The 164,429-nt window shown below is 59.7% G+C and carries 151 protein-coding genes and 2 pseudogenes; 71 read left to right on the top strand and 82 right to left on the bottom strand.

Annotation, left to right across the window (positions count from 1 at the left end; translation table 11 throughout):
• The first annotated feature begins 1,263 nt into the window (after positions 1–1,263).
• From JZX89_RS23785 to JZX89_RS23770, 4 genes are read left to right on the top strand one after another with little or no spacing between them, the layout of a single operon-like run.
• Positions 1,264–2,262, top strand: coding sequence for an ABC-three component system protein (locus JZX89_RS23785; protein WP_207135519.1), 999 nt, complete (start codon positions 1,264–1,266; stop codon positions 2,260–2,262).
• A gap of 1 nt (position 2,263) precedes the next feature.
• Entirely contained in the window at positions 2,264–2,761 is a 498-nt protein-coding gene (locus tag JZX89_RS23780) for an ABC-three component system middle component 2 (RefSeq protein WP_174058907.1), read from the top strand.
• A gap of 2 nt (positions 2,762–2,763) precedes the next feature.
• Positions 2,764–4,593, top strand: a complete 1,830-nt coding sequence (locus tag JZX89_RS23775; RefSeq protein ID WP_207135518.1) for an ATP-binding protein — start codon at positions 2,764–2,766, stop codon at positions 4,591–4,593.
• A 52-nt stretch (positions 4,594–4,645) separates the two neighbouring features.
• Positions 4,646–5,026: a hypothetical protein gene (locus JZX89_RS23770; protein WP_207135526.1), complete on the top strand. Its 381-nt coding sequence runs from the start codon at positions 4,646–4,648 to the stop codon at positions 5,024–5,026.
• 64 nt (positions 5,027–5,090) lie between these two features.
• Here the strand turns inward: JZX89_RS23770 and JZX89_RS23765 are convergent, their stop codons facing one another.
• Both JZX89_RS23765 and JZX89_RS23760 read right to left on the bottom strand, forming a co-directional pair.
• Entirely contained in the window at positions 5,091–6,014 is a 924-nt protein-coding gene (locus tag JZX89_RS23765) for an SRPBCC family protein (protein WP_207135517.1), read from the bottom strand.
• Positions 6,011–6,352, bottom strand: coding sequence for an ArsR/SmtB family transcription factor (locus tag JZX89_RS23760; protein WP_188356145.1), 342 nt, complete (start codon positions 6,350–6,352; stop codon positions 6,011–6,013). The genes JZX89_RS23765 and JZX89_RS23760 overlap by 4 nt, the downstream gene beginning before the upstream one ends.
• Positions 6,353–6,638: 286 nt before the next feature.
• Here JZX89_RS23760 and JZX89_RS28675 point away from each other — a divergent pair, with 286 nt between their 5' ends.
• From JZX89_RS28675 to JZX89_RS23745, 4 genes are all read left to right on the top strand, one after another.
• Positions 6,639–6,857, top strand: a complete 219-nt coding sequence (locus JZX89_RS28675; RefSeq protein ID WP_149901330.1) for a hypothetical protein — start codon at positions 6,639–6,641, stop codon at positions 6,855–6,857.
• A gap of 46 nt (positions 6,858–6,903) precedes the next feature.
• Positions 6,904–7,308: a hypothetical protein gene (locus tag JZX89_RS23755; RefSeq protein ID WP_207135525.1), complete on the top strand. Its 405-nt coding sequence runs from the start codon at positions 6,904–6,906 to the stop codon at positions 7,306–7,308.
• 325 nt (positions 7,309–7,633) lie between these two features.
• Positions 7,634–8,527, top strand: coding sequence for a DMT family transporter (locus JZX89_RS23750; protein WP_207135516.1), 894 nt, complete (start codon positions 7,634–7,636; stop codon positions 8,525–8,527).
• Between the two features lie 150 nt (positions 8,528–8,677).
• Positions 8,678–10,687 (top strand): aq_1923 C-terminal domain, encoded by a 2,010-nt coding sequence (locus JZX89_RS23745; RefSeq protein ID WP_207135515.1) that lies wholly within the window; start codon positions 8,678–8,680, stop codon positions 10,685–10,687.
• Positions 10,688–11,139: 452 nt separating this feature from the next.
• Here the strand turns inward: JZX89_RS23745 and JZX89_RS23740 are convergent, their stop codons facing one another.
• The 3 genes from JZX89_RS23740 to JZX89_RS23730 all read right to left on the bottom strand — a co-directional run bounded on the left by JZX89_RS23740 (position 11,140) and on the right by JZX89_RS23730 (position 17,306).
• Entirely contained in the window at positions 11,140–13,929 is a 2,790-nt protein-coding gene (locus JZX89_RS23740) for a bifunctional aconitate hydratase 2/2-methylisocitrate dehydratase (RefSeq protein ID WP_207135514.1), read from the bottom strand.
• Positions 13,930–14,170: 241 nt separating this feature from the next.
• Positions 14,171–16,114, bottom strand: a complete 1,944-nt coding sequence (locus JZX89_RS23735; protein WP_149901335.1) for a methyl-accepting chemotaxis protein — start codon at positions 16,112–16,114, stop codon at positions 14,171–14,173.
• A 301-nt stretch (positions 16,115–16,415) separates the two neighbouring features.
• Positions 16,416–17,306 (bottom strand): LysR family transcriptional regulator, encoded by an 891-nt coding sequence (locus JZX89_RS23730; RefSeq protein WP_207135513.1) that lies wholly within the window; start codon positions 17,304–17,306, stop codon positions 16,416–16,418.
• 111 nt (positions 17,307–17,417) lie between these two features.
• Between JZX89_RS23730 and JZX89_RS23725 the strand changes: the two genes are divergently transcribed.
• A complete protein-coding gene (locus JZX89_RS23725; RefSeq protein WP_246746788.1) occupies positions 17,418–18,950 on the top strand; it encodes an MFS transporter in 1,533 nt (510 codons plus the stop codon).
• A gap of 88 nt (positions 18,951–19,038) precedes the next feature.
• On the opposite strand, the gene JZX89_RS23720 is transcribed toward JZX89_RS23725, so the two are convergent.
• From JZX89_RS23720 to JZX89_RS23710, 3 genes are read right to left on the bottom strand one after another with little or no spacing between them, the layout of a single operon-like run.
• The gene (locus JZX89_RS23720; RefSeq protein ID WP_207135512.1) at positions 19,039–20,118 is read right to left on the bottom strand and encodes an alpha/beta hydrolase; all 1,080 of its coding nucleotides are present in this window, start codon (positions 20,116–20,118) and stop codon (positions 19,039–19,041) included.
• A 19-nt stretch (positions 20,119–20,137) separates the two neighbouring features.
• On the bottom strand, positions 20,138–20,596 hold the full coding sequence (locus JZX89_RS23715) for a cyclophilin-like fold protein (RefSeq protein ID WP_207135511.1): 459 nt from the start codon (positions 20,594–20,596) through the stop codon (positions 20,138–20,140).
• Entirely contained in the window at positions 20,593–21,786 is a 1,194-nt protein-coding gene (locus tag JZX89_RS23710) for an MFS transporter (RefSeq protein ID WP_207135510.1), read from the bottom strand. Before JZX89_RS23710 ends, JZX89_RS23715 begins: the two co-directional genes overlap by 4 nt.
• Before the next feature lie 122 nt (positions 21,787–21,908).
• Here JZX89_RS23710 and JZX89_RS23705 point away from each other — a divergent pair, with 122 nt between their 5' ends.
• Entirely contained in the window at positions 21,909–22,802 is an 894-nt protein-coding gene (locus JZX89_RS23705; RefSeq protein WP_207135509.1) for a LysR family transcriptional regulator, read from the top strand.
• Positions 22,803–22,867: 65 nt separating this feature from the next.
• Complete coding sequence (locus tag JZX89_RS23700; protein ID WP_207135508.1) at positions 22,868–23,335, top strand: heme-degrading domain-containing protein; 468 nt, start codon at positions 22,868–22,870, stop codon at positions 23,333–23,335.
• 46 nt (positions 23,336–23,381) lie between these two features.
• Here JZX89_RS23700 and JZX89_RS23695 read toward each other — a convergent pair whose 3' ends face one another.
• The 9 genes from JZX89_RS23695 to JZX89_RS23655 are packed head-to-tail and all read right to left on the bottom strand — an operon-like array spanning position 23,382 to position 32,863.
• Positions 23,382–24,329 carry a LysR family transcriptional regulator gene (locus tag JZX89_RS23695; protein ID WP_207135507.1) on the bottom strand — a complete coding sequence of 316 codons (948 nt, stop codon included), beginning with the start codon at positions 24,327–24,329 and terminating at the stop codon, positions 23,382–23,384.
• A 38-nt stretch (positions 24,330–24,367) separates the two neighbouring features.
• Positions 24,368–25,876 carry a carboxylesterase/lipase family protein gene (locus JZX89_RS23690; RefSeq protein WP_207135506.1) on the bottom strand — a complete coding sequence of 503 codons (1,509 nt, stop codon included), beginning with the start codon at positions 25,874–25,876 and terminating at the stop codon, positions 24,368–24,370.
• 1 nt (position 25,877) lies between these two features.
• Positions 25,878–26,666, bottom strand: coding sequence for an ABC transporter permease (locus tag JZX89_RS23685; RefSeq protein ID WP_149901344.1), 789 nt, complete (start codon positions 26,664–26,666; stop codon positions 25,878–25,880).
• 8 nt (positions 26,667–26,674) lie between these two features.
• Positions 26,675–27,550: an ABC transporter permease gene (locus JZX89_RS23680; RefSeq protein WP_207135505.1), complete on the bottom strand. Its 876-nt coding sequence runs from the start codon at positions 27,548–27,550 to the stop codon at positions 26,675–26,677.
• On the bottom strand, positions 27,550–28,605 hold the full coding sequence (locus JZX89_RS23675; protein ID WP_174374909.1) for an ABC transporter ATP-binding protein: 1,056 nt from the start codon (positions 28,603–28,605) through the stop codon (positions 27,550–27,552). Before JZX89_RS23675 ends, JZX89_RS23680 begins: the two co-directional genes overlap by 1 nt.
• 20 nt (positions 28,606–28,625) lie before the next feature.
• Positions 28,626–29,699 carry an ABC transporter substrate-binding protein gene (locus tag JZX89_RS23670; RefSeq protein ID WP_153516768.1) on the bottom strand — a complete coding sequence of 358 codons (1,074 nt, stop codon included), beginning with the start codon at positions 29,697–29,699 and terminating at the stop codon, positions 28,626–28,628.
• Positions 29,700–29,728: 29 nt separating this feature from the next.
• Positions 29,729–30,730, bottom strand: a complete 1,002-nt coding sequence (locus JZX89_RS23665) for a dipeptidase (protein ID WP_149901348.1) — start codon at positions 30,728–30,730, stop codon at positions 29,729–29,731.
• Positions 30,727–31,371 (bottom strand): 2-hydroxychromene-2-carboxylate isomerase, encoded by a 645-nt coding sequence (locus JZX89_RS23660; RefSeq protein WP_207135504.1) that lies wholly within the window; start codon positions 31,369–31,371, stop codon positions 30,727–30,729. Before JZX89_RS23660 ends, JZX89_RS23665 begins: the two co-directional genes overlap by 4 nt.
• Complete coding sequence (locus JZX89_RS23655) at positions 31,364–32,863, bottom strand: NAD(P)-binding domain-containing protein (RefSeq protein WP_207135503.1); 1,500 nt, start codon at positions 32,861–32,863, stop codon at positions 31,364–31,366. Before JZX89_RS23655 ends, JZX89_RS23660 begins: the two co-directional genes overlap by 8 nt.
• 385 nt (positions 32,864–33,248) lie before the next feature.
• Between JZX89_RS23655 and JZX89_RS23650 the strand changes: the two genes are divergently transcribed.
• From JZX89_RS23650 to JZX89_RS23635, 4 genes are all read left to right on the top strand, one after another.
• Positions 33,249–34,574, top strand: a complete 1,326-nt coding sequence (locus JZX89_RS23650) for an LLM class flavin-dependent oxidoreductase (protein WP_207135502.1) — start codon at positions 33,249–33,251, stop codon at positions 34,572–34,574.
• Positions 34,575–34,727: 153 nt separating this feature from the next.
• A complete protein-coding gene (locus JZX89_RS23645; protein WP_207135501.1) occupies positions 34,728–35,723 on the top strand; it encodes an aliphatic sulfonate ABC transporter substrate-binding protein in 996 nt (331 codons plus the stop codon).
• On the top strand, positions 35,720–36,589 hold the full coding sequence (locus JZX89_RS23640; RefSeq protein ID WP_207135500.1) for an ABC transporter permease: 870 nt from the start codon (positions 35,720–35,722) through the stop codon (positions 36,587–36,589). Before JZX89_RS23645 ends, JZX89_RS23640 begins: the two co-directional genes overlap by 4 nt.
• Entirely contained in the window at positions 36,586–37,314 is a 729-nt protein-coding gene (locus JZX89_RS23635) for an ABC transporter ATP-binding protein (protein WP_207135499.1), read from the top strand. The genes JZX89_RS23640 and JZX89_RS23635 overlap by 4 nt, the downstream gene beginning before the upstream one ends.
• On the opposite strand, the gene JZX89_RS23630 is transcribed toward JZX89_RS23635, so the two are convergent.
• The gene (locus tag JZX89_RS23630; protein WP_207135498.1) at positions 37,307–39,232 is read right to left on the bottom strand and encodes a helix-turn-helix domain-containing protein; all 1,926 of its coding nucleotides are present in this window, start codon (positions 39,230–39,232) and stop codon (positions 37,307–37,309) included. The genes JZX89_RS23635 and JZX89_RS23630 overlap by 8 nt on opposite strands.
• A gap of 121 nt (positions 39,233–39,353) precedes the next feature.
• Between JZX89_RS23630 and JZX89_RS23625 the strand changes: the two genes are divergently transcribed.
• Both JZX89_RS23625 and JZX89_RS23620 read left to right on the top strand, forming a co-directional pair.
• Positions 39,354–40,577: an MFS transporter gene (locus JZX89_RS23625; protein ID WP_207135497.1), complete on the top strand. Its 1,224-nt coding sequence runs from the start codon at positions 39,354–39,356 to the stop codon at positions 40,575–40,577.
• 9 nt (positions 40,578–40,586) lie between these two features.
• On the top strand, positions 40,587–41,978 hold the full coding sequence (locus JZX89_RS23620) for an amidohydrolase (protein WP_207135496.1): 1,392 nt from the start codon (positions 40,587–40,589) through the stop codon (positions 41,976–41,978).
• A gap of 90 nt (positions 41,979–42,068) precedes the next feature.
• Here JZX89_RS23620 and JZX89_RS23615 read toward each other — a convergent pair whose 3' ends face one another.
• The 5 genes from JZX89_RS23615 to JZX89_RS23595 form a co-directional block, all read right to left on the bottom strand.
• The gene (locus JZX89_RS23615; protein ID WP_153516756.1) at positions 42,069–42,977 is read right to left on the bottom strand and encodes a homocysteine S-methyltransferase family protein; all 909 of its coding nucleotides are present in this window, start codon (positions 42,975–42,977) and stop codon (positions 42,069–42,071) included.
• A gap of 77 nt (positions 42,978–43,054) precedes the next feature.
• Positions 43,055–43,744 (bottom strand): ABC transporter permease, encoded by a 690-nt coding sequence (locus JZX89_RS23610; protein ID WP_149901392.1) that lies wholly within the window; start codon positions 43,742–43,744, stop codon positions 43,055–43,057.
• 12 nt (positions 43,745–43,756) lie between these two features.
• Complete coding sequence (locus tag JZX89_RS23605; RefSeq protein WP_149901393.1) at positions 43,757–44,482, bottom strand: ABC transporter permease; 726 nt, start codon at positions 44,480–44,482, stop codon at positions 43,757–43,759.
• An 11-nt stretch (positions 44,483–44,493) separates the two neighbouring features.
• Positions 44,494–45,267, bottom strand: a complete 774-nt coding sequence (locus tag JZX89_RS23600; RefSeq protein WP_149901394.1) for a transporter substrate-binding domain-containing protein — start codon at positions 45,265–45,267, stop codon at positions 44,494–44,496.
• A 43-nt stretch (positions 45,268–45,310) separates the two neighbouring features.
• Complete coding sequence (locus JZX89_RS23595) at positions 45,311–46,090, bottom strand: ABC transporter ATP-binding protein (RefSeq protein WP_149901395.1); 780 nt, start codon at positions 46,088–46,090, stop codon at positions 45,311–45,313.
• Positions 46,091–46,257: 167 nt separating this feature from the next.
• Between JZX89_RS23595 and JZX89_RS23590 the strand changes: the two genes are divergently transcribed.
• Positions 46,258–46,722, top strand: a complete 465-nt coding sequence (locus JZX89_RS23590) for an Lrp/AsnC family transcriptional regulator (protein ID WP_149901396.1) — start codon at positions 46,258–46,260, stop codon at positions 46,720–46,722.
• A 45-nt stretch (positions 46,723–46,767) separates the two neighbouring features.
• Here the strand turns inward: JZX89_RS23590 and JZX89_RS23585 are convergent.
• Positions 46,768–47,015: pseudogene (locus JZX89_RS23585) on the bottom strand (substrate-binding domain-containing protein); the annotation flags it as partial.
• A 9-nt stretch (positions 47,016–47,024) separates the two neighbouring features.
• On the bottom strand, positions 47,025–47,918 hold the full coding sequence (locus JZX89_RS23580; protein WP_207135495.1) for a LysR family transcriptional regulator: 894 nt from the start codon (positions 47,916–47,918) through the stop codon (positions 47,025–47,027).
• Between the two features lie 153 nt (positions 47,919–48,071).
• Between JZX89_RS23580 and JZX89_RS23575 the strand changes: the two genes are divergently transcribed.
• The 7 genes from JZX89_RS23575 to JZX89_RS23545 all read left to right on the top strand — a co-directional run bounded on the left by JZX89_RS23575 (position 48,072) and on the right by JZX89_RS23545 (position 54,712).
• On the top strand, positions 48,072–48,716 hold the full coding sequence (locus JZX89_RS23575; protein ID WP_174374925.1) for a hydrolase: 645 nt from the start codon (positions 48,072–48,074) through the stop codon (positions 48,714–48,716).
• Positions 48,717–49,168: 452 nt separating this feature from the next.
• Positions 49,169–50,320, top strand: coding sequence for an extracellular solute-binding protein (locus tag JZX89_RS23570; protein WP_065116457.1), 1,152 nt, complete (start codon positions 49,169–49,171; stop codon positions 50,318–50,320).
• A 41-nt stretch (positions 50,321–50,361) separates the two neighbouring features.
• On the top strand, positions 50,362–51,201 hold the full coding sequence (locus tag JZX89_RS23565; RefSeq protein ID WP_210348607.1) for an ABC transporter permease: 840 nt from the start codon (positions 50,362–50,364) through the stop codon (positions 51,199–51,201).
• Between the two features lies 1 nt (position 51,202).
• A complete protein-coding gene (locus JZX89_RS23560) occupies positions 51,203–52,027 on the top strand; it encodes an ABC transporter permease (RefSeq protein WP_207135493.1) in 825 nt (274 codons plus the stop codon).
• 8 nt (positions 52,028–52,035) lie between these two features.
• Positions 52,036–53,070: an ABC transporter ATP-binding protein gene (locus JZX89_RS23555; protein ID WP_207135492.1), complete on the top strand. Its 1,035-nt coding sequence runs from the start codon at positions 52,036–52,038 to the stop codon at positions 53,068–53,070.
• 2 nt (positions 53,071–53,072) lie between these two features.
• Positions 53,073–53,909, top strand: a complete 837-nt coding sequence (locus tag JZX89_RS23550) for a glycerophosphodiester phosphodiesterase (protein ID WP_207135491.1) — start codon at positions 53,073–53,075, stop codon at positions 53,907–53,909.
• Entirely contained in the window at positions 53,906–54,712 is an 807-nt protein-coding gene (locus tag JZX89_RS23545; protein WP_174374931.1) for an inositol monophosphatase family protein, read from the top strand. The genes JZX89_RS23550 and JZX89_RS23545 overlap by 4 nt, the downstream gene beginning before the upstream one ends.
• A gap of 63 nt (positions 54,713–54,775) precedes the next feature.
• Here the strand turns inward: JZX89_RS23545 and JZX89_RS23540 are convergent, their stop codons facing one another.
• From JZX89_RS23540 to JZX89_RS23500, 9 genes are all read right to left on the bottom strand, one after another.
• Positions 54,776–55,537 carry an SDR family NAD(P)-dependent oxidoreductase gene (locus JZX89_RS23540; RefSeq protein ID WP_207135490.1) on the bottom strand — a complete coding sequence of 254 codons (762 nt, stop codon included), beginning with the start codon at positions 55,535–55,537 and terminating at the stop codon, positions 54,776–54,778.
• Between the two features lie 3 nt (positions 55,538–55,540).
• A complete protein-coding gene (locus JZX89_RS23535) occupies positions 55,541–57,223 on the bottom strand; it encodes an SMP-30/gluconolactonase/LRE family protein (RefSeq protein WP_207135489.1) in 1,683 nt (560 codons plus the stop codon).
• Entirely contained in the window at positions 57,220–58,203 is a 984-nt protein-coding gene (locus JZX89_RS23530) for an NAD-dependent epimerase/dehydratase family protein (RefSeq protein WP_207135488.1), read from the bottom strand. Before JZX89_RS23530 ends, JZX89_RS23535 begins: the two co-directional genes overlap by 4 nt.
• Positions 58,200–59,282, bottom strand: coding sequence for an ABC transporter ATP-binding protein (locus JZX89_RS23525; protein ID WP_207135487.1), 1,083 nt, complete (start codon positions 59,280–59,282; stop codon positions 58,200–58,202). Before JZX89_RS23525 ends, JZX89_RS23530 begins: the two co-directional genes overlap by 4 nt.
• Positions 59,283–59,284: 2 nt before the next feature.
• Positions 59,285–60,115 carry a carbohydrate ABC transporter permease gene (locus tag JZX89_RS23520; RefSeq protein ID WP_174374936.1) on the bottom strand — a complete coding sequence of 277 codons (831 nt, stop codon included), beginning with the start codon at positions 60,113–60,115 and terminating at the stop codon, positions 59,285–59,287.
• 10 nt (positions 60,116–60,125) lie between these two features.
• Entirely contained in the window at positions 60,126–61,052 is a 927-nt protein-coding gene (locus JZX89_RS23515) for a carbohydrate ABC transporter permease (RefSeq protein WP_142843108.1), read from the bottom strand.
• Positions 61,053–61,135: 83 nt separating this feature from the next.
• Positions 61,136–62,407: an ABC transporter substrate-binding protein gene (locus JZX89_RS23510; RefSeq protein ID WP_207135486.1), complete on the bottom strand. Its 1,272-nt coding sequence runs from the start codon at positions 62,405–62,407 to the stop codon at positions 61,136–61,138.
• Between the two features lie 24 nt (positions 62,408–62,431).
• Positions 62,432–63,598 carry a mandelate racemase/muconate lactonizing enzyme family protein gene (locus JZX89_RS23505; protein WP_207135485.1) on the bottom strand — a complete coding sequence of 389 codons (1,167 nt, stop codon included), beginning with the start codon at positions 63,596–63,598 and terminating at the stop codon, positions 62,432–62,434.
• Positions 63,595–64,503 carry a dihydrodipicolinate synthase family protein gene (locus tag JZX89_RS23500; RefSeq protein ID WP_207135484.1) on the bottom strand — a complete coding sequence of 303 codons (909 nt, stop codon included), beginning with the start codon at positions 64,501–64,503 and terminating at the stop codon, positions 63,595–63,597. Before JZX89_RS23500 ends, JZX89_RS23505 begins: the two co-directional genes overlap by 4 nt.
• A 115-nt stretch (positions 64,504–64,618) precedes the next feature.
• On the opposite strand from JZX89_RS23500, the gene JZX89_RS23495 reads away from it, so the two are divergent.
• Complete coding sequence (locus tag JZX89_RS23495) at positions 64,619–65,530, top strand: 2-dehydro-3-deoxygalactonokinase (protein WP_207135483.1); 912 nt, start codon at positions 64,619–64,621, stop codon at positions 65,528–65,530.
• A gap of 172 nt (positions 65,531–65,702) precedes the next feature.
• Here the strand turns inward: JZX89_RS23495 and JZX89_RS23490 are convergent, their stop codons facing one another.
• The gene (locus tag JZX89_RS23490; RefSeq protein WP_207135482.1) at positions 65,703–67,037 is read right to left on the bottom strand and encodes an aspartate aminotransferase family protein; all 1,335 of its coding nucleotides are present in this window, start codon (positions 67,035–67,037) and stop codon (positions 65,703–65,705) included.
• A 103-nt stretch (positions 67,038–67,140) separates the two neighbouring features.
• On the opposite strand from JZX89_RS23490, the gene JZX89_RS23485 reads away from it, so the two are divergent.
• Positions 67,141–67,989 carry a LysR family transcriptional regulator gene (locus tag JZX89_RS23485; RefSeq protein WP_174375005.1) on the top strand — a complete coding sequence of 283 codons (849 nt, stop codon included), beginning with the start codon at positions 67,141–67,143 and terminating at the stop codon, positions 67,987–67,989.
• On the opposite strand, the gene JZX89_RS23480 is transcribed toward JZX89_RS23485, so the two are convergent.
• The 3 genes from JZX89_RS23480 to ampC form a co-directional block, all read right to left on the bottom strand.
• Complete coding sequence (locus JZX89_RS23480; RefSeq protein ID WP_207135481.1) at positions 67,986–69,314, bottom strand: solute carrier family 23 protein; 1,329 nt, start codon at positions 69,312–69,314, stop codon at positions 67,986–67,988. The genes JZX89_RS23485 and JZX89_RS23480 overlap by 4 nt on opposite strands.
• A 197-nt stretch (positions 69,315–69,511) precedes the next feature.
• The gene (locus JZX89_RS23475) at positions 69,512–70,921 is read right to left on the bottom strand and encodes a sensor domain-containing diguanylate cyclase (RefSeq protein ID WP_207135480.1); all 1,410 of its coding nucleotides are present in this window, start codon (positions 70,919–70,921) and stop codon (positions 69,512–69,514) included.
• Between the two features lie 200 nt (positions 70,922–71,121).
• Positions 71,122–72,279 (bottom strand): class C beta-lactamase, encoded by a 1,158-nt coding sequence (gene ampC / locus JZX89_RS23470; protein ID WP_207135479.1) that lies wholly within the window; start codon positions 72,277–72,279, stop codon positions 71,122–71,124.
• Positions 72,280–72,411: 132 nt separating this feature from the next.
• Between ampC and JZX89_RS23465 the strand changes: the two genes are divergently transcribed.
• Complete coding sequence (locus tag JZX89_RS23465) at positions 72,412–73,290, top strand: LysR family transcriptional regulator (RefSeq protein ID WP_207135478.1); 879 nt, start codon at positions 72,412–72,414, stop codon at positions 73,288–73,290.
• Between the two features lie 6 nt (positions 73,291–73,296).
• On the opposite strand, the gene chrA is transcribed toward JZX89_RS23465, so the two are convergent.
• The 5 genes from chrA to JZX89_RS23440 form a co-directional block, all read right to left on the bottom strand.
• Positions 73,297–74,505: a chromate efflux transporter gene (gene chrA, locus JZX89_RS23460; protein ID WP_207135523.1), complete on the bottom strand. Its 1,209-nt coding sequence runs from the start codon at positions 74,503–74,505 to the stop codon at positions 73,297–73,299.
• Between the two features lie 186 nt (positions 74,506–74,691).
• Positions 74,692–75,174 (bottom strand): hypothetical protein, encoded by a 483-nt coding sequence (locus JZX89_RS23455; protein WP_207135477.1) that lies wholly within the window; start codon positions 75,172–75,174, stop codon positions 74,692–74,694.
• Positions 75,175–75,293: 119 nt separating this feature from the next.
• Positions 75,294–75,836: a hypothetical protein gene (locus tag JZX89_RS23450; protein WP_149901415.1), complete on the bottom strand. Its 543-nt coding sequence runs from the start codon at positions 75,834–75,836 to the stop codon at positions 75,294–75,296.
• A gap of 227 nt (positions 75,837–76,063) precedes the next feature.
• A complete protein-coding gene (locus JZX89_RS23445) occupies positions 76,064–77,932 on the bottom strand; it encodes a coiled-coil domain-containing protein (RefSeq protein WP_207135476.1) in 1,869 nt (622 codons plus the stop codon).
• A gap of 49 nt (positions 77,933–77,981) precedes the next feature.
• Positions 77,982–78,881, bottom strand: coding sequence for an HlyD family secretion protein (locus JZX89_RS23440; RefSeq protein WP_153516727.1), 900 nt, complete (start codon positions 78,879–78,881; stop codon positions 77,982–77,984).
• A 566-nt stretch (positions 78,882–79,447) separates the two neighbouring features.
• On the opposite strand from JZX89_RS23440, the gene JZX89_RS23435 reads away from it, so the two are divergent.
• The gene (locus JZX89_RS23435; protein ID WP_207135475.1) at positions 79,448–80,278 is read left to right on the top strand and encodes a hypothetical protein; all 831 of its coding nucleotides are present in this window, start codon (positions 79,448–79,450) and stop codon (positions 80,276–80,278) included.
• 84 nt (positions 80,279–80,362) lie between these two features.
• Positions 80,363–81,079 carry a GntR family transcriptional regulator gene (locus JZX89_RS23430; protein WP_207135474.1) on the top strand — a complete coding sequence of 239 codons (717 nt, stop codon included), beginning with the start codon at positions 80,363–80,365 and terminating at the stop codon, positions 81,077–81,079.
• A gap of 46 nt (positions 81,080–81,125) precedes the next feature.
• Here JZX89_RS23430 and JZX89_RS23425 read toward each other — a convergent pair whose 3' ends face one another.
• Positions 81,126–82,106, bottom strand: coding sequence for a 3'-5' exonuclease (locus JZX89_RS23425; protein WP_207135473.1), 981 nt, complete (start codon positions 82,104–82,106; stop codon positions 81,126–81,128).
• Between the two features lie 183 nt (positions 82,107–82,289).
• On the opposite strand from JZX89_RS23425, the gene JZX89_RS23420 reads away from it, so the two are divergent.
• The 4 genes from JZX89_RS23420 (at position 82,290) to JZX89_RS23405 (ending at position 88,591) form a co-directional block, all read left to right on the top strand.
• Positions 82,290–83,192, top strand: coding sequence for a hypothetical protein (locus JZX89_RS23420; RefSeq protein ID WP_207135472.1), 903 nt, complete (start codon positions 82,290–82,292; stop codon positions 83,190–83,192).
• A 141-nt stretch (positions 83,193–83,333) separates the two neighbouring features.
• Positions 83,334–83,843, top strand: a complete 510-nt coding sequence (locus tag JZX89_RS23415) for an RNA polymerase sigma factor (protein ID WP_207135471.1) — start codon at positions 83,334–83,336, stop codon at positions 83,841–83,843.
• 86 nt (positions 83,844–83,929) lie between these two features.
• Positions 83,930–84,856: a FecR family protein gene (locus JZX89_RS23410; protein WP_207135470.1), complete on the top strand. Its 927-nt coding sequence runs from the start codon at positions 83,930–83,932 to the stop codon at positions 84,854–84,856.
• A gap of 147 nt (positions 84,857–85,003) precedes the next feature.
• A complete protein-coding gene (locus JZX89_RS23405) occupies positions 85,004–88,591 on the top strand; it encodes a TonB-dependent receptor domain-containing protein (RefSeq protein ID WP_246746786.1) in 3,588 nt (1,195 codons plus the stop codon).
• Between the two features lie 75 nt (positions 88,592–88,666).
• Here JZX89_RS23405 and JZX89_RS23400 read toward each other — a convergent pair whose 3' ends face one another.
• Complete coding sequence (locus JZX89_RS23400) at positions 88,667–89,080, bottom strand: hypothetical protein (protein ID WP_207135469.1); 414 nt, start codon at positions 89,078–89,080, stop codon at positions 88,667–88,669.
• Between the two features lie 148 nt (positions 89,081–89,228).
• Positions 89,229–90,137, bottom strand: coding sequence for a lytic transglycosylase domain-containing protein (locus JZX89_RS23395; RefSeq protein WP_369809600.1), 909 nt, complete (start codon positions 90,135–90,137; stop codon positions 89,229–89,231).
• 78 nt (positions 90,138–90,215) lie between these two features.
• Between JZX89_RS23395 and JZX89_RS23390 the strand changes: the two genes are divergently transcribed.
• A complete protein-coding gene (locus tag JZX89_RS23390) occupies positions 90,216–90,371 on the top strand; it encodes a hypothetical protein (protein ID WP_207135468.1) in 156 nt (51 codons plus the stop codon).
• On the opposite strand, the gene JZX89_RS23385 is transcribed toward JZX89_RS23390, so the two are convergent.
• Positions 90,368–92,152 (bottom strand): methyl-accepting chemotaxis protein, encoded by a 1,785-nt coding sequence (locus tag JZX89_RS23385; RefSeq protein WP_207135467.1) that lies wholly within the window; start codon positions 92,150–92,152, stop codon positions 90,368–90,370. The two genes, JZX89_RS23390 and JZX89_RS23385, sit on opposite strands and share 4 nt — an antisense overlap.
• Positions 92,153–92,451: 299 nt before the next feature.
• Here JZX89_RS23385 and JZX89_RS23380 point away from each other — a divergent pair, with 299 nt between their 5' ends.
• The 6 genes from JZX89_RS23380 (at position 92,452) to JZX89_RS23355 (ending at position 98,308) form a co-directional block, all read left to right on the top strand.
• The gene (locus JZX89_RS23380; protein WP_207135466.1) at positions 92,452–93,042 is read left to right on the top strand and encodes a methyltransferase family protein; all 591 of its coding nucleotides are present in this window, start codon (positions 92,452–92,454) and stop codon (positions 93,040–93,042) included.
• 156 nt (positions 93,043–93,198) lie between these two features.
• The gene (locus tag JZX89_RS23375; protein WP_207135465.1) at positions 93,199–93,672 is read left to right on the top strand and encodes a VOC family protein; all 474 of its coding nucleotides are present in this window, start codon (positions 93,199–93,201) and stop codon (positions 93,670–93,672) included.
• Between the two features lie 258 nt (positions 93,673–93,930).
• Positions 93,931–95,274 carry an extracellular solute-binding protein gene (locus tag JZX89_RS23370; RefSeq protein ID WP_046800504.1) on the top strand — a complete coding sequence of 448 codons (1,344 nt, stop codon included), beginning with the start codon at positions 93,931–93,933 and terminating at the stop codon, positions 95,272–95,274.
• An 86-nt stretch (positions 95,275–95,360) separates the two neighbouring features.
• Positions 95,361–96,251 (top strand): carbohydrate ABC transporter permease, encoded by an 891-nt coding sequence (locus JZX89_RS23365; RefSeq protein ID WP_149901428.1) that lies wholly within the window; start codon positions 95,361–95,363, stop codon positions 96,249–96,251.
• Positions 96,252–96,258: 7 nt separating this feature from the next.
• Entirely contained in the window at positions 96,259–97,143 is an 885-nt protein-coding gene (locus JZX89_RS23360; RefSeq protein ID WP_207135464.1) for an ABC transporter permease subunit, read from the top strand.
• Between the two features lie 40 nt (positions 97,144–97,183).
• On the top strand, positions 97,184–98,308 hold the full coding sequence (locus JZX89_RS23355) for a sn-glycerol-3-phosphate import ATP-binding protein UgpC (protein ID WP_207135463.1): 1,125 nt from the start codon (positions 97,184–97,186) through the stop codon (positions 98,306–98,308).
• Between the two features lie 18 nt (positions 98,309–98,326).
• Here the strand turns inward: JZX89_RS23355 and JZX89_RS23350 are convergent, their stop codons facing one another.
• From JZX89_RS23350 to JZX89_RS23320, 7 genes are all read right to left on the bottom strand, one after another.
• Positions 98,327–99,154, bottom strand: coding sequence for a carbohydrate ABC transporter permease (locus JZX89_RS23350; RefSeq protein WP_046800433.1), 828 nt, complete (start codon positions 99,152–99,154; stop codon positions 98,327–98,329).
• Positions 99,151–100,035, bottom strand: a complete 885-nt coding sequence (locus JZX89_RS23345) for a carbohydrate ABC transporter permease (RefSeq protein WP_194287728.1) — start codon at positions 100,033–100,035, stop codon at positions 99,151–99,153. The genes JZX89_RS23350 and JZX89_RS23345 overlap by 4 nt, the downstream gene beginning before the upstream one ends.
• A gap of 69 nt (positions 100,036–100,104) precedes the next feature.
• Positions 100,105–101,379 (bottom strand): extracellular solute-binding protein, encoded by a 1,275-nt coding sequence (locus JZX89_RS23340; protein ID WP_207135462.1) that lies wholly within the window; start codon positions 101,377–101,379, stop codon positions 100,105–100,107.
• 72 nt (positions 101,380–101,451) lie between these two features.
• Entirely contained in the window at positions 101,452–102,525 is a 1,074-nt protein-coding gene (locus tag JZX89_RS23335; protein WP_153516715.1) for an ABC transporter ATP-binding protein, read from the bottom strand.
• Between the two features lie 7 nt (positions 102,526–102,532).
• On the bottom strand, positions 102,533–104,044 hold the full coding sequence (gene arfA / locus JZX89_RS23330) for an arabinosylfuranosidase ArfA (protein ID WP_207135461.1): 1,512 nt from the start codon (positions 104,042–104,044) through the stop codon (positions 102,533–102,535).
• Between the two features lie 121 nt (positions 104,045–104,165).
• Positions 104,166–105,095: an ArsR/SmtB family transcription factor gene (locus tag JZX89_RS23325; protein ID WP_149901434.1), complete on the bottom strand. Its 930-nt coding sequence runs from the start codon at positions 105,093–105,095 to the stop codon at positions 104,166–104,168.
• 159 nt (positions 105,096–105,254) lie between these two features.
• On the bottom strand, positions 105,255–106,547 hold the full coding sequence (locus tag JZX89_RS23320; RefSeq protein WP_153516713.1) for an ABC transporter substrate-binding protein: 1,293 nt from the start codon (positions 106,545–106,547) through the stop codon (positions 105,255–105,257).
• Positions 106,548–106,658: 111 nt separating this feature from the next.
• On the opposite strand from JZX89_RS23320, the gene JZX89_RS23315 reads away from it, so the two are divergent.
• The 4 genes from JZX89_RS23315 to JZX89_RS23300 are packed head-to-tail and all read left to right on the top strand — an operon-like array spanning position 106,659 to position 111,385.
• Positions 106,659–107,723 carry a LacI family DNA-binding transcriptional regulator gene (locus JZX89_RS23315; protein ID WP_207135460.1) on the top strand — a complete coding sequence of 355 codons (1,065 nt, stop codon included), beginning with the start codon at positions 106,659–106,661 and terminating at the stop codon, positions 107,721–107,723.
• On the top strand, positions 107,716–109,593 hold the full coding sequence (locus JZX89_RS23310) for a DUF2264 domain-containing protein (protein ID WP_207135459.1): 1,878 nt from the start codon (positions 107,716–107,718) through the stop codon (positions 109,591–109,593). The genes JZX89_RS23315 and JZX89_RS23310 overlap by 8 nt, the downstream gene beginning before the upstream one ends.
• Positions 109,590–110,606 carry a hydroxyacid dehydrogenase gene (locus JZX89_RS23305; protein WP_207135458.1) on the top strand — a complete coding sequence of 339 codons (1,017 nt, stop codon included), beginning with the start codon at positions 109,590–109,592 and terminating at the stop codon, positions 110,604–110,606. The genes JZX89_RS23310 and JZX89_RS23305 overlap by 4 nt, the downstream gene beginning before the upstream one ends.
• Positions 110,603–111,385: a sugar phosphate isomerase/epimerase family protein gene (locus tag JZX89_RS23300; RefSeq protein ID WP_207135457.1), complete on the top strand. Its 783-nt coding sequence runs from the start codon at positions 110,603–110,605 to the stop codon at positions 111,383–111,385. The genes JZX89_RS23305 and JZX89_RS23300 overlap by 4 nt, the downstream gene beginning before the upstream one ends.
• 174 nt (positions 111,386–111,559) lie before the next feature.
• On the opposite strand, the gene JZX89_RS23295 is transcribed toward JZX89_RS23300, so the two are convergent.
• The 4 genes from JZX89_RS23295 to JZX89_RS23280 all read right to left on the bottom strand — a co-directional run bounded on the left by JZX89_RS23295 (position 111,560) and on the right by JZX89_RS23280 (position 115,828).
• Complete coding sequence (locus JZX89_RS23295; protein WP_149901440.1) at positions 111,560–112,633, bottom strand: ABC transporter ATP-binding protein; 1,074 nt, start codon at positions 112,631–112,633, stop codon at positions 111,560–111,562.
• A 77-nt stretch (positions 112,634–112,710) separates the two neighbouring features.
• Entirely contained in the window at positions 112,711–113,586 is an 876-nt protein-coding gene (locus JZX89_RS23290; RefSeq protein WP_010972767.1) for a carbohydrate ABC transporter permease, read from the bottom strand.
• A complete protein-coding gene (locus JZX89_RS23285) occupies positions 113,579–114,457 on the bottom strand; it encodes a carbohydrate ABC transporter permease (protein ID WP_149901489.1) in 879 nt (292 codons plus the stop codon). The genes JZX89_RS23290 and JZX89_RS23285 overlap by 8 nt, the downstream gene beginning before the upstream one ends.
• Positions 114,458–114,538: 81 nt before the next feature.
• Positions 114,539–115,828, bottom strand: coding sequence for an ABC transporter substrate-binding protein (locus JZX89_RS23280; RefSeq protein ID WP_174374964.1), 1,290 nt, complete (start codon positions 115,826–115,828; stop codon positions 114,539–114,541).
• A gap of 118 nt (positions 115,829–115,946) precedes the next feature.
• On the opposite strand from JZX89_RS23280, the gene JZX89_RS23275 reads away from it, so the two are divergent.
• The 13 genes from JZX89_RS23275 (at position 115,947) to JZX89_RS23215 (ending at position 124,721) form a co-directional block, all read left to right on the top strand.
• The gene (locus JZX89_RS23275; protein ID WP_207135456.1) at positions 115,947–116,645 is read left to right on the top strand and encodes a TetR/AcrR family transcriptional regulator; all 699 of its coding nucleotides are present in this window, start codon (positions 115,947–115,949) and stop codon (positions 116,643–116,645) included.
• Positions 116,646–116,890: 245 nt separating this feature from the next.
• Positions 116,891–118,033, top strand: a complete 1,143-nt coding sequence (locus JZX89_RS23270; RefSeq protein WP_207135455.1) for a Gfo/Idh/MocA family protein — start codon at positions 116,891–116,893, stop codon at positions 118,031–118,033.
• Between the two features lie 10 nt (positions 118,034–118,043).
• On the top strand, positions 118,044–119,207 hold the full coding sequence (locus tag JZX89_RS23265; protein WP_207135454.1) for a dihydrodipicolinate synthase family protein: 1,164 nt from the start codon (positions 118,044–118,046) through the stop codon (positions 119,205–119,207).
• 27 nt (positions 119,208–119,234) lie between these two features.
• The gene (locus JZX89_RS23260) at positions 119,235–120,056 is read left to right on the top strand and encodes a sugar phosphate isomerase/epimerase family protein (protein WP_207135453.1); all 822 of its coding nucleotides are present in this window, start codon (positions 119,235–119,237) and stop codon (positions 120,054–120,056) included.
• Positions 120,057–120,075: 19 nt separating this feature from the next.
• Positions 120,076–121,311, top strand: a complete 1,236-nt coding sequence (locus JZX89_RS23255; protein ID WP_207135452.1) for a Gfo/Idh/MocA family protein — start codon at positions 120,076–120,078, stop codon at positions 121,309–121,311.
• 334 nt (positions 121,312–121,645) lie between these two features.
• The gene (locus JZX89_RS23250; RefSeq protein ID WP_194287727.1) at positions 121,646–121,819 is read left to right on the top strand and encodes a hypothetical protein; all 174 of its coding nucleotides are present in this window, start codon (positions 121,646–121,648) and stop codon (positions 121,817–121,819) included.
• 266 nt (positions 121,820–122,085) lie between these two features.
• Positions 122,086–122,295 carry a cold-shock protein gene (locus JZX89_RS23245; protein ID WP_046800412.1) on the top strand — a complete coding sequence of 70 codons (210 nt, stop codon included), beginning with the start codon at positions 122,086–122,088 and terminating at the stop codon, positions 122,293–122,295.
• A gap of 104 nt (positions 122,296–122,399) precedes the next feature.
• Positions 122,400–122,687, top strand: a complete 288-nt coding sequence (locus JZX89_RS23240) for a cold-shock protein (protein ID WP_149901446.1) — start codon at positions 122,400–122,402, stop codon at positions 122,685–122,687.
• Between the two features lie 27 nt (positions 122,688–122,714).
• On the top strand, positions 122,715–122,951 hold the full coding sequence (gene rpsU / locus JZX89_RS23235; protein ID WP_046800410.1) for a 30S ribosomal protein S21: 237 nt from the start codon (positions 122,715–122,717) through the stop codon (positions 122,949–122,951).
• Between the two features lie 34 nt (positions 122,952–122,985).
• Complete coding sequence (locus JZX89_RS23230) at positions 122,986–123,201, top strand: hypothetical protein (RefSeq protein ID WP_149901447.1); 216 nt, start codon at positions 122,986–122,988, stop codon at positions 123,199–123,201.
• 146 nt (positions 123,202–123,347) lie between these two features.
• Entirely contained in the window at positions 123,348–123,620 is a 273-nt protein-coding gene (locus JZX89_RS23225; protein WP_207135451.1) for a hypothetical protein, read from the top strand.
• 88 nt (positions 123,621–123,708) lie between these two features.
• Positions 123,709–123,846 carry a hypothetical protein gene (locus JZX89_RS23220; protein WP_174374970.1) on the top strand — a complete coding sequence of 46 codons (138 nt, stop codon included), beginning with the start codon at positions 123,709–123,711 and terminating at the stop codon, positions 123,844–123,846.
• 587 nt (positions 123,847–124,433) lie between these two features.
• The gene (locus tag JZX89_RS23215) at positions 124,434–124,721 is read left to right on the top strand and encodes a hypothetical protein (RefSeq protein WP_207135450.1); all 288 of its coding nucleotides are present in this window, start codon (positions 124,434–124,436) and stop codon (positions 124,719–124,721) included.
• 382 nt (positions 124,722–125,103) lie between these two features.
• On the opposite strand, the gene JZX89_RS23210 is transcribed toward JZX89_RS23215, so the two are convergent.
• A complete protein-coding gene (locus JZX89_RS23210) occupies positions 125,104–126,201 on the bottom strand; it encodes an acyltransferase family protein (RefSeq protein ID WP_207135449.1) in 1,098 nt (365 codons plus the stop codon).
• Between the two features lie 309 nt (positions 126,202–126,510).
• Here JZX89_RS23210 and JZX89_RS23205 point away from each other — a divergent pair, with 309 nt between their 5' ends.
• The 5 genes and pseudogenes from JZX89_RS23205 (at position 126,511) to JZX89_RS23185 (ending at position 131,289) form a co-directional block, all read left to right on the top strand.
• Entirely contained in the window at positions 126,511–126,747 is a 237-nt protein-coding gene (locus JZX89_RS23205; RefSeq protein WP_046800405.1) for an acyl carrier protein, read from the top strand.
• Positions 126,748–126,910: 163 nt separating this feature from the next.
• A pseudogene (locus tag JZX89_RS28670) lies at positions 126,911–127,076 on the top strand (ATP-binding protein); the annotation flags it as partial.
• Positions 127,077–127,221: 145 nt separating this feature from the next.
• Complete coding sequence (locus JZX89_RS23195; protein ID WP_207135447.1) at positions 127,222–127,746, top strand: RNA polymerase sigma factor; 525 nt, start codon at positions 127,222–127,224, stop codon at positions 127,744–127,746.
• Positions 127,743–128,693 (top strand): FecR family protein, encoded by a 951-nt coding sequence (locus JZX89_RS28795; RefSeq protein ID WP_207135446.1) that lies wholly within the window; start codon positions 127,743–127,745, stop codon positions 128,691–128,693. The genes JZX89_RS23195 and JZX89_RS28795 overlap by 4 nt, the downstream gene beginning before the upstream one ends.
• Before the next feature lie 91 nt (positions 128,694–128,784).
• On the top strand, positions 128,785–131,289 hold the full coding sequence (locus tag JZX89_RS23185; protein WP_246746785.1) for a TonB-dependent receptor: 2,505 nt from the start codon (positions 128,785–128,787) through the stop codon (positions 131,287–131,289).
• 60 nt (positions 131,290–131,349) lie between these two features.
• On the opposite strand, the gene JZX89_RS23180 is transcribed toward JZX89_RS23185, so the two are convergent.
• The 6 genes from JZX89_RS23180 to kduI form a co-directional block, all read right to left on the bottom strand.
• Positions 131,350–132,444, bottom strand: a complete 1,095-nt coding sequence (locus JZX89_RS23180) for a glycoside hydrolase family 88/105 protein (protein WP_207135445.1) — start codon at positions 132,442–132,444, stop codon at positions 131,350–131,352.
• Positions 132,445–132,543: 99 nt separating this feature from the next.
• Entirely contained in the window at positions 132,544–133,422 is an 879-nt protein-coding gene (locus JZX89_RS23175; protein WP_207135444.1) for an amidohydrolase family protein, read from the bottom strand.
• Positions 133,419–134,555, bottom strand: coding sequence for a mandelate racemase/muconate lactonizing enzyme family protein (locus JZX89_RS23170; RefSeq protein WP_207135443.1), 1,137 nt, complete (start codon positions 134,553–134,555; stop codon positions 133,419–133,421). Before JZX89_RS23170 ends, JZX89_RS23175 begins: the two co-directional genes overlap by 4 nt.
• Positions 134,556–134,579: 24 nt before the next feature.
• A complete protein-coding gene (gene kdgD / locus JZX89_RS23165) occupies positions 134,580–135,491 on the bottom strand; it encodes a 5-dehydro-4-deoxyglucarate dehydratase (RefSeq protein ID WP_149901492.1) in 912 nt (303 codons plus the stop codon).
• 114 nt (positions 135,492–135,605) lie between these two features.
• The gene (gene kduD, locus JZX89_RS23160; protein ID WP_207135442.1) at positions 135,606–136,349 is read right to left on the bottom strand and encodes a 2-dehydro-3-deoxy-D-gluconate 5-dehydrogenase KduD; all 744 of its coding nucleotides are present in this window, start codon (positions 136,347–136,349) and stop codon (positions 135,606–135,608) included.
• The gene (kduI, locus tag JZX89_RS23155; protein WP_207135441.1) at positions 136,346–137,170 is read right to left on the bottom strand and encodes a 5-dehydro-4-deoxy-D-glucuronate isomerase; all 825 of its coding nucleotides are present in this window, start codon (positions 137,168–137,170) and stop codon (positions 136,346–136,348) included. Before kduI ends, kduD begins: the two co-directional genes overlap by 4 nt.
• 137 nt (positions 137,171–137,307) lie before the next feature.
• On the opposite strand from kduI, the gene JZX89_RS23150 reads away from it, so the two are divergent.
• The 3 genes from JZX89_RS23150 to JZX89_RS23140 all read left to right on the top strand — a co-directional run bounded on the left by JZX89_RS23150 (position 137,308) and on the right by JZX89_RS23140 (position 139,292).
• Positions 137,308–138,105, top strand: coding sequence for an NAD-dependent epimerase/dehydratase family protein (locus JZX89_RS23150; protein ID WP_207135440.1), 798 nt, complete (start codon positions 137,308–137,310; stop codon positions 138,103–138,105).
• Positions 138,106–138,194: 89 nt separating this feature from the next.
• A complete protein-coding gene (locus tag JZX89_RS23145) occupies positions 138,195–138,932 on the top strand; it encodes a FadR/GntR family transcriptional regulator (protein WP_149901459.1) in 738 nt (245 codons plus the stop codon).
• A gap of 42 nt (positions 138,933–138,974) precedes the next feature.
• Positions 138,975–139,292: a cupin domain-containing protein gene (locus JZX89_RS23140; protein ID WP_153516695.1), complete on the top strand. Its 318-nt coding sequence runs from the start codon at positions 138,975–138,977 to the stop codon at positions 139,290–139,292.
• 7 nt (positions 139,293–139,299) lie between these two features.
• Here the strand turns inward: JZX89_RS23140 and JZX89_RS23135 are convergent, their stop codons facing one another.
• The 6 genes from JZX89_RS23135 to JZX89_RS23110 all read right to left on the bottom strand — a co-directional run bounded on the left by JZX89_RS23135 (position 139,300) and on the right by JZX89_RS23110 (position 147,211).
• The gene (locus JZX89_RS23135) at positions 139,300–140,532 is read right to left on the bottom strand and encodes a M24 family metallopeptidase (protein ID WP_207135439.1); all 1,233 of its coding nucleotides are present in this window, start codon (positions 140,530–140,532) and stop codon (positions 139,300–139,302) included.
• A 315-nt stretch (positions 140,533–140,847) separates the two neighbouring features.
• Complete coding sequence (locus JZX89_RS23130; protein WP_207135438.1) at positions 140,848–142,851, bottom strand: aldo/keto reductase; 2,004 nt, start codon at positions 142,849–142,851, stop codon at positions 140,848–140,850.
• 38 nt (positions 142,852–142,889) lie between these two features.
• Entirely contained in the window at positions 142,890–143,975 is a 1,086-nt protein-coding gene (locus JZX89_RS23125) for an ABC transporter ATP-binding protein (protein ID WP_207135437.1), read from the bottom strand.
• A gap of 11 nt (positions 143,976–143,986) precedes the next feature.
• Positions 143,987–144,823 carry a carbohydrate ABC transporter permease gene (locus JZX89_RS23120; protein WP_153516691.1) on the bottom strand — a complete coding sequence of 279 codons (837 nt, stop codon included), beginning with the start codon at positions 144,821–144,823 and terminating at the stop codon, positions 143,987–143,989.
• On the bottom strand, positions 144,820–145,680 hold the full coding sequence (locus JZX89_RS23115) for a carbohydrate ABC transporter permease (RefSeq protein ID WP_149901465.1): 861 nt from the start codon (positions 145,678–145,680) through the stop codon (positions 144,820–144,822). The genes JZX89_RS23120 and JZX89_RS23115 overlap by 4 nt, the downstream gene beginning before the upstream one ends.
• Before the next feature lie 259 nt (positions 145,681–145,939).
• On the bottom strand, positions 145,940–147,211 hold the full coding sequence (locus JZX89_RS23110; RefSeq protein WP_207135436.1) for an ABC transporter substrate-binding protein: 1,272 nt from the start codon (positions 147,209–147,211) through the stop codon (positions 145,940–145,942).
• A gap of 93 nt (positions 147,212–147,304) precedes the next feature.
• Here JZX89_RS23110 and JZX89_RS23105 point away from each other — a divergent pair, with 93 nt between their 5' ends.
• Positions 147,305–148,195: a helix-turn-helix domain-containing protein gene (locus JZX89_RS23105; protein WP_149901467.1), complete on the top strand. Its 891-nt coding sequence runs from the start codon at positions 147,305–147,307 to the stop codon at positions 148,193–148,195.
• On the opposite strand, the gene JZX89_RS23100 is transcribed toward JZX89_RS23105, so the two are convergent.
• On the bottom strand, positions 148,192–149,046 hold the full coding sequence (locus JZX89_RS23100; protein ID WP_207135435.1) for an AraC family transcriptional regulator: 855 nt from the start codon (positions 149,044–149,046) through the stop codon (positions 148,192–148,194). The genes JZX89_RS23105 and JZX89_RS23100 overlap by 4 nt on opposite strands.
• Positions 149,047–149,169: 123 nt before the next feature.
• On the opposite strand from JZX89_RS23100, the gene JZX89_RS23095 reads away from it, so the two are divergent.
• Both JZX89_RS23095 and JZX89_RS23090 read left to right on the top strand, forming a co-directional pair.
• Positions 149,170–150,366 carry an MFS transporter gene (locus JZX89_RS23095; RefSeq protein WP_207135434.1) on the top strand — a complete coding sequence of 399 codons (1,197 nt, stop codon included), beginning with the start codon at positions 149,170–149,172 and terminating at the stop codon, positions 150,364–150,366.
• A gap of 85 nt (positions 150,367–150,451) precedes the next feature.
• Positions 150,452–151,348 carry a LysR substrate-binding domain-containing protein gene (locus JZX89_RS23090; RefSeq protein WP_207135433.1) on the top strand — a complete coding sequence of 299 codons (897 nt, stop codon included), beginning with the start codon at positions 150,452–150,454 and terminating at the stop codon, positions 151,346–151,348.
• A 24-nt stretch (positions 151,349–151,372) separates the two neighbouring features.
• On the opposite strand, the gene JZX89_RS23085 is transcribed toward JZX89_RS23090, so the two are convergent.
• The 10 genes from JZX89_RS23085 to JZX89_RS23040 all read right to left on the bottom strand — a co-directional run bounded on the left by JZX89_RS23085 (position 151,373) and on the right by JZX89_RS23040 (position 161,637).
• Positions 151,373–152,653: a TRAP transporter large permease gene (locus JZX89_RS23085; RefSeq protein ID WP_149901471.1), complete on the bottom strand. Its 1,281-nt coding sequence runs from the start codon at positions 152,651–152,653 to the stop codon at positions 151,373–151,375.
• On the bottom strand, positions 152,650–153,198 hold the full coding sequence (locus JZX89_RS23080) for a TRAP transporter small permease (RefSeq protein WP_207135432.1): 549 nt from the start codon (positions 153,196–153,198) through the stop codon (positions 152,650–152,652). The genes JZX89_RS23085 and JZX89_RS23080 overlap by 4 nt, the downstream gene beginning before the upstream one ends.
• A gap of 55 nt (positions 153,199–153,253) precedes the next feature.
• A complete protein-coding gene (locus JZX89_RS23075) occupies positions 153,254–154,249 on the bottom strand; it encodes a DctP family TRAP transporter solute-binding subunit (protein WP_149901473.1) in 996 nt (331 codons plus the stop codon).
• A 21-nt stretch (positions 154,250–154,270) separates the two neighbouring features.
• Positions 154,271–155,173, bottom strand: a complete 903-nt coding sequence (locus tag JZX89_RS23070) for an NAD(P)-dependent oxidoreductase (RefSeq protein WP_207135431.1) — start codon at positions 155,171–155,173, stop codon at positions 154,271–154,273.
• A gap of 12 nt (positions 155,174–155,185) precedes the next feature.
• Entirely contained in the window at positions 155,186–155,488 is a 303-nt protein-coding gene (locus JZX89_RS23065) for a putative quinol monooxygenase (RefSeq protein ID WP_207135430.1), read from the bottom strand.
• A gap of 17 nt (positions 155,489–155,505) precedes the next feature.
• Positions 155,506–156,864, bottom strand: a complete 1,359-nt coding sequence (locus JZX89_RS23060) for an NAD(P)H-dependent oxidoreductase (RefSeq protein WP_207135429.1) — start codon at positions 156,862–156,864, stop codon at positions 155,506–155,508.
• Between the two features lie 262 nt (positions 156,865–157,126).
• The gene (locus JZX89_RS23055; RefSeq protein WP_207135520.1) at positions 157,127–158,143 is read right to left on the bottom strand and encodes a LacI family DNA-binding transcriptional regulator; all 1,017 of its coding nucleotides are present in this window, start codon (positions 158,141–158,143) and stop codon (positions 157,127–157,129) included.
• Between the two features lie 116 nt (positions 158,144–158,259).
• A complete protein-coding gene (locus JZX89_RS23050; RefSeq protein WP_207135428.1) occupies positions 158,260–159,270 on the bottom strand; it encodes a zinc-dependent alcohol dehydrogenase family protein in 1,011 nt (336 codons plus the stop codon).
• 16 nt (positions 159,271–159,286) lie between these two features.
• Positions 159,287–160,057: an L-iditol 2-dehydrogenase gene (locus tag JZX89_RS23045; RefSeq protein WP_207135427.1), complete on the bottom strand. Its 771-nt coding sequence runs from the start codon at positions 160,055–160,057 to the stop codon at positions 159,287–159,289.
• A 266-nt stretch (positions 160,058–160,323) separates the two neighbouring features.
• The gene (locus JZX89_RS23040) at positions 160,324–161,637 is read right to left on the bottom strand and encodes an ABC transporter substrate-binding protein (RefSeq protein ID WP_207135426.1); all 1,314 of its coding nucleotides are present in this window, start codon (positions 161,635–161,637) and stop codon (positions 160,324–160,326) included.
• Positions 161,638–161,967: 330 nt separating this feature from the next.
• Between JZX89_RS23040 and JZX89_RS23035 the strand changes: the two genes are divergently transcribed.
• Both JZX89_RS23035 and JZX89_RS23030 read left to right on the top strand, forming a co-directional pair.
• Complete coding sequence (locus tag JZX89_RS23035) at positions 161,968–162,957, top strand: tagatose kinase (RefSeq protein ID WP_207135425.1); 990 nt, start codon at positions 161,968–161,970, stop codon at positions 162,955–162,957.
• Positions 162,954–164,231 carry a D-tagatose-bisphosphate aldolase, class II, non-catalytic subunit gene (locus tag JZX89_RS23030; protein ID WP_207135424.1) on the top strand — a complete coding sequence of 426 codons (1,278 nt, stop codon included), beginning with the start codon at positions 162,954–162,956 and terminating at the stop codon, positions 164,229–164,231. The genes JZX89_RS23035 and JZX89_RS23030 overlap by 4 nt, the downstream gene beginning before the upstream one ends.
• Positions 164,232–164,429 lie beyond the last annotated feature (198 nt).

Raw genomic sequence — 164,429 nt, 5'->3', positions numbered from 1 at the left:
ATCGATTACCACTCAAATCCGACCGCTCCAATCAATTCCACCTCACTCATATAGTTTCCGCGTATAATCATTCTCTATCCATATCGGTATTTTCAACATAAAAATCATATATTTACGCATTATCGTCCCGCAATCCACAAATTGCAGGTCGTAAAAGCAAGATTCTGGCCGCGGATTTTCATCCGCCTTCAATATTCCTATACAATTCAACGCAGCATATATTTTATATGTTTCTGCGTATATATCTATATAAATATATGTTTATGGAATCCTCCCAGGTCGAAGGGGTACTCCCCTCTTCATCTCGGTTTCCAAATCCAAATTCTTCTTCTGGTTGTGTATATATTGCTTTCCGTCGACGATTCATAATCTTCGCCACCCTTCGCCTCATCAGGGCTGTATCTGCACGAGCTGCAAGGACGTACATTTCATAGAGACCCATTTGGACACACCTTTCCTATCACGCGCCGCATTTGCGACCGTGTTATGAGCTTCATCTCTTTTCCCCTCAGCCTTTCAGCTAGATGGGCATTGCAACGGGGCACTGAAAATTGCCGCCTGTGGAAAATAAAGACACTTATCAGTGCCCCGCATCAGCAGTTTATGCCTATCAACGCAGGTCCTTCAGCCAATGAATTTCGGAGAGATAGAGAGGTCCACCACAAACCAGATTCTATCTCTCCTTCGCCCACTGTCAGAGGACTTTGCCTGTCAGGCCCCGAAATATGAGAGTGACGTCTTTCTCTCACAGCCGGTGCTGGCTCCGCTTCAAAACTGGAATGTCTCCCAGTTCATTGCAGAACAGGGACATTATAGAGCAAGCGAAAAGGGCGGGGATGAATGAGGAAATAAAAATCCCTTCACACAAAATGCAGCACACTGAAACTACACAAAAAATCACTAAGCATCTGAAAAACAAAAATTAATACGAATTTTCAGCACGAAAAACATAACCGGAACCCAAGAAATTAATTAAGACAATTTCCCTGACAGAGAAGAATCATGCCAAAGCAATCTTAAGACAGACTAGAGCATTGAAAGACTGTTTCGTGCCCTCATTCCGATCATCCACGCCGCCTTGGCCTTTCGCGTGATCGCGTAGTCGATGAACGGCAGACCGGTTAAGGCCTTATAGGGGTTGCGTCTTGGTCGCGCGTTTGTTTTAACTAAAGAGGTGAACTATTACGAACAGTTCAACCTAGCGTGTAATAGGTTTTCCGGGATTGGAAAAAGGCCGCTAGAAACACTGGGCGGGGGACAAACGTGAATTTAGCGCCTATTGTGAAGCTCGTGCGCGCATATGATGCCACCGAATGGGAAATTTTCATCTCCGAATGGCAGAAAGGTCTGAGTGGCTATGCATCCGTCAAGCGTCTTGGTGGATCGGGTGATCAGGGACGCGATGTGATAGGATTGTACTCATCCGCTGGCTGCCAAGGCGAGTGGGACAATTACCAATGCAAGCACTACGAAGTCCCGCTTTCAACGCCCAAAGCATGTGAGGACGCTGGAAAAATCATCTTCCATGCCTTCCAAGGAGCATTCACACCTCCTCGCAAATGCTCGTTTGTCGCGCCTCGCGGGCCAAGCACGGAATTACGCGATCTATTGCTTCGTCCTAACAAGTTCAAGGCGGAAGTCATAGCTACGTGGAACAAGCGCGTCGCCGGCAACGTGGTCGCAAACGAAAAACACCTGCTCGCTGGCGCGCTAGAGGTATATGTAGAGGCTTACGACTTCACAACTTTCACTTACGCCACAATTGACGAAATCCTTGATGACCATCGCAAGACTGCTTATTGGGCGTCCCGATTCAATGGCGTATTGCCGCCAGCTCCTGCAGGAGTGACGCCGGCCGAGATAGCGGCCAAAGAATCGGTGTATGTCACCAAACTTTTAGATGTCTATTCGGAAGAAACCGGAACCCAAATCAGTTGCGCCGCCGACCTTAACGCTCAGGCAGCGTGGAAGGCGGATCTCCAGAAACAGCGCGTCCGATTCTATGATGCTGAGGCGTTCATGGCACACTATCGTGATCAGACCGAACCTGGGACAATTGAGGATTTCGCCGAACAAATCCACGATGCCATCGAGCCGGTACTTGATGCTGAGACGGAGGCCCACCCACGGCTCACCGTCGCGCTCGCAACTGCTGGCCAGGCCCAACCTGCCAGCGTACTCGCGCCGCGAGCCAAGGTGCGCGTGAAGCAAGGCGTTTGTCATCAACTTGCGAACGAAGATCGCGTGAGTTGGAAACTATAGAATGGCCGCCACTGCCCCAACCCGGTCCAAGCCACGCATTTTTAACACTGCATTCGAAAGCGGTGTAAGATCCCTTATCCTTCTGACCGCTTGCTTTCCCTTAAGCGTGGGACTACGGCGTCTCGTCGTGTTGGATCATCTGGTGGTGCACACGGGCGATATCGATGGTCCGGAGAGCTTACATCCGAGTGAGAGTTCCCGCGGTGCAGAGCTTCTCGTTCGACGTGGTCTGGTGAGTTCCGGGCTCGCGCTCATGGGCACGCGAGGCTTGGTGGTGCGCTCAGCTACAAGCGAGGGTTTTCGCTATCGTGCAGGAGAGGAGGCTGGGGCGTTCATCGATCTTCTGCGGAGCGACTACAGCGTCGCATTGAAGGAGCGAGCAGATTGGCTGGCAAGTGAGGTCGCCCCGCTTTCCGACGGGGAGATAGATAATTTGGTGCGGTCGCGCATGGATTTATGGGATACCGAGTTCCAGACTGATCAGGGAGCAACGAGCTAATTATGCAATTGCGCTTTCTATACATTACCGGCCCTCATAGCGCCCCCGCATCCGTCGATTTCGGACCAGGTCTAAACGTCATTTATGGTGGCTCGAACACCGGCAAAACGCACATCCTGCGCCTTATCGACTATGTACTAGGTGCCAAGACCCCACCAGAGCCAATCATCGAACAAGCGGGCTACGATTTTGCTCACGTCGGTGTTGTTTTAGACGATGGATCGGAGAAGACATTCGTTCGCGCCTTGCAAGGCGGTAACGTGAAGGTTTTGGACGGGCTAACGCGTATTCGGCCAGGGCAGAATGATGGTGTGTCAGTTTCTGCCCAGCACGGTGCCCAGAATTCTCTGTCACGCTTACTCCTTGCCCAAGTCGGAGCGGCAAACGCTCGTGTGCGCACGGACGCCAGCGGAAAGACGCGCGATCTGAGCTTCCGCGATCTCGAGCGCCACGCCCTCGTCAGCGAGACAAAGATCCAGGACGTTTCCTCGCCCGTCCTTTCTGGCCAGTTCGTCACAAAGACTGCGGAGACGTCAGTCTTCAAATACATGCTGACGGGTGTAGATGATTCTGCGTTGGATGCAGCAAAGACCAGTGCCGATCAACCTATGCGGCAGGCAGCGCAACTCGAACTCCTCGATAGGCAGATTCGCGATGCGGAGCGCGAAATCGAAGAATCAGATCAGGATCATGAGGAGCTACTGCAGCAAGACAGCGATCTTGACGTCGAGCTGAGGCAGACCTTCTCGGTTCAGGAAAGTACCGAGGCAACCTACCGTGAGCTGACCAGCACCCGCTTGGAACTGCGCCGCGAATATGAAACGCTGCAGGACCGAGTCGGGGAAATCGATACGCTAACCGAGCGTTTCAAGCTTTTGGCCGAACATTATCGATCGGACGAAGCTCGCCTGGCATCTATCGTCGAGGCAGGCGCCTACTATACTTTGGAAGACCCAGTTCTGTGCCCTGTTTGTGGATCGGCTGCCGAATACCACCGTCCGGATGAGGCCTGCGACGGGAACGTTGCAGATATAACTGCCGCAGCGCAGGCTGAGATTGCTGATGTTCGCGAACGCGCCGCAGAGCTGCGGGAAACGGTTGAGGCGCTTGAAGCGGAAAGGGGCGCGCGAACGGCCCGCATGCGCGAACTTCTACCGCAGATGAATAGCCTTCAGGAGAACATTCTTCGCGAAGTGCCGGCGGTTCAGACCATTCGCTCACGCACCAGCGCCGTCATCGCGCGAAAGCTAAACGTGCAAAAGAGCCTCGAACTCGTGCGCCGGCGGGATGCGCTTGTCGTGCAGCGCACTGAACTCGGTGTCAGTCCAGGCTATGACAGTAGCACCATCGTCGCACAGCAACAGCTTGATGGAGCAACACTAGACCAGTTCAGCCAGGTGGTTGAAGCCGAACTCGAGTCTTGGCAATTTCCAGATGCCCAACGCGTATTCTTCGAACTGCCTAAAATGGACATATCGGTCAGTGGAAAGGCGAGAGCGGCGAACGGTAAGGGTGTCAGGGCCCTGCTCCACGGCGCGTTCAGTATCGCGTTGATGAAGTTTTGCAGGGACCGCGCTAGAGCTCATCCAGGCTTTTTGATCTTAGACTCGCTGTTCATCACCTATCGCGACCCCTCAGATGCAGGTGATAGTGCAATCGCAAGCACTCCCTTGAAGGATCGCGCATTCAAGGCGTTTTCCGCCATGCCGCCCAACCTTCAGTTGATCATCCTCGAAAACGTCGATGTTCCGAAGTGGTTGGAGGGGCAACCCAACGTCACGCATTTCACCGGCAACGCGGCTGCAGGACGTGCGGGATTGTTTCCGAAATAGGAGCGCTTTATTTTGCCGACCGCGCGAAATACGACTAATCGAACAGAAGAACATGAGTGAGGACCAGGAATTGAAGGTAACCACAAGAACTGCATTTGCCGCTGCCGCCCTGCTTTTCTCGGTTTCAAGCGCTTTTGCCGCGCCGACATACCTCAGTTGCGAATTCGCAGGTTCGAAAGGAATCTCTCAGGTCTTCAATTTCGCTCTCGACGAAGCCACCGGGACATTTGGAGTTTATGTCCCGGCTTCTGGAAGTCGGAGAATGGAAAAAGGCACCTTTGCCGGTGATAAAGCGAGCCTAAATGAAGGCTCGGTGGCGTGGGAGATCGACATAGCCAAGGGTTCAGTCATTCGTGACAAGCGCATGGTTGGCGAGAAGGACAGCGGAACCTGCAAGACGATCTCGCACGCGCAGAGCGGCTTTGAAGAGTAATTGCCGCTCTGGACAAGAGGCCAGTATCGAGACCTCTGCACAGGGAGCTGACGGCCCGGTACATCTATAGCGCCCTGGCGAAACGCTCCAGTTTGCCCAGCGTTTGCTGACCCAGCTCCACGGCACCGAAACCCTTTGCCTGCTGGAACTCGGCTTCCGTGCTGAACACCATGCCCAGCACAACTTTCGTTGCGCCATCCTGATCTTCGAAGGAGGCCCAGGCGTCGGCATGTTTCGGCCCGTTTTCGCCCCACAGCAGCGTATAGGCGAGCCTTTCTTCAGGGCGGACCTCGACATAACGATGGTGGTTCGGGAAGACTGTGCCGTCAGGGCCGATCATGTCAAAGACCCATTCGCCGCCGGTCCGCAGATCAATCCTCTTCGTCCGGCAGGAGAACCCGTCAGGACCCCACCATTGCGGCAGCGTCTTCTCGTTCATCCAGGCTTTCCAGACAATGTTTCGCGGCACCTTTATCATTCGCTCCAGCACCATGGTTCGCCCGGCCACACTGACGAGATTGTTGAGACCTGCGCTGAAACCCTGTTGATAACCATCCCGCATATCCTCTGCCAGCGAGGAAAGCTGAACCGTTACGGTCAAGCGGCTACGCTCTTCCGCAGCCTGAAAATCAGCAGTGACCAGCGCTGCTGACTGCGTTACGCCGCCAGAGGAAACCACCTCGTAATTCACGCTGCGGCGAGCCGGCTGCAACTCCAGCCAGCCACATTCACAGCGAATATCCGGCTGGCCGGCGACCTTGCAGAGCGAAACTTCGCGGCCGCCCACCCTGCTGTCCGCCTCCAGGAACTCCACAGTGACCGCAGGCGTGGGAGAAGCCCACACCGCCCGGGCGGCGGGTGACATCCAGACCTGCCAGAGAGCCGATAGCGGAACGGCAATTTCCCGTTCGAAACTCAGCGTCGCAAAACGGTCCTGTGTCAGATGCGGTTCGGCGCGTGCGCCTTCCTGATCCGGCTTTGTCGTCATTCGGAATCCTCCTTCATGGCCTGCATTGCAAATGCCTCCAACCGGTCAAGCCGGCTCTCCCACATGGCCCGCTGCTCATCGAGCCACGTGCGTACCGGCTCCAGCGCTTCAGGCACGATCGCGCAGGTGCGCACCCGCCCATCCTTGGAGGTGATGATCAACCCCGCCTCCTCCAGCACGGAAAGGTGCCGCATAACCGTGGGCAGACGCAGCCCCGTGGGAGCGGACAGCTCCATGACCGGCGCCGGCCCTCCGCCAAGCCGCGCCAGAATTGCCCGCCGCGTTGGATCGGCAAGAGCCTGGAAGATCAGTGATAGCTCCGGATGATGCTTAGTCATGTTGCTAACTATCACGGTCCATCGTGGTGGCGCAAGGGAAACTTAGTGAATCAACTAAGTTTCCCTTGGTGGAGTGGTGCCGGGAATAAGGCGCCGATGCCTCGCGCCGGCATGTCGTTCGGGCAAACGAGGCTTTAGTCTCTCCAGCGCCTTGGGGTCGGCAGCCGGCGGCAGATGCAACTGTCGAGTCGGAAATCGTCCATCAAAAGTTGCAGAAAAGGATTGACTCTCGTAGCTCTGTGAGTGAGCCTTGCCCGGAAAAAGACGGGGAAAATATCAAATCATCATGTTACCAGAACGCTTTAATCAATGCCTGCGGGTCATCCGCTGGACGCCGATCAACATTGCGTCCGCACTGCAATGCGAGCTTTCGTGGATCGAGGCACTGGAGGCGGGCAATGAGGAGGTTCCCGCCGGTTTGGCCACATGGCTTGAAACGCTTGCACAGGCCCATGAAGCTCTCCCGCCCCCATCAACCTACAGAGGAAAACGGTCGGCATTCTGATGCGGCCGATAGCTCTCAACCTTCACCAACAACTGGATTACTCGAAATGAAATATGTCATAGCAGCTCTTGGCCTGATCAGCTTCTCAAGCCCCGCCTTTGCGGCATCCTGCGAGAAGAACTTCGCTGTCTCCGGCGTGCCCATGGTGACGGCTGTCTCTTACAAATCATGGCAGGAATTGCCGAAGGCAAAAGCGCCCGCCGTGCTTCAAAAGCTCGCCCAGGCTGTGGCAGCGGAAGGTTTTTCCGGCATCCAAATCAACAAGGCGCTGTCTTCCATTGATGCGCACCAGGAGACCAGCGGCAGCGGCAGAATTCAGACGCTGCGGGTTGTGGCCCGGCAGAAAGGCGCCAGCGTGCGGATCGACGCTGTTTTCAACATTCAGGCAGGACAGATTGCGGACAAGAACGTCATCCGTGAGGGCATTTGCAACATCATCAACGGCGCGTGAAGTGCTGTAGATAAGACTGTCCTTTCGACGGAGCGGGGCCAGCCGCTTCGTCTGCATTGGCCTTGGCGTGGACGGGCGCTTCTGCGGGTGGCAACAGGAAGCAGGCCCGGGCCTCACCGCTCATTTCGTAGTCTCTATGACGGTGCACACAGACATCAGGAATGGCACGACCGCGGGCTCGCCCGGCACGGACGGTGAACTAGGCGCTGCTCCACGCTGTTTATGACGATGCTTATGGTATGGCGGGCGAACCCGGAATCTGCGATGGGTGCAGGCAGGGATAGTGTCCGTGGCCGCAAGCGCGCCATGAAGCGACGGGGAAAAAATGCCGATTTATGAACTGGCTGCCGTGGGCGCCGCAACCTGCTGGGCGATGACCGGACTTCTGGCGGCACGTCCGGCGGGGCATCTGGGAGCGCTCGCCTTCAACAGGACGCGGCAGCTTTTTGTCGCTTCCCTGCTGGGGGTCTATGTTCTCGCTTCTGGAACCTGGTGGGAACTGCAGCCCGAGGCGCTATCGGCGCTTCTGCTATCCGGTTTCATCGGCATCTTCGTTGGCGATACGCTGCTGTTCACCTGTCTCAATCGGCTGGGACCACGCCGCTCGGGAATTCTGTTTGCCCTCAATGCCCCAATTGCCGCGCTGCTGGGATGGGCGGTGCTTGGCGAGGAGCTTTCCGCAACAACGGTCACCGGCATAGGCCTGACGCTGTGTGGTGTTCTGCTCGCAATCCTCTTCGGCAAGCGCAAGGCGCAGCTGCACGAATGGGAGAGAGTGAAGGGACCGCTTTGGCTGGGCGTACTCCTCGGCCTTCTGGCTGCACTCAGTCAGGCCGTCGGCTCGCTGATCGCAAGACCCGTCATGGCGACCGGGATCGATCCGATTACCGCTTCCATGCTGCGCGTTGGGGCCGCGGCGCTCTGCCTGACGGCGCTTACCATGCTGCCCATCAAGGCAGTTCGGCCGAATGGACCGCTGACGAAGAGCATTTTCCTGCAGACGGCGCTTACCGGCATCATCGCGCTTGCCTTCGGCATGACACTGCTTCTTTTCGCACTTTCCGGCGGCAAGATCGGCATCGTCTCGACGCTGTCTGCAACAACGCCTGTTATCATCCTGCCATTGCTGTGGCTGAGAACACGGGAATTGCCGGCACCCGGCGCATGGGCCGGGGCCGCGCTGGTCGTGGCCGGCATGGCGCTGATGTTCTGGAAGTGACCGAAGCCTTAAGCGCCGCAGATGACGCCGCTGGTGCCACGATATACTATTGCAAATAATGTCCAGCTGTCTCGGCCGTACACTTGCGCGGCAACTTTCGCGTGTCTAAAAGACGCGAAATGTTAATTCGCATTACAGAGGACCAACTTCGTGGAACAGGTAAACACTCCAGTCGGCAAGGGCCGGCGCAAGGCTTTATGGGCAGCGGTTGCAATTATTGCCATCGCGGCTGCAGGTGTCATCGGTGGTAAAGCCTTCTACGAAGCAAAAGTCGATGAACTGATTGCCCGCAGCGGCGCAACGGCCCGCTCCGTGAACGTCGATTTTCTCGGACAAATCCATATTCGCGAGCTGACCCTGCCGCTTGAAGACGGCAAGAACATCCAGATCGCAGCGATCGACGGGCGTCCCAGACTTCCTTTCCTGGAAGGCGCGCTCGATATGAATGGCATCGATATTGACGTGCCGACCGGCAAGATCTCCATGGCGCATGCCCGTGTGGAGAATGCCGCCTTCAAGAAAGTGGCAGCGGCATCTGGCGATGGCAATGCAAACTCCCTGTCCAGACGCATGGAGCGCTTTGCAGCGACGCGCATTTCCACGCCTGAACTGACATTCACCCAGTCCATCGCCGACACCGAGCAGAAGACCGTGTACAACAACGCGGCTCTCGTGGACATCGCCGATGGCCGGGTCGCCCGCTATACGGTCGACAATGCCAGCTATGACATCAAGATGGCTTTGCCGGACAGCACTGGCACGATGGAAAAGAAGCACATGGTCGTCTCGACAGGTGCAATAACCGGCCAGGACTTCGACGCCGCCTACCTTGCAAGGCTCTACACGGAAAAGGCAGGGCCCGAAGACAAGGAGGCAAAACCTCTTTACGGACCACTCTCCGTCAGCAACATTTCCTTCTCCGACGGTGACGGTCGCTTCAGCTACGACGAAATACGCAGCGACGGCTTTACCGCTCGCATGCCGGCAGAGCCGCTGCTGGAAACCCTGAAGGCGCTGACGACAACCCAGAATGCCGATGAGCTTTCACCACAGGAGCGCCAGGCATTTTTCGGCAAGGTCGTGTCCATTCTGGACATGATGGGCAAGAGCAACATGCAGCTGCTGGGCTTCAAGGTCGACGCGCCTGATCAAAGCGAAGGGGCGGACGGCAAGCGGGTCAAGGCCACCATCGAGCGCATCGACATGCAGATGGACAGCCGCAAGCTCGATTTCGGCCTGAACGGCATGTCGATTGGCGATGGCGACGGCAAGATCGAAGTCGCCGAGGCAAGCCTCAAGGGCTTTGACTGGAGTTCGACAATCGAAGGTCTCTCCCAGATCGTCGGCTTCGATGAAACGAAGATGGAGACATTTCCGTTCAATCGGCTGATACCGGAACTTGGCAGGGTGCGTGTCGGTGGCATCAACGTTGATATCGCCGCACCGGAAAAGACGGATGAAGAGGCCGCAGGCACGCCTGAACGCATCAAGTTCGCGCTCAAGAATTTCGAAATGGGCCTGACAAAGCCCTTCAATGGCATCCCGACCGATATAGAGATCAGGCAGGAAGACCTCTCCCTGCCCATCCCGGCAGATTCGACCGAGGAAGTTTTTGTTGAAGCGCGCAAACTGGGTCTGGAGTCGATCGCCCTGTCGTATGCCATGGCCGCAGGCTGGGACGAGCCGAACAAAAATCTGGTGATCCGCGAAGTCTCGTTCAGCAGCAAGGATATTGGCAGCGTCAATTTTTCCGGTCTGGTGAGCGGGTTCACGGAAGAGTTTTTCTCCTTCGACTTCGGTCGCGCCCAGGCTGCGCTTTTCGGGCTTGCCGGTCGTGAGGTGAAATTCACGATCAAGGACGAGGGCATGATGGCCAAGGCGATCAAGCTTTATGCCCTGCAGAACGAGATGACCGAGGATCAGGTGCGTGGCACTTTGACGTTGGTTGCCAACGTGATGCTGCAGCAGGTGGCCGCCGAACAGCCGAAACTCCAGGATGCGGTGAACGCACTCGTCCAATTCATCAACACGCCGGGAACCTTGACCGTCACGGTCAAATCAACAGGCCCAAATGGCCTTGGTCTTTTTGACCTGGCTGCAGCCTCCGATAACCCGATGCTGCTTCTTGACAAGGTCGATATTCAGGCAACCGCCGAATAAGCCGGCCTATCGGCCGCCAATTATCTCAAGCTCAGTTTCCTGAGCTTGAGAAAACCTGAATATACATTTTGTCGCACCATTTTCGGGGCGGAATGTTGAAACTTCGAATAGGATTTTTACAAGCTTATTTAATAAGTTATTCCGAAAATCGGAAGTCATGTATTAACAGCAATCACAGATGGAAGCCTGAATATCGCTCCATGGGTTCGGCTCTTCCGCAGCCGACGGAAGGCACCCGACATATTTTCACGCACCGGCCGAAAAGACGGACCATCTTGTCATCAACGGTGCGGCCGTCGGGCCAGCGATGCGACAATGGCCGCCTCCATGCTGCGATGGACCAGCGTATGGTTTCGAATGCCCGCCCTTCGGCAGGCATCCGTCAGATCGCTATGACGCGCTTCAGATAACGCGTCATGTCCGGGAAGCTTTCACCTCCCGGCGCCGAAACCTCAATAATGGACCGAGAGGGAATCGATCGGCGTGCCCTTCGACGGGGTGAACTTGGTCAGGTCGATCCCTTCGACGGCTGCCTTGTATTCCTCAGCGCTTGGCGTGCGGCCAAGGATTGCCGACAGGACGACGACCGGGGTCGAGGCGAGAAGCGACTCCCCCTTCTTTTCGGCCGTGTCTTCCACGACGCGGCCCTGGAACAGGCGGGTCGAGGTGGCCAGAACGGTATCGCCCTTTTCCGCCTTCTCCTGGTTGCCCATGCACAGGTTGCAGCCCGGGCGCTCCAGATAGAGGATGTTCTCGTATTCGGTGCGGTTGGAGGTCTTCGGCTTCAGGTCGTCGAATTCGAAGCCGGAATACTTCTGCAGGATTTCCCAATCCCCTTCCGCCTTCAGCTCATCGATGATGTTGTAGGTCGGCGCGGCAACGACGAGCGGCGCCTTGAACTCGACCTTGCCTTCGGCCTTCTCGATGTTCTTCAACATCTGCGCGACGATCTTCATGTCGCCCTTATGCACCATGCACGAACCGACGAAGCCCAGATCGACCTTCTTGGTGCCGCCGTAATAGGACACCGGGCGGATCGTATCATGGGTATAACGCCGGGATACATCGGCATTGTTGACGTCGGGGTCGGCGATCATCGGCTCGTCGATAACATCGAGATCCACGACAACTTCGGCGAAATATTTCGCATTGTCGTCAGGGGTCAAAGCGGGCTTTTCGCCCGAGCGGATCTCGGCAATACGATGATCCGCCTTGTCGATCAGGCCCTTCAGCGTCTGAGCGGCATTGTCCATGCCCTTGTCGATCATGATCTGGATGCGCGACTTGGCGATCTCCAGCGACTCGATCAGCGTTTCGTCCTCAGAGATACAGATCGACGCCTTGGCCTTCATCTCGGCCGTCCAGTCGGTGAAGGTGAAGGCCTGGTCGGCGAGCAGCGTGCCGATGTGGACTTCGATGATGCGGCCCTGGAAGACGTTGTCGCCATGCTGCTTCAGCATCTGCGCCTGCGTCGCATGCACAACATCGCGGAAGTCCATATGCGGCTGCATCGCACCCTTGAAGGTGACCTTGACGGATTGCGGGATTGGCATGGTCGCCTCGCCCGTCGCCAGCGCCAGCGCAACTGTGCCCGAGTCGGCACCGAAGGCGACGCCCTTGGACATGCGGGTGTGGCTGTCGCCGCCGATGATGATCGCCCAGTCATCCACGGTGATGTCGTTCAGCACCTTGTGGATCACGTCCGTCATCGAATGATAGACGCCCTTCGGGTCGCGCGCGGTGATGACGCCGAAATTGTTCATGAAGGACATGAGCTTGGGAATATTCGCCTGCGCCTTCTTGTCCCAGACGGAGGCCGTGTGGCAGCCCGACTGATAGGCGCCGTCCACCAGCGGCGAAATGACGGTTGCCGCCATCGCCTCAAGTTCCTGCGCGGTCATCAGGCCGGTCGTATCCTGCGAGCCGACGATGTTGACCTTGACGCGAACGTCCGAACCGGCATGCAGAACCTTGCCGGGCGTTACGCCGACGGCGTTGCGGTTGAAGATTTTCTCAACGGCGGTGAGGCCCTGACCTTCGATCGCAATTTCCTTGTTCGGGGCAAAGACCGGCGTAGCCTCGACGCCGAGCGTCTGAGCCGCAAAGGTCTGCAGCTTCTTGCCGAAGACGATGGCGTAGGAGCTGCCCGCCTTCATGAATTCCATCTTCTGGGGCGTGAAGGCACCGGCGACGTCGACCAGCTCATTGCCGCTTTCGTCACGAAGCTTGCGGTTCTTGGCGTCGATCTTGAGGACAGTGCCGGTCTCGACCGAATATTTCTGCTCGAGGATCGGGTTGCCGTCATTGTTGAGGATCGGCTTGCCGTCTTCACCGAGCTTCTTCACCCAGTTCTTCAGGTTGATGCCGATGCCACCAGTCACGTCGACGGTGGTGGCGAAGATCGGCGATATGCCGTTGGTGCCGGCCACGATGGGGGCGAAATTGACGAAAGGCACATAGGGGCTGGCCTGCTTGCCAGTCCACAGCGCCACGTTGTTGACGCCGGACATGCGCGACGAGCCAACGCCCATTGTGCCCTTTTCGGCGATCATCATCACCCGCTTGTCGGGGTGCTGTTTCTGAAGCGCGACGATTTCCGCCTGCGCTTCCGGCGTGATCATACACTGGCCGTGCAGCTGGCGGTCGGAGCGCGAATGCGCCTGGTTGCCGGGCGACAGAAGGTCGGTCGAAATATCGCCTTCTGCGGCGATGAAGGTCACGACCTTGATCTCGTCTTCGACATCCGGAAGCTTGGTGAAGAATTCGGCCTTGGCGTAGCTTTCAAGAACACCCCTGGCGATGGCATTGCCCGCCTTGAAGGCGTCACGCAGCCGGAACATGTCGGCGTCGTAAAGGAAGACCTGGGTCTTCAGGACCTCACCTGCCTGCTCGGCAAGTGCCGCGTCATCACCGAGCGTGATGTCGAGCAGCACTTCGACGGAGGGACCGCCCTTCATGTGCGACAGCAGTTCCAGCGCGAAGGTGGGCGTGATCTCTGGCACGACCGCTTCGCCAAGGATGATCTCCTTCAGAAAAGCCGCCTTGACGCCCGCGGCACTCGTGGTGCCCGGCAGGGAGTTGTAGATGAAGAATTTGAGAGCGTCCGTCCGGTATTCGCTACCGGCATCCTTGATCAGCGCAATGATTTCAGCTGTCAATGCGCCGTCATCGATCGGCTTGGGAGCGAGCCCTTGTTGTTCTCTGCTTTTGATCTCAGCCAGGTAATCCAAGTAAAGGTTCATCGCAATCCCAACGTCCTGATATGTATGGAGCCAAAACCCAGCACCACCGAACTGTCACGTCAATAGGTCTGGGTCTTTTATCGGTTTCGAGTACGCCAACCGGGGCCGGCTGACAAGATGTCGCATTTCAGTATAATCGTTTCAATCGTTCCGTTGTCCGACTGTCGCGACAAAAATGGGCGGCCCGTCTCCGAACCGCCCGTTCTTATATCAGACCATCGTCATGCCGGCGCGACAATCATCAAAACTCCTCCCAGCTATCTGCAGAAGTTTTCAGTGCGGCATTGCCGGAAAACGCCGCCTTGATCCTGCTGCCGAGGGCGCGCGCCGGGGACGCTGTGGGCCTGTCTGACGAAGAGACGGTGCGGACCGGGGCGGAAGCTTCACTGTAACCGCCTTCGGACAGTTTGAACTGGGCAATAAGCCCGTTGAGCGAAGAAGCCTCACGTGCAAGGCCATGGCTTGCAGCCGTGCTTTCCTCCACCATCGCGGCGTTTTTCTGGGTGTCCTGATCCATCTGGTTCACGGCCGTGTTGATCTGCTGGAGGCCGGAGGACTGTTCCTGCGCCGATTCCGCGATTGCCGCGACGTGCCGGTTGATTTCCTGCACTTCCGTGACGATCAACTCCAGCGCCCGGCCGGTTTCGCCAACCAGTTGCACGCCCTGCTGCACCTGACCGTTCGATGTCGTGATCAGGTTCTTGATCTCCTTGGCCGCACCCGCGGAACGCTGCGCCAGTTCACGAACTTCCTGCGCGACAACGGCAAAGCCCTTGCCCGCATCACCGGCACGGGCGGCTTCCACGCCGGCATTCAGGGCCAGAAGGTTGGTCTGGAAGGCGATCTCGTCGATCACGCCGATAATGTTGGAAATCTCATCGGCGGATTTGGCGATCTGCTCCATCGCGGAGACGGCTTTCTGCACCACTTCTCCGGACTTTTCCGCGCCGATCTTTGCGCGGCTGACGAGCTGACCCGCTTCCTGGGCGCGTTTGGTGGAATCCTTCACCGTGACGGTGATCTCTTCCAGCGCCGCCGCGGTTTCTTCAACGGCTGCCGCCTGCTGCTCCGTACGTCTTGCCAGATCGTCTGCGGCAGACCTGATCTCGCCCGCACCGGCATCGATGCCGCGCGCATTCTGCGCCACCTGGGTCAGCGTCGATTGCAGCTGTTCGGCCGCCCTGTTGAAGTCGCCGCGAATGCCGTCGAGGCCGGATGCGAAAGGTTGAGCAATGCGGTAAGTCACATCGCCCTGGGAAATCTTCGAAAGAGCCGTGGCAAGGTTATCGACGGCGAACTGCACGTCGGCGGCTTCCCTGGCCTTCTGTTTTTCGCGCTCGATCCGGTCTTTCTCCGAAGTCGAGCGGTTGGCTTCCGTCTCGTTCTCAAGCCGGATGCGCTCGATTGCATTCTCACGGAACGCCTGAACGGCAGCGGCCATCTGGCCGACTTCATCCTTGCGGTCCATTCCGTCGATTTCGCTTGCCGTATCACCGGCCGCCAGAGATCCCATGCGGGCGCGAAGCCGCGCAATCGGGGTGGTGATGCCACGCGAGGAGACAAACAGGCCGAGTGCGATCAATGCCAGCGAAATGAGTGCTATGCTGACCAGGGCTGTCCAGATCGTCGTATTCGTGCTGGCGGTGAGCTGCTGCCTGCCATCATTCATCACCTGAATAAGCTGCTCGTTGCCTGCGCTGATCTTCGGCGACACTTCGCCGATTTTCCGAAGGACGTTCAGCGCCATCTGCTGCGCTTCAGCGGTTTTTCCCGCCTGCATCAGGGTGATGACCTGATTGCCGATCTCCTCGACTTCAACGACACCTTTCAGGATATCGCGGGCCGCATCCGTGCGGGCCGGCACCAGCTCCATGATCTTGTTCTGGCGTTCTTCGAGTTGTTTGCGGTCTGCCCTGAAAGTCTTGACCGCCGATTCGAAATCGCTGCCGGCCGGATCATTGAGGCTGGCGCGAAGCATCTGCATGCCGAGTGCATTGAGATTGCCGCTGGTTCTGGCGTTCAGCACCGCCGCAAGAGCCTCATTGGCGATGAAATCGCTATAGACCTGATCGGTGTTTTTGTATTGCAGGCTGACGTAGCTAATTCCGGACAGCGACATCAAACTCATCAGCGAAATGACAAAAACGACCTTCGTTTTTATCTTGGTATTCTTCAGGAAAGACATGAATGGCCTCAAGGCAAGCGCTCCGCCAGCCGCCCGTTAGGGAGGCCGGGGAAACATAAAATGAAACATCGCGGGTAGCTGTTGCCCCTCCTCATGGGGCGACAAGCGGATGCCCTTGTCCGAGCTGCCACGAGGCAGACCGAGGGGGCCGCTTGTTCTACCGGCTCCGCCGATGAAACCTTGGAACCTGCCTGTTTAGATTTCACAAAACCACTGAATGAAGTGTTACCTAATATATGCAAGTGCTCATAATTCGCTGCGCTGCAACCTTATTCGAGAAGCGATTTCGGGTGGAGCACCGTCAGTTTTCGACGAACAGTTTTTCGACTGCAAAATCGATGAAAACCCGCAGCCTTGGAGCCATGAACCGGGCAGACGGCCAGACTATCGAGAACTGACCCGGCGCGGCGAGATGTTCGTTCAAGACTGGCTCGAGCAGACCATCCCGGATGGCGTCCATCGCCAGAAATTCAGGCATGTAGGCGAGGCCCATCCCATCGATCGCCGCCGCCCGTATCGCTTCCATATTGCCGCAGGTGAGAGCGACACGCATGGTCGACAGGGGGTTATCACCATCTTCCAGCAGCCATTCCTGAAGCTTGCCGGAGGTCGGAAAGCGGAACCGCAAAGCTTCATGGTTCGAGAGTTGGTCAGGATGACGGGGCATGCCCATTCGTTGAAAATAGGCTGGCGACGCGCATAAAACGAAACGGAACGGTCCCAGACGTCGTGCGATCAGGCTCGAATCGTCAAGCTCGCCGCTGCGGATTGCCGCATCGAAGCCGCCTTCGATCAGATCGACCCGCCTGTCGTTGAAGTCGAGTTCCAGCTCGATATCAGGATATCGTCGACGGAATTCAGGCACGATCGGCAGCAGAAATCGGTAGCCGATCGTCGGAAGCGTCACCCGCAGACTGCCGCGCGGCAGAGCCTGATTATCCGTGACCGCCTCATGGGCGTCGCGCAGATCGGTCAAGATGGCGCGATACCGCTCAAACAGCATCGCCCCTTCATTGGTCAGCGTGACCTTTCGTGTGGTGCGGTTGAACAGCCGCACGCCCAACGACGCCTCCAGCCGGGCGATACTTTTTCCGACCGCAGACGGTGACAGTCCGAGGCTTTGCCCGGCCTTGGCGAAATTAAGCCTTTCGGCAACGCGCACAAAAGCATCGATCTCGCTCAACTTATCCATAGTCGTTCATTAGAGAATTTTGATCCGCAATGAAAGGCCGACAAGGCCGATTATCGAACTGCATTCGTCGGATGAAAATGTCGCGACATCATTTTCACTATCGGAGTTCGCATGATCGACACTTCTTACAGGCCACCCGTCAGCCGAAATTCGGTTTTGGCGGCGGTATGTCTCGCCGCCCTGACACTTCCCTTGAACTTCTCCGCCGGCGCGGTCGCGACGCCGGCGATTGGACGCGATCTTGGCGGATCGCCGGAATCTCTCACCTGGATCACCAATGCTTTCATGCTGGCTTTCGGAAGCCTGTTGATGGCGGCCGGCGCGCTGGCGGATCGATATGGCAGACGGCGCGTGTTTCTGATTGGCCTTGCGCTATTTGTCGGCTTTTCCTTCGCGCTTGGGCTGGCGCCTTCAGTCTGGATCATCGACCTGTTACGCGCCGGTCAGGGCGTGGGCGCGGCTGCCGCACTGGCTGGCGGAACGGCGGCGCTGGCGCAGGAATTCGACGGCCATGCCAGAACGCGCGCCTTTGGGCTATTGGGAACGACCTTCGGCGTCGGTCTTGCCTCCGGTCCGCTGCTGACGGGATTGATGATCGAGACCATCGGATGGCGGGCGATATTCCTCGCCGGCGGCCTGATCGGCCTTCTGGCCCTGATCCTCGGCCCGCCACGGATGCGAGAAACGAAAGATCCCGATGCTGCGCAGCTCGACTGGCCGGGAGCAGCGAGTTTTACCCTCACACTTACCCTGTTCACCGTGATGATGATCGAGTTTCCCGTTCTCGGGCCTACTGGCGTTACCGTTTTCAGCCTCGGATTTGCGATTTCGCTCGCGGCCTTCATCATGATCGAGATGCGGACGGCGCGGCCGATGCTGGACCTGTCGCTGTTCCGTTATGCGCGGTTTGTGGGTGTGCAATTGTTGCCGATCGCCACCTGTGCCTGCTTCGTCGTTCTTCTGGTTATCATTCCCTTGCGCCTGATCGGCATCGAGCAACAGGGAGCGATAAAGGCGGGGCTCATCATGCTGGGACTGTCGGCCCCGATGCTTGTCGTGCCGATCGTGGCGACGATGTTGGCCCGTCATGTTTCACCCGGCCTGCTCTGCGGCACCGGCCTGTTGATCGCCGCTGCCGGTCTCGTCTGGCTTGCCGGTTTCACCGCAGAAGATGGCAGCATGATCGTTCTGCCCATGCTCGTCATCGGCATTGGAGCCGGCCTGCCCTGGGGCCTGATGGACGGCCTGTCCGTCGGCGTCGTGCCGGTGGAACGCGCGGGAATGGCGACGGGCATATTCAGCACTGTGCGGGTTGCCGGTGAAGGCATTGCGCTGGCAATCGTCAGCGCTGCTCTTTCCGCCTTGATTTCAGCCTCGCTCGGACGGCTGACGCCGCTCTCCGTATCTCTTCTAAACGAGACAGGGCAACGGCTGGCAGTCGGCGACCTGAGCGGGGCTGCGGCAATATCGTCCCACATCGGGGATGGTGTCTTGGGCGACGCCTATCAGACTGCGTTTTCGACGCTTTGCTGGTGGCTTGCCGCAGTGACGGCGCTCTGCGGGATCGCAATTTTCATCCTGCTGCCGAATGCTGCGACGGTCGCAAACGGTGAGGTCGAGCAACAGACAGCCCCGCAAGGGTAGAGACCGAAAACCCACCGACGCGCGCGGGGCGCGTCGGCCTATCCTGTGATGTGTGCCGGCTGCTATAGCCGACACACTGTGCATTCGATCAAGCCAGATGCTGGTTGAAGAAACCGGCGATCCGGTCGAACGGGATCTTGTCCGCGCGATCGTAAAGATCGACGTGATTGGTATCCGGAATGATCACCAGTTCCTTCGGTTCAGCTGCGGCGGCGAAAGCGGTTTCACTGAAGTAGCGGGAATGCGCCTTCTCGCCATGAATAATCATGACCGGACGCGGCGATATCTCGGCGATATAGGTCAGGATCGGCATGTTCATGAACGACAGCGGTGTGGTCTGCGACCAGGCATTGCCGGAGTTGACGGCACGCGCATGATAGCCACGCGGCGTCATGTAGTAGTCATGGTAGTCGATCAGGAACTGCGCTTCGCCACCCTTTAGTTCGTTATAGGCCGGCTGGTAGGCGGGCGTTCCCTTCTCGGCATCCACCCAGCGCTGCCGGCTCATCTGCTCCAGCGCCTGTGTGCGTTGCTCAAGGGTGACGCTGTCATTGTAGCCTTTCGACATCACCCGCGTCATGTCGTACATGGTGCTGGCCACGACGGCCTTCACGCGCTTGTCTGAAGCAACCGCATTCAACGCCATGCCACCCCAGCCGCAAATACCGATGACGCCGATACGCTCGCGATCGACATAAGATTGCAGGCCGATGTAATCCACCGCCGCGCTGAAATCCTCGGTATTGATATCAGGCGAAGCGATGTTGCGAGGCTCGCCACCACTTTCTCCGGTATAAGACGGGTCGAACGCCAGCGTGGCAAAACCGCGCTCCGCCATGGTCTGCGCGTAAAGTCCCGAGGACTGCTCCTTCACGGCACCGAACGGACCGCTGATGACGAGGGCCGCCAATGGCTGGTTTGCGCGGTTCTTCGGCAGGTAAAGGTCGCCCGCCAGGGTGATGCCATAACGGTTTTTGAACGAGACCTTCTCGTGGTCAACATTGTCGCTCTTCGGGAAAACCTTGTCCCAGGCAGTTGTCTGGGCGAAGGCCTGTGTCGTGCCTGCAGCCTGCACCATGCCGATTGCGGCAACGGCGATGCCCGTTGCCTTCATCAGGTTGCGCCTGCCGGTGTTGAGTGTCTCGGTCGTTTTAATGTCGTTGGTCATGGGAGGTCTCCTGTGTGGATTAAATGCGTTCGATACGCAGCGGAAACTCCCCGGGGAGATGCAGCGCTTCATAGCCTTGTTCGAAGCGTCCCAGCCGGATCAGGCCGGGATGCCTGTAGTTGGCATAGAACATCGCCAGATTGCCCCAGGGCATGTAATAACAGAGGTCGTATGGTCGCTCATTGTCGAATGGCCCATGGCCTTCGACGGTCAACTTTCGCGGCAGATAAACGATCTTTTCGTTGGAGCTGAAGTCAGCAATCCTGAGATCGAGCGGCAGCATGGATGCGAAGTCGCGTGCCGATGGATTGTCGTAAAGTACCGCCGTCATCGTGTTTTCTCCTGATGTCAGCTTGATTTTCACTTCAGTCCGCTCCTGATTGTTGGGGCCGCTCTTACTGAAACCCCGGCCGGGGACGATGATTGCAGCGATTGCCAGCGCCAGCAGTTCACGTCGTTTCGGCTGGGCAAATCTCATGCGCCTGCTAGTCTCCGTGTCACCCGCCAGGCGACAAGGGAAACGAGCGAGGAACCGCTGAGCAGCAGCGCGCTCATGGTGAAGGCCGACCACCAGCCGAAAGCGTCGAATAAAACGCCGCCGAACGAGGCTCCGGCCGTAATCGCCAGCTGGATGACGGCAACCTGCAGCCCGCCGCCCGCCTCGGCGTCATCGGGGAGAATACGGCTGAGCCACGTGCCCCAGCCGACGGGCGCGGCGGTTCCAAGAAAACCCCAGCCGACAAGTGCGGCGATGACGGCAATTTTCACATCGCCCAAGGCGACCATGACAAGAGCGATACCGGCCATCAGCAAAGGGATGATCACGAGAATGCTGAACAGGCGTTTGTGCAGCAGCCTTCCGATGACCCATGTCCCGACAGCCCCCGCCAACCCCATGATCAAAAGGAGAAACGACAGCGTCTCAATTCCAACCTGTGTGACCTTTTCAAGAAATGGTCGCAGATAGGTGAAAAGCGCGAACTGCCCCATGAACAACAGGAAGATCGCGGTCATGCCTGCCGCGACAGGCGGGCGGGCGAGCAACCGGAAAACATTGGCGGATTTGCGTTCGCTCCGGGGTGGAAGTGCAGGCAGGGTGATCCACTGCCACAGCAGCGCCAGCAGCCCGATCGGCACGACCAGAAAGAAGGCGCCGCGCCAGCCGATATAGGCGCCCAGCAGGCTTCCGAGTGGTGCAGAAACCGTTGCCGCAACGGCGTTACCGGCGTTGAGCAAAGCTAGCGCCTTTGGCACTTGCTCGCGGGAAACGAGCCGCATCACAATGGCGGTGGACATCGACCAGAAGCCGCCGATCGAAATGCCGAGCAATGCCCGGCCGAGCATCAAAACGGGGAAAGACGGCGCAAAGGTCACGACCAGACCCGATACCATCAGCAACGCCGTGAGGCCGAGGACGACGATACGCCGGTCAAGCCGCTGCGTCAGGCTGGCAATGAACAGGCTGGTCACCACCGCAAAAATACCCGAGATGGAAATCGCCTGCCCCGTATTTCCTTCCGAAACCCCGAGATCGGCGGCAATCGGCGTGAGCAGACTGACGGGCATGAATTCCGACGCGATCAATACGAAAGCGCACAGCGTCATGCACAGAACGGCGCTCCACGCCGCGCCTTTGCTTTCTATGTTTTCATTATAGATAAGGGTCACTCGTTCGGTCCCGTCGAAATTTGTTTCTGTGTTCGGACCGGAAGATATTGCCGGGAGACTTTGCCGACAATCCGTGCTAATCCGCATGAACTTATCGAAACTCAATATCAATCGAGGCTTTGATGCAGCGCGAGGACATGAAGGACCTGCTGTGGTTCATGGAGGTGGCCAAGGAACGCAGCTTCACAAAGGCCGCGGCGACGCTTGGAACGTCGCAATCGACATTGAGCTACACCATCAAGCAGCTGGAGGCCCGATTGGGCGTTCGTCTTTTGACAAGGACGACACGCAGCGTTGCAACGACAGACGCCGGCGAGCGGCTGTTTCTGTCACTTGCGCCACGATTTGAGGGCATTGCAGCCGATCTGGTGGACCTCGTCGCTTTCAGGGAAAAGCCCTCCGGCACCGTGCGCCTCACCCTGTCCGACCATGCTTTGCAGATGACCGTCTGGCCGAAATTGAGCCGTATTCTCTCGGCCTATCCGGACATCCATGTCGAGCTTTATAGCGACAACGGCATGCGCAATATCGTTGAGGAACGCTTCGACGCCGGCGTGCGCTTAGGGGAAAGCGTCGACAAGGACATGATCGCCGTGCGGATCGGCCCGGACTGGCGTCTCAGGGCCGTGGCTTCACCGGACTACTTTTCAAGGCACGGCATCCCCGCCACACCGCAGGATCTGGTCGGCCATACCTGCATCAACACACGCCAGGCAACCTGGGGCGGATTTTACGCCTGGGAGTTTGAAAAGGACGGACACGAGCTGCGGGTCAGGGTTGACGGGCAGTTGAGCTTCAATTCCTCGATGTCCCAGATCGATGCGGCCATAAAGGGTTACGGGATCGCTTACGTTCCGGAGGATATCGTTGAGGAACATATCACTGAGGGCAGATTGCAGGCGGCTCTTGATGACTGGAGCGAGCCCTTCACCGGCTACCATCTGTATTACCCCAGCCGACGCCAGATGTCGCCGGCGATGAAGGTGATCGTCGATGCCCTTCGGCATCATGTTTGATACACCATGACGATGCTACGTCATGATCCGAATAATCCCAATGTCAAAACAGGAGAACCGCTAACATGACAGTACCAACACCATCATTGGCGGCCTTGGCCGAAGAGCAAAAGTCGCTGGAACTGTCGGCATTCAACTACGAGTTCGCCTGGACGCTGGGAAAACGAATTCGTCATAGGGCGTATGAGGGCAATTTGCCGGTGGCTATCGAGGTTCGCCACGGCATGGACGTTATTTTTGCAACGCTTGTCGGCGGCGCAACGATCGACAATTTCGACTGGACTCGCCGGAAATGCGCAGCAGTTCACCGTTTTCATCGCAGCTCTCTGCAGCTCAGACTGGAGGCGGAGGAAGGGGGCTATGATTTCAATCAAAAATTCAAGCTTCCGCCGACCGACTACGTCGCAAGCGGCGGCGGCGTTCCATTGATACTGAAAGGTGGAACGCTCATCGGTACAGTTGCGGTCAGTGGCCTTCCCAATGTCGAAGACCACAATCTCGTGGTGGCCGTTCTCAGGGAGCTCCTGTCATAGATGGCAATTGCGGCTTGGCAGTCGAAGCGACCGCATCGGAGAAAATTCAGTCAGATACTGGGATTTGCGATATTTTGTCGTAGACGACGGCTTGCGGAATATCCGCCACCATTTGTCTTGCGGTGGCCACCAGTTGTTCCACTTCGAAGATGACCGGCCGGCCGGCCGCCGTGACGAGGCCCCACTGGAACGGTATGTGGAATGAAAGGGGCAGAACGCGGACCCCTTCCACCGGCAGCCCCCAGAGGGTGATCGATTCGACGATGGCGACGCCAAGCCCCATGCGCGCCAGCGAAAGGGAAACATAGGTCGCATTGCTGTCGATGACAGAGGAAAGATCGACACCGAGACTGGAAAGTACGTCGTTGATCCGCATGCGAAGGCGGAAGGGGTTGGCGGAGGCGATAAGCCGGTGTCCGGCAAGGTCTTCCGCAGAGATCACCGCCTTTTGCGCCAGTGGATGATCCTCCGCAACCACGGCGACGCACGGCACCTCCCCCAGCCAGTGGATGTCGATGCCGGGATTGTCGAGCGGAAGGCTGACAGCACCCAGATCCGCCGTGCCGGCCATCACTGCCTGCACGACATTTTCCGAAGAAATGCTCTGCAGATGCACGTGATCGGGAAACCTGTCGGTCGGCAGGGCCGCGAGCGCCCTCGGCAGAAGGCTGGAGGCAATCGCCGGAATGGCCGCCACCTCGATGGCCGTGCGGCGCGCGGCCCGGATGTGCCGTGCGCTTTCGCTGATCGTTCTGAGACCGCTGAGAAACAGTTCCGCCTGGGCAAAAAAGGCGACACCCTTTTCGGTGGGGGTGATGCGCGGGCCGTTGCGATGCAGCAGCGCAAAACCGATTTCGCCCTCAAGGTCCTGAATGAGGCGCGTGACGACGGGTTGCGACTTGCCCAGCGCTTTTGCCGCACCGGTAATGCTGCCGATCGAAACCACCGCCACGAAAGCCTCGAGCTGCCGCGTATCGAGATAGTCAGACACCATTTTCCACTCCACCCCGAGACATGTGCTTTTCCGTATCGTCAACGCGCTATACCGGCCGGCTCGCCCGTCTGCAACCAAAGCGCCGCACGCCGGTCAAAGGGATCGAGAGTAGCGCCAAACCCGGCCACAAGCGCCCGCAGAACCATCGGCTTTTCAGCGTGATAAAGCGGCCATTCGCCATTCGGCGCGGCGGGCCGTTCGTCCTTTATGAATGAGACCCACAGTTGGTGGATTGCCTTTGCAAAACCCGCATCCGTCACCCGTTGACGCTCCGGCAGGTCACGGCTGTTGGAGCCATCGCGATACCAGACGGAGCCGACTTCCGCCCCGTGCGGCGCACCGAGTTCATCGGCCTCCAGCGGGCCGTAGAGATATTTATAGACCGGGTTGAAACGGGCATGCAGCCTGGCGAAACGGATAGCGGGGAGCTGGAAAACCAGATCGCCGGCAACCGCGCGCCAGATGCCGCGTGCACTGTGGCCCGGCAAGGCGGCACGATAGCGTTCGACAATGCCGGAACCGGCAAGGCCAAGCGGCAGAACACGCTCATGCAGCAGTTTCGCGCAGAGTGTGAAATCCATCTTCGGCTGCGCCGTCGCGTGGGTAACGTACTCTCCAGTCGTGCAGCCGATCATCATCGGCACGGCGGCGGTGCGCCCTGCCTGCGCGGCAGTTTCCGGGTGTTCCAACAGGCTCACCCCATCGACAACAGGCACAAATGGCACGCCGAGCATCGCCGCCGTCCCGTCGCGGGCAAAATCATGCTGCCCATAGGACTGGTTGCAGAGATCGCGCTGGATTTCGAGCAGCCTGTCCATGGGAAAAGCCGCAAGCGACGCATCGTCCGTATTCGCCGCCGCCAGAAAGCGGTGCGAGAGCTTGGCGGCGTCCTCAAGGGACGCAATTGCCGTGCTTGCCCCACTCTGCGGCATGGCCCGGTGAAAAAGCCCTTTCGCCCGAGGCATGGCCATCAGCGTCGCGACCGCAAAGCCGCCCGCCGAGCGCCCCGCCAGCGTCACGCGGTCAGGATCGCCACCGAAGGCGGCAATATTGTCGCGCACCCATTCGAGCGCAGCAATGAGATCGAGCAGACCGCGATTGTCAGGCTTGCCCTCGACATGGAGGAAACCCAGTGCACCCAGGCGATAATTGACCGTGACCTCAACGATGCCGCTTGCCGCGAAAGCGCCGCTCTGCAGCACCGGCTCATTGGCCGAACCGACAGCATAACCGCCGCCATGGATCCAGAACAGCACCGGCGACCGGCCCGCCGGGTCCGGCGTGCGGATGTTGACGGTGAGAAAATCCTCGCCGAATGCAAGTTTCGAGGTCGCAGCGGTGCCGACCGGACCATAGGTCGGGATTTGTGGACAGACGGGGCCAAGCCGGGTGGCATCGCGCACATCCTGCCACGGCAAAACCGGCTGCGGCGCTTCGAAACGCCGCTCCGGCGTGACTGGCGCGGCATAGGGCACGCCGAGAAAGGCGTGAATGCCGTTTTCCCTGATACCCTGCAGCGCGCCGGCTGCCACTTGAACAATCGTCATGTCACAGCACCTTGCGCAATCCGATCAGCCGCTCCACCGCCACGACCACACCGACGGAAATGAGGATGAGGATGACGGAAAGAGCGGCAATCTGCGGATCGGTGGAATATTCAAGATAGTGATATATTTCAGTCGGTAGTGTCGAAGACTTCACAGAAACGATGAAGAGTGAGATCGTCGCTTCGTCAAAGGAAATCAGGAAGGCGATGACCGCGCCGGCGATGAGGCCGGGTCGCACGAGCGGCAGCGTGATGCGCCACAATACCATGGCGGGCGATGCGCCGTGAACGCGCGCCGCTTCCTCGATACGGCGATCCACCGCCATCAGGCTCATGGTGATGGTGCGCACCGTATAGGGCGTGGTGATGCCGAGATGGGCGAGGAAGATGCCGGTATAGCTGTCGAGCAGGCCAAGTGGCCCAAGCACCAGCATCACACCCACGGCCAGCACGATATGCGGCACGAGGAAGGGCGCAAGGATCAGAAAATTGAGCGCGCCCTTGCCGCGGAATTCGTGCCGCGACAGCGCCAGAGACAGAAGCAGCCCCGCAAAGATCGAAACGAACCCGACAAGCAGGCCGATGCCGAGGCTTCGCCAGAAGGCGCTGATGAACTTGGCATTGGCGAACACCTTGGCATAGGAGCCGAAGGAGAAACTTTCCGGCGGAAAGGCCAGATATTGCCGCGTATCGAAGGAAATGATCAGAACGACGATGATCGGCGCCAGAAGAAACAGATAGAGCAGCGTCAGCAGCAGCGCGTGGGCGAGACGTCCGAATTTCGCGTCCATGGTCGGCCTCACGTCTCAAGCGCGCGCATCGCGCGCTGGTAAATCACGATCACGCTGCCGAACAGGACGAGCAGCAGCACGGAAAGTGCGGCCGCCAACGGCCAGTTCAGCGTCACCGTCGCCTCGTTATAAACCTCCGTGCCGATGACGAAGACACGGCCACCGCCCATGAGGCGCGGCGTGACGAAGGACGAGATGGCCAGCACAAAGACCAGAAGGGCGGCGGTCAGAACGCCGGGCAACGACAGCGGCAACACGATGCGGGTAAACACCCGCAGCCGGTTTGCCCCGAGCATGGCGGCGGCCTCCTCAAACTGCGTGTTCAGCCGGCCGAAACCGCTCAGCATCGCAAGGATCGCATAGGGCATCAGGATTTCGACCAGTGCGACGGTCGCGCCGAAATAATTATTGGTCAGCCGGACGACGCCGTCCGTCAGCCCGGAGGATTGCAGCGCCGTGTTGATCACACCCCTGTCCCCCAGAATGACCATCCAGCCATAGGTGCGCACCACCGACGAGGTGAGAAGCGGCGCAACGGCAAGTGCGGTCAACACACCGCGCCAGCGGCTCTGGGTGCGGGCAAGAAAGAGAGCGATGGGATAGGAAAGAACGACCGCCAGAACAGCAACATTCACGCCGAGATAAAGCGTGTTCCAGGCGATTTTCCAGTAGAACGGGTCGAAAATAACGGTGCGGTAGGATTCGAGCGTCCAGTCGCCGCCGCGAAGGGCGGCCATCGCCGAGGACGCGAACGATGCCCGCACCAGCCAGATGAGCGGCAACAGGAAGGTCGTCAGCAGCGCGACAAGACCCGGCAGGAGCAGAAGAAGCAGGATGCCGCGATGCGATGCACCGCCACTGGCAGAATGGCTTGCCCCCGCCATCAGGCCGCCTCCCCGATCAGCGTCACATCCTCGGGCGCAACGGAAAGCGTCACCCGCTCGCCCCTGGCCGGCAGGGCGGCGGCATGGGTGGGCAGATCGGCCTGCAGGCGATGCTCGCCCGCGCGCACGCCGAGCGTCAACACCTGCCCACGATAGGTAACGTGTTCGACGATGCCGGAAAAGGCGTTGACGCCCTCGCCCAGCACGAAGCGGTGCGGACGGACCAGAAACCGCGCTTTCTGGCCGGCAGGGATTGCGCCAGAGAAATGCAGGACACCGAGACCGGGAATTTCTGCCCGGCCGGGCGCAACCACGGTGCCCGCGAGAAACGAACCCGCACCGATGAAGGAGGCGACGAAATCCGTTTTTGGCCGGTCAAAAATCTCGCGCGGCGTGCCGATCTGTTCAAGCCTACCTTCCGACATGACGGCAAGCCGGTCGGCCATCGACAGGGCTTCATCCTGATCATGGGTGACGAAAATGCTGGTAACGCCCGTGCGGTTCTGGATGTCGCGGATTTCATCGCGCATCTCATCGCGCAGTTTCGCATCGAGATTGGAGAGCGGCTCGTCGAACAACAGCAGCGCAGGTTCGATGACGAGCGAGCGGGCGATCGCCGCCCGCTGCTGCTGGCCGCCGGAGAGCTGGGAGACACGCCTTTCGCCAAGGCCGGAAAGCTTGACCAGATCAAGCGCCCTTGCCACGCGGTCCTTGCGCTCCGACTTTGGAATGCCGCGCATTTCCAGCCCGAAGGCGATGTTTTCGGACACATTCATATGCGGAAACAGGGCATAGGCCTGAAAGACCATACCCATATTGCGCTTATGGACGGCGGTTGCGGAGATATCGCGGCCATCCAGCCGGATTTCGCCCGATGTTGCCGGGATAAGACCGGCGATCATACGCAGGATCGTCGTCTTGCCGCAGCCGGATGGCCCCAGCAGCGCCAGCATTTCCCCGCGCGGCAGGGAAAGGCTCACGTGATCCACGGAGGGCTTGAGGGCGCCCGGATAGGTCTTCACGAGATTGTCGATCTCGACATGATGATCGGCCATGGCGTCCTCTGCTTCCTGTCTCAATTCGCCGCGATGACCTCGCGGTTGATCCGCTGTATCCATGCCGAATATTTGTCCGCCACGAAGCTCCAGTCGAGCGAAGACTGCGCTGCCTGCGCTTCCTTGCTGCCATATATGCGTGCGGCGACCGGCTCGCTCAGAGAAACCTTGCTGTTGACCGGGCCGTAGAAGCTCTTTTCGGCGAATGTCGCCTGCGCCTCGGCGCTCAGCGCATAATTCACGAAAAGCTCGGCGGCCTCCTTGTTGGCGGAACCTTCGACGAGACCGATCGTGTTCGTCTGGCCGATGGAGCCTTCCTTCGGCAGGGCTACGCCGATCTTGCCGCCCTGCGTGTCATGCAGATATTGCGCGCGGCCATTCCAGCAAATGGAAAGATCAACTTCGCCGCTCTGCACCACCGCATAACAATCCGGCGCCGGCTCGAAGGTCGAGACGCTCGGCGCAATCTCTTTCAGGAAATCGATGCCCGGATCAATGGAGGTCTTGTAGTCGCCTCCCTTCAACTTGGTGAGGATCGGCAACAGGATGACACCGCGGGTATCGGAAAGCTTGGCGGCGATCTTCCCCTTGTATTTCGGATCGGCAAGATCGGCCCAGCTTGTCGGCGGCTCCTTCACCGTTTCGGTATTATAAAGGATGGCAAGATTGTCCTGCGAGAACGCGATGGCGCGGTCGCCGTCGATGCGCGCCCATTCCGGCTGGTCTGCAAGGTTCGGCACCTTGGCGGCGTCGAGCCTGGTGAACAATTCTTCCTTGTTCGCCTTGATCGCAACCGAAACGTCGATCAGGGCGACATCGACCTTCGGCTCGGCGCGCTGAAGGGTGAGCAACGCCAGCGTTTCGGCCGAATTCTTGCTCTGTTGATAATTCACCTCAATGCCGGGATGCTGGGCCTTGAAGGTGTCGATGATGAATTTCTGATAGTTATCCGCAAAGACGCCGGAGAAACCGACGATATTGACGGTGCCTTTCGTCGCATCCTGCGCAAAGACGGTGCCCGAGAGCGATGCGATCCCGGCGGCAACGATGCCGGCGACAATCGCGGCCTTACGGCGCTGATGAGCATTTTTCATTTCAATTGCCTCCGTTTTTTTTGATATTGTCAGTTTATGGGCCGCCAGGCGGCATCCAGCACGCGCAGCCAGTTCTGGCCGAGAAGTTTGAGAACGAGCGTTTCGCTCCAGCCGCGCGCCAGCATGCGGGCGGTGATATTGGGAACCTCGCCAATGCGCTCGATGCCCTTCGGCTTGGAGATCTTGACGGTCGCGAATTCCGTCAGCGTGCGCGCCGTGCCCTTGTCACGGTTGGCCCAGAGTTGCCAGGGACCGGGGCGCGGCCGCTCCTGCGAGAAATCCGTGCCGATGCCGACATGATCTTCGCCGACGAGATCGATGACATAGGCCATGGCATCGAGATAATCCTCGACCGTCGCATCATTTCCGGCAGCAAGACCCGGTGCAAAAAGACTGATGCCGATAATGCCGCCCTTTTCAGCGCAGGCCGTCAAAAGTTCATCCGGCTTGTTGCGCTTCACATCGCGCAGCGCGCGCGGCAGCACATGCGAGATGCAGACCGGCGATTTCGAGCGGGCGATGACATCCGCCGTGGTTCTGTCGCCGACATGGCTGAGATCGCAGAGCACGCCGACGCGGTTCATCTCCCCAAGCACTTCACGGCCGAATCCTGTCAGGCCGCTGTCGTTTTCTTCCAGATAACCGGCACCGGAATAGTTCTGGGTATTATAGGTGAGCTGCATGATGCCGACGCCGAGATCCTTGAATATCTCGACATAATCAAGCCTGTCCTCAAGCGGCGAGGTATTCTGCCAGCCGATGATGATGCCCGTCTTGTTTTCCGCCTTGGCCGCGTGAATATCGGCCACCGTGCGCACCGGGCGGATCAGGTCGTCGTTTTCCCGCAGAAAACGCTTCCATTCGCTGACATAACCGATGCCCTCGCGGAAATTTTCCCAGATCACGCTCGAAACGTTGACGGCGGTGAGGCCGCCCGCGCGCATGTCCTCGAATATAGACCGGCTCCACTGGCAGGTTTGCAAACCGTCGATGACAATGGCTTCATTATGGAGTTTTGCGGCATCGGTCATGCGGATGTCCTCACGGCGGATTGTGAAAATTGCTGCTTGAGCGCCCCAAGGGCGCGGCTGGCGAATTCCAGACGGTCCTGGCCCCAGAAAAGCTCGCCGTTCACCACATAGGTCGGTGTTCCGAAAATGCCGAGGCGCTCTGCTTCGGCAAGATTTCCCTGCCACTCCGCCACGATGTCTTGCCGCTGCGGATCGCGCACCAGTGCCGCAGCTTCAGCGCCGAGAACGGTCTGCGCGATAGTGCGGAGTGTGTCGAGATCGGCAATGTCGCGATCTTCGCTCCACAATGCGCGCTGGATGGCGAAGGACAGCCCGATCGCATCAAGACCGGCCTTCTGCGCGGCGATGACGAGCTGGGCTGCACGTTCGATGGTGGCGCAGGGGTAATATTTCGGTGCAAGATTGAGCGGCATGTCGAGATAACGACGCCACCGGTCCAGCTCCACGGCATGATAATTCTGTCGGGCATCCGGGCGGTTGCGCAGCGGAATGCCGCCATTGGCCTCAATGATGCGGATGGGGCGCAGCACGATGGCCGCCCCATGGGTGCGGGCGACTTCGACCGCCCGTGGCGCGCCGAAATAGGCCCATGGTGAGGAGATGCCGTAAAATATCTCCAGTTTCAGCACCGGTTCAGCCATTGGCATGCTCCCTTATCTTGTCCTGCGCATCCGCGTCGCGCCATTCCTCGCCGGTGATTTCAGCGGCGTCGTGGTTCATGAAAGTATCGAAATGGCGGGCGCGATCTTCCACGAACAGCGAACGGGCGATGCCCTGCGCCAGACGCTCCGCCCCCTGGCTGACGGCCGGAACGCCGCTGGTGATTTTCCCGTGGGACGGGACGGCCGGATAGGCAAAACAATGAATACGGGAAATCGTCTCCGCCTCCGTGGCGGGCAGATCCGGTTTCGGCAGAAATTCGAAGGCCGCGCCGAGATAGGGATAGGACCCCAGCGCATCGTTGCTCTGTCCGGCAGGCGGTTGATAGGCGTCGCGCCAGAGCAGGACGCGGCCGCGTAAGGTTGCAAATTCCGGCCGCCGGGCAAAATCGACATCAAAGCCGGTGGCAAAAATGATAATATCCGCCGGATAGCGACCCTTCGGCGTCTCGATTTCCACCGCATCGCCCAGTTCGGTCAGGCTGAGGATGGGACTGGCCAGATGGAAGAAGGCGTTGGCGTGGCGCGAGACCCTGAGGACGCTGTGACGCGGCGGCGGTATCTGCGTGCGCTCCGCTTCGACCATGAAGGCCCAGCGATCTGGATCTGGCAGGCCGATATAACCATGGGTCATGCCAAGGCTGGCGACGCCGCCGAATTTTTCCACGCGCGGAATATCGGCTCTGCGAATGAAGAGATCGACGCGGGCAGCCCCTGCCTCCAGCGCTGCTGCCGCATTGTCCATTGCCGAAGCGCCGGCGCCGACCACGGCAACACGCTTGCCGCGCAATGCGCTCACGTCGAATATATCGCCGCTATGGCGCACGAAGCGCGCGGGCACCTTTTTCGCCACATCCGGCAGGCGCGGCGCACCGAGACCATCAAGCCCCGTTGCCAAAATCACCCGACGCGCCAGAACATTGCCGCGGCCTCCCGGCCCCTGTAGTTCGAGGTCGAGCAGACCATCCTCACGCAAACCGAGGCCGGCAAGTTCGGTATCGTTGCTCACCGGCAGCGCCAGCACATTGCGATACCAGACCATGTAAGCCATCCACGCTTCACGCGGGATAAGCTGCATCTCCTCATAAGCGGCTGCGCCGAACTGCGCTTCGAACCATGCGCGGAATGTCAGGGACGGCACGCCGAGCGCCGGCCCGGCGAGTTCCTTGCGGGTGCGCAATGTTTCCATGCGCGCGCTCGTTACCCACGGCCCTTCCAGCCCGCTCGCCGCCTTGTCGAAAGCCCTGATATTGTCGATCCCGGCAAATGACAGGGCGGCAAGCGCGGTGAGCCCGCAGAGCCCGGCACCGATGACGGCGACATCCAGCACCTCGGCACCGCCGAGATGGGTGCGCGGCACCCACGGCTTTGCCGGCCGCTCGAGCAGGGCAAGTTCCTGCGCAAGCCTCGCCTCGAGCGCCGGCAAGCCACCCGCATCAGCGGACACAGCATTGGTTTTGCGATCTTCCATCATGTTATTTCTGAATTAATGCGCGTTAAAAATTCTATTTAAGCATTATAAGAAACACAGAAGTGCGAATGCGGAAAGCAAAATTCTTCTAATCATTTGCGGTTTTCAGCAAATTTTGGCGCAAGCCGCCGGAAGCGCGGCTCGGTGGCCCGCCTGTCGCGACCAACTGGGGGTGAAGCTCTTGCCCCACCGGCCACGCTATCTCGCAAAATAAAGAATTTCGGAAAAAATCTTTCGGTTTGCAATTCATAATCGGAATAGTCTTTGCCGCGCCAAGTCCCCGGCAGGGATATCGTCGCGATGACGACCGGGCCTGCCTTCGCCTGCCAGAGACCATCGGCAAGACCAGCAGCCCGGATCAGAACCCACGACGAAAGAGTGAAGCCCCATGGCAAATGATCGCAAACTGCATCTCGGCGCCTTTATGCGGCCCGTCAGTCTCCACACGGGCGCATGGCGCTATCCGGGTTCCTTCCAGGATGCGAATTTCAATTTCGCCCATCTGGCGCGGTTTGCACAGCAGCTTGAAGCCGCGAAGTTCGACGCCTTCTTCATGGCCGATCATCTGGCGGTGCTGAACATGCCGACAGAAGCCCTGCGCCGCAGCCATACCGTGACGTCTTTCGAGCCATTTACGCTGCTTTCGGCGCTCGCCGCTGTTACTTCCCGCATCGGGTTAGTCGCCACCGCATCCACCACATTCGATGAGCCCTATCATGTGGCACGACGTTTCGCCTCGCTCGATCACCTCAGCAATGGCCGCGCCGGATGGAACATCGTCACCACCTCAAATCCGGATGCAGCCCGGAATTTCGGCCGCGACGAGCAGCCTGATCACACCGAGCGTTATGCGCGGGCGCGCGAATTCTACGATGTCGTCACCGGCCTATGGGACTCCTTCTCGGACGACGCCTTCATCCGGGATGTCGATAGCGGGCTGTTCTTCGATCCTGAACAAATGCATGTGCTCAATCACAAGGGACCAGAATTTTCCGTGCGCGGGCCGCTTAATATCGCCCGTCCGGTGCAGGGGTGGCCTGTGATCGTTCAGGCAGGCGCATCCGAGCCGGGACGCCAGCTTGCCGCCGAAACCGCCGAGGTGGTTTTTGCGGCAACACCCACGCTTGCCGCAGGAAAAGCCTTTTATAAGGACGTCAAGGACAGGACTGTCGCCGCGGGCCGTTCTCGCGATGACATTGTCATCCTGCCGGGCGCTTTCGTGCTGGTCGGCGATACCGTGGAAGAGGCGAGAGCCAAACGCGCCAGACTGGACAGTCTCGTCCATTATGACAGCGCCATTGCCTCGCTGTCGATCGCGCTCGGTCACGATGTTTCCGGCTTCGACCCCGATGGTCCGCTGCCTGATATTCCGGAAACGAATGCCAGCAAATCAAGCCGTGAAAGGGTCATCGAACTCGCCAGAATCGAAGGACTGACTGTGCGCCAGCTGGCCCAGCGGCTGGGAGGCTATGCCGGTCTCGCCTTCGTCGGCACACCCAAAACCATCGCCGACGAGATGGAGCAATGGCTCCACGAAGAAGGCTCGGACGGTTTCAACGTCACCTTCCCCTTCCTCCCCGTCGGCCTCGACGACTTCACCACCCAGGTGGTGCCGGAACTGCAACGGCGTGGGCTGTTTCGAAAGGACTATGAGGGGCCGACCTTGCGTGACCATTTGGGGCTGCAACGGCCGGCCAATCGCTTTTTCCCTTAAGTAACGGGCCATCGCGCCGATTGCGACAAAGCTAGGGAGATTTTCCACACCCGCCCTGAAGTTTGGCATGAGGTTCCAGAAGGGCGGATTGACCTCAAAAACACCCGCCCGTACCTTTTAATTACACAAAATACATAAATTAGGTGAAGTAATATGAAGACCGAACAATCCCGCCGCCAGATCCTCAAATTCGGCATTGCCAGTGCTCTCGCAGCACCGTTTGTCTCAGGCAGTGCGCTGGCACAAAGCTCCCCGGATTTCCCCGCCGAGCTGAAGCTGGACTGGGGATTTTACTCCTCCCACACGCTTTTGATAAAGAACAAGGGCTGGCTTGAGGAGGCTTTCAAGGATGTCGGCACCAGGATCACCTGGGTGCAATCTCGCGGCAGCAACAATTCGCTGGAATTCCTGAAGGTCGGCTCGACGGATTTCGCCGGCTCGGCCGCACTATCCGCCTTTCTGGCTCGTGCCAACGGCGTGCCGCTGAAGGTTATCTATGTGGCAAGCTGGGGCGGCTCCTCGATCATTCAGGTGCGGCCGGATTCGCCGGTCAAGACCGTCGCCGATCTCAAGGGCAAGACCATTGCGGTCACCAAGGGAACGGCACCCTATTTCACACTCGTCCGCGCGCTTGACCAGAACAAACTGTCGATCGACGATCTGAAGGTCGTGAACCTGCAACATCCTGAGGGCTTCAACGCGCTGCAGCAGGGGCAGGTCGATGCCTGGGTTGGTATCGATCCGCATACATCCCAGGCCGAGCTTGCCGGCGACAGGGCAATTTTCGACGAGCGCAGCTGGCGTGATGGCAGCGTCTTCAGCGTGTCGGAAGAGTTTCTGGCCAAGCACCCGAAAGCGGTCGAGCGCCTGCTCGGCGTCTGGGTGGAAACGCAGAAGTGGATCCGCGACAATAACCGCGAATTCATCGATTTCGTCACCAAGGTCACCGGCAACGATGCCAAGATCACCGAGCTGACAATCAACAAGCGCGACTGGAAGGACCCCGTTCCGGGCGAGGAATTGCTGAACTCGATCCGCATCGTTACGCCGTTGTTGGGCGACGACGTGCTGCGGCCAGGCGTCAATGTCGACAATGTCCTTTCATCGCTGATAGATCCGGCGCCGGCGAAAAAGGCGCTTGGCGCATGAATTCCCATCCGCGCGAATTCCAGCGCGTGAAGCAGACTGCGAAACAATTCCCCTCCCGATTGCCGTTCTTGCAGCGGGCGGGGAATTTGCTTGGCCGCTTCGACCTGCGCGGCGCGATCGTGCCGGTCGGCTCATTGGTGTTGCTCGAGCTTTTTGTCCGTTTGGGCTGGGTCAGTCCCTATGTGCTGCCGCCGCCCTCCGAGCTTTACGAGACGTTTATGCGGCTTGCCGAAGGCCCGTTGTGGACGAATGTCGCGGCCAGTACCGCGCGTGTCTTTGTCGGTTTCGTCATCGGCTCTCTGCTGGCAGTCATCGTCGGTTCGCTGGTCGGACTGGTGATTGCCGCCGAGCGCTATCTCGAACCGACGTTTCAGGCGCTCAGAGCCGTTCCGAGCCTTGCATGGGTGCCGCTGCTGATGATCTGGTTCGGCATCGGCGAGACCTCGAAAATCGTGCTGATTGCCAAAAGCGCGTTTTTTCCGGTCTATCTCAACCTCTTCTCCGGCATCCGGAATGTCGACCGCAAGCTGGTGGAGGTCGGCGAGATGTATCGCCAGCCGCTGCCCGTTCTGGTGTGGCGGATTTTCATTCCCGCCTCTTTGCCGCATCTGTTCACCGGCCTGCGTTACGGGCTGTCGCTCGCCTGGCTGAGTGTCGTCGCAGCCGAGCTTCTGGCCGCCTCCGAAGGCATTGGATACATGCTGTCCGACGGGCGTGAACTTTCGCGGCCCGATCTGGTGATGATCGCCATTATCTGCCTTGCGGTTCTGGGCAAGATTTCCGACAGCCTGTTCAAGATCGTCGAGGAGCGCTGCCTGCGCTGGCGTGACACCTATTCCCTTCAAGAAGGAGGGCGGCTGCGATGAACCTGCTCAATGTCGATGTGCGCGAAAAAGCTTTTGGCGATACGATCATCCTTCAGGATATCCACCTGACGCTTGGCGATGGTGAAGCGGCGGTTCTGCTTGGCCCCAGCGGCTGCGGCAAGAGCACCTTGCTGCGTATCGCCGCCGGTCTCGACCGGCGTTTTTCCGGCACGGTGAAGGTTCAGCAGGCGGAAGAGGATCAGGCCTCGCCGCCCATCGCCTTCGTGTTTCAGGAACCGCGCCTGATGCCCTGGCTGACGGTTGCCGAAAACATCGGTTATGCCGCCGGCAGGAAATATGATGTCGAGCGGGTGGAGGGCCTGATCAACGATGTGGGCCTGAGCGGCCACGCTGGCGCGCTGCCGAAGGCCCTTTCAGGCGGCATGGCGCAGCGGGTGGCCATCGCAAGGGCGCTCTATACCCGGCCGCGCATCTTGCTGCTGGATGAACCCTTCAGTGCGGTGGACGCCTTCACCCGGATGAAATTGCAGGATCTGGTGCTGAAAATCGTCGAACAGCGCGGCATTTCCTTCCTGCTCGTCACCCACGATATCGATGAAGCGCTCTATCTCGGTGACCGCATTTACATGATGGGTGCCCATGACGGCCGCATCCAGCAGCGGATCGAGGTGGACGTGCCGCGCCCGCGCGACCGAAGGTCACCACACCTCGCCAGCCTCAAGAACGAGGTGCTGACCGCCCTGCACAACGCCCACGTCATCTGAGGGCGGCGGCTTCACCCGAATAATCGGCGTGAAGCTGGCAGGCGAGGCTGAGCAGCGTAAAATCGGCGGCATCGGCAAGCCTGCGGCCGGTCAGCGTTTCCACCCGCTGCAGCCGCTGGTAGAGCGTGTTGCTGTGGATGTTCAACGCCTGCGCCGTGCGGGCAACGGACTTCCCTTCCTGAATGTAACGCGAAAGGGTTTCATGCAGAGAGCGATGCCTGGGATCGCGCAGCAGCGGTGCGAGAATCTGTCGGGTGAATTCCACGATATCCTGCCGCGCCCTGCCCTCCAGCAACAGTTCCACACCCATGTCGCGGTGGCGCAGAAGCCCCGATTGGCCGCGCCGCAGCAAAGCCTCGCTTGCCTGCGCCGCCATTTCCCGCGCGGCGGGGTGGCCTTCATTCGCGTCATAAATCTCGCTCGTGCCGACGCAGATGGCCTCCTTGTCGGCAATCTCGGCAACCGCCCGCAGGTTTCGCTCCAGCGCCGCAACGGTGGAGGCGGAAACCAGCATGACAATCTGCTCGTCTTCGTGAAAGATAAGGGAATTCGACGCCGTCATTGCCTGCTGCAAATCTGACTGGGACTTGTAGAGAGACAGCCGTGGATTGGCCGAAACATCGCGGCGCGGACCCCGCGCCACAAACAGCTGATGGTAACGATCAAGCCGAAAGCCCTGATGGCTGCGACGGCCATCGGGATCGACGCCGGCGGCAAGCGCTTCGAAATGCGCCTTCCGGCGCGCATTCAGTACATCCATCCGCGACATGTCATGCACGAAGTCCAGCGCCACGAATGTCGCCAATGTGCCGAAAAGCACTTGGTGGAAACCGGCATCCCCCGAGGCTCTGAAATGAAACTGGCCGACAGGCGCTTCGGCGACTTCCACTGTCTGCCGCAGTGTTTCACCCTCTTCCGTCCACCCGGCGGAGCGGTAATCAAGACCCAGTACGCTCTCAAAGCGGAAATCGACGCGAAACAGATCGGCAACAGCATGAAGCTGCTCCGTCATGCCACTTCCCGCTGCGAAGATGCGCAACAATGCCTCGTGCAATGCGACGGCACGGTCCAGCTCGGCATTCTTGCGTGCAAGATCGCTGCGCATCTGCTCCAGTCGATGCGACGTGGCAACGGCGTTCTGATAGGCAAGCGAGCGCTGATAGGCGACTGCGATCTGCGTCGCCAGCGATTCCAGAACCGTCCTGTCGAACACCGAAAACGCACCGTCGCTGGAAAAACACAGTGTCGTCAATGTGCCCAGACGCTTACCCTCCGCCATGACGGGAACGCAGAGCAAGGCATTGGCGATCTCCGACCGCTCCATGAAAGACTGGCTTTCGGGACGCATGACGCGGTGCGCTGCAATGATGTTCTGCCTGCCATTGTGAATGGCCGGCTGGCCGGTGGCGAAAACCACGCCCGAAACGGACTCATTCGGCTGGACGCGATAATGGGTATAATCGTCGGGCAACCCCTCATGCGAAACAGGAATGAGAAAACCGCTCTCCTCGTCAAACAAGCGAAAGACCCCGGCGTCGCAGTGCGGCAGCACGTTCATCACTTCCCGCAGGACGTTATGGACGATCTCCTTTTCATCCAGCGAATTGATGACCGCTGAATTGACCGAAGCCAGCATTTCGAAAGTTCTTGTCTGAAGGGCGATAACCGCTTCGTGCACAGCCTGAAGGATTCGCCCCGTTATCTCCTCGCCGCCCTCCCCGCGGATCGCAAACCCGGTGCGCTTGGCGGTATAATAGGAATGATCGACCGAAAGATTGAGGCTTTCTTCTTCGCGTTCAATGACATGGGAAATCAGGCTAGACGATTCCCGGCCATCGGCATCGATGGTTCTGAGCTGAACGGCCCGCGATTGCATCAGCTCCCGCAGGACGCGATGCGCATGGAGATCAATTTTCAAGCGCAACGCTCCCTGTGTTAACGCACATTAAATTTCAGATTTTTATGGCGGTTTCAACATATGAATTTTTCGTGACGGTGACACAAACGTTAAAAAGCAAAATACAAAGGGAACCACTAAAATGCTTTCTGCGATAAAACGCCGTCATATTATTATTGGAATGCTGTTCATCTGCTGGGTCGTCGGCTTTCTGGACAAGACCGCAATCAACTACGCGATCATCCCGATCAGCGAAGAATTCGGTCTGGCCACCGATCATCAGGGCATGATCATCAGCGCCTTTTTCCTCGCTTATTCAATGACGCAACTGGTTGGCGGATATCTCGTCGACCGCTTCGGTTCGCGCCGGGTATTGAGTTCGGCGGTGGCCGTCTGGTCGCTCGGCACCGTCGCCTCTGGGGTCGTCACCAGCGCGGTCGGACTGGCCGCCGCGCGGGCGATCACGGGTTCCGGGGAAGCCATTTTCCCGGCCGGAGGATCGGTCGCGATCACCGAGAATTTCGAGAAGACCCAGATGGCGCGTGCCAAGTCGGTGCTGCAATCGGGCGCCTCCGTCGGCTTCGCGCTCGGTGCGATCGTCATCACCACGCTGATTTCCTTCTATAGCTGGCGCATCATGTTCTTCGTTCTGGGTTCAGTCGGCGTCATCCTGTCGATTGCGCTCTTCACCGTCATGAAGCCACGCTCGCAGACGCTGGCCGCCAGAGATGCCGGCCCCAAGGTTTCCGAAAAGCAGCGCATCGCCGCATTGCTGAAAAACACGCTGACCTGGAAGATCGCCTCGGTCTATTTCTTCACCAATATCGTCTTCTGGGGCCTGCAATCCTGGCTGCCGTCCTACTGGGTGAAGGTCAAGGGCATGAGCATGGTGGAAATGGGCGCATATTCGATGATCCCGCCGGCGCTCGGTTTCGTCTCGTTCCTCACCTGCGGCTGGCTGCTTGACCGCTACTTCCACCAGAAAGAAAAGTACCTCATCTGCATCGGCTCGGCCGTGTCGGCGATCTTCATCTACCTGATGGCGAATGCACCATCCATTCCGCTGGCATTTGCCTATCTGTCGGTGTCGAACGTATTCCTCAACGCCATTTCGATCAGTGTCTTCGTCAGCATCATGAAACACTTTCCGCAGAATTCGATCGGCACGGCCACCGGCCTCATCAACTCCCTGGCGCAGCTTGGCTCATTCGCATCGCCGATGCTTATCGGCGCCGTTCTTTCCGCCACCGGCCAGAATTACGGCATCGCCTTTGGCGTCATCGTCGGCTGCGCCGTGATTGTCTGCGCTATTGCCACCACCTTCCCCGCCATTCACGGCAACAAAACCGTCGAACAGACCGCCTGAAGGAAGACCATGACTTATATCGACATCATCGAACGCACCGTCGCCGCCCAGGCGGATAATCTGAAATCCGTGGCGGATGCCATCTGGTCTTTCGCCGAAATCCGTTACGAGGAAACAAAATCGGCCACCCTCTTGGCCGACGAGTTGGAAAAGGCAGGCTTTGACGTCACCCGCAACGCCGGCAATATCGAAACCGCCTTCGTCGCCAGCTATGGCGAGGGCCAACCCGTCGTCGCCATTCTGGGTGAATTTGATGCATTGACGGGCCTCAGCCAGGAGGGCGGTATCGCCAGTCACAAGCCGATCACCGAGGGTGGAAACGGCCATGGCTGCGGCCATAATCTTCTCGGCACCGGCGCGCTTGCGGCCATAATGGCGCTCAAGGCCTGCAAGGATGAACTGAAGCTTGGCGGCACGATCCGTTATTATGGCTGCCCGGCCGAAGAAGGCGGCGGCGGCAAGGCCTATATGGCCCGCGAGGGCCTGTTTGCGGATGTCGATGTGGCCTTCACCTGGCACCCATGGGATGAAAACCTCGCTTATAATGCGCGCATGCTGGCCACCAACCAGCTATATTTCACCTTCCGCGGCACCAGCGCCCATGCCGGATTCGAACCGCACCTCGGACGGTCTGCGCTGGACGCGGTCGAGCTGACCAATGTCGGTTCGAATTATCTGCGGGAACACATCATTCAGGACGGCCGCATCCACTATGCCATCACAGACACGGGTGGACGGGCGCCCAACGTGGTGCAATCGCAGGCGCAGGTGCTCTACAAGGTCCGGGCGCCGAGGATGGATCAGGTTCGCGACATCACCGAACGGGTGAAGGATGTTGCGCGTGGTGCCGCACTGATGACGGGAACGGAGTTGCAGATCACCTTCGATGCGGCGTCGGCCGATCTCGTACCGAATGTGACGCTCGCCCGGTTGATGCATCGGGAATTCGAGAAGATCGGCGTCGCCGCTTTCTCCAACAGCGAGAAGGATTTTGCCGGCTCCATTCAAAAGACATTTTCGGCGGAGGTGCAGACCCGTGTCGCAAGGCGCGGCAAGGTCCTTTCGGAGGACCTGAACGATTTCGAGGAAAAGCCAACGTTCCTGCACGGTTCAACCGATGTCGGCGATGTCAGCTGGCTGGTGCCGACCGGACAGGTTTATGTCGCGACCGAAGCCTACGGCACGCCGCCGCACACCTGGCAGATGGTGGCGCAGGGCACCTCCGGTTACGCCCACAAGGGCATGTTGCAGGCCGGCAAGGTCATGGCCGCCTCCGCCGTGCAGGCAATGCTCGATCCTGACTTGATCTCCGCGGCAAAAGCCGAGCATCGCGAACAACTGAACGGTGAGAGCTATGTGCCGCTGATACCGGCGGACGCGACCCCGCAACGGCTGCGGTGAGTTTCCGGGCGGCCTCCCTGGCCGCCCTTGATCTCCCTCATCGGGAAACCGCCCTCCTTCTGTCCGCATTGACCGAGGAATACGGTTGCCTCAAGCTAAAAGCGTCGTCCTCAGCCGATGAATATGGGCAGCCCCTATGCCGCAGCAGCCGCCGATGATCGTCGCGCCGGCCTCGGCCCAGGAGCAGGCATAACGTGAATAGACATCGTCATTCAGATCCTTGCGCGTGTCGTGCAGGCCTTCATTGGCGGCCGCCTCACCCTGTTCGCCTTCGAAGGCATTGGCGTAAACGCCGATTTCGAGGCGGACACTCTTCTCCCGGAAAACACGCGCTGCCACCTCCACGGCCCCCTGCATGACCTCGGGCTTGCTGCAATTGAACAGGATGGCTTCGGCACCCGATGAAGCCGCCCAGGAGGCGGCATTTTCCACAGTCTCGGTTGACCGGAGTTTTGGTTCGTCACCCCTTAGCGCTGCCTCGCCATCCTCCAATGTAAACGAAATCCAGAGTGGTTTGCCCGTTGCCGCAACCGCTTCCCGCACGGCATCCGCCTCGGCGATCAGGCTCAGCGTCTCGCCGAGCCATACATCGACGAACGGCGCAAGGTTTTCGACGAGCACTTTCAGATAGTCCTGCACTCGCGAAGGCTGGAAATTCTGCGGCTCGTAGGAGCCGAAGATCGGCGGCAGCGAACCGGCGACCAGCACTTTCCGATCCCCAGCCGCATCGGCGGCCTCCCGCGCCAGACGGCCTGCGAGGCGGATCAGCGCCGGTCCTTCATTCTGGAACCTTTCCTCGCCGATGTGGAAGGGTACGAGGGCGTAGCTGTTCGTCGTAATGATCTGCGTGCCGGCGGCGATGAATTCCTTGTGTACCTCGCGCACGATGTCAGGTGAATTCATCAACGCCAGAGCCGACCATTCCGGCTGCTTCAGCTCAGCCCCCAGCCGCAGCAATTCACGGCTCATACCGCCGTCAAGAATTCGTATTGTGCTCATGAGTTCATCTCCATTCAGGCTGCCGCGCCGTCACCGGCAACGGGATTTTCAAAACAATGTGTTGGATCTTCCATCAGCTAGCGGCGAACCGGCACCTGTGCTTCGAGACCTCGAAAGACACGGGCGATCACGGCCGTCAGGGCAAGATAGAAGCAGGTAACGACGAGCAGCGGTTCGTAGACCAGCAACGTGTCCTGGCGAACCTTATTGGCCACGGCGTAGAGATCCATCACCGTGACCGTGAAGGCGAGCGGTGTCGCCTTGAGCTGCATGATGATCTCTCCCGCAATCGTCGGCAGGGCGATGCGAATGGCGCGTGGCAGCCAGATGCGGCGGGTCAGCTTCCACGGCGAAAGGCCAAAGGCCCGACCGGCCTCGAGTTCGCCCTTCGGAACGGCAAGCAGCGCGCCGCGCAAGACTTCGGCCTCATAGGCCGCGTAATTCAGCGTGAAGCTGACGGCGGCGAAAAAGAAGCCTTCGCGCAAAATCGGCCAGAACAGGCTCTGGCGGATGCCGGGAACCATGGGCAGCAGCGAACCGACGCCGTAATAGAGCAGCCAGAGCTGGATCAGCAGCGGCGTGCCGCGAAAGAACGTGCAGTAGCCGCGAGCCAAAAGCCGCGTCAGCCTGCCCCCGCTGACCTGTGCGAAAGCAAGCCCGATGGCGAGGATGAAGCCGAACACCACGGAGATCACCAGCAGCGCCACGGTCTGCCACGCGCCCATCAAAAGCAGCGACCAATAGTTCGGTATCCAGTCAAAACTCATGGGGTGCTTTCCTCAGGCAAGGCGCGGCTGTCCACGCCGCACCCGTCCTTCGATCAATTTGACGACGACGTTGGAAACGAGCGTGATGGCAAGGTACAGAAATGCCGACGCCAGGAAGAACAGGAAGTAGTGTTTGGTGCTTGCCCCGGCGAGACGGGTGGCGAGCGCCAGTTCCTGATAACCGACCACCGCAACCAGCGCACTGTCCTTGGTGACCGACATCCATAGATTGGCAAGACCCGGCAGCGCATTGGGCAGAAGTGCCGGCAGCAGAACGCGACGAAACCTCAGGACCGGCCCCATGCCAAACGCCTTGGCGGCGTCGATCTGCCCGGCGGGGATGGCGAGGATCGCGCCGCGCAGCACCTCCGTCATGTAGGCGCCCTGAACGAACCCCAACACGGCGACGGCCGCGATGAAGCCGTTGACCTCGACAGGCGGCAGGTTGAGAGCGGCAAGCAGCCGATTGAGACCATCGGTGCCCGCATAATAGAGCCCGACAATCAGGATCAATTCCGGAACGGAGCGGATCACCGTCGTATAGAGATTAAGCGGGAGCCGGAGCAGAGGATGACCCGAAAGCTTTCCAAGCGCCCCGGCCGTGCCGAGCAACAGCCCGATCGCGAAGGCGCAGGCCGAGATGGCGACCGTGGCGACCGCACCTGCCAAAAGCACGCCGCCCCATCCCGGAGGATAGGGAGACAGCAGGTCCAGAATACCTTGTTGCGAGTTCGCCATCTGCTGACTGCTTATTTCGCGCCGTAGATGTCGAAATCGAAGTATTTCTTCGTGATCGCTTCATACTGGCCGTTGGTGTGAACCGCTGCTATTGCCTTGTTCAGCTTGGCTTTCAGTTCGGTGTCATCCTTGCGCAGGCCGCCCGAAACGCCGGCTCCGAGTATCTCCCTGTCATCGGCAACGTCGCCCATTTTCACGCAGCAATCCTTGCCGCCATCGCTTTTCAGAAAGGCGTCGAGTGCCAGTGAATCACCGAAGACATAGTCGATGCGGCCGGCAGCGAGATCCTGAAATGCCTCATCGAGCGTCTGGTAGGTCTTTTCGTCAGCGACACCGGCAAAATACTTCTTGTAATATTCGGACTGAATGGTCGAGACCTGAATGCCGATGGTCTTGCCCTTCACATCTTCAGGCGCGGCGCCCGGCGTCTGGTCTTTGGGGCCGATCAGCGTGCTCGGCGTGTTGTAATATTTGTCGGTGAAGTCGATCACCTTCGAGCGTTCCGCCGTGTTCGACATCGACGACCAGATCACATCGAATTTCTTGCTCTGCAGCGCCGGAATGAGACCGTCCCAGGAAATATCGACGATGGAGCATTTTTCCTTCATCTCCTCGCAGACCGCGTTCATCAGGTCGATTTCCCATCCGTGCCATGTGCCCGAAGCATCCTTGGCGAAGAAGGGCGGGTAGGATTCGTTCATGATGCCGAAGCGGACTTCGGCCTGTGCCGTGACAGCCGACATTGCAAATGCCGCGCCGGCGAAAAACATGGGAAGCAGTTTCATTCGCGAGGTTTCTCCTGATGGTGTTGTCGATGATGTTGGGGCGTCAGTGGGCGATGAGGCCGGTGAATTCCCGGCATCTGGCACTGACGGGTGCCCCGAATATCTGCTCCGGCGGACCTTCCTCTTCGATCTGCCCGTGATGCAGGAAGAGAACGCGGTTGGAGACATCGCGGGCGAAGCGCATTTCGTGGGTGACGATCAGCATGGTTCTGCCCTCTTCCGCGAGATCGCGGATAACTTTGAGAACCTCGCCGACCAGTTCCGGATCAAGCGCCGATGTCGGCTCATCGAACAGCATGACATCAGGATCGACGCAGAGCGCTCTGGCGATCGCCGCGCGCTGCTGCTGCCCGCCGGAAAGGAAGGCCGGATAGGTGTCGCGCTTTTCGAACAGCCCGACCTTGTGAAGCAGGGCCTCAGCTTTTTCGACCGCCTCCCGCCGCGGCATGCCCATGACATGCACCGGCGCCTCGATGACGTTTTCCAGCACGGTGCGATGCGCCCAGAGATTGAAGCTCTGAAAGACCATGCCGAGCCCGGTCCGCAGCCGTTCAACCTGCCGCCAGCTGCGCGGCTGCAACCGCCCGTCGCGCCCGGCTTTCAGCGCGATCTCCTCACCGTTCACGGCAATGCGACCGCGATCAGGCGTTTCCAGAAAATTGATGCATCTGAGGAAGGTGCTTTTGCCGGAACCGGAGGAACCAATGATGGAGATCACATCAGACTTATGGGCCTGCGTCGAAATCCCTTTGAGAACCTGATGCGGGCCGAAGCTTTTGTGGAGATCTTCGACGCGAAGAGCAGGAAAGGGTTGGTCTGGCATGCATGGTTCCGACTAAAATGAATTTGCGGAGAATAATGACAAAAGGACGCGGTTTTTTCGCGCAATTTCCATCTAATTTGCATTTTTCATGCAAAATAATCTTTCCTTTGCGGTATATAAGGCGAAATACATGAGTTGCCGCTGCGAAAACCCGACTGGATTGCATAATGGAACAACTGGATCGTTTTGACCGTGACATTCTCGATATCGTTCAGCGCGACTGCCAGATGAAGGCTGAGACCATCGCCGAACGCGTGGGTTTGTCGGCCTCAGCCGTGCAGAGACGATTGAAACGCCTGCGCGAGGACGGGATTATCAAAGCGGAAGTTGCGGTCGTCGATCGGAAGGCGACGGCAACATCGATGGTGTTCATCGTCGGCATGGAGATCGAGCGGGACAATTATGACGCGCTGGCGAAGTTTCGCGTCTGGGTGGAGAAGCAGGATCACATCCAGCAGGTCTATTACGTTACCGGCGCGGTCGATCTGATTGCGATCGTTACCGCCCGCGACGTCGAGCATTATGACGATATTGCCGCGCTGATCATGGCCGAAAACCCGCAGATCCGCCGAATGCACACAAATGTGGTGCTTCGGGACGTCAAGCTCGGCCTGTTCGTGCCTCCGGAATAATGACGGAAATGCCCCTGCGGTCAGCTATCTGCCGAAATTCCTCTCTCAACTCTGCGGCTTGCGCAACAAAGCCTGCGCGGTGGATTTCCGCTCAATCAGGCGCGACACGATCCTTATGCTACGCGGCGGCTGATCCTGGTTTCGCGGCCGGTCAATCCGCTCAAGAACCAAGGCAAGGGCGGCGGCTCCAGCTTCGCGACCAAACACCCGCACCGTCGTTAGCGGTGGTGAAATCTGGTGGCCGCAGAATAATCGCCAAATCCAACGACCGATACTTCATCCGGGATCCGATATGCTCCTTTTCAACTATCCACGCCCCAGAGTTCCGGGTTCCGTTTGAAATATTCAGTCAGCATTTCGGTGAGCACCCGCACTTTGCGGGTGGGATGCTGGCTGGGCGGGCGTACGACATAGGTGGCGCCCGGAGGGACGGGATAGCGCGTCATGATCGGCACCAATGCGCCAGAGGTCACATATGCATGGGTGATGCAATCGGGCAGCCAGGCGATGCCGAGACCTGCCGCCGCCGCTGCGGCAAGTGCTGTGGCGCTGTCGGCCTTGAACCTGCCCTGCGGTTGAACCGTGACGATTTTGTCGCCATCCAAAAACTGCCAGGCTTCCGTTCCCTGCATCAGCGCCTGATGGTTACCGAGCTGCTCTACCGTTTCAGGGGCGCCGTGCGCCTTGATGTAAGCCGGGCTGGCGACAAGCTTTCCATGGATCGGCCCGACGCGCTTCGCGATCAGGTTTGAATCCTGAAGGTAGGCACTCCGGATCGCACAATCGAAACCCTCTGCAATGAGATCGACCAAGCGATCACTATAGGAGGTATGAATGTGAAGCTGCGGGTGCAGATGCGCCATTTCCACGAGCACGGGGGCGAAGTGGGTCGGGCCGAAAGTAAGCGGCATAGCGACCCTCAAGCGGCCGCGCAGCTCGCCGGTGGGAAGGATCGTTTCCCTGGCGGCATCGATCTCGGCGGTGGCTCTTGCCGCGTGTTCCCTGAACGTGATCCCCGCTTCCGTGAGCGCCGCGCCGCGGGTCGTTCGCGCCAGCAGCTGCACGCCAAGTTCGGCCTCGACCCGCAACAACCGCCGGCTGACGATTGATTTGGAGACGCCGAGCCGGCGTGCGGCGGCCGAAACACCACCGGCATCAGCGACTGCGACGAATGTCTGGAGATCTTCGATGTCCATTCCGGTGTTCCTCGTTTCGCGACACAGCTCGCCAGACTATGGCACTATCGCCCCACCAAAAGGAACAGCAAATTGCTTCCTGGCACGTCGCCCACTGACGCGTGTCCCTCTTGAACCCATCGCCGTCCATGACGGCAGAGAAAGGAAGTCTTGATGACCCTTCGTAACGGCCTCGATTCTCTTCTTCGTCCCGAAGATTCGGTCCTCGTTCTGATCGACCATCAGCCCTACCAGCTCGCAAATCTCAACAGCCACGATCCGCAGGCTGTGGTCAATCTCACGACCGCGCTGGCGAAGCTGGCAAAAGCTTTCAATGTTCCGACCATTCTCACCAGCGTGATCGCAGCGCGCGGCGGACTCCTCTTCAAGCAGATCACCGACGTATTTCCGGGCCAGGAGGTCATCGACCGGACCTGGGTCAACACCTGGCAGGACGAGAAGGTCGTGGACGCGGTCAAGGCGACAGGCCGCAAGCAGCTGATCATTGCCGGGCTGTGGACCGAGGTTTGTGTGGCAATGCCTGTTATCCAGGCCGCCGGCGAAGGTTGGGACGTGACCGTGATCACCGACGCGTCGGGCGGTATTTCGAAGGAATCCCACGAAGTTGCCGTCCAGCGGATGATCGCGGCCGGCGCGAACCCGATGACCGTGATGGCGCTCGCTGGCGAATGGCAGCGCGACTGGGCGCGCACCAAGCATGTCGAAGAGCTGACCGAGATTCTCATCCAGCACTTCGGCGGCAGCGGCATCGCCTATCTTTGGGAGCAGCAGCTCCTCAATACGCCAGTCGCTGGCTGATCCCGGCCGACACAGCGAGTATCTTGGTGAGGGCCGGAACGATTGGTTTACCGGCCCTCACCGCCTTTAGCCCAAGGGGAAGCTCTCGACCGACAAGTCCGCTCAAGTGCAGAGATCGCGCGTGCTGCCGGGCCGCCACCCGCTACACTCCAGAGGGGAACACAACGGCCATGGTTCAGCTTTCACGCCTCCTTATTGCTCGTGCAAAGTGAGAATTCCTCGCCTCACGCAGAATTTGTTCGCCTGCTGAGAGCGAGCGAAAACCGCGACGGTGCCGGTCAGTGGCCACCAGTGCCGCCGGGTGTCACGAAAGCGTTAATGAAAGACATTAGAAACGCCGCCGGTCCGTTAAAAAGTGCACGGCTGTGCAAAGGCGGGCCAGCGCCGTTCCGATCTTTCCAAAAAGGGTCAGCGCTCAACAATTCCACTCGCCGAGAGCACTGGAGACAGAGATGAAACGCCGCACCTTCATGATATCAGCAGCAGGCGCCGCCGCCGGCCTCGCCCTTGCGCCGCGCATGAGCTTCGCCGCCCCGGGCACGATCGACTGGTATACTGGCGCCGACAGTAACATCCTCGATTTTTGGACCAACACGGTCAAGCCCGCTTTCGAGGCGGCCAATCCGGGCATCAAACTCAACCTCGTGGACGCCGGCGATAATGCCGGCATTATCGCCATCGGCGAACGCGCCATTGCAGCAAAGCAGACAGGCACCGATCCGCAGGCTGACTATTTCGAGCATTCCGATCCGCTGCTGCCCGCAGGCGCGATCGATGCCGGCATCTATGTGAACATGGCGAAAGCCGGTCTCTCCAACTATTCGCGCGTCAACCCGCTTGCCATCCGCAGCGAATACAGCCTGCCCTATCGCGGCAGCCAGGTTCTGCTCGCCTATGACACAGCCAAGCTGAAGCCCGCGGATGCCCCGAAGACCTGGGAGCAGCTGGTCACCTGGATCAAGGCCAATCCCGGCCAGTTCGTCTATAACCGTCCCGACAAGGGCGGTTCCGGTGGCAACTTCGTTCGCCGCGCCATCCATCAGGCCAATGGTCTCGACCCCAAGGCTTTCACGGTCGACAACTACACCCAGGAATTCGGCGACAAGGCACTGGGCAAGGCGTGGGATCTGCTGACCGATATCGCCCCGTCGCTTTATGACAAGGGCGCCTATGCCTCCGGCAACACCCAGTCTCTGCAGCTGCTGTCGCAAGGCGTCGTGACGATGACGCCCGTCTGGTCCGATCAGGTTCTGAAGGCGATCGATCAGGGTGTGCTTCCTGCGGAAACGGGCCTCGTTCAGCTTCAGGATCTCGCGCTTTGCGGCGATTTTTCCCGGGCCGTGGTGCTGGCGAACGGCACCAATCGCGATGCCGCCCTCAAGCTGGCGAATTTCGTTCTCTCCGAAGAAATCCAGGGCGCCATCCTCACCGAACTCGGCGGTTTCCCCGGCGTTTCCTGGGACTATGTCCCAGCCGATCTGCGCAAGCGTTTCGCCGACATCATTCCGCAGACCATTCCGACCTTCCCGGCCGGCAAATGGGAAACCGCCATCAATGACGGCTGGTACCGTCACGTTGCTCCGAACGTCGACCGCAAGTCGTGACCGAGGCAGCAGAAGGAGCGGTCCGCCCGCTCATCGACAATATGGCAGGCAGGAGGCCAATCGGCCTCCTGCTCGTCGCCATTCCCGTTTTCCTGATGATCTGGCTCGTCATCTGGCCGGCCATCAACGCCATAGGGCGCACCGTCTGGCGTACCGGGACGAATGGAGAAACGAGGTTCAATCTTTCGAGCTACGTCTTCTTCTTTTCGGATCGCTACAGCCTCGACAATCTCGCCGTCACGCTCTGGACCACTCTGGTCTGCGCCATGCTGCTTCTGGTGATCTGCCTGCCGATCGCGCTTTATCTGCGCTTTTCCCAAGGCCGCCTTTCGGCCTATGTGCAGGCGCTGGCGATCTTTCCGATGTTCGTGCCCTCCATCATCCTCGCCTTCGCCTTCATCCGCGTGCTTGGGCCGAATGGCATGGTGGATATTCTGCTCAACGCGGTCGACCTGCCGAAAATCCGCACGCCCTATCTGACCCCCTGGGGGCCGGTCATCGGCCTTGTCTGGGATAATATCCCACTGACGGTTTTGATCCTTCTGGCGGGTCTCGGCAGCGTCGCCAACCAGTCCGTGGAAGCGGCGCGGGATGTGGGCGCCAATGCGCTGCAGGTTTTCTGGCACATCATCCTGCCGCGCATTTCCAATTCCATTCTCGTGGCGCTTTCCTTTTCGGTGCTCGGTATCTTTTCTTCCTTCACCCTTCCTTATCTGCTTGGTCCCGCATCGCCGGAAATGATTGGTCCCTTCATGCAGCGCACCCTTCGCGACGTGCAGGATCCCATCGGCGCCATGACCCAGGCCGTTATCGCCTTCGGCTTCTGCATCGCCTTCGGCCTCTTTTATGTGCGCTCAGTCGCACGCAATCAGGGGAGGTAACATGGCCGCTTTTGCATCGGCGCGCGCGCGCCTCGACTGGCCCGGCATATTCTTCGCCGTCCTTCTGACCATTGCGATCGTCGGGCCGCTCATCGTCGTCGGCACCTGGGCTTTCACCGAAGTCTGGCGTTACCCCAACGTCGTGCCGCAACAGTTCGGCTTCCGTTTCTGGGGCCAGACGCTCGGACGCCCCGATGTGTGGAACGCCCTGATGCTGAGCCTGCAACTATCGACGGTTGTGACCCTGCTTTCGGCGCTGATCTGCCTTCCTGCCGCCTATGCCTTTGCCCGCATGAGCTTTCCCGGCCGCAACCTCTTGTTCTTCTCCTTCCTTGCCGGTCATGCCTTCCCGAAATTCGGGCTGCTGGTGGCGATTGCGGCAATCTTTCTGCAGCTCAACCTCATCGGCACCTTCTGGGGCGTCGTTCTGATCCAGCTCGTTGGCACGCTGATGTTCATGATCTGGATACCCGTCGCCGCGTTTCAGGCCGTCGACCGCCGCATGGAAGAGGCGGCCCGTGATGTCGGGGCCAGTCCCCTGCGGGTCTTCTGGTCGATCACGCTGCCGCAGGCCGGGCCGACCATTGCCGCCGCCGTGCTCCTGAGCTTCGTCGGCACCTTCTATGAAACCGAAGGGGCATGGCTCATCGGCGCACCCGGCATCCGCACGATGCCGGTGCTGATGATCAGCTACATCAACAACCAGATGGTCATCCAGTATGGCGCGGTCCTGTCCGTCGTGCTCTGGGTGCCGTCATTCATTGCCCTCATGTTCGCCCGCCGCGTCATCGGCGGCGGCGCCTTCGCCCGCGGCTTCGGCGGTTAGGAATATTCATGTCCGTACTTCATATCCGCGGGGTCACGAAAACCTTCGTCGGTGGCACCAAGGCAGTCGACAACTTCTCGCTCGACGTCGCCGATGGTGAACTCGTCTGCCTTCTCGGCCCGTCCGGTTCCGGCAAATCGACGCTGCTGCGCATGGTCGGCGGTTTCGAACAGCCGACCGGCGGGCAGATCACCATCGACGGTGAAGACGTCACCCATCTGTCACCGGAGCGCCGACCAACCGGCATGGTGTTCCAGAGCCACGCGCTCTGGACCCATATGAATGTCTTCAAGAACCTCGCCTTCGGCCTCAAGCTGCGGCGCATGCCAGCCTCCCTCATCAAGGAGAAGGTCGAGGCCGTACTCGAACTGGTTGGGCTTTCCGGTTATGGCGAACGCGCCACCAGCCAGCTCTCCGGCGGACAGCAGCAGCGCGTGGCGCTCGCCCGCTCGCTCGTCCTCGAGCCGAAAATCCTGCTTCTGGATGAGCCCTTCGCCAGCCTCGACCAGCATCTGCGCGAGCGCCTGCGGGAAGAGGTGCGCGATATCCAGCAGCGTCTCGGCATCACCACGCTGTTCGTCACGCATGGGCAGGACGAGGCTCTTTCCATGGCCGACCGCATTGTCGTGATGAAGGATGGCAGGACCGAACAGATCGACCGGCCGAACATCATCTACCGCGAACCGCAGACCCCCTTCGTCGCCGGCTTCATCGGCACCATGAACCTGATCGAAGGCGTGGTTTCGGGCGGAACCTTCACCCATGCCGGCATGACTGTGCCGCTGCCCGTCTCCGACGGTCCCGCCATTCTCGCCATTCGCCCCGAGGCCGTCGATCTGACGGCATCCGAGACGCCGCAGGCAAGCGTTCACCGGGTGACCGATTACGGCACCCATGGCCTCGTCGATCTCGATCTGCCCGATGGTATCAGGATCAAATCGATGGTCGCCCATCCCGATCTCTTCCGGGCCGGACAGGGGGTCGATATCCTGCCGCGCGCCGTCACGGCCTTTCGCGACAACCGGCAAATCTACCGGAGCTGACCATGAACATGCCTATCCTCCTCGAACGCGACGGCCATCGCACCTGGCTCAAATGGCATCGCGGCCGCCGCCGCGCCGCCGATCCCGCCTTCACCGGCGAGCGCATCATCGAGGCCATGTGCCTTGGCGCGAGCATCGAAGTCGATCTCGTCATTCACGCCGACCATGGCTGCGCCGTGCTGCATGATCTGACGCTGGAGCGGGAAACCACGGGCACCGGAAGGGTGCGAGACGCCTCCGCCGCCAGCCTGCGCCAGCTGCATCTGCGCGACAATCAGGGCCAGCCCGTATCCTCAAGGGTGATGCTGCTAGAAGACCTCTGCACCCTGCTCGCCCGCGAGATCATCCATCCCGATGCCCTGTTGCAGCTCGATTTCAAGGAAGACCGGCACGCCCTCACCCCGCAGGTCATCGCCGGTTTCAGCGCAAGCATCGCGCCATTGGCGGGTTCAATGATCCTGTCCGGCGGTGATTTCGACGCCATCGCCGCGCTTGCCGCATCGGTCCCCGATCTCAAGACCGGATATGACCCGTGTGAGGACGATACACTCACCGCGCTGCAGCGGGACGGAAACTTTTCCGGCTTCATCGAACAGGCGCTCGCCACGGCACCGGCTGCCGGAATGATCTATCTCGATTACCGGATCGTCCTTGCCGCTGAAGACGCCGGCATCGATATCATCGCCCCCATCCACGCCGCCGGCCGCCGTGTCGATGCCTGGACCATCAACCGCATCACGCCGCAATCGATCACCGATGTCGAGCGGCTGTTGCGGCTCAAGGTCGACCAGATCACCACCGATGACCCGGAAGGGCTAACCGAGGCATTCAGCCGATGACCGTCAATTACACCGCCATTCTGGAAGACATGATCGCCACCACCCGCGAGGCCGGCGCATTGACGCTCGAGCATTTCAGGCGCTTCCGCGACATCGAGATCGGCGTCAAGGGACCGGGCGACTTCGTGTCCGATGCGGACAGGCAGTCCGAAACGCTGATCCGCGAACGCCTGCTCGGCCGGTATCCGTGGGGGCTGACCGGCGAGGAATTCGCTCCGGTTGACGGCTCGGATGCCGAGCATCGCTGGCTGGTCGATCCCATCGATGGCACCACCAATTTCATCTATGGCCAGCACTACACCATCACCATTGCGCTGCGCCGCGGCAACGAGACGATCTGCGGGCTCGTCTATAATCCCGTCGCCGACGAGATGTTCACCACGATCAAGGGCGAAGGTGCATATCTCAACGGCGAACGCCTGCGCGTCAATGCCAGCAGCGATATCGCGCTCATGTGCGTCGGCACCGGCCTGCCAACACCCAATCTTTCGCTTTATCCCGGCGCCTATCAGCGTCTCGACGATATTCGTGCCCCCATCGGCGCGGTGCGGGTCGTTGGCAGCGCCGCCAATTCCTGCGCTTACGTGGCCTGCGGCCGGCTTACCGGTTATTACGAGGAGACGGGCTTTGTCGACACCGCAGCCGGTATCCTGCTCGTTGAGGAAGCCGGCGGCATCGTGACGGACTGGTGGGGGCGCGGGCCTGATATCTATGAGCGAACCGGCACGCTGATCGTCGCCAATGCCGCAACCCACGCCTATCTTCTCGAGCGGCTTCGCGGCGTTCCGCCCAAGAATCCGTGAGCGGCGTAGCTCGTGGTCAGCGCGTATCCGCCAATATGCGGGGGCCCGCGAAGGAGAGCGTGATCAGTAACCGCCCGTCATCAGCACGGTTTCACCGGTCATGAAACTGCAGGCCTGCGACGACAGGAAGATGGCGGCACCCACCATTTCTTCCGGCTGCCCGGCACGGCCCATCCAGTTCAGCGTCCGGACGTATTCCGCCCAGCCTTCGGGGTCCTCATCACGACGGTGGGCATTGCGGTCGGTGTCGATGAGGCCGGGAGCAAGCGTGTTGAGCAACACATTGTCGCGGGCATAATCCCGCGCCTGACTCTGGATCAGATTGTGTTGCGCAGCCTTGGTGGCGGCATAGGCGGTAACGATGCCCTTCGGCCGCAGCTGATTGACCGAGCCGATGGAAACCACCCTGCCCCATTTGCGGGCCGCCATGCGCGGCAGGGCCGCCTGCAGCATATCCACCGTCGAGCCCAGATTGACCGCCAGCTGAAACGCCAGATCGTCCGGCGTCAGTTCCGACAGCACGGCATTGATCTGGGCGCTGGCATTGATGACAAGAATATCGACCGGTGCGACCGCCTCGGCGCGCTCAATGAGGTCACGACCGGCACCAGGCTCGGACAGATCGCCCGCCAGTTCCTGCGCCGTGCCGCCGCTTGCGACGATCCGGTGCTGCACGGGCGCGGCGGCACCCGGCTTCACGCCATGCAGGATGACATGGGCGCCCGCGCCCGCCAGCCCCTCGGCAATGGCGGCGCCTATGCCGCGGCTGGAACCGGTGACGAGCGCCGTGCGGCCCTTCAACCCAAAGACGCTTTCGAGACGCATCCTTTATCCTTCAAACAGTGAGATGCGCGCGCCGGCAATTCCCGGGCGGCAGGAAAACAGGCCGCCGGAGAGCGGCGCGTCGGCGAGTGTGGATGCCGGCAGGCGCGTGCGGGCGCTGGTGATGAACAGCGTCGACAGGTCCGGCCCGCCAAAGGCGATGCTGGAAGGGCGCGGCACCGGCATGTCGACCACCTGGTCCAGCTTGCCGTTCGGAAGATAACGGCGCACGCACCAGCCATCCCAGATGGCGCACCAGACCCCTCCTTCCGCATCCACGGCCAGACCATCCGGCCGGCCATCGGCCACGGGAATGCGGGCGAATTCACGGCGCTGCGACAGCGCACCCGTCGCCGGATCGCAATCATAGGCGTGGATGAGGCCGGGCACGGTATCAACGAAATAGAACGTCCTGCCATCGGGGCTCCAGCCGAGACCGTTGGAAACGATGATGCCGCCTTCCTTGCGCTCGGATGCGCCGTTGGCATTGATGCGATAAAGCGCACCCGTGGGCTTGGAGGCATCGATGCGCATCGAGCCGACCCAGATCGCGCCATCCGGACCGCATTTGGCGTCGTTGAGGCGGTTGTCGGCGATGCCCGCCTCCGGGCTGACGAAGGGTGTCAGCCGGCCGGAGGCGAAATCCAGCCATTCGACGCCATCCTGCGACGCCACCAGCAATCGCCCGCCGGTGACCGGAATGACGGCGCTGACCAGCTTGCCGGTCTCGCAGGTTTCGTTGCGGCCAGTGGCGGGATCAAAGCGGTGCACTGCCGGATGCAGGATATCCACCCAGTAGAGCGCGTTTTCCCCCTCGTGCCAGACCGGGCTTTCCCCCAGCTGCGCGCCCCATGGCAGAATGCAGCTGAGTTCGGCGCTGGGGCGACCCGTTGCCGAACGCGGGCGCGGCCGCGAGCTGATCGCCACGGCCCCAGCTGCACCGGTAATCCGGCGGGCGGCGGCAATCAATTCGCGCCCGGCGGGATGAATATTGGAGGAATCCAGCCGCGAAGACGGCCCGAGCGCAACGAGCACACCCATCGGCGTATTGTCCCGGCCCATGACAGGGGCGGCGACCGAATTCACCCCCGGCAGATGCTCCTCGTAGGAAATCGAATAACCCCGCGCCCGCGTCAGCGTCAGATCGGCCTGCAGCGCATCGAGGGTGGTGATGGTTTTGGGTGTCTGCAGATCGAGCGTCAGGCGATCCAGCAGGGCGCGGCCAACGGCGGGATCCTGAAAGGCGAGCAGCGCCTTGCCCGGTGCCGTGCAATGCAGGGGAACGCGGCGTCCCACCTCGACGCGCACCGAAAGACCGTTCGGCGAGCGTTCGGCCAGATATTGCGTCATGGTGCCGTCAAGCCGGCACAGTGCAACCGTCTCCCCCAGTTCGGCGGCCAGCCGCTCCAGTTCCGGCGTCGCCGCCGAGACGAGATCGAAGCTCTCCCAGACCTTATGGGACATTTCCAGAAAACGCTGGCCCAGGACATAGGTGCCACGGGCCTCATCCTGACGAACGAGGCCATAAGCGATGAGGGTGCGAAGGATGCGCGCGAATGTCGGCTTCGGCAGGCCGGAGGCGCGCAACAGCTCGGCAAAACGTAGTGGTTCCGGCGCATCGGCGACCATGTCGAGCAGGGTCAGCCCCTTGGCCAACGCCGCCGTGCCGCCCGGCGTCTCCGGTTTCATTGCCTCTGCTCCTTCGCGAGTCGCTGCCGCCTTGCGGCCGCCGCGTCGTCCAGCATCCGGTCCATCGTCCATTCCGCTTCAAACCCCAAAGTGTTTCTGATCCGCTCGTTGGACGTATGGTAATAAACGCCGTCGCCGGGAAAATCGACTGTCACGATGGGCAGGCCGGTCAGCTCCGCAATCTTCGGCAGAAGCGCGGCGAAATCGGCCGGCTCATCGGCGCCGAGATTGAAGGTGCCACCCGCCGCGTCGGGATGGTCGAGAGCAAGCAGAATTCCCGCCACCATGTCGCGCGTATCGGTGATGTGCATACGGAACGGCCGGCCGTTTTGATTGCGCGCCAGAATGTGCGCGGGTTCGCCGATATCGCGGGACTGGAGCAGTTCGGCGATGGCAGTGTTTCCGAAATTCTGCTGCTGGCGAATGCGCGGCCGCAGGAAAAACCGGGGACCGGAAAAGAAACTCTCCTCATCCAGCAGTTCCGCCGCATCCTGCGTATGCGAAAACCGCAGGATCACCGTTTCCATGGTGCCGTTTCGCTGGTGAAAGCGCACCAGCTCTTCGCCCAGAAGCTTGGTCAGACCATAGGGCGAATTGGGGCAAAGCGGATGGTCCTCGGTGACCGGCAGGAATTCCGGCCGGTTTTCCGGATAGACCTCACCAGACGAAGCGAAGACGAACCGCCGCACACCAGCCGCCGAAGCCGCATCCAGAAGTCGGCGCGTGCCCTCGACATTGACGGCGAACATGCGGTCGCGATCCGCCGGAGCCCAGGACATGAAGGCGCCAAGATGCAGGACGGCGCTCACGCCCTTGATGGCCTCGGACAATGCCTGCGCATCCTCCAGCGACCCGACGACTTCCTCGCCGCCGGTTCCCGATGGCCTGAGATCAAAGCCGCGAACGGTGCGGCCCTGTGCGCGCAAGGCGGCGACAACGGCACGGCCGACACGGCCTGCCGATCCGGTAACGAGGATCATAGCCGTACTCCTGTCTTTGCATCGAAGAGATAAAGCTGGGCCGGATCGAAACCGAGCCGGAGCGCCTCATTGCCGGGAAGGTTGCCGGTATGCGAAACGCGCGCGATCAGCCCCTTGGACTTGCCCTCCTCGCCATCCGCAACCCTTGCGCCATCCGCATCGAAATAGACGTATTTTTCCGATCCCAGGCTTTCCACCAGCGTCGGGCGAACATCGAAGGTGACCGGCGCATCGCCCAGAACGAGATGTTCCGGCCGCAAGCCCACGATCACGCTGCCCTGACGGTCGACAGCGCCCGGCAGGGAAACCGGTTGCCCAAACAGGGTCACAGTGCCGTCACGCAGTTCCGCATTGAGGAAATTCATGCCCGGCGAGCCGATGAAACCGGCAACGAAAAGATTGGCCGGATTGTTGAAAAGCTCGTCGGGTGCGGCGATCTGCTGGATGATGCCGCCTTGCATGATGACGACGCGGTCCGCCATCGTCATCGCCTCGACCTGATCATGCGTCACATAAACGGTGGTGACACCGATGCGCTTGTGCAATGCGCCGATTTCGGCACGCATGTGGACGCGCAGCTTTGCATCGAGGTTGGACAGCGGCTCGTCCATCAGGAAGGCCTGTGGCTGGCGCACGATGGCACGGCCAAGTGCCACGCGCTGGCGCTGGCCGCCCGAGAGATCCTTGGGCTTGCGATCGAGATAGGGTGTCACTTCCAGAATGCGCGCCGCATCATCAACCCGGCGGTCGATCTCGGTCTTGTCCGTGCCGCGCATCTTCAGGCCGAAGCCGATATTCTGGCGAACGGTGAGGTGCGGATAAAGCGCATAGTTCTGGAACACCATGGCGATGTCGCGGTCACCCGGCGCCAGATCCGTCACTTCGTTATCGCCGATGAAGATCTGGCCTTCGCTTGCCGGTTCGAGACCGGCGAGGATTTTCAGCATCGTCGACTTGCCGCAGCCGGAAGGCCCGACCAGCACCACGAACTCGCCGTTCTCGATCTCAAGCGAAAACGGCCTGAGCACGTTGAGCGCGCCATAGGACTTGCTGACGTTGCGAATGGAAATATTGGCCATGCTTATTTCTCCGCGCCAGCGGTGAGGCCGCCGACCAAATAACGTTCCAGGAACAGGTAGATTGCGATGATCGGCAGCGCGATGAACACGGATGCGGCGGAAATGTCGTTCCAATAGGTGACATATTCGCCCTGCATCGTGGTGATGCCGAGATTGGCCGTCCAGTTGTCCGGCGAGTTGACGAGGAAGGTGCGCGCATAGGCATAGTCTGCCCAACTGAGCACGAAGGCATAGAGTGCGGTGGCGGCGAGGCCCGGTGTGGCGATGGGAAGCACGACGCGAACCATCGCGCCGATCGGCGAGCAGCCATCCACCATGGCGGCCTGTTCCAGTTCCTTCGGAATGGTGTCGAAATAGCCTTTCAGCATCCATGTGGCGAAAGGAATGATCATCGTCGAATGCGCCAGAACCAGCGTCCACAGGCTGCCGATCAGGCCGAAGCTGGAAAAGATAGAAAACAGCGGAATGACGAGCAGCGTCGCTGGCAGCATCTTTGCCGTGAGCACGAACATCCCCATGGTTGCGCCGCCCCGCATCGAATAGCGTGACAGCGCATAGCCGGCGCTGACCGAGACCAGCATCGACAGCGCCACCGAACCGATGGCTGCCAGCATGGAATTCCAAAGCCACAGCAGGATCGGTTTTGCCGCCCAGACCCGGGCGAAGATGTCCCACTGCGGATCGTCCGGCCAGAAGGTCGGCGGCAGGCGGTAGAGTTCATCGGTGGTGGAAAGTGCGGTAACCAGCAGCCAGTAGACCGGGAACAGGATCATCACCAGCGTGAAGATCACAGTCGCGTAAAGGGCAAGGCTCTGTAAAAATGTCCGTTTCATCAAAGCCTCCTCAATAGATCGATTTTGAACGCCGGCCGAGCATCAAGAGGCTCGCGACGATGCAGATCACCAGCGTCAGCACGCCGACGGCGGCGGCACGGCCGAAATTGTGATACTGGAAGGCCTGATCATAGGTCATGATCGACAGTGTCTGGGTTGAACGCAGCGGCCCGCCGCCGGTCAGAACCTTGATGATGGAAAAGTCGCGGAATACCCACAACAGCGTCAGCACCAGCGTCACGCCCAGCACCGGCATCAAAAGCGGCATGGTGATCCAGCGGAAACGCTGCCACACACTCGCGCCATCCACCTTGGCCGCCGCATAATAATCGGCGGGAATGGACTGGAGGCCGGCCAGACACATGATCGAGACGAAAGGAAAACCTTTCCACACCATGGTGATCGCCACTGCCCAGAAGGCGGCCGTGGAACTGCTAACCCAAGGGATCATCTGGTCGGTAAAGCCGAGCTTGATTGCCAGCCAGCCGAACAGGCCGAAGGACGTGTCGAACATCCAGGCGAAGATGACGACCGCGATAATTTCCGGCACCGCCCAGGGCAGCGCCATTCCCAGCCGCGCAATGGTGCGGCCCTTGAAACGGTTATTGGCCAGAAGCGCCGTGCTGAGGCCAACAGCAACGCTGCCGGCGGTAACGACGATGACCAGTTTCAGCGTTACCCAGCAGGCCAGCCAGAATTCCGGCGACGAGAACAGCCAGGTGTAATTGCTCAGCGAAAACGGCCGGCTGGCGCCGCCGAGCCTTGGTATCTTGACCTGCTGGAACGACAGGTCGATGGCCAGCACGAGCGGCCAGACGATGATGGCGGCAACCATCAGGACCGCGGGCGCGATCAGAATATAGCCGAGGAGATGCTGCCGGCTGGGACGCGCAAGATCGAAGAACTTGCGACGCCCAGCCCGAACGGGTTCGGTCATGGATGGTCCTCCTGCCGGATGCGGATGATGGCCATGGCCCTTGACGGGCCATGGCAGGACAACAAGATCAGGACAATGGGGGATCAACCCTTGATGGCTTCGGCCTTTGCCTGCATGGTTTTCGCCACCGCCGCCGGATCGAGATCCTGAATGATCATCCGCTGGCTTTCTTCCATCACCATCTTGCTGAACTCGTTGTAGAAAAGCTCAAGCCCGGTCGGAATGCGGTCAATACCGGCCTCAGAGGCAGCCTTCATCGTTTCGATCAGCACCGGGAAATGCGGGATGGTCTTTTCAACACCCGAGACATCCGCCTTCGGGCTTGGCGGGGTGTTGCCGCCCAGGGTGGCGTAGCTGCGCTGGAATTCCGGCGTCATCGTCAGCTTGATGAAATCCCAGACCAATGCCTTCTGGTCGTCGGGAATATCGGCCGGCATGGCCAGCACGTTGGACGATCCGCCAAGCGGCGGATGGAGCGGCGGTGCGGCATAAACGATGTCGCTCTTGGCCGAACCCTTTTCGGTCGTGCCGTAAAGCCATGGTCCATCGAGCCGCATGGCCATCTTGCCATCGGCAAACAGCTTGCGCACGTCGCTGGCGCTCATGTCCACCGGGCTGATGCCGCTCTTCATCACGGTTTTCCAGCGTGAAAGGCCCTCGGCCATCTGTGGCGTGTCGATGGTAATGTTGCCGTCCTTGTCGGTCCAGTAGGCGCCGGCGTCGAGGATATAGTTCAGCATCTCCGTCAGATATTGCCCCGGACCGCCCTTGGTTTCGTGGCCGGTGCCGAACTGGTCGATGATGCCGTCGCCGTTCAGATCCTTGGTCGTGGCTTTTGCAGCGGCCAGAAACTCGTCATAGGTTTTCGGAACCGCAACGCCCGCTTCTTCCAGCAGCTTCTTGTTATAGGCCATGACGAAACCGAAATAGTTGGTCATGATGCAGACGGTTTCGCCGTTCCATTCGCATTTCTGCTGGCCGGCCCAGCCGGTCATGTCGATGCCATCCTTCTTCAGCCACGGGTCGAGCGGTTCCAGCCAACCGCTATCGGCAAACATCTGGAATTCGAACGACGCCAGATGCACGATCTGCGGCGGCTGGTTGGCGGCGAAAAGCGTGGTCATCGTATCCGCGTAGGAACTGCGCTCCGCCTTGGTGAATTCGATCTTCACCCCCGGATGCTGTTTCTCGAAGGCGGCGATGGCGGAATGCCACCATTCACCCGTTCCGGCATCGTCGGTCTGCCAGGAAATGAACTTCAGCACGGTATCGGCCATGGCGGGCGCAACAGCGCCCATCGTCATCAAAACGGCGGTCGCGGTGCCGAGCGCCAGCTTCTTCATTCTTTTGGTCATGGTTTCCTCCTCCAAAAAACCAAATCAGATACGTTCAATCAGACCGAGCGCCGCCTCCGACGGTCTTACCCCAAGTCCCGGTCCCGACGGCAGGTGATATCTGCCTTCGCGGCAATCCATGTCGCCTTCCAGCAGGCGGCGGTTCGGCTCGAAGATCGAGTGCTGGAATTCGTGTCCCTTCAGCATCGGCAATGTCGACGAGGCCTGCAGGCTGGCGGCAAGGAATATGCCGGCGCCGACGGTAGCGTGCGGGATCACGTCAATGCCGTGCTCGGCGGCAAGAGCGCCGATGCGGATGAAATTGGTGATGCCCTTATGGCCCATTTCCGGCTGCACGATCGCGATGCGGCAGCGTTCGATGCGGGCGCGCATATCCCAATGGGTGCGCCATTCCTCACCGACGGCAATCGGCACATCGGTATTTTTCGAAACCTTCTCCAGACCGGCAATGTCCTCCGTCCAGACGGGAGCCTCGGCAAACCACGGGTCGAAGGGCTGCATTTCGGCAATCAGTTCCAGCGCCCGTTCCGGCGTCTGGTTCCAGTGCATGTCGGCGGCGATCTTCGCCTGCGCGCCAAGCACCTGCCGGAGATTGGCAATTTCCGCCGCCGGGCCGTCATCAGCCACCGGCGTTGCGAATTTGAAGGCGTTGAAACCGCGATCCTGCCAGTATTTCGCCAGTTCCCCACGCGCCTTCAGCGTTCGTTCAGGCAGGCCCGAAACATAGGCCGGAAACGTATCTACCCCGCCGCCGAGAAGGTCGCGAACCGATTTGCCGGCTTCCTGCCCGGCGATATCCCAGAGCGCGATATCGAGCGCGGCAAGCGCATCGACGTAAAAGCCGCCGGTATAACCGCGCACCTGCATCATGTCGTAGAGGTCGTCATAAACAGCCGAAGGATCGGACGCATCGCGGCCGATCACGAAACCGGCGAGAAGATCATTGATGAGGGCGGCGACCGCGCCGGGGGCGACGATGCCATAGGTCTCGCCCCAGCCGACGATGCCGGCCCCGGTGGTCATGCGCACCAGCACGCTGCGGTCGAAGGTGGGGTAGACCGTGCGATTGCCCTTGCGCACGATGTAGCCGTTGGGATTGACCACCTCGCCTTCCCTGAGCGCGCCAAGATAGGGCACCTTGCGCGGCTGGGTCAGCGTGAAGACTTCAACGGTTGCGATAGGGCTGTTCATGCGGCCTCCGCGGCAACAAGGCCAAGTTCGACCAGATTGGCGTCGATATCGGCAATGGCGGCCGCATCAAGCTCAGGTGTCGGCGCACGCACGCCGACGCCTTCGATCACGCCGCGACGGGCGAGCACATATTTGGTCAGCCGCATGCGATAGACCGCCTGCAACACCAGAAGCGGCAGGGTGCGGACATAGATCCGGCGAGCCTCTTCCTGCCGCCCGGCAACAAGCGCCCGGTCGATGGCCACATGTTCCTCGGCGATCTCCAGCGCCGGCATGGCCGCCGTCGCACCGCGGGCGTATTCGTCGAGAATGTAACGCGCGCCGCCACCACCGATGACGCCCTTCAGCGTCGAAGGCGCATGGGCGATGATGTGGCTGATGGCCGGGCCGGCGGGAAGCGTCTCTTCCTTGACATAGGTGACCCGCGGCAAGGCGCGCACGATCTCAACAATCGCCTGCGGCGAAAGGTCGGAGCCGCGCGGCGCAGGCGCGTTCTGCAGGATGATTTCAACTTCGGGCAGCGCCTCGACAATCCTGCCGAGGAATTCGATCAGCGCCGGCGCATCCGTGCCGACCGACTTCGGCGGCTGCACCATCAGGTGGCGAATGCCAAGCGCCGATGCCGCCCGCCCATGCTCGACCACGTCACGCCAGTCGGCCGCACTGGCGCCGGCCACGACCGGCACCCGCCCGGCCACCACATCCACGACGATCTTCAGCAGCGTAGCGCGCTCGGCGGCATTCAAAGTCTCCACCTCGCTGGCGAAACCGGGAAACACGACACCATCCACGCCCTTGTCGAGCGCAAAGACCACCAGCCGCTTCATACCCGCTTCGTCAATGCCGCCATCTGCCAGAAACGGCGTGGGCAGAACAGGCAAAATCCCCTTGAGGCCAGCCACCATCTTTCTCCTCCCAATTAAGTATCATATATTGATACCTTGAATTCACTAATTGACACTACATAGACTCGCGCCCTATGACAAGCCCCAAGATGAAATGAACGAGGAGGTTCAAGACATGGCAGCACCGGCGACATCGATCATCGTCGATTGGGGAACGACATCACTGAGGGCAGCGCTCGTTGGTGAAGGCGGCGAAGAACTCGATCATCTTGAAACCGCCGACGGTATTTCGAGCCTTGGCAAGGGTGAGCATGAGGCCGCGCTGATGGCTGCACTCGCACCCTGGTTCTCGCGCTACGGGGCCTTGCCCGTCGCGGCACTGGGCATGATCACCAGCCGCAACGGCTGGGTCGAAGTCGCTTATGTGCCGTGCCCGGCAGGTCCGGCGGAACTTGCCGCCGGCACGGTGCGCAGGTCGCTGCCGAACGGGTCCGATCTTGTCTTCCTGCCGGGTCTCAACGACCCCGCCCGCCAGCCATTTCCGGATGTGATGCGCGGCGAAGAAACCCAGATCGTCGGCCGCGGCCTTGGCGAAGACGCTACCCTCATCATTCCCGGAACCCACAGCAAATGGGCGCGGGTGAAGGCGGGGCGGATCGACGGTTTCCAGACATTCGTGACCGGTGAAATCTTCAACCTGCTCATCAATCATTCCTTCATCGCGCGCGGTTCCACGCAGCCGCCGGTCGATGATCCGGAGGCCTATCGCTGGGGTCTGAAGGAGGCAAAACGATCCGCCGCCATGCTGTCGCTGCTGTTTTCGGCGCGAACCGGCGGGCTTGCCGGCCGGCTTTCGCCGGATCAGCTGCGCTCCTATGTGCGGGGACTGGTCATCGGGCAGGAATTTCGGCAGGCCCGCGATGCCGGATGGTATGCGGAGGGAGACGAGGCAGCTATCGTCGGCAATGACGGGCTGAACGATCTTTATCTGGTTGCCGCAGATGTGTTTGGGCTCAGGACATCGATGGGCGCGGACGACGCCCTGACCAAAGGGGCGCTGGCCGTCCTCAAACAGTCGCTTTCCTGAGCGCCGACGACGGCCGGATGCCGAAACGGCGGCGTCCGGCTTTCAGATTAGCGGTTTTTGAGAACCGACATATACAATTTTCCGGTCAGCATCGGCACCAGCTGCGACGAAGACCTGCTCGCCTGAAACCTTTGAGCTCCAGGCGAGCGTAAAGACGAGCGTCGTCGAGACCCTATCGCGTCGCCTGCGCCGATTGGATCGAATCCGCCAATATGTCCAATCCGAGGTCGATTTCGGCATCCGACACGGTCAGCGCCGGCGCGATACGGAAGACGCCGCCCATGCCGGGCAGTTTGACGATATTCATGCTCATGCCACGCAGCATCGCTTCGTGCATGATGCGCGCACCGAGTTCAAAACCGGGGGCCTTCGTATGCCGGTCGGCAACGACTTCCAGCCCCAGCAGGAGCCCGCGACCGCGCACGTCACCCACACACTCGAACCTCTGCTGTAACGACAAAAGCCCGTCCTTCAGGCGGTTTCCGCGGGCAATCGCCTGTTCCACAAGACCGTCACGCGCAACCACGTCGAGAACCGTCACGCCGACAGCCGCCGGCAAGGGATCGGACACATGTGTCGTATAAAACAGGAAGCCCCTTTCGAAGGCTTTCTGCTCCACCTCGGCGCTTGTCATCACGGCCGCGAGCGGCAGGCCGGCGCCCAGCGTCTTGGAGAGCGTCATGATATCCGGCGTCACGCCATCACGCTGGAAGGCGAACATGTGCCCCGTCCGGCCGACGCCGGTCTGGGCTTCATCGAGGATGAGCAGCATGCCGCGCTCCTCGCATTTCTTCTTCAGGGCGGCGAGATAACCGAGCGGCAGTTCCAGAATGCCGCCGCTCGACAGGATGGGCTCGGCGATGAAAGCAGCGAGATTGCCGGTCGACTGGCGATCGATCAGTTCGAAGGCATCGTCAAGCTCGGCCTGCCAGTCATTCGATCCATCCGGGTTGCGGAAGCGTGGACGATAGGCATTCGGGGCGGGAATGACGAGCGAACCGGCCGTCGCCGGGCCGTAGCCCCTGCGGCCGGCGCTGTAGGTGGCAGACGCCGCAGCGCCGGTCATTCCATGCCAGCTCTGGGCAAAAGCGACGACCTCATGGCCGCCGGTGACGAGCTTTGCCATGCGGATTGCCGCTTCATTGGATTCCGCCCCTGTCGTCAGCAATTGCACGCGGTCGAGACCGGGCGCCAGCGCCGCCAGCCGCGCTGCAAGTTCGACGACCGGGCGCGACAACATGCCGGAGAAGAGATGCGCAACCGAGGCCATCTGCCGGTTGACGGTGGCGACAATATCCGGGTGAGTATGCCCGATCAGGGCGCTCATCTGGCCAGAGGTGAAATCGAGAATGGCGCGGTCATCCGCATCGTAGACGAAACTTCCCGCGGCGCGTTCGACGATGATGTCTTCAAAGGCCGGCCCATAGCGGGTCAGGTGTTTGTTGGCGGCGGCCCAGAAGGCCGGCTCGTCGTTCAACGAAATGGCGTTTTTCGAAATGTTGTCCATGGCGCGTTCCCCAAGAGGTGATCCTGACGAACGGTAACAGGCCCTTGCGCAGGCAGTCCAATTGATAGTATCTGAAGCAGATATCGATAATTTTGATATCGCCATGCTCGACCTTACGCTTCTGAAAAACTTCGTCATCGTCGCCCGCGCCGGCTCCATCAGCGTCGCCGCCATGCAGGTCGGGCGCACGCAATCGGCGCTCAGCACGCAGATGCAGCGACTTGAGGAACAGGTGGGCCACAGCCTGCTGCAGCGAACGGGTTCAGGGGTGCGGGTCACTGCGGCGGGAGAAAAGCTGCTTGCGCATGCCAATGCGCTGCTTGCCCGGCATGATGAAATCCTTGCGGATATGAGCGAGGCGATCCTTCAGGGAACCGTCAGCCTTGGATGCCCGGAGGATTATTCCATCGCCTTCCTGCCGGAATTGCTGCGGGGCTTCTGCGCAACCTACCCGAAAGTCGACCTGCGGATGGTCTGCGCGCCAACCATCGAGCTGCATCCGCTGCTGCGCCGCCGCCAGATCGACATGGCGCTGGTCTCACAGGCCGATCCTGATCATCCCGAGGTTCTGCGCAGGGAGAGTTTCGTCTGGGTGGCGGACAGGCCGGAACCGGATCTTCTGGCCAAGGACGTGCTGCCGCTGGCGCTCTCGGCACCGGCGACGCTGGATCACCGCGCGGCCTGCGATGCCATGGAAAGCGCCAATCGCCGCTACCGGGTTGCCTTTGCCAGCACCAGCCTTGCCGGCCTCATCGCCATCGCCCGCTCCGGCCACGCCATCAGCGTACTGACGAAAACAGCCGTTCCGCCCGACCTTCACATCATCAAAAACGGCCTGCCGCCACTGCCGACGATCGGAATAGCCATCGCATTTTCCGATCCCCAGACATCATCGGCGGCCAAGGCCCTCGGCGATCACATTCGAGCGGTTCTTCCGAGCCTCAGTCTTTAGCGTGATTTCCCCTGGGCCGGAGCGCCAAGGCTGAGAAGATGGTAAAAGACGATGGCGCCGATCGTCGCCGTGCCGATACCATCCAGCGTGAAACCGCCGACATTGAGCTTGAAGTTGCCGGCACCCAGCACCAGCGCGATGCCCACGGTGATGAGATTGCGCGGTTCGGAAAAATCGACCTTGTTCTCGACCCAGATGCGCCCGGCGGTCGCGGCGATCAGGCCGAACACCACGACGGAAAGACCGCCGATGACAGGCCCCGGTATCGTTTGAATGAGCGCACCGAATTTCGGCGAAAAGCCGAGGAGGATGGCGACCAGTGCTGCCACAAGGAACACCAGCGTCGAGAAAATGCGGGTGATTGCCATGACGCCCATATTTTCGGCGTAAGTCGTCATTCCCGTTCCGCCGAAGGCGGCGGAAAAGATGGTGGCGATGCCATCGCCGATGAAGGCGCGGCCCAGATAGGGATCAAGATTGCGGCCGGTCATCGCGCCGATCGCCTTTATATGTCCGAGGTTTTCCGCCACCAGAATGACGACGACCGGCGCAATCAGCGCGATAGCCGGGGCGGAAAATTCCGGCGTTGTGAATGTTGGCAGCCCGAACCAGGAGGCGGCCGCAACGCCGGAAAAATCGACGGGCTTGCCGAGGCCGAAGCTGTTGGCCAGCACCAGATAGGCGATGTAGGCAATGGCGCCGCCGAGGAGAATGGGCAGGCGTCGCGCCATGCCGGGCGCATAGACCGCGATTGCGCCGACGGATGTGACGGTCAAAATCGCAATCCAGCGCGACAGCTGATCGCCATCGGGATTGCCCGGACCGGTGCCGGAAGCGCTGGCAATGGCAATCGGCGCCAGCACCAGACCGATCGCGGCAACGATGGCACCGGTCAGAACCGGCGGCATCAGCCGTTCGATCCAGTTATGGCCGGCAATCATGACGATGACGCCTATCAGGGCATAAAGCACGCCCGCAGCAATGATGCCGCCAAGCGCAAGCGCGATATTCGGGCTTGCCGCACCCGCGGCCGCACCTGTCGCCACCAGCACGGGGCCGATGAAAGCGAAAGACGAACCGAGATAGCTCGGCACGCGGCCACCGACGGCGATAAAGAAGATCAGCGTCGAGATGCCCGAAAACAGGATGGAGACGTTCGGATCGAACCCCATGATCAGCGGCGCAAGCACCGTGGAGCCGAACATGGCGACGACATGCTGCAAACCGAGAACCGCAGTCTGCCCGGCGGGCAACCGCTCATCAGGCATGATGCGCCCTTCGGTTTTCAATCGCCAGCGCGGAAAATAGCCACCTGTATCGCTCATCGTCGTCTGTCCCCCAGAAAGCGGCCAGCGCGATTTGACGAACGTCCCCGTTGCAGATCGCAGCCGCATAAAAAGATTTGTCTTTATGTGATATGCGACCGTCGTCCCGGACCGAATCGGTGGCGGCGCATCCTATCTCCGGTAGCGCGATTGCCGGCTGCTGTCATCGGGCATCAAGGGGTTACCCACCCCTCAGTTCAGCCAAACCGGCGAACGGGTTCGATCTCGCAGACCGATGTCATGACCTTGCCGCGGCCTTCACCCTTGGCGCGATAAAGCGCCTCGTCAGCACAGCGGAAGGCCTCGTCGCAGGACGTTTCCGCCCCGATGACGCTGCTCAATCCGAAGGACGCACCGATGATCATCACGCTGTCATCGACAACATAGGGCTCGGAGAGAAGCAGGCACAGCTGCCGGCAGCGCATTTCGGCTTCGGCAGGGGAAATGGCGGGCATCAACACGGCAAACTCGTCACCGCCCAACCGGAACACCACGTCGCGGTCCTGACAGGCTGCGCGAAGGCGGGCGGCGACCGCCTTGAGCAATGCATCACCGGCGGCGTGTCCGTGGCTGTCATTGATGACCTTGAAACCGTCGAGATCAAGGCAGGCGACAGTCAGGTCTCCCTGCTGGGACAGCCTTGCGAATTCGGAAGAGACAAGCGACCTGTTGGCCAGCCCCGTGAGGAAATCATGCGTCGCGGCATGTCGCATCTGTTTTTCGGCCTCGACAAGCGATTGAACCGCACGGCGGGAAATCCGCACCGCGAAGATGCCGCCGGCTATGAGGACGACAAGAACCGTGACGGCAAGCGGCAGGGATTGGCGAAGCAAATCCCGCGCAGGCGTCAACGGCTGCCAGGACAACGCCTGTGTCTGCCCATTCGGCCCCATGGCGATCTCCACCCTTGCGCGATCCGCCGGAACGCTGCCGGCCGGCCCGACGGAGGCATCGTCCAGAAGGAAGCGGTTTCCAAGAAACTCCTGCAGGCTGCCGGCGATGGGGATTGCGGAAATCAGCACTGGCGCGCGCTCACTGCGGGGCGTCGCTGTCCTGAAATCCGACTGAAAGAGGCTGGCCGTCAGAAGGACGGCGTCATCGCCGATCACCTCGATCTTGCTGAAGGCGATCGGCTGCGGAATGCCCTCCGGCCTTTCGCCGCGTTCCTTTGCACGAACGGCATCCACAAGCGAGCGCGCATCCTGCGCAATCACTGGCGCACCCCGGGCAAAAAACGGGCGTTGCAGCACTTCGTCATCCGTCTTCGAGTAGATCACATCACCGTCGCCGTTGAGAATGCTGACAAAACGGGTGCGTGAGGTGCCGATGAGCGACCGTCCGATATTTCGGTCGGTCCACTCGAGGTCGAACAGATTGTCGATCTTGGCGATGGATTCATCCCAGATCGTCCATGCGGTCAGGGCAAACTCCACATCGGAAATCCATATCGAGATATTGCGCCCGACCAGTGTTTCCTGCCGCTGGCGAAGCTCCGCGTCCAGACGCGCAACACCATAATAGGGAATGGCCGCCAGCCCCGCCAGCAATATGGCAATAAGCACTGCGGCCGGTCCGGCAAGCCTGAGTTGGGTGAAACGCATCGTCATTTATGGTCCGATTATTTGTCGGATGTCATTTTCGACGCGGCACGTTTCATCGCCGTTACCAAAGCGGGAATTTCAGGCAGGTCGGTTAACGCTTGGTTCCTGACGCCAGCGGGCGTTTCGACGAAAGCGCAATCCGCCTTGACGCGGGAGCAATTCAACTCCCGCGCCGGAGTGGCCGGCAGCAGACCGGCCCGCGCGTATTATTGCGCCTTGTCAAGCGCCGCCAAAATCTCATAGGCCAGGGCGACACGGTCCTCATTGGGATAGTTTTTATTGGCCAGAATGACGACGCCGCGTTTCTGCTGCGGTATGAAAGCGACATAGGCGCCAAAACCATTGGTGGAACCCGTTTTGTTGATGAGGACATCCTGACGCGGTTTCATCGGCGGGGTGATTTCGGAAACCGGGACCGTCTTCAAAAGGGTGCCGGAATTCAGATCGACCAGCGTCTTCAGGGCAACCGGATAGGCATACTGCTCCCAGACCATGTCCTGCACCATCGCGCCGACACCGAAATATCCCGTATGGGTGTTGAGGAGCGCCTGCTGCATTTTTCCGTCCAGCGTCTCAAGACCCATATTGGCATTGACGAAACGGATCATGTCGCTTGCCGACGATTTGACGCCGTAAGCCTCCGAGGAGAGAATGGCCGGCGTCACGCGGGCCGGTTCTCCACTGCGCTTATAGCCCTGCGCATAATCCCCCATCTTTGCCTTCGGCACCACGGTAAAGGTGTTCTTCAGCCCCAGTCCGGGCAACAGCGTGCCCTGCATCGCATCATCAAAGCTCTGGCCCATTGCCTTTGCGGTGACATAACCCAGCATCCCAATGCTGGGATTGGCATAGGTGCGGTGGGTCCCGGCCTTGTAGGAGGGCTTCCAGTCCTTGAGATAGGCCAGAAGCTGCTGTTCCGTCTTGACGTTATCTGGTACCTGCAACGGAAAGCCGCCGGCGGTGTGGGTGCCGAGATGCATCAGCGTAACATCGCCGAACGGTCTGCCCTTCATGGACGGAAGATAATCCGCAACCTTGCCGGACAGCGACAGCTGGCCATTCATTTCGGCATAGGTGCTGAGCGACACCGTGAATGTCTTGCTGATCGAGCCGAGCTCGAACAAGGTCTGCGGCGTGACCGGCTGGCCGGTGCTCCTGGACATGACGCCATAGGTGAAGACGTGATTTTCGCCGCCGACACTGATGGCGACAGCCAGACCCGGAATGCCGTTTTTCTCCATGACCGGCTTTATCACGGCATCCGTTATCGCCTTCAACTTCGCCTCATCGGCGGCGGAGGCCTGTGTGAACAGGCCGGCCGAGAGCAGCGCGGCAAAGGCAATATTTCCGTGATTGAGTTTCATCTTTCGCATTCTCCAAAACCTCAGGTAGATGACCGGCGTTTGCACCGTCCCAGCGAAAGAGCTTTAGCCGCCCTACTTTGCACGAACAAACCATGATATCTCGGAAGAGATACAAGAAAATCTAGGCCTCAAATGGTTCGGCAATTCCTTCCCTTAAACGGTCTTCGGGCCTTCGAGGCATCGGCAAGACATCTCAGCTTCACGCGCGCGGCCATCGAACTCTGCGTCACGCAGGCGGCGGTGAGCCAGCAGGTGAAGGTGCTGGAAAAGCGGCTGGGCGTCTCGCTGTTTCAGCGGCTTCCGCGCGGGTTGAAAATCACTGCCGAGGGTGAAGCGCTTCTGCCCACCGTCTCCAGTTCCTTCGATCAGATGGCGACGACGCTCGACAGGATCGAGGCCGGACAGGTGCGTGAATTGCTGTTTCTGGGGGTTGTTGGCACCTTTGCCGTCGGCTGGCTTCTGCCGCGGCTGAAGGACTTTCAAAAGCAGCATCCCTTCATCGATATCAGGGTTTCCACCAACAATAACCGGGTGGACATGGCGGCCGAAGGGCTGGATTTTGCCATCCGCTTCGGTCAGGGTTCATGGCACGGCACCGATGCCTTCCGGCTTTTCGATGCGCCGCTTTCGCCGCTTTGCACGCCCAAACTGGCGGAGACTTTAAAAACACCTGCCCATCTTGTCGAGGCGACGCTTTTGCGCAGCTACCGGTCCGACGAATGGAGCACATGGTTTGCGGCCGCCGGCGTGACGCCCACAGCGCAGGTGAATGCCGGGATCGTTTTCGATACCTCGCTCGGCATGATGGAGGCCGCGCTGCAGGGGCTGGGCGTGGCGCTGGCGCCGCCATCGATGTTTTCGCGGCATCTGGCGTCCGGGGCAATCATCCAGCCCTTCCCCGTCACCATATCGCTTGGAAGCTACTGGCTGACGCGGCTGCAATCAAAACCGCAGACATCCGCCATGCAGGCCTTCTCGGACTGGATGTTGACCCATGCGGGGCTTACCTGAGGAGGCTTACAGCAGCGCCAGCAGAACACCGCCGGCAGCGCAGATCACCACCACGACCCATGGCGGGGTCTTCCACACCGTCAACAGGATGAAACCCGCAAGGGCCAGCGTGAAATCCTTCGGGGTGAAGATGGCGCTGGTCCACACCGGATCATAAAGTGCAGCACCAAGAATGCCGACGACGGCGGCATTTGCACCACGCATGGCCGCCTGCGCCAGAAGATGCCGGCGAAACCCTTCCCAGAAGGGCAGTGCGCCAATGAGAAGCAACATGCCCGGCAGGAAGATCGCGACAAGGGCGATGGCTGCACCGAAAACGCCGTTTGGCTGCGGCCCAACCACCGCGCCGAGATAGGCGGCAAAGGTGAAAAGCGGGCCGGGAACGGCCTGTGTCGCTCCATATCCGGCGATAAATGCATCCTCCGTCACCCAGCCGGTGGCGACGACTTCGGACTGCAGCAGCGGCAGGACCACATGCCCGCCGCCGAAGACCAGCGCGCCGGCGCGATAAAACGCATCGAACAACGAGAGACCCTGCGATCCCGCCACCGCCGCAAGCAGCGGCAACAGGCCGAGGAGCAGGATGAAGGCAGCGAGCGCGATATATCCGACGCTTTTCGGCACCCGGAACTGAAGATGGGCAGCTTCCCGCACCGCACCGTTGCGACAGAAAGCAAGCCCGGCAATGGCACCCACGGCAAGCGCCAGGATTTGTCCGAAGGCTCCAGCCAGAAAAACCACACAGACGATGCCGGCGAGCGCGATGCTGGCCCGCTGCCGATCCGGCGCAAGGCTTTTTGCCATGCCCCAGACCGCCTGCGCCACCACGGCGACGGCGACGATCTTGAGGCCATGCAGCAGGCCGGTGCCCACCGGCCCCTCGATCGAAGCGGCGATGGTGGCGAACAGCAAAAGCAGGATGGCGGATGGCAGGGTAAAAGCCGTCCATGCCGCCATAGCGCCGAGCGGCCCGGCCCTCAAAAGCCCGAGCGCGAAACCCACCTGGCTGGAGGCCGGGCCGGGAAGAAACTGACAAAGCGCCACGAGATCGGCATAACCGGCCTCGTCGATCCATTTGCGCCGGACGACCAGCTCATCGCGAAAATAACCGAGATGGGCGATGGGACCGCCGAAAGAAGTGACACCGAGTTTCAGGAAAGCGGCAAAAACTTCACCGGGCGTGCCGTGCCTATGGCTGCGCACTTCGGTCTCCATGATTCGCGTTGACGATTTCACCAAAGAACTCCCTGCGTGCAACGGCTATTCGTCAACACATATCAGCCTAAAAACGGTTTCGGTATCAGATACCATTATGACAGGCATATGAAGGGGCTGGCCGCAACGACACCGGAAAGTTACGATAACTTTCCGGTGTCGTTTGGCGACTATCCGGCGAAGGGCCTATCGCCCGGTCGGCAAGAGGTCGGCGAAGTGCGAAATCCAGCCATTTTCATCGGTGCCGCCGGAAAAACCCGTTGCCTCCCAGATGATGTGATGCCTGTTGCTGCCGTTGTGGATAGTCACTGCGGCGGCGATGGGGGTCGGGGATCGCCACGAAAAATTGCGGTTCGCCCCGGGTTCGAGATGGCTGAGGGATTCGAGCTGGACATCATCGAGGAAAAGCACCGTGCTCATCTGGGTCTCATAAAGGTTTTCCCATCGCGCCTGCGCCAGCGCATTTGCTGCCGCAACGAGAAGATTGCTCTCGCCGACAGGATCAGCCAGGGCCGCAAGACGCCATGCGGCAAAGATATTGGCGATATCCCCCGTGCTAAGCCCGAGGCTTGATAGGAACTCGATGGTCTGGTCATTGCCGAAAGCATTATAACCCGCTTTACCGAAGGGCCGGATATGCTTGACCACGAAATTGCTGAGAATTGGCATGTGTGTCTCCTTTTTTGGACATGAGCCACCTGTCCCGGACGTTGACGTGCAGGATCGCATGGTGGAATTTTTGGTTGCTTCGGTGCCGACCGGCAATCGAAGGGAGTGTGGTTGGCGGCCTAGCCGAAGGTGATGGCGACGCGGGCCGGCATTCCCAGGAACTCCTGCAGGCCGATGCGTGTTCTGGTGCCACCCCGCCCGGCCGGCCATGGATCGAGGATATGAAGTTCGAGATCCTTGCCATCCACGGTGTAGCCGTAGACGAGGTAATAATGGTACTCCGTGCCGATCACGAAGACGCGGTTGTTGTCGATCTCGTGTCTGACGATATCGGTGGTCAGACCATTGACGAAGTGGCCGTTGGTCGTTGTGTGATCGAAGGCATTCCACTGGCTGGAAACCAGCTTGACGATATTGCTGTTCGGATTTGCCCCGCCCAGTTCAAGGATGCCAGCGGATTGATCCAGAACCTGCGCCAGCTCCCAGCGTTCCTGAACCTGCGGGTCGACGGTCGCGAGCGCTGCGGTATTGCGTCTCGCAATGTCGTATTGCGTGGCCGCAGGAAGCCCACGATAGGCCCGCACCATCTGCTCGACGGCGGCAAAGCACCAGGCGGGGGTGCCCTGAGGGACCAAAACGGGAGGGTTGTTGACTGTCGGCACGGTCTTCTCCTTCTTGAAAATGACGCAGCACAGGTTGCGCTTCGATGGCGTCCGGATGCCCGTCGTTGATTTTGCGTTGGTGAATGGTGAGATTTCGTTCCTAGCCGTCCTGCCGGCATATTCGCCGGCAGGACATTGCCCATGATCCATGCCAAGGGGACGATTCCGGCTGAGACCATGGATACGCTTCCTGCCGGGCCGGGACAGGAATGGCAGTCTCTGGCGCATCAGGCGCTTTTGTTCAGATCCGCACGATAGGCCTGCAACGATGCGATCTTTGCATCTGCTGCGGCTTCGCGTTCGGCGACGATCTCGGTGAGTTTCACCGAGGCCTCGGCCATATAGTTCGTCAGTTCGATGCCCGAGAGATATTTGCCTTGCAGCTTGTTCAGCTTCGACCAGCCATCCGCAAAACTGCGGCTGAACCTGTCGCAGACAATCACAACCGCATGCCATTGACCGGTTTGCCTGACGAAAAACTCATCGACGGAGCGGACGAGCTGCGCGAAGCGGTTCTTTCGAATGACTTCCAGTTCGGCAACGCTTTCGATGCCGCTGATCTGGTGCTGGGCGTCATCGGCGATGGCCTGCATGAAGTCGGCGAAGGTCTTGAAGAAAAATGCAACCTCCTCGATGATCTCCTTCATGCGCTTCAGGGCCGAGAGACTGACATTCAGCGACTGGACCGCAAGCTGGATTTTGTCGTCTTCGGTCTGCTTGCCTTTGAGCAGGGCGTTGATTTTCACCAGTTCGGCGGATTGGGTGCGGCGTTCCTTTTCATAGGCTTCCGCCTTGTCGATCATTTGCATCTGGATTTCGCGCAGGCTCGCCGCCTGTTGCTGTTGCTCGTCGGAAAGCTTGCCCAGCCCCTTGTCCAGGGCATCGAGCGAAGCCTGCAGGCTGGAAACGATGGTTTCCTGCTTTGCAACCTTTTCCTCCTGCGTCTTGAGTTCGTCAGACCGCGCCTTCAGACGTTTTTCGAGTTCAGCAAGTTCGACCGCCTTGCTCGATTTCGGATCGGCGCCTGTAGCCTCATCCGCCAGCTTCGACTTCGATTCCTCCAGCGATTTGATATCGCCCTTCAAGGCATCGCGCTTTTCCTGGCTTTTGCGGAGCTCGGCTTTCTGTTCGGAAAGCTCACTCTGCTTGGCGGCTGCATCGCTCTTGCCGCCGCCTGTCGCCGGGTTGCGCGAGCCTCCGCCCTGCCCCTGCCCATCGGCATCCTGACCACCCTTGGGTTGCCCCGAAAGCGCGCCGCCGACCGAAGACGCCAGCATCGAGGCAGGACCACCAGCCACCATGGCGATGGCGGGAATGGCGCTTGAGATCATCTGCGCGCCAACACGAACGATCGACATGACAAATGCGCGTTGCTCTGCCGTATTGGCGCGCTTCTCGTATTCACTCGCTTTTTTCTCGAATTCGGCGACCTGCACCCTCAGGTCGTTGACGAGCGATTCAAGCTGTTCGCGTCGCGCGCCCGCTTCGGTGATTTCCCGTTCAATCGCGGCCTTGTCGACAAGCCGTTTGCTCAAAACGGTTTCGCTCTTGTCCGTTGTCTGCACCGTGTCCTTGATGATGACATCATAGGTGGACGCGATAACCAGAAGCTCGTTGCGAACACTCAGCGCCCTGTCGCGGACGTTTTTGGCGAGTTTAATCAGATCATTGGAGACAAATGCCTTGATCTCGGCCTGATCGTTTCCCTCCCGGACGTCGAGCCAGTCCGGGAACAGATCGGCGATCGCCTTGCCGATCCTGCCGGCCTCATCCATCGCGTTTCGCATGGTGAGTTCGCTTTTCTGCTGCGCCGTTATCAGCTTGTTCATGATCGCGCTGATGCGCACGCGAACGTCGCCTTCCTCCTGCGGGGTGGTGTTGTAGGCGATGTAGAGCAGATCGATCGCGTTGTCGGTATCGCGCTTGGCCCGCTCGACATCGTAAGTTCCCTGGATCTTGTCGACATAGGACCGGACGAGCGCCGTATCTGACTTGGGAAGATTAAACTTCGGCTGCGAAAGGATCGTATCGACACTGGCGTCGATCTCGCTTTTGATTTTGGCTTCCCGGCTTTCAAAGGTCACGACATTATTCATTTTCATGCTCCTGTTAATGGTTGTTACGGACAGTCATGGGGTTGATCGTTCACGATCCGCATTGTTTCCTGGCGTCTTCAGGCAGTCCGGCCTCGGTGGAGGAAATGAACTGCGGCACGTCCTTGGTCAGGCCGTCGATCTCGGCGGACAACCGGTCGACCTGGCGTATTTTCGCGTCGTCAGGATTGACCTCGCTCGCTTCCTTCAGAGCATTGGTGAAGTTGCCGACCTGAATGTTGAAGTCCTGAACCTTGCCGTTGATGGTGGAAATCGCCGCTTTGAGCCTGGTGATCTGCTCTTCCAGATTTTTCACCGCACTCTGGTTTTCCGCGTGGCTCTGCTGCGCCGCTATCAGCTGGCGGCGATTGTTTTCGAGCTGGTTGCGAACGCCCTCAAGCGCCGCCCGGGCATTGTCCAGCCGCGGTTGTGCGATGCGGTATTCCCTCTCCGCGTCGTTCATCCAGCCGAACGCCTTGACCGCGGCGTCACCGGCCTGGCAAATTCCCGGCAGGAAGAAGAGGACGCCGCTGCATATCGTTACTCTCTTGGCCTGCTCGTCCCTTTCCCTACGGGCTTTTTCGAAGGTGGCCTGACGCGCCCTGACGTTCTCGCTCTCGGACTGAACCAGCTCCTCGTAGCCCTTCACGCTGGTTTCGGACTGCGCCACCTGCCGTTCCAGCTCGATCTGCAGGTACATGGCCTCTCCCAGCGCCCTCTCCCGTTCGGCGCTGAGCTGCTGTTGCGCCGTCAGATGTTCCATCAGGCACACGGATCGGCGGCCGAGCAGCTCCCGGCTTGCTTCCGCCTGTTCAAGTTTTGACTGGAAAGCCGCCACCTGCTCGGTGGTGAGGGCGGCCGCATTTGCAATGGCCGGCTGGCCCATGGACGGAATATCAAACTGCATCGCGATTGCCGCAAGGCCGGCAAAAATAACATGTCGAAGTTGCATCGCTTTATCCTCCTTCTGAGAATTGTGGTGAATGGACGTGCCTTGGCCCACCCGGCATTGCTGCCGGACGCGCCAGAAACTCGGTAGAAACATGCGGATGCCAGGCGGCTTCGGAATGCAGTTTTCGCCACTCCGTCAAGGCCGAAAAAACAACCATCAAAGATTGTGTTTTCGATTGCCCAACGAAAGATTTTATGTCCGAAGCCAAATAAAATTATGCAATAAAAACAGACGATAAAATTGTTATTATCGCCGCCCTCGCAAACCGTTCCAAAAGGGCACATATTTCAATGCGTCCTTTAACACTCAATTTATGAGAGTATTTTTTAATACCCTCAAGGAGAGCGGCGCGGGAGTGCAACAAATTGCACGCATCTCCCGAACCCGGAACATTTCAGCTGTCATGCGAGCCTGAACGGCCGCAGCCGGCGAACAAAATTCATATTTTGAAATTCGCCATAAAGTAGCGAAACTTAGAATTCCGTGAGAGAAAGGCATCTGGAAAAGCAGTTGCGCAGGATTCAAAATCGCTCCCGCAAGGAGACCCCGTTCGGCCGCAGCCGGACATGCTTCAGGAGAGGCTGACACCCCTTGCAAACCGGATCCTGAATGATGCCGCTTTTGACGACACTGCCATCCGTTTTTGCTCGCAGATATCGACGGTCTTCAAGCAGGAGCCGCGCCTCGTCCGCGCCATCGGTGATTTCGGCGCATTCGCAACGATACTGTGCGCCATCGCTCTGGCGTCGATCCATGGCGGCCAATTTACCCTGGCTGCGGTTCAGGCGATCGTCGTCCCCCGGGGCTGGGCCTCCAGCCGCAGGACACGGGCCTTGATCGACTGGCTGGAACTCGAAGGCGCCGCCCGGCGGCATCAACCCCGTGACGACAACCGCGAACGTCCGTGGTCGTTGTGTGGCTGGCTGATCATGGCGATCGAGACGCTCGCCGAGGCTTATCTTGCCGCAGCCGCGCCATGGGAGGCGCAACCGGTTATGGACAGGCCGGCGAAAGATGACATCGGCATCAACAGCCTTATCGATGGCGTCGGCTGGCTTTTGAAGCAACCGCAGGAGTTTATCCCGGCATCAATGGAAACCCTGATGTTCCTGGGCCATGCCCCCGGTTTTCCGCTGCTGCTGGATCTGCTGTCTGCGGCCAAAACCAGCAAATCCGATGCTTCAGATTGTGAGTTTTCCCGCAAGGCGGCGGCGCGCGCCTATGGGGTAAGCCGCGCCCAGGTCACCGCCCTATTGGCCAAGGCAGAACGTCTGACCATTCTGAAGAGGGACGGGTCCCGCATACTTCTAAGCGACAGGACATTGCAGAATGTGCAAAGGGATCTCGCCCATCAACTGGCATTTGTTGTCGTGTGGCTGGGGATTTTGAGAGCCTGACGGCATCAGCGGTTGCTCGCGACAATGGCGCCACTAGGAAAACCGACACCGCCGGGTTAGAAGAAGCGATACCGGATGCGTGACATGACCCTGCCAGAAAAGACCCCAGCCGTGGATGCCACAATCGAGGATCGCTCGCTCCTGATCCGCGAATCCCTGCGCAATGCCATCATCGACCGGCGGATCGCGCCGGGAACGAAGCTCCCGGAGGCGGAGGTCGGGGCGCTTTTCGACGTGAGCCGCACGGTGGCGCGCGCCGCTTTGCAGATTTTGGCCTTCGAGGGGCTGGTGAAGACCGAGCGTAACCGTGGGGCCTTCGTTTCCACGCCCTCGCCGGAAGAAGCGCGCCAGATTTTCGCCTCGCGCCGCCTGATCGAGCCGGGCATCATTGCGGCTGCGGTGGAGCACATCACGCCTGCGGATATTGTGCGGTTTCAGCATCACCTCGTCGAAGAGGCGCAATATATGAATGAACGTGGCCCGGCCGCGCGCCGGGCGGAAATAAAGGCCTCGGGCGATTTCCATCTCATGCTGGCGGCTCTATCAGGCAATGTCATCCTCCAGCGGTTTATGGATGAACTGGTCGCCCGCTCCTCGCTGGTCGTCGCCCTTTATGGCCGCTCGGGTATTTCGAGCTGCGGCCACAATGAACACCTTGCCATTCTCGAGCTTGTCGCAAAGGGCGATGCAAAAGGCGCTTCAGATCTTATGATCCATCACCTCGATCATATCGAGGCCGATCTCGATCTGCAGCCGAAGCAGGGTGTCAGCCTGAGAAACGCGCTGGCACCGCTCTCCTGATCGCTGGCGGATGGCCGGCAATGTCGGTTGCTCGGACACGAATGCGCTAGTTAGCCTTGAAGCGGTCGAAAGCTGTGAGGTGCTTGACCGGGGGATCGGCCTCCCAGCGGTAAATCTCGGTCCGCAGGAAATGCAGCTCCTCATCGAGCTTTTCTTCGGCTACTTCCACCCACCAGGCTTTCGGCCGGCCATCCGAACCATCCGACCAGCGGTAGCCGCGCTTTTTCAGATGATCCTTCATATCGAAGGGGCTGTTTTCCGCATAAATGCGGACCCTTGAGCGCTGGCTTGCCTGATGCAGTTCTGCGAAGGGGGCTTCGCCCTGCCCCGCACGCGCATGACCCAGCACCTCCAGAAGCGCAAAACAATCATCGACAGCGCGATGGCCGTCGTGGAAATAACCGGACTGTCCAATCAGATAGGCAAGCTTGCTGCCTTCAAAACCCCGCGCCCGCCAGTCGATCTCGGAAACCGAACAGGCCCATGCCTTCTCACGGAAAATCGGCGAGAAGGCCTCGCAGAACGGACGGTCAAAGCCGGCATTATGGGCGATGATCAGATCCGCCCGGGCAACAAGCGCGCTCAGGCGGTCCATGTCGATCACCTGTCCGGCGACCATCTCGTCGGTGATCCCGGTCAGGCGCGTGATCTCTTCCGGGATAGTGACGCCGGGCTGCCGCAGGCCGCCATAGACGCCGGTAACGTCGCCGATCGCGCCATGATCGTCGAATGTGAAGGCGATGACACCGATCTCGATGATTTCGTCGGTTCGATGATTGAGGCCCGTGGTTTCGGTATCAAGGATAATGCCCTGACGGGGGAACTCCGGCCGCGGTTTGTCAACGACGGTACGCGGCATGAGCCGGCGTGAAACACGGTAATTTCCCGTAGATTCAAGATATCCGGCAAGCGTCTCGTCATCCGCAACGTTCTTCTGTGCCGTTTCGCGACCGGCCGCTTTTCGCCCCCGTTCACCCTGGGGAAGCCGCGCCGCCGCGGAACCGAAAAAATCCAACTGGGAGCTCATTATGCGCCTGTCCGCCGTGTCCGGAAATCGTGATTTAAGTAGTCCAGCATATGTGCAGAGGCTCACGGTAACAACAGCGGTTGCTTTCATCCACAGAAACTGACCCACACAGGTTGCGGGTTGCACCTTCTCGTTGCGGTGTTAGAAGGGAAACACTGTTCCGTGTTCAAGGAGAGAAAACGAATGCCGATCCCATCGCTTTCCAACCCGAAAACGCTCGCTGACCAGAGCCGGTTGAAGCTGTTTCCGCTGCAAAGCGGCCCGCAATTCGCCAATGTGAACATTTCCACCGGAGCAAGCGGCATCGTCTTCACCGGTTATACGAGAGATGCGAGCGCCGATAACGACGCCTTTTCCTGCTGCGGCAGCTATACACTGCGCAACTCCGTCCACGCCGCCATTGCCGGCATGACCAGCGACAATTGCACGCTGTTTGCCCTGAAAAGCGTCATCAATCAGCGCCCCTGCCTCGCGGTCGGCGGTTTCGATGCGGAGGGAAAGCCCGTTCAGCTGTCGCAGACGGAATTCGAACAGGTCACCAGACCCCTCTTCAATTTCGCCGACAAGGTTTCGCCGATCCTTGGCAGCGAACCGGCCCCAGGCATTCAGGTGCGCAGCGGCGACGCCTCCTACAATTATCAGGTCGATGCCCGCAGCGGCCGCTTCCGCTTCACCTACAAGGACAGCATGAACGGCGGGCGTTTCGGACCTTCCGCCGACGGCAATGTGTCGCTTGAGCACGACGGACACCGACTTGCCAGAATAAGTGCGGGTGGCAGCTATAGCCAGTCGGACAATTCGATCAGCGGCTCGGCCTATCGCGACATCGATTCCCGTGGGTTCGACGCGACTGTCCGCAGCGGGCAGACGTCTGCCATGTTCGGAAGAACCTATACGGAAAACGCCATCACGCGCAAAATCGGCATTGGTTATGGCAATACCTCGTTGCGCCGCGAGGACACGCCCGGCGGAACGATCAAGGAAAGCCTCGAGCACAAGCTGGAAAAAGTCACCCTTGAAGTGTCCCGCACCCGAGACCGGGCGAAAGGCACCGAATATATGCTGACGATCAAGATGCAGCTGTAACACCTTCCCAGGCCGGGGCGGCTCGGACATGCACGGCCGCCGCGATCACGGCCGTGCCGGCTTTAACATGATTATTTTAGTTAAGTATTGAATTTGCGTCTGCCACGGGGTATCGCCTGAAGTTCAATCTCCAGGTCGGTCATGACGCAGCGCGACGACAAATTCCTTTCGGCATTCCTGAAAACCCAGTCGGATATCAAGCGATATCTGACGCGGATGACGGGTTCGCGCGAGGATGCCGAGGATCTTGCCCATGAGGCGTGGATCAAGCTGGCGAGAAACAGCTCGAATGCATCCGCAGCACCACTGCCTTATCTCAAGCGCATCGCCAGGTCGCTGGCAATTGATCACGGGCGGGGACGCAGGCACCGGGCCACGACCGAACAGATCGAGGACGCTCTTTCCATCCGCGACGAGCGCCCGGGTCCAGACCAGCAGGTGATCGACCGCGACCAGATTCGGCAGCTTATGCGGGTCATCGGTGAACTGCCGGATCGACAGAGAAGGATGCTGGTCGCGGCGCGGCTGGAATTTCATCCCTATGCCGAGATCGCGGCGGAGTTCCATGTCTCCACCCGCACGGTGGAGATGGAGATCAACCGCGCCCTCAACTACTGCATCGAGAAAATGGGACATGAGCGGCGCAGATAATTTTCGGATTTACCGTTTGTGATCGTTAGAGCTAATGAGGTTCATGTGAAATTCCGGCATCCAGACGGTTTTTTGATAGGGGTTGCGTGTTGAACGAAGGATCCGATGCGCTCAGAAGAATGGCCACGTCCTTTATCGTCAGGCTGTGCTCCGGCGCGGCCACGGTCGAGGATACGGAGGCGCTCCGCCACTGGCGCAGCCTCAGCGCCGATCACGAACGCGCCTTCATCGAGGCGTCGGCGCTCTGGCGCGATCTTGGCCCGGCCCTGCAAGCGCAGACGCAGACCCGCGTCAAAGCCACATCCAGACGATCCTTTCTGGTGGGCGGCAGCCTTGCCGCCGGCCTTGCCGGCATTGCCGTCGCGCTGCCGGAACTCGGTTACCTGCCCTCCATCGGCGCAATGCTCGCGGATTTTTCAACTGGTGTCGGCGAGCAGCAGAATGTCAGCCTCCCGGATGGATCGACCGCTTTTCTCGACGGCGGCTCCGCCCTGTCGCTGGAGCGCGGCGAACGGCAATTCGATCTCACGGCAGGTGCTGCAGTCTTCACCGTCCAGCAGGCGGCGAATATTCCTTTTGTGGTCAAAGCCGGCAATGGTCGTGTGCAGACCTCTGGCGGCACGTTCAGCGTCACCCATAATGCCAGTGGCGTAACCGTGGAATGCCTGTCCGGCCCGCTCAGCGTGCACTGTCTCGGCGATGCGCAGCTGCTTCCCGGAGAGGCAATCGTCTATTCGAACGCTGGCCTTGGGGAAAAATCGGCAATCGACCTCGAGACGGCATCGGCATGGCGTGAAGGCATGCTGGTCTTCAACAACCGTCCGCTGGAAGACATCGTCGCGAGCCTGAACCGCCACCGGCGCGGCAGGATCATCATTACCCGTCAAAGCCTGCGCTCCCTGCACGTCTCCGGCGTCTTTCAGCTCAACCGGCCGCAGGACATTATCGCCCACCTTGAAGAAACCCTGCATCTTCATGCGGTCGGCGCAGGCGGAATACTGCTGCTCGTCTGAACCGTTCAAACCGGAGACAGCCCTGGATTCCGGACGATCCGAAAAATATTACAAAAAAACTCCACAAATCTTTTCGGGTTCCTGCGCCTCGGTCGTCTTCCCTATCAGAGGCCGCAGCAAGGCGGCGAAATGGAAGGGAAGACGGGGATGACTTTATTGGCGACGGGACATAAATCCGGTGGTCGCGAACGGCGTTTGAGGCTTGCAGCATTCTGCGCATCACTGGCCTGCTCTGTATCCCTATATGTCCACACCCAGGCTGTTGCGCAGGAGCTGCGCCAGTTTTCCATTCCCGCCGGTTCTCTCGATGTAGCGCTGACGCGTTTTGGCGCCGCAAGCGGCATCCAGATTTTCTACGACGCATCCTTGACGAGAGGGCTCAAAACCTCCGGCGCAGCCGGCTCCCTGCCGCCGCGGGAAGCACTCGGCAGGCTGCTTGACGGCACCGGCCTCAGCTTCCGCTTCACTGCGCCGGATCGCGTAACGGTTTCCAACGCCTCACAGGCACCGGAGGCAACCTCTGCGGATGGCTCGCTCATTCTCGAAACAATCACCGTCACCGGCAAGACCGGACGATATGGCAGTCCGGACGCGCCATATGGCAACGATGCCCCGACCGCCTTCATTTCGGGCGAGGATATCGAGCGCTTCCGCGGCTCAAGCCCGGCCGACATGTTTCGTGGCACGGCCGGCGTGATGTCCGGCGAAGCGCGAAACGGCGCCGGTGCCATCGACGTCAATATTCGCGGCATGCAGGGAATGGGCCGCGTCGCCACGACGATCGACGGCGCGGAAAATTCCGTGACGGTCTATCAGGGTTATCAGGGCGTCTCGAACCGCACCTATGTCGATCCCGATTTCATCGCCGGCGTCGACATTACCAAGGGAGCCGATGCCGCGTCCTTCGGCAATGCCGGATCGGTGGCGATGCGAACGGTCGGGGCCGACGATATCGTCAAGCCGGGCGAGAAATGGGGGCTGAAGGTCAAGGGCGGCTTCGGCACCAATTCGTCCAGCCCGACGGAAGGGGCATTGAGCGGCTATAGCTACCAGTCTGGCGCAGGCACCGCGACCCCGTCCGCCGATGGCATGGACAGGCCAGCATTCCTCAAGCCGACGACCGGTTCCGGCAGCATCATCGGCGCTTACAAGGGCGAGGACATCGATGTCGTCGCCGGATATGCGCATCGCCGTCAGGGCAATTATCACGCCGGCAGCCATGGTCCTGTCGCGTCCCCGAAAAACATCGGCGACACGAAATATTGGGGCGGCACTCTGCCCAACACGATGATCAATGAAGGTCTGGCCAATTATCGCGGCGGCGAGGAAGTCCTCAATACCGAGCTGGAAACACAATCGCTTCTGGCGAAGGTCACGGCGCGTCTATCAGACGACCAGACATTCCAGATCGGTTACATGGGATACAGAAGCGAGGCCGGCGACAGGCTTGCCTCGCGGCTGACCTCGAATACCGGACAGGCGCAGCAGCAGGAACAGACCGTCAGCACCAGCCTCGACACATTTACCGCCAGATACAACTGGAACCCCGAAGACAATGACCTCATCGACTTCAAGTCGAATTTCTATTTCAACCATCTCGAAGTCCGCAACCCCGTGCGCGGCGGGCGTGGCCTGACGCCGGAGAAGATCGGCCTGCCATCAGGCTTCCGGGTCGGCACCGATACCAATATGTGGGGAGCGGAGACTACCAATCGCTCGCAATTCAGCCTGGATTACGGCGATTTCGACCTGAATTACGGATTTTCCTACCGCGCCGAAGACACAAAAGGCAGCGACCACACCGCCGTACTGGAGGGCTGGCTGACACCGCGCGACGCCATCCGCCATGAAGGTGCAGCCTTTGCCAAGGCAGCTTACAAGCCGGTGGACCGGCTCACCCTTAATGGGGGCCTGCGATACTCCCATTATTGGGTCGAAGACCGATTTGATCCCTATGAGCGTTATCAGGCGCGCGACAAGCCGGTTGGCCTGAAAGTGGATGACGGCGGTTTCAGCCCGTCTGCCGGAGTGACGCTGGAACCGTTCGACAACACCCAGTTCTACGTCAACTATTCGAATACGCTGCGCTCGCCATCCATCATTGAATCCGTCTCGGCCTTCAACAGTGTTATCGCAAATTCGGGTGTCCTGCCGGAACGCTCCAGCAACTGGGAAATCGGCACCAACATCATTCGCGACGGCATCTTCTCCGACGATGACACCGCCATGATCAAGTTCGGTTATTTCAACTGGGATGTGAAGAATTACATCTCGCGCACCGTCGTGACCGAACCGCAGCTGACGCTGAATATCGGCAATATTCCGCGCGCCAAATTTTCCGGTCTCGAACTTTCCGGCCGTTACACCAATGGCGGATTTTCGGCCGATCTTTCTGCCAACTACTTCCTGAATGTCGAATATTGCCGCACGACGCAGACCTGCGATAGCAAGTCTCTCTATGGCGACTATGCGACGAACCATGTTCAGCCGGAATATACGGTCGACCTGACGCTTTCGCAGAAATTCCTCGAGGACCGGCTGACGGTCGGCGGCCGCATCTCCTATGTCGGCCCGCGCGCCATCGGTCACGGCGACGTCACCGCGCAGGGCGCGTCGGAATTCATCGCACTTGTCGACTGGGAGCCCTATACGCTGGTCGATCTGTTTACCGAATACAAGATCAACGACAACATGACGGCGAGCCTGCGGGTGGAGAACCTGTTCGACCGTTTTTATGTCGATCCGCTCGGCCTCGTCACGCAGCCCGGTCCCGGCCGCACCATCTATGCCAGCCTTACCGCGACGATCGGCGGCGGCGAGGCCCTGCCCGGCCTTTCGCCCTTCAGCAGTCCGACGGACGCATCCTTCGTGCGTGACTGGACCGGCTTCCATGTGGGTGCCCATGCCGGCGGTGATTTCCTGAATTTTGCGGGAAATACGACCTCGCTGGATGGCACATTCAACGGCGCGGCCGCACGGGAATCCGCTGATTTCAACCTGCGGGGCGGCGCGTTCGGATTACAGGCCGGTTATGACCGGCAGCTGGAAAACGGCGTCGTCGTCGGCTTCGAGGCCGATTACACCAAGACCTATCTTCGTGGCATCGAAAAGTTCGGTTCCACCGATCCGGTGCTGGCGAAGAGCGGCCACCTGGACGCAACGACCAGCTACGATATCGACTGGACGGCCGGCCTGCGGGCGAAGCTCGGTTACGCCGTGAATGACAGGCTGCTCGTTTACTCCACTGCCGGTCTGGCGCTGGCGAAAGAAACCCAGTGGCGCGACCAGTATATTTCAGACGGCGCGAGCGCGACCAATCCTCTCGGCTCTGAAACGACGGCATTCTTCGTGGAGAAGGCTTCCGGAACACGCGCCGGCTTCACCGTCGGCCTCGGTGCGGAATATGCGTTGAACGACAATTGGTCGATCCGTGCGGATTACAGCTACAGCCATTTCCGCGCCAAATCGTTCAAGTTCAAAAACGCCCGCGCCGGCACCGGCAAAGATTATCGCACCAGTGAGCAGACGGGCACCGAGATGGTCGATCCTGGCTTGAAGAATGATCCGAACATGGCCTGGCTTTGCGATTCCATGCCGGAAATCTGCGAGCCCTATGAATCACCGATCTACGAATATGTGGACCATGTCGGGACATCCGGAATTGTAAACGGTCGCAATGCCTCGAACTCGTTGAACCTGCATGCCATCAAGGTCGGGTTGAACTATCGCTTCTGAGGAACCTCTCCTCAAACTTTCGAGCCGTGCGCCTGCCTGCCGCGCGGCTCGTGTCTCACAGAAACATAAGGTCGCTCACGAAACCGGACGATTGAGAATGGTTTCGCAACTCGCCGGATTGCCGATGATCTCGCTGGTCTTGATGATGGAGCCGGCATCCGCCGTGATCTTGATGATGCAATCGCGGCGGTGTTCCTTGATTTTCATACCCTCGGTCTGCGTCATCTGGGTCTGTCCATCCACGGACTTGTATTCACGCCGGTTGCTCAGCCCGGCATAGGTCTCCACGTCAACCTTCAGCCAGTAGGATTCGGTTGCGCCCTTTTCGATTACCACCTTGTTGGGGCGACCAAGCCTGGCAATGGCCGCGTCCCGCGGCTGCCCCACGAAGGCTGCGACCGTGCGGGAAATATCGGTTTCTCCGGTTGAGGTGCAGGCGGTGACAATCATCAGCGCAGCCGCCAGACATCCGGTTTCAATCCATCTCATTTTCAATCGTCCCCTCGCAAAATATCGCCAGCCGCATAGCTTGCCTACTGCCGCTGCGGCGCAAATCTAAGGTCAATGATTTTATGCTGAAAGGAGGGCGGACCGAAATCCCGATCAACTTGTTATGATCGACGGGCGTCAAGCTTCTTTATCTGTTGCGGAACACGGTGCAGGGGACGCCGGCCTGCCGGATCTCTCCGCAGAGCCTGTTGGCTTCGGCGCGGGTCTCACGGCCGATGCGGGCGGCATAACGCGGGCGCGAGCCGAAATTCCCGCCTCTTTGCCTGATGATGAGGGCACGTTCCGCATTGAGGGGTTCCGACAATCCGCCAATCGCGCGGGTAAACAGCCGGTTCGCCACCGCCGGATTGTAATGCGCCGCAAGCTGCACACCCCAGGGCGCCCAGTCGGCCGAGGAGATGAGAACGGGATCGTTCATGGTGCGGGTGTCGGCCAGACGCAGGCAGGCGTCGAGGAAGGAGCGGCCGTCATCCAGCGCCGGGGCGGCCTTTTCCGGCGGGTTGTCTTTCCAGTTCTCGACAGGATATCCGGTGATGGCAAACACGTAATCGCGGGTTTCCATCGGCAGGCGGCCGGTGGCGATGAATGTCCGCAACCCCGCCTCACCGGCATTATAGGCCGCGGCGGCAAGACCGAAATTGCCGAATTGACCATTCAACTCGGAGAGATAACGCGACGACGCCTCAAGCGCGGCAATGATGTTGAAACTGTCCTCGAGACCACGCAGCCTTGCCGTTCCGGGCATGAACTGCGCAATACCCTCGGCCCCTTTCGGGCTGACCGCATCGGCGCGGAACAGGCTTTCGCGCCAGATGAGCCGGGCGAAATAATCCGGCGGCACGGCGTAACGTCCGGCCAAAACCTCGATGGCATGACACAGATCGCTATTGTAGCTGCCCACCCGAATGCACAGTTCCGGCGCAACGGCATGGCTATAGGCACAGGCGTTTTTCCCCGCTGCCGGCTCTTCAGCCCGGGCGGCACCGCCGGCTGTCACCAGCAGGCAGAAGACGAGAACGACACGGCCTGTCCATATCCCTGCCCATATACGTGCCAAGCAAACGACCCCACACTTTCAGACGCAAAGCACCGATTATCGGGCGATCGCGAAAATATGCCCCGACCTTCGGTCCTGTTCAATGGTCGTTTCGGTTTCGCGCTGCAGATGCGCATCCGCGCTATCAAAAGGCTCGGCGTAAAACATGCAGCCGACCCGATTGCCGGGCCGGCTGGACGTGTCATTTACCCGCTCTGGCGAGAAGCCGTCTAGAACTCCTGCCATTCATCGTGATTGAGGGCAACCGCAGCAGAACCACGCGCCGCAACGGGCCGGGATACCGGGCGGCGCGGTTGAGCCGGTGCCGGCCGCACCTCCGGGCTGCTACGCAGGGAGGATGCCGAACGCGGCGCCTCATCGAACCTGAATTGCCCCAGAAGCTCGAACAAGGCCGTTGCTTCCCGCGCAAGGCTGTGGCTGGCGGCAGTCTGCTCCTCCACCATCGCAGCGTTCTGCTGCGTGCCCTGATCGACGGTATTGACCGCCTGATTGATTTCGGCAAGTGCGGTGGACTGTTCACGGGCGGCTTCGACAATCGCCACGACATTGCTGTTGATATCACGAACCTGCGCCGCGATTTCCTGCAGCGCCGATCCCGCTTTGGTAACCAGACCGACGCCGTTTTCCACCTGCGAGCCGGACGCGTTGATCAGGCTCTTGATTTCCTTCGCGGCCGTTGCCGAGCGTTGCGCCAGTTCGCGCACTTCCTGCGCGACGACTGCAAAACCCTTGCCCGCTTCACCTGCACGCGCCGCTTCCACGCCGGCATTCAGCGCCAGCAGATTGGTCTGGAAGGCGATCTCATCGATCACGCCGATAATATTGGAAATCTCGCGTGATGATTTTTCGATCTGATCCATGGCGCCGATCGCATCGCGCACCACCTGGCCCGAATGTTCGGCATGGTCGCGGGCCCGGGCGACGATCGTGCCGGCTTCCTCGGCCCGGCGGCTGGAATCGTTGACGGCGGTGGTGATCTCCTCCAGCGCCGCGGCAGTCTCCTCGATAGAGGCGGCCTGCTGTTCCGTGCGTTTGGCAAGATCATCGGCGGCGGAGCGTATCTCGTTGGAGCCCGAGGAAATCGCGCCGGCATTTTCAGATACCAGCGTCATCGCTCTCTTCAGCTTTTCCGAGGCTGCGTTGAAATCCGTCCGCAATCTCTCAAGCGAGGGGATGAATGGCTTGTCGATGCTCTGCGACAGATCGCCATCAGCCAGGTCTGTAAGACACTGGGCGAGCTTTTCGACATTTTCGACACGACCGGTCACGTCGGTCGCAAATTTGACGACCTTGAACACCTTGCCGTTCAGATCGAAGATCGGATTATAGGAGGCCTGAATGAAGACCTTGCGGCCCCCCTTGCCGAGCCGCATGAATTCATCCGCCACGAGATCACCGCCGCCGAGCCTTTCCCAGAACTGCTTATACTGCGTCGACTGCGTATAGGCCAGTTCGCAGAACATCGAATGATGCCTGCCCTGCACTTCCGCCAGCGAATAACCCAGCGCCGCCAGAAAATTCTCGTTGGCCGTCAGGACATCGCCATCAGGTGAAAATTCGATGATGGCCTGCGCCCGCGACAGGGCGTCGATCTTGCCCGCATCTTCCGCCGCCTTCAGCTTGCGCCCGGTGATATCGGTAGCGATCTTGATCACCTTCACCGGCTTGCCGCGGCGAAACACCGGATTATAGGAGGCCTCGATCCAGACTTCCCGGCCGCCCTTGCCGAGGCGCTTATATTGCTGCTGGTCGAACTGACCGGCGGAAAGCTTTGCCCAGAAGATCTTGTAGTCCTGCGAAGACACAAGCGCGGGCTCAACGAACATGCTGTGATGCCTGCCGACGATTTCCGCAAGCTCATAACCGAGCGCGCGACAGAAATTCTCGTTGGCGGTAAGAATTTTCCCGGAAAGGTCAAATTCTATGATGGCCTGGGATTTAGAAAGCGCGGCAAGAACCGCGAAAGCATTGGCACCACGATCAAGAAAACTCACGCGCGATCCTCCGATAGCAGATAAATGATTCTCTATTAAAATCATTCAATAATATTACTGTTACAATATTAAATAATATTTAAGAATAAGGTTTATGCTCCATCACGCAGACTACAAAATTCATGCCGAATTTAAACTCTCCACCGTTTCTTTCCTTAGCCGCATCCGCTCACACCAAGGCCATGAGACCGTTGTAACAAGGACGTATTATTGCTGTTTATACTCTGCGCATCAGACGAATCGGATATGGCTGTCCTTCGCCGATACGTTGCGGCTTGCCACTTTTTTCGGGAGAACCCATGATTGACGTTGCAACCGCGCTCGCCGTATGGGCCTATATTGCCGGATTTCTATTTTTGACGGCGCGGCTGGCGAAGCAGACGGGAGAACCGATCTGGCTTTTCGCAAAAGGCCGTGAGCGACAGGCTGTTCCCGCCATGCTCTTTCGCCTCGCTTTTCTCCTTGGCGCTCTGCTGCCGCTCATCACCCTGTGGCTGGAGCCGCAAAATCCGGTCTGGCTTCTGAACCGCAGCGATCTTGGCGCCGCAATCCGGATTGGCGGCATGGTAATGGTGCTGGCCGGCGGCCTCATCGCGCTTTATGCGCAGAACCATATGGGCAGGTCATGGCGCATCGGCGCGGCCGAGGGTCATCTTGGCGCAATCGTCGATACCGGTCCTTTCGGCCGTTCCAGAAATCCGGTCTTTGTCGGTCAGATCGTGTTGTTTGCCGGGCTGGTGCTGGTGTTTCCATCGCCTCTACAGCTTGTTGTCGCCATCGCTCTTGTCATCGCCGTGTCGCTGCAGGTGACTATTGAAGAACGTGTGCTGACGAAAGAGCTTGGTCCGGCATATGAGGCCTATCGACGCCGGGTGCGGCGCTGGCTTTGACGATAGTCAAACCGGAGCCGTGGCGCGGCCTTCAGCTTTTTCGGAACATTCATCCGCCGCAGGCATTTTATGCCGAATGGGGGGCCGGCCATGGGCCGGCAAATTTCCTTGCCTGTTCAGGCAAGATGACGAGTTCCAACCTGGAGGAGCAAGCAGATGAAAAAGAACACGATCTGTATCTGGTACGACAAGGACGCCGAGGCCGCCGCCAGATTTTACGCCGACACCTTTCCCGACAGCGCGGTCACCGCCGTTCACCACGCGCCGAGCGATTACCCCTCCGGCAAGAAGGGCGATGTGCTGACGGTGCAGTTCACCGTGGCCGGCGTTTCCTGCATCGGGCTTAACGGTGGATCGGCCTTCAAACAAAGCGAGGCTTTCTCGTTCCAGATATCGACCGAAGATCAGGAAGAAACCGATCGCTACTGGAACGCCATCGTCGGCAATGGCGGTGAGGAAAGCGCCTGCGGCTGGTGCAAGGACAAATGGGGCGTCTCCTGGCAGATCACCCCGCGCGTGCTGATGGACGCCATGGCCGCTGGCGGCGCGGAGGCCAAACGTGCCTTCGAGGCGATGATGGACATGAAGAAAATCGACGTCGCCGCCATCGAAGCCGCACGCCGCGGTTGATGCTGCCGCACTATTCAGCAGTAAGTAGCGAAATTAACGGGAACCCGGAAACACCCGAAAAATAAGGGAAAATCCGATTTCTCGGAATTAATCGCCTTTCCCCGCCGCGCAGATCGTCCTGCGCGGCAAGTCATCATAAAACGTTCAACAAAGTGTAAGCGATCCGTCAAAGACGGCTGTTAGCAGAGCCCGTGGCTTCGTGCTGGGAACATGATGTTCTTGCCGATCATGCCATCATCCATCAACGGGGCTCAACTCATGAAATCTTCCGCTCTGACCTCTTTCGTGGCCGGCGTCGCCATTGCTGCCGCCTTCGGCGCCACGGCTGCCCACGCAGAAAAGACCAAGTTCGAATTCTGGTACGGCCTTTCCGGCGATCTTGGCGATCGCGTTCAGGAAACCTGCAAGAAGTTCAACGATTCGCAGGCTGAATTCGAAATCGTCTGCACCTCGCAGAACGATTACGACGCCACGCTGCAGAACACCATTGCCGCCTATCGCGCCAAGAAGCAGCCCGCCATCACCCAGATCTACGATGCCGGCACGCTGGACATGATGCTGTCCAAGGCTTTCGTTCCCGCCAAGAAACTGATGGCCGACAACGGCTACAAGATCGACTGGGACAATTATTTCCCCGGCATCGCCAACTATTATGCCACCGCTGCGGGCGAGCTGAACTCGTTCCCGTATAACTCCTCGACCGCGATGTTCTATTACAACATCGACGCTTTCGAAAAAGCCGGCATCACCTTCAAGCCGGACACCTGGGAACAGGTTCAGGAAGCCGCTACGAAGCTCAAGGCCGCCGGCTTTGAATGCCCGCTGGCCTTCAACTTCGACACCTGGATGCTGATGGAGCAGTTCTCCGCCATCCATAACCAGCCGATCGCCACCAAGGGCAACGGTTACCAGGGCCTCGACGCCGAACTGACGATCAACAAGACGAAGTTCGTCGATCACGTCAAGTTCTTCAAGAAGATGCAGGACGAGAAGCTGTTCGTCGTCAAGACCAAGCAGCTCGGCATGGACATCCTGCCGGCCTTCACCTCGCAGACCTGCCAGATGTTCATGACCTCGATCGCCAATCACGGCACCGTCGCCAAGACCATGCCGGAAGGCGTGAAGTGGGACGTTGCCATGCTGCCGGTCTGGAAGGGCACCGAACGTCATAACTCGCTGGTCGGCGGCGCGTCGCTATGGGTCATGGCCGGTCGTCCGGATGCCGAATACAAGGGTGCAGCCGCATTCCTGAACTTCATCGCCCAGCCGGAGATGGTTCAGTGGTGGTCGACCGTCACGGGCTACATCCCGGTCACCAAGACCGGCTTCGACGCCATGAAGGCCAATGGTTTCTACGACAAGGCTCCCTATAAGGGCCGTGAAAAGGCCATCGAAAGCCTGACGTTTACGCCGCCTTCGGAATATACCCGTGGTATCCGCCTTGGCGGTTTCACGCAGATCCGCAAGGAAGTCGCCACCTCGCTCGAAGCCATCTTCATGCAGAATGCCGATGTTCAGGCTGAACTCGACAAGGCCGTCGAGCGCTCGAACGCCGGCCTGCGCCGCTTCGAAAAGACTTATGCCGGCGCCAAGCTGAACTAAGTTCCGTAAATTTTCGAAGGACTTGCCCGCAGAGTCTCAAGCTTTAGGGCAAGTCCACCCATCTCTCCAGTATTGCCGGTTTTTTTATGGAAAAGCGCGCCGTCTTCAAAAGCACGTGGTTGCCCGTGCTATTCGCCCTGCCACAGCTTCTGCTGATCTTCCTGTTCTTCTATTGGCCCGTGGCGGCGGTCATCAACTGGGCCTTCACGCTCGAACCACCTTTCGGCGGCGCTGCGGAATTTGTCGGTCTCGCCAATTTCGAGGAGACCTTTCTCGATCCGCTTTATTGGCATTCGGTGCTCGTCAGCATGGTCTTCGCCATTGCCGGCCCATTCTTCACCATTCTCATCGGCCTCGTTCTGGCGCTTTGCGTCGATCGTGCGCTTCCCGGCTCCAGTTTCTTCCGGGTGCTTTATATCCTGCCCTTCGCCATCGCCGGCCCCGCCGCGGGCATGGCCTTCCGCTTCATCCTGTCGCCGGAACGCGGCCTTGCCGCCTCCCTCAACGCCTGGTGGCCGGATATCTGGAACCCGGCCAAATACGGCGAGCACGCGCTGATCCTCGTCATCGCCATCTTTGTCTGGAAATGGGCGGGTTATACCTTCATCTTCGTGCTCGCCGGCCTGCAATCGGTGCCGCGCTCCTTGACGGAAGCCGCCGCCATGGACGGTTCCGGCCCCATTCGCCGCGCCATCGACATTCAGGTGCCGCTGCTTGCCCCCACTTTGTTCTTCCTGACCGTCATCATGATGACCGAAGGCTTCGTCGGGGCCGATACGTTCGGCATCGTCGCCTCCACCACAGAAGGCGGCCCCAACCGCGCCACCGAAGTGATGGTCTACCGCATCGTCAGCGAAGCCTTCGAGGGGCTGAACTATTCCGGCGCCTCGGCGCAGAGCCTCGTCCTCATCGGTCTCATCATGATTTTCACCTTCGTCCAGTTCCGCTTCGTCGAGCGGCAAGTCCATTACAAGTGAGGCGGAGATGATCCAGCGCACACCCTATGCCGACGCCCTGACCTACACGATCATGGTGGTAGGTTTTTTCCTGCTCATCGGCCCGTTCATCGTCGTCATTTCCGGCGCCAGCCAGACGATCCAGCAGGTCAATAGCGTACCGTTCAACTTCATGCCGCAAGGCGAATTTTTCACCAATGCCGAGGCCGCCTGGAAACGCGCCAATCTCGGCAACGCCCTTTTGAACAGCATGATCATGGCGACGCTGGTCACGATCGGCAAGGTAGCCCTTTCGGCCTGCACAGCCTTTGCCATCGTGTTCTTCCGCTCGCCGCTCAAACATCTGTTCTTCTGGACGGTGTTCATCACCCTGATGTTGCCGCTCGAAGTGCGCGTCGTGCCGACCTATTCGGTGGCCGCCGATCTTTTCCAGCCGTTCCGCGCCATTCTGGGGCTGTTCGGCATTGAGGTGACGGTTGAGTGGAACCTGCTGAACTCGTATGCCGGCCTCACCTTGCCGCTGGTCGCCACGGCCACCGGCACCTTCCTCTACCGGCAATTCTTCATGACGGTCCCTGACGAACTGGCCGAAGCCGCCCGCATGGACGGTTCAGGCGCCGTGCGCTTCTTTGTCGACATGCTGCTGCCGCTGTCGCGCACCAACATGCTGGCGCTCACAACAATCATGTTCGTTTATGCCTGGAACCAGTATCTGTGGCCGCTGCTGATGGTCACCGATCCCTCCTACAAGACGGTGATGATGTCGCTACGCGCGCTGTTGCCGGCCGAAGACGGCACGCCGGACTGGAACGTCACGCTCGCCGGTTCCCTTATCATCATCACCCCGCCGCTTCTCGTCGTGGCCTTCCTGCAACGCTGGTTCGTCCGCGGCCTCGTCTCGTCCGACAAGTGACGGCACGGCGCGTGGTTTTCAACAACAAGGTTCTCCTATCATGGCTCAGATCGATATTCGCCAGGCCCGCAAATCCTATGGCAAGACCCAGACCCTGCACGGCGTGGATCTCTCTTTCGAATCCGGCGAATTCGTCGTCATTCTCGGCCCATCGGGCTGCGGAAAATCCACGCTTCTGCGCATGATCGCCGGGCTGGAAGAGATCACATCAGGCGAAATCGCCATTGGCGGGCGCGTCGTCAACAAGCTGGAACCGCGTGAGCGCGGCTGCGCCATGGTGTTCCAGAATTACGCGCTTTACCCGCATATGTCGGTCGCCGGCAATATTGGTTATGCACTGAAGGTCGCCGGTGTTGCCAAGGCCGAGCGCCTGCGCCGCATCGAGGAAACCGCAAAGATCGTCGGCCTTACCGATTATCTGGAGCGTAAGCCGGCCGCCCTTTCCGGCGGCCAGCGCCAGCGCGTCGCCATGGCCCGCGCGATCATCCGCGAACCGCAGGTGTTCCTGTTCGACGAGCCGCTCTCCAACCTCGACGCCAAGCTGCGTGTCACCATGCGCGCCGAAATCCGCAAGCTGCACCAGCGCCTTTCCGCCACCTCCGTCTTCGTCACCCATGATCAGGTGGAGGCCATGACGCTCGCCGACCGGCTGGTGGTGATGAACAAGGGCAATGTCGAACAGGTCGGCCATCCGCTCGATATCTATCACCGCCCGGCCACCACCTTTGTCGCATCCTTCATCGGTTCACCGGCCATGAACCTGTTTACGACAAGGGTCGAAGTCGAATCGCCTGCCGTGATGCTGGGTGGCGCGGCGGTCAGGCTCTTCCCTGAAACCGGTCTCGAACTGCGCGGCCGCGACCTGACCGTGGGCATCCGCCCGGAACAGTGCCTTGTCAGCACGGAAGAAGGCGCGGGCGTACCGGCGATCGTCGATTTCGTCGAAGAACTCGGCTCCGGCCGCATCGTGCATGCCGAGATCGCCGGTGAAACCTTCTCCGCCGCAATCGGCGAAGACCTTTCGGTCAAACCCGGCCAGCGCATCCACCTCACCATGCCGCCTGCACACCTGCATTTCTTCGACCCCGCCACCGGCAAGCGGATCGAAACGGAAGGAGTAACCGAGACCAACAGCGTCGGCAAGGAGACATTGCTGGCAGTCTAAAAGACAAGGCCTTTCGGCTTATCCCTTCACGCCTGACGAAATCATGATGGCCTCCGTCACACGCCGCTGGAAGATGACGTAAGCGATGATGACCGGTAGTGCTGCGAGCATCGCAACGGCCATCAGGCGGGCATAGGCGACACCGAAGGCGTCGTTGACCTGGGTGATGCCGACGGGGATGGTCATCATGTTTTCCGAGGTGACGACGAGGAAGGGCCAGAAGAAGGCATTCCACACGGAAATGAAGGTCACGATCGCCATGGCGGTCGTGATCCCCCAGTTGAGCGGCAGATAGACCCGGAACAGGATCGTATATTCGCCGCCGCCATCCAGCACCACCGCCTCGCGCATCTCTTTCGGCACGCTGTCGAAGAACTGCTTGTAGACGATGATGACGATGGGCGTGATGAGCTGCGGCAGGATGATGCCGGCCCAGGTGTTGATGAGGTTGAGGTTCTTCATCAGGATGAACTGCGTGACGACAAGTGTCTGCGCCGGCACCATGAAACTTGCCAGCACAATGCCATAAAGCAGCCGCCGGCCGGGAAAGCGGATCTGCGACAGCGCATAGGCACACAGCATCGAAATGAACAGGACGGAGACCGTGACGATGACGGCGGTGCCAATGGAATTGACATACCAAGTCAGCAGCCGCGTGTTGAAGATCGCGTTCACATAGGCGCCCAGCTGGAACTCGTCCGGCAGCAGCGATGTGTTGCCGGCAACATTCTCATCGGAGCGAAGCGAGGTAACGAAACTCCAGTAGAGTGGAAAAATCCACACCAGCGCTGCCGAAAAGGTCAGCAGGGTCAGAACGATGTTCTCGAGTTTTCTGGTCGGGCTCATGAGTTCCTCCGGATGCGCAGCAACTGGAACTGGAGAACGGAAACAATGACGATCAACAGGAAAAGCACGGTCGCAACGGCCGAGGCATAACCGCCATTGTTCATCTGGAAGGCCTCCCGATAGACCTTGAGCAGAAGCACAAAGCTGGAATTGAACGGGCCGCCGCCGCTCAGAAGATAGATCTGGTCGAATATCTTCAGTTGCAGGATCAGTTGCAGCGTCAGGACGAGTGCCGTCACCGGCCACAGAAGCGGCCAGGTGACGCGGCGGAAGCGTTGCCAGGTCGTCGCGCCATCCAGCGCCGCCGCCTCATAAAGCTCGGTTGGAATATTGCGCAGGCCGGCTATGAAAAGCAGCACGTTAAAACCGTTCGTCCACCAGATGGTGACGACAGCGACCATCGGCATCACCCAATAGGGGTTCTTGAACACGGCGACCGGCTTGCCCGCCAGCAGCGAAATGACCGGCTGCAGAACACCGAATTGCAGATCGAGCATCCAAGCCCAGATCTCCGTCACCACAGAAACCGGCAGCACGTAAGGCAGGAAAAACAGGCTCATGGCGATTGTCTGCCCGATGCCCGACAGCCGGCTGACGGCGAGTGAAATCATCAGCGCGATGATGGTGGTCGGCACCACGGTCAAGAGAACGAAATAACCGTTGTTCTTCAGCGAGGTGAGAAACAGCCTGTCGCCCAGCAGTTTCGCGTAGTTCTCAAACCCGACCCAGTTTCCCTCGCCGATCAACGGCGCATCGGTAAAGCTGATGCGCACCATCTCGATCAGCGGATAAAGGAAGAAGGTGGCGAAGACGACGATAAATGGCGTCACCATCGACAGCGCGATCAGCGACTTCTTCCGCCGGTTTTCAATCATTGCCATTAAATGCCTCCGGGCCTCTGCGCATTGCGCGATGCCCTCCAGCCATTGGGGCCGGAGGGCAGGCGTGGATTACTTGAGTTTGCCCTGAAGTTCGGACTGGATCTGCTCGACGGCTTCCGCGCTGCCGACAAAACCCTGTATGGCCGGTGCGATGACGTTGAGCGCCGCATCATAGGCCGGAGAGGCAACCCCGGTAATCGTGGTCTTGGGGTCAAACACCGCCGCCTCCGCCAGCGTGGCATAGGTGGCGTTTGGCTGCATGGCCTTATATTCGGGGCTTTCGGTAATCGATTTATAGGCTGGAATATGCCCGGCATCGGCCCAGCTGATGGCATGTTTTTCCATCCAGCCGATCACCGTCATGACGGCGGCGCGTTTTTCGCCGGAAACCGTGTTGTCGCCTTCATTCGGTATGGCGAAAGCATGGGAATCCGCCCAGGTGGCGCGTTTGCCCATCAAAGGCGGCACTTCCACCGCACTCCATTTGAAACCGAGCTTGCCGTTCTTTTCCAGATCCTTGTAGGTCGGCACTTCCCAGACGCCATTCAGCTGGAAGGCGGATTTACCGGCGGAAAACAGCGCCACCGAGGCCTCATATTCCGCCTGCTCAGGCGCCCAGCCGTTTTCCCGCCATCTGGACATGGTGTCGATGGCTTTGGCGGCCTTTTCAGCATTGTCGCCGGCGAGAACCTCTTTGCCGGTGACGAGTTCCCCACCCTGCTGCGACAGCAGCGTGTAAAACACCCGCCAGACCCCGCCTTCACCGCCCGACTGATAGGTGATCGGCGTTTGCACGCCATTTTCCTCCGCCCAGGCCAGTGCCTTTTCGAAATCCTCGATCGTCTTGATGCCGGTCAGCTTGCCTTCGGCATCGAGATAGGGAGAGCCCTTCAGAAGATCGGCATTGTAATAAAGAACAAGGGCGTGAATATCGAACGGCACGGCGTAAAGCTTGCCGTCCTGGGTGGCCGCCTCCACCGGTGCGCTGAAGAAATCTTCCGTCTTCAACCCGGCATCCTCAAGATCCTTCGCGGTAATTTCGCTCAGCACTTTTTCTTCAAGGCCAAGCGGCGCGCGCGACAGGTGATAGGTCATGATATCAGGCCCCGCACCCACGGCAGACGCCGTTCGCACCTTGGTGTAAAAGGGAACGCCCCATTCCAGCGTCGTGCCCTTGATCTGGATATCGGGATGTTCCTTGTTGAAGGCCTCGATCAGCGCCTTCATGCGCACGCCGTCACCACCGGCCAGAAAGTCCCACCAGATGATATCCTGTTTCGCAAGCGCCGGCATGGCGGTCAAACCCAGAACCGTGCCGATAAGCAATGTCTTGATCAATCGCATCGTTATTCCTCCCGTTTCTTGAAACACCCCGTCAGGGGATAGTTTGCTGCATCGACAGGCGCCTCCTCGCGCCTATCGCAACCTTTTGCCGTCGCTATCGAAAACCAGAATCCTGTCGGGCGAGGCGCTGAGCGAGACGGACCGGCCATCCAGCTGCTCCCGGGAGCCCTGCCGCTGCACGACAAGCTCCTTTCCCGCCCCGGTGCGGGTGTAGAGGTAAGACAGATCGCCAAGCTCCTCGGCCACCTCGACGATGACAGGCAAGGCGCCTTCATCCGTGATCGCCAGATGTTCCGGCCTGATGCCGATCTCGAGCCGCTGGCCGGGCGAAACCGGCTGTGACAACCGCGCTTCGAGAGGCCGCTCGCCGCCTTCGAGCGTCAGCGTCACGCGGCCATCGCGCTGCTCCACCACATCGGCCTGCAGGAAGTTCATCGCCGGCGACCCGATGAAGCCCGCCACGAAACGATTGTCGGGATCGTCATAAAGCGTGAGCGGTGCGCCCGCCTGCTGCACGATGCCGCCCTTCAGCACGAAAATCCTGTCGGCAAGCGTCATCGCCTCCACCTGATCATGCGTGACATAGATCATTGTCGCGCCGAGCTTGCGGTGAAGCCGGGTCAGTTCCAGCCGCATCTGGACGCGCAACTCGGCATCCAGATTGGACAGGGGTTCATCGAACAGAAACACCTTTGGCTGCCGCACGATGGCGCGGCCGATGGCCACACGCTGCCTCTGGCCGCCCGAAAGCTGGGAGGGCCTTTTGTGCAGATGTTCGTCGAGCTGCAGGATACGGGCGGCCTCGCCCACCCTCTCATTCACCTCCGCCTTCGGCCGGCGGGCAAGCCGCAGGCTGAAAGCCATGTTCTCGAACACCGTCAGATGCGGATAGAGCGCATAGTTCTGGAAGACCATCGCCACGCCGCGATCCGCCGGTTCGACCGCGGTGACGTCGCGGTCGTCAATGGCGATACGGCCGCCACTGGTTTCCTCAAGCCCGGCGATCATGCGCAACAGGGTGGATTTTCCGCAACCGGAAGGCCCCACGAACACCGCGAAGCTGCCGGTCGGGATTTCCATCGAGACGTCCCGGATCGCTGCGAACGATCCGAAGGACTTGGCGATATTGTTGAGACGGACACCCATGACCGCCTCACTGAACCTTCAGGCGCAGCACATGATAGGACAGCGCCGGCACGGAGCCCTTGAGCGCCCCATCCTCTACATCGACGCCGCTGCCCGGCACCGGCACGACACGATCCGGTTGATCCGGACCATTGCCGACGCGCAGGTCATATCCCGCCATGGAGAGATGCAGGCTGAGCGAAGCGGATGAAAAACCGGTGAGGCTGACATTGAGCTCTGCCGCCTCGGTCAGATGGCGATTGAGCACGAACAGCGTCACCATGCCTTCCGCCTCGTCATAGACACCGGCGACATCGAGATATTTGACGTCGTCGGCCGCGTTGCAATCATATGTCGGGCAATCAACCGCAACGTTCAGCGCAACGCCACGACCATAAAGCGAGGCGAACTGATAGGGATAATAGATCGTCTGACGCCAGGCCGGCCCGTTCTTTTCCGCCCGGATGGGAGCGATGACGTTGACGAGCTGGGCGATGCAGGCGATGCGCACCCGGTCTGAGCGGCGAATAAACTCATTGAGCAGGCCGGCAACGAAGAGAGCATCCTCGAAATTATAGGTCTCTTCCAGCAGCGCCGGCGCTTCCGGCCAGTCCCAGCTCTTGATGCGTTTGCTGTCGTCTTCACGGATATGGTACCAGACGTTCCATTCGTCGAAGCAGATGGAGACGTCGTTCTTGGCGCGCTTCTTGGCCTTCACATAGTCGATGACGCCGGCAATTGTCTGGATATAACGACCGGTCTCTTCGATCTTGCCGAAATAATTCAACGTGTCGCGGCTGTTATTGCCGAAATATTTGTGCAGCGAGATATGATCGACATTCTCGTAGCATTCTTCCAGCACCTCGCGTTCCCATTCGGGATAGGTCGGCATGCCGTCATTGGAACTGCCGCAAACAATCGCTTCAATTGTCGGGTCGAAGCCCTTGAAAGCCTTGGCGGTTTCATTGGCCAGCCGGCCATATTCCACCGCCGTCTTGTGGCCGATTTGCCAGGGACCGTCCATCTCGTTGCCGAGGCACCACATTTTCACGCCATGCGGTTTCTCTGTGCCGTGGCTGCGGCGCAGATCGCTAAGTTCGGTGCCACCAGGGAAATTCACATATTCAAGGAAGTTGCGGGCATCATCCAGGCCGCGGGAGCCGAGATTGACGGCCAGCATCATCTCGATGCCGGCCATTGAGGCCCAGTCCGCAAATTCGTTGACGCCAATCTGGTTGGTTTCCTTCGACCGCCAGGCAAGGTCCAGGCGGATAGGCCGCTTGTCGCGGGGACCAATGCCGTCTTCCCAGCGATAGGCCGATACGAAATTACCGCCGGGATAACGGATGGCGGGAATTTTCAGGTCCTGTACGAATTTCAGGACATCCCGGCGAAAGCCGTTCTCATCCGCCTGCGGATGGCCGGGCTCGTAAATCCCGCCATAGATCGCCCGCCCCATATGCTCGATGAAGGCGGAATATAGGCGATCGTCGATACGCCCAATCCGGAAATCCCGGTGGACTGAAACCCGCGCTTTCATAGGCTCTCCTCCCTGCGCATTTATATCTTAAAATATGGTATGAACCATATTTGATAATATAGTTGCCGAGGGAATCCGCGCCTGTCAACCGCGAAAATCATACTTTTAAAAATTGAACGGCTCAGTCCGCCGTGCGCAGGCGCAGGACGATGTCCTGATCGTAATTTCCGAAACCCCGGCCGAAGATATTCAGCCCGCCCGGATGTTTCGCGTCGGCCTTGACCTCGATGCGCAGCCGGATGGAACGATGGCTCACCAGATCGATATCCTCAAGCGTCACATCCGAGATGCGGGTGCCATCGACATAGGTTCCCTGCGCGGTGATGCGCCAGGTTTTGAGCATGCCATATTGGGAACCGGAAAGTTTCCACCAATCGGGCGTATACACACCCCGCTTGTCACCGAAGTCGCCCGGCGAGGTCCACACGCCGATTTCCCTGCCATTGACGGAGAGGGTTATGTCCGATGGCCAGTTGCTGTGCGTTCCCGGCACCTCGGAACTGACCTCCATCGAAAACTCGATTTCCTCGACGTTTCGGCCTTGAATCTTGGCATTATTGGGGAATTGATATTCCACGAAGCCCGACGTCAACCATAAGAGCGCCGTCTTCATGCGATCAGGGTCCATGAACGTATCGGGCACATCGAGAAGCCCGATAATACCATCAGGCGAACAGATGCCGCAGGGTGCCGTTACCGAACTCTGCGTATAAAGACCAAGCGGCATGGCCACCGCGATGTAATTGGAGGCGGCCGGCGTCTCGGGTTTTCGGAACGAAACGATGAGTTCATCGCAGGTGGCGAAGCAGATTTTCTGGCTGCCCTTGCGCGCCTTGCGCGTCTCGGTTCGCAGCAACCCCGCCTCTTCAAGAACCGCCACACCGGCGGAAACGGTGGACTGGGGTAACTCCAGTCGCTGCGCGATCTCGTTGACATTCAAACCGCTCGTCTCATGCAGCAGCTTCAATATCTGCACGCGGATCAACGATGCGGCCGCTTTCAGGACATCGAATTCTTTTTCAGCGTCAACCAGGAGGAAATTGGGGGCCATTCTCTAATCTTCAGATTTATCGATCCAGATCAGGATTTCTGGCTTAAATACCCTATACTTGTCCAGTGTTGTTTCTCGTTCGGGCATATCTGAAGGTTAAAGGCATGAAAAAGGCATCGCCACGCAGCTTTGAGGCCACGTGGCGATGCCCCTTTGTCGTCAACCGCGCTTGCGCAGGGTCCGCGTGCCGGTGTCGACAAGATTCTGCGCCGCTTCATCCACGCTGGCGCGGCCAAAGGCGAGTGAGTCGGCGATGGGGCGCATCACACCACGGTCGAACTCGTTGGCGCCGATCGGGGCGGGTTCCGGATAGGCATCGGTCTTTCCGGACAGGCTTTCGATGTAATCCACCGTCTTGCGCTCGGTATCGTTGAGGCTCGGCAACACTGCCTCACGCACCTTCTTCGCCGGCGGCACGCCGCGTTCCACGCCGAGAACCTTGCCGGCTTCCAGATCGTTGACGAAGAAGTTGATGAACTTCGCCGCCGCTTCCGGGTTGGTCGAGGTGGACGATATGCACCAGATAAGCCCCGGCCGGTAATAATGCCCGGTCGGCTTGCCTGCCCCTTCACCCGGCAGCATGCCGATGGACAGCGTCTTCTTGTTGAGCGCCTGATAACCCACAAGCTGGTTGGAATAGGCAAAACCCGTGGCGGAATTGCCAAGCGTCAAGGCGTTGGATTCGATGGTATTGTCATCACGCGTCTGAATATCGGCGGAAACGCAGAGCTTTTCCTCGCGCAGTTTCTCCCAATAGGCGAACCACTCCTTGGCGTCTTCCTTGTTGAAGCCGATGGTGCCATCCTGAAACAGCAGCTTGCCGCGCTGGCGAAGCCAGACATCGAAGACGTAATGATAACGCGCACCATAGGGAATGGCCCAATAATTGCGCCGCGCCGGGCCGTTTTTCTTGAAATCGCGCGCCAGTTCCGCCAGCGCCGTCCAGGTGATCTGCCCTTCCGGCATGGAAACGCCGGCTTCCTTCAGCGCTTCGGCATCATACATCATGCAGAAGGAGTTCAGCCCGAGACCGACGCCGTAGAGCTTGCCGTCAATGCGGCACAGATCGATCTCGCTTTTGCCGAAATTGGAAAGATCAAGCGACGAGCCGACGAACTTGTCCAGTTCCATGCAGGCGCCACGGCCGGAATAATCGGCGATGGTGGATGGTTCCAACTGGAAGATATCGGCGACATTGCGTCCGGCCATTGAGGTCGCAAGCTTGGTCCAATAGTCGGAGCCGGCGATCATTTCGCCGCTGACCACCGTTTGCGGATCGGCCTTCTGATAAAGGGCGATCACATCATTGGTGCGCTTGTTGCGATCGGCTGATCCCCACCACACGCAACGAAGCCGAGTCTCGGCCGCCAGCGCGCGAAAACCGCCCGCCGCGACCCCAAGACCGGCCAGCGCCGCCGTCACCAAAAATCCACGTCTGTCGATAGTTTGCATCTGCTCCTCCCGCGTTTTGCAAATTTTTCATTGGCTACTTAATTCTTGCAAATTTTCTGTATTTGCAATATTTGCATCATAATAGATTTTTTTGCAAGCGCAGGAGACGACATGAACGATACGCCCGACATCAGCCGCCCGCGCCAGTCGGATATCGCCCAGCGCGCCGGCGTCTCCATCAGCACCGTCTCTCGTGTTCTCGCCGGGGAAAAAGGCATCAGCGCTTCGATCCAGACCAAGGTTCTGGGGGTTGCGGCGGAACTTGGTTATCCGCTGCGACCGGTCACCAGCCAGACCGGCGGCGTGCCGCTGGAGGGCAAAAAGGTTCTCGCCCTGATGTCTGCCGAACGGGCAACCGGCGATATCGGCGCTTTTTATCACGACATTTTCGACATGCTGCGCAGCCTTGCCCAGACGGACGGGTTTGAACTCGATATCCGACTACTGCACCAGAAACAGGTGGATGACGCTCTGACGCAGCGGGTCTGCGAAGCGGATGGCCTTCTTGCCATCGGTCTCGACCCCGAAGAGGAGATCATCCATCGCATTACCCAGGGTGTGCTGCAGCCGGTTCTGGTCAACAGCGCCGACCCCTCGATGACGCTGGATTGCGTTTCGCCCTCCAACTTTTACGGCGGCGCGATGGCGGCGCGGCGGCTTCTGGAACTCGGCCACCGCAAGGTCGCCTATATCGGCCCGCACCACCGCCACACCATACGCGAGCGCATGCGCGGCTTCCGCCACACCATCCTCGAACAGGAGGGAACCATTTATGAGGAATTCCTGCTGACGACGGTGGATAGCGGCTTTGGACAGGCGGGCGATGCGGTTCGCCGGCTACTGGCCAAGAACCCTGACCTGACAGGCATTTTCTGCATGAATGATGCCATTGCGCTCGGCGCGCTGGGGGCAGCGCAGGAGCTTGGTCTTGCCGTTCCGGATGATCTTTCCATCATCGGCTTCGATGACCTGCCCTTTGCCGAACTCTCCACCCCGCGCCTCAGCACCATCCGCGTCGACCGCCGTGAAATCGCCCGCGAGGCGGTGGAACTGATGCGCCGCCGGCTGACGGAACCTTCCGCCAATGCCCGGCAGGTGCAGCTGGGCGTGCAGCTGGTGGAAGGAGAGACCGCCGGACAGGCGAAAAAGACGGGAAAGGCGATACGTCATGCATGATGCGGCAAACAATGATCCGATGACCCGTTTCAATCCGCTCTACGGCAATCCGCTTAAAACCCGCGCCGATGTCAGAAAGGCGCTGGATGACAGTTTCGCACCGCTCCTGCCCTATTTTTCAGAGAGCGGCGCAAGGGTGACGCTCAGCGGCACTGCCGCGCATTTTGACCGGGCGGCGGCCGATCTGGAAGGATTTGCCCGGCCGCTCTGGGGCATCGCGCCGCTGGCGCTCAGCGGCGACAGCTTTGAGCATTGGCCGCTTCTGGCAAAAGGCATCGCCAACGGCACCGATCCCGCCCATCCCGATTATTGGGGCGACGTGCGCCAGAAGGATCAGCGGCTGGTGGAACTTGCAGCTCTGGGCTTCGCGCTTCGGCTTGCGCCGCAACATCTTTGGGAACCCCTTTCCGACGCGCAGAAAGACAATGTCCGCCGCTATCTGCTCACCGCGCGCGAGCGCAATTATGCCGACAATAACTGGAAATTTTTCCGGGTGATGGTCGACATGGCGCTCGATCATCTCGGTGTAGATTTCGACCGCAGCCTGACGGACACCTTCCAGGCGGAGCTGGACGGCTTCTACATTGCCGACGGCTGGTATCGGGACGGCGATTATCGCCGCATCGACCACTATATCGCCTTCGCCATGCATTTTTACGGCCTGATCTACGCGAAACTCAGCAAGCCTGACGATGCTTACGCCGAACGTTACCGTGAACGCGCCCGCCTGTTTGCCGGCGATTTTGCCAGCTGGTTCGATGAGGATGGCGGCGCGCTCGCCTTCGGCCGGTCCATGACCTATCGTTTCGCCTGTGGCGGCTTCTGGGCCGGCCTTGCCTTTGCCGATGAGGAAGCCCTGCCCTGGGGCGAGATCAAGGGGCTTTATCTGCAGCATCTGCGCTGGTGGGCGCAAAAGCCGATCGCCGACCGCGACGGCGTTCTCTCCATCGGTTACACCTATCCGCAGCTGACCATGTCGGAAAGTTACAACTCGGCCGGTTCGCCCTATTGGGCCTTCAAGGCCTTCCTGCCGCTCGCCTTGCCGGAAAGCCACCCCTTCTGGCAGGCGGAAGAAAAGCTGCCCGAAACCTCCACCAAACCCCGGCCGCTCATTCATCCCGGCATGGTGATGATGCGGACCAAAGGCAACGTCACGGCACTTTCCAGCGGACAGGAAACCCTCTCCATGCGCGGCGGGTCGGAGAAATATGCCAAATTCGCCTATTCCTCCCGTTATGGTTTTGGTGTGGAAGTGGATGAGCGCGGCTTCAAGACCAATGGTTTTGACAATATGCTGGCCTTCTCTGACGACGGCCTGCATTACCGCGTGCGCGAAACCAACGAAAAGGTTCTGCTGGCCGGGGACAATCTGCGGGCGACATGGAGACCTTTCCCCGATGTCGCGGTTGAAACGACGCTGGTTGCCGCCGGCGACTGGCACATCCGGCTGCACCGGATCACCACCGCCCGGCCGCTTTCCGTGACCGAAGGCGGTTTCGCCATCAATCGCAATGACGGCGACAGGGATGCCGTAACCGAGACAACCGGCCGTGCATCGGCGGATTGCGGCACCGACATTTCCGCGATCATCGATCTCGGCTCCGTCATATCCCGCCAGGGCATCGCACTGAAGGCGCTGCCCAATACCAACCTCGTCAATGCCAAAACCACGGTGCCGCAATTGCGCGGTGACATTCCAGCCGGCGAAACTCTGCTTGCCTGCGCCGTCTTTGCGGGATTGACCGGGCCTGAAAGCAAAAAAGCCCTGGCAGCCGTTCCGGCACTTCCGGACATCGGGGCGCTCGACCGCCTGTTTGCGGAACGCGGCGTCCCGGTCAGCAGCATGGCGGCGACGGGAGAGCCACGATGACGAGCCCGCTTCCGCGTCTCAGCCTTGCCATGGACCCGGAGCGGACACAGCATGTGCTGACACCACAGGCGCTCGAAAGGCTGTCGCAGAGCGTCGATATCATCGATATCAACAGGATTTGCGACTTTCACGATCCATCGGTAAAAGACCAGCTGGAACGGACGGATATTCTTCTGACCGGCTGGGGCTGTCCCGATATCGGCGCACGGGAACTGGCGTTGATGCCACGGCTCAAGCTGATTTCCCATGCCGCCGGCACGGTGAAATATTTCCTCTCGCAGGCAGTTTTTGAGCGCGGCATCACCGTTTGCAGTGCGGCGGAAGCCAATGCGCAGCCGGTCGCCGAATTTACGCAGGCGATGATCCTGCTTGCCGGCAAGCGCGTATTCAGCTTCCGACGGTTTTATGGAAACGACCGCGGGCGGGAAAACGTCGATCACCTGCAATCGCAGGCCATCGGCAATCTCGGCCTGACGGTCGGCGTGGTCGGCGCATCGCGCATCGGGCGTCGGGTCATCAATCTGCTGAAACCCTTCGATCTCGACATCATCCTTTTCGACCCGTTTTTGAGCGCAGCGGAGGCGGAGCGCCTTGGCGTGCGGCTGGTAACGCTTGATGCGCTGATGGCAATGAGCGACGTCATTTCGCTGCACGCGCCGTCGCTGCCGCAGACGCGGCATATCATCGGCGCGGAAGCGCTTGCCCGGATGAAGGACGGCGCAACCCTGATCAACACGGCACGCGGTGCGCTCGTCGATGAAGAGGCGCTGCTGGCGGAACTGAAAACCGGGCGTATCGAAGCCGTCATCGATGTGACCGATCCGGAAGTGCCGCCGCCGGACTCTGCCTTCTACAGCCTGCCCAACGTCTTCCTGACGCCGCACATCGCCGGCGCCGTGGGCCTCGAACGCGCCAGGCTGGGCGACATGGCAATCGCGGAAATCGAACGCTTCTGTCAGGGCTCGGCACTTGAACAGCAGGTACGGCCGGAACATCTGGAACTCATCGCATGAGAATTTTCGAGCCGGGCCTCTGCTCCGTCACCTTCCGCTCACTATCGCCGCAGGCGGTCATCGACATCGCCGCCGCAAACGGCATCAGGGCAATCGAATGGGGCGCGGATATCCATGCGCCGTCAGGCGATCTCGAAAACGCAAGGGATGTGGCCGAGCGGACCGCTAAAGCGGGCCTGACCGCCTCTTCCTACGGCTCCTACATCTTCGCGCCGGATTTTACGCGGCAAGATTTGACCGCCGTTCTCGAAACCGCCAAAGCGCTCGGCACCGGCCATATCCGTATCTGGCCAGGCCAACGCAAACGGCCCTCCACCGGCTACTCTGCGGCCGAGCGCCGCAGGGCGACCGAGGCGCTGGCAGAGATCGCCCGCCATGCACAAGATTACGGCATGACGATCGGGCTCGAATATCACCCCAATTCACTGACGGACACCCTGCCTTCGGCCCTGCAACTGGCGCAGGATTTGGCCATGCCAAACCTCTTCTTCTACTGGCAGCCGGCACCCGGCCTGCCGCTCGAAAAGGCGCTCGCTGAAATATCCGCGCTAGGTTCCCGCATCTGCCACCTGCACGTCTTCGCCTGGCTTGCCAACGCAAGCCGCCTACCGCTTGCCGAGCACGCGGATTATTGGCGGTCGTGTGTCGAGGCTTTGCCGGAGAGCGAATGGACAAAACCGGCTTATGCGATGCTGGAATTCGTCAAGGGTGATGACATCGGCCAATTTGCGGAAGATGCGGTGACGCTAAGCGAGATTCTCGCCGGTCATACCGATTAGTGCACGACTTCAACCTCACAAGCGACGTCATCCTCGGCCCTGTGCCGGGGATCTAATCACGTTGAACAAAATCAACACGTTGCAGATCCTCGGGACAAGCCCGAGGATAACGAACGCAAGCTTTGCGGACTTCGTTAGCCGCCCTATGGTGAGACAGCTGCCACCCACTCGTTCTCATATCCGCCGCCCATCCGCCCCAAACAGATGCGTCTTGGCCAGATCGAATGCAAAGGGAATGGTCTCGCCGATACGGATTTGGCGCTGGCCGTCCAGCAGCACGGTGGCCGGTTGGCCGTCGGGGGTGCTGGTGTAAACCACTGTCGAGCCGCCGAGATGTTCCACGAGCTGGATGGAAGCTTCGCCGAGCGAGGATTGCGCCTGCGGGTTGACGTGTTCGGGGCGCACGCCGAAGGTCAGCGGTTCGCCTTCGCCGGCCGCAACTGGTTTTTCCAGCACGATGCGCTGGCCGGCCACCTCGATGGTGCGGTTGGAACTGTCGCCTGAAGCCACTTTTGCGGAGAGGAAATTCATCTTCGGCGAGCCGATGAAACCGGCCACGAACTGGTTGGCGGGATTATTGTAGAGATCGAGCGGACGTCCGACCTGCATGATGCGGCCGTCACGCAGGACGACGATCTTGTCGGCCATGGTCATGGCTTCCACCTGGTCATGCGTCACATAGATCATAGTGCTGCCGAGCGTCTGGTGCAGCTTGGCGATTTCGACGCGCATCTGCACGCGCAGTTCCGCATCAAGGTTGGAGAGCGGCTCGTCGAACAGGAAGATTTTCGGCTCGCGCACGATGGCCCGGCCAATGGCGACACGCTGGCGCTGGCCGCCGGAAAGCGCCTTCGGCTTGCGCTGCAACAGCGGGCCGATCTGCAGGATATCGGCGGCCTTCTGTACCCGCGCCTCGACTTCCGGTTTTTTGTAACCCGCGGTTTCCAGCCCGAAGGCAAGGTTCTTGTAAACGCTCATATGCGGATAAAGGGCATAGGACTGGAAGACCATGGCGATGCCGCGCTTGGAGGCGGCGGTCTCGTTGACCCTCTCGCCATCGATACGAACGTCGCCTCCGGAGATTTCCTCCAGACCGGCAATCATGCGCAGAAGCGTGGATTTGCCGCAGCCTGAAGGGCCGACGAAAACGGTGAATTCGCCGGGTTCGATCTTGAGATCGATGCCGTGGATGACCGGAAAAGCACCGAACCGCTTGACGATTTTTTCCAGAGTAATGCTGCTTGCCATGCTGTTTCTCCCGACTGTCGCGCCGCGCCAAGGGCAGCCGCGACAGTGTTGATGGTCTTATAAAATGTTTTGTCGGTTCAGCGTTTCATTCCCGTCGTGGCGATGCCTTCGATCAGCAGCCGCTGGAAAAACAGGAAGAACAGGAAGACCGGCACCAGTGACAGGTTGGACATGGCGAAAAGCGAGGTCCAGTCCGAGCTGCCGGTGGAATCCACGAAGGATCTGAGGCCGAGCTGCACGGTGTAGGTGTTGATGTCGTTCAGATAGATCAACGGCCCGAAGAAATCGTCCCAGGTCCAGATGAACGAAAAAATGGCGGCCGTCGCCAGCACCGGCATCGATAGCGGCAGCATGATCTTCCAGTAGATGCGGAAGGGCGAGCAGCCATCCATGACAGCCGCCTCGTCCAGTTCACGCGGGATACCGCGGAAGAACTGTACCATGAGGAAAATGAAGAAGGCATCCGTCGCCAGATATTTCGGCACGATCAACGGCAGCGAGGTGTTCACCCAGCCCATTTCCAGAAACAGGATATATTGCGGGATGAGCACGACGTGATAGGGCAGCATCAAGGTGCCGAGCATCAGCGCGAACCAGAAATTGCGCCCGCCGAACCGAAGCCGGGCGAAAGCAAAGGCAGTGAGCGAGCAGCCGACCACGTTCCCTATGGTGGCGAGCACCGAGATGAAGAAGGAGTTCCAGAAGAACTGGCCGAAACTCACCTGCAGCCCGGTCCAGCCGCGAATATAGCCGCCGACATCGACCGCCGAGGGAATGAGCGAGGAAGAACCAAACAGCTCATCCTGCGGCCGGAACGAACCTGAAATCATCCACAGGATCGGATAGAGCATCGCAAAGGAAGCGATGATCAGCGCGGTGTGGAGCATCACCGATTTCAGCGGCGAGCGTTGCGGGCCTTGTCCCGGCCGGGGAGCGGTAACAGCGTCAGTCATCGTAATGTACCCAGTATTTCGCGCTGAGGAACGAGAAGGCCGTGAACAGCGAGATGATGATCACCAAAATCCAGGCAAGCGCCGAAGCATAGCCCATGCGGAAGAAACCAAAGGCTTCCTGATAGAGGTAGAGCGTGTAGAACAGCGTCGAGTTGATCGGCCCGCCGGTGCCTTCGGAAATGATGAAGGCGGGCGTGAAGGCCTTGAAGGCGTCGATCGTCTGGATCACCGCGTTGAAGAAGATAACCGGCGTCAGAAGCGGCAGGGTAATGCGGAAGAACTGCCGCATCTTGCCTGCACCATCGATTTCGGCAGCTTCATACATATCCTGCGGGATTTGTCTCAGACCCGCGAGGAAGATGATCATCGGCGAGCCGAACTGCCAGACGGACAGGATGACCAGCGTGTAGATCGAATAATCCGGATTGGAAATCCAGCTCGGCCCTTCATAACCGAAAGCCTGCCACAGGATCATGTTGACGAGACCGTCAGAGGCGAAAAGCTGGCGCCAGAGTACCGCAATCGCCACGCTGGAGCCAAGCAGCGACGGCAGATAGAAGATCGCCCGGTAGAGCGTCAAACCCTTGATGCCGCGATTGAAGGCAAGCGCCACCAGCAACGCGAAGATGAGCTTCAGCGGCACCGACAGCAGCACATAGGTAAAGGTCACCTGCATGGCGGCTGCAAATTTCGGATCATCGGTGGCGATGCGCACATAGTTTGCCGCCCCCACCCAGTCCGGCGACTGCAACAGGTCATAATTGGTGAAGGACAGATAAAGCGACGCGAGCGCCGGGCCGAGGGTGAGGCCGAAGAAGCCAATCAGCCAGGGCAGAAGAAACAGGTAGGCGTGGATGTTGCGATCGAACATCCGCCTTGCGCCGCCCCGTTTCGGGAGAGCCACGCCACGGCTCTCCCCCACAAGAGTTTCAGATCGAAATGCCATACGCCATCACTTCCGTTTGATAACGGTTTCAGATTCCTTGACGAGACGGTCACCGCCCTCTTCAGGCGAAATCTTGCCGAAGCCAACTTCCTCCGCCGTGCGCTTGAGCACGAAGGCGAATTCGCCCGCACCCGGAGGTGGCGCCGGCGGCAGATCGCCGACACCGGGGGTAATCTCGGCAATATATTCCACCATGCTCTTGCTGACCTCGTCGAGCTTGGGGGTAAGCGCGTTACGCATGGATTCCGAGGCCGGAACGCCGCGTTCGACGCCCAGGATGTCGATGCCCTGTGGCTCGGCGACGAGGAAGTTGATGAACCCAACCGCCTGCTCGATGCCGGCGCTGCCATTGGCGACACTGATGAGCATGGAAGGCTTCAGATAATGGCCGGAAGGGCCATCCTTCGTGCTCTTCGGATAGGAGCTTATGGCAAGTTTCGCCTTATTGAGCTTCTGATAACCGACGAACTGGTTGGAATGGGCGAATGCGGTTGCCGCCTTGCCCGTCGTCAGCGGGTTGGTTTCGATATTGAGCTGGTCGAGCGCCTGCACATCGGCCGGCACACAGGCGCCGCTCTTGCGCAGATCCGCCCAGAGCGTGAACCACTTGGTTGCGTCGGTCGGGTCGAAACCGATGCCGCCATCCTGCGTGTAGAGCGATTTGCCGTTCTGGCGCAGCCAGTTTTCGAAGCTCGGCTCCACGCCGCTGGCATCGGCCGTGGCATAATAACCGGGCTTCGGCTTGTTCTTGCTGAGCTTGGCGGCGTTTTCGGCAAACTCTTCCCAGGTCTGTCCGGTTGACGGCGGTGTCGCGCCGGATTTTTCCCACGCCGCCTTGTCGAAGAAGACAGCGCTGGAATTGACCCCGAGGTTGATGCCGTAAAGCTTGCCATCGACCCGACCGGAATCGATGTTCATCTTGCCGAAGTCCTCGATTTTCAAGCCCTTACCGATATAGTCGTCCAGCGGCGCCAGCGCGCCGCGACGGCCATATTCGAAGATGTAACGATAATCCATCTGAATCAGGTCAGGCGCATTGCGGCCGGCCACCTGCGTGGCAAGGCGCGGCCAATAATCACTCCAGCCGGCGAATTCACCGGCAATGTCGAGATCCGGTTTGGCCTGCTTATAGGCGGCTATCGCCTTGTTGGTGCGATCGGCGCGTTCCTGCGATCCCCACCACAACATCCGCAGCCGCGCGGCCTGAGCCTGCGCTGAACCGCCCCCCAATGTTGCGAGTGAAAGGGCCGCAAGCCCCGCTGAAAGCACACTTCTCCTGTGAAGCATCACGGACATTGGCAACTCCTCCCTATTGACTGCCAAATTGATGATGAGTGCAAACGACACTTGCCGTTTTATAACTAATTGGTTACATGGGAACACTGATCGCAAACATTGTCAAGCGGGTGCTGAAATGGAAGAAACGACAAAAAACCATCAGCCCGATCCGGCTCCTGAGAAAACGCCTGCCCCCAAGCGCAAACGCGCCACCGCACAGGTTCGAAACCCGGAAAGAACCAGGGCCGCCATCCTTGAAGCCGCTCGCCGCGAGGTGGCCGCCAAGGGGCTGGCGGGCGCACGGATAGACGTCGTCGCCCGCCGCGCCGGCACCAACAAGCGGATGATCTACCATTATTTCGGCGACAAGGATGCGCTTTATCTCGCCGTTCTGGAAGACGCCTATCGCCACATCCGCCACACCGAAGGGCGACTTGACCTCACCCGCAAGCCGCCTTCGGAGGGGTTGCGGGAGCTTGCGCTTTTCACCTGGCATTATTTCCTCGATCACCCCGAATTCCTGAGCATCCTTGCGACCGAAAACCTCAACAAAGCCCGCTATCTCAGGCAATCCCCGACGATTGCGGCTATGCATTCAAATTTCATTTCGGAGCTTGAAGAGGTGCTGCGGCGCGGCCGTGATACCGGCGAATTCCGCGATGGTCTGGATCCGATCGACGTTTATCTGACCATCGCTTCGCTCGGCGCGTTCTATCTTTCGAACCGGTTTACGCTGTCGACGATCTTCCAGCGCGACCTGACCGACCCTGCCGAACTGGAAAGATGGGGCCAGCACATCGTCGACACGCTGCTTGCTGCAGTGCGGCCAGTCTGAGCCGGCAGAACCGAATTCTCGTTTAACAACAGCGACGACGCGCTTTCGCATCCGCGAAGCGCGTCGTTTTCTTTTGCGACGCGGTGAAGAAGGCAGACGACGGCCTCCCTCGAAATTTGAATTTTGTCGGCCAAAAACACCTTGACAGATCGCATCCTTCACGACCACAAATAACCAAATGGTTACAAATCGCCATGTTTGACGGAAGAGGTCTTTCGGGAGAAGGCCGCCTTGGGAGGAAATTCATGAAACGTATCGGCGTCATCATGCACGGCATCACCGGCCGCATGGGTTACAACCAGCATCTCGTGCGCTCCGTTCTCGCCATTCGCGATCAGGGCGGCGTGCTTTTGAAGAACGGTGAAAGGGTCATGCTCGACCCTATTCTGGTCGGTCGCAATGGCGCGAAGATCGAGGAAATCGCCAGGAAGCACAATGTCGCCCGCTGGACGACCGATATCGATGCTGCTTTGGCGAACCCTGATGACACGCTGTTCTTCGATGCCGGCACCACGCAGATGCGCGGCAGCCTTTTGGAGAAGGCCATCAAGGCCGGCAAGAACGTCTATTGCGAGAAACCCATTTCCGACACCATGGAAGAGGCGCTGGCGATTGCCCGGCTCGCCGAAAGTGCCGGCATCAAACACGGCGTGGTGCAGGACAAACTGTTCCTGCCGGGCCTTCGCAAGCTCGCCATGCTGCGTGACAGCGGCTTTTTCGGCAAGATCCTCTCGGTGCGCGGCGAGTTTGGTTATTGGGTATTCGAGGGCGACTGGCAGCCGGCGCAACGTCCCTCGTGGAATTACCGCCTGAAGGATGGCGGCGGCATCATTCTCGATATGCTGTGCCACTGGCGTTATGTGCTCGACAATCTGTTCGGCCCGGTGAAATCGGTAAGCTGCCTTGGCGCGACCCATATTCCCGAGCGTTTCGACGAACAGGGCAAAGCTTATAAGGCGGATGCGGACGATGCGGCCTATGCCACTTTCGAGCTGGAAGGCGGCGCTATCGCCCACATCAACTCCTCATGGGCGGTGCGCGTGCGCCGCGACGATCTCGTCACCTTTCAGGTGGATGGCACCCATGGTTCGGCGGTGGCGGGCCTGACCAAATGCTTTACCCAGCACCGCACCAACACGCCGAAGCCGGTGTGGAACCCCGACCAGCCGCAGACCATCGACTTCTACAAAACCTGGCAGGAAGTGCCTGACAATGTCGTCTACGACAACGGCTTCAAGGCGCAGTGGGAAATGTTCGTGCGCCACCTCGTCGACAATGACCCGTGGCCCTATGGCCTGATGGAAGGTGTGAAGGGCGTGCAGCTTGCCGAACTGGGGCTGAGATCGTGGAAGGAACGCCGCTGGCTCGACGTTCCCGCTATTTCCTGAGGAGGCTGACGTGAGCGAACTCAAGCTTCCGAAAGACGACCGCAGTATCGAGGTCTACCGGCTGTCCGGCACGCCGGTCGCTGTTGAAAAACGAAGTGCTGCGGATTTCAACCGCATCGCTTTCGCCGCCGCCCATGTGGTGGCCGATCCGTTTGCCGATAACGACCCGTGGCTGACGCCCGCCATCGACTGGGACGCAACCCTGCGCTTCCGTCACCGCCTGTGGGACCTCGGCCTCGGTGTCGCCGAGGCGATGGATACCGCACAACGCGGCATGGGGCTGGCATGGCCGCAGGCGCAGGAACTGATCTCCCGTTCGCTGAAGGAAGCAGCGACCCGCAAGGATGCACTAATTGCCTGCGGCGTCGGCACCGACCATCTGAATGGTGGCGGTTATGATCTAAACCAGATTATCGACTCTTATCTGGAACAGATTGATTTTGTTCAGGAAGAAGGCGGGCGGGTAATCCTGATGGCGAGCCGCGCGCTGGCCGCTGCTGCCCGTTCCCCGGATGATTATCTCAAGGCTTACGCCAAGGTGCTTTCCCGCGCCGAGCAGAAAGTGGTGATCCACTGGCTGGGTGAGATGTTTGACCCGGCGCTCGAGGGTTACTGGGGTTCCGGTGACCACATGCAGGCCATGGAAACCTGCCTTGCCATGATCGAGGAAAATGCCGACAAGATCGACGGCATCAAGATTTCGCTTCTTTCCAAGGAAAAGGAAATCGCCATGCGCCGCCGCCTGCCGGCTGGTGTGCGCATGTATACCGGCGACGACTTCAATTATGCCGAACTGATCGCCGGTGACGAACGGGGCCATTCGGACGCTCTGCTCGGCATTTTCGACGCCATTGCGCCGGCCGCCTCCAAGGCGCTGGCCAGCCTGAAGCGCGGCGCGGACAATGAATTCTTCGATATTCTTGAGCCGACGGTGGCGCTCTCACGCCATATCTTCAAGGCCCCGACCCGCTTCTACAAGACCGGCGTGGTGTTCCTCGCCTATCTCAACGGGTTGCAGGAGCATTTCACCATGGTTGGCGGGCAGGAAAGCACCCGCTCCACCCAACATTTCGCCGAGCTTTTCCGGCTGGCGGACAAGGCCAATGTGCTTGCCGAACCGGATTTGGCGACGCACCGCATGAAGGCATTCCTTTCGGTCCGGGGCATTGGCTGAGGCAGCAGAACAAGGGGAGATACAGAGATGAGCCTTGAAGGCCTTTCCATCAATTTCGCCACCGTGCGTCAGGGCGGCTCCTTCGACGCCATTGTCGATGCCTGCCTTGCGCATGGCATTACCGCCATCTCGCCCTGGCGCGAGCAGGTGCATGGCATCGGCCTTGCGCAAGCCGCGCGCATCGTTGAGCAGAACGGCATCCGCCTCTCCGGCCATTGCCGTGGCGGCTTTTTTCCCGCTCCCGATGCGGAGGGCCGCCGTCTGGCAATCGAGGACAATAAACGCGCCGTCGATGAAGCCGCCGCCATGAAGGCCGATTGTCTTGTGCTTGTCGTGGGCGGTCTGCCCGCCGGCTCGCGTGACCTCAAAGGCGCGCGGCAGATGGTGGAGGACGGCATGGCCGAACTTCTGCCCTATGCGCGGGCTGCCGGCGTGCCGCTTGCCATCGAACCGCTGCATCCCTTCTATGCCGCCGAGCGGGCCTGTTTCAACACGCTGAAACAGTCGCTCGATCTCTGCGACCGGCTGGGCGCCGGCACCGGCGTCGCCATCGACGTCTACCATGTCTGGTGGGACCCGGAACTGGAGGAACAGGTAGCGCGCGCCGGCAGGAACGGGCAGATATTGGCGCACCACATCTGCGACTGGCTGGTGCCGACCACCGATCCGCTCAATGATCGCGGCATGATGGGCGACGGCGTGATTGACCTGAAGGCATTTCGCGCCATGATCGAGGCCGCCGGCTTCCATGGTCCGCAGGAAGTGGAGATTTTTTCGCATCGCTGGCAGGCACGCCCGATGGACGAGGTTCTCACCACCGTCGTCGAGCGTTTCAAGACTGTTTGTTGAGATATCCGGGAGAGAGACAATGCCTGAAAGGGTGAAACGCAAACGTTATGCGCTGGTCGGCACCGGCAATCGCGGCACCACCATGTGGGGCCGCGAACTTCTGGCCGGCTGGAGCGATTATGTCGAGCTGGTCGGCATTTGCGACCTGAACCTGATGCGCGCCGAACGCGCCCGCGCCATGATGGGATCGAGCGCACCGCTTTACGACGATTTCGACCGCATGATGCTGGAGCAGAAACCTGAACTGGTCATCGTCTGCACGCCTGACGACACCCATGACGACATCATCATCCGCGCCCTTGAAGGCGGTGCCGATGTCATCAGTGAAAAACCGATGACCACCACCCCTGAAAAGATCGATCGTATTCGCGCAGCGGAGGCCAAAAGCGGCCGGCGCGTCGATGTGTCTTTCAACTATCGTTTTTCGCCAACGGCCGCGCGAATCAAGGAACTGATCGATGACGGCGCGATCGGCACCGTCACGTCAGTCGATTTCCACTGGTATCTGGATAACCAGCACGGCGCGGACTACTTCCGCCGCTGGCACGCCTTCACCGAACATTCCGGCAGCCTGTTCGTCCACAAGGCCACGCACCATTTCGATCTTCTGAACTGGTATCTCGATTCCGACCCCGTGGAAGTGAAGGGTTTCGGGCAATTGCTGCATTATGGCAAGAACGGCCCGTTCCGCGGAACGCGCTGTCGCACCTGTCCGCACAAGGATGAGTGCGATTATTTCATGGATCTCGGCGCCGATCCCTTTCTCGATGCGCTTTATGAAGACCCTTCGAGCATCGACGGTTATATGCGCGACGCCTGCGTCTTCCGCGAGGAGATCGATATCCCTGATACGATGAGCGCCTCGATCCGTTATGCCAGCGGCGTGCAGGTGTCCTATTCGCTCAACACCTATATGCCGATCGAGGGTCATCACATTGCCTTCAACGGCCATAAGGGCCGAATCGAAATGCGCCAATATGAAAAGCAGCCCTGGACTGAGCCGCCCGCCGACGAAATCCTTGTCGTGAAAAGCTTTGGCGGCGGCGTCGAACGCATCTGGGTGCCGCATGAGCCGGGCGGCCATTATGGCGGCGACAACCGCATGCGCGACATGATCTTCAAGCCCGGCTCGAACGACCGGCTGCGGCAGCGGGCCGGCTCACGCGCCGGCGCCATGTCGGTTCTCTGTGGTGTGGCGGCGCTGAAGAGCGCCCGTGAGGGCGGCTCTGAGGCCGTGAAATCTCTGCCGCTGTAGAATCTTCGGCGCGCGGCCCCTTCGATAGCGGGCCGCACGCTGCAATTGGCAAAAAGAACGGACGATATTCCGCAGATTACGTGCTTCTTCCATCCCGGTAAGATGATGGCCGGGGGAAGAAAGAGTGAATTATGTCCAGTTTTGAATCCTTCGTTCCGCTTATCATCATCGGTGCCAGCCTCTTTGTTTTCTTCAAATGGGTGGGACGCGATATGAACAGGGACGAGAAAAAACCGCGATCCCGCCGCTGAAGGCTTAACACCTGCGCACAACCATGCGCGGCAGCGGAACCTCGCGCTTCTCCCGGCGTTTTCTTTCCAAAGGAGAACACGCCATGACGCAGCCAAAAAAGCCGCAAACCGACGAAAAAGGCCCTTCGAAGGCTAGCGAGATTCCGCCTGCTGGCCCACACGCCAAACCTTCCCTCACCGATTATGACAAGACGCCGGGCGCAGGCAGCTTGCCGGATGGCGACAACTCGAAGGATGTTTCACCGGGGGCCGGTTGACACGTATCCTGCGCGGCGCGCGGCTGCCAGGCAGCGGGGAAAATGTTTGTAAAATACTTACTTACAAGAAATACTAAGATGGCCTCACGTATTTTCCACCGCGCCCACGTTGCAAAATTGAAAATTCCGGCTATATTTGCCCAATCGACAATTGCTTGTGACCGACGCTCCAGCCCTGTGCTCTCGTTGGATTTCCTCTCAAATAATCGATCCAATCCCGCAAGGTATCGCGGGAACCACAACGATTGCTACGAAAGGAAATCGTTATGAACACTGGTACTGTAAAGTGGTTCAACGCCACCAAGGGCTTCGGCTTCATTCAGCCTGACAACGGCGGCACGGACGTTTTCGTTCACATCTCCGCAGTTGAGCGCGCAGGTCTGCGTTCGCTGAATGACGGCCAGAAGGTCACCTACGACATCGTTCAGGACCGTCGCTCGGGCAAAAGCTCCGCCGACAATCTGCGCGCTGCCTGATTTTTCATTCGCGCCGCTGGCGTCAACACGGCAGCGGCGCGAAATGATTCTGAGAGGTCGGGTTACGCCCGGCCTTTTACTTTTTTTGGCCATGGGAGGCCCTCATGCGCAAAAATCTTTACCGCACCGGCGATGCGATTGTCCTCAAGGCGGGCGTCCTTGGCGGCAATCAGCCCAGCGGTCCCGGCCGGATCGTCATGGTTCTGCCGGAAACACAGGGTCTTGTTCGTTTCAGGGTTCGTTTTCAGAACGAGAACTTCGAACGGAACATTGCATCCGATGAAATCGATACCGCTTCGTCCTCATCTCGAGTAATGGATGCGGAAAGTTCAGCACCGCGTGCTTCGGGATCCAGCTGGATCAACTCGAACACGATCAAAATCAGAAAATAGCAGCAACGGCTGCTTTAAGGAGATATTTTGCAGGTCATCGTCAGAGATAACAATGTCGAGCAAGCGCTTCGCGTCTTGAAGAAGAGAATGCAGCGCGAAGGTATTTTCCGCGAAATGCGTGCCCGCGAAGCTTACGAAAAGCCGTCGGCAAAGCGCGTTCGTGAAGAAGCCGAAGCCGTGCGCCGCCACCGCAAGCTGGCGAGAAAAAAGATGCAGCGCGAGGGACTGCTGCCGGCTCCTAAAAAGGCTGCCCGCACCCGCTAACCGCTAATCCTGCCTTCCCGCAAAGGAGAACGTCATGACCGAACCAAAAGAGGCTGTTTTCAAACCCGAAAAACTGTCCTCTCAGGATAAGGCGTCGATGACGGACAAGGCGGCAAGACAGATTATCACTGCCGAATCCGACCAGCGCGCGCGCAAGACGGAACGGCTTCGCCAGCTTCGCGAAGCGCAGGAGGCGGCAACCGCCGCCACTCCGCACACCCCTGCCAAAAGGCCGTCCGGCAAAAAATAGCGCGGTTGCGCATTTTGCCGCCGTCCACTCGAAAAACCTCTTGAACCTTATACGCAACAGGCGCACCTTTCGCCTGTCAGCAACCTGTTGAAGGGCGCTGGTGATTGAGGGCAGACAGTCCTCGCCCCAAACGAAAGGAGGACGTCATGTCTTCCGAGTTTTATGCACCAAGCCTTTCACGCAACCTCGTCCGCACCGGCGGCGCGGGGTACCGGGAAAATGCATCGCTGCGCCTGCTTCTGAACGCTGCTGAAGAAACGGCCTTTCGCCAGGATCGCGATACCTGCTTTTCGGTCTTTCCCGATTTTGGCGTCCAGACCGACGTGTTGAAGAGAGCCGTTCCCGCGGGCCGCATCCGCCTGTCCAAATCGACCCTGTCCTTCGGGAAACATTCACTCACGGGACCACCTTCGCCCTGAGGCTGAAGGCGATTCCGCCCCCCTGTCCGCCTTGAGCGACCATGCTCACGCGTTACATCAAATACCGCTTCAACACGAGGAGAACACCATGGCCAAGGGTCAATTGCGCAGCAACAAGGAAGTCCGCAAACCGAAGAAGGACAAGACCAAAGCCGCGGAGGCAGCACCGACCGGTTCGCAGGTCAAGTTCGCAAACGCCACGACGGCGGATGGCAAGAAGAAATAACAGGGTTTGAGCTGGCCGCCGGCAGATTATAGAGGGTAAAACATCCTTTTAGCTTCCGGACTTGTTTTGGCCACATTGCCCACCTATATAGCTCATATAGCAGCTGCTGGTGAGCGCGAATGAAATTGTCGTTCGCAGTTGTTTTAGTCGCTTTAGACTTTTGACCACGGATGTACTGGCACTGGTGTTGAAAGCGATATGAGGAAGGTCGGTGCAATATTGCCCCGGCCTTTTTTGTTGCCCGCAATGCCGAAGATTACAGATTACAAATATCTCCGAACGGGCGACCACCAGCCGAATTAACTTGCCTATCGCCCGCAAAGGGCGCACGCTTATTCATCGGTAATCAATGGGCGTTACCGCCGTCAGGCTGCTATGCCGTCCGCAAGCCCCCGTCCTGCGCATGTCGTTGACCGACAGGACCGTTTCGCAAATTTACACGACATGCACGGCGGCATCGGCCGGGACACCGGAAACGGTTTTCTTTGGAAAAGCCCGTCGTTTCAAAACGTTGAAGCGTCCTTCCACAGCGTCCCCACGGACGCTTGGCGCTCCGGCTTTGTGTACTCCACAGAAAGGAGGACGTCATGTCTTCCACATGCGACAATTGTATCATCTCATCACGAGACCTGAAAATGCTTCAAACGGTGCTCGAAGGTCTCGGTTATGACCACCACCTCATAGATGATGAAGCCCTTCTTTATAACAATGCGGCCCGCAAGGTGATCCAGCTGTTTCAGGACGGACTGACCGACCCGGACGATCTTTCCGAGGAAATGCTGTTTCTGTTCGGCACTCACAAACATGAACGTGTGAAGGCGTGGAAACCGCTGCCGCGTTACGCGATCCAGGGCCTGCCGCCGCTCTATCGGTGAGGAAATGTACCCTCGTGCCTTGCATGAAGAGCAATCTTCAAAATCACCGATGAAAATAACGGCTTGGCAAATGCCATATATCAGGCAACACTGAAATGGAGCGTCCTGAATGCGTTCTAGCGCAACACGGGACGCTCCCCGTATGGAATTGCAGCATCGGATATTGCAGAGCCACGACTGGCTTGCGGCGATGTCTGAACCGGGTTTCATATCGGCAAGTTTTGCGTCTGCGTGGAGGGTGGAGTATGACGTATGACTGGAGCGGCCGCAGGATGCGGCGTATGCGAGCGGCGAAACTGACGATCATCAGCCTCGTCGCGGCATTCATACTGACGGCTCCGATCTTTGCGCATTACTGAAGCCGCCCAAATTTAACCTCCGATCAAACCGTCTGGCTGATCTTTGCCGGCTTTTTCAGACGGTTCTTCAGCCATTTCTGAACGGGCTGATCATAATGCACCGTCAGCCACCAGGACAGGCAGGTCGTCCCGACCAGGAAAGCGATGCCGGCCGGCAAAGCCATGTTCGTCCCATCGACCACGGGCATCAGAAGCTCCGTCCAGGCAAGAAGCGGAATATGCAGAACATACACCGCATAGGACGCCGTCCCCAAAAACACCGACACCATTGCCGTCCCGCGGCCCGGAACCGTCTGGCTTGCGACGAACAATAGCAGCGGCCAGATGAAAAGCACGACCGTAAGATCAAAAAACGGTCGAAGCTCCCGCGTCATCGGCACGGCGAGGATGAAGCAGACCAGCAGAAGACAGAGAGCAGCCTGTACCGGCCGCAGCCGCGGCGCGCGGTTACGGTAACGATAAATCAGCGCACCGACGAAAAATGAGAAAAATACCCGCCCCATGCCGGCATACATTTCATTCCAGCGAAAACCCGCATGCAGCCTGCCAAACTCAGCGGCGGCCACCATCAGCACAATGGCGCTGACGGCCAGCACCGCAGCCGTCTGTTTCGTTGTGGCCCGCACGCCCCAACGGGCATAAAACACATTCACCACCAGTTCATTGAACAGCGACCATGCCGGGCTGACGAGGAACAACGCGCCGTTGAGGGTAAGCGTGAAGGGAGCTGGCAGAAAGAGAAGTCCCGTCACCAGAGCGAAAGCCAGCTCGACGGGATCGATATGACGATGAAGATCATCAATCGGCGTCGGCAGGCCCAGCACATAAAGACAGATGAAATAGGCGGCCATCAAGGCCAGCGCCAACCCGTAAAGCGGATAAAGACGTGCAAAGCGCGCCTTCATGAAAAAGCCGGGGGTAATCGCTCCCTCGAGCAACCTCCTGCTATAGGCATGCGCCAGCACAAAACCGCTCAAGGCAAAGAACAGATCCACCGCGAGATAGCTCGACGCCGTGCTTTTTCCGAAAAGCTGCTCGGCATGACGGTGAACGATGAAGAGGGCAGCCACACCCCTTATGCCGTCGAGCAATATGAAGCGTTCCGGGGACGATTGGACCATGGCGTTGAGGCTCGGTGAGACTGGACGATATTATTCTACAAAAACGAGGTTTACCGCGCAGCGGTTCATCGCTTCCAGTCACAAACTGTTTAACGCAGCACACACTGCGCAATATTATGAAACGCTTCCCCTTGGCCGACACTCTTCCGCAGACGTTAAAGGCGTGCTACGTCCGGATGTCATCGATGCATTGCCCCTTTGACTTTGCGCATCACGCCCCGCGAAAACCGGCTTCGATTTTTGTGGGATACCCTAAGCGCAAATCTGACCGGGCGGATCGGAGACAGGCAACTTTCGCGGAGTCCCATTATGTCCAGCATTGCAGACCGTATCAGAAAAATCATCGTGGACCAGCTTGGCGTAGACCCCGCCACGGTCGTCGACGACGCCAATTTTGCTGACGATCTCGGTGCCGATTCCCTCGAAGTCGTTCAGGTCGTCATGGAAATCGAAGAAGAATTCGGCGTGGAAATTCCCGATTCCGCCGCAAACACGATCCTGACCGTGGGTGATGCCATCCGCTTCATCGAAAAAAACAAGGCCTGATTTCAGGCCTGATTTTGGGCGTACGCGGCAGCGGCGGGTTTACCCCGCCGACAGCGCCGCAACGGGCGACAGCGGATTGCGGTCCGGCCTGCTCCATGGCCTGTGGTGAGGGTTCACTCTGCACCGCAACCTGCAAGGGTGCCGAAACGCCGAAAATAGCTGTCCCTTCTTCCGGGCGGACCTTGCGCGGCGCAAATCGATCCCCGGCGTCGGGCTGGGGCAGGCCATCGCGAAGGAAATCATCGAACGCTTCGGCGACACGATCACCATCGCGAACCACAAAAAATGGCCTGATCCAGACCATGATCTTCGCCAGAGCGGGGGCTTGAAAGACGGCCGGGCACCATCCGCCCGGCGCATCTTTCGCTGGGTGTAAAAGATATATGATAAAATTAGTCATGTTTATTGCCATGGGGTGATTTTTCACCTATGCAGCCCGTGATCGTTCAATCCTTCCGACCGGGAACCCGCCTCATGTGGAGCAAGCCCACGTCCCGCGCACGCATCGATGATGCCGTACAGCTCTATTATGAGGAACTGTGCAAGGCCATGAACCGTCGCGGACACACGACTGCCATTTCGCAGGAGATCGTCCATGATCTTTACGTGCGCCTGACCGGCAAACCCCGGCTTCCCGAAAATACCTCGCTCATCCGCGCCTTTCTGGTGCGCGCCTGTGCCAATCTCGGCATCGACCGCCGCCGCCGTGAACAATTCGAGCGCAGGCTGCTTTCCGGCAGCATGGAGGAAGCGCTTGCCGCGCCACAGCCGGTCAATGATGCCGATAGCCTCGCCGACCGGGAACATCGCCTGAAAGTGCTGCGCCGCGCCGTCATGTCGATGTCGCTACAGCGCCGGCAGGTCTTCCTTGCCAACAGCATCGGCAACCTGAATTCGGTTGAGATCGCCGCGCGAAGCGGCATCAGCAAGAACATGGTCGATCGTCATCTGCGCAAGGCCTATCTCCATTGCCTTGATTGCCTGGAGGAAACGCTGTGACGGGATCGGCAAAAAGCGCCTCGACGCTGCGCGAAGAGGCCGTCGACTGGTTCCTGCGGCGACGGGAAAGCCCGGACGACCTCATGCTGGCCGCGCATTTCGATGCCTGGATCGCCGGGGATGAACGACATGCAAAGGCCTATGAGCGTGTCCGATGTCTTATGGGCGACGCCGGCGCGCTTCTGGCGGCTGATCAGGCGTTTCTGGCCAAGGCAACGCGCAGGCGCGGCGGCGGCAAAGCCAAGGCGGCAGCGGCGGCCATTGCCGGCGTCTCGCTGCTTTCCGCCTTTTACCTCACCGACATGCCCATGCGTCTGCGTTCCGACCATATGTCCGGCACGGCGGAACGGCAGGTCGTCACCACGCCCGATGGTTCGACCATCACCCTGAACGCCCATTCCGCGATTGCACTGCGTTTCTCGAAAGAGGCGCGGCGCGTTGTACTGCTGCGCGGGGAAATTTTCGTTGAAGTCGCCCCCGATGCGGCGAGGCCTTTTTCAGTCGAGGCGGCAGGCGGCACGACCACCGCACTCGGGACAGCCTTCGATGTCGATATGCGCAACGAAGCGACGAGCGTGACGGTGCTGGAACACAGCGTGCAGGTGGAAACGGGCAAGCAGGGCCAGAATGGCCGGGTTCGTGAAAACCAGCGCATCGATTATTCGCCCAACGGCCAGCTTGGCAGCATAGAAACGGTCGATCCCTCCTCCGTCGCCGCCTGGCGCAACGGCCGCTTCATCTTCGAGGACAGGCCGCTTGCAGAAGTGGTGGAAACCTTCGAGCGTTATCTTCCCGGCCGCATCGTCATGACGCGGCAGAGCCTGCGGCAAAAGCGGCTGTCGGGCAATTTCGATCTTTCCAACCCCGGTGCCGCTCTTGCGGATCTGGTTGCCGCGCTGGAAATCGGCGTCATCAAAGCCGGCCCTTATCTGACGGTTCTTTATTGACTGAAATTTCTTCGCCGGGGGTGTCCTTAAAAAGCGGGTCCGTTCGTTCGTGGAGCAGAACAATATCTGCCGCCCCGGAGAGGTGCCCGAAATGACCAGACCAGAACCCGCTTTTCGCCACGGGACACGCGCCCGCGCATCGTTATTTTCCCTTTTGCTTGCCAGTGCCGCCGTGGCGGCTATTCCCGCGCAGGTCTCGGCGCAGCAAACCCAGAAGGTGGCGATCAACCTGCCCGCCGGCAACATGGCGACCGCGCTCAATCGTCTCGCCAGCCAGTCCGGCCTGCAGATGGTCTATGACGCCTCTGTCGCCAAAGGTCTGAAAAGCGCTTCCGTATCGGGAACCATGACGCCGGCCGAGGCGCTGGAGCGGCTGCTTTCGGGAACCGGCATTCGTTACCAGTTCATCGGCGAAAAAACCGTCCGCATGGAAATGGCCAACCGTTCCGCCACCGCCTCCGAAGGTGGTGAAAGCACCGTGCTCCAGCCGATTACGCTCAAGGGCGGACGCGTCTTCAACGGCGACGCCCCAAGCGTGGTCGAGATCGATCAGGCCGCCATCGAGGCCGCGCAATCCAACTCCCTGCCGCAACTTCTTCAGAAAACCCCGGGCGTCAGCTCCAGCGGCGGTGTGCGCTCGCAAGGGCAATCCACCTCCATTCGCGGCTTTGCCCGCCAATCCGACGTGCGGCTGCTGCTGGATGGCGCACCGAAGAATTTCGAGCGTTACGATCAGGGTACCGTCTTCATCGATCCGGAACTGCTCAAGCGTGTGGAAATCCAGAAAGGCGCGACATCCGTCCGTTATGGCAATGGCGGCTTCGGCGGCACTGTCATCATGGAAAGCAAGACGGCTTCCGACATGCTGAAACCGGGCCAGAGCTTCGGCGCATGGGGCAAGGCCAGCTTCCAGTCGGCCAACAAGCAGAGGCTCGGATCGGCGGCAATCTATGGCAAATCCGATTTCGGCGGCCCCGTGACCTATGACGGGCTTGCCTCGATCATCTGGCGCAAGAGCGACAATATGCGCGTCGGCGGCGGTCAGGTCTATGACGCGTCCAACGATAAGATCACCTCTTTCTCCGCCAATGCCGGTGCCGCCTATGACGGCCACGAGCTGCGCGCTTCGGTCATCTACGGCAAATCTGGCGATTACGGCCCGCTTGCCGCCAATCGCGGTGATCTCGGTCTGACGGCCTATTCCATCAAGACCTATGGTTATGACCTGGCACGGCTCAGGGCACTGGCTTGGCGCGACATGGAGGATTTTTCCTCAACGCTGAAATATTCCTATGACGGTGACAGCGACCTCGTGAATTTCAAGGCGATGGCGAGCTTTTCGGCCACCAGCCTCGACATGACCCGTCCGGCCATTCCGGGTTTCGTTCCGACAGGCTCGCTCGGCGGCATGCAGGACGACACGAAATATACCGACTTCAAGCTGGAGGCGGAAAACACGTCCAATTTCGAGCTCGGCGGCGTGTCCCACGTCGCCAATTATGGCGTGCAATATATGCGCCATGAGCGGGACTCGTGGATGTACGACATCGCCAACCGCACCAGCGCCCAATATAATTACGGCCGTTATGCCTCATGGATCAAACCGGAAGGCAAGCAGGAAACCATCGCCGCCTTCTTTCGTGACGAGATCAGCCTGACCGACACGTTCAAGGTGACGCCGGGCATCAGGTTCGACTATATCCGCTCGCAAGGCGTGCCCAATGCCGCGCCGCGTTACAACACACCCGCCGCCGGTCACGATTATTCTGCCGTGTCCCACAGCGGCGCGACGCCGGCTCTCAGCATGCGCTGGGAAGCGTTGCCCGGCACCACCTTCTTTGCCGACTGGGCCTATGCCATGCGCGCGCCCGTCATTGACGAACTCTATTCAAGCCAGAGCCTGGCAACCACGGCATCGGGAACCTCGCGTAACCTGAAGGTCGAGCGCAACAACAACTTCAATCTGGGTGTTTCCCAGCGTTTCGATGACGTGTTCCAGAACGGCGACAGCCTGACGGCCTCGATCGGCGGCTTTTACAACAATGTCACCAATCCCATCACCCGGCGGTTCGGCAGCGCCAACCTTGCCCGCGTCAAGAATGTGCCCTTCTACTGGAACACACCGTCCTACAAGATTTACGGCCTCGATGTCTCGGCGAGTTATGATTCCGACTACGTCTTCGGAAATCTCGGGCTTTCCTGGATGAACGGTTCCCGCAACGGCGCGATCAACGACGTCTATGGTCCCGATACCTATATGAACGACCTGTCGCCGCTGACCGCCAACCTTCAACTGGGTTACAAGTTGCCGGACTGGGATCTGGCGCTGAGCTGGAACGGCCAGTTCGTCGCCCATCAGGAGCGCACACCGGTCAATCAGGGTACCGGATACTTCTACGCACGGCCGGAAAGCCTTGGTTACGCCGTGCACGGCATCGCTCTCGACTGGACACCGAAGGAGGGTATGATGGCCGGGCTGGAAGTGCATGCAGCAGTCGAAAACCTGTTCGACAAATATTACTTCCCCTATCTCAGCGATGGTATCGCCGCCCAGCCGGGCCGCAATTTCAAGCTGTCGATCAGCCGCAGATTCTAAGCGGTGTAGCAAGCTGAAAACCAAGAGGGCGGAAACCGTTTCCGCCCCCTCACCCGTTGATCACTTTAGTTGAAGACTTTCGGCATAGGCCATCATCAGCGGCCCGACGCCTTTGGCGTCATCGGAGACAACCGGCTCGGTCAGGTAATAGTCCGGGGAGCCATCGCGATAATTGCCCTCGAAGCCGCCAAGGCCGGCAACATGGACGATGCCGGTAAGGCGGACGACACCCTCTTCGTCGGCCTTGAGCCGCGTTTCCAGCAATGCATCAAGCGCCCGACGGCCAGCCGCGCGGGCAACATCCGCCTCTTTACCTGATAAAAGCCGCAGCCGGCTCGCCCGCAGCAAGGCATAGGCGAACATTGCCGAGGCGGAGGTTTCCTCGTAATTGCCGGCAAGGGCCGGATTATCGAGCACCTGCATCCACAAACCGTTTCGCGTCTGCCGCGCAACAAGTCCGGCCAGAAGCAGACGCGTCTTTTCCCGAAGCTCCGCCGTCCTGTCATCATCCGGCAGGATGACCAGCGCATCCACCAGCGCTATGGCAAGCCAGCCCACCGCACGCGCCCAGATGGCCGGTGATTTGCCGCTTGCGGGATCGGCCCAGCGCTGGTCGCGGCTTTCATCATAGCCATGGACATAAAGCCCGCCGGCATCCGCCGTCAGTGCAAGCGCGGTTGCGAATTGTCGAAGTGCATCATCGATCAGTTCAGGCTGACCTGTCGCCTGCGCATATTCGATCTGGAAAGGCAGCCCCATATAAAGCCCATCCAGCCAGACCTGATGCGGGTAACGCTTCTTGTGCCAATAATTGCCCGCCTTGATGCGCGGATGGCTGTGGAGCTGGCCTGCCAGATGTTCTGCGGCAGCCAGATAACGCGCCTCACCCGTTTCCGCCGCCAGCGGAAAGAGGACGCGACCGGCGAGAACATGATCGATATTATATTCTTCCGGCTTGTAACCGGCGAGCGTTCCATCGGCCGATATCTGCACATCGATCAGACGATGAAGATGATCGCTCCAGCGTCGGTCTCCGCTTGCCTGAAACAGAAGCTGCAGCCCCCGATAGATACATCCATCCTCATAACACCAGCTGCCACCCTTGTAGTGCCGGTATCGTTTTGAGAATTGATCAAAATAATCAGTGGCTTTCATGAGTTTTCTCAACAAAATTACAACGCCTGCCAGCCCGACTTTCCAAGACCCTTCAGTCAGGGATGATGGGTTTGCCTTGTCCCATCGTCTCGACGGAAATTATGCCGCAGCTGACGGTGGCAACTTGAACAACGCCTCAGGATTATCCACCAAAGCACGTTGGCGCGCAGCGTCATCCGGCAACCAGCCGAGAACCAGTTCCGCAAGACGGGCATCATCGGGATAGGCTGAAGTCTCCCTGATGGAATTATGCGGCCAGTTGGTGCCCCAGACGATGCGTTCCGGCGCATGGGCCGCAATCACCCGCGAAAAGGCGGCAACGTCTTCATAAGGCCAGCTGTCGCGCGCGCTTTCATAGACGCCGGCAAACTTGAACCAGAGATTGCCGCGGTCGATGAGTTTTAGAAGTGCCGCCATTTCCGAGCCATCGGTTTTGATGCCCTTGAAGAACTTGCCGTGGTGATCGAACACCCAGCGCGAGCGGATTTTTTCAAGGCGCGGCAGGTGATCAAGCAGCGTATTGCCATCAAACTGCACCGCCACCATCCAGTCGGCGGCGTGCGCCCGCTCATCCACCACTTTCAGTTCGGACAGGTTCACGGCACCACCCGGCAGGTCCATGATACGTGCACCGACGGTACCGGCAGCGGTGAGGCTTTCCATGTCCTTTTCGGTCGTACTCGCATCGATGATGACAACCGCGCGGGCCGCTTCGCCGATCTCAGCAACGCAGGCAAGCGTATTGGCATTGTCGCGCTGGTGGGCATTGCCCTGGGTGATGATGACCCGGTCGATGCCGAGCCATTGCATCAGCTTTCGGTAGTCGGCGGGACCGGGAAGCGAGCCCGGCGGCAGGCCCGGCCCGCCCGGCAAGGCGGGGTAGCCGGGCAGATAAAGATGCATCTGCGTATCGACGGCACCCCTCGGAAAAGCAGGGTTCGGCGCGTCCCCCGTCAACTGGCGTTCAAGCTCACTCATGCGTCCGGCATCCTGAATTCGGTAAGGGCATCACGGTTGATTTCGATGCCAAGACCCGGACCATCGGGAATGGCGACAACGCCGTTGACCGCCTCGATCGGCTTGCTCAGAACCGCCTGCCGGAACGGATTGTAGGTGCGGTCGAATTCCATGATCGGCTCTATCGGATTGACGCGAACCGGATCGGGCGTCATCGCCGCCATGAATTGCAACGCGGCGGCGATCTGCACACCCGTGCCCCAGACATGCGGCACGATGCGCACGCCATGTAACGTGGCAAGCGTGGCGATCTTCTGCGTTTCGGAAAAACCACCGCAGCCGCAGAGATCGGGCTGGAGAATATCCACGGCACCGGCAGACAGCGCCTGCCACATGCCATAACGCCCGTGCCAGGTCTCACCGCCCGCAACCGGGATCGGCTGGCCGGCCCGCACGCGGGCATAGGCATCCAGCTGTTCGGGAACCACCGGCTCCTCGAACCAGTCGATGCCATAGTCGGCAGCGCGGTTGCCGAGCGTGATGGCTTCGGTGATGGTATAACCGTGATTGGCGTCGATCATCAGGCGCATATCCGGCCCGATCGCCTCGCGCACGGCGGCGATGACCCGGAGGTCTTCTTCGATGCCGAAACCGATCTTGATCTTGCAGGCGTGAAAGCCTTCCGCCCGGCGCTCCGCCATCTCCGAGGCATTGTCGGACACACGGTCGACGCCATCACGCTTGAAGCTGCCGGTGGCATAGGCGCGTACGCTTTCGCGCCAGCGCCCGCCAAGCAGCATGGAGATGGAAGCGCCGTAATGTTTGCCCTTGATATCCCACAGCGCGATATCGATGCCGGAAAGCGCCGTGAGGCTGAGGCCGCGCTGGCCCTGATCGCGAAGGGCATTATAAAGCATGGCCCAGAGCTTTTCGGTCTGGCGCGGGTCCTGGCCGATAAGCCAGCCCGCGTAAGCCTGAACCACGGCGGCGTTCGGTCTGGCCGGGCCGAGGCATTCGCCCCAGCCGACCGTTCCGTCATCACATTCGATCTCCACCAGAATATGGGCGCGGCGATCAAAGCGCATGGAAGCGCTTTCAAACGGCGTGTCCAGCCGGTGTTCGAGCAGATGCGTGCGCACCGCAGTGATTTTCATGGCTCCCCTCCCGTTATGCCGTGATCAGGCTTTACGCTTGTGCGTGCCGATCAGGGCTTCGAGCATGCCGATTTCCTCATTGGTCAGGTCCTTCAGCGGCGCACGCACCGGCCCGGCGTTGAAGCCCTGCAGGCGCACACCGGCCTTGACGGCGGAGACGGCATAACCCTTGGCGCGGTTGCGAATGGCCATGAACGGATAGAAGAAATCTACGAGAATGCGCTCGCATGTGGCGCGCTCTCCGGCACGCAGCGCCGCATAGAACTCGTTGGCAAGGCCGGGTACGAAGTTGAAGACGGCCGAGGAATAGGTGGTGAAACCGGCGCCGAGATAGGCTTCGGCAAACAGTTCCGCCGTCGGCATGCCGCCGAGATACATCAGGCGGTCGCCCATCTTGGCGGTGATCTGGCGAACGAGACCGATATCGCCGGTGCCATCCTTGAAACCGACAAGGTTCGGGCACTCGTCGCAAAGACGCGCCAGCGTATCGGCCTGCAACACGGAGTTGTCGCGGTTATACACCATGACGCCGATGCCGACCGACTGACACACCTTCTTGATATGGGCGTAAAGACCTTCCTGCGGCGCATCGATGAGGTAATGCGGCAGAAGCAGAATGCCATCGGCACCTACCTTTTCGACCGAGCGGGCGATATCGACGGCAATTTCGGTGCCGTAACCGCAGCCGGAAACGATGGCGGTTTCGCCGGCCACTTCCTTGGCGGCGGCAACGATGGTGGGGATTTCATCCGGCTTCAGCGAGAAGAACTCGCCCGTACCGCCGGCGGCAAACAGCACCGGCGCTTTGTAACCGGCGAGCCATTCGACATGCGCCCTGTAGCTATCGGCTGCAAAACGACCCTCGGCATCGAAATGGGTGACCGGGAAGGACAACAGACCGGAGCCGAGCGCCGTCTTGATTTGTTCGGGATTCATCATCGAAATTCCTCTGCAAGTTCACTGACTGAAAGCCACCTAAGCTGCTTGCCGCATCTTTGTCAACAACTCATCATACATCTTGTATGATGAATTTGGAAAATCTGTCACAGATCAGCGCGCCAGCCATCCGCCATCGACATTGAGGATGGCGCCATGCACGTAATCCGCCGCTGGCGACGCCAGAAACACCGCAGCTCCAGCGATATCTTGCGAATGCCCCCAGCGACCAGCCGGAATGCGCTCCAGAATGGCCTTGTTGCGGGCCACATCCGCGCGCAGCGCCTCGGTATTGTTGGTTTCGATATAGCCGGGTGCGATGGCATTCACATTGATGCCCTTTGCCGCCCACTCATTGGCCAGAAGCTTGGTGAGACCGGCCACGCCATGTTTCGCCGCCGTGTACGACGGCACGCGAATGCCGCCCTGAAACGACAGAAGCGAGGCGATATTAACCACCTTGCCGGAGCGGCCTTTGGCCAGCAGCTCTTTTGCGAAAGCCTGCGTGGTGAAAAACAGCGCCTTGAGATTGACGTCCATCACCTCATCCCAGTCGAGTTCGGAGAACTCGACGGAATCGGCACGGCGGATGATGCCGGCATTGTTGACGAGGATATCGAAACCGGCGTCAGCAAAACTGTCCTTCGCCGCCAGCGGATCGGCAAAATCGATGAGCAGCGCGCTGGCCTTGCCGCCATCCTTGGCGATGATATCAAGCGTTTCATCCGGCGCACGGCGGGCGGCGCAGACAACCTCCGCGCCGGCAGCGGCAAGACCCACCGCAATCGCCTGGCCAAGACCGGTATTTGCGCCCGTGACGAGCGCCTTGCGCCCTTCAAGCGAAAAGGGGTTTCTCATTTCAGATCCCCCGGCTGGATGAAGTCCATGTCGGTATAATCGACATTGTCGCCAGCCATCGCCCAGATGAAGGTGTAAGAGCCGATGCCGGCACCGGAATGGATCGACCAGGGCGGCGAAAGCGCGCCTTCTTCATTGGAAATGAACAGATGGCGGGTCTCCTGCGGCTCACCCATCAGATGCAGCACGCGCGACTTTTCATCCATGCCGAAATAGAGATAGGCCTCCATGCGGCGGTCATGAATGTGCGAGGGAATCGTGTTCCAGACGGAACCGTCCTCCAGCATGGTATAACCCAGCACCAGCTGGCAGCTTTCCATAACGAGCGGATGGATGAACTGGTTGATGGTGCGCTTGTTGGAGGTCTCCGTCGCGCCCAGCTTGACTTCCTTGCTGTTGGCAAGGGTAACCAGCTTGGCCGGCAGGCTGCGATGCGCCGGGCAGGAGGTGATGTAGAAGCGGCCAGCGCCATCAAAAGTGACAGCACCGCTGCCCGCGCCGAGATAAAGTACATCGCCGCGATTGAGCGTGTAGGTCTCACCGCCGGCGCTGACCGTGCCGGTCTCGCCGATATTGACAATGCCCATTTCGCGCCGGTCGAGGAAGGACGGCGTCTTGGTCTCTTCCACCTTGTCCAGCGTCAGCGGCGCACCATCAGGCACCGCGCCACCCATCACGAACCGGTCGTAATGGGTATAGATCAGCCTGATTTCACCGGAACGGAACATGTCGTTGGCGAGGAAATGCCGGCGGAGCCCTTCGGTATCCAGCGTTTTTGCATATTCCGGGTTCACGGCCTGCCTTGTTTCGACGGTCAACATCAAACTCATCCTTCATGATTGTTGCGTATGGCACATAATATATGTTATCCGCTTTTTGTACGATCTGTATGACAAGGTCAAGAGGCACGCCATATCTCGACCACGTCGCAGACGGGCAAAGCTGAGGGAGAATGGCAATGAAACGGCTTCTTGTTACCGGTGCGGCGGGTCAGCTTGGCCGCGTCATGCGTGAACGTCTGGCGCCGATGGCCGAGATATTGCGTCTTGCCGATCTCTCCCCGCTCGATGCGGCCGGTCCGAACGAGGAATGTGTGCAATGCGACCTTGCGGATGCGGATGCCGTGGATGCCATGGTTGCCGGTTGCGACGGCATCGTTCATCTGGGCGGCATATCGGTGGAGAAACCCTTCGAGCAGATCCTTCAGGGCAATATCATCGGGCTTTATAATCTCTATGAGGCCGCCCGCGCCCATGGCCAGCCGCGGATCGTCTTTGCCAGTTCCAACCATACGATCGGTTATTACCCGCAAACCGAGCGGCTTGGCCCCGATGTTCCGGTGCGGCCGGATGGTCTTTACGGCGTCTCCAAATGTTTTGGCGAGAACCTCGCCCGCATGTATTTCGATAAATTCGGGCAGGAGACGGCGCTGGTGCGCATCGGCTCCTGCACCCCGGAGCCTGTCAATTGCCGCATGCTGTCCACCTGGTTTTCCTACGATGATTTCGTGTCGCTGATCGAGGCGGTGTTTCGGGCACCAGTGCTCGGCTGCCCCATCGTCTGGGGCGCGTCGGCCAATGAGGCCGGCTGGTGGGACAATTCGCATCTCGGCTTCCTGGGCTGGAAACCGAAGGACAATGCCGAGGCCTTCCGTCAGCATATAGCCGAGACGACTCCGAAGCCGGACCCGAAGGATGCGTTGGTGCGGTTTCAGGGCGGCACGTTTGTCGACAACCCGATCTTCAAGCAGAGCTGAGTGATCAGCGGGATTGCAAGCCGGGCCGCGAATAACGTATCGAGGACATCCGGAAGCAACCCCGCACCCTTTTTAGAACGGCGACACAGATGACAAAAGCGACAACCTCCGAACCGGCAGCTCCGCAAGCCAAGACGCTTGTGGTGAAGGTTTCGGAGGAACTCCGCAGCCAGATCGCCAAGGGCCGTTACAAGACGGGCGAGCGCCTGCCATCGGAAGCGCAGCTGACGCAGGAATTCGGCGTGAGCCGGACAGTGGTGCGCGAGGCCATCGCCTCGCTGCGCTCCGACGGTCTGGTCGAGCCGCGTCAGGGCGCCGGCGTCTTCGTGCTGGAGCCCGCACCCGTGGAGCGACGCCCCTTTCACAATGTCGATCTCGCCCGGGTTTCCTCGCTGATCGAAATGCTGGAACTGCGCACCGCCGTGGAAGGCGATGCCGCTGCCCTTGCCGCCATTCGCCGCTCTCCGGCGCAGGAGGAAAAGATCATCGAGGCCTTCGATGCCTTCCGCGCCAGCGCCGCAAAGGGAATTCCCACGGCCGAAGCCGATTTCGCCTTTCATCTTGCCGTGGCCGAAGCGACCAACAATCCGCGCTTCAGCGAGTTCCTGCAGGTGCTCGGCTCAACCGTCATTCCGCGCCGCGCCGTGGCCGAAAACGGCTCGGAAACCGTGCTTTCCCCCGCCGATCTCAGCCGTCTCGTCGGCGAGCACGAGGCCATCCTGATCGCCATACAGGATGGCAACGAGGATGCGGCGCGAAGCGCCATGCGCAACCACCTGAAAAGCAGCCAGACGCGTTATCGCGCCATGCTGCGCGCGCCGCGCTGAGACGGCCGGCCTCAACCGCATTAAAAGACCAAGGAGAACGACATGCAGCAGCTTCCCAAATTCCCCACCGTTTCACCCGATGACGGCGTGGAGCGCACCGTGCTTTCCGAAGCGCCAGAGCTGATGGTTGTGTCCTTCCGTTTCAAGACCGGCGCGGAAGGCAAGCTGCACAGCCATCCGCATGTGCAGTCCACCTACGTCGCCAGCGGCAGCTTCCGCTTTTACCGCGATGGCGAAGCTTATGATCTGCAAAAGGGCGACAGCCTGATCATTCCCGGCCATGTCGAACACGGCTGCCTGTGTCTGGAAGAGGGTGAGCTGATCGATTGCTTCACCCCGCGCCGCGACGACTTTCTCTAAACCGGCGTCAGTCCCCGGATAAATCCCTGAGAGTGCGTGGCAGGCTGTTCATGCACTCCGCACCTGATGATGTGACGAGGAACTGGTCCTCGATCATCAGTGCGCCCATCCCTTCGCCGTAAAAAGGCGCTTCGAGCGCAACCACCATGCCGGGAAGAATGATTTCCGGATTGTCATGGGAAAAGAACGGCCATTCCTCGATACCAACGTCACCGCCGACGGAATGGCCGAAATGACCGCGATAATATTCGCCGAAACCTTGCCTGCGCATCGAGGCCAGCACGGCGGCGTGCACCGCGCCAAAGCTATTGCCGGGGCGGAGCGCTTCCAGCCCGCAGGCGAAAGCCGCTTCCAGCGCCTTGAAAATATCGGCAGCAAGAGCCGAGACCGGCCCCCACGAAAAAGTCCGCGCACCGTCAGAGGAATAACCGTCTACCAGCGTGCCGACATCGGCCTTGATCAGCGCGCCCGGAGTGACCGCTGCCGTCATATCTGACAGGGCCGGACCGACGGAAATATAGTCCCAATGCCCGCTCAGCGAAAAACCGGATTTTGCAGCATATGCCTGCACGCCGGATTTCCAGGCGGCGGAGAGTTGACCAAGGGCTGCTCCCGGTCGGACGGCGGCCGCCATCTCGACCAGCCCTGCCTCGGCGGCGGCTGCCGCCTGCCTGAGAAGTTTGATCTCGCGTTCTGACTTCACCGCCCTCAGACGTTTCAGCACCGTCGAACCATCAATCCAGTTCACGTCGGGCAGCGCCTGCTGAAGCGCTGAAAAATCGGCGGCGGGCATGAATTCCAGATCCGCACCAATGCGCGCCGCAGACAGCCCACGCTCCCGCAGCAGATCGGAGAGCAGGCCGAAACAGGCGGTACGATCGAATGTCTCTGGCCGCGGCCCACCGGAATTGTTACGGCGATAGGCATCGTCCACCTGCGCGATGGTTTCCACACCCGAAAGATCGACCATATCGATCCAGATGCGATGGCAGCGCAGATCGACATCAGGCGCGGCCTTCCCGACGAGCGCGGCGGCATGATCGCTGACGACGGCGGCGAGCCCTGCCCCGGCATCGGCCGGCACCAGCGCAATCGCTGAGCCCGCTTTGCCCCACATCGTGGTCACGCCGGCAGGAGCACCGACGGCATAACGGAAGGCTTCGGGCTGGAACAGCACCAGCGCCTCAATCTCCGCCTCCCGCATCAGCTGCTGCGCACGGCTTCGGTTGATATCGGTCATGGGAACCCCGGTGATTGTTTGGCAACGCGTTTCTGAACCTAGGCTTTAGCAGTCACCGGGAGAGGAAAGAAGGTGGAAGATGACATCTCCACGCTGAGAATCGTCAGTGGGAGCGAGCGGATGCCACTTGTTTCTTCTCCCCGCCGGGGAGAAGTCCGCGGCAGCGGGATGAGGGGGCAAGGGTAGAGATATTCGGAGAGCTTGCCCCCTCATCCGACCCTTCGGGCCACCTTCTCCCCGGCGGGAAGAAGAAACACGTGGCACCGTATTGCCTATCGAACAGAGGCGGCGGGAAACCCGCCGCCTCATTGTCTTTCAAGCCTCCAGCCACTTCACCTGCTCATCCGTCAGCGCAATATCCAGCGCCGAAAGGCTGTCCTCCAGCTCCGCAATCGTGCGCGGCCCGATCAGCGGAATGACCGGGAAAGGCTGGGCGATGACATAAGCGAGCGCGATGTGGATCGGGTGGCGGCCCAGCTTCTGCGCAAGCTCGATTGCCCGGTCGCGGCGGACGAAATTGCGGTCGGAATACCAGACACGGACGATCTCCTCATCGTCATGCTTGTCGCGCCCTGCCCGGTCGGTGAAGAACCCCCGCCCTTGACTGGACCATGCGAAGTTGGGGATCTGGCGCGATTGCAGCCATGTCTTCCACTCGTCATCAGATGCAGCAACGCAGCCCGCCCAGATGGGATCGAGCATTTCGGCAAGCGAAAAATTGTTGGAAAGCGCGCCGGGGGCCTGTTTGCCATTCTTCTGCGCATAAACCGCCGCTTCATCCATGCGCTCGCGCGTCCAGTTCGAGCCGCCGAAGATGCCGCGAATCCGTCCACGCCGGACTTCGGCATCCATGGCGTCGACAAATTCACCGACCGGCACGTCGGGATTATCGCGATGCATGAAGTAGGCATCGACATAATCCGTTTTCAGTCGCTCCAACGACTGGTCGAGCTGGCGCGCGATCACATCCGGGTAGCAGAGCGGCGAATGCGCGCCCTTGCCAATCAGCACGATCTCCTCACGCGGCACATTGCGGCTGGTGTGCCAGTCGCCGAAAATCGCTTCGGTCCTGCCTGCGCCGTAGACATAGGCCGTATCGAAAAGATTGCCGCCGGCCTCGTAAAAGGCATCCAGCGTCAGGGATGCGGAGGCGAAACTGGGGAAGAACTCGAAACCGAGCGCGACCACGGAGGCCGGTTTGGCAAGGCCCGGTATCTGCCGCTTCGGAACCGAATTTCCGGCAACGACCTTGCCACCGGCAATATTTCCGCTGCGCGATGTCGCCTTTTCGACGCTGTATTCCAGCCCGACGGAAGCCCGCCACTGGTCCATGACACGCAGATTGCCGAGGCTGTCGGCCCAGGCCATGCCGAGTGCATCGAATTCCTTTTTGCCCTGACGGATCGCCTCGCCCGCCGCATCGACCTCGAAGGAATAAAGCCAGCGATCCTCCGGCACCTCGATGGTTTCGACCTTGTCGCCCCTGATGATATCGATCCGGCCGGTGCCGCCCTTGTGGCCGGCGGCGAACCAGAAATCCTTGACCTCGATGCGGCCTTCCGAACCGATGATGCGCAACACATTGTCCTGCCCCGCCATGATCGAGCAGGAGACTTCGGCGACGATGCCGTTTGAAAATTTCAGCACGGCGGAGGCCCATTCATCGACACCCGACTGGCCGAGATGCGCCGCACCTGCGACCTTTTCCGGTTCGGCGAAGAGTTTTCCGTCTACTGCACCGGCAATCAGCCGCACCATGGAGACCGGATAACCGCCGACATCGAGAATGCCGCCGCCTGCCATTTCATTGGCGAAAAGCCGGTGATCGGCCCGGAACGAGCCCATGTTGAAACCGAAGCTGGAGCGGATGATGCGGACATCGCCCACCGCACGGCTATTCACCAGTTCGACCAACTTCGCCGTCTGGGGGTGAAGGCGATACATATAGGCTTCACCGGCGAAAACGCCTGCCTTTTTCGCCTCGTGGAAAATGGCGTCGGCATCATAGGCGGAAAGGGCGATGGGCTTTTCCACCAGCACGTTCTTGCCGGCGCGGATCGCCTTGATCGCCCATTCGGCATGGCCGGTATGGGGTGTAGCGATATAGACGGCATCGATATAGGGATCGGCAAGCAGCGCATCGTAACCATGAATGATGCGCGCACCGGCGAAAGCCTCGGCAAGGCCGGGCTTGTCCGGGTTGCGGGTGGCGATGGCCTCTAACCGGCCGGTGCGGGAATGGGCGATACCGTCAGCAAAGGTTCTCGCGATGGTGCCCGGGCCGATGATGCCCCAGCGGATCGGTTGTTCGGTCGTCATGAAATCCTCGTCTTTGATGTGGGTGCTTGGGAAAGGGTTCAGCGCAGGCGGGTGCCGTCGCTATCGAAAAGAAAGGCCTTGCGGGCGGAAAGGCCGACCGTCAGCCGGTCGCGATTGCCGACATCGCGCGATTCCGGCCGCTCGATGATAAGCTGCTCGTCGCCTGCGGTGCGGGCATAGACATAGCTGGTATTGCCGAGATGTTCGGCGACATCGACATGCACGGTGAGATCGGCATCACCCCCACCCGCATCGGCAAAATGTTCGGGCCGGATGCCGAGCGAGACTTTGCTTCCTTCGTTCAAACGGTCCCTTATCGGCAGGGTCAGCCGCACCGCGGGATCGCTGTCGAGCGACAGCGTGGCGCTCTCCGCGCCGCCGCCGATGATGGTGGCGTCGAGAAAATTCATCTTCGGCGAACCGACGAAACCGGCGACGAAGCGATTGGCGGGATCGTCATAGAGATCGAGCGGCGCGCCGACCTGCTCGATATTGCCCGCCCGCAGCACGACGATCTTGTCGGCCAGCGTCATCGCCTCGGTCTGGTCGTGGGTCACGTAGATCATCGTGGTGCCGAGCTGCTTGTGCAGGCGCGAGATTTCCACGCGCATCTGCACCCGCAGCTCCGCATCGAGGTTCGACAAGGGCTCATCGAACAGGAAGACCTGCGGTTCGCGCACGATGGCGCGGCCGATGGCGACGCGCTGGCGCTGGCCGCCGGAAAGCTGCTTCGGCCGGCGCTGCATCAATTCGTTGATCTGCAGGATGTCGGCGGCGCGGCTGACGCGCTTTTGCGTATCGGCCTTCGGATTGCCGTTCATTCTAAGGCCGAAGGACAGGTTTTCGGCCACCGTCATATGCGGATAAAGCGCATAGGACTGGAACACCATGGCAATGCCGCGATCGGCCGGATCGGCATCGTTGACCGTCCTGCCGCCGATGCTGATATCGCCGTCCGAAATATCCTCCAGCCCGGCGATCATGCGCAGCAGCGTGGATTTGCCACAGCCGGAGGGGCCGACGAAAACGACGAACTCGCCATCGGCAATATCGAGATCGGCGCCGTGGATGACTTCCAGCGCGCCATAACGCTTGACCACGTTCCTGAGCGAAAGTTCCGCCATGCGGCCTCCCCTTACTTGACTGCCCCGGCGGAAATGCCGGCGATGAAGTGGCGCTGCAAAGCCACGAAAACCACGAGGATGGGCGCGGTGAGCAACACCGCCCCCGCCATGATGCCGCCCCATGACACTTTGGTAAGCCCGATGAGGGTGCCAAGCGCCACGGGAGCGGTCATCATTCCTGGGCGGGAATTGATGAGAAGCGGCCAGAGATAATTATTCCACGAGGCCAGGAAGAGAATGATGGAGAGCGCCGCCATGGTGGGCCGCGCCAAGGGCAAGGCGATGCGCAGGAAGATCTGCCATTCCTTGACGCCTTCCACCCGTGCCGCATCGAAAAGCTCCGTCGGCATCATCGAGAAGGATTGCCGCATGAACAAAACGCCGAGCGAGTTGAACAGCGGCGGCACGATCAGCGCCACCCAGGTGTTGGCGAGTTTGAACTCCCGCGCCACCATGATGAATTGCGGAATGACCACGACCGCGAAAGGCAGAGTGATGGTGCCGAGAATGATGGCGATCACCACCCCGCGACCGGCAAAACGATACCGCGCCAGCGCCCAGCCCGCCATCGACGTCAGGAACACCGAAAGAACGGTATAGATGACCGCAACGGTGATCGAGATGAACATGGCCCGCAGGAAATTGGTGTCCGCCTGCAGGTTCTGGAAGTTCTCGATGAAGTTGGTGGAGGGCACCAGCACGATATCAGGGCTGAAAATGCCATAATCCGGCATGGTCGAGAACACGAACATCATCCACAGCGGAAACAGCCAGATGATGGCAAGTGGCGTCAGCGCCGCATGCAGCGCGATCTTCTGCCAGAAAAGCGTTCTGGATTTCGATCTCATTTCGGCTCCCTCCCGACCCAGAGATTAAGCAGGGAAATGGCGATGGCGAGCGCCGCCATGGTGTAGGCAATGGCCGAGGCATAACCGAAATTGAGCGAGGTGAAGCCCTGCCGGTACAGGAACAGCCCCAGCGTCTCCGTGCCGCCGCCCGGCCCGCCCCTGTTAGTGATGAGGAAGGGTTCTGCGAAAAGCTGCATGGTGCCGATGACCGACAGGACGACGCAGAAGAGGATGATGGGTTTAAGCAACGGCAGCGTGATGTAAAAGAACTGCTGGCGCTTGCTGACCTTGTCCAGCGTCGCCGCCTCATAGACATCGCCGGGGATGGATTGCAGCCCGGCGAGGATGATGATGGCGTTATACCCCGCCCACCGCCAGGTGACGGCGATGATGACCAGCGCCATGGCCGCATTGGCATTGTCGAACCAGGAAATGGGTGAAAGGCCGACAGAGGTGATGAGCTTGTTGATGATGCCGAAATCGGCGCTGAACATCAGCCGGAACACTGCCGCATAGGCGACTTCGCCGACGACCACAGGCGCGAAGAAGGCGAAACGGTAAAGCGGCCGCACCTTCAGGAGCGGCGAATTCAAGAGAACCGCCATGACGGTGGCGAGCGCGATCATGACGGGCACCTGAATGACCAGAATGATCAGCGTATTGTAGAGTGCATTATAAAATGCCGGATCGGCAACCAGCCGCCCCCAGTTCATGGAGGGTGCGAACCGCCACGGATTGATGCGCGTATTCTGGAACGACAGCATGAACGAGCTGATGATCGGCCAGACCCAGAAGGTGGCGAAAATCAGGAGATAGGGCGCGAGGAACGCATAGGCGATCCTGTTCCTAGACGGCATGACGACCTCCAGATGCCGGATGATAAGCCGGATAAATGGAAAGAGCTTGGAAGAGGCTGGCCCCATTTCAGGGCGAGGCCATAGCAAGGCAGTGCGGCAGGTTTCTTCTCCCCGAGGGGGAGAAGGTGGCCCGAAGGGTCGGATGAGGGGGCAACGCCAGTGACAAATCGCACCCTTGCCCCCTCATCCCGCTGCCGCGGACTTCTCCCCCTCGGGGAGAAGAAATTCGTGGCACCCGCTCGGCCCATAAACCGTCGGCTTATTCCGCGACGGGCAAACCCGTGGCCGTTTCAATCTGCTTGGCCGCATCATCCAGCGCCGCTTTCGCATCCGGATACCCGCCTGCGAAATATTTCGTCTGCGTCGCCTTGTAGATCGCATCCGCATCCGACTGGAACGCGGTGCCACGGCTCGGCACGATCTTCGGCAGGGTCGCCAGAATATCGCTCCACACCGCCTGCCCGCCCCAATAGGGCTGCTTTTCCTTGACGAAAGGATCGTCAATGGCGGAAAGCAGCGATGGAACGAGGCCGAAGGATTTCAGCATCGTCACCTGCCCCTCATTGGTGGTGAGCGCGTAATCGATATATTTCCACGCCGCTTCCTTGTGCTCGGAGGTCGAGCTGATCGCCAGTGACGAGCCGCCGAGATTGGCCGCATGCGGACCATCGGGCGTCAGGCTCGGCATGAGATACACGCCCCATTTTCCGGATAGATCGGGAGAACCGGAGCGAACCGTGCCTTCATACCAGGCGCCATACATCTGACTTGCGGCCTTGCCGGCCGTATTGGCCTGAATTTTCTCATCCCAGATCGCGGCCGTGATGATGCCCGCATCCTTCATTTCCTTGACCTTTTCAAGGGTCGCGACACAGGCCGGCTTGTTGATGGTAATGCCTGCGCCATCGGTCGAAAAGTAACCGCATCCCTGCTCATTGGCGATCATGCGGAACCATTCGCTGTCGCCGTTGAAATCGGCCTGCGCCATGACGGTGCCGGGATTGGCGGCCATGACCTTCTTGCCGGCGGCGATGAAATCATCCCAGCTTTTAATGGTTGCCGGATCGACACCTGCCTTCTCATAGAAGTCGCGGCGATAAAACACTGCCACTGGACCCGAGTCCCACGGAACGGCGTAGGCGGTGCCGTCAACCTCCAGCTCCGTGCGCTTGAAATCCGGAAAAAGCGCCTGTTTCTCAGGCGTGTAGCCAAGCTCGGTCAGATTGGCAAAACAGTCGGGAAAACGGCTCCAGAACAGCTCCGCCTCAAAATTCTCGACGGTGACTATGTCGGGAAGACCATCGCCACCGGCCGCACAAGCTGCCAGCGTCTTGTCAAAAACCTGATTGTTTCCAAGGTCTTCAACGACGATCTTGATGTCAGGATTCTGTTTGTTGAAGCCTTCCACCGTGGATTTCAGCGCGGAAGCCGCGACATTCCAGCTCCAGATGGTGACGGTTTCTGTTTGCGCGAAAGCCGGGGCTGCGAGGAGCACCAGAGCCGTAGACGCGCCAAGAAATTTAAAGCACATTGAAAACCTCCCTTTTTTCAATTGCCGTTCTTTAGCGAACATGGGCACATTAGCGGCGGCAGGAAATCTGTCTCGTAAAAAGGGAACATCGATTTGGCGGAAAGTAAGATTGCCGAAAGAGCCTTCTATCAGCCGGGTGCAAGCAGCATCGAAGGCATGCCGACGACGCTGCAGCTTTTTCACAATCATCCGCCCATCATGCTCCGGCCCCACTGGCACGCGCAGGTAGAGGTGAATTACGTGATGTCGGGATCGGTGCATTACCGCATGGGCGATCATGACCTGACGCTCAATGCCGGGCAGATGTGCATCTTCTGGGGCGGACAACCGCACCAGATGGATCGCTCTTCCGACGATTCCTTTTATACCGGCGCGCACCTGCCGCTGGTGCATTTTTTCCGCATGCGCCTGCCCGCCGCCGTCTCCGGCCTGTTGATGGGTGGTGCGACGATGGTGAGCGGTGAGACGGACCGGGCCGACGCGGAAAATTTCGGCCGCTGGTTCCGCTACGTCACCTCGGGCGATCCGGCCAAAGCCCAGCACGCCGTGGAGGAATTGTTGCTCAGGGTCGAGCGCATGTTCCTTGAGCCCTATTCCATCATCTCTGCCGCCGTGAATGGCAAACGGGAGAGCGATGACGAAGGCATGGCGCCCTCCATCGGCGTGGTGCGCATGTGCGATTTCATCGCCGCCAATTTTCTCGACGACATCGACGCGACCGAGATCGCCCGCGCCGCCTCGCTGCATCCGAAATATGCGATGAACCTGTTTCGCAAATCCACCGGCATGACGCTGATCAAATATCTGACACTGCTCAGGCTTTCCCGCGCGCAGGCGATGCTGATGACCGGCAAGGACAATATATTGCAGATCGCCATGGAAAGCGGCTTCGGCTCCGTCAGCGCCTTCAACAAGGCGTTCCGCCAGATTGCCGGCATGTCGCCTTCCGATTTCCGCCGCGACATGCGCGCCACGGCGGCTTAATCGTCCAAGACTTCCCGATCGGAGAACGCAGCACTACGCTGCCGCGCCGCCTGACGATAGGCCCGGGGCGAACTGCCCAGCATCCGCCGGAACATGGTGGTGAAGGCGGGTATGTTTTCATAGCCGGCATCGAGCGCGACATTGGTTACGGCCTCTCCCGCCGCAAGCCGGGGCAATGAGGCGAAAATGCAGGCCTGCTGTCGCCATGTGACGAAGCTCACTCCCAGCTCTTTGCGAAACAGCCGGGTAAACGAGCGCCGGCTGATGCCCATGGCCGCCGCCCAGTCATCGATCTCCACCCGCGCCACGGGCTTTTTCAGGAAATCGCGGCAGAGGGTGGCCAGCCGCTGGTTGTCGGGAAATGGCAATCCGAGCGGCCGTTCAGGCAAGCGATTGACCTCATCAAGCAAAAGCGCCCGCACCAGACCCTGCCTGTGAAAAGCGGCTGGCTGGTGTTCTTCGCCCAGCAGCTCCGAGATCAGGCTGGAGGCGAGATCGGTTATTTCAACGACCCGTGGAGCCTCTGCCTGGAACAGATCGGGATGGACGTAGATCGAGTGCATCTCCACCGTGGAGATGATCTCGGCCTCATGTTGCAGCCCGGCGGGAATGAGCAGCCCGTGGCCGGGCGGTATCATCCAGCGCCCATCCGCGGTGCTGACCAGCACGACACCCTGACGCGCGCACCATATCTGCACCCGGCTATGGCTGTGCGGCGGCGTCCGGTGTCCCGTGGGATAAACGCGGTGAAGCGCCAGCACCGGTTCATTGGTGCCGTCGATCAATTTCAGGCTGCGCTCATGCTCCTCCAGGCTCACACCCAGCGGCTGCCGCGATTTGATTTTTGCCATTTGGCCCACTCACAAAGAAAATCGTCCAGAACACAAATGCAGGCCAGAAACAATATGAATAAAAGCGGGAGGAAATAAAGACATGATTCCCGTCTTCCGCCGGGAACCCAAGAGGACTACATCATGGCCACCGTCACCAGCGCCGGGTTTAACCCGCAACGCACGGCGTTTTCGATCATCGCAGCCGCCAGCTTCTGCCACATGCTGAACGACATCATGCAATCGCTGCTGACGTCGCTTTATCCATTGCTGAAAGCCAATTACGCGCTCGATTTCATGCAGATCGGCCTGCTCACCTTCGCTTTTCAGGTCACCGCCTCGCTGCTGCAACCGGTCGTCGGCATGGTGACCGATCGCTGGCCCATGCCGTTCTCCCTGCCGGTCGCCATGCTCTCCACCTGCGCCGGCCTCATCACGCTCGCCTTCGCCCATAGTTTCGAAGTTCTGGTGATTGGCGCCTGCCTCATCGGTATCGGCTCGGCCATCTTCCATCCGGAGGCCTCCCGCGTTGCCCGTCTGGCATCCGGCGGCCGTCATGGTCTGGCGCAATCCTTCTTCCAGGTCGGCGGCAATACCGGCACGGCCATCGGCCCGCTGCTGGCCGCCTTCATCGTCATCCCGCTCGGCCAGTCCAGCCTCAGCTGGTTTTCAGTGATTGCGCTTGTTGGTTTTGGCGTATTGTCCTGGGTCGGCGTCTGGTACACCCGCCACCGGCGCGCGAATGTCGGCAAGGCCCCGGCCAGCCGCACCCTGCCGCTCGCACGCGGCACCGTGATGATGACGCTGGCCGTGCTGGTGGTTCTGACCGCGACCAAAAACGCCTATCTCGCCAGCCTTTCCAGCTACTTCACCTTCTACACGATTGAGAAGTTCGGCCTTGGCGTACAGGATGCGCAGGTTCTGCTGTTCCTCTTCCTCGGCGCTTCGGCCTTGGGCGTGTTCTTCGGCGGCCCGATCGGTGACCGGTTCGGTTCACGCGTCGTCATCTGGTTCTCGATCCTCGGCGTCATTCCCTTCGCGCTGATGCTGCCCTATGCGAACCTGTTCTGGACGGCCATTCTCGTCGTCGTCATCGGCTTCGTGTTCTCCTCCGCCTTCTCGGCCATCGTCGTCTTCGCGCAGGAGCTGGTGCCGGGTCGTGTGGGTCTCATCGCCGGCATGTTCTTCGGTTTCGCCTTCGGTTTCGGCGGCATCGGGGCTGCGGTTCTCGGCGTCTATGCGGATAAGGAAGGCATCGAATTCGTCTACCGCATCTGCTCCTACATGCCGCTGCTCGGCCTGTTGACGGTGCTTTTGCCCAAACTGCCAAGCCACCGCTAAGAGCTTCGCGTTCAACGCTTTTCAACACGGCGGTCACCTGTGATACTCAGGTGACCGCCGTAATCCGTTGAGCAAAGCCCTATCCATGCAAATCCCTATAAAATCGATCCTCGTTTTCCACGCCGCGGCAAGGGCGGGCAGCATTTCGCGGGCGGCGGAAGAGTTGAGCGTGACGCCTTCGGCCGTTTCCCAGCAGATCCAGTTGCTGGAAGGCCAGCTTGGTACGACCCTGATGGCGCGGGCGGGCCGCAAGGTGACGCTGACGGAAGCCGGCGAGCGTTATTTCTCGATGATCACCGCCCAGATCGAGCAGATATCAGACGCCACCGACAGCATTCGCGGCTTCCGTTCGGTCACGACGCTGACGATCCGGGCGACGCCCACCATTTCCAACAAATGGCTGCTGCCGCGCCTCGGCTCTTTTCTGGAGGAGCATCCCGAACTGGAAGTGCGCCTCGACGGCACCAATGAACCGACCGATTTTTCGCAGGAACTCGTCGATATCGAGCTTCGCCATGGCGATGGCCGCTGGCCGGGCCTCTTCGTGGAAGGGCTGGTGGAAGAAGAATTCCTGCCGGTCTGCTCACCAAACCATCCGGGTGCGGGCAAATTTCTGCCAGAAGACTTGCAGAACCAGCGGCTGATCCACTCGGTCAAGGCGCAGGCGCAATGGAACCACTGGTTTCCGCTGGCGGGCGTGACAGCCGAAAAGCGCTGGCGACGTGTCCTGTTCGACCGCAGCCATATGGCCATCGATGCCGCCGTGCTCGGCATCGGCGTGGCGCTGGAAAGCACCTTGATGATGGAGCGGGAGCTGCAGGACAAAATGCTGGTCCCGGCCGTGACGGACGCGCCGCGTATCAAGCTCGTGACGCAATGGATCGTTTGCCCGCATTCCCATCTGCGGCAGAGAAAAGTGACGCTGTTTCTGGAGTGGATGCGAAAACAACGCGACGAGTGGCAAACCCGTCGCGTTGTCTGATGTTTCAGGCAGTCCGGCTCCGCGTCAGTAAAGACCCATCAGTCGGATCGGCGCGAGTGTCAGATCCGGGAACAGCACGAGGGCGAGGATTGCGGCGACAAGGATGGACATCGGCGCAAGCGAGCCCTTGATCACATCCTCGATCGACATTTTCGCCACCTGCGCCACCGCAAACAGGCATACACCGACCGGAGGCGTGACGAGCCCAAGCGTCAGGGTGATGACCATGACGATCAGGAAGTGGATCGGATCGACCCCAAGCGAGACGGCCGGCGGCATAAGCACCGGGATCAGAATGAACATGGCGGCAATCGCATCCATGAACATGCCGACGACGATGAGGAACAGGAAGATCAGAACCATCGCCATGGTCGGCCCGGTGCTGATATGGCCAAGGAAAACCGCAACCTGCGCCGGCAGGCCGTCAAAGGTGAAAACCCAGGCCGCCAGTTTCGCCGTCGCTGCGATGAACAGGATCGAGCCGGATGTCCGCGCCGTCTCCATGAAGATGCCGAGCAGCGCCGAAAACGGGATCGTGCGGTAAAGTATGACGGCCAGAAACAGCGTGTAGACAACGGCAATGCCGGCCGCTTCCGTCGGCGTGAAATAACCATCGACAATACCGATCAGCAGGATCACCGGCGTCAGCATCGGCAGGATGGCCGCAAGGCCGGTCGTCACCACACGCCGGACGTTGAACGGCGTGGGCGGATTAAAGCCGTTACGCACCGCATAGATGTGATTGTAGACCATGAAGACGAATGCGAGGAACAATCCCGGCACCAGCCCTGCCACGAGCAGGGTTCCGATGGAGGCGTTCGCGACCGAGCCGGCGATGACGATGAGGATCGACGGCGGGATGATCGAGGAAAGCGTGGAGGTGCAGAGCGTCAGCCCCACGGCATATCCCTTCGGAAAACCGTGACGCTCCATGGCCTTGATCTCGATAGCGCCGATCGAGGCGATATCGGCAACGGACGAACCGGAGACACCGCCGAAAATCACCGACGAGGCGACATTGACGTGGCCGAGACCGCCGGGAAGCCAGCCGACAATCGCCTCGGCAAAGTCAAACAGCCGTTCGGCGACCTTGCCCCGTTCCATCAGAACACCGACAAGAATGAAAAGCGGCACCGCGACCAGAAGGAAGGAGTTCATGCCCGAAAACATGGTTTGCGCCAGAAGGTCCATCGGCATCGACGTATAAAGCGCGATGGAGGCGACGCTGGCCAGTCCGAGTGCGACGGCAAGCGGAACGCCGAAGGCGCTCATGAGAAGGAAAAGTCCAAGCAGCGTCAGGCTCATGGCCGTTTCTCCATATTTCCAGCGACCAGATCGGCATCGGCCAGAGGCTGCGGGCCTTCCGGCAGCTCGATGCGGTCGCGATACTGGCGCAGGGATTCCACGATGGCGGCAATGCCGAGAGCGGCGCTGAGCGGAATGATGACGCCGATCATCCACATCGGCGTGGCAAGCGTCGCGGCAGCTTCATTCATCACATATTGCTGGCGCACCAGCGTCCAGCCCGTCCAGATCATCAGGCCGAAAAAGACGACCGACGACAGAACGTAGATGGGCAGCGCGAGACGCCGCACGAAGGCCGGCATCAGAGCAATGAACACCGTTACCCGCGCCATGTCGGCGGTGCGGAAGCTGCCCGCCACACCCAGGAACACCATCCATATGAAAAGATATCGTGTCGCTTCCTCGGTCCAGGAAACCGGGGTTCCCCACATACGGGTCGATACCTGCAAAAGCACGACGGCCAGAACCCCGATGGCGGCCAGACCGGCCAGCACGTCGGTCGCCAATCTGATGACCCTGCCGAAAAATGATGACGTTTCGTCCATAAATCTGTCCTCCCGACCGGACCGGCTGCGCGCCGGCCCGGAAGACCTGATTGCCTTATTTCTTGCCGACGGCGGCAATGGTCTTGTCAAAGAAAGCCTGATCCTTCACCAGCCCGGCAAAGACGGGATAGAGGCCCTTTGAGACTTCCACGAACGCCTTCTGCTGCTCTGGCGTCAGGCGATTGACCTCCATGCCGTGTTTTTGCAGTTCGGCGATCGTCGTTTCCGCGCTCGAGGCGTCGTTTTGCACCTTCCACACTTCCGCTTCCTTGGCCGCCTCCTCGACGGCTGCCTTGTGCGCATCGCTGAGCGCATTGAACTTGGCGGGGCTGATGCCCAGCACCCAGCCGTCACCCATGTGGTTGGTGATCGAGACGTATTTCTGCACCTCGTAGAATTTTGCCGACAGCGGCACGTTGATCGGGTTTTCCTGCCCGTCGACGACTTTCAGCTGCAGGGCATTATAGACCTCGGCAAAGGCGAGCGGCGTTGGTGCGGCGCCCATCTTCTTGAAGAATTCCACCCAGAGCGGATTGTTGGGAACGCGGAACTTCAAACCCTTGAGATCATCCGGCGAGGTTATCGGGCGCTTGGAATTGGTCATCTGGCGGAAGGGGCGCGGCCACAGATCCACCGCCTTGATGCCGATCTTTTCCAGCCCGGCAATCAGCTCCTTGCCCTGCTCACCTTCCAGATAGGTGCGAAGCTGTTCTTCATCGTCAAAAAGATAGGGAATGGAAATCGCCGAAAAACGCGGGTCGAAATTCGCATAAAGCGATGTCGCCAAAAGCAGCATGTCGAGCGATCCGCCCGCCAGCTGTTTGACGGCGCCCGATGGATCGCCGCCATACAGCGAACCGTTCGGGAAGACCTTGACGGTGACTTCGCCATTCGTTTTTGCCGACACCAGCTCCGCGAACTTGTTGGCGGCCAGCGTAATTTCGGAATTGTCCGGATCCGGCGTCGAAAGTGTCAGCGTTTCCGCCTGAGCAATCGATGCGACCAGCATGGTGGCGGCGAGAGCCAGCCCGTAAAGTTTTGAAATTTTCATGTGTTCCTCCCTTTGTTGTCTCTAGACTGTTTCGCGCGTTCCTCCGAACGCGTTTATGCGTTTAATTTCAAGGATCACGCCGCTGTGATCAAGCTCGCCCGCACCATGCTCGACCATGGAGCGGAACAGCCGGTCAACCTCCTCGCCGACCGGTAACTTCAGGCCACGGCTTTTGGCGAAAGCCAGCGCCGTGGACGTATCCTTCACCTGATATTTCGCCGGCCCGCCGGGGCGGAAATCGCCCTCCACCATGCGTTTGCCGTGCTGGCGGAAAACGGTGGAATCGGCAAAACCGCCAAGCAGAGCCTGCCGCACCTGCGCCGGGTCGGCTCCCCCTGCTTCAACCAGCGTCAAAGCTTCGGCAACGGCGCAGATTGTCGAGGCGACGATCAGCTGGTTGGCAAGCTTGGCCAATGAGCCGCAGCCCACCGGCCCAACATGGGTGACGCGGCCAAGGCAATTGAGGAGTGGCCGCAAGGCGTCCACATCCCGCTGCTCTCCGCCGGCCATGATGGCGAGCGTTCCTTCAATCGCCCCTTTTTCACCGCCGGAAACCGGTGCGTCGACATAAGCGACGCCATGAGCTTTTGCCGCCTCTGCCTGTTCCCGTGCGCTGTCGACCGGGATGGAACTCATCACCAGCAGAATAGCACCGGGCTTCATGACGGAAACGACACCCGAGGCACCGAGCAGAACCTCGTCGCAGACCGGCCCGGAACTCAGCATGCAGATGACGACATCGGCTTCGGCCGCAGCTTCGGAAGCCGTGGCCGCCGGCTGCACGCCCTTTGCCGCCAGAACCGCAGCTTTTTCAGCGCTGCGGTTCCAGGCCTTGACGGAAAACCCGGCCTCCGCCAGACGCCCCGCCATGGGGGCGCCCATGATACCCGTTCCGATAACGGCGATCTGGCGAATGTCAGCCATCGTTTCCATCTTTCAGAGCCATTGCCGGTTTAAAAAGCGTACAGGCAGTTCTTCTTCGATAAGTGCGGGAAACGCCTCGCGGAACCGGTCGAGATGCGGTGTTTTCAGATGGTCGTCAAAAGCATGACGGCTGTCATAGACCTCATAGAACACCACATTGTTTCCCGTTTCCGGCCGCACCACGTCGAATTGCCGGCAACCCGGTTCGTCCTGAACCGAATGGGTGGCGTCATCGCGCGCGGCGGCGAGAAAGGCGTCCATCGAACCGGGCTTCACCCGAAATTCCGCGATCACCACAAAAGCACCGTTCGACATTTCGGTTTCTCCGCCCATTACGCCGCAGCGTCTTTTTGCGGGCGGAAGTTGTTTTCCATGTCCTGACGGAGCTTCACCACATCAAGATCGTTCACCAGTTCCACATCGTCGAAGCTGACGATCTGGTCCTTCTTGATGGCGCGCTTTAGCTTGACATTATGGGCAAGGCCGATCGGCAGCGCCTTGATATCGAGGCTGCGGGTGGCCGGAATGGCGTTGGCCCAGACCGCGTAACCGCCCTCCCCATCAAGCATTTCGCCAGGCTGCATATCCTTCTTCGCCGTGGCCACGGCATCGCCGCGGAACTCCTTGGAGCAACCGGTGGCTTCGTTACGCAGCACGGCGGACAACACGCTGATCGAGGTTTCCAGACCAATGATGTGGAACGGACGCCACATGGAGGCGTACCAGCCGGACGGATCGGTCAGCAGGCCATATTGCTTGAAGCAGGCGCGGGCATATTCATTATGCGCCTTGAAGGTGACGAAAACGCCGTAACGGATGTTGTTGAACACCTCGCGTCCGTCAGGCTCCTGGCTCGCGGCGATGTCCACGAGGCCGGAACGCGCCATGCGGCCGCCATCGGCTGCGGGGCGGAAGACGCGTGCCAGATCGTGCAGGCCGGCGGGCGGGAAGGCCAGGCCGTCATCCGGGCAATCCAGACCCGTGCCGTTGGCGACCGCCGCCATTTCGATGGCCGCCTTGGTGCCGTCGGTGAAGGAATTGTACATTTTCGGATTGAAGTCGCCCTTGGCCACTTCCTCGTCCGTCCAGCCAAAATAGCTCCAGACCGTGTCCGGTGTCGAATAACGATAACGCGGCTCGAAATTCATGCCCTTGCCGGCGGAGACCACCTCGAAACCGGAAGCCCGCGCCCAGTCCACCAGCTCGCAGATCAGCGCCGGCTGGTCGCCATAGGCCATGGAATAGATCAGGCCCTTGGCCCGCGCCTTTTCAGCCAGGATCGGCCCGACCATGACGTCGGCTTCCACATTGACCATGACGACATGTTTGTTGTGTTCGATGGCGCCGAGCGCATGGCGCGCACCGGCCAGCGGGTGGCCGGTCGCCTCGATGACGCATTCGATTTCGCCGCAGGCGAAAAGCTCGTTCACATCATCGGTAACATAGGTCTTGCCGCTTTTCAGCGCGTCGGCGCAGCTCGTCGCATCATAACGCTCCTTCGGCCAGCCGACGCGTTCCAGCGATTCGCGGGCCTTGCCGACATTGAGATCGGCAACGGCGACCATATGGAAACCGGCGATGCGCTGCGCCTGCGCCAGCACCATGGAGCCGAACTTGCCGGCACCGATGAGACCAACCCGGACAGGTTTGCCGCCGGCTGCACGCGCTGACAGAAGAGAATAGAGATTCATGTTTTGACATCCTTCGCTGGGGAAATTGCTGGCGAGAGTGTCCAGTCTGCCCGGCGAAGGCCATGCGATACCGAGGCTGCGAAGGGTCAACCCTCGCGGCACCGGCGACATGACGTTTCTGCGTTCCTCCCGGATCCCGGCACGCCTTTGCGCCGGCTCTCGCGGTCGCCTCCCAAAGCAACCTTGAGAACAGAGTAGGAGCGTTCAAATATTAGTTCTATTTAGAAAATCAGATTTTTCGTTTAATTTTTCTAACAGATCATCAGGCCGATTTGCGCAGCATCAGATCGGCGCTGAGGAGGATGCGCTCCCGCATCCGGGTGGCGGCGTCATCCGCCTCCTCGTTCATCTTCTGTAGCAGAAGCTCGATCGACAGCCTGCCGATCTCGTTGTAATTCTGCGCCACCGTGGTGATCGGCGGACAGGCGTAACGCGACAGCGGGTGGTCGTCATGGCCGGCGACCCTGAGATCGTAATCCGCGCCATGGCCGACCCTGATGCCCTTCTGGAAAGCGGCGGCAATAACGCCGAAGGCGATACGGTCGTTGGAACACAGGATAGTGCGCGACGGCAGCAGTTCGGTCCGGTCCAGGAATCGGCCGGCCTCATCAAAAGCGAAACGCTCGAAATCCCAGGTGACGATATCCGGCACCTCAAGCACATGCGGTTCTAAACCGAGACGCTGCATCGCCTCCACATAAGCGGTGCGGCGTGTCGCGGCGTTGGTGTTGACCTGCGGCATGTCAAAGAAACAGGGCGGTTCACCCGAACGGCAGAGGTAATCCACCATCAGCCCCACGCTCTGGCGATTATCGGTGCCGACAAAGGCCGAGGTCTCATCGAGCGGCGAATCGACATAAACGATCGGAATGCTGGCCGCGAGCTGCTCCAGCGTGGCGCGGTGCGATTTGACGCCGAGCGGGGCGATGATCGCGCCCGCGACATTCATCGACTTGAAGGTGCGGATGGCGCGGTCTTCGATTTCCGCCTTGCCATCCGACGACAGCACGAAGGCGAGGAACCCCGCCTCGTTGGCGATCAGCTCGATACGGCTCGTCAGCGCCATATAGAAGGGGTCGGTCGAATTCGGAATGATGATGCCGATGATATTGGAGCGGCGGCGGTTGAGGTTGACCGCGAAGATGTTGGGCCGAAAGCCCGATTTCTTCAGCGCTTCCTCGATGGCGTCGCGCGTCTTCTTGCGGACCGAGGCCGGATCATTGAAGTATTTCGAAACGGTCGGGCGGGAAAGGCCGACGAATTCCGAAAACTCTTCCATCGTCCTGATAGATTTGGCCAAAGTGCTTGCCCCCATGAAATATTACATGTGGTACTCTATATCGACCGGCCTTCGCACGAAAAGCCGGTCGAACGCGGTTATCAACGGCCAAAAGATCATTCGGCCGCAAATTGCACTTTCATCGTCGCCGGATCGGACGGTTTTTTCGTAAAGAACGGCAGCATCTCCGCAAGCGGCAGCCGATGCGACACCAGCCGCGCCATGACATCACCATCCGTCTCCAGAATGGCAAGCGCCTGCGGTATGTTGCGGTTCAGCGAATGCGACCCGACAAGCTTCAGCTGACGCCGGAAGATTTCGAAGGGTGCCACCGAAATGCGGGCATCCGGCGCGCAGACACCGAAGAACAGCGCGGTGCCGCCATCCGCAACCAGCGGGATCATCGCTTCCGCGACGGGGGCAATACCCGTCGCATCGGCCACAAAATCGAAAGATTTTACTTGCCGAAGCAGTGCTTCCGAGCCGGAAACTGCCACCTTAAGCCCGAGACTTTCGGCAAAGGCAAGTCTGCTTTCATTGATATCGGCCATCGTCACCGTCGCAATGCCGCGTGCTTTCAGCGACAGGGCAAGCAGCAGGCCGATGGGACCGGCACCGAACACAAGTGCGCTTTCAGGCACGGCCCCACTCTCGCCAATGCCAGCACTCTGCATGCCGTTGACGACGCAGGCGAGCGGTTCGGCAAGCGCTGCGACATGATAGGGCATGGAACCGATGCCATGCAGGTGATCCGCGCGCACCACGCTGAATTCCGCAAAGCCGCCATTGTGGGAAACGCCATAGGCCTTCAGCGTGCTGCAAAGATTGGTCAGCCCCTTCCTGCAACTGGCGCAGGCGCCGCAGGGCAGATTGGGATCGACCACCACCCGGTCGCCGGCCCCGAAGCCTGTCACATCGGAAGCCACGGCCGCAACTTCGCCGGCATATTCGTGCCCCGGGATAACGGGAAACGCACCGTCACCATAACGCGCATGCAGCACGTCTATATCGGTGTGGCAAAGCCCGGAAGCCTTGACCCGGACAAGCGCATGTCCCGGCGGCAGATCGGCGACGGGAAGGTCCGCCAAAACGGCGCGTCCCTTCTCGACGAATTGAATGACATGCATGGTCATCTCCGGCTTTTCAGCTCATCCAGTTGCCGCCATCGACATTATATGTCTGGGCGAGAATATAATCGCTGTCGGCGGAGGCGAGGAAAACCGCCAGCCCCTTGATGTCGTCAGGCGTGGCGAAACGGCCGATCGGCACGGATTTGGCCACCGCCGCCTTCTTCTCGCCGGGCTTCAGGCCTTCCCATTTGGCGAAATGCGCATCGACCACTTCCCAATGCTCACCATCCACGACACCGGGCGCAATGGCGTTGACATTGATGCCATGCTTGACCAGCGCCAGCGCCGCCGACTGCGTGGCGGAAATGATCGCCGCCTTGGAGGCGCAATAAAGCGTGACCAGCGCCTCGCCGCGCCGTCCGGCCTGGCTTGCCATATTGATGATCTTGCCGCCGCGCGCCCGGGCGATCATCACATTGGAGACAGCCTTCATCATGAACAACGGCCCCTTGAGATTGATGTCGAACACCCGCTCATAACTCTCTTCGGTAATGCCGTTGATCGGCGCCATATCGAAGATCGCGGCATTGTTGACGAGAATATCGATGCCGCCGAATTCCTCATCCACCGCCTTCACCACCGCATCGATCCCGGTGAGGTCGGTCACATCCAGCCGCACCGCCTTTGCCGAGGGGCCAATGGCGGCGGCGGACGCCGTCGCGCGGGCGATATCGATATCGGCGATGATGACCTTTGCACCCTCAGCGGCAAAAGCCTGTGCAAAACCAAGGCCGATACCGCGGGCGGCGCCGGTAATCAGCGCGACCTTGTTGTTCAATCTCATGTCGATCTCCGTGATGCATGGCGGGCAGTCGATGAATTCGGCCCTGCGTTTGTTGTTAGATGCGATTTTTCCACCCCCCTCATTCCTGTGCTTGTCACAGGAATCCAGCCGACGCGTGTCTACGCGGCGAGTGAGTCTTTTCAGCCCAAGGACTTGGGCTGGCTGGTTTCCTGTGACAAGCACAGGAATGAGGGCGGCGGGTGTGTGAAACCACCCATGCCGCCCGCCACCAGGAGGCGAACGGGCGGCACGCCGGGAGGACGCGGCTACTTGATGTAGCCCGCGCGGGTCATGTCACGCTCGACCTGTTTCTGCGCGCCTTCCAGCGCCGCATCGACGGTCTGCTGGCCGGAAAGGGCTGCCGCGATCTGCTGGCCGACAACCGTACCGATGGACTGGAACTCCGGTATGGCGACGAACTGCACGCCGGTATAGGGCACCGGATCCTTGGTCGGCTTGGACGGATCGGCGGACATGATGGCCTTCAGCACCGTATCCGCAAAGGGCGCGGCCTTCTTGTATTCCGGCAGGTCATAGGTGGATTTGCGCGTCCCCGGCGGCACCGCGACCCAGCCTTCACTTTCACCAACCGTCTTTACATAGGACTTCGAAGTCGCCCATTTGACGAAGGACTTGGCGGTTTCAAGCTTCTTCGTACTGTTCGGGATCGCAAGGTTCCACGACCACGACCAGCTGGACCCGTTCGGCGTCGCTTCGACCGGCGCGCGCGTGAAAGCGGTCTTGTCGGCAACCTGGCTCTGCTTGGGGTCATAGACGCGGCCCGCCGCCGAGGTGGCGTCGATCCACATGGCGCAACGGCCGGAGGAAAACAGGGTCTGGTTCTCGTTGAAGCCGTTGGCGGCCGCACCGGGCGGACCATAAGAGGTCATCAGCGCCACATAATCGGCGATCGCCTTTTTCCACGGCTCGCTCGTCAGCTGCGGTTTCCAGTCCATGTCGAACCAGCGTCCGCCATAGGTATTGATCATGGTGCCGAGGAAGGCCATGTTTTCGCCCCAGCCCGGCTTGCCGCGCAGGCAGATGCCATATTGCTGTTTCGACTTGTCGGTCAGCTTGGCGGCGAAATCCTTGATCTGGGTGTAGCTCGGATTGTCCGGCATCTTCAGGCCGGCGGCGTCGAACAGGTCCTTGCGGTAAAGCGTGAACGAGCTTTCGGTGTAGAACGGCACGGCATAAAGCTTGCCGTCCACCGTCAGGCCCTTTTTGATCGGGTCTAGCAGATCGGCGTAATCGTAGTCGTCGCCGAGATCGTCGACCGGGGCCAGCCAGCCCTGCTTGCCCCAGATCGGCGCTTCGTAACCGCCGATGGTCATGACGTCGAACTGGCCGCCATTGGTGGCGATATCGGTGGTGACCCGTTCGCGCAGAACATTCTCTTCCAGCACGATCCAGTTGATTTTATTTCCAGTTTCCTTCTCCCAGGCGCTGGAAAGCTTCTGCATGATGATCATGTCGCCATTGTTGACGGTGGCGATGTTGATTTCTTCCGCCTGTGCCAGCCCGGCCAGAAGGCCTGCTCCCACCACAGACGACGACAGAATTCCGATGAATTTGTTCATGAGACCCGCTCCTCCTTTACGGATGTCCACGCACAACAATACATGCGTAAATTTTTTATCTCGCAAAATCGCGCTTGTTGTCAACATCCAAAAATAAACGAGGACGTGACAACGCTTGCGCAAAAGACATTAAACCTTTGTTTTAAAGTGAATAGTGTCAAAAAAAATTATTAACAAGCCGATTTCTCTTGCTGCGACGCAACATGTTTTTCATCATTTAATATCTTGACGCGCGTAAATTTTTAACTGATATCCGGAAAACAACGGACCCGAATGCCGGGGATTTTCGCCCGTCGGAAGGATGGGAGCCGACTGCATATGGAGGAGACGATGAGGCAGGCATCCGCACTGGCGCCGCACATGAAAGGCCCGACCATCACGGCCGGCGAAATCCTCGTGGAGATCATGGCGACGACGGTGGGCAACGGTTTTCTGGAGCCGCAGACGCTGATCGGCCCTTTTCCGAGCGGCGCGCCCGCCATCTTCATCGACCAGGTGGCGCGGTGCGGCGGGACCGCCGGCATCATCGCGGCGGTGGGCGACGATGATTTCGGCCGCCTCAACATCGAGCGGCTGCGTCGCGACGGCGTGGATGTCTCGGCCATCGCCACCATAGCGGACCGCCCCACCGGCAGCGCTTTCGTGCGCTACCGCGAGAACGGTGCGCGGGATTTCGTTTTCAACATCGCCCATTCGGCGGCCAGCGAAACGCGGATGACCGATGACGCGCAGGCGCTCATCGAAAAGGCGGGCCACGTTCACGTCATGGGATCGGCTTTTGCGATTGCCGGCATTGGCGCGATCATTGTCGAGGCGATCAGAAACATCAAGGCGCGCGGCGGTTCGGTTTCCTTCGATCCGAACATTCGCAAGGAACTGGCGCAGGGCGACGAAGGCCGCAGGCTGATCGATGACCTCCTTGGCGTCACGGACCTCCTGCTGCCCTCCGGCGAAGAGCTCCAGGCCGCCTCGGGTCTGGATGACGAGGACGCGGCGATCGAAAAGCTGCTCGCGTCGGGCATCGGCGAGATCGTGCTGAAACGCGGCGCTAACGGCGCAAGCCATTTCAGCCGCGCCCATGGGCGCATCGACGCCCCCGGCCTGAGGGTGGAGGAAATCGACCCGACCGGTGCCGGCGACTGTTTCGGCGCAACCTACCTCACCTGCCGCCGCCTCGGCATGCATCCCCGACAGGCGCTCGCTTATGCAAACGCATCAGGCGCCCACAACGTCATCAGGCGCGGCCCGATGGAGGGTGCCGCCAGCCTTGCCGAACTCGACGCCTTCATCGCCACACAATTGTCGGAGGAAACGCTATGACCGGCGTTCTGGAAAATCTCGCCACGGCGCGTCGCGCCGGCAAACCCGCGGGCATCACGTCCGTCTGTTCGGCCCACCCCGTCGTGCTGCGCGCCGCGATCCGCCGCGCCGCCGCCAGCAAGACAGCCGTGCTGATCGAGGCGACCTGCAATCAGGTCAATCATCTCGGCGGTTATACCGGCATGACGCCGCGTGACTTTATCGCCTTCGTCAACGCCATCGCTGCGGAAGAAGGGCTGCCCGGCGCGCTTTTGATTTTCGGCGGCGATCATCTCGGCCCCAACCCGTGGCGCCGGGAGAAGGCCGAGGAAGCGCTGACAAAAGCCGCCGCCATGGTCGAGGCCTATGTGACCTCGGGCTTTCGCAAGATCCACCTCGATGCCTCGATGGGCTGCGCCGGTGAGCCGGCGGCATTGGACGACGTAACGATTGCCCACCGCGCCGCAAAACTCGCGGCCGTCGCCGAAAAGGCCGCCGCTGAGGCCGGCCTGCCCAAGCCGCTTTATATTCTCGGCACCGAAGTGCCTGTTCCGGGCGGCGCAGACCACGTGCTCGACACGGTCGCACCAACGCAGCCGCAGGCGGCGCGCAACACCATCGATCTGCACCGCGAAATATTCGCGCAGCACGGTCTTTCGCAAGCGTTCGAACGGGTCATCGCCTTTGTCGTGCAGCCCGGCGTGGAATTCGGCAGCGACAATGTCGTCGCTTATGATCCGCAGGCGGCCACAGCGCTCAGCGCCGTGCTGGACGGCGAACCGCAACTGGTCTTCGAAGCCCATTCGACCGATTACCAGACGGAGACCGCGCTCGCCGCCCTCGTGCATGACGGATATCCGATCCTCAAAGTGGGACCGGGCCTGACCTTCGCTTACCGGGAAGCGCTTTACGCCCTTGATATGATCGCCTCCGAAATGGTCGGCTCTTATGGTGAGCGGCCGCTGGCGCGGACCATGGAAAAACTGATGTTAAGCGCACCGGGCGACTGGCAGGGCCATTACCATGGTGACGACATCACGCTCCGATTGCAGCGCCACTATAGCTACAGCGACCGCATCCGCTATTACTGGACACGCCCGGAAGCGCTTGCAGCCGTTTCCGCCTTGCATAAGGCGCTGGATGGGAAGACTATTCCCGAAACCCTGCTGCGCCAATATCTCGGCGAATTGCCGCTCGCAACGGTTGCGGGCGAGGACGCGCAAGAGATTTTGATCGCGGCTGTGGATCAGGTGCTGGCGACCTATCACGCGGCGACGGGCGAAGGCCGCCACTGACGGCAATCATAAATCCGGATGCCCCTGCGGCAGAGGCCGCCGGAGCGAAATGGGGGAAGTGCGAGCGGTTTCATCTGAAATCCCGCTCAAACTTATAACTGTATTCGTGAGGGAGGACTACCAATGGCAACACGAAACACGAGCGGCCTTGCGCGGGTAATGCTTGCGCCATCGGTGCTGTTATTGCTGGTGTGGATG

It is taken from the genome of Agrobacterium burrii (assembly GCF_017313405.1).
GTDB classification, from domain to species: domain Bacteria; phylum Pseudomonadota; class Alphaproteobacteria; order Rhizobiales; family Rhizobiaceae; genus Agrobacterium; species Agrobacterium burrii.
The sequence above is the reverse complement of the archived record's forward strand: the minus strand, read 5'-3'. Positions and strand labels throughout refer to the sequence as shown.

What these genes read in the sequence shown, in the direction of transcription:
- JZX89_RS23780 (WP_174058907.1), top strand. Translation starts at nt 2,264, where the DNA reads ATGGCCGCCACTGCCCCAACCCGGTCCAAGCCACGCATTTTTAACACT.
- JZX89_RS23775 (WP_207135518.1), top strand. Translation starts at nt 2,764, where the DNA reads ATGCAATTGCGCTTTCTATACATTACCGGCCCTCATAGCGCCCCCGCA.
- JZX89_RS23770 (WP_207135526.1), top strand. Translation starts at nt 4,646, where the DNA reads ATGAGTGAGGACCAGGAATTGAAGGTAACCACAAGAACTGCATTTGCC.
- JZX89_RS23765 (WP_207135517.1), bottom strand. Translation starts at nt 6,014, where the DNA reads ATGACGACAAAGCCGGATCAGGAAGGCGCACGCGCCGAACCGCATCTG.
- JZX89_RS23760 (WP_188356145.1), bottom strand. Translation starts at nt 6,352, where the DNA reads ATGACTAAGCATCATCCGGAGCTATCACTGATCTTCCAGGCTCTTGCC.
- JZX89_RS28675 (WP_149901330.1), top strand. Translation starts at nt 6,639, where the DNA reads ATGTTACCAGAACGCTTTAATCAATGCCTGCGGGTCATCCGCTGGACG.
- JZX89_RS23755 (WP_207135525.1), top strand. Translation starts at nt 6,904, where the DNA reads ATGAAATATGTCATAGCAGCTCTTGGCCTGATCAGCTTCTCAAGCCCC.
- JZX89_RS23750 (WP_207135516.1), top strand. Translation starts at nt 7,634, where the DNA reads ATGCCGATTTATGAACTGGCTGCCGTGGGCGCCGCAACCTGCTGGGCG.
- JZX89_RS23740 (WP_207135514.1), bottom strand. Translation starts at nt 13,929, where the DNA reads ATGAACCTTTACTTGGATTACCTGGCTGAGATCAAAAGCAGAGAACAA.
- JZX89_RS23735 (WP_149901335.1), bottom strand. Translation starts at nt 16,114, where the DNA reads ATGTCTTTCCTGAAGAATACCAAGATAAAAACGAAGGTCGTTTTTGTC.
- JZX89_RS23730 (WP_207135513.1), bottom strand. Translation starts at nt 17,306, where the DNA reads ATGGATAAGTTGAGCGAGATCGATGCTTTTGTGCGCGTTGCCGAAAGG.
- JZX89_RS23725 (WP_246746788.1), top strand. Translation starts at nt 17,418, where the DNA reads ATGATCGACACTTCTTACAGGCCACCCGTCAGCCGAAATTCGGTTTTG.
- JZX89_RS23720 (WP_207135512.1), bottom strand. Translation starts at nt 20,118, where the DNA reads ATGACCAACGACATTAAAACGACCGAGACACTCAACACCGGCAGGCGC.
- JZX89_RS23715 (WP_207135511.1), bottom strand. Translation starts at nt 20,596, where the DNA reads ATGAGATTTGCCCAGCCGAAACGACGTGAACTGCTGGCGCTGGCAATC.
- JZX89_RS23705 (WP_207135509.1), top strand. Translation starts at nt 21,909, where the DNA reads ATGCAGCGCGAGGACATGAAGGACCTGCTGTGGTTCATGGAGGTGGCC.
- JZX89_RS23700 (WP_207135508.1), top strand. Translation starts at nt 22,868, where the DNA reads ATGACAGTACCAACACCATCATTGGCGGCCTTGGCCGAAGAGCAAAAG.
- JZX89_RS23695 (WP_207135507.1), bottom strand. Translation starts at nt 24,329, where the DNA reads ATGGTGTCTGACTATCTCGATACGCGGCAGCTCGAGGCTTTCGTGGCG.
- JZX89_RS23690 (WP_207135506.1), bottom strand. Translation starts at nt 25,876, where the DNA reads ATGACGATTGTTCAAGTGGCAGCCGGCGCGCTGCAGGGTATCAGGGAA.
- JZX89_RS23685 (WP_149901344.1), bottom strand. Translation starts at nt 26,666, where the DNA reads ATGGACGCGAAATTCGGACGTCTCGCCCACGCGCTGCTGCTGACGCTG.
- JZX89_RS23680 (WP_207135505.1), bottom strand. Translation starts at nt 27,550, where the DNA reads ATGGCGGGGGCAAGCCATTCTGCCAGTGGCGGTGCATCGCATCGCGGC.
- JZX89_RS23675 (WP_174374909.1), bottom strand. Translation starts at nt 28,605, where the DNA reads ATGGCCGATCATCATGTCGAGATCGACAATCTCGTGAAGACCTATCCG.
- JZX89_RS23670 (WP_153516768.1), bottom strand. Translation starts at nt 29,699, where the DNA reads ATGAAAAATGCTCATCAGCGCCGTAAGGCCGCGATTGTCGCCGGCATC.
- JZX89_RS23665 (WP_149901348.1), bottom strand. Translation starts at nt 30,730, where the DNA reads ATGACCGATGCCGCAAAACTCCATAATGAAGCCATTGTCATCGACGGT.
- JZX89_RS23660 (WP_207135504.1), bottom strand. Translation starts at nt 31,371, where the DNA reads ATGGCTGAACCGGTGCTGAAACTGGAGATATTTTACGGCATCTCCTCA.
- JZX89_RS23655 (WP_207135503.1), bottom strand. Translation starts at nt 32,863, where the DNA reads ATGATGGAAGATCGCAAAACCAATGCTGTGTCCGCTGATGCGGGTGGC.
- JZX89_RS23650 (WP_207135502.1), top strand. Translation starts at nt 33,249, where the DNA reads ATGGCAAATGATCGCAAACTGCATCTCGGCGCCTTTATGCGGCCCGTC.
- JZX89_RS23645 (WP_207135501.1), top strand. Translation starts at nt 34,728, where the DNA reads ATGAAGACCGAACAATCCCGCCGCCAGATCCTCAAATTCGGCATTGCC.
- JZX89_RS23640 (WP_207135500.1), top strand. Translation starts at nt 35,720, where the DNA reads ATGAATTCCCATCCGCGCGAATTCCAGCGCGTGAAGCAGACTGCGAAA.
- JZX89_RS23635 (WP_207135499.1), top strand. Translation starts at nt 36,586, where the DNA reads ATGAACCTGCTCAATGTCGATGTGCGCGAAAAAGCTTTTGGCGATACG.
- JZX89_RS23625 (WP_207135497.1), top strand. Translation starts at nt 39,354, where the DNA reads ATGCTTTCTGCGATAAAACGCCGTCATATTATTATTGGAATGCTGTTC.
- JZX89_RS23620 (WP_207135496.1), top strand. Translation starts at nt 40,587, where the DNA reads ATGACTTATATCGACATCATCGAACGCACCGTCGCCGCCCAGGCGGAT.
- JZX89_RS23615 (WP_153516756.1), bottom strand. Translation starts at nt 42,977, where the DNA reads ATGAGCACAATACGAATTCTTGACGGCGGTATGAGCCGTGAATTGCTG.
- JZX89_RS23610 (WP_149901392.1), bottom strand. Translation starts at nt 43,744, where the DNA reads ATGAGTTTTGACTGGATACCGAACTATTGGTCGCTGCTTTTGATGGGC.
- JZX89_RS23605 (WP_149901393.1), bottom strand. Translation starts at nt 44,482, where the DNA reads ATGGCGAACTCGCAACAAGGTATTCTGGACCTGCTGTCTCCCTATCCT.
- JZX89_RS23600 (WP_149901394.1), bottom strand. Translation starts at nt 45,267, where the DNA reads ATGAAACTGCTTCCCATGTTTTTCGCCGGCGCGGCATTTGCAATGTCG.
- JZX89_RS23595 (WP_149901395.1), bottom strand. Translation starts at nt 46,090, where the DNA reads ATGCCAGACCAACCCTTTCCTGCTCTTCGCGTCGAAGATCTCCACAAA.
- JZX89_RS23590 (WP_149901396.1), top strand. Translation starts at nt 46,258, where the DNA reads ATGGAACAACTGGATCGTTTTGACCGTGACATTCTCGATATCGTTCAG.
- JZX89_RS23580 (WP_207135495.1), bottom strand. Translation starts at nt 47,918, where the DNA reads ATGGACATCGAAGATCTCCAGACATTCGTCGCAGTCGCTGATGCCGGT.
- JZX89_RS23575 (WP_174374925.1), top strand. Translation starts at nt 48,072, where the DNA reads ATGACCCTTCGTAACGGCCTCGATTCTCTTCTTCGTCCCGAAGATTCG.
- JZX89_RS23570 (WP_065116457.1), top strand. Translation starts at nt 49,169, where the DNA reads ATGAAACGCCGCACCTTCATGATATCAGCAGCAGGCGCCGCCGCCGGC.
- JZX89_RS23565 (WP_210348607.1), top strand. Translation starts at nt 50,362, where the DNA reads ATGGCAGGCAGGAGGCCAATCGGCCTCCTGCTCGTCGCCATTCCCGTT.
- JZX89_RS23560 (WP_207135493.1), top strand. Translation starts at nt 51,203, where the DNA reads ATGGCCGCTTTTGCATCGGCGCGCGCGCGCCTCGACTGGCCCGGCATA.
- JZX89_RS23555 (WP_207135492.1), top strand. Translation starts at nt 52,036, where the DNA reads ATGTCCGTACTTCATATCCGCGGGGTCACGAAAACCTTCGTCGGTGGC.
- JZX89_RS23550 (WP_207135491.1), top strand. Translation starts at nt 53,073, where the DNA reads ATGAACATGCCTATCCTCCTCGAACGCGACGGCCATCGCACCTGGCTC.
- JZX89_RS23545 (WP_174374931.1), top strand. Translation starts at nt 53,906, where the DNA reads ATGACCGTCAATTACACCGCCATTCTGGAAGACATGATCGCCACCACC.
- JZX89_RS23540 (WP_207135490.1), bottom strand. Translation starts at nt 55,537, where the DNA reads ATGCGTCTCGAAAGCGTCTTTGGGTTGAAGGGCCGCACGGCGCTCGTC.
- JZX89_RS23535 (WP_207135489.1), bottom strand. Translation starts at nt 57,223, where the DNA reads ATGAAACCGGAGACGCCGGGCGGCACGGCGGCGTTGGCCAAGGGGCTG.
- JZX89_RS23530 (WP_207135488.1), bottom strand. Translation starts at nt 58,203, where the DNA reads ATGATCCTCGTTACCGGATCGGCAGGCCGTGTCGGCCGTGCCGTTGTC.
- JZX89_RS23525 (WP_207135487.1), bottom strand. Translation starts at nt 59,282, where the DNA reads ATGGCCAATATTTCCATTCGCAACGTCAGCAAGTCCTATGGCGCGCTC.
- JZX89_RS23520 (WP_174374936.1), bottom strand. Translation starts at nt 60,115, where the DNA reads ATGAAACGGACATTTTTACAGAGCCTTGCCCTTTACGCGACTGTGATC.
- JZX89_RS23515 (WP_142843108.1), bottom strand. Translation starts at nt 61,052, where the DNA reads ATGACCGAACCCGTTCGGGCTGGGCGTCGCAAGTTCTTCGATCTTGCG.
- JZX89_RS23510 (WP_207135486.1), bottom strand. Translation starts at nt 62,407, where the DNA reads ATGACCAAAAGAATGAAGAAGCTGGCGCTCGGCACCGCGACCGCCGTT.
- JZX89_RS23505 (WP_207135485.1), bottom strand. Translation starts at nt 63,598, where the DNA reads ATGAACAGCCCTATCGCAACCGTTGAAGTCTTCACGCTGACCCAGCCG.
- JZX89_RS23500 (WP_207135484.1), bottom strand. Translation starts at nt 64,503, where the DNA reads ATGGTGGCTGGCCTCAAGGGGATTTTGCCTGTTCTGCCCACGCCGTTT.
- JZX89_RS23495 (WP_207135483.1), top strand. Translation starts at nt 64,619, where the DNA reads ATGGCAGCACCGGCGACATCGATCATCGTCGATTGGGGAACGACATCA.
- JZX89_RS23490 (WP_207135482.1), bottom strand. Translation starts at nt 67,037, where the DNA reads ATGGACAACATTTCGAAAAACGCCATTTCGTTGAACGACGAGCCGGCC.
- JZX89_RS23485 (WP_174375005.1), top strand. Translation starts at nt 67,141, where the DNA reads ATGCTCGACCTTACGCTTCTGAAAAACTTCGTCATCGTCGCCCGCGCC.
- JZX89_RS23480 (WP_207135481.1), bottom strand. Translation starts at nt 69,314, where the DNA reads ATGAGCGATACAGGTGGCTATTTTCCGCGCTGGCGATTGAAAACCGAA.
- JZX89_RS23475 (WP_207135480.1), bottom strand. Translation starts at nt 70,921, where the DNA reads ATGACGATGCGTTTCACCCAACTCAGGCTTGCCGGACCGGCCGCAGTG.
- ampC (WP_207135479.1), bottom strand. Translation starts at nt 72,279, where the DNA reads ATGAAACTCAATCACGGAAATATTGCCTTTGCCGCGCTGCTCTCGGCC.
- JZX89_RS23465 (WP_207135478.1), top strand. Translation starts at nt 72,412, where the DNA reads ATGGTTCGGCAATTCCTTCCCTTAAACGGTCTTCGGGCCTTCGAGGCA.
- chrA (WP_207135523.1), bottom strand. Translation starts at nt 74,505, where the DNA reads ATGGAGACCGAAGTGCGCAGCCATAGGCACGGCACGCCCGGTGAAGTT.
- JZX89_RS23455 (WP_207135477.1), bottom strand. Translation starts at nt 75,174, where the DNA reads ATGCCAATTCTCAGCAATTTCGTGGTCAAGCATATCCGGCCCTTCGGT.
- JZX89_RS23445 (WP_207135476.1), bottom strand. Translation starts at nt 77,932, where the DNA reads ATGAATAATGTCGTGACCTTTGAAAGCCGGGAAGCCAAAATCAAAAGC.
- JZX89_RS23440 (WP_153516727.1), bottom strand. Translation starts at nt 78,881, where the DNA reads ATGCAACTTCGACATGTTATTTTTGCCGGCCTTGCGGCAATCGCGATG.
- JZX89_RS23435 (WP_207135475.1), top strand. Translation starts at nt 79,448, where the DNA reads ATGCTTCAGGAGAGGCTGACACCCCTTGCAAACCGGATCCTGAATGAT.
- JZX89_RS23430 (WP_207135474.1), top strand. Translation starts at nt 80,363, where the DNA reads ATGACCCTGCCAGAAAAGACCCCAGCCGTGGATGCCACAATCGAGGAT.
- JZX89_RS23425 (WP_207135473.1), bottom strand. Translation starts at nt 82,106, where the DNA reads ATGAGCTCCCAGTTGGATTTTTTCGGTTCCGCGGCGGCGCGGCTTCCC.
- JZX89_RS23420 (WP_207135472.1), top strand. Translation starts at nt 82,290, where the DNA reads ATGCCGATCCCATCGCTTTCCAACCCGAAAACGCTCGCTGACCAGAGC.
- JZX89_RS23415 (WP_207135471.1), top strand. Translation starts at nt 83,334, where the DNA reads ATGACGCAGCGCGACGACAAATTCCTTTCGGCATTCCTGAAAACCCAG.
- JZX89_RS23405 (WP_246746786.1), top strand. Translation starts at nt 85,004, where the DNA reads ATGACTTTATTGGCGACGGGACATAAATCCGGTGGTCGCGAACGGCGT.
- JZX89_RS23400 (WP_207135469.1), bottom strand. Translation starts at nt 89,080, where the DNA reads ATGAGATGGATTGAAACCGGATGTCTGGCGGCTGCGCTGATGATTGTC.
- JZX89_RS23390 (WP_207135468.1), top strand. Translation starts at nt 90,216, where the DNA reads ATGCCCCGACCTTCGGTCCTGTTCAATGGTCGTTTCGGTTTCGCGCTG.
- JZX89_RS23380 (WP_207135466.1), top strand. Translation starts at nt 92,452, where the DNA reads ATGATTGACGTTGCAACCGCGCTCGCCGTATGGGCCTATATTGCCGGA.
- JZX89_RS23375 (WP_207135465.1), top strand. Translation starts at nt 93,199, where the DNA reads ATGAAAAAGAACACGATCTGTATCTGGTACGACAAGGACGCCGAGGCC.
- JZX89_RS23370 (WP_046800504.1), top strand. Translation starts at nt 93,931, where the DNA reads ATGAAATCTTCCGCTCTGACCTCTTTCGTGGCCGGCGTCGCCATTGCT.
- JZX89_RS23365 (WP_149901428.1), top strand. Translation starts at nt 95,361, where the DNA reads ATGGAAAAGCGCGCCGTCTTCAAAAGCACGTGGTTGCCCGTGCTATTC.
- JZX89_RS23360 (WP_207135464.1), top strand. Translation starts at nt 96,259, where the DNA reads ATGATCCAGCGCACACCCTATGCCGACGCCCTGACCTACACGATCATG.
- JZX89_RS23355 (WP_207135463.1), top strand. Translation starts at nt 97,184, where the DNA reads ATGGCTCAGATCGATATTCGCCAGGCCCGCAAATCCTATGGCAAGACC.
- JZX89_RS23350 (WP_046800433.1), bottom strand. Translation starts at nt 99,154, where the DNA reads ATGAGCCCGACCAGAAAACTCGAGAACATCGTTCTGACCCTGCTGACC.
- JZX89_RS23345 (WP_194287728.1), bottom strand. Translation starts at nt 100,035, where the DNA reads ATGGCAATGATTGAAAACCGGCGGAAGAAGTCGCTGATCGCGCTGTCG.
- JZX89_RS23340 (WP_207135462.1), bottom strand. Translation starts at nt 101,379, where the DNA reads ATGCGATTGATCAAGACATTGCTTATCGGCACGGTTCTGGGTTTGACC.
- JZX89_RS23335 (WP_153516715.1), bottom strand. Translation starts at nt 102,525, where the DNA reads ATGGGTGTCCGTCTCAACAATATCGCCAAGTCCTTCGGATCGTTCGCA.
- arfA (WP_207135461.1), bottom strand. Translation starts at nt 104,044, where the DNA reads ATGAAAGCGCGGGTTTCAGTCCACCGGGATTTCCGGATTGGGCGTATC.
- JZX89_RS23325 (WP_149901434.1), bottom strand. Translation starts at nt 105,095, where the DNA reads ATGGCCCCCAATTTCCTCCTGGTTGACGCTGAAAAAGAATTCGATGTC.
- JZX89_RS23320 (WP_153516713.1), bottom strand. Translation starts at nt 106,547, where the DNA reads ATGCAAACTATCGACAGACGTGGATTTTTGGTGACGGCGGCGCTGGCC.
- JZX89_RS23315 (WP_207135460.1), top strand. Translation starts at nt 106,659, where the DNA reads ATGAACGATACGCCCGACATCAGCCGCCCGCGCCAGTCGGATATCGCC.
- JZX89_RS23310 (WP_207135459.1), top strand. Translation starts at nt 107,716, where the DNA reads ATGCATGATGCGGCAAACAATGATCCGATGACCCGTTTCAATCCGCTC.
- JZX89_RS23305 (WP_207135458.1), top strand. Translation starts at nt 109,590, where the DNA reads ATGACGAGCCCGCTTCCGCGTCTCAGCCTTGCCATGGACCCGGAGCGG.
- JZX89_RS23300 (WP_207135457.1), top strand. Translation starts at nt 110,603, where the DNA reads ATGAGAATTTTCGAGCCGGGCCTCTGCTCCGTCACCTTCCGCTCACTA.
- JZX89_RS23295 (WP_149901440.1), bottom strand. Translation starts at nt 112,633, where the DNA reads ATGGCAAGCAGCATTACTCTGGAAAAAATCGTCAAGCGGTTCGGTGCT.
- JZX89_RS23290 (WP_010972767.1), bottom strand. Translation starts at nt 113,586, where the DNA reads ATGACTGACGCTGTTACCGCTCCCCGGCCGGGACAAGGCCCGCAACGC.
- JZX89_RS23285 (WP_149901489.1), bottom strand. Translation starts at nt 114,457, where the DNA reads ATGTTCGATCGCAACATCCACGCCTACCTGTTTCTTCTGCCCTGGCTG.
- JZX89_RS23280 (WP_174374964.1), bottom strand. Translation starts at nt 115,828, where the DNA reads ATGTCCGTGATGCTTCACAGGAGAAGTGTGCTTTCAGCGGGGCTTGCG.
- JZX89_RS23275 (WP_207135456.1), top strand. Translation starts at nt 115,947, where the DNA reads ATGGAAGAAACGACAAAAAACCATCAGCCCGATCCGGCTCCTGAGAAA.
- JZX89_RS23270 (WP_207135455.1), top strand. Translation starts at nt 116,891, where the DNA reads ATGAAACGTATCGGCGTCATCATGCACGGCATCACCGGCCGCATGGGT.
- JZX89_RS23260 (WP_207135453.1), top strand. Translation starts at nt 119,235, where the DNA reads ATGAGCCTTGAAGGCCTTTCCATCAATTTCGCCACCGTGCGTCAGGGC.
- JZX89_RS23255 (WP_207135452.1), top strand. Translation starts at nt 120,076, where the DNA reads ATGCCTGAAAGGGTGAAACGCAAACGTTATGCGCTGGTCGGCACCGGC.
- JZX89_RS23250 (WP_194287727.1), top strand. Translation starts at nt 121,646, where the DNA reads ATGACGCAGCCAAAAAAGCCGCAAACCGACGAAAAAGGCCCTTCGAAG.
- JZX89_RS23245 (WP_046800412.1), top strand. Translation starts at nt 122,086, where the DNA reads ATGAACACTGGTACTGTAAAGTGGTTCAACGCCACCAAGGGCTTCGGC.
- JZX89_RS23240 (WP_149901446.1), top strand. Translation starts at nt 122,400, where the DNA reads ATGCGCAAAAATCTTTACCGCACCGGCGATGCGATTGTCCTCAAGGCG.
- JZX89_RS23230 (WP_149901447.1), top strand. Translation starts at nt 122,986, where the DNA reads ATGACCGAACCAAAAGAGGCTGTTTTCAAACCCGAAAAACTGTCCTCT.
- JZX89_RS23225 (WP_207135451.1), top strand. Translation starts at nt 123,348, where the DNA reads ATGTCTTCCGAGTTTTATGCACCAAGCCTTTCACGCAACCTCGTCCGC.
- JZX89_RS23220 (WP_174374970.1), top strand. Translation starts at nt 123,709, where the DNA reads ATGGCCAAGGGTCAATTGCGCAGCAACAAGGAAGTCCGCAAACCGAAG.
- JZX89_RS23215 (WP_207135450.1), top strand. Translation starts at nt 124,434, where the DNA reads ATGTCTTCCACATGCGACAATTGTATCATCTCATCACGAGACCTGAAA.
- JZX89_RS23210 (WP_207135449.1), bottom strand. Translation starts at nt 126,201, where the DNA reads ATGGTCCAATCGTCCCCGGAACGCTTCATATTGCTCGACGGCATAAGG.
- JZX89_RS23205 (WP_046800405.1), top strand. Translation starts at nt 126,511, where the DNA reads ATGTCCAGCATTGCAGACCGTATCAGAAAAATCATCGTGGACCAGCTT.
- JZX89_RS23195 (WP_207135447.1), top strand. Translation starts at nt 127,222, where the DNA reads ATGTGGAGCAAGCCCACGTCCCGCGCACGCATCGATGATGCCGTACAG.
- JZX89_RS23185 (WP_246746785.1), top strand. Translation starts at nt 128,785, where the DNA reads ATGACCAGACCAGAACCCGCTTTTCGCCACGGGACACGCGCCCGCGCA.
- JZX89_RS23180 (WP_207135445.1), bottom strand. Translation starts at nt 132,444, where the DNA reads ATGAAAGCCACTGATTATTTTGATCAATTCTCAAAACGATACCGGCAC.
- JZX89_RS23175 (WP_207135444.1), bottom strand. Translation starts at nt 133,422, where the DNA reads ATGAGTGAGCTTGAACGCCAGTTGACGGGGGACGCGCCGAACCCTGCT.
- JZX89_RS23170 (WP_207135443.1), bottom strand. Translation starts at nt 134,555, where the DNA reads ATGAAAATCACTGCGGTGCGCACGCATCTGCTCGAACACCGGCTGGAC.
- kdgD (WP_149901492.1), bottom strand. Translation starts at nt 135,491, where the DNA reads ATGAATCCCGAACAAATCAAGACGGCGCTCGGCTCCGGTCTGTTGTCC.
- kduD (WP_207135442.1), bottom strand. Translation starts at nt 136,349, where the DNA reads ATGAGAAACCCCTTTTCGCTTGAAGGGCGCAAGGCGCTCGTCACGGGC.
- kduI (WP_207135441.1), bottom strand. Translation starts at nt 137,170, where the DNA reads ATGTTGACCGTCGAAACAAGGCAGGCCGTGAACCCGGAATATGCAAAA.
- JZX89_RS23150 (WP_207135440.1), top strand. Translation starts at nt 137,308, where the DNA reads ATGAAACGGCTTCTTGTTACCGGTGCGGCGGGTCAGCTTGGCCGCGTC.
- JZX89_RS23145 (WP_149901459.1), top strand. Translation starts at nt 138,195, where the DNA reads ATGACAAAAGCGACAACCTCCGAACCGGCAGCTCCGCAAGCCAAGACG.
- JZX89_RS23140 (WP_153516695.1), top strand. Translation starts at nt 138,975, where the DNA reads ATGCAGCAGCTTCCCAAATTCCCCACCGTTTCACCCGATGACGGCGTG.
- JZX89_RS23135 (WP_207135439.1), bottom strand. Translation starts at nt 140,532, where the DNA reads ATGACCGATATCAACCGAAGCCGTGCGCAGCAGCTGATGCGGGAGGCG.
- JZX89_RS23130 (WP_207135438.1), bottom strand. Translation starts at nt 142,851, where the DNA reads ATGACGACCGAACAACCGATCCGCTGGGGCATCATCGGCCCGGGCACC.
- JZX89_RS23125 (WP_207135437.1), bottom strand. Translation starts at nt 143,975, where the DNA reads ATGGCGGAACTTTCGCTCAGGAACGTGGTCAAGCGTTATGGCGCGCTG.
- JZX89_RS23120 (WP_153516691.1), bottom strand. Translation starts at nt 144,823, where the DNA reads ATGAGATCGAAATCCAGAACGCTTTTCTGGCAGAAGATCGCGCTGCAT.
- JZX89_RS23115 (WP_149901465.1), bottom strand. Translation starts at nt 145,680, where the DNA reads ATGCCGTCTAGGAACAGGATCGCCTATGCGTTCCTCGCGCCCTATCTC.
- JZX89_RS23110 (WP_207135436.1), bottom strand. Translation starts at nt 147,211, where the DNA reads ATGTGCTTTAAATTTCTTGGCGCGTCTACGGCTCTGGTGCTCCTCGCA.
- JZX89_RS23100 (WP_207135435.1), bottom strand. Translation starts at nt 149,046, where the DNA reads ATGGCAAAAATCAAATCGCGGCAGCCGCTGGGTGTGAGCCTGGAGGAG.
- JZX89_RS23095 (WP_207135434.1), top strand. Translation starts at nt 149,170, where the DNA reads ATGGCCACCGTCACCAGCGCCGGGTTTAACCCGCAACGCACGGCGTTT.
- JZX89_RS23090 (WP_207135433.1), top strand. Translation starts at nt 150,452, where the DNA reads ATGCAAATCCCTATAAAATCGATCCTCGTTTTCCACGCCGCGGCAAGG.
- JZX89_RS23085 (WP_149901471.1), bottom strand. Translation starts at nt 152,653, where the DNA reads ATGAGCCTGACGCTGCTTGGACTTTTCCTTCTCATGAGCGCCTTCGGC.
- JZX89_RS23080 (WP_207135432.1), bottom strand. Translation starts at nt 153,198, where the DNA reads ATGGACGAAACGTCATCATTTTTCGGCAGGGTCATCAGATTGGCGACC.
- JZX89_RS23075 (WP_149901473.1), bottom strand. Translation starts at nt 154,249, where the DNA reads ATGAAAATTTCAAAACTTTACGGGCTGGCTCTCGCCGCCACCATGCTG.
- JZX89_RS23070 (WP_207135431.1), bottom strand. Translation starts at nt 155,173, where the DNA reads ATGGCTGACATTCGCCAGATCGCCGTTATCGGAACGGGTATCATGGGC.
- JZX89_RS23065 (WP_207135430.1), bottom strand. Translation starts at nt 155,488, where the DNA reads ATGTCGAACGGTGCTTTTGTGGTGATCGCGGAATTTCGGGTGAAGCCC.
- JZX89_RS23060 (WP_207135429.1), bottom strand. Translation starts at nt 156,864, where the DNA reads ATGAATCTCTATTCTCTTCTGTCAGCGCGTGCAGCCGGCGGCAAACCT.
- JZX89_RS23055 (WP_207135520.1), bottom strand. Translation starts at nt 158,143, where the DNA reads ATGGAAGAGTTTTCGGAATTCGTCGGCCTTTCCCGCCCGACCGTTTCG.
- JZX89_RS23050 (WP_207135428.1), bottom strand. Translation starts at nt 159,270, where the DNA reads ATGCATGTCATTCAATTCGTCGAGAAGGGACGCGCCGTTTTGGCGGAC.
- JZX89_RS23045 (WP_207135427.1), bottom strand. Translation starts at nt 160,057, where the DNA reads ATGAGATTGAACAACAAGGTCGCGCTGATTACCGGCGCCGCCCGCGGT.
- JZX89_RS23040 (WP_207135426.1), bottom strand. Translation starts at nt 161,637, where the DNA reads ATGAACAAATTCATCGGAATTCTGTCGTCGTCTGTGGTGGGAGCAGGC.
- JZX89_RS23035 (WP_207135425.1), top strand. Translation starts at nt 161,968, where the DNA reads ATGAGGCAGGCATCCGCACTGGCGCCGCACATGAAAGGCCCGACCATC.
- JZX89_RS23030 (WP_207135424.1), top strand. Translation starts at nt 162,954, where the DNA reads ATGACCGGCGTTCTGGAAAATCTCGCCACGGCGCGTCGCGCCGGCAAA.